Source organism: Sphingomonas sp. So64.6b (assembly GCF_014171475.1).
GTDB lineage: Bacteria > Pseudomonadota > Alphaproteobacteria > Sphingomonadales > Sphingomonadaceae > Sphingomonas > Sphingomonas alpina_A.
The window spans coordinates 515,768-744,902 of the sequence record NZ_CP048817.1; the positions used below are offsets into that span (position 1 = coordinate 515,768).

The window sequence follows — 229,135 nt, forward strand, 5'->3', positions numbered from 1 at the left end:
TTCTTCCTTGCGCGCGCGGTCAATCATTTCTCGCGCTTCCTGACCGCGATCGACATCCATCCGGGTGCGACGATCGGGCGGAATTTCTTCATCGACCATGGTTTCGTCGTGATCGGCGAGACCGCGCAGATCGGCGATAATGTCACCATCTATCAATGCGTCACGCTCGGCGGCACCAGCCCGGATAATGGCGTGGCGGGCAAAAGGCACCCGACCTTGGCCGATGGCGTGATCGTCGGGTCGGGTGCGCAGGTGCTCGGCCCGATCATAGTCGGTAAGGGCGCGCGGATCGGCGCCAATGCGGTGGTCACGCGCGAAGTGCCGGAGGGTGCGGTGATGGTCGGCATCCCGGCGCGCGCGACGATGGTCGAGGGCGGCCAGAAACAGGGCGAATTCCTTGCTTATGGCACGCCGTGCAGCGAGATGTTCGATCCCGCTACGCAAAAGGTCGAACTGCTGCGCTGCGAACTCGAAACCATGCGCAAGCGCCTCGAGGCGCTGCTCGCCGAGCATGAGGATATGGCCCAGGGACGGCGCGATCGTGCCTGATCGCGTCGCGGCAGGAGCCTGATGGGAGTCGTTACCCCGTTCCCGGCGCCGCAGCGGCCCGCCACCCAGGTGGGGTTCGAACGTGCCGAACTGACCCGCATTCTCGATCTCTACGGCCGGATGGTCTCGGCGGGGCATTGGCGCGACTATGCAATGGATCTCGGCCGTGACGCCGCGGTGTTCGCGGCTTTCCGCCGTGCCGCCGAACGGCCCGAATTTCGGATCGAGAAACGCCCCGCGCTGCGCAACCGCCAGGGCATGTGGGCACTGATCAACGAAGCCGGCGTGGTGCTGAAACGCGGCCATGAACTGCCGGCGGTGCTGGCGCCGGTGGAACGACGGTTGATGAAGCTGGTGGCTGACTAGAGCAGCCTAAGTCGAAGATCCCCTCCGTTCGAAACGAATGGGTGTTGGGGGCAACGCAACTCGAAAATGCCTAGACGAAAGAAAACCCCGACAGCCTTGCGGCTGTCGGGGCAGGGGTCCGTTCGAACGGATCGTCTATGTTAGGCCTGCACCATCGTCCCGACCGGCGGCAGGCGACGACCGAGGTTACCCAGCGTGGCGACCACCATGCGGCGCATCGGGTGCCAGAAGGCGGACAAGGTCAGCAATGCCGAGCCGATGATCAGCGCGGCGATTGCGGCGCTCAGTTCGACCGCGCCGGCGCTGTTGATGATCGCATACATCGCATAAAGGACATAGACGAGGCTGGAGACAAGCAGCGCGCGGCGGTCGATCGCCAGTGCGACGAATGCGAAGACCAGGTACAGGCCGAGCACGATCACCGCAGTACCGACGCCGATATCGTTGCCGAAGATGCCAAGCATCTGGAACACCGAATGCGCAATCATCGGCGCGGCGGCGAGGTGCAGCCAGAAGGCGACATCGGCGCGGCGCGTGCGGCGTTCGGTGTCCGACATGTCCCACCACATGGCCAGAGCGAATACCGCCAGGCCGCCGATCAGCACGATCGGGTAGATCGCATCCTTCGCGGCCGGCACGGCGGCGATGACCAGGCCCGTCGCGGTGGCGACCAGTGCCGCAGCCCCCGCGGCTACCGTGATCGGCACCATGAAGCGGCGCCAGTGCACCCAGGCCGCCCCTGCGGTGATCAACGCGATGCCGGCGCCGATCCCGGCATTGACCTGATCCGACAGATTCGGGTCGATCTCGACCATCGCGCCGATCATCGTCGCGGCGACGCCGCCGACAAAGGCGAGCAGCAACAGGATGCTGGGCAATGCCATGCGGCGGTGGCGCGTGAAATATTCAGCGAGCAGCCACGCTGTGACCGCAACGGCCGCCCCGCCGACCGGCTGCGCGATCACCTGGCCGATCTGAGCCACTGCGACGAGCAACAGCGCGATCGCGATCGACACGAAGATGTCGTTGAACCCGGTGAGCAGCCGGAAATGCTCTTCATCGACGGCGGGCGTATCCCGCAGGCCGGCGATATGATTACGCAGCGCGCTGGCGGTGTCGGGGGTGATAACCCCCGCGGCCACGGCGCCGTCGATATCGCTTTCGCTATACATGGCAGTCCTCCCTGTTCCTGACGGGAGGATAACATAAGTGTATTGGTAAAACAATACACCAACACGCTCAGGCGTTCGCCGCCGCTAGCGCATCCTCGTAACTGCCCAGTTCGCGCTCGATCAGCGCCGTATCCATATATTCGATCAACTCGATCATCTTGCCGTCGGCAAAGCGGCAGATGTAACAATATTGATTGTTGTAACGGCCGCCGCGCCGCGTGCGTACATCGCCACGCACCTCGACCATTACCGTGTCGCCTTCGGCAATCATGCGTGTGGCATGGCTGCGATACTGGCCCTCGAACAGCGCGAACAATGGCCGGAACAGCTCCTGCCGCACCGTGTCGAGCCCCTCCCAGCGCCGCGACCAGCTTGCTGACCCGGTCGCCTGCCAGGCGAAATCGGGATGCAATGCTTCGCCGAATACGCTGCGGTCGCCCTCTGCCATCGCTTCGAAAATGCGCTTGACGATCGCCCTGTTGGTTTCGGTTTTGTCTTCGGTGCTCATGGAGCGGGCTCCTTGTTGTGCTCGAACCGGTTCTGGATCAGATAACAACATAACAAAAATGCATAACGGTGATATATATCATGCCGAACGATAATTTACGGAGGTACGACCTCAATCAGCTGGTCGTGCTGCGGGCACTCCTCGACACCGCCAATGTTACGCGGGCAGCCGCCATGGTCGGACTGTCGCAACCGGGCATGAGCCGTGCCCTGTCGCGCCTGCGCGCAGATTTCGGCGACCCGCTGCTGATCCGATCGGGTGCCGCAATGCGCCGAACCCCACGTGGCGAAGCGCTGCGTGATACGATCGGCGTTTTTCTCGACCATGCGGCCGAGCTCTACCGGCCCGAGGCGTTCGTGCCCGCAAAGGCCGAGCGGGTGTTCCGCGCCGCGATGCCGGATGTCGTCGCGACGACGCTGCTGGCACCACTTTTCGAAATACTGGCCATTGAAGCGCCACGGACGCGGCTGGAGGTCGTCGCCTGGCCGGGGTTGGCAGCGGGACGCAAGGACGAGATCGACTTCGCTATTTCAACCGAACCGCAGGTCTATGACGGGTTCCGCATGCATCGCCTGTATAGCGACCATGACCTGCTCATCCATCGCAAGGCGCGGGCGTGCGATCATGACGCCGGCGACAGCGGAGCGGTGCTTGCGCTGCCGCATATCGCGGTGATCCCGGCCGCCTTGGCCGAGGATCCAGTCGAACCCTGGCTGCGCAGCATCGGACTCGCGCGCAATATCGTGGTGACGGTGCCGACCTATTTGCAGGCCGCGCATCTGGCATCGCGCAGCGACCTCGTCGCGATCGTGCCGACACGCTTCGCCGCCACCATTGCCGGACCGCTTGGGCTTGCCGAGGCGACTCTGCCGATCGATCAGTCGGCGGACCCGCAATGGCTGCTCTACCCGGCGCGGCTGGAAACCGATCCAGCGTCGATCTGGCTGCGCGGCCTGATCAAGCGCATCGTCTGAAGCTGAGGATCGGCAGCCGCAGCTTGCGCTGGTTTAAAAAATTCCTCCTTCATTTGCATGGTTTCGGACGGTTTCCTTTCGCGCATCTGGCTCCACGGCATCGCTCCCAACCGGCGGGCGGGCATTCGGATATGGAGGCCAAGATGACTTTACGGACCCTGATGATGTGCGGCGCGATGGCACTCAGCCCATTTGCGCTTGCAGGTACCGCACAGGCGCAAGCGGTGTGTGACGGATCGGACGGCGCGGTGACCGATACGCCCAATGCGCAGATCACCGAGGATTTCAACACCGCATGCGGCTATGCGGCAGGCGCCAATGGCGGCAGCGGCAATACCGCGATCGGCGGTTTTGCGGATGCCAGCGGCGGCAATACCAGTGGCGACCACACCGTTCCGCAAAACGGCGGCAACACCGCGGTCGGCTTTTCCAGCGATGCCAGCGGCGCCGCGAGCTTCAACGTGGCAGTCGGCGGTGGTGACGGGAACGGTGCCACCGCGGGACCCAATGCGTCGGGCGACGGCAGCTTCAACATGGCGTTCGGCAACGGTTCCAACGCCGGCGGCAATGCCGCCGCCAACATCGCGATCGGTTCCGGCGCCATCGCCGCCGGCGACGGTTCGTCGCGGGTCGCGATCGGCGACTTGACCCAGGCGGTCGGCAACAATTCCGTCGCGCTGGGCTACAACGCGCGCGGCAACGGCAATTTCTCGGTCGCGATCGGCGCGGGCTCGATCGCCGACGAGGACAATATTGTTTCATTCGGTTCGGGCGGCAACGACCGCCGCTTGGTCCATGTCGGGGCGGGCAATATCGCGGCGGGCAGCACCGATGCGGTGAATGGCGGCCAGCTCTATAATGCGACGCTGGACGCCGCCAACGCCGCCGCGGCGGCCGCTGCCGCGCAGCAAACCGCCAATGGCGCACAAACGACCGCCGACACTGCGATCACCAATGCGGCGGCGGCGCAAGGCACCGCTAATACCGCGCTGACCAATGCCGCGACGGCTCAAGGGACGGCGAACACGGCGCTGACCAATGCGGCGACTGCTCAGGGGACGGCGAACACCGCGCTGACCAACGCGGCGACTGCTCAAGGAACGGCGAACACAGCGATCACCAACGCAGCGACCGCTCAGGCGACTGCGGATGCGGCGATCGATCATGGCGACGCGCTGGGCGAGAGTACAGCGGCGGCGCTGGGTGGCGGCGCGGCCTATAATGCGGTGACGGGGGCGGTGTCGGCACCGAGCTATTCGATCGGCGGCACGGCTTACAACAATGTCGGCGCGGCGTTCAGCGCGGTCGATTCAAGACTGGGCATCCTCTCCACGCGTATCGATGGCGTGATCGATCTCGCCTATGAGATCCGCAAGGAGGAGCGTCGTGGCATCGCCGCCGCCGTCGCGATGACCACAGCACCAATGCCGTCGGAAGCCGGCCGGGTAAGCTGGGCGGTCAACAGCGCGGTATTTCACGGTGAGGTCGCATTTGGTGGATCGCTGGCGGCGCGGGTCGGGGCCAAGGTGCCGCTCGCGGTGACGGCGGGCTTCGCTTATGCAAAGGGCGGCAACAATGTCGCGCGGGTTGGTCTGGCCGGCGAGTTCTGAGCGGGGAGCGGGCCGCCGTTCCCCATTATGGGATGGACGGCGGCCCGCGATCCTTCAGCCGCCCTGCAGCTTGCGCAGGATCGACATCGACTGTTCTGCGCCCGATTGCGGGGTCAGTTCGCCGGTCCGGTCGGTGATTTCCGCCCAATGCGCGGCAATCCCCTCCGCCGACAATTGATCGCCGGTCAGCAGCTTGCCCTGAGTCAGCGTGATATAGGCCGCCTGGAACACACCGGCGCCCGCGCCGACGATCATGTTGGTCGGTGCGTCTTCCGACACGAGATAGATCGCGGCCGGAGCGACCTTTTCCGGTGCGAAGGCGGCGAACGCCTCGGCCGGGAAAAGATCTTCGGTCATGCGCGTGCCGGCGGTCGGCGCGATCGTGTTGACCTTGATATTGTTCTTGGCGCCCTCGATCGCCAGTGTCCGGGTCAGCCCGGCCAGGCCGAGCTTGGCTGCGCCGTAATTTGCCTGGCCGAAATTGCCGTACAGGCCGGTCGACGATGCGGTCATCAGGATGCGGCCGTAATTCTGCTCGCGCATCGTTTCCCACACCGCCTTGGTGCACATCGCCGAGCCGTTGAGATGAACATCGACGACGAACTTGAAATCCGCCGGCTCCATCTTGGCGAAGCTCTTGTCGCGCAGCACGCCGGCATTGTTGATTAGGACGTGGACGCCGCCCCATTTCTCTTTCGTCTTGGCGACGAGTTCGACCATATGCTCATATTCGGTGACGCTGCCGCCATCCGACATCGCTTCGCCGCCGGCCGCCTTGATCTCCTCGACAACCTTCAGCGCGGCGTCGGAATGGCCGGTGCCGTCGCGCGATCCGCCAAGGTCGTTGACCACCACCTTCGCACCACGGCGCGCGAGATCGAGTGCGTAGGTACGGCCAAGGCCGCCGCCCGCACCGGTGACGATGGCAACGCGGTCGTCGAAGCGAATGGACATGCGAAAGCTCCCGAAATGTTTCGAGCGCTTCCTAGGCGATCATTCTCGCGAGGAAAAGCCATCCGGGCGCATGCTTGGCGCAGCGCCCGGATTGCGGATCAGCGGCCGCCGCGCTGCATGCAATTGTCGGTCTGGCCGCGCTTGCATATCGGATATTTGGCCAGCGGCGGCGGGGCCGGATAGGCCTGATCGGGCGCCGGAGCCTGACGATAGACCACGGTCGCACCGGGCTGCACCGGGCCGCTCAGCGCCGGACCGGTCGGACCATAGCCACCTGTCGTACCGGCAGGCGTGGCATCGGTGGTGCTCGGGTCGGCGGCTGGCGCCGCCTGGGCTGCGTCTGCGGGCTGTGCGGGGGTATCCTGTGCCACTGCTGGAACCGCGATAAACGCGGCTGCGGCCAATAGGATCAGCTTCATCAAGGGTCTCCTGATAGCATTGCGCCAAAACAAGCGCGCCACCCCAACGCGCATGTCGCGCATTGGCTCCCGTTTCGGAGTCGTTTTGAAAATGCGCGGAAAGCGGATGATCCGGCTCCTGGCCCGCTTTCACAAAGCGCATCAGATCGACATCACCAATCACCGCCACCAATCCGCTTGCGCGATCGGGACAATGGCCCCGGCCTGACCGAGGAAGACCAATGGCGTGGGAGTCTTCGCCCCGGCCGCCGATAGAGTGATTGCGAAATGGATCGCGGCGCGGGTATCTTCGGGCTGCATGGCCGCATGCCAGGCGATCAGCGCATCGATCACGTTTTGCCGAAATGCGGTCACCGGAATCGAGCCGTCCGCGATACTTGGGGACAGCGCGAGCGTATTTCGTGTCAGGAATATCGGAACGGGGCTGTCGATAGGCTCGTCCTGGGCGCCCAGCGAGATTCTGTAAGATGCGTCGATTTCGATCTGGACGTCGCGTATCGCAAGCCCGGCCAGCGTTGGCCCGGCCAGCAAAGTCGTGAGCAAATCGTCCATCGCTTCCGACAAATTCGCGGCACCCGCCCCGAACTGGAAGGGCTGTAATGGCAGGCCGGCAAACGGACCGACAGATGCCGACCCGTGTGCTGGTGGCGATCTGTAGATGAATGCCGGATCGACCAGGGTGCCGTCGGGCAAGCCGGGCGTCACCAGATTGGCATTGCGCCTCACGCTTGCCGCGACATCCACCTGCTGCGCCCATAATATGGGGAGCTTGACCCAGGTGAACGTCAGCGGTGCTTCTGCGGGAAAACCGGCCGAGGCCTGGTAGCTGTTGGTCGCCTGACCATCCTCCGGGGGCGCGACGGATTCGGCGATTGCCGGCCATGGCGGCAACACTCCATTATCGCTTGCAAGGCGCGTGACCGAGAGCACCGGAAGCCGGCTGAAATCGACCGTATAGCTCCAGGTGACCCGATCCACCGCGGATGCCGATCCGACCTCTGCCGCTTCGATTGGCAGCGTGCGCGCGAACCAGTCCGGCCAGGTCCGGGCGACGTCGCCGATCAACGCATCCAATCGTTCCAGCGCGGCGCGTGCCACGGCCGCATTGCCGCCCGATAGCACCTGCTCGAGATGCGGTACGATTTGCCGATGCTCAAAGGTCATTCGGGCAAGCGCTTCGAACAATGTCGCTGCTGCGGATCGATGCGGTGCTGCCGCGACGGCCGCTTTCCCCGTCAAATCGACCGAGGGCGCCGATAGATCGTTGATGGTGACCGACAGCAGCAGTTCGTCCTGTGCCGTTTGTGGCGTCACGACGGTGGCGACACAGTCCCACAAAATCGCCTCCGCGATCGACATTGGCGATCGCGCGGGGACCGCGCGGACACTGCTGACCACGGGCAATGGCGGAAAGAGATGCAGCGGATTGCCGTCGCTGACCTCCGACGGATAGGCGGTGCCGAGACGTTCAAGCAGGGATTGGTGGAAAAGCGCGCGCGCCGGTTCGACCGCCGGCACCTGGCCAGGGATCAAGAGCACCGGTATCAGGGTCCGCGCGATGACATCGGCAAGTTGCTGCTTGCGCTTGGCAAGCGAGGCTGCGCGGTCCGGATCCAGTGCGGCAATCGCCGCTGCCATCTTCGGCGCGAACAATGCATCCGTGGCACAGAGAAATGCACCCACCCAGGTCATCATGTCGATGTCGACGAATGAATGCACACTGTCGGGTAGCAGGATATCGCTGTCGTCACCGACCCAGCTTGTCCCGTAGCTGCGTACCGTCGCGCTTCCAGATATTAGTCGTGTCGAAACCGGCGCGGGCGCAAAGCCGACAAGGCTGGTGGTGGCAAAGCGATCCATCGTCATCCTGTTCAGCCATCGTCACCCCCAATTCGACAACCAAGGTTCACGACATGTATCGGGAATACAATGAGAACTGCCTCCTTATCGGTCCAATGCCCGATACTGCCTCGGCTCGGCACGGTTGTGCGGCAGAGATCGACAAGGCGTTCGAATTCTCTGCCCGGTGCATCCGGCGTCATTGGCAACAGAGAGCCGAGGCTCCATGAGCGATCGCTTGAGCCATGCCCGGGAAGTCGGAACGAGAATGCAGAGATTGACGGACACGCAGCGGCGAGGAACGACGCGCTACGTGGTTCTGGGGCTTACGGTGCTGGCGGGCGCTGGAGCGATTCTGGGCATCACCAGATTGGATCGGGCCGCACCGGCCAAACCGGCCAACAGCGTCACGATCGCGCTATCGGATGATCGCGCCACCCGCGATGAGCCGGCACGGGTCGATTATCGGCGGCTGGACGAGCGGATCACCGAGCTGATGCAGGAGCCCGACATGGTCGGTCTGGCGGTCGGTACGGTCGAACGCGGGAAAGTGCGGTTCCTGCGCGGTTATGGCGAGACGCTTGCGGGTTCGGGCGACCGCGTCACGCCCGACACCGTGTTCCGCTGGGCATCGCTTTCCAAGGGCGTGGCCTCCGCGCTGGTCACCAAGCTTGCCGAGGATGGCCGGCTGTCGCTCGATGCGCCGCTGGCGTCCATGGGGACGACTCTCACAATCCCAGGCGATATCCGGCGCGCCACGGTGGCCGATCTGCTTTCGCAGCGGCTTGGTCTGGTCCGCAACGCCTGGGACGATCGGCTGGAGGCGGGTGAGAATCCGAAGCTGATCCGTGGCCAGCTCGGCACGCTCCCGGCTTATTGTCAGCCCGGCACCTGTTACACCTACCAGAACATCGCCTTCGACGCCGCGTCAGAGATCGTGGAGCGAATCACGGGGCAGAATTACGGATCGGTCGCCCGCGCGCGCCTGTTCGCGCCGCTGGGCATGACCAATGCAAGTGTCGGTCGCGCCGGGCTGGAGGCCGCATTGAGCTGGGCACGGCCGCATCATCTGGCCAAGGCGCACGCGAAACTGGATGACGCCTATTATCGCATCCCCGCGGCGGGCGGCGTCAATTCCTCGATCAGCGACCTCACCCGCTGGATGCGGGCGCAGATGGGCGACGCGCCGAGCGTGCTGTCGGCCATGGACCTGGACACCATGCACCGCCCACGGGTCCCGACACCGCCGCACGGCCCGCGCGGCGCGATGGATCGCGCGCTGACCAATGCCTCCTATGGTCTGGCCTGGCGCAGCTTTACCTATGCCGGCCATTCCCTGGTCGGTCACCGCGGATCGGTCGACGGCTATGGTTCGCTCATTCTGTTCGATCCGGCGGACAGGAGCGGCATCGTGCTGCTGTGGAACAGCAATCGCGCCACGGCAGCCCGCCTGCAACTCGAATTCTTCGATATGCTATATGGCCTGCCGCCGACGGACTGGCTGGATCTCAGACTAAAGGGGTAATGCCCTTATCCTTTTTGGCAAGCCGCGCCGAAATCCGGGCGACCGCATATTACATTTGATGACCGAGCACCCGTGGCTGATGACCGCGCCTGCTGTGTCCACCTTATCGCGTCTTCGATTTGTCGGCGATCAGGTCGCGCTGCCACACGGTGAAGCGTTCGTTGCGGGTCGATTTCATCGCCCGGCGCAGCGCGGTCTTGTCGAAGCCCGGTCGCTTGCCGATCCGCGCGAGCAGCGCCTTGCCTTCGAGCGCGCCGGTCGGCAGCACGAACAGGATATGGTCCTCGGCATCGGCGAGCAGCCAGCAGATATCGGTCGCGAACGGTCCGGTATCCCAGGTTTCGACCATGACCTTCGCGACCTTGCCCAGTGAGCGATGACGCGCATCGTCGTAGAAGCGTCTCGGCCGCGCGCCGCATCGCACAGGCTCGGCCTGGCCGTGGCCCATGCCGTCCTGGGCCATGCCGTGCTGACGATGCTGCAACCAGTCGAATAGCTTCACCCGACAAATCCCCCCGACGACGACGATATCGCTCGGGGGACACTGGCCAAAGAAGGTTAGCGGGCGATAAACGTCTCGATTCCGGTCAGCTGGCTCATATTGGAGCGAGCGTGCCGTGCTGCTCCCTCTTGCGCGGCGCGATAGGGGCGATCGGGCCGTTCCGTTCGGGCGATAAGCCGTTTCGCGTCCACAGCCCCTTTCCGCGACGCAGCATTTGCGCTATCGGCGCGCGCTACATCTCAAGCAAAGCACCGGATACACTTATGAGCCTCCGCAATGTGGCGATCATCGCGCACGTCGATCACGGCAAGACGACTTTGGTCGATCAGCTGTTCCGCCAGTCCGGCACGTTCCGCGACAACCAGCGCATCGAAGAGCGTGCGATGGATTCGAACGATCTCGAAAAAGAGCGCGGCATCACGATTCTGGCCAAGTGCACCAGCGTCGAGTGGGACGATCATCACGGCCACAAGACGCGCATCAACATCGTCGACACGCCGGGTCACGCCGATTTCGGTGGCGAGGTGGAGCGCATCCTGTCGATGGTCGACGGCGTCATCCTGCTGGTCGATTCGGCCGAAGGCGCGATGCCGCAGACCAAGTTCGTCACGGGCAAGGCGCTTGCACTCGGCCTGCGTCCGATCGTCGTGGTCAACAAGGTCGACCGCAGCGACGCGCGCATCCAGGAAGTGCTCGACGAAGTGTTCGACCTGTTCGTCAGCCTCGAAGCGACCGATGAGCAACTCGATTTCCCGGTGCTCTATGCTTCGGGCCGCAATGGCTATGCCAGCACCGACGAGAATGCGCGCGAAGGCACGCTGACCCCGATGTTCGAAACGATCGTCAAGCACGTGCCCGCGCCGAGTGCCGATCCGAACGGGCCGTTCAAGTTTCTGGTGACGTTGCTCGACCGCGACAATTTCCTTGGCCGCATCCTGACCGGCCTGATCTTCTCGGGTTCGGTCAAGACCAACATGGCGATCCATGCGCTGGATAATGACGGCAAGGTCGTCGAGACTGGTCGCGCATCGAAGATCATGGCCTTCCGCGGCCTCGAGCGCGTGCCGGTCGATGAGGCGAGCGCGGGCGACATCATCTCGATCGCCGGCCTGACCACCACCACCGTGTCGAACACGATCTGCGACCCGAGCGTGAGCGAGCCGCTTCATGCGCAGCCGATCGACCCGCCGACACTGTCGATGCGTTTCGCAGTCAATGATTCGCCGATGGCGGGCCGCGAGGGCACCAAGGTGACCAGCCGCATGATCCGCGACCGCCTGTTCCGTGAAGCCGAATCGAACGTCGCTATCAAGGTCACCGAAGCGGCCGACCGCGACAGCTATGAAGTCGCCGGCCGCGGCGAGCTTCAGCTCGGCGTGCTGATCGAGACGATGCGCCGCGAAGGCTTCGAACTCGGCATCAGCCGCCCGCGCGTGCTGTTCAGCGAGGACGAAACCGGCGCCAAGACCGAGCCGTACGAAACCGTCATCATCGACGTGGACGAGGAATATTCGGGCACGGTCGTCGAGAAGATGAACATCCGCAAAGCGGAGATGACCGACATGCGCCCGTCGGGCGGCGGCAAGACCCGCATCACCTTCTCCGCGCCGTCGCGCGGCATGATCGGCTATCATGGCGAATTCCTGTCCGACACACGGGGCACCGGGATCATGAACCGGCTGTTCGAGAAATATGGTCCGCACAAGGGCAAGATCGAAGGCCGCAAGAATGGCGTGCTGATCTCCAATGGCGCGGGCGAGGCCAATGCCTATGCGCTCGGCCCGCTCGAGGAGCGCGGCATCCTGATGGTTGCGCCGCAGGAAGCGCTCTACGAAGGCATGATCGTCGGTGAGAATGCCAAGACCGATGACCTCGAGGTCAATCCGATGAAGGCCAAGCAGCTGACCAACTTCCGCGCCTCGGGCGGCAAGGATGATGCGATCCGGCTGACTCCGCCGTGGCGCATGACGCTGGAGCAGGCGATCGCCTATATCGACGATGACGAGCTGGTCGAAGTAACGCCGCGCTCGATCCGGCTGCGCAAGCGTTACCTCGACCCGAACGAGCGCAAGCGCGCAAGCCGCGCCAAGGCGGCGTGATTAAATGGGCGTCCGGAGCGATCCGGGCGCCCCTTTTGTTTCTGGGCCTATCTCACCAGGATTATCGCATCGACCAATTAAAGACACTGTTCAATTAATCTATTGAACAGTGATCAATTTCTGTTATCAAAGGTATGAGGACGTTGGCAATTGCGTCAGCGCTCGTGGTGTCCATGATGGTCGCCACCTGTCGCTGCCCGTTAAGTTTTCTTCGCTAGCGATCGCCCAAGGGGAATCGAGCATGTCCGCACCAGACCTGTCGCTGCTGAGCAAACGCCGTTTCGGACCGCTGTTCGTCGTCCAGTTCTTCGGTGCGTTCAACGACAATCTGCTCAAGTTCGCGATGCTGTTCCTTGCCAATTTCACCATCTACAAGGCGGCGCCGGAAAAAGCCGAACTGCTCGCGACGATCGCCACCGGCCTGTTCATCCTGCCCTATTTCCTGCTTTCCGCGCTGGCCGGACAATTGGCCGACAAATGGGACAAGGCGTGGCTGGTGCGGGCGGTGAAGCTGGCCGAGATCGGTATCATGGCGCTGTCGCTGGCCGGTTTCTGGTTCCAGTCGGTGCCGGTGTTGCTCACCTGCCTGTTCCTGATGGGCGTGCATTCGACGATTTTCGGGCCGGTCAAATATTCGATCCTGCCGCAGCATCTCGGCCCCAACGAAGTGATGGGCGGCACCGGTTTGATCGAGGCCGGCACGTTCCTTGCGATTCTTGCCGGGCAATTACTCGGCGGCGTGATCCCGCCCTGGGAGGCGGGGCTGGTCGCGACCGGCGTGGCAGTGCTCGGTTTCCTGACCAGTCTGGCCGTGCCGTCCGCGCCGGCGGTGGCGCCGGAGCTGAAGATCGAACGCAATATCTTCAAAGGCACCTGGGAGATCCTCGCCGCGGCGCAGGCCGGGCGCGGCGTGTGGCTGGCGATCCTCGGGATCAGTTGGTTCTTTGCGGTCGGCGCAATCCTGTTATCGGAATTCGCGCCGCTGGTCAGCGGCACGCTCGGCGCGGGCCCGCACGTCGTCACCCTATTCCTGCTCGTTTTCTCGGTCGCGGTGGCGGTCGGATCGCTGGTGGTGAACAAGCTGCTCGGCGGCCAGGTATCGGCACGCTATGTGCCGGTCTCCGCGCTCGCGCTGTCCGTCTTCCTGATCGACCTGTGGATCGCCACGCGAACCTTCACCATCCTCACGCCGAACGCCGATGTATCCGCCTTCCTCGCCACGGCGGGAAGCTGGCACATCCTGTTCGCGCTGGTCGGCATCGCCTTTTCCGGCGGCATCTTCATTGTGCCGCTTTACGCCATTCTGCAGACGAAGAGCGCGCCCGAGCAACGCTCGCGCATCATTGCCGCGAACAACATCGTCAACGCGGTCGTCACGGTGCTGCTGGTCGCGGTGGTCACGGTGCTGCTCGCTAACGGCACCAGCGTGCCGGGCGTGATCGGCGCGACCGGTTTCGCCACGCTGGCGATCGCCCTGATCTCCTGCTGGCTGCTGCCGGAAACAGTGTTCAAGGCGATGATTCGCGGCCTGCTCGTGCTGCTTTATCGGGTCGAAGTGCACGGCACGGAGAATATGCCGCAGCCGGGCGAGCGCGCGGTCGTCGTGGTCAACCACGTGTCCTTCCTCGACGGCCTGCTGCTTGCCGCCTTCCTGCCGGGCAAGCCGACCTTCGCCGTCCACACGCGAATCGCCCAGGCGTGGTGGGTCAAGCCGTTCCTCGGCATGTTCGACGCATTTCCGGTCGATCCGACCAACCCGATGGCCGCCAAGGCGATGGTTAAGGCGGTGCGCGAAGGGCGCACGCTGGTGATCTTCCCCGAAGGGCGCATCACGGTGACCGGCGCGCTGATGAAGATCTTCGACGGCCCCGGCATGGTTGCCGACAAGGCCGATGCGCCGATCGTGCCGGTGCGCATCTCGGGCGCGCAATATTCGCCTTTCTCGCGGCTCAAGGGGAAGGTCCGTTTGCGCGCTTTCCCCAAGATCGAGTTGACCATCCTGCCGCCACTGCGCTTCGACGTGGAGGGCGATACCGCGCGTCAGCGCCGCGCCGCCGCCGGGCGCAAGCTGTACGACGTGATGAGCGACATGATCTTCGCCACCTCGGACCTCGATCGCACACTCTATCAGGCGCTGATCGACGCCAAGGATATCAATGGCGGGCACGCGGGAATCGTCGAGGATATCAAGCGCGATCCGCTGAGCTATGGCCGGCTGCTCACCGGCAGCATCGCGCTTGGCCGCCCGTTCGCCGCGCTGACCAAACCGGGCGAAGCGGTCGGCGTGCTGCTGCCCAACGTCAACGCCGTGGTGGTGAGTTTCTTCGCGCTGCAGGCGATCGGCCGTGTGCCGGCGATGCTCAACTACACCGCCGGGCTGACCAATTTGCGGGCGGCGTGCACTGCGGCGGAGATCCACACCATCCTGACTGCTCATGCGTTCGTCGACCAGGCCAAGCTGGGCGACGCGATCGCGGGGCTTGAGGCGGCGGGCATCAAAATCCATTATCTTGAGGATATCGGCGCCGGTATCGGCCCGTTCGACAAGCTATGGGCGCTGGTCTCGACACGCTGGGCCGGGCGGTCGCATCGGCGCCACCGCGTCTCGCCCGATGCGCCGGCGGTGATCCTCTTCACCAGCGGGTCGGAAGGGCTGCCCAAGGGCGTCGTGCTGACCCACCGCAACCTACTCGCCAATTGCCTGCAACTGTCGGCGCGGATCGATTTCAACCGCTCCGACGTGGTGCTCAACGCACTGCCTGTGTTCCACAGCTTTGGCCTGACTGGCGGCACGTTGCTGCCGATCCTGTCGGGGGTGAAGACGCTGCTTTACCCGAGCCCGTTGCATTACCGCATCGTGCCCGCGCTGGCTTATGATTCGAACGCGACGATCCTGTTCGGCACCGATACCTTCCTGTCGGGCTATGCCCGGATGGCGCATGGTTACGACTTTTACTCGCTGCGTTACATCTTCGCCGGTGCCGAGCGGGTGAGGGACGAAACGCGCAAGACCTATGCCGAGAAATTCGGCCTGCGCATCCTTGAAGGCTATGGTGCGACCGAGGCCGCGCCGGTCATTGCGGTCAACACGCCGATGCATTTCCAGGCCGGATCGGTCGGCCGCCTGCTGCCCGGCGTCGAAGCGAAGGTCGAGCCGGTGCCTGGGATCGAGGAAGGTGGTCGCCTGTCGATTCGCGGGCCGAACATCATGGCCGGTTATCTCAAGGCCGACGCGCCCGGCGTGCTCCAACCACCAGTCGATGGCTGGCACGACAGCGGCGATATCGTGACGATCGATGCCGCCGGCTTCGTCACCATCCGTGGCCGCGCCAAACGCTTCGCCAAGATCGGCGGTGAGATGGTCTCGCTGCCCGCGGTCGAGGGTTATGCCGCGAAGCTCTGGCCGGCCGCCGAACATGCGGTGGTGACGCGTCCCGATGCGCGAAAAGGGGAGCAGCTGGTCCTGTTTACCACAGAGGCGGGAGCGACCGCGGCGGCGTTCCAGTCATGGGGACGCGCCAACGGAGTGACCGAACTGGCCATCACCCGCGACATCCGCATCGTTGCGGCACTGCCGGTTCTGGGCACGGGCAAGCTCGATTATGTGACGATGGAGAGCACCGCAGCGGCTCGCGCTGACGCATTGAATCCCGAATCCCAATCCTGACGATCGGCAACGGATGATCTCGACTCCGGTCGACGCCGGAGAAGACGACGCGTGATGCATCCACGCGAGCATCAGCGCTGCCCTTGCCCCCGCAAAACATCCGCTGCGATCGCGCTGGCTGCCCGCGCCGCCCGCGCGCGGTCGCTCTCGCCCTCGGTCGGCAGCACGGGCAGGTCGGGCTCGATCCCCGCCTGCTCGTTCGTTCCATCGGCGCGCAACCGCAGACAATTGGGCATGCGAAAGCGCAGGCGCGAATGGATGAGTACCACTGGCGTGGCACTGGTCATGAAGCCGCACCCGTCGCCGCCGGTGCGCACGCCGACGATCTTCGCGACATGATTGTCGCGCATCACCGCGGCAAACATCTCCGCTGACGAGTAAGAGCGCTTGTCGGCCAGCACATAGGTTGGCCCGGTCCAAGTCCCGAACTGCGCCTCCACCGTCGAGGCGGAAGACAAGCTTGTTGCGACCGCCCTGTCGGCATAGGCGCCACGCGGCAGCCCGGCGCTGGCGCCCCCAGAATAACCGGCATCGACGAGGCGGTTGCATGCCGCCAACGACCATCGCCGCTGCTCGCGCCAGACCCAGGACAAATCGCAACCGCGCCGGCCGATCTGCGCTTTCAGATTCGAGAAACGGATATGTGCCTCGCTCAATGCTTCGACGCCTGCCCTGCCGGGGCGCTTGTCGAGCGCGGCACTAAGGTTGCCAAGCACCTCATCGAAATACTCTGCCGCCACCGGCGCATCGATCATCAGCAGCCGTGCGGAATGGACCTGCCGGTTGGTGAACAGGCGCGAGGTCCAGTCGCCGCTGTCATCGCCACCGCCATTATTGCCGATATCGATCACTATAGCGGTTGCGCCGCCCCGGCGAAGCCGCTCCATCGCATCGGCAAGGTCGCCGAACCAGCGGTTGACCGCCGTGTCCCTGACCGTGTCGGCCGTGATCGGCGTGCCAGCCATGACCTGATCGGACCAGGCATGCAGACAGGCGGCGGGAAAGGCCCTGGCGCGAAAGGCCTGGATACGAATGAAGCCTAGGATCACCCCTGGCTCGGGGCGGATAAGGCCGGTTCGGAATGTCTCGCCGAGACCATCGGATAACAGCTTGAATTCGGCCAGCCTTTCGAACGGCAGCGAAAAGGCCACCGGTCCGGTGGATGCGAAACCGAGCGCGGCACAACCGCCGATCGGATCCTTGGCGCTCAGGGCCGGTTCAGCGGGTTCGGTTGCGCCGGCGCGGCCCGAGGGGGCGAGATAGGGTTGTTCCGAAAGATGACCGTCATGAAACCCCGCCACGAACGTGCGTATTGCATCCATCGCTTGCGCATCGCTTTGCGCATGGGCAAGCGCATCGGTGGCGGTACGGTTCAGCGCAGGCAGATCGACACCGCCCGCGCCTGAGCCTTTCCAGGCGAGATTGGCGTAACCCAGTTCCAGCGCATGTTTGAGCTCGGCATAGTCCTGCTGCCATGCGGCGCGGTCAAACGGTGTCGGCACGCTGGCCAGTGCCGGTGAAACGAAAAAGAGTGCGGCGGCCATCCGCACGCCAAATCGAAATGTCATTTTCACGATCGCCTTTTCTGCCCGAACGGCGACCTGAATAGGTTTCCGGCCACAGTGTCTTGGACGCAATGCGCTTTTGGACGTTACGCGCCGCTTCTGAAGCCTCCGGGCGAGCAGCCCATCATGCGGCGAAACAAACGAGAAAGATGCGCCTGATCGCAAAAGCCGCATGCCGCGGCGATTTCGCTCAGCGGCATTCTCGTTTCGCGCAACAGCCGGGCGGCGTGGTCGACGCGGCGACGACGCTGATATTCGGCCGGAGAATAGCCTAATTCTCTGCGGAACGCCCGCGTCAGCGTCGCGGGATGGCAGTTCACCCTGACACTCAGGATCGCAATGGACAGCGGATCGTCTCCGGCGGACTCGATCTCCCGACACGCTCTTTCCGCCAGCGACGAGGCGGGTGCCATTGGCCGTGACAGATCGCGCCCAAGCAGCGCAGCGAGCTGCCATAACAGGCCTTCTGCGGCCATAGCGGAGTAGCCGTCTCCAACCGCAAGTTCGACAGCGATTTGCCGCCCGATCCGGGCGATCTCGATCGATCGCGTAGCAGGCGCGGTTGTGAACGGAATTGTGGCGGCGAGATAGTCGAGCAGCGCTGGCTCCGGCATCACCAGCAGCTTCGATGCGCCGCTCGCGCCGAATTGCTGAGCGTGCGGCATGTTGGCCGGACAGACGAGCAAGCTGCCGACGCTATGCTCAACTGTCCGTCCCGCGATCGATTCCTGATAATCTCCCGAGAGGACGATCGTCAGGCTGGCATCGGCATGGCTATGCGGCACGATCCTGCTGCCCGCCCGGTAGCGTTTCCGCCGAAAGCTCGACGGGCGACTCTTGGCCCAGGACGACGGCGTCGGCTGCATCTTCCGACCTTACAATTGGCGTCAACGATTGAAAATGCCGCATCGTTCGCCACCGGTCGTTAGGTGCCGTTTTGCCCGAAGCTGGGTTATGCCCTGCTGGCGCGCTTGGGATCGGGCAGGAAGACCGCCAGCAGCCCGATCGCCGGTAGGAACGCGCAGATGGCATAGACCATCTCGATGCCCGACCGGTCCGCGACCTCGCCCAGCACGGCCGCGCCGATCCCGCCCATGCCGAAGGAGAAACCGAAGAACAGGCCAGAGATCATGCCGATCTTTCCCGGCACCAGTTCCTGCGCGAAGACCACGATTGCGGGGAAGGCGGAGGCCAGGATCAAACCGATGATCATGGTCAGCGGCCCGGTCCAGAACAGGCTGGCATGCGGCAAGAGCAGCGTGAAAGGCAGCGCGCCAAGGATCGAGAACCAGATCACATATTTGCGCCCGAACCTGTCGCCGAGCGGTCCGCCAGCGATCGTGCCGATCGCGACCGAGCCGAGGAATGCGAACAGGTGCAACTGGGCGACCTCGACGGACACGCCGAAGCGGTGGATCAGATAGAAGGTAAAGTAGCTGGTGAGGCTCGCCAGATAGACATATTTCGAAAAGATCAGCGCCAGCAGGATGGCACTGCCGCCGAGCATTTTTCCGCGCGGCAAGGTCATGATGGCCTGTTGCCGCGCCGCGCCGCGCGAGAGGCGCGCAAGGCCATGATGCCGATACCATTGACCGACATTCCACAGGACCGCGCAGGACAGTAAAGCGAGCATCGCGAAAAAGGCCAGGCTCGACTGTCCCCAGCGCATCACCACGACCGCCGCCGCGAGCGGACCCAGTGCCGAACCGGCATTGCCGCCGACCTGGAACATCGACTGGGCCAGGCCATGCCGGCGGCCCGCCGCCATCCGCGCGACCCGTGACGATTCGGGATGAAACACCGATGAGCCCATGCCGAGCAGGGACGCGCCGACCAGCAGCAGCCAGTAGCTGTGTGCGATCGACAGGAGAAGCAGCCCGGAGAGCGAGAACAGCGTGCCGCCGGGCAAGGCAAGCGGGGTGGGGCGTTTGTCGGCGTAGAGCCCGACCAGGGGCTGCAGGATCGATCCGGTCAGCTGATAAACTAGCGTGACAAGGCCGATCTGGCTGAAGGAGAGAGCGAGTTCCGCTTTCAGACTGGGATAGATGGCCGGCAGCAACGACTGCATCATATCGTTGAGCAGGTGGCAGAAGCTGATCGCGACGATCACGCCGAACACCGTGGTGTCGGTGTCGGTATCGGTTTGCGGCGAGACAGCTGTGGTGGAGTTCATGAAGCGGATCCGTCAATCGAAAGCGCCATCGCTATAGGCGCTGCCAAATCGACCCGCATTCCTATATGGGTCTTTCATCTTTGCGAGTGGGACAGTGCGATGCCATGGTCCGATCCAGCCCTTGTCGAACATATCGACCGCCCGATCGTGGCGGTCGGCAATGAATATCCGCCGGCCTTCGAACTCGACTGGCATCAGCACCGCCGTGGCCAGTTGCTTTATGCTGCGCGCGGCGTGGTGGTGGTCAGCACGCCGCATGGGGCTTGGGTGGCACCGCCGGAGCGCGCGATCTGGACGCCTGGCGGATGCAGTCATGCCGTGCGGATGGTTGGCGCGGTGAGCACGCGCAGTGTGTTGATCGAACCGGATGCGCATGGCTCGCTCGGTGACAGGAACAAGGTGATCCAGGTCTCGCCGTTGCTGCGCAGCCTGTTGGAAGCCGCCGTCGACATCGTGCCGGAATATGATGTCGACGGACGGGACGGGATGGTCATGGCGTTGCTGCTCGCGGAACTGGCGCGCGCACCGACCGTCCCGCTTGCGGTACCCTTCCCGAAGACCGCGCAGATCGCCCGCAAATGCCAGATTTTCCTCGAATCCCCCACGCCGCACGACACGATCGACCTCTGGAGTACGGATCTCGGCATGGGGCGCCGGGCATTTACCCGGCTGTTTCGAAGGGAGACGGGCCTTAGCTTCGGCACGTGGCGGCAACAGGCGTGCCTGCTGATCGCGCTGCCCAGGCTGGCCGCCGGAGAGTCGGTAACCCGGATCGCGCTCGATCTTGGTTATGAAAGTCCTGCGGCCTTCACCACCATGTTCAAGCGGCTCATCGGCGTGGCGCCTAGCCATTATCGGCCATCGAGCTGAGCCGAATGGGCAAACGGCGAGGGCGGCGACCAATGACTGATCGCCGCCCCTGCCGTGTCTCGACTGAGCCCGCTTACGCTACCACAGCTTCGCGATAGCGCGGCGCCGGGGTGCCGTTATTGAACCCAGGCTGCATCGCGATGCGCGCCTCGTCATACGCGGCCCACAGCGTCCCGTCGGCCAGCGGCGGTATAGTCACCGCTTCGCGCCGGTCGAAGCCGACCAGTGCGGCATCCACCAGGTCGTCGACGCCCATCACCACTTCGGCTGGGAAGGTATCGATATCCTTGCCCGACCGCTCCCAGATTTCGGTGCGTGTCGCGGCAGGCAACACTGCCTGGACATAGACGCCCTTCGGCCCGAGTTGGACGCCGAGCCAGCGGCTGACCGTCAGCAAGTGCGCCTTGGTGCCGTTATACGCGCCCTCGAACCCCTCGCTGATAAGGCCCAGCACCGAGGCGATGTTGATGATCGCGCCCGTGCCGCGCGCGGCGAACGCCTTGCCCGCTGCCGCTGCCAGGCGGGTCGGGGCGGTGACGTTGACTGAGAGCAATTGCTCGATCTCATCGGTCGTGCTGTCGAGCAGGCTGCCGCGCAGACTCATGCCGGCATTGTTGACCAGCAGCGTGATCGACGCATCGTCAGCCAGCCGCTGTTCTACCGCGGCCAGATCGGCTTTGTCGGTCAGGTCGGCGCGCAGCACATCGACGGTCCGGCCGATACCCGATGACGCACCGGTGATCAGAGCGGTGCCCTTTGTATTGAAAGTCATTGTTTGTCTCCGGGCCCGGTCAATCCGGGTCGCTTGCATAATGATAGGAATGTCACTATCATTATGCAATGGACACTGAGAAATTAGCTTCTGGTACCTGCCCGGTGGCGCGCGGTCTTGGCCGGGTTGGTGATAGCTGGACGATGCTGATCCTGCGCGATGCGGGGCTTGGCCTGACCCGGTTCGACGAATTCCAGCGCAGTCTGGGCATCGCGCCGAACATTCTCACCCGCCGACTTGCCGCGCTGGTCAGTGACGGTCTGCTTGAACGCCGCCGCTATAGCGAGCGGCCCCCGCGTGACGAATATGTGCTGACCACATGCGGGCGGGACTATCTGCCGATCCTGCAGGCGCTCGGCGCATGGGGCAGGCGGTATTTCGGCGAAGGAAAGCTGTCGCAACTGGTCGAGGCGGAAAGCGGGCGGGCGATCGATCCTGTGGTTGTCGATCGGATCAGCGGCAAGCCGATTGAAGAAATCGACTTGCGCCTCGTTCTGCCGACAGGCGGCTGACGGTTTGAGCTGACGTCCGACAGCGGACCAGTCGTGCCGACCTCAGTCGCCCATCTTCACGATCACTGCCCATTCCGCTGCACGCACCGGGCTGACCGACAGCCGCGATTGCCGCAGCATTTCCATGCCGGCAAGCTTCGGTTCGGCCTTCATTGCCGCCAGCGTCACCGGCTTTGCCAATGGCTTGAGCGGCTTGACCGCGACCGAGACCCAGCGCGCCTCGTCGCCATCCTGTTGCGCGGTCCGCGTCACCTCGACCGTGCCGACCGCCGCCCTGTCCTTGCCTGAATGGTAGAACAGAGCGCGGTCGCCGACCGTCATTGCCTTCAGATGCAGCGCCGCGGCGGGGTTGCGCACGCCGGTCCATTCGGTCTGGCCTTCGGCGAGCAGATCATCCCAGCTGTAACTGTCGGGCTCGGACTTCAGCAGCCAATATGCCATTCGATCCTCCACTAGCATTTGGGCGCCCAGGAATTTGGGGGCCTTATGCCAAGCTAAACCCCCGCTTAACATGTCATTCCGGCTCGGTTCAGCCCGACTCGCATATTTGTTGAAACAAGCTGGCGTGTTGCCGCGTTTCGGCACCAGCGAATAGGTTTGTTGATCTGAGGAGGTCGATATGACGAATTTGATGAAGAAGGCCGTGCTCGGGGCGACACTCGCCGCAACGGCACTGACCGCTGCTGCGCCTGCTGATGCGCAACGTTACCGCCGCCACTATCATCGCGATAACGACGCCGGCGTCGCCGTCGTCGCCGGCATTGCCGGCCTCGCGATTGGTGCCGCCCTCGCATCGGACAGCCGCCGCGACCGCGAACGCTATTATGACGAACGCGGCTATGATTATAATTACGACGACGGTTATTACCGTCAGCGCGGTTATTATCCGAACGATGGTTATTACGCCTATCGCTACCGTGATCGCTATGCCCGCTGCCATGTCGAGCGGCGCTGGGATCCCTATTATCGCCAGCGTGTGCGGGTCCGGGTCTGCAACTGATCCGGTGCGGATGAGATTGACGGCGGCGCGGGTAACTCCCGCGCCGCTTTCATATGGGCTGGCATCCGGCTCGATTTTGCGTCAAAGCCCGCCGCCATGACCGACACTCCACCAGACCGCCTGTCCTCCAACCCACGCAGCCCGTTCTTCGACGAAGAGAAGCTGTCGCGCGGCATCGGCATCCGCTTCAAGGAGCGTGAGCGCCACGATGTCGAGGAATATTGCATCTCCGAAGGCTGGATTCGCGTCGCGCTCGGCAAGAAGGTCGACCGCAAGGGCAATCCACTGACGCTGAAATATAGCGGCCCGGTCGAGGCGTGGTTCGAGCGGCCTGCCGAGGGTGAGGCAGAGGAGACGCCTGAGGTTTGAGGTCGGCTTAGCCCCGCTTCTCACCGTTCGCCCTGAGCCTGTCGAAGGGCGCGAGCCACAAATCCGGCCGATGCAACGGGTGAGCAGGGCTTCGACAAGCTCAGCCCGAACGGTTTATTATTGCGTCAGCGCCAGGCGAACGCCGCCTGCGCATCCGCCTCGATCGCCTTCATCGCCGAGCGGTATGGCCCCGGACCATAGCTGATCCGCGAGACGCCGGCATTGGCCAGCACTGAGGTCGAGGGTACGCCGGGAAACGCCATGATGTTGACCGGCAGCTCGACCGCGCCGCACAGCTGCGCGATCAGCGCGGCATCGGTGAGGCCAGGCGCGAAGAAACCGCTCGCGCCCGCCGCAGCATAGGCCGTGGCGCGCTTGATCGCGACATCGACCATCGCCTTGTCGTGCGTATCCTGGCTTGCCTGCAGGAAGATGTCGGTCCGTGCGTTGATGAAGAAATCCGCGCCGGCCCCCGCGCGCGCGGCGGCGATTCGCTTGATCTGGACCGGGATCGAATGAAGCTTGTTCTTGCCGACGATCTGGTCTTCGAAATTGCACCCGGCGGCACCCGTCGCGGCGAGCCGTGCGACATTGGCCGCGACATCGTCGGGCTTGACCGCATAGCCGCCCTCGAAATCGATCGTCACCGGCAGCGACACCGCCCCGGCGATTCGCGCTGCGCTGGCCAGCACGTATTCGAGCGGGAGGGCTTCGCCATCGTCGAACCCTTGCGCGGCGGCAACCGACCAGCTGCCGGTCGCAATCGCCTTGGCACCGGCCCCTGCCACCGCACGCGCGCTGCCGACGTCCCATGCATTATACAGGATCAGCGGGTCGCCTGCGACGTGCAGTGCAGCAAAGGCCAGTGCTTTCGACATAAGGATGCGACCCCCCGAAATATGTTCTTTCGCGCCTTAGTGGACAAACCGCGCGACCACGTCGCGATAGCTGCGGCTCACCTTGACCTGCGCGCCCGACCCCAGCACCAGGAAGCACTCGCCGTTGGTGTGCGGCTTCACTTCCTTGACCAGATCGAGATTGACGATGGTCGAGCGGTGTACCCGCTGAAAGCGGCGCGGGTCGAGCCGCTTTTCCAGATCCTTCATCGTTTCGCGCAGGATCAGCGTATTGTCGCCGGTATAGATGCACATATAGTCGCCGGCGGCGTCGATCCGCTCGATCGTGTCGACATCGACGCGGAAGATCTGGCCGCGATCCTTGATGTTGATCAGCTTCTCGAACCGGTTCGACGATACCTGATCGCCGCCATCGCTCAGATTCTCGACCGAATCGGGCGCGACCTCGGCGAGCACTTCCTTCAGCCGATCGATCTCCTCGACACCGCGCTTCTCGGTCAGGCGCTGGCGCACCCGGTCGAGCGTATCGGCCAGCCGGCTCTCTTCGACCGGCTTCATCAGATAGTCGACCGCCTGGGCTTCGAACGCCTTCAGGGCATGGTCCGAATAGGCGGTGACGAACACGAACAGCGGCGGCTCGACCTCCATCAGGCCCTGCACGACCGAAAAGCCGTCGAACCCGGGCATCTGGATGTCGAGAAACACCAGGTCGGGCTTGTGCGTCTTGATCGCGCGGATCGCCTCGCGGCCATTCTGGCATTTGTCGATGATCTCGACATCTTCATGCGCCTGCAGTCGAAGCTCCAGCCCCTGAATCGCCAGGGGTTCGTCGTCGACCAATATCGTTCTAATCGTCATGCAACCTCTCTAACCGGCTCATCGAGCTGGAACGGAATCTCGATCTCGACCTCGAACCCGCCACTGGGCAGGGATCGGGTGTCGAAACGATGGTCGGGGCCATAGGCTTGCGCCAACCTTTCCCTGATATTGGCAAGGCCGACCCCAGTTGAAAGGGATGGACGTGCTTTCATTTCATTCAAGCCCGGTCCGGTGTCGGATACGGCGATCTGCACCCGATCCCCGGCGAGCCGCGCAACCACGGCGATTTCGGCGCCTTCTTCCTTCGGCGTGACCGCATATTTGATCGCGTTTTCGACCAGCGGCTGAAGCAGCAAAGACGGCAGGCGTGCCATGGCGACGCGCGGATCGACCTCGAAGCTCGGACGCAGCCGGTCCTCGAAGCGCATCTTCTCGATCTCGAGATAGAGTTTCAGCGTCTCGACCTCCTGCGCGATCGTGACATGAGCGGTCGGTTCGTTGGCGAGCGTGTAGCGCAGGAAGGACGACAGCCGGCTGAGCATCGCATTGGCGCGCTCGGTTTGTTTGAGCAGCACCAGGGTCGAGATCGAATTGAGCGTGTTGAACAGGAAATGCGGGTTCAACTGATAACGCAACATCGCCAATTGCGCCGACGATGCGGTGTTCTCGAGCGCCGCCAGCTGGTCGATCTGCTCCTCGACGATCAGGTAGAAATTGATCCCGAAATAAAGCGCCGACCAGCCCGCCAGCACGGTGAAGTTGAGAAATATGGTACCCAGCACCAGGTTCAGATTGAGCCCCGGGTTGGCCAGTTTGATGAATGAGAAGGAAAATGCGTCGAGCACCGAATAGAGGATTGTCGCGATCGCCAGCGTGATGATGGTCAGCAGGATCGCGCTGATCCGCGGCAGCCCGCGATAATAGCCGTACAGCGTCGAGAGCAGCAGGGTGATGCAATAACCGACGATCGATTCGATGATCACCGGGATGATCACGTCGAGCGACGGACCGTTCGAAATGCTCGAGACGCTGCGCAGGATGAGGTAGCCGGTCCAGCCCGCCGCCTGCAGCGTCCAGAAGGCGCGGCTCTTCTCCTCGAAGAAGGGCCGCGAGAAGATGTCGGGCTTGGTCAGCGCCGGGATCGCCGGGATGGGGAGGGCAGGCATCGGCCACGTCTTACAGTGACTGGGATGCCAGTGCAAAATTGTGTACGCTAAGACCGTACAGTTCGTTTGCCGCCTGCGCGGCTGAGAAGCGAGCGAAGACGGAGAGATGCCATGAACGCACCGCACGACCGGGCCCAGTTCACCGCCATGACCGAGGGTACGCAAGCGGACTGGACCCTAATCGGCAGCCATTTTAGTGAATTCTCGAAGGCATTACCGACGCGTGTTCTCACTCACCTGAAATTGCTCGACGGCGATTATGGGGGGTTCCCGGTCGATCGCCTTGAGCATTCGCTGCAGACCGCGACCCGTGCGCATCGCGATGGCCGTGATGAGGCCTATGTCGTTATGGCGCTGCTCCATGACATTGGCGATACGCTCGGTTCGTTCAATCATCCCGAGATCGGCGCAGCGATGCTCCGCCCGTTCGTGTCGGAAGAGGTGCACTGGATCGCCAACACCCATGGCGTGTTCCAGGGCTATTATTTCTTCCATTATATCGGTGGCGACCGCGATATGCGCGAACAGTATCGCGGCCATCCGCATTTCGAGGCCTGCGCTGAATTCTGCGAGAAATATGATCAGGCCGCGTTCGACCCGAATTATGACAGCGCGCCGCTCGATTTCTTCGAGCCGATGGTCGGCCGAGTGATGTCGCGCCCGATCAACAGCATCTACGCCAAGGTGGGCGAGGCGGCTTAGCCGCGCCCCGTCGCGCCGCCCAAAATATCCGCGATCAGCCGCAGCACCTCCGGTCTTAGCTGCACGCCCATATGGCTCGCGCGGATTTCGACATTGCAGCACTGCGGGTCGTCATCCACGTGGCAGATCATGCCGTTGACCAGCCCGTCGCTGCGACTCCAGATCGCGGTCGACGGAACGGGCAGCGGGCGCACCACCTCGGCCGCCTGTTGCGTCACGCGCTCGCTATCGACCTTGTCCCCGCTCAGCAGTTCGAACGCGCGCCAGACATTGGTCGCGCGGGGCGATCCGGCGAACGGCGAACTGACCGTGATCACCTCACGCACCAAATCGGGCAAGCGATGCGCCGCGAATCGCGCCATGATTCCGCCGAGACTGACGCCGATCAACGTCACCGGCACGCCCGTTTCGGCATGCAATGCGCGGATGCGGTCGAGTAGCTTTTCGCCATCGTTGCCGACCGCACGACGGCCGATGTTGCGGCCCAATCCCCAACCTTCGGCGCGGTAACCGAGCCGTTCGAGATAGCGCCGCATGACGAAGTTCGAGCGGTCGGAATTAACCAGGCCAGGCAAGAGCAGCACTGGCCGCCCATCGCCTTTGGGCGCCGCATCGAGCATTTTGCGCGCGCCGAGCAGCGATACGACGGCCCAGGCCGCGCGCGGCAATTCCGCCGCCCAGAGCAGCTTGGATGGCGGAGCATGGTCGCTCCCCGGCGCACTCCCCCGGACACTCATCGCGCGAACCAGCCAAGCACATTGACCGGGAACGGCGTCCAGCCGCCGATCCGCACACCGGCATGGCGCAGCGCATCGCCGGTCCAGGCGTTGCAGGTCTCGATCGCACTATATTGGCCGTGCGCATCGTAAAAGGCGTCGTAACTGCCATAGCCGTACTGGTGCACGGTGCGGCCGTTCTCGACCCGGAAGCTCGCCCGCACGAACGCGGCCAGCTTGCGATATTCCTCCGGGCGCAGCATTATTTCGCGGACATCCGGCCTTGACCGAGGCATGGCGACATGCTCGACATGCATCAGCGTCCGGTCGCTGCCGATCGCCGCACCGAGGATCGTCTGAAGCTTCACATCGGCCCAGGTCTGGGTCTCGAGATAAAAGGCCCGCTCGCCCCAGCCGATCGCGACATAGGGATGTGCAGCGAAGCGCGGGTCGGCGATATCGCCGGCCCGGGCCAGGTCGCTCCAGTCAAGCCCCTCGGCGACCACCGGCATGACCAGCCCGGTATGGATGCCGTTGCTCTCGACGAAAATCCGTACACCCGTCTCCGGCGCACGCCAGCCGCTATTGGTCGGTAGCGCGCCGCCGACCATCCCCGCCGCGCCATAGCTTGTGGCCAATGTGGCGAATCCCAGCACCGACAAACTGACGATCTTCTTCCAGCGTGCTGACATCGCACTCCATTTCCTGCCGCGTTCGCGCTGTGATATGCCATTTGCATGACAGAGGATACGCATGTGCTCGACGCTCCGCCCGAGGGCGCGGCGGACGATTGGACGATAGCGCAGGACTGGTCGCACTATTCCGCGCAAGAACATGCGACCTGGGACATATTGTTCGAACGGCAGGCCAAATTGCTGCCCGGACGGGCGTCGAATGCCTATCTGCGCGGGCTCGACGTGCTCAAATTGTCCAAGCCCGGCATTCCCGATTTCGAGGAGCTGTCGGAGCGACTGATGGAACTGACCGGATGGCAGGTGGTCGCGGTGCCCGGTCTGGTGCCGGACGAGGTGTTTTTCGACCATATGGCCAACCGTCGGTTCGTTGCGGGCAATTTCATCCGTCGGCCGGATCAGCTCGACTATCTGCAGGAACCCGACGTGTTTCATGATGTGTTCGGCCACGTGCCGATGCTCGCGGATCCGGTGTTCGCCGACTATCTCGCAGCTTATGGCCGGGGTGGGCAGCGCGCGCTCGGGCTTGACGCGCTTAAATATCTCGGGCGGCTTTATTGGTACACGGTCGAGTTCGGCCTGATCGCCGAGCCCGAGGGTCTGCGCATCTATGGCTCGGGCATAGTGTCGAGTTTTGCCGAAAGCCGCTTCGCGCTCGACGATCCGAGCCCCAACCGGATCGCCTTCGATCTCGCGCGGGTGATGCGCACCGAATACCGGATCGACGATTTCCAGCAAAATTATTTCGTCATTCCGAGTTTCGACGAACTGCTCCGCCTCACCGTCGAAACCGACTTCGCGCCGCTTTACGAGTCGCTGAAGATGTTACCGGATATTCCGGTCGCGGCGCTCGATCCGACCGATATCGTGCTCACCCGGGGCACGCAGGTTTACGCTAACGCAAAGGCGGCAGTATGAAGAAAATCATGGCACTGGCCTGTGTGCTGGCGTCGCCGCCGGCGGCATCGGCGCAGGAAATTTCCAACCCGTCGACCGTCGCGCCGCCGATCGGACGCTATTCGCATCTGGCGGTAGTGCCGGCAGGGTCCGACATGCTCTATGTGGCCGGCCAGATCGGTAACGCGCCGGACGGGAGCATCGCCGCAGATGCGGAGGCGCAATATGAGCGCGCATTGCGCAATATCGTGGCGATCCTTGCGAGCCAGGGCGCAAGCCCGCACAATATCGTCAAGCTGACCGCCTATCTGGTCAAGCCGCTCGATTATGAACGCTCGTCGGCGATCCGCAAGGCAGTGCTTGGCGATGCGGTGCCGCCATCGACATTGGTGTATGTCGTGCGCCTTGCCCGGCCTGAATTGCTGGTCGAGGTCGATGCCATCGCGGTAAAGCCTAAAAGCTAAACCATCGAGTGTTGCATGTGCAGGAGGCCGGCCATGCGCGCGACTTTTAGCGCTCGTAGCGCTTTGGCAATCCTGTTCCGACAATAGGAAAGAGCGAGCCGGTATGAGTCCGGCAACGGATGACCTGCCCGACCCTGTGCCTTAGTTGAATCGCCGCTGGTGATGGGACTGTGGAGAACCGCGGCGGGAGATATGGGACACCGGATGTGTCTTATCTTTGCCGCCATATCGGTGAGAGGTTGGCATATAAGTCTTTATATATCAAATACTTAATTTGAAACAGGCGAGCGTGGGTAGCATGGGCTCCTCCCCGGCACGGGGAGGGTTTTTATTCTACCAATTGCCGAATCCCGGCGTTTCGCCCGCGCCGCCGGGTCCGAGCCGGGTCACGCGATCATGGCCGTGGCGTACGCGCTTGCGCAGGCGAAGTGCCGGCCAGTCGCCGGTGTCGATCCGGCCCGCAAGCCTTAGCCCCTGCCGGCGATAGGCGCGCAGCACGGCATCGGCCTGGTTGTTGAGCAAGCCCGCGAGAACCAGCGTGCCGCCCTCCGCCAGAGCCATGCCGATGCTCGGGGCGAGCGCGATCAGCGGGCCGGCCAGGATATTGGCTACGATCAGGTCATAGGGTGCGCGGCCGATCAGCAATGGATGTTCGAGCCCCGGCGCGACGGCGAGCGCGAGTTGGCGAGGACCGTTTCCGAGTACTATTCCATTGAGCTCGGCATTCTCCGCCGTCACATCGATCGACGCCGCGTCGATATCCGACGCGGTGGCATAAGCGCCGGGCCACAGATGCATCGCGGCGAAGGCGAGCAATCCGGTGCCGGTGCCGATATCGACCAGGTTGCGCGCGCGTTCGCCCCGCACGCGCATCGCATCGAGCGTCAACAGGCAGCCAGTGGTCGTCTCGTGCTGGCCGGTACCGAAGGCGCGGCTCGCTTCGATGCGGAAGGCACGTGCGCCGGCCGGAATAGCGCCCTTGTTGGCGTCGGTGTGGACGTAGAAGCGGCCGGCATGAACCGGCTCGATCCCCGACTGGCTGAGCGTGATCCAATCGGCATCGGGCACGCGCTCGGCGGTCGCCTTGGCCTTGGTCGAACTAGGCGCCAGCGCACGCACCGCGGCGATTGCGGCCTTGTCCGGCTTGCCCTCGAAATAAGCGTCCAGCCGCCAGCGCAGCGGGTCGTCCGTGACCTCCTCGCTGGTCATCAGCACCGGTGCCGGATCGATACCGAGGTCGTCCGCCGCGTCGATCGCTTCGGCTTCCGCGCGCGTGCAAGGCAGAGTGAGCTTCCAGCTATCGGACATAACTTGCTCCGTTTACGTCGATCACCGACCCGGTCATCGACGCTGGCGCCTCGAGCGCAAGGAACTTTGCCGCTATGGCGACTTCCGCTGGCTCGGCGACGCGGCCGAGCGGGATATCGGCGAGCAATTTATCGCCGCCCCGGCTCGACAGATAATCGTCGGCCATTCCGGTCATGGTGAAGCCGGGGCAGATCGCGAAGGCCAGGATGCCCTGCGCCGCGTAACCCCGCGCGATCGACTTGGTCATCGCGACCATGCCGGCCTTGGAAGCGGCATAGTGCCAATGTTCGGGCGAATCGCCGCGATAGGCGGCGCGGCTCGCGATATTGACGATCCGGCCGCTACTAGCGCGCTCCCGCCAGTGAAGGACGGCGAGGCGGCACAGTTCGGCGGATGCGGTCAGGTTGATGCGCATCGTGCGCTCCCAGTCCGTCACCCATTCGGCTTGCGGACGGTCGATCGGGTTCGCTTCGAAGATGCCGGCATTGTTGATCAGCACATCGATCCGACCATCGAGCTGTTCGAGCGCGGTATCCCACAGGGTTTGCGGACCCGTCGTATCGGCGAAATCGGCGGAAATGCCGCTGGCCGTGCCATGGCCCACGAGCCGGACGTCACCGCTATCGAGTGCGCTGGCGATAGCCGCGCCGATGCCCCGACTGCTGCCGGTGAGGAGGATATGGGTGGTCATGGGGAGCGCTCTACGCTTGGCGGGCCAGCGCAACAACTCCCTCTCCCGCAGGCGGGAGAGGGCTTAGGCTGCGACGCTGGCCGAGAAGCCGTCGGCTGCGCTGCGTAGCATCATCAGCCGTTCGTTGACCTCGTCGAAATCGCGCTCGAGCGTGTCGATCTCGCTCGCGACATTTTCGGTGTCCTCGCGGATCATGGCGATGGTGTTGGACATCGAATCCGCAGCGAGTGCGGTTTCGTCGACCGCAGCGGTGATCGCGGTCACGGTCTGCGCCTGGGCTTCCATCGCGAAACGGATGCGGTTGGCGCTTTCCTGCACCTCGGCAACGGTCGCCTTGATCGATGCGTTGGTGTCGACGGTCGAGCGGGTGGCCGACTGGATTGCGGCGATCTTGGCGGCGATGTCGTCGGTCGCGCGCGCGGTCTGGTTGGCGAGGCTCTTCACTTCCTGCGCGACCACCGCGAAGCCACGACCGGCATCGCCGGCGCGCGCCGCTTCGATCGTCGCGTTGAGCGCGAGCAGGTTGGTCTGGCCGGCAATGTCGCGGATCAGGCCGAGGATCGATTCGATCGACTTGGCGTGATCGGACAGCGTTTCCGACATGCCGACCGCATCACCGGCCTGGCCCGACGCGCGCGTCGCAATATCGGTCGCCGCCTCGACTTCGGTACGGGCATCTTCGATCGCCCGGATCAGGCCGGCGGCGGTGTGTGCCGCCTCGCGCATCGCGACCGCCGATTGCTCGGCTGCAGCGGCGACTTCGGATGTCTTGCCGAGCATGCCGCGCGCCGATGACGAGGCGCCTTTGGCCTGGACGCGGATCCGCGTGCCGAGTGTCGCCGTGCCTTCGATCGACTGGCCGATGCTTTCGCTGAACTGAGTCGATCGGGCGCGGCGTTCGTCGCGCGCGCGCTCGGCATCGCAGCTGCCCAGATAAGTGGTCATGACATCGGCCTCGACCAGCGCGAGGCGCTGGATGATGTCCGCCAGGTGTTGCGCCCGCCCGGTGTCGCCATTGAGCCGCTCGGCAATGATCTTGAGCGTCTGGCTATGCGCAAAACTCAGCGACGAGAGCAAAGCGGGAAGCGGCACACTGGCTTCGTAGGATTCGCTCGCATGGCCGAAAGCGAGGGTCATCCACTGGTCGCCGAACGGATCGGCATATTTGATCTTGGTGTAGCGTGTGCTGCGCGCGATACGTTTCGCGAGCAATTCGTTGCTCATCAACGGCTTGATATGCGCCGTCGATGGCAATGACATGTAATGATTCCAGAAGGCACGGGCGATCGCTTCCTCCGACCCTTCGATCAGGGTGGATATCTCAGCGCTGGCCGCGGCGATCGCACGGTCCCAGTCATAATCGCCGACGCGTTCTGCGGCGCTGCGCGCGCCGCCGCTCCAGCTACCTAACGTGCTGTTATTTGCTTGTGCCAAAAGGTCGTCCTCTCAATTGCTCACGCAGCGACTTTGGCGAAGAACTCGCCCGCGCTGTTCTTGAGCGTACCCAGTCTTGCTTCGAGCGAATCGAAGCCTTTGCCGACGCGATCAATATCCGATGCAACGGTTTCGGTGTCCTCCCGGATCGCGGCGATGGTGTTGGACATCGAATCCGCGGCGAGCGCGGTTTCGTCGACCGCAGCGGTGATCGCGGTCACGGTCTGCGCCTGGGCTTCCATCGCGAAACGGATGCGGTTGGCGCTTTCCTGCACCTCGGCAACGGTCGCCTTGATCGATGCGTTGGTGTCGACGGTCGAGCGGGTGGCCGACTGGATTGCGGCGATCTTGGCGGCGATGTCGTCGGTCGCGCGCGCGGTCTGGTTGGCGAGGCTCTTCACTTCCTGCGCGACCACCGCGAAGCCACGACCGGCATCGCCGGCGCGCGCCGCTTCGATCGTCGCGTTGAGCGCGAGCAGGTTGGTCTGGCCGGCAATGTCGCGGATCAGGCCGAGGATCGATTCGATCGACTTGGCGTGATCGGACAGCGTTTCCGACATGCCGACCGCGGTGCTTGCCTGAGTCGAAGCGCGGGTGGCGATCTCGCGTGCCGCCTCGACTTCGGTACGGGCATCTTCGATCGCCCGGATCAGGCCGGCGGCGGTGTGTGCCGCCTCGCGCATCGCGACCGCCGATTGCTCGGCTGCAGCGGCGACTTCGGACGTCTTTCCAAGCATGCCGCGCGCGGAATTGGAGGTGCTGAGCGATTGGCCGCGCAATACGCCCGATTCCTGCGTCGCGCTCTCGACCATCTGCGCGATCCCTTCGCGGAATTCGGTCGCAAGCCGATCGCGGCCGAGCTGAGCGCTATGCTCGCGATAGGCGTTGTAGATCGCGACGGTGATCTCGCCCTCCAGCGCTGAAAGACGCATTAGCGTGTCGATCAGGATCGGTAGCTTCACATCGGCATGATCGACTTTTTTCGTCAGGATATTGAGCGCGGCGCGGTCGCTGGCGTTGATCATGGACAGCAGGGCGAGCGGCGATACGTCGTTGGTATAGGCGGCGGCGACCGATCGCTCGACCGATTCGACCCAGCCGCGCGCATTGGTCTGGAGGAAGCGGTTCTTCAGAAAGGTGCAACCGACCTCGATCATCTTGTCGGTTTCTTGCGGTGCCCAGATCCGTTCATCGGCGAAGCAGCGCAGCCATTGCTGCCAATAAGCCTCTGATACCGTACGGATATCGGGTTCGAGCACGGCCCAGGCCTCGCGGCTCGCGCTGGCCAGCGATCCGTCGAAATCGAACACGCGCAGGCGCGCGGTCAAATCGATTTTTGCGGCGATCGTGCCGGGGGCGGGCAGGTCGTTGGCGTCCAAGAGCGAAAACTCCGTTTATGCGACCCGGTATGGTCCCGTGGTTGTTGGCCAAGCGCTAACCGGATTTGGTTAAGGGGCGGTTAGGGCGCCTTCTTGAAGAGTCGAGGCGGTGCCAGCCCGCTCCCCCTCTCGGCCACCCATTCAGGATACGCTGTGGGTGGCCGGGAGGGGGAGCGGGCTGGCGCCGCCAAAATGCGCCCTCAGCGCATTTTCAAACAGCTGTTCTCGTCTTGCATCGCGGCACATGGCGACTAATAGGTCGGGCACCGCCTGACGAAGGACCAGCCCTTGGCCACCAAACCGCCTATTGCCCGCCCGCTCAGCCCCCATATGTGGCATGTGCGCTGGCCGATCACGATGACCGTCTCGATCATCCATCGGATCACCGGCAGCGGTATGGCGACCGTCGGCACCGCCGCGTTCGTGTGGTGGCTTGCCGCGCTTGCCGGCGGCAAGGAGAGCTACGCGACCTTCATGCATGTCTTTACCGGTCTGTGGGGCGGTGCGATCGGCTATGTCGTCGGCATCGGGCTGACGCTGTCCTTCTTCCAGCATATGGCGACCGGTATCCGCCATTTCGTGCTCGATACCGGCGCTGGTTACGAGCTGAAGACCAACAGGATGGGCGCATGGCTGACCTTGGCCGCCTCGCTCACGCTGACCATCGTCTTCTGGCTCTATCTCCTGGGGGGCAAATAAGATGGGCAACGGCACCAATCTCGGCCGCGTGCGCGGCCTGGGCAGCGCACAGGAAGGCGCGCATCACTGGTGGCACCAGCGGCTGACCGCCGGCGCCAATCTGTTCCTGACCTTGTGGTTCATGATCGCGATCGCGCAGCTGCCGGCTTATGACTACGCCACGGTTCGTGGCTGGATGTCGTCGGCTTGGGTCGCGGTCCCGCTGATCCTGCTCGTCGCCTCGGTCTTCTATCATTTCCGGCTCGGCCTGCAGGTCGTGATCGAGGATTATCAGCATGACGAAAGCCGTATCGTGCTGATGATCGCGCTCAATTTCTTCACCGTAGCGACCGCTGCCGTCGCCATCTTCTCGATCCTCCGGATCGCCTTCACCGGGACGCCCGCATAATGCCCCCCATTTCTGGCCCAGCGTACAAGATCATCGACCACACCTATGATGCCGTGGTCGTGGGCGCCGGTGGTTCGGGCTTGCGCGCGACGATGGGCATCGCCGAAGCGGGGTTGAAGACCGCATGCATTACAAAGGTCTTCCCGACCCGCTCGCATACCGTCGCAGCGCAGGGCGGCATCGCCGCATCGCTCGGCAATATGGGACCGGATCACTGGACCTGGCACATGTTCGACACGGTCAAGGGCTCGGACTGGCTCGGCGACCAGGACGCGATCGAATATATGGTGCGTGAAGCACCTGCCGCGGTTTACGAACTCGAACATGCCGGCGTGCCGTTCAGCCGTACCGATGAGGGCAAAATCTATCAGCGCCCGTTCGGCGGCATGATGCAGAATATGGGCGAAGGCCCTCCCGCGCAGCGTACCTGTGCCGCCGCTGACCGCACCGGCCATGCCATGCTCCATGCGCTCTATCAGCAGAGCCTGAAGTACGACGCCGATTTCTACATCGAATATTTCGCGCTCGACCTGATTATGGAAAACGGCGTGTGCCGAGGCGTGATCGCCTTGTGCATGGACGACGGGTCGATCCATCGTTTCCGCGCGCATTCCGTGGTGCTCGCGACGGGTGGCTATGGCCGCACCTATTTCTCGGCGACCTCGGCGCATACCTGCACCGGCGATGGGGGCGGCATGGTGCTGCGCGCCGGGTTGCCGCTGCAGGATATGGAATTCGTCCAGTTCCACCCGACCGGCATTTATGGTGCCGGCGTGCTGATCACCGAGGGCGCACGCGGCGAGGGTGGTTACCTGACCAATAGCGAAGGCGAGCGCTTCATGGAGCGCTATGCCCCGTCGGCCAAGGATCTCGCGTCGCGCGACGTCGTGTCACGCTCGATGGCGATGGAAATGCGTGAAGGACGCGGCGTCGGCAAGGAGAAGGATCATATCTATCTCCATCTCGACCATATCGATCCCAAGGTGCTGCACGAACGGCTGCCCGGCATCACCGAAACCGGCAAGATCTTCGCCGGCGTCGACCTGACGCGCCAGCCGCTGCCGGTCACGCCGACGGTGCATTACAATATGGGCGGCATCCCGACCAATTATCATGGTGAAGTCGTCCAGTTGAAGGACGGCAATCCCGATACCGTCGTCCCCGGCCTGTTCGCGGTCGGTGAGGCAGCGTGCGTATCGGTGCATGGCGCGAACCGGCTCGGCTCCAACTCGCTGATCGATCTCGTGGTATTCGGCCGCGCGACGGGCCTGCGCCTCAAGGAAACGCTGAAACCCGGCACCAGCCATGCCCCGCTGCCCAAGGGTTCGGAAGAGCTGGCGCTTGGCCGCCTCGATCATTTCCGCAACGCGTCGGGCGGATCGCCGACCGCCGAGGTACGGCTCGAAATGCAGCGCACGATGCAGAAGCATTGCGCGGTGTTCCGCGACAATGCGCTGCTCAGCGAGGGTGTCGACCTGATCGGCAAGACCTATCAGCGCATGACCGATATCGACGTGAAGGATCGCTCGCTGATCTGGAACACCGATCTGGTCGAGACGCTCGAGCTCGACAATCTCATCGCGCAGGCAGTGGTGACGATGGAGTCCGCCGCCAACCGCAAGGAAAGCCGCGGCGCGCACGTCAACGAGGATTTCCCCGACCGCGACGATGTGAACTGGATGAAGCACAGCACCGTGACGTTCGAAGGCTGGGGCGGCACGGGCGGCACGACCACACTCGGCCTGCGCCCGGTGCACGATTACACGCTCACTGACGACATTGAGTATATCAAGCCGAAGAAGCGGGTTTATTGAGGACCGTATGGCGATCGACTGGTGCGCTCGCGTTAGATGGATAGTGATCGCGATACCGTGTTACTCTGTACCTCAGAAGTGAAACGGTTGCTCGCGCTCTTCTTTGTCACGTGGTGGCGGCCCGATCCGCGCGCCGTCAGGTCATGATGATGGCGGAAGGGCGGCCCGATGTTCCGGCCTGACATGATCGCTGCCTTGCTTTTGCTGACCACGGTATCCGGGGCCGCACCTCCGCCGATCGGCAAGCCCCCTGCGGCACTGCGCCTCGATCCATTCTACAAACGCTATCTCGACGCGGACGGCATTCCGATCCTGTCGTCGGCCAAGGTGTCCGACGAGGCGTTGCGCAAGGCCCGCGATATCGTCCTGGCGATGCTCGCTGCACGGCCGGACCTGAACCGCGCGCTGATCGCGCGGGGCCAGCGCGTGGCGATTATGGCCGCCGATGAGGGCACGGTCGATATTCCCGAACAGCGCGACTGGAAAAAACCGGTACGCGGCGACCCGCGACTGACTTTTTGTGAAGCCAAGCATTATGACGACCGCATCGGCAGCATGACCGACCGCGATTACTGGAACAGTCGGGCGCGCGGCATGGCCGGAGTCCTGACCACCGGCACGGTCGAGAACCTGCTCGGTTGGAAGAGCTCGCGTTATTATGGCGAGAACATCTTCGTCCATGAATTTTCGCACAACATCCTCGATGCGATCCACACCGCCGATCCGGCACTCTATGCGCGGGTCGAGCAGGCTTACGCCGCGGCGTTGAAGCAGGGTTTGTGGAAGGGCGAATATACCGCAGTCAATATCGACGAATATTGGGCGGAGGGCACACAATTCTGGTTCAATTCGAACAAGGTAGCGACGTTCGGCGGACGGGTCGTGCTGTCGGATGAAGACCTTGCCGCCTACGATCCCGCGCTGCACGCTGTGCTGGCGGCGGCCTATGGTACGAACCATCATCTGAGCGCGGACAGCTTCTATCTTTCGGCCGCCCGGGTTCCGCCAGGACCGCTGCCAGCTTATACCGCAGAGGTATGCTGAGCGCGGGCGGGAACACTTATTGCTCCGGCTTGTTCGGCCCACATGCGTAACGACACCAAATATCCGCTGCTGGCCAAGCCGCACATCCGCCTGTCCGGTCCGGTCGATCAGTTCATGTACCAAAGCTTCCGTCAGCAACTCGAGGCCTGTCCGGAAGACGGCGCGCTGGTCATCGCCCTGACGACGCTCGGCGGCGACCCGGAGGTCGCCCGCACCATGGCCGACGATATCCGCCTGCTCGAGGATCATGACGGGCGCGAAATCCTGTTCCTCGGCAAGGTTGCGGTCTATTCGGCGGGCGCGACCTTCATGGCCGCGTTTCCGGTCGATCGCCGCTTCCTGACGCGCCACACCCGGCTGATGATCCATGAACGCACGATCTCGAAGACGATCAACCTCAACGGGCCGCTGCGCATGGTCGTCGCATCGATCAAGGCGGCGCTGCATGAAGTCGAACATTCGATCCTGATCGAGGAAGAAGGCTTTCGCGATATCGTCAAGAACAGCCGTGTCGAGTTCGAGGATCTGCGCGAAAAGGCGCCGTCGAACTGGTATATCGAAGCGGAAGAGGCACGTGAGCTGGGACTGGTGCTCGATGTGATCTGACGCTTGTCGCAGGCGATTTAGCGCCATAAGACAGTGCATCAATCGATCCGAGGAAACAGCCTTGCGTTTCAAACTGCTGACCGCCGTCCTGCTTTGCGCCACCGCCGCCACACCGGCCTTTTCGCAGGCGCTGCCGCCACCCACGCCGATCGCCGGCGACAGCGCGGAGGACGCGAAGCTCAAGCAGCTTTTCTATGACAGCGACGAAGCATCGCTGAAGCGCAACCCGATCTCGGGCATCTTTCGTGGCGACCTGCGCTATGCGGATCGCTTCGGCGACTATCTGTCCGACGCTTATCTCGCCGGCGAACGCAATGCGGCCGAAGCCGATCTCCGTGCGCTCGACAAGATCGATCGCGGCAAGCTGACTCATGTCGATCAGATCGCTTATGATGTGTTCCGCAATTCGACCCAGATCGGCCTGCGCGGCCTGAGCCCGGAGATCGTTGCACTGACCATCGTCCGGCCGATCGACCATTTCAGCGGCTTCCAGACATTCTATCCCGATTTCGTGTCGGGGCAGGGCGGTGCGCCGTTCAAGACGGTGACGGATTACGACAACAACCTGAAGCGCGGCGTCGAATATGCCGCGTTGCTCGATGCGGCGATCGTGCGTTTTCGCCAGGGCATGAAGACCGGCGTGGTGCAGCCCAAGCTGACCGTGCGCAACATGATCGAACAGTTTGACAATATCCTCGCACAGGGCGTCGATACGTCGGCATTCTATGGCCCGGTCAAGACCTTCCCGGCGGGCATTCCCGCGGCGGATCAGACGCGGCTGCGCGCCGCCTATACGGCGCAGATCCGCGACGTGCTGTTGCCGGCGCACAAGCGGATGCGCGATTTTCTCGCCAATACCTATCTCGCCGCGGCACGCGACAGCGTCGGCCTGTCCGGCATGCCCGGTGGCGACAAGCTCTATGCCTATCTGATCGAATCGAACACGACCCTGCCGCTCAAGGCCGAGGACGTACACCAGCTCGGCTTGTCCGAAGTTGCGCGCATCCTGAAGGCAATGGAGGTGCAGAAAGCGGCGGTCGGCTTCAAGGGCAGTCTGCCCGAATTCTTCACCTTCCTGCGCACCGACCCGCAATTCGCGCCCAAATCGGCCGAGCAATTGCGCGATGGTTATCGTGCGATCGGCAAGCGCATCGAGGCACGGATCGGCGAGCAATTCTCGCTTCTGCCCAAGACTCCGCTCGAGATCCGTCCGGTTCCGGCATATAAGGAAAAGACCGAGGCGGGCGGCTCCTATCAGGGCGGCACGCCGGATGGGACGCGGCCCGGCGTCTTCTATTACAACACGTACGACCTTCCCTCGCGCTACATGTGGGAGATGGAGACGCTCTATCTGCATGAGGCGGAGCCGGGGCATCATTTCCAGATCAGCCTGGCGCAGGAGAATGCCGCGCTGCCCGCCTTTATGCGCTTTGGCGGCAATACCGCTTATGCCGAAGGCTGGGGCCTGTATGCGGAGACGCTGTGGTCCGAACTGGGCATGGAGACCGACCCGTATCAGCGCATGGGCGGGTTGAACGACGAGATGCTCCGCGCGATGCGGCTGGTCGTCGATACCGGCATTCATGCCAAGGGTTGGACCCGCGAACAGGCGATCGACTATATGCTCGCCAACTCGCCGATGGCGCGGACCGATGCGACCGCCGAGGTCGAACGCTATATCGCCATTCCGGGGCAGGCGCTGGCCTACAAGATCGGCCAGCTGACGATCAGCCGCACGAAGGCGAAGGCCAAGGCTGCGCTTGGCGGCAAGTTCGATCCGCGTGCGTTCCATGCGCAAATACTCGACACCGGCGCGCTGCCGATGCCGGTGCTGGAAAAGAAGATCGACGCCTGGATCGCGGCATCCGGTGGGGCAAAGGCGCCGTAACGCGGGGCCGCCTGCACCGTTTCTGCACGAAGCTTTCACCCGATCAACTTTGGTCAGCGACCAAGACGCATCCTATCGCGGACCCTCTAACAGAGGGAGTTGATCATGTCGGATTATGTCGCCGCCGAACGTCCGCCGGGACGCAAGCTGCTGTTCGCGATCCTGATTGGGGCGCTGCTGGCGGTCCCGCTCTTTGCGATCTATCTGCTGGTCTATGATCGGCAGTCGCAATCGGAGACCGCGCGGTCGTCGATCGCCGAGGGATGGGGCGGGCCGCAGACCATCGCTGGGCCGGTGCTGATCATTCCCTATAGCGAGCAGGTCAGCGAGACCGTCAACGAAGCCGGCAAGCAGGTCGTCCGTACCAACACGGTGTGGCGCGAACTGACCGTTTCGCCGAGTGTCGCGGACATCAAGTCGGATCTCAAACCCGAGCGGCGGCATCGTTCGATCTACGACGCGGTGGTCTATGAGGCGCACAACACGGGTACCGCGAAGTTCGCGCTGCCCGCCGATCTGAAGCGCTTCGGTGTCACGATCGAACAGCTCGCGCTGGATCGGGCGGAGTTGCGTTTCGGTCTGCGCGACGCGCGCGGACTGTTCGGACCGCCGCCCTCGGTCACAATCGAGGGGCGCCGCCTGCCGCTTCAGCCTGGCAACGGACCCGCTGAAACCGAAGGATCGGGTTTCTTTACCTGGCTCGACGCGGCCGCTTTGCGCGAACGGCCGATCGCAGTCAGTTTCGATTATGCCTTTCGCGGCAATGGCTGGCTCGCACTGCAGCCGCAGGCCGGCGACACGCGCTGGACGGTCAGTTCGAAATGGCCGCATCCAAGCTTTACCGGTGGCTTCCTGCCAACCACGCACAAAGTCGATGATAGCGGATTTTCCGCCACCTGGCGTGTCGGCAATCTCGCGCTCGGCAGCGCGCTCGTCGCCGGGGACCTGAGGGCAAAAGCCGTGGAAAAGCCGTACGAGCGTAGAACGGCTGCACAGCTTCAGGCGGCCGGGGATTATGAAGCGCGAGTCGACCTGGTCACACCGGTGGATCTCTACAGTCAGGTCAATCGTAGCGTGAAATATGGCTTCTTATTCATAGGCTTCACCTTTATCGCTTTCCTGATGTTCGATGTGATCGGCGGCGTGCGCGTCACCGCGGTCGAATATCTGCTGGTTGGCGCGGGGCTGGTGCTGTTCTTCATCATGCTGCTCGCCTTTGCCGAAGTGATCGGCTTCTCGCTTGCCTATATCCTGGCGGCGAGTGCGATCATCAGCCTGCTCACCGCCTATTCCTCGGCGGTGCTCGGCAGCTGGCGGCGCGGCGCCATGATCGCCGGGCTGCTCACCGCGCTATACGGCGTGCTGTACATCCTGCTCAGCCTGGAGGCTTATTCGTTGCTGATCGGTTCGTTGCTGCTCTTCGCTGCGCTGGCGGCGGTGATGTATCTTACGCGCGGACTGGATTGGAGCAGTGCGCGGCGCCTGATCGACCAAGCTCCCTAAAGAAAGTGTGACGGGGCCGTGACCTAGGGTTTGCGGCCCCGCCCCACCTCATGTATCGGCATGCCGACACGGGGTGCCGGCAAGAGCGGTACGGCGCCCGCGACAAGCGATGGGACGTTGAAGCGATGGCCGAATTTGCCCTGCCCAAGAACAGCAAGATCAAGAAGAACGGCACGGTCCATAAGGCGCCCGCGGACGCCAAAACGGTCAAGAATTTCAAAGTCTATCGCTACGATCCCGATAGCGGCGAAAACCCGCGCTACGATACATTCCAGGTCGACCTCGATAGTTGCGGTCCAATGGTGCTCGACGCGCTGATCAAGATGAAGTCGGAGCAGGACAGCTCGCTGACTTTCCGTCGCTCGTGCCGCGAGGGTATTTGCGGTTCCTGCTCGATGAACATCGACGGCAAGAACGGCCTCGCCTGCACCACTGCGATCGATGATGTGAAGGGCGATGTGACGATCACGCCGCTGCCGCACATGGAAGTGATCAAGGACCTGGTCCCGGACTTCACTCATTTCTATGCGCAATATGCGTCGATCAAGCCTTGGCTGCAGACCGTCACGCCGCCGCCCTCGGGCAAGGAGCGGCTGCAGTCGCCGAAAGATCGCGAAAAGCTCGATGGGCTGTACGAGTGCATCCTGTGCGCCTGCTGCTCGACCTCATGCCCGAGCTATTGGTGGAATTCCGACAAGTTCCTCGGTCCGGCGATCCTGTTGCAGGCCTATCGCTGGCTCGCCGACAGCCGTGACGAGATGACCGGCGAGCGGCTCGACGAACTGGAAGATCCGTTCCGCCTCTATCGCTGCCACACGATCATGAACTGCGCGAACGTCTGCCCCAAGGGACTGAACCCGGCCAAGGCGATCGCCGAGATCAAGAAGATGGAAGTCGAGCGGGTATTATAGGTTCCGTGACCGATATCGTCAGTCCGCCGTTCAGTTACGAAGACGACCCGAACGAACCCGGCTGGAAGAGCTGGCGGTTCCGCGATCCGACCAGGTTCAACAATTTTATTGAGCCGCTCTTGGTCAAGATGGAGGGCGGCATCGCGCGGGTGCGCATGATGCCCGAGCACCGGCATTCGAATATGCGCGACAATGTCCATGGCGGCGCGCTGCTCGGTTTCATGGACGTCGCGCTGTTCGCCGCGAGCCGCGGCTTCGGCGTGCTAAGCGCGGGCGGCGCGGTGACGCTCGATCTGTCGGCACAGTTCATCGGCGGCGGACGTATCGGTGTGCCGCTCGAGGCGCATATCGAGCTGTTGCGCGAAACCGGCCGGATGTTGTTCCTGCGCGGCCTGATCGTGCAGGAAGGCGAGCCGACCATCGCGAGCTTCACCGGCACGCTGCGTAAATCGACGCCGCCCGCCAGCCTGTTATGAGCAAAGTCCTCGCCGCATATCAGGCGCTGGTGGCGGCCGGTGAATTGCAGGCCGATCCTGAACAGGCCGAGGCCGCGCGCCGGCTCGATATGCTTGCCACCGAACTCGAGGCGACGCCGAAACGCGGCAGCACCTTGTGGCGCGCGCTCGGCAAAAAGCCCGAGGCACCACGCGGCATCTATCTCTGGGGCGGTGTCGGGCGCGGCAAATCGATGCTGATGGACCTGTTTTTCCACACACTCGACATTCGCCGCAAACGCCGCGTCCATTTCCAGGAATTCATGCTCGAAGTGCATCAGCGTCTTGGTGTCGAGCGAGCTAAGGAAAAGGGGGACCCGGTCCTTCCCGTTGCCGTGGCGATCGCGGAGGAGACGCGTTGCCTCGCGTTCGACGAGATGATCGTCAACAACAGCCCCGACGCGATGATCCTGTCGCGGCTGTTCACTGAATTGCTCGCGCGTGGCGTGACCGTGGTCACGACATCCAACCGGGTGCCGACCGATCTCTATAAGGACGGCCTCAACCGCGAGCATTTCCTGCCTTTCATCGACCTTATCCAGACCAGGCTCGACGTGCTCGCGCTTAACGGCCCGGTCGATTATCGCCGCGACCGGCTGGGATCGCAGGAAACCTGGCTTGTCCCCAACGGCCCGGAAGCGACCGCGCAGCTCTCCGCAGCATTCTTCCGTCTCACCGACTATCCGCCGGAGGATCGCGCACATGTACCAGCCGAGGAGATCGCGGTACAGGGCGGTCGCACGCTGCATGTGCCCAAGAGCCTGAAGGGTGTCGCGGTGTTCGCGTTCAAGAAACTGTGCGGCGAAGCACGAGGCGCTGCCGATTATCTCGCGGTGGCGCGAAAATTCCACACCGTCATCCTGGTTGGCATCCCCAAGCTGGGACCCGAAAACCGCAATGAGGCGGCGCGCTTCGTCGCGCTGATCGATGCGCTGTACGAACATAAGGTCAAATTGCTTGCCGCGGCCGATGCCGAGCCCGACCGACTTTACGAAAAGGGCGATGGACGCTTTGAGTTCGACCGCACCGTCAGCCGGCTGGAAGAGATGCGCTCGGAGGAATATCTGGCGGCAGGGCACGGCGCAGCCTAGGTTCCGGCAACCGGGCGGCCAGCCAGTGGCGTAGCGGCCGCTCCAGCCACCGCGTCACGCCCCAGGCGAGTAGGATCGCCAGCGCGCATGCCAGGATGATCGCGACGCTCTGAGCCATGCCAGCGCGGACGGCGTGGACGATCAGGACTGCGCCGATGGACTGGTGCAGCAGATAAAGTGGATAGGTCATCAGGCCGAGCGTCACCAATCGCGTGGTGCCGATGACCCGAACGAGTGGTTCCTGTACCCGCGCGGCGCCAATGATAAGCGTGACGGCGGCGGCAAAGACGATGATCGGCGCGATGGGAAAGGCAAACAGGCCGCGCAGGTCGGCCATGCTGCTCGCATTGGCGGCAATTTGCCCGCAACTCCCCGCGAACAATATTGTCGCACAGGCTATTCTCGCCGGCGTCGCGCCCCGGTCGCGGATCGCCCAAAGCATGATGCCGAGCGCGAAGAATACGCCATAGGGTAGCGACGTCATGCGCCAGATGAGATTTTCCATCGCAAGATCGGGCGATGCGCCGATCAGCGCGACGATCAACCAATAAGCGATGCTGGCCGATCCCAGTACGACGCCGATCCGCTCGATCCGTGCGCTGTCCCCGGCGTCGCCGCGAAGCCGCGTCGCCACCAGCAGGTAGAAGCAGAGCTCCACCGTTAGCGTCCAATAGGCGCTATCGATCGGCGTCGGGGTCGGTAAGAAGAAGATCGCCTCGACCCAGCGCAGCGCGACCATCGGTCCGGCAAGCAGGCTGAAGCCGAACAGGCATGCGGCGGAGAGGCTCGCGCAGATCCACGCTGCGGGCGCGAGGCGCAGGATACGGCGGCGCAGGAAACCCCGCGCCGTCATACCCTCGCCTGACCGGGCGATCACATAGCCCGAGACGACGAAGAATATCTGCACCCCGACCCAGCCGAACCACGTCCAACGTGCATCGTCTCCCGCGAGCGCCAGCGTGCGATCGAAAGCCCGGATCGTCGCGGTGGGGGCAAGCGGGAAGACGGTCAGATAATGGAACGTCATCACCAGCGCGGCGCAGATGAAGCGCAGCAGGTCGATCGCGACGATCTGGCGCGCGGGTTTGCAGGTCATGGCGGTCAAAGCGGTGTCGGGCGCCGCGGCGCGGCCACCGCAATGGCCGCTGTGGTCGTATCGAGAGCCCGCGAGAGCGCGCTTTTGACTATGGGTTCGGCTCGGCGCGCGACCCACCAGGAAAAGCCTATTGCCAAGGCGAGCGTCGCGGCGAACGCCAGAGCCATGGGCAATCCGGCGTGCATCAATGCGGTTACCAGTGCCGCGCCCGCCTCCTGGTGGATCAGATAGAGCGGATAGGTCATCAAACCCAGCGTCGTTGCAAGCCGGGCGTCGATCATCGTCTCAAGGGTCGGCTGCAATCTGAGCGAAGCCAGCACGAGGATCAGTCCTGCCGCGAAGACAGCGATCGGAAGCGTCGGTCCGACCTCGATACCGAGCGCCTGTGCCCGTTCGATCGCCCTTCCCGTGATCTCGGCGAAAGCGGTTGCCGTGAGCAGCGTGAACAGGACCATCCTGTGGCGGGTCACACGGTCGTGGAGCATAGCCCAGGCGAGCACGCCGAGCGCGAAGAAACAGCCATGCGGTAGCATGAGGAGCTGGAACGGCCGGTAGTCCATCATCTGCGGTGCGCCCCAATCGGCGAGCCGCGCAAAGAGCCAAAAACCTGCACTGAGCGCGCCGATCCACACCGCGCGGCGCTCGATCCGCTGGAGCGTGCCGGCCTGGCCAAGGCCGGCCGCGATCACCAGATAAAAGGCCAGTTCGATGCCAAGCGTCCAGTAGGATGGGTCGATACTATTGCCGACCGGCCAGAAACTCACCGCCCTCAACCATTGCCGGAGCAGGAAGGGGGAGGGTGCGGCAAACCACAGCACCGCGAGCGTCACGGTCGCGCAGATCCACGCGGCGGGCAGCAAGCGCAAGGCGCGACGGCGCAGAAACTCGCCGGTGCTTGCCCCTTGCGCCGACATCGCGATCACGAATCCCGAGATGACAAAGAACAATTCCACCCCGACCCAGCCAAACCATGTCGCGCCGACTCCGGCGGTCGACAGTGGCAGGCCAGCGAGCATTTCCGCACTGGTCGGACTCGGCGCGAGCGCGAAGGCGCTGCCGAAATGGAAAGCGACGACCATCAGCGCGCTGGCGAAGCGCAGCAGATCGAGCGCGATAATCGTGCGGGGTTTTGGTCCGGCCATGGCGTCGGCATGCCGGCAATCGGTTTAAGATCGCGTGTATTCCGCGCGCGAAATCTTCTATGCTCAGGCCATGAAGGAGGGACTCGATGCTCGTCACCACCACCGAAAACGTGCCCGGTCATAATGTGAAAGCGGTCCTGGGTCAGGTCTTTGGCGTCGTCGTGCGCAGCCGCGGTATCGGCGGCAATATCACCGCCAGCCTGCGCTCGATCGTCGGTGGCGAGATTCCCGAATATACCAAGCTGGTCGAAGATACGCGCCGCCACGCGATCGACCGGCTGGTGCAGAACGCAGCATTGATGGGCGCAAATGCAGTGGTGATGATGCGCTTCGATTCCGGCGAGATCGCCCAGGCGATGAACGAGGTGGTCGCTTACGGCACTGCGGTCATTCTCGACCCGGCACCCGAATGATGTTGCGGACAATCGTGCTGGTGATCGCGGCACTGGCATTCACAACGGCCCTTGTCGCGGCTTCCATCGATCCGGCCGTCTGGCCGATGGCGCTGATCCTCGGGTTGACGCTTGCCGGCATCCTGTTCGAGCGCTCGCGCTATGGCGCGATACAGGCGCGACCGGCTGATCGAGGCTGGCGGGAGACAAGCGAACGGTTCATCGATGACGATAGCGGCCGGCCGGTTGCGGTCTGGTATAATGATGCGACGGGTGAGCGTCGCTATGTCGATATCGAACAGACATAAAGCCCATTATTGCAATTGCGAACTAGTTGCATCAAGTAACGCAAATGATAAGCCTTTACCGGTTGCCCCGACGTCAAAACGCGCCTAAGTCGCGTCGCGCCAGCCGCTTTCGCGGCACACTGAACCCGCCGCTTCTGCGGCGCTCTTTTCCGGTAAAGGAACATCATGGCCCGCAAGAAGATCGCGCTGATCGGCGCCGGCAACATCGGCGGCACGCTCGCCCATCTCGCGGCCCTTAAGGGGCTTGGCGATATCGTCCTGTTCGACGTGGTCGAGGGTGTGCCTCAGGGCAAGGCACTCGACCTGTCGCAATGCGGCCCGGTCGAAGGCTTCGATGCCACGATCACCGGATCGAACGATTATGCCGACATCGCTGGTGCGGACGTGATCATCGTCACCGCCGGTGTCGCGCGCAAGCCCGGCATGAGCCGTGACGATCTGCTCGGCATCAACCTGAAGGTGATGAAAGCCGTCGGCGAGGGTATCGCGGCCAACGCGCCGAACGCATTCGTCATCTGCATCACCAACCCGCTCGACGCGATGGTGTGGGCGCTGCGCGAATTCTCCGGCCTGCCGCATCACATGGTTGTCGGCATGGCCGGCGTGCTCGACAGCTCGCGTTTCAGCCACTTCCTTGCCGATGAATTCAAGGTCTCGGTCAAGGACGTCACCTCGTTCGTGCTCGGCGGGCACGGCGACACGATGGTCCCGGTCATTTCCTATTCGACCGTCTCGGGCATCCCGGTTCCCGACCTGATCAAGATGGGCCTCTCGACCCAGGAAAAGATCGATGCGATCGTCCAGCGCACCCGCTCGGGCGGCGGCGAGATCGTCGCGTTGCTCAAGACCGGCTCGGCCTATTACGCCCCCGCGACCAGCGGCATCGCAATGGCCGAAGCCTATCTCAACGACCAGAAGCGCGTCCTGCCGGCGGCGGTGCATGTCGATGGCCAGTACGGCGTCGATGGGCTGTATGTCGGCGTGCCGGTGATGATCGGTGCGGGCGGCGTCGAGAAGATCATCGAGATCGCGCTCGACGACGAAGCCAAGGCGAACCTTGCCGTGTCGGTCGAGGCGGTCAAGGAGCTGCTGGTGGCGTGCAAGGCGATCGACGGTTCGCTGAACTAAATTGTATCCCGCCTCTGTGGCGAGTGATCGAATGACGAATCCGGGCTGGGACGATCTGTTCGAGTCTTTGTTTTAGGTCTGGGCTTCCGCCTTGGCGGATGCACCGGGAAGCGGGAACGACAAGAATATGGCAATCCTCGTCGACAAGAACACCAAGGTCATCACTCAGGGGATGACCGGCAAGACCGGCAGCTTCCACACCGAAGCGGCGCTGGCTTATGGCACGCAGATGGTCGGCGGCGTCACGCCGGGCAAGGGCGGCACGACGCATCTCGGCTTGCCCAATTTCAACACCGTGCACGAGGCGGTTCACGCGACCGGCGCGACCGCCAGCGTCATCTATGTCCCGCCGCCCTTCGCCGCAGACTCAATCCTCGAGGCAATCGATGCCGAGGTGCCGCTGATCGTGTGCATCACCGAAGGCGTTCCGGTGCTCGACATGGTCAAGGTCAAGCGCGCGCTATCGGGTTCGAAATCGCGGCTGATCGGCCCGAACTGCCCCGGCGTGCTGACCCCGAACGAATGCAAGATCGGCATCATGCCCGGCAGCATCTTCAAACAGGGCTCGGTCGGCGTTGTAAGCCGCTCCGGCACGCTTACCTATGAAGCCGTGTTCCAGACGACGAATGCAGGCCTTGGCCAGACGACTGCGGTCGGTATCGGCGGTGATCCGGTCAACGGCACGAACTTCATCGATGTGCTTGAGCTGTTCCTTGCCGACGAGGCGACCAAGTCGATCATCATGATCGGCGAAATCGGCGGCGCGGCCGAAGAGGAAGCGGCCCAATTCCTGCGCGACGAAGCGAAGCGCGGCCGCAAGAAACCGATGGCGGGTTTCATCGCTGGCCGTACGGCACCTCCGGGCCGCCGCATGGGTCATGCCGGTGCGATCGTCTCGGGCGGTCAGGGCGGCGCGGAAGACAAGATTGCGGCAATGGAAGCCGCCGGCATCCGGGTGGCGGACAGCCCCTCGGAACTGGGCACGACCTTGCTTGCGGTACTGAACGGTTAACTTACCCCGCCAGGCGGCGGGCCAATGAGCATTCTCACCTCCCCGGGAATGCGCCGAGGAACAGCCAATGGGCTATGACGGCCAGGATTTCAGCGAGATCGCGGGCGGCGTGAGCCCCGCGTTCATCGAAACGCTGTACGCGCGCTACAAGACGTCACCCGACAGCGTCGAGCCGTCGTGGCGCGCCTGGTTTGAAGGACTTGAAGGGTCGGCACAGGGGCCAAGCTGGGAACAGCCCAACTGGCCGCTGAGCACGACCGACGACCTGACCGCCGCGCTCGATCCGACTCAGATGGAGCCGGCGCCCAAGCCCGCCAAGGGTGCCGCGCCCAAGCCGGTCGCTGTCTCGGACGCGACCCCACAGGTCGATGTCACCCGCGCCGCCGCCGACGCGATCCGCGCGATGATGCTGGTGCGCACCTATCGCGTGCGCGGCCACCTTGCCGCCAATCTCGATCCGCTCGGCCTGTCCAAGCGCGAGTTGCCGGCGGATCTGACGCCTGAATATCACGGCTTTTCCGGCGCCGATCTCGACAAGCCGGTTTATATGGGCGGCACTCTCGGTCTGGAATGGGCGACGGTTCGTGAACTCGTCAGCACCTTGCGCGCCAATTACTGCGGCAATGTCGGCCTCGAATATATGCACATCGCCGATGTGGATGAGCGTCGCTTCCTGCAGGACCGCATGGAAGGCAAGGACAAGGCGATCGAGTTTTCGCCGCTCGGCAAAAAGGCGATCCTCAACAAGGTGATCGAGGCCGAGCAGTGGGAGAAATTCCTCGGCCGCAAATATGTCGGCACCAAGCGTTTCGGCCTCGACGGCGGCGAGAGCATGATCCCGGCGCTCGAATCGATCATCAAATATGGCGGGCAGCTCGGCGTCCGCGAGATCGTCTACGGCATGGCGCATCGCGGCCGGCTGAACGTGTTGTCGAATGTGATGGCCAAGCCGTTTCGCGTGATCTTCCATGAATTCGGCGGCGGTTCGGACAATCCCGATGACGTGGCCGGATCGGGCGACGTCAAATATCATCTCGGCACTTCGACTGATCGCGAGTTCGACGGGATCAGCGTGCATATGTCGCTGGTCGCCAATCCATCGCATCTCGAAGCGGCAGACCCGGTCGTGCTCGGCAAGACGCGCGCGATCCAGACCATCGCCGATGACCTGAAGGATCATACCGGCTCGCTGCCCGTGCTGATCCATGGCGATGCGGCGTTCGCGGGGCAGGGGATCGTATGGGAATGCCTCGGCTTTTCCGGCATCCGCGGTTACAATACTGGCGGCTGCATCCACTTCGTCATCAACAACCAGATCGGCTTCACGACCAGCCCGCAATTCGCGCGCTCCTCGCCCTATCCGTCGGATGTGGCGAAGGGCGTCCAGGCGCCGATCTTCCACGTCAATGGCGACGATCCCGAGGCAGTGACCTTCGCCTGCAAGATGGCGATCGAGTTCCGCCAGAAGTTCCGCCGCGACATCGTCATCGACATGTGGTGCTATCGCCGCTTCGGTCATAATGAAGGTGACGAGCCGAGCTTCACCCAGCCGCTGATGTACGACCAGATCCGCCAGCATCCGCCGGTGAGCGAGATCTACGGCGCCAAGCTGATCGAGCAGAAAGTGATCGATCGCGCCTGGATCGATGACAATATCAAGCAGTTCACGACTTTGCTCGAAGGCGAGTTCGAGGCGGGCGCAAGCTACAAGCCGAACAAGGCCGACTGGTTCGCAGGGCGCTGGTCCGGGCTGCACGCACCGGCCGATGCGGAGAGCGCGCGGCGCAATCTCGAAACCGGGATCGAGCCCAAGCGGTTCGACTCGCTTGGCCGCACGCTGACCACGGTCCCCGAAGATTTGACGATCCACAAGACGCTTGGCCGCGTGATCGACGCGAAGCGAGAGATGTTCAAATCGGGCGCCAATTTCGACTGGGCGACGGGCGAGGCGCTGGCCTACGGCTCGCTGCTGTCAGAAGGCTATGGCGTCCGCCTGTCGGGCCAGGATTCGGGCCGCGGCACGTTCAGCCAGCGTCATGCCGTCTGGGTCGATCAGAAGGACGAGCATAAATATCTGCCGCTCGCCCAGATCGAGCATGGCCGGGTCGAGATCCTCGATTCGCCCTTGAGCGAATATGGCGTGCTCGGCTTCGAATATGGCTATGCGCTGGCCGACCCCAAGACGCTGGTGCTGTGGGAAGCGCAGTTCGGCGACTTCATGAACGGCGCGCAGATCATGATCGATCAGTTCATCGCCGCCGGCGAAGCCAAATGGCTGCGCGCCAATGGCCTGGTGATGCTGCTGCCGCACGGTTACGAAGGGCAGGGGCCGGAGCATAGCTCTGCGCGGCCCGAGCGTTTCCTGCAGCTGTGTGCACAGGATAATATGCAGGTCGCGAACTGCACCACGCCGGCGAATTATTTCCACCTGCTGCGCCGGCAGATGCACCGCTCGTTCCGCAAGCCGTTGATCATCTTCACGCCCAAATCTCTGCTGCGCCACAAGATGGCGGTGTCCAAGGCGGCGGACTTCCAGGGCGACAGCCACTTCATGCGGCTGTTGTCCGATCCTTCGGCGCCGGCCGACGCCGATGTGAAGCGCCTCGTGTTGTGCACCGGCAAGGTCGCCTATGACCTGATCGAGGCACGCGACGCGGCGGGCGACACGGACACCGCGATCGTGCGCGTCGAACAGCTCTATCCCTTCCCCGGCGAGCCTCTGGTCAAGCGCCTCAAGGCAATGGCCAATCTCGAAGACGTGGTGTGGGCGCAGGAGGAACCGAAGAATAACGGCGCTTGGTTCTTCGTCGAGCCGTTCATCGAGGCATGCCTTGGCGATGCCGCCGGTAAGGTCGCGCGGCCGCGCTATGCCGGTCGTGCCGCTGCAGCATCGCCCGCCACGGGCCTGATGAAGCGTCACCAGATGGAACAGGCCGCGCTTGTCGCCGACGCGCTCGGTCACAATGTCCGCGAAGAAATCCGCCGCACGCGCAAATCATAAGTCCGCACACGCGGATACGAGGAAGATACGATGGCAACCGAAGTCACAGTGCCCGTCCTGGGCGAATCGATCACTGAAGCTACGCTCGGCGAATGGCTCAAGCAGCCCGGCGATGCAGTCGCGGTCGATGAACCGATCGCGAGCCTCGAAACCGACAAGGTGTCGGTCGAGGTACCATCGCCGGTCGCCGGGGTGATGGGCGCGCATGCGGTTCAGGTCGGCGACACGGTGCAGGTCGGCGCGATGATCGCGACGATAGACGCTGGTGCCGGTGCACCCGCTCAGGCGGCCGCGCCGCAGCCCGCCGTGACGGAGTCGCCCAAGGTGGCTGAACCCGCCCTTGCATCGGATGACGGCCCCGCGGCCCTCTCGCCGTCGGTGCGCCGCGCGGTACTCGAACACGGTGTCGATCCGGCGACGGTCAAGGGTACCGGCAAGGATGGCCGCATTACCAAGGATGATGTGATTGCTGCCGCCGTGACGCCGGCCGCGGCACCCGTCGCGGCGCCTGTCGCAGTGGGGGCCGCCCCGGTTGCGTCGCCCTCGGTCGCGCAATCGACTGGCCGCAAGGAAGAGCGCGTGCGCATGACGCGCCTGCGCCAGACGATCGCCAAGCGGCTCAAGGAAGCACAGAACACCGCGGCGATGCTCACGACGTTCAACGACGTCGACATGACCGCCGTCATTGAAGCGCGGACCAAGTACAAGGACCTGTTCGAAAAGAAGCATGGCGTGCGGCTCGGCTTTATGGGCTTCTTCGTGAAGGCGGCGTGCATGGCGCTGAAGGACATTCCATCGGTCAACGCGTCGATCGACGGCGAGGATATCGTCTATCACGACTATGCCGACATCTCGGTCGCGGTGTCGTCGCCGGGTGGCCTGGTCGTGCCGGTGATCCGCGATGCCGATCAGTTGAGCGTCGCCGCTGTGGAAAAGACGATCGGCGATTTCGGCAAGCGCGCCAAGGACGGCACGCTCAAGATGGACGAGATGAAGGGCGGCACCTTCACCATCTCCAATGGCGGCGTTTTCGGTTCGCTGATGTCGACCCCGATCATCAACCCACCGCAAAGCGCCGTGCTCGGCCTTCACCGCATCGAGGACCGTGCGGTGGTGGTCGACGGCCAGATCGTCGTCCGCCCGATGATGTATCTCGCGCTGAGCTATGATCACCGCCTGATCGACGGCCGCGAGGCGGTGACTTTCCTCGTCGCGCTGAAGAACGCGATCGAAGATCCGACGCGCATACTCATCGACCTGTAATCGCGAGAACAATCCCCATATTCCGTTCGTGCTGAGCTTGTCGAAGCACTGTTCTTCTTTCTCGGACGGAAAAGAGAAAGCGCAGCCCTTCGACAAGCTCAGGGCGAACGGAGTGTGTGATGGCTGACTATGATTTCGACGTTCTGGTGATCGGCTCCGGCCCCGGCGGTTACGTCGCGGCGATCCGCGCGGCGCAGCTTGGCTTGCGCACCGCGTGCGTGGAAAGCCGCGAAACGCTGGGCGGCACCTGCCTCAATGTCGGCTGTATTCCGTCCAAGGCGATGCTCCACGCGTCGGAATATTTCGATGCGGCGTCGAACGGCACCTTCGCCAAGCTTGGCATCAAGGTGACGCCCGAGCTCGATCTTGAGGCGATGCACGGCCAGCGCCTCGACGCGGTCAAGCAGCTGACCGGCGGCATCGCTTTCCTGTTCAAGAAGAACAAGGTCGAATGGCTCAAGGGCCGCGGCAGTTTCGTCGATGCCCACACGGTCCAGGTTGGTGACAAGACTGTCACCGCCAAGGACATCATCATTGCCACCGGTTCCAGCGTCACCCCGCTGCCTGGCGTGGAGATCGATCAGAAGGTCGTGGTGGACAGCACCGGCGCGCTCGAATTGGCCAAGGTGCCCGAGCATCTGGTCGTGATCGGTGGCGGCGTGATCGGCCTCGAACTGGGCAGCGTGTGGCGCCGCCTCGGCGCGAAGGTCACTTGCGTCGAATTCCTCGACCAGATCCTGCCCGGCTTCGATGGCGAGATACGCAAGGAATCGAACAAGATTTTCAAGAAACAAGGGATCGAGTTCAAGCTGTCGACCAAGGTCACCGGCGTCACGGTCAAGGGTGACAAGGCGACGCTGACGCTCGAACCTGCGGCTGGCGGCGATGCGACGACGCTGGAGGCGGATTGCGTGCTCGTCTCGATCGGCCGTCGCCCCAACACCGATGGCCTGGCGCTCGACAAGGCCGGGCTCGCCACCAATCAGCGCGGCCAGATCGAGATCGGCCATCGCTTCGAGACCAGCGTGCCCGGCATCTGGGCGATCGGCGACGTGGTTCCCGGTCCGATGCTTGCGCACAAGGCCGAGGACGAAGGCATCGCGGTTGCCGAGAATATCGCCGGGCTCACCGGCATCGTGAACCATGATGTGATCCCGAGCGTCGTGTACACCTGGCCCGAAATCGCCGGTGTCGGCCTTACCGAGGAGGCGGCGAAGGAAAAGGGCGAGATCAAGGTCGGCAAGTTCCCGATGGCCGGCAACAGCCGCGCCAAGACCAACCATGAACCCGACGGCTTTGTGAAGATCATCGCCGACGCCAAGAGCGACCGTGTGCTCGGCGTATGGTGCATCGCGGTTCCCGCCGGCACGATGATCGCTCAGGCCGCACAGGCGATGGAGTTCGGCGCGACGAGCGAGGACATCGCCTATACCTGCCACGCGCATCCGACGCACAGCGAGGCGATCAAGGAAGCGGCAATGGCGGTGCGGGGCAAGGCGATCCATATCTAAAGGCGCGCGAGCGAATCGGGCTGGGGCACTCCTCCGCAGCCTGACGGGATCTGTCGTAGCTGACGCGGCGAATCTGCCTCTTGGGCGGTTGGGCCGGTGGCGCAACTCGTGGAGAATATCACCACACCCAAGCGACAGCCGCCGTGTTGGTTCGGATCAGCCCTATTGGCTTGGCTTTGTGCGAGGCGAACGCGAAATCGCCGAAACGGTGCTGCGCTTATGCGCCAATCGCCTCATACCCCGCGCCGCCTGACTGGGTTCGCGCCAGGCGGGTCAGCCGTTCAGCGAGGAATTCGAGCACCACACGAACGCGCGGCGTGTGGCGCAGCCGCTCGTGAGTCAGCAGCCATATGCCGCGCGGGCTTTCGGGCATTGGCGGCAGGCAGCGTACCAGATCCGGGTCGTTATCGGCGATCAGGCACGGCAGTACCGCCAGTCCGACATCGGATCGTACCGCCGCGAGCAATCCCATCGCCGAACTGTGATGCATCACCACACTGGCTTCCAGGCCGTTTTTCTGCAGCCACTCGCGATACAGCCGCCACAGGCCATTTTCGCCGCCGCCGACCAGCGGGTGACCGGCGACTTCGCTGCGGCGCCTCGGATAGCCATGTTCGGCGGCGTAGGAACGGCTGCAATAGAGCGTCCAATGATCGTCGGCGAGCCGTCGGCCGACGAGACCGGCGCCGGTCGGGCGCACGATGTGACGCAGTGCGATATCGGCCGCACCGGCCGCGAGGTCGCGCACTTCCTCGCTGGTGTCGAGATCGATCATGATCGCGGGATAGGCCTGATGCAGATCGCGCAGGATCGGCGAGAGAATGGTGACTGCCAGGATTTCCTGCGCCGTGACGCGTACCGTGCCGCTGACCTCGCGTTGCTGCGCTGCGGCGGCGTCGCTCAGCGCCTGGGCGGTGCGCTGCACGGCGCGGGCATGCACCAGCAAGTCCGCCCCCGCTTCAGTCAGGCGGTAACCACCGGGGCTGCGATCGAACAGCGCGACCTGCAGCGCATCCTCCAGCGCTGCGATTCGTCTCGCTGCCGTGGTCTGGCTGACCTTCAGCGCGCGGCCGGCGGCCAATGTGCTGCCGGTGTCGGCCACTGCCAGGAAATATCGGATGTCATTCCAGTCGACCATCCGGACGTTCTGCACTTTTGCATAACGGCAGTGCAACATCGTTGTTCGTCGAATCGGCAAATGGAGGCGTAGAAAGAATTCGCACCGGTGCCGAAATCCTCCCCAAATTTCGGAGACAGACAATGAAGACGCTTTTCACGCTGGCGGCCCTGGCCGCCGCGACCATCGTTGCGCCTGTGTCGGCGCAAGAAACCACGACCGGCAATTCGCCTTACCGGGTGAGCCATGCCGATCTCGACCTGCGCACTGACGCCGGTATCAGGTCGCTCGACCGTCGCATCGACCATGCCGTTGGCAAAGCCTGTGGCTCGGCTTCCGATTTCGATATCGCAGGCCAGAATGAAATCCGGCGCTGCCGTAAACAGGCGGTTGCGGCTGCTGCGGCGCAACGCAACAAGGCGATCGATGGCGTTCGACAGCCCGAAATGGCGGCCAATGAGGTCGCGCGTTGAGACTGTTATTCCGTGCCGGTGCCATGTCTGGCGCGGATCGCCGTACGGCTTGTCGGTGTCACTGAACCGTCATGGATGACTCCAAGAAATAAACTGATTGCTCAAGCGGTAAAAACCTCTTGAACCCCGAAAACCACCTTCCTATATCGGTGTCACGAGGCCCCGTGTCCCCCCTTTCGCGAGGCCTCGCGATGCACCTTCGGGTGTATCTCCTCCCTGAACCTTGGCCACCTCGGGCGTATGCCCGGGGTGGTTTTTTTATCGGGAAAATGGATTATTCGGCGGCGAGCGCCGCAGGCGCGGCAAGCGCTTCGTCGGCGAGCGCATCGATCATGCAGCGCAGCAAGCGTGCCGCTTCCCGCAAGCCCTTGCCAGGCGCATCGAGCGCGGCATCCAGATACAGCGCGCGATCGAATTCGACCTGCACGGCATGGATATTCTTCGCGGGCGCACCGTGGCGGTCGAGGATATGTCCGCCCGCATAGGGCGTGTTGGTCGCCCCGCTTAGTCCCGCCGCCATCGTCTCAGCTTCGAGCCGATGGACGAAGCGCGCCGCTGCCGAGCGCCCGAAGCGATCACCCAACACGATCTGGCTGCCCGATGCGAGGGACGGCATCGAATGCAGGTCAAGTAACACCGCCACCCCGAAGCGCGCCCGTGCCGTCGTCAGCAACCGGCCGAGCAATTCGTGATAGGGGCGATGATCGCCGGCGATCCGGGCCATCACCTCTTCGCCTTCCAACCGGCGCTGCCAGATCTCGCCGGCACTCGCCAGGCGGCGCGGGATCAGCCCGAGTCCGCCGCGCAGCTTGGCCGACTGCAGGCCGAGCGCACGCCGGTCGGCCCCGGCATCGATATGCGGGTCGCGCTCATTCTCGCTGCGGTTGAGATCGATCCAGGCGCGCGCGCGCTGCTGTACCAGCATCGTCTCGCTGTGCCGCGCTGCCATCGCCAGCGTATCGATATGGCGGTCCTCGAGCGGGCGAAGCGCGGTCAATGGGACTCGGATCGCCGCGCGCAACGCCAGCGGATAATCGCGCCCACCATGCGGCACCGACAGGATGACCGGGCTGACCGGCTCGAGCGGGCCATAAAGATCATAGGGCAGGGCGATATTAGCCATCGCGGTCACCGTAGATTGGGCGCATTCTCGTCGCAATGCGTGGATGTGGGCTGGAATTTCTTAAGGGCTTTGCGCATACACTGGCGGTTCGCAAATGAGTGGGACCGTAATGATCAGGATTCTGCTGGCTGAAGACGACCGGGTGATGCGCGAATATCTGACGCGTGCGCTTGAGCGTTCTGGCTATGCCGTCAGCGCGGTCGACCGCGGTACCGCCGCGATTCCGCTGCTTGAGACCGAGCATTTCGACCTGTTGTTGACCGATATCGTCATGCCCGAGATGGACGGCATCGAACTGGCCCAACGCGCCGGTGAGATGGTCCCGGACCTGCGCGTCATGTTTATCACCGGCTTTGCCGCCGTCACGCTCAAGGCAGGCAAGCAAATGCCGCAGGCGCGCGTTCTGTCCAAGCCGTTCCATCTGCGCGACCTGGTGCTTGAGGTCGACCGGATGTTCGAAAAGGAAAGCGCCACCGGCGGGCTTTAAAGGCTTGTTTGAAAATGCACCTTCAGTGCATTTTGGCGGTGCCGCCTTCCGCAGCCTTTCCAACGATGCTTCGCATCGCCGGAACCTTGGGCTGCTCCGCCCGCTCCCCCTCCCGGCCACCCACAGAATATCCTGGATGGGTGGCCGGGAGGGGGAGCGGGCCGGCACCGCCTTGAAATTCGCTCTTCCGCGAATTTTCAAACAAGCTCATCCGCGCTTGCGCGAGGCGGCAACCCTCGCTAGAGCGCGCAACTCGCATGGCCTTCGGGCCCGCGCGTGGGCGTGTAGCTCAGTGGTAGAGCACTGTGTTGACATCGCAGGGGTCGCAAGTTCAATCCTTGCCACGCCCACCATTAAAAGCCCGCCAGCTCGATGAGTTGGCGGGCTTTTTTGTTGTTTGCACGGAAGTCGTGCGAACTTCATTCAGCCTGAAGTTTCGACTTAATACCTGTTATATAAAGATATTTATATGTGTCTCGCTAGAGCGGAGGCGAGAAAAGATATGCAACAACCGGTGTAGCATATCTCCTGCTTGCCCCCGCAGCCCTGTTGCCCGCAGTGATTCAATCGTGAGGCAGGATTTGGCATCTCATCCCTTGCCTTGCCGAATTACCGGTGCGCTCTTTCTTATTGTCGAAAAGCAGCATTGCCACAGGATCACGAGCGCCTGCCTCGCTTTGAACGGATCAGACCGGCAGTGCCGTCTCGGTCTTGATCTCCTCCATCACCGCATAGGTATGGGTCTGGGCGATGCCGTCGATCGAGCCGAGCTCGTCGCCGAGGATGCGGCGATAATCCGCCATGTCGCGGCAGCGTATCTTGAGCAGATAATCGAATCCGCCGGCGACCATGTGACATTCAGTGACTGATGCGAAAGACTGGATCGCGGCCGCGAACAGGCCGAACACGTCTGTCGTGGTCCGGTCGAGCGTTACCTGGACGAACACCAGCAAGCCAAGGTCGAGCAGGACGGGATCGAGCCGCGCGGCATAGCCGCTGATGTAACCGTCGCGTTCGAGCCGCTTGACGCGTTCCTGGCACGGCGTCGGCGTCAGGCCGACCTCCCGCGCCAGCGCCAGATTCGACATGCGTCCGTCCCGCTGCAGCGCGCTGAGAATGCGTCGGTCGATAGCGTCAGGCCTGGCGATCGAGGTTATGGTGAATTCTCCTGTTCTTGATAATCTTGACAGAGGATATCACTATATCGAGGCAAATATACAGGCTTTATCCTCTGGTCGTTGCTGCGATAGAGGCGGCTAGTCACCAAAATTTGCCTATCACATTCAACAGAGTGTTCGCCGATGTCCTCGATCGCACTTCCCGGCCTGAGCCGCGCCGCCGTCCATGCCGCCTATCGCATGGAGGAGGAAGCCTGTGTGGCGCAGCGCCTGATCGAGGCCGAAATACCCGTAGCCGAACTGGCTGTTACCCAGGCGCTGGCTCGACAGCTGGTCGAGGGCGTGCGCGCCAAGGGGCAGGGCAATGCGGTTGATAGCCTGCTGCACAGTTTCGCGCTGTCGACGGATGAGGGCATCGCGCTGATGTGCCTGGCCGAGGCGTTGTTGCGCATCCCCGATGCCGCGACGCGCGACCGGCTGATCGCCGACAAGATCGGCGGCAAGGAATGGAGTGCCAATCTGGGCCGCTCGCAGTCGCTGTTCGTCAACGCATCGACCTTCGGCCTGATGCTCACCGGCAGCGTCGTCGCGCCGAGCGAGGGCGAGGATTGGGCGGCGGTCGCCAAGCGCGCCGTGGCGCGGCTCGGCAAGCCAGTGATCCGCCGTGCGATCTTCGAGGGGATGCGAATCCTCGGCCATCATTTCGTGTTCGGCCGCACGATCGGCGAAGGTTTGAAGCGCGGCGCCTCGGGCGTTGAAACACACAGCTTCGACATGCTGGGAGAGGCGGCACGGACGCAGGCCGACGCCGATTTCTATTTCAAGGCGTACAAGACCGCGATCGCCGCAGTCGGCAAGGCGCGCAGAAAAGGCCCGGTCGAAGGTGTCGATGGCGTCTCGGTCAAGCTGTCCGCGCTCCATCCGCGCTACGAATGGACGCAGGTCGACCGGATCAAGGCGGAGATGCTGCCACGTTTGCGTGAGCTGGTCGCCGATGCCTGCGCCGCCGATATCTGCCTCGCGATCGACGCTGAGGAAGCCGATCGGCTCGACCTGTCGATGGATTTGATCGAGACCATCGTCGCCGACGACAGCCTGTTCAGGAATGGCTGGCGTGGTTTCGGAATTGTCATCCAGGCCTATCAGAAGCGTGCGGTACCGCTGGTCGATTGGACCATCGCGCTTGCCCGTCGTTACCAGCGCAAGATGATGGTCCGGCTGGTCAAGGGCGCCTATTGGGACAGTGAAGTGAAGGCGACGCAGGTCGGTGGCTTCGCCGACTATCCGGTTTTCACCCGCAAGGCGTCGACCGACGTGTCCTATCTGGCCTGCGCGCGCCGTCTGCTTGCCGCCGACGATGCGATCTATTCGGGTTTCGCGACACACAATGCGGCGACCGTCGCGGCGGTCAAGGCGATGGCGGGCAAGCGCTTGTTCGAATTCCAGCGCCTGCACGGCATGGGCGAGGAACTGTACGAAGTGCTGCGCGAAGGCGAAGGCAACAAGCCGACCGCGGTGCGCATCTACGCGCCGGTCGGCGGACACAAGGAATTGCTCGCCTATCTCGTGCGCCGGCTGCTCGAAAACGGCGCCAACGCTTCGTTCGTCAACCGCCTTGCCGATGCCGATCAGCCGGTCGAGGCGATCATCGCCGATCCGGTCGAGGCGACGACGGAACTCGATATAGGCCGCAACCCGCGTATTCCGCTGCCGAGCCAGTTGTTCGCGCCCGACCGGCTCAACTCGGCGGGAATCGATCTGTCCGATCCGCTGGTGCGCGTGCCGCTCATGGCGCGCCTCGCCGCGCTCGAGACCTGGCATCCCGATGCGGTGCCGATGGTCGGCAAGGCGCGCCTCAAAGGTGTTTCCACGCCGGTCACCGCGCCGTTCGATCGCAGCATCACCATCGGCAAGGTCATCGCGGCATCACCGGACGCCGTTGCCAAGGCGGTGGCGCTGGCACGGGCCGCCCAACCGGATTGGGATGCGGTCGTCGTCGAGAGCCGCGCCATGGCGCTGGAAACAGCCGCCATGCTTTATGAACGGCACACCGACGAACTACTCTCGCTCTGCGTGCGCGAGGCGGGAAAGTCGGTGCCCGATGCGATCCTCGAACTGCGCGAGGCGGTCGATTTTCTGCGTTATTATGCGATTGAAGCACGTCGCCAGTTTGGCCCCGCCGATCCACTGCCCGGCCCGACCGGCGAATCCAACACATTGACCCTGCACGGCCGCGGCGTGATCGCGGCGATCAGCCCGTGGAACTTCCCGCTCGCCATCTTCACTGGCCAGATCGCCGCCGCGCTCGCGGCGGGCAATACGGTCGTCGCCAAGCCCGCCGGCCAGACGCCACTGATCGCGGCGCGGGCGGTCGAACTGCTGCGTGAGGCCGGCATCCCCGCCGATGTGTTGCATCTGTTGCCCGGCGGCGGCGATGTCGGTGCGGCGCTGGTCGCCAATCCAGACATCGGCGGCGTGGTGTTCACCGGATCGACCAACACCGCGCGTTCGATCAACCTGACGCTGGCGCAGCGCGACGGGCCGATCGTGCCCCTGATCGCCGAAACCGGCGGCCAGAATGCGATGATCGTCGACAGCTCCGCGCTGCCCGAACAGGTCACGCGCGATGTGGTTCAGTCCGCATTCCAGAGCGCGGGGCAGCGTTGCTCGGCACTGCGCGTGCTCTATCTGCAGGACGATATCGCCGATGGCGTGCTGGAAATGATCACCGGTGCGATGCAGGCGCTGACGATCGGCGATCCGCGCAAGCTATCGACCGATGTGGGGCCAGTGATCGACGCGCCCGCGCGCGAATCCTTGCAGAAGCACAGTGACGAACTGACTGGTTCGACGGTTTGCCGCCTCGCGCTTCCTGCGAGCAAAGGCGACTTCGTTGCTCCTGCCGCTTTCACCATTCCTGGTATCGCGGCATTGAAACAGGAGCATTTCGGCCCGTTGCTTCATGTCGTGCGCTTCCCGGCCGACGGTCTTGATGCGGTGATCGATGCGATCAACGCGACCGGCTTCGGTCTGACCCTTGGCGTGCACAGCCGGATCGACACGACGATCGAACGCGTCGTCGCGCGAGCGCGGGTCGGCAACGTCTATGTCAACCGCAACCAGATCGGCGCGGTGGTCGGCAGCCAGCCCTTTGGCGGCGAAGGCTTGTCGGGGACGGGGCCGAAGGCGGGCGGGCCGCATTATCTCGCACGTTTCGCAACCGAGCGAACCCTATGCGTGGATACGACCGCAGCCGGCGGCAATGCGACGTTGCTGGCGAGCTGATTCGCCCGCCAGTCGCTTCATACTATCGCGATAAGGCCCGCGATCATTGCCCAAAGCAGGATCGAAATGGCGGCTGCGATGACGAGGCCGCTGCCCGGCGCCATGGGTCTGTCGTCATGCGGCAGTTCGGGCGGAAGATGTTTCAACACCAATGTTCTCACGACCAGTTCCTTCAAGGAATGAGCTGCGAATGGCTCGTTATCCTCTTTCTTTCCTCCAAATTTACTAACGCGGTCGGCGACGGATGGTTGCACTGCGACGACGGGCGGCGTAGGGCCCGCGTCGTGACGGGTTCCCGGAGACGGGAAGCAAAAGGGAAGTTCGGTGCGTGGACCTGCAGGTCCGCCAATCCGGCGCTGTTCCCGCAACTGTAACCGGATAGCCGGTGTTCCATTCATGCCACTGGGCCGATCGGGCCTGGGAAGGCGGAACGCAGGCGACGACCCGGAAGTCAGGAGACCTGCCCGCCACAGTCGATCCACTGCGCGGGCGGGAAGACCCGGGCGGACGAGGGCGAAACCCCAAAGGGGGCGAACCTTTGAGCGAGCGACATGGACCGGGCCATTGGCCGGCTGTCGCTCCACGGCATCCGGTACATGGCCCCATGCAAAGGGGCATACCATGTTCGAATACCGTAAGATTCTGCTGACTACTGCGGCTCTGTTCGCCGCGACTCCCGTTTTCGCACAGGAAGTGCCGGCTGAAGGCGAAGGCATCATCATCGCCGATGCGATGCAAAAGGAAATCGTCGTCACCGCGACCGGAGTGGAACAGCCGGTCGACCAGGTTGGCCAGGCGATCACCGTAATCGATGCCGACACGATCCGCCGCCGTCAGGAGATCAACGTCACCGACCTGATCGCGACCACGCCTGGCGTACGTTTCAACCGCGCCGGCACCACCGGGACGGTCACTGGCGTGTCGCTGCGCGGCGCGGAAACCACCCAGACGCTGGTGCTCATCGACGGCGTCAAGGTCAATGACCCGAGCGGAATCGGCGACATGTTCGATTTCGGCAATCTGCTGGTCGGCAACATTCAGCGCATCGAAGTGCTGCGCGGTTCCAACTCGGTGGCGTTCGGCAGCCAGGCGATCGGCGGCGTGGTCAATGTGATGACCGCCGGTCCGACCGATGGCTTGGCGGCCCATGCGTCGGCCGATTATGGCTATAGCAACACCGTCAACGCCAAAGCCGATATTTCCGGCGGTAGTGGCATGTTTTCGGGCGGTGCCGGCATTTCCTATTTCGATACCGATGGTATCTCTTCGGCGAGCAAGGCATTCGGTGCGACCGAGAAGGACGGCTACAAGAACCTGACCGCAAATGCGAAGCTGAGGGTCGCGTTCAGCGACGATATCAGCCTCGATCTGCGCGGCTATTATATTGACGCCGATCTCGATTATGACAGCTTCTTCGGTGCACCGGCCGACAGCACAGATGTAAGCAAGTCAAAGCAATATATCGGCTATGCCGGGGTCAACGCGGTACTGTTCAATGGCCTGCTCAAGAACCGCTTCGCGGTGACCTGGTTCAAGCATGACCGAGACTATTATTTCGTACGCTCGAATACGCCCGATTACGGCTATTCCGGCAAAAACCTACGCTTCGAATATCAGGGTGTGTTGCAGCCTATCGAGCAGGCAAAGCTGATCTTCGGCTATGAGCATGAAAAGCCGGAATATGATTTTGCCGGCTTTGGATCGGATGATCATCGGAAGGCCAATACCGACAGCGTCTACGGTCTTGCCGTGGTGCAGCCGCTTGCGGGTCTTTCGCTTACGGCTGGTGTGCGCCACGACGATCACAGCCAGTTCGGTGGCGCGACGACCCTCGGCGCGAATGCCAATTATTCGCCCAATCACGGCGCCACCAATTTTCGACTGAGCTATGGGGAAGGGTTCAAGGCGCCGTCACTCTATCAGCTTTACGATGGCTTTAGCGGCAATGATCTGCTCCGGCCTGAACGGTCACGCAGCTACGATATCGGCGTCGACCAGTCCTTGCTCGCAGGGCGGGCAAAGGCATCCGTGACCCTGTTCCAGCGTGATACCCGCGATCAGATCGATTTTTTCGCTACGGGCCCTTTCACTGGCAATTATCGGAATATCGACAAGACCCGGGCCAAGGGTGCGGAATTCACGCTCGCGCTGCGCCCGGTCGATGCGCTGACCTTCACTGCGGCCTATAGTTATATCGACGCTCGCGATCGTTCGCTCGACCCTGCGAGTTTTGATAAAAAGCTGGCGCGCCGTGCGGACGATGCGGTCAGCGTATCGATGGACTATGACTGGTCGTTCGGCCTGTCGACCGGCGCCACATTGACCCAGGTCGGCGACAGCTTCGACGATGTTGCGAACACGCGCAGTCTCGACGGCTATGTGCTGGCCGGCCTCCGCGCCTCGATCCGCATTGCCGACCGGTTTGAAATCTATGGCCGCGTGGATAACCTGTTCGATGAGCAGTACAGCACCGTCTATGGCTATGGCACCTATGGCCGCGCGGCTTATGGCGGCGTGCGCGTGAAGTTCGACTGATGAGGCGCGGAGCGATCCCGCTGTTCGCCATCATGCTCGCGGGCTGCGCTCAGCCGGCACATGTGGCGCGCGGCGGGATCGTCTCCACCAACCCGTGTGCCGATGCGATCCTGATCGAGCTGGTCGAGCCGGATCGCATCGCCGCGATCAGCCATTATTCGCACAACCCCGCCGCCAGCTCGATCGCAGCGGATGTGGCGCGGCGCTTCCCGTCGACGGCGGGGACGGCGGAGGAAGTCATCGCGCTCGACCCCGAACTGGTGCTGACCAGCAGCTTTACACCGCTGGCCACCCGCGCGGCCTATGAGCGCGCCGGGTTGAAGATATTGGTGATGAATTCGCCGACCACCGTGGAGGCAAGCAAGGCGCAGATCATTGAGGTTGCCGCTGCACTGGGTGCGACGGCACGGGGCAAGGCGCTCAACGTGCGCATCGACGCGGCGGTGATCGCTGCAACCCAGCCCGAACGAGAGGGTGGCAGCACTCGACCTTCGGCGCTGCTCTACATCGCCGGCGACCTGGTCAATGGCTCGGACACCTTGCTCGACGAACTTCTCCGCAAAGCCGGTTTCCGCGATGCGGCGGCGGATTACGGCCTTGCATCGACCGGCAACCTGCCGATCGAAACCATCGCCGCACGGCCCCCGCGCGTGATCATGACGCCCGACGATACCTCGCGCACTGCCGCGCTGCGTCGCCGCGTTCTCGCGCGCACGGGTGCCGCGACGACCGAGGCGCATTTCCCACGCAATTTGGTCAATTGCGGCGGGCCGACGATTATTCCCGCTCTTGCTACGCTGGCCAAGATCCGGCGGTCATTGTCATGAAGCTGAAGCTCGCGCTGCTGACCCTGCTCGTGGCCCTCGCGTTCGGCCTTTCGCTGATCGCAGGCAAGGCATGGGTGCCCTTGTCCGCCTGGTTCTCCGTCGATCCACGCTGGGCGATCATCATCGAACTGCGTTTGCCGCGCGCGGTGCTTGGTCTGGCGATCGGCGCGGTACTCGGTCTGTCGGGCGCGGTACTGCAAGGCTATCTGCGCAATCCGCTCGCCGATCCCGCTGTCGTCGGTGTCTCGTCGAGCGCAGCCCTCGGCGCGGTGTCGGCGATCGTGTTTGGCGTCGCCGCCAGCCCGCTGATCGTCTTTGCATGCGCGATGGCGGGCGCGAGCGGGTCGATGATGCTGCTCGCCGCATTGACCTGGCGTCAGGCGAGCGCGGTGCACTTCATTCTGGCGGGTACGGTGCTGGCCAGCCTTGCGGGCGCGCTGACCGCCTTTCTCATCTCGGTCGCGCCAAACCCTTATGCGGTGGCCGAAGTAATCGAGTGGCTGATGGGCGCGCTCACCGACCGCAGCCTCGACGACGTCACGCTCGCGGTGCCGTTCATGGCGGCGGGCGCGGTGTTGTTGCTGCTCACCGGCCGCTCGCTCGACGCGCTGACCTTGGGCGAAGTCGCCGCCCGGTCGCTTGGCGTACGGCTTGGCCGGCTGCAGGCGCTGGTCGTGCTTGGCACCGGCCTGACGATCGGCGCGAGTGTCGCGGTGACGGGCGTGGTTGGCTTTGTCGGGCTGGTCGTGCCGCATCTGCTGCGTCCGTGGTTCGGGCACAAGCCAAGCGCTTTGCTGTTGCCCAGCGCGCTCGGCGGCGCGGCTTTGGTGCTGATCGCCGACAGCCTGTGCCGCCTGATTCCCGGCGCGGGCGAACTTCGCCTTGGCGTCGCGATGGCGCTGATAGGCGGGCCGTTCTTCTTCCTGCTGCTGCTCAAGGGGCGGAGGCTGTCATGGAGCTGAGCTTCGACGCGCTCGGTGTAACGCTGGCGCGGCGGCCGGTCCTGAGCGGCATTAGCGCGACGCTGAAGCCGGGTCGCATTACCGCGATCCTCGGCCCGAATGGCGCGGGTAAGAGCAGCCTGGTCAAGGCCGCCGCCGCGCTGATCGCACCAGCCAGCGGTACCGTCCGCCTCGACGGCCGCGATGTCGCCGCGCTCGATCCGCGCGAACGTGCGCGGTTGATCGGATATCTACCGCAGGACGCCGCAGTGCACTGGAATGTCCCCGCTGCCGATGTCGTCGCGCTTGGCCGATTGCCGCACCGCGCGCCTTATGTCGCGCCGTCGGCGGCGGATCTCGATGCGATCATGTGCGCGATGGCGGCGACCGGGACGATCGACTTCGCCAACCGTCCGATCCACGAATTGTCCGGCGGGGAACGCGCCCGCGTATTGCTTGCCCGTGTGCTTGCCGGCGAACCGGGCTGGCTGCTCGCCGACGAGCCGCTGGCAAGCCTCGATCCCGCGCATCAGATCGACATTCTCGACCGCTTGCGTGACGTCGCCTCGACCGGGGCAGGGGTTGCGATCGTGCTTCACGATCTTGGCCTGGCGGCGCGCGCGGCTGACCATGTGTTGCTGCTCAAGGACGGGCGGATGGCCGGCTTCGGCCCCGTCGCCGAGGCGCTGACGCCGGAGGCGATCCGCTTGGTGTTCGGCGTCGAGGCGCGCTGGGTGGATACGCCCGACGGTCCGCCGCTGTTGGTGACGGTCGGTCGCTAGAGCCTCCTTCGTTACGGCGAACAGACCCACCGCCGTTCGTGCTGAACCTGTCGAAGCGCTCTTGCCGCACGGATTGCGCTGGTGGCGCTTGCCCTTCGACAAGCTCAGGGCGAACGGAGGTTGGTTTCACCCTTGCCGTGTTCGACATCGCTTCTATCCTCCCGATATGACCACCCATCTCCACCGCCGCGCCTTTCTGCTCGGGCTGGGCGCTATCGCCGCGACGCCGCTGCACGCGCAGCGCGGCGGCCGCACCGCGGCCATGCTGATCGCGGCGGCGCGCCGGCAGGTCGGCGTCACGCTGCATTACGACCCGGCCTATACGTCGCTCGCCTTTCCCAATGGCGACGTGGCGCGCAGCAAGGGCGTGTGTACCGACGTGCTGATCCGTGCCTATCGCGATGCGTTTGGCATCGACCTGCAGACGCTGGTCAACGCCGATATGCGGGCGGCCTTTTCGGCCTATCCAACGCGATGGGCGCTGCGCCGGCCGGACCGCAATATCGACCATCGCCGCGTCCCCAATCTCCAGACGCTGATGACCCGCAAGGGTGCGCGGCTGCCGCTCCCCACATCGCCCCAGGGTTGGCGGCCGGGGGATATCTTCACCAGCCTGATCGACGATCGACTGCCGCATACCGGCATCGTCTCGGACCGGCGTGGGCGCAGCGGCAACTGGGCGGTGATCCATAATATCGGCGCGGGCGCACGCGAGGAGGATGCGTTGTTCGCCTACAAGCTGACCGGTCATTATCGCTTCATGCTCGATGGCTGATCACGCAGTCAGCTGATCCCCGCTGCGAAGCCGCGCAACCATTCGATCACCGCCTGGATACGCGGGGTCGCATGCGTGTCCTCATGCGTCACCAGCCAGAAGCTGCGGCCCAGCGTTACCGATGGCAGGACCGGCACCAGCGTGCGGTCGCGCGTGGCGATGAAATTGGGCAGAATGCCGATCCCCGCGCCGGAGCGGATCATCGCATGCTGCACGTTGATGCTCGTGCTGCGCGCCCGTGCGACCAGTCCGTCATGAATCTCGGACAGATAGTCCAGTTCGACCGCATGGATATGCTCGGGCACATAACTGATCAGCGTATGGCCAGCGAGCTCGGCCGCGCTTGCCGGCATCCCGTGCGCGCTAAGATAACCCTGGGTCGCATAGAGCTTGAGCTGATAATCGGCGAGCCTGGTTGCGCGCAATTGCCGGTTGCGCGGCCGCGCCAGCATCACCGCGACATCCGCTTCGCGTTTAGACGGATTGAGGAAACCCGATGCGGTGATCAGGTCGAGCCGGATATTGGGATGCCCGGCGCGGAACGCCGCCACGCCCGGCGCCACGACATGCGTCGCCAGCCCCTCTGCCAAGCTGAGGCGCACATGCCCGGCCAGCGCGCCGCTCGGGTCGCCCTCGCTCGCCGCGATCACTGCTGCCTCGATCGTCTCGGCATGGGCGAGCATCGCCTGACCCGCCTCGCTCAACCGCCGGTCGCCGCCCAATGTCTCGAACAGTGGCGCGCCGGTCTCCGCACCGAGCCGCGCGAGCCGCCGCGACACCGTCGTCACGTCGATCCCGAGCAGCCGTGCGGCGGGCGCAATCCGCCCGGCCCGCGCCACTGCGAGAAAAATTCTCAGATCATCCCAGTTCCGCAACCGGCCCCCGCAAAAAGCCCGCCTAATGCAAAAATGCACATAGCAGCGGCGATTATAGGCACTTGAAGGCAGAAATGCCTAGTGAGATAAGCCGCGCAACTAAAAAGCCGAGAGGATCGACCCCGACTGCCGGACACGCAAGGTATTACAGCCCGGCTCGCGACACATCCTCCAGTCTCTCACTCGCCCTCCGGCCGCGATGTCGCAGCCGACGGGCCACGCGACGCGCCAAAGGAACACGATATGGGCCAGGAAAACGTCAAGTTCGTCACCGAGCAGGAAACCGCCGACACCGCTGAAGTGGCGGCGCTGGTCGCCCGCTCGCGCGCTGCCCAGGCCCAGATCGAGAATTACACACAAGAACAGGTCGATGCGCTGATCCGCGCAATGGTGTGGTCGGTCGCGCGCGAGGATCGCGCCAAGGAGATCGCCCAGTTCACCGTCGATGAGACCCAGCTGGGCAATTACGACGGCAAGTTCCTCAAGATTTTCCGCAAGACCCGCGCGACGCTGATGGACATCATCGACGACAAGTCGGTTGGCGTGATCGAGGAGGACCCGATCCGCAACATCGTGAAGATCGCCAAGCCGGTCGGGGTGATCGGCGCGCTGTCGCCCTCGACCAATCCCGAGGCGACTCCGGTGATCAAGGCGATTAGCTCGGTCAAGGGGCGCAACTCGATCATCATCGCGCCGCATCCACGCGCGAAACTGACCAACAAGCTGATCTGCGATTATATGCGCGAAGCAATCGTCGCGATGGGCGCGCCGGCGGATCTCGTGATCAGCATCGATACGCCGTCGGTCAACAAGACCAACGAGCTGATGAAGCAGTGCGACCGCATCCTCGCCACCGGCGGCGGTGCAATGGTCACCGCGGCTTATTCCAGCGGCACGCCGGCGCTCGGCGTCGGTGTCGGCAATGCGGTGATCACGGTCGACGACACCGCCGATCTCGACGATGCGGCGGAAAAAATCCGCATCTCCAAGACGCTCGATCTTGCCGCGTCCTGCTCATCGGACAACAGCGTCATCCTGCTCGACGCGATCTATGACGAGATGCTCGCCAAGCTGCAGGGCAAGGGCGGTTTCATCCTCGATGCCGAGGCGAAGCAGAAGTTCCAGGACGTGTTGTGGGTCGACGGCCACATCAACGCCAAGGTCGTCGCACAGACGCCGAAGTTCATCGCTGATTTCGCCGGCTTCGAAATCCCCGAAGGCACGCAATTCTTCATCATCCCGGAAACCGGTTATGGTCCCGACCATCCCTTTTCGGGTGAGAAGATGACGGTGGCGATGGCGCTTTACCGCGCGAAGGATATCGACGACGCGATCCGCCTGACCAACGCGATCCAGTCCTATCAGGGGCAGGGGCATAGCTGCGGCATCTATTCGCGTTCGGACGCGAACATCATGAAGCTCGCCAATGCGACGCGCACCAGCCGCGTGATGGTCAATCAGCCACAATCCGCCTCGAACAGCGGCAATCTATGGAACGGCATGCGCCAGACCTTCTCGCTCGGCTGCGGCTCCTGGGGTGGCAACGGCACCAACAACAACATCACCTGGCGCGACCTGATCAACGAGACCTGGGTGTCGAAGCCGCTCGCCACGCCCAAGGTACTGGTGTCGGACGAGGAACTGTTCGGCGATGTGATGGCCAAGCTGGCCTGATCCGGCTTGTGGGGGCAGCGGCGATCTGGATTATCGTGCCGGCATATGCGGTCACGATGACTCGTCGCTTGCTCACCCGTTACGCGGTTACCAGCTCGGGCGAAGCCTTCACGTGTGCCGCGACGGCCTCGAACTTCTCATGATAACGCGGATGTTCGGTGCCCATCATCCGGTCCCACCAGGTGAAATAGAGTCCGAAATTATACCGACCCTCGCTGTGATGCAGGTCGTGATGCGTGGTGGTGGTCAGCCATCCGGTCCAGCGGCTTTTGGTGAAGCCGCTCCACGCCAGCTCATGTCCGGAATGGCCGATCGCGTTGCGTGCGATCTGATGGCCGAGAAAGATGAACACGGCGAGCGGCTGGATCGGCGCGACCTGCGACATGCCGATCAGCAGCACCGGCACATAAAGCGCCTCGGTCACCGATTCGATCGGTGCGAAGGCATAGGATGCCCAACTGGTCGGGGTGCGCGACACGTGATGCGCGGCATGGGCGCGGCGGAACATCGCACGCAAATGCAGCCCGCGGTGCATCCAGTAGAAATAGGCGTCGTGGGCAATGACCATGACGATCAATTGCGCAGCGAGGATCGCCAGATCGGGCGTATGACCGATCCGGACGATGCCCGCGCCGATCGCCGCGAAGGTGATCAAATTCACCACGCCGAAGATCGCGATGGTCTGCACCGACAGACGCAATTCGCGTCGGCGGTCGGCCATGGTCGCGGTGCGTTGCTGGATGCGCCGCGACGCCGTCCAGCGCCGCAACAGCCAATAAGTCAGCGCGACGCCCGCCGCCCCGAACAGATAGCGGATCATCTCGACCTGGAAGCTGTGCGCCCAGTGGAGGGCAATGGTCTTCAGCGTCTCGATCATCACGCGGCTCCGTCGGGGCAGGTCTTCCCGACCGGCGCTACGCTAACGATCGATGGGTGGCTGCGCGCGGCTGAAAAACTCCGATCGATTCCGCAATCGATCGGCTTTTTTCAATTGGCGACGATCGCGGCACGACGGAATTCGCTCGGTGTCACGCCGGTCTCCTCGCGAAACGCGCGATTGAACGGCGCAAGCGAGCCATACCCGAGATCCATTGCCATGGTCAGGATCGGCAGATCGACCCGGGCCGGATCGGCCAGCCACAGCTTCGCTTCGGCGATGCGGTGATGGTTCAGGAACGCCGAGAAATTGCGATAGCCAAGCCGCTGGTTGATCAGCCCACGCAGTCGGTGTTCGGGTACACCGAGCCGTTCGGCGAGCGAACCGATCGACAGTCCCGGTTCGCGATGGATCGCCCCGGCGATCACCACGTCGAGCTTCTGCCGCAGCACATGTTCGGCGGGACTGAGGCTCGGAACAGGAATCGGTGCTGGCCGGGCCGGATCGAACAGCAATTCGGGATCGCTCTGCAGCAGGGCGACGCCCATTGCGGTGGTCGCGGCGAGGATCGCAAAGGCCTGACCGATCGCGACGCCCGCCCCCGTGCGCTGAAATCCGAACAGCATTTCCAGCACGATCACCATAAACGACAACGCACCGACCACGACCACGAAGCCGACGCGCAGCCGCCGGCGTTTCTCGATCAGATCGTCGCCGCGTTCGCGCATCGCGATCAGGATCGCATGACCGATCAGCACCAGCGATACGCCGCGCTGAAGCAAGGCGATCCAGAAACGTGCTTCGGGCATCCACAGCGCCGCGAAGAAGAAGCCGATCCAGCAGCCGATCAGCACAATGAAGCCAATCGCCGCCGCACGCCGGTCGATCGCGCGTTCGAACAGCAGATGCGCGAAGATCCACAACAGCAATGGCACGCTTTGCGCGGCCAACTGGACCAGTGCCCAGAATGGTCCGCTGATCGGCCGGAACAGCAGCGTAGCAAGCGTCAGATAGCAGGCGACGCCGGTCAGCAGCAGCGCTGTCGCCAGCCGCACGGGTCGCGGTGCGCGACCCCGGCCGATCACGATCGCAATCAGCAGCAATTGGCCGATCGCCAGCAGCCGCATTGCCGTATCGAGGAGGATCAGCTTGGTCATCACGCCGATGATATGACTTGCCGTCACCGCGCCGTCCATGGTGTCGGAGGGAGAGGTTTCGGACCGGATGCGTTAACAGCGGATGCGATCGGGCAAATTCCGATCCCTCGACACCTGGAGGCGCTGTTTTCGTCATGACCAAGAAACTGATCATCCCCGCCGTGCTGGCCTGCATGCTCGCGGCTTGCGAAAAACCGACCACCTCGTCCAACGTCACGATCGATATCTCGGAGAGCGAAGTCGCCAATGATAGCGCCGCCGGCACCGCTGCTGGCCAGACGACGAACGACAGCATGGCGACCACCGACAATGCGACCAATGTCCCGATGCCCACGCCGACATCCACCGCGAAAACCGCCAATGCCTTTCCTGCCGCGTACCAGGGTCGCTGGGGAATGAACGCCAATGACTGCGATCCGAAGCGCGACGATAACAAGGGTTTGCTGACGGTGTCCGCCGAAACGCTCAAATTCTACGAATCGCGCGCGAGGATCGCGTCGCTCAAGGCGATCTCACCGACGCGGCTCATCGCGGATCTCTCCTTCAGTGGCGAAGGCCAGACCTGGAACAGCAAGACCGCGTTCGAACTGACCGATGGCGGCAAGACGCTGCTCCGTACCGAAGAAGAGCCGGCCTCGTCGTATCGCTATGCGAAATGTCCGGCGGTATGATGCGCGCACGCGGCATCGTTATCGCCCTGGCGCTCGCCGGTTGTTCGTCCGATGCATCGGAAGACGCGAAGGAAAAAGCGGCGGCCGCCAATATCGAGGCGGTGGTCGCGCAAAACGAAGCGCAAGCCGCGGCGATCGGTCTACCCCGAGGCGGCACGCCGAGCCCGGCCAAGGCGGCGAAGACGCTGCCCCCGGCGTTCCTCGGTCGCTGGGGAATCACTCCGGCCGATTGCGATTTCAGCCGCAGCGATACCAAAGGATTGGTGACGGTCTTTGCCGACAAATTGAGCTTCTACGAATCGACCGCGAAGGTCGCATCGCTGACCCCGGTGTCGCAGTATAAAGTCGTCGCCGATCTCGATTATACGGGTGAGGGTCAGGCTTGGCGGAAGCGCACCACGCTTGAACTCGTCACGGCGGGCACAGCATTGCTGCGGACTGAACAATCGCCCGCTGCAACCTTCCGTTATGAGCGCTGCTAGGGCAATCGCATGGATATGAAGATGCCCGCGGGGCGAGCCGGATACGAGAGACAGTGGAAACCATGACCAACCAGTTCGACCTCACCGATGACCAGCGCGAGATCCAGGATCTGGCGCGCAAGTTCACGGCCGATCGCATCACGCCGTTCGCGGCGGAATGGGATGAAAAACACATCTTCCCGCGCGACACGATCAAGCAGGCGGCTGAGCTCGGCTTTGCATCGATCTACGTCTCGGAGGAATCGGGCGGGATCAATCTCGGTCGCCTCGAATCCGCGCTGATCATGGAGGCGATGGCTTATGGCTGCGCCTCCACCAGCGCGTTCATCTCGATCCATAATATGGCGAGCTGGATGATCGATCGCTTCGGCGCGCAGGCGGTGAAGGACAAGTTCCTGCCCAGCCTGGTCACGATGGACAAGATCGCCAGCTACTGCCTGACCGAACCGGGTTCGGGCTCGGACGCCGCCGCGCTGAAAACGCGCGCGGTGAAGGACGGCGACGACTGGCTGGTCACCGGCACCAAGCAGTTCATCTCGGGCGGCGGCGAGAACGAAATCTACGTCACGATGGTCCGCACCGGTGAGGATGGTCCCAAGGGGATCAGCTGCATGGTGATCGAAAAGGACATGCCCGGGGTCAGCTTCGGTGCGAACGAACGCAAGCTCGGCTGGCATTCACAGCCGACCGCTCAGGTCATCTTCGACAATGTCCGCGTGCCGGGAGAAAACCTTGTCGGCGGGCTGGGCGAGGGGTTCCGCATCGCGATGATGGGCCTTGATGGCGGGCGCCTCAATATCGGCGCCTGCTCGCTCGGCGGTGCGCAGCGCTGCCTCGATGAGGCGGTGAAGTATACCAAGGACCGTAAGCAGTTCGGCACCGCGATCGCCGATTTCCAAAACACGCAATTCACTCTGGCCGACATGGCGACCGATCTCGAGGCAGCGCGCGCCCTGCTCTATATCGCGGCGGCCAAGGTCACCGCCAATGCGCCCGACAAGACCAAGTTCGCGGCGATGGCCAAGCGCCTGGCGACCGATACCGGATCGAGCGTGGCGGATCGCGCGCTGCAGCTGCACGGCGGTTATGGTTATCTGATGGACTATCCGATCGAGCGCTTCTGGCGCGACCTGCGCGTGCATTCGATTCTTGAGGGCACCAATCAGGTGATGCGCATGATCGTCGGCCGCGAGCTGACCCGCCAATGACCGATCAGCCCAATCCGCCGAGCGTCTCCGCTTTGTGGCAGGACGCGCTCGCCAATGTGTCGAACGCGCTCGGTGCTGCCGCGCGCGCGCCGATCCGGACCGGGCAGAGCCAGCCTTACGATCCGCTGGCGCTGTTCCGCTCCATGTCGGGCTTCGCCATGGGGCTGGGGTCGAACCCGCAGCAATTGTTCGATGTGCAGCTTCAGGCCGCACGTGAATGGGGTGATTTCTGGACTCAGGCCTGGTTGCCCAAACCCGATGCGGAAAAACCGCGCGACCGCCGTTTCGCCGCCGCCGATTGGGAAGAACAGCCCTATTTCCGCGCGTTGCGCGACGCATATCTGCTTGCCTCGAAGCAGTTGCGCGCCGTGGCCGAAGTCGCAGAGGGGCCGCATAGCCGCGATAAGGCGATGACTGCGTTCGTACTCGATCAGTATCTCAACGCCATCGCCCCGACCAACTTCGCGATGACCAACCCGGAAGTGATCCAGCGCACGATTGAAACCGGCGGCGCCAATCTCGCGGCGGGCTTCGCGCATCTCATCGAGGATATGGCGTCGGGCAAGGGCATCGTGCGCCGTCGCACCGACGAGAATGCTTTCACCAAGGGCGGCAACATCGCCGCCACGCCGGGCAGCGTGGTGTTTCAGAACCATCTGTTCCAGCTGATCCAGTACGATCCCGTCACACCCGACGTGCATGCCGAGCCGATGCTCTACGTGCCGCCGCTGGTGAACAAATTCTACATGATCGACCTGCAGGCGCGCTCGAGCATGGTGCGCTGGCTGGTCGAACAAGGCCGCACCGTATTCGTCATCTCGTGGATCAATCCCGACGAGAGCCATCGTGATTGCGGCGTCGAGCAGTATGTCCTTGACGGCATCGTCACCGCGCTCGGGGAAGTACGAAAAAAAGCCGGCAAGGCCAAAGTCGATCTCTTCGCCTTCTGCCTCGGTGGTACATTGGTCGCAATCACGCTGGCGTATCTGGCGGCAAAGGGCCGTGCCGGGGAGATCGGCAGCGCGACCCTGATCGGATCGATGGTCGATTTCGCCGATATGCGCGACTGGTCGGCGTTCGTGCACGAAGCGCATCTCGACGCGCTTGAGGAGCATCTCGAAAAGCGCGGTTTCATCGATTCGACCGAGTTGCAGCAACTCTTCGCGGCGGTGCGGTCGAACGACCTGATCTGGTCGTCGGTGATCAACCATTATCTGCTCGATCGCGCCGCGCCGCCGTCCGATCTGCTTTACTGGTTCGAGGATGGCGCGCGCATCCCGCAGGCATTCCTCAAATCGTATAATCGCGGCCTGCTCTTCTCCAATGCGCTGAAGGAAGGCACCGGGTTCGAGGTGGGTGGAGTCGCGATCGACTTGTCGATCGTGCAGACTCCGGTGCTGCTCGTCGCGCTGAAGGACGATCATGTCTCGGCCTGGAGCGCGGTCTATGACGGCGCCAAGCTGTTCGGTGGTCCGGTCACCTTCATTCTCGGCGGCTCCGGACACAATGCCGGGGTGATCAACCCGCCCGCGGCCAATAAGCATGGTTATTGGACAGCGGACACGATGCCGCCGACCGCCGAGGAATGGCTTGCCGATGCCGAGCAGCATCCCGGTTCATGGTGGCCGCTATGGGACGGTTGGCTCAGTGCCGCGGGCTCGGGCAAGCGCGTGGCGCCCCGGAAAGCCGCCAACCCGATCGAGCCCGCCCCGGGCTCCTATGTCTCCATCACTCACTGAGTTTACGCTGACCGATGAACGATATGACCACCGCGGCCGAAACGCTTGCCTATCGCGATGGCGCGGCCGGGCGCCTGCGCCTCAACCGGCCCAAGGCGCTCAATGCGCTCAACTTGCCGATGGTGCAGCAGATGACTCGCGCGCTGCTCGACTGGCGCGAGGATCGCAGCGTGCGCCTTGTCCTGATCGACCATGCCGAGGGGCGTGGCTTCTGCGCCGGCGGCGATGTCGTGACGATCGCGCGTAGTGCGCAAGGGCACGGCGCGGCGGGACATGCGTTCTTCTTCCAGGAATATCGCCTCAACCATTTGATGTACACTTACCCCAAGCCCGGCGTGGTGTTCATGGACGGCGTGACGATGGGCGGCGGGGTCGGCATTGCTTGCCCGTGTCGCTACCGCGTCGTCACCGAACGCACGATGTTCGCGATGCCCGAAACCGCGATCGGCCTGTTCCCCGATGTCGGCGGCGGACGTTATCTGTCGCGGCTGCGTGGTCGCGCGGCGCAATATCTCGCGCTGACCGGCGCGCGGCTCGACGGCGCCGACTGCATCGCGCTCGGCCTGGCCAATTATTATGTGCCGTCCGACAAGCTCGAAGCGCTCAAGGCCGAACTCTGCGCGACGCCGGAAAAGGTCGAATCGATCCTTGCCGGTGCCGCTGTGGTGCCGCCGCCGGCGAAGATCGTCGAGCATCTGCCGGCGATCGACCGGCTGTTCGCGTCGGATGACTATGAGGAGATCCTCGCCGCGCTAAAGGCCGACGGCTCCGACTGGGCGATCAAGCAACGCGAGACGCTGCGCCCCAAGTCGCCGACCGCCTGCAAGGTATCGCTGCGCATGCTTGTCGAAAGCCCGCGCCAGCCGCATTTCGTCGATGAGATGCGCATGGAATTCGGCATCGCCGCGCGCATGTTCCGCCATCCGGACTTTGGCGAGGGCGTGCGCGCACTGCTGATCGACAAGGACAATAACCCGACCTGGAACCCCGCCACGCCGGAAGGCGTGACCGAGGCGATGGTCGATGGTTTCTTCCAGCCGCTGCCATCCAGCCAGGCCTGGACGCCGCTTCCCGCACCATCCTTTGCTGACAATGCCGACGGAGACTGATCCCATGGCCACATATGAAACCCTGCTCGTCGAACAACGCGACGCCGTCACGTTGATCACGCTCAACCGGCCCCAGGCGCTCAATGCGCTCAACAATCAGGTGCTCGGCGAACTGATCGCTGCGATGACAGCCTATGACGCCGACGACAGCCAGCATTGCGCGGTGCTGACCGGCAGCGAAAAGGCCTTTGCCGCCGGCGCTGACATCAAGGAAATGGCCGATCAGTCGTTCGCCGATATGTTCATCGACAATTATTTCGCTGGCTGGGAGCGCTTCACCGCGACACGCAAGCCGATCATCGCCGCGGTTGCCGGCTTCGCGCTTGGCGGCGGATGCGAACTGGCGATGATGTGCGATTTCATCCTCGCCGCCGACACCGCGAAATTCGGCCAGCCCGAGATCAAGCTCGGCGTCGCGCCCGGCATGGGCGGGTCGCAGCGCCTGACCCGCGCGGTGGGCAAGGCAAAGGCAATGGAGATGTGCCTGACCGGCCGGATGATGGGCGCTGAGGAAGCCGAGCGCGCCGGCCTGGTCAGCCGTATCGTGCCGGCCGCCGAACTGCTCGACGAGGCGCTGAAGACCGCTGCGACGATCGCCGGCATGGCGCCACTTGCGGCGCTCGCCAACAAGGAGATGGTCAACGCGGCATTCGAGACCGGCCTCGCACAAGGCATCCAGTTCGAACGCCGCCTGTTCCATGCCCTGTTCGGCACCGCCGACCAGAAGGAAGGCATGGCTGCGTTTGTTGAGAAGCGTCCGGGGAACTGGACCGGGAAATAATCGAACCACGCCTTTAACCGAAGCGTCACTCCAGCGCAGGCTGGGGTCTCATTGGGGAGTGCGCAACGCCAGCCCCACAAAGATCCCAGCCTTCGCTGGGATGACGAGAGTGAATTTGGAGAGAAGAAAATGGCACGCGTCGCATTCATCGGTCTCGGCAATATGGGCGGCGGGATGGCCGCGAATCTCGCGAAGAAGGGGCATGACGTCCGCGCCTTCGACCTTTCCGCCGACGCGCTCGCGCGTGCCAGGGAAGCCGGCTGCCTGCCCGCCGCGAGCGTCGAGGAAGCGCTCGACGGCGCCGAGGCGGTCATCACCATGCTGCCCGCCGGCAAGCATGTTGAAGGCGTCTATAGCGACGCGATTTTCACGGCCGCACCGCAATCCGCGATCCTGATCGATTGTTCGACGATCGACGTCGCCACCGCGAAGCGTGTCGCCGAAACCGCGGCCGCCAAGGGTTATGCCGCGGTCGATGCGCCCGTATCGGGCGGCATCGCCGCCGCAAATGGCGGCACGCTGACCTTCATGGTCGGAGGAAGCGACGCGGCGTTCGAACGTGCCCAGCCTTTCCTCGTCGATATGGGCAAGGCGGTGATCCATGCCGGCGCCAGCGGCACTGGTCAGGTCGCCAAGATCGCCAACAACATGCTGCTCGGCATCACCATGGTGGGCACGTGCGAGGCGTTTCTGCTGGCGCGCAAACTCGGTCTCGATCCGCAGAAATTCTTCGACATCGCCAGTGTCTCGTCCGGCCAGAGCTGGTCGATGACCAGCTATGCGCCACTCCCCGGCGTCGGCCCGACTACGCCCGCCGATAATGATTACCAGGGCGGCTTCGCCACCGCGCTGATGCTCAAGGATTTGCGTCTCGCAATGGAAGCCGCCGGCACCGCGCACGCCGACACCCCGATGGGCGCCAAGGCCGCGGAATTGTATGAGAAGTTCAATGCCGCAGGGCAGGGCGGGCTGGATTTCTCCGCCATCCTCCGAATGCTTGACGGGGACTAATCGGGATTTTTTTTGGAGAGGCGAAATATCCTGACACTTGGTGTCAGGATCAGGCGACTAGACAGGACGTCCACCAAGTAAGGACGCCCGATGATCGACCGCCGCGATATGCTCAGCTTCACTGTCCTGGCCGGCGCCGCCACCGCGACGCCCGCCTTCGCTGCGACCCTTGCCGATGACGATCACGCGCGCGATTTCGATTTCCTGATCGGATCGTGGCGCGTAAAGCATCGCCGTCTCAGGGAACGGCTGACCGGCAGCGACGCGTGGCAGGAATTCGACGGCACATGCATCATGCAGCCGCTGATGGACGGTGTCGGCAATGTCGAAGACAATTGGCTCGACCTGCCCGCCGGCGCCTATCGTGCGGTCGGCCTGCGATCCTATGATCCAAAGTCCAAACTCTGGGCGATCTGGTGGCTCGATGGGCGTACCCCGCATACGCTCGACGTACCGGTAAAAGGCAATTTCCAGGACGGCGTCGGCACTTTCCTGGCCGATGACACGTTGCGCGGAAAGCCGGTCAAGCTGCGCTTCCAATGGTCGGCGATCGCCGCCAACAGCGCGGAATGGCGCCAGGCTTTGTCGGACGATGGCGGCAAGACCTGGGAAACCAACTGGGTCATGCACTTTACCCGCACCTGACCTGTTCAGTCGGACCGCCGCTCCGGCGCATCGCTCTGCCCTCGAGCGGAAAAGCCGACATGGGCGAGGCGCCACGCGGTGTCGTCGTCGCCGGGCCAGAATTCGCGCAAAGGCAGGCTAGGCTCGGGCGCGCTGACGCCGTGTACTTCGGCGCGGATCAGGCGTCCGGTTTCGCGCACGCGGATCGTCGCGTCGGGGAAACGGCGGCCTAGCTCGGCATGCAGCGCTGCGGCGTCTTTAGCGATGCCCGTCCCGCCGAGCTCACGCGGCGCGCCATCGACCAGTTCGGCCGTCGAGGATCGTAGCGCTTTGATCCCGTCATGCAGCACGTCGAGGGCAATCACGATCGCCGCAACAGAATCCGCCCACCACCAGCCAAGGCCCAGACCGATGATCCCGGCAAAGCCGGCCGCGCCGGTCAACCAGTTGGCCTTGTTCATCAGCGCGTCGGTGTGGAGCAATTTGTCATTGAGCTTCACCGCGAGCGGCAATTCCTTACGCCCGATGATCATTGGCGGAATCAGCGAATAGAATTGTGCCGCGAGCATCAGCCAGCCGAGCCAGATATCGCGTCCGAACAGATGGATCGAAGGTACCGATGCATGCTCGGCGGCGATTAGCGTCACCACCGAATTCCACAGCAGGGCTGCGCCGACCGAGGCCAGAGCGACCGCCGCGACGAAGAAGCCGAGTCCGTTGACCCGGTCGAAGCCGAAGGTGAAGCGGCGAGAGCGTGTGCCGCGCATTTCCATCTTCGCCGCGATCAGGAACGCGATCGGCGGGATCAGCCCTAGCGTATCCTCGATCCAGGCGGTCTTCATCGTCTGGCTCTGGCCGAGCACCAGGCCCATCAAGGTGATGATCGACACCGTCCAAGCGATGTTCCAATATTCCAGTCGCACGGCGCTGCGCATCGTTTCTTGCAGCTCAGGCGGCAGCCGGTCGCTATCGCTGCCGCTCATGATCTGGCGGCCTCCGGCGCGACCGCGCGGGTCGCTTTCTCGACCAGCATGACCCAGCGATTCTCGCCATTGGGCATCGCCGCGCGCAGTTCCAGTCGGTCGGCGTTCTCACCCTGGATCGCGAGCGGCGGTGCAAGTGCTACGCGCGTCGCCCATGGCGTGTCGTGCGCAAACGCGGCGATCACTATGTCGAGTCGCCCCTGCTCGAGGTTCACAAGCAGCGGCTCGAGCGACCCCCGCGCGATCTGCGGCTTTGCGCCGGTCTCTTCGCCGACGCGAGCGAGCAATGCGGCAGCCGGTCCGGCCAGGCCGGTATCGTCAGGCAAAGCAACGCCGACGCGGATGACTTGACCACCGCGGATCCGGTCAAGCGTGCTGTCCGGATCCCTTGGCAGCGTGTCGCATCCGGACAGAGCGGCGCAGGTAAGAAAGATCGAGATCGCTTTCATTTCAGCCGGACAACAATCGTCCGGTCCGACCGTTCCGCACAGTGTGACGATCGATCTGAGCAACACGGGCGCTTGCCGCTCCCGACAATCCCGCTAAACCTTGATGGTCCTAGGGGGAGTAGAAGATGGCCATAACCACGGCAGCCGATATCGCGTCAGAGCCTGACATGACGTCCGAACCGTCGGTGAAGGACATCCGTCTGGTCATCACCGCGTCGTCGCTCGGCACCGTGTTCGAATGGTACGACTTCTTCATCTACGGGACGCTCGCCGCGTCGGGCATCATTGGCCGCACCTTTTTTCCGGCAGGCAATGAGCTGGTGCAGACTCTGCTCGCCTGGGCGGGTTTCGCGGTCGGCTTTGGTTTCCGGCCCCTGGGCGCCGTGCTGTTCGGATATCTCGGCGACAAGCTCGGACGCAAATATACCTTTCTCGTCACCATCACGCTGATGGGTGTCGCCACCGCTTGCGTCGGACTCATCCCCTCCTTCGCCGCGATCGGCTTTGCCGCGCCGGTCCTCGTTATCGGCTTGCGCATCCTGCAGGGCCTTGCGCTCGGCGGCGAATATGGCGGTGCGGCAATCTATGTCGCGGAGCATTCGCCGAAGGGCAAATCGGGCTATTATACCAGCTTCATCCAGGCCAGCGTGGTCGGTGGATTCATCCTCAGCCTGGTCGTCGTGCTTGGCACCAAATCGGCGCTGTCGACCGAAGCCTGGGACAGCTGGGGCTGGCGTTTTCCGTTCCTCTTCTCGCTCCTGCTGCTTGCCGTGTCGCTGTGGATGCGTCTCAAATTGTCGGAAAGCCCGGTCTTCAAGAAGATGAAGGCCGAGGGCGAAATGGCCAAGAATCCGTTCGTCGAGAGCTTTACTTATCCCGGCAATCTCAAGCGCCTGTTCGTCGCGCTGTTCGGCATCGCCGCGGGGCTGACGGTGATCTGGTACACCGCGATGTTCAGCGTCCTGTCGTTCCTGCAAACGACGATGCGCGTCCAGGAAACCACCGCGCAGCTGATCGTCGGCGCGGGCTGCTGCATGGGGCTGTTCTGGTTCATCCTGTTCGGCAAGCTTTCCGACCGGGTCGGACGCAAGGCGCCGATCGTGATCGGCTATGCGCTGACCCTGGTCCTGCTTTTCCCGATCTTCTGGACGATCGGCAGCGCCGCCAATCCCGAGCTCGCGCGTGCCGCAAAGCGCGCGCCGGTGGTCGTTTCCGGTCCGGTCTGTTCGTACAGCCCGTTCGCGCCGAAACAGACCGACCAGTGCGGCATCCTGCTCGACTATTTCTCGAAAAAGGGCGTGCAATATACCAAGGCGCACAGCCCGGTGACGGTGGTAATGATCGGCGGCAACCCGATTCCCGACACCAGCCCGGCGGGCCTCGACAAGGCGCTGGCGGATGCGGGGTATAATCTCGACAAGGTCGTACCGTCGCCGTTCAACATCGCCGTCATCCTGTTCGCGATCCTCATCCTCGGCGCGCTGTCGGGGGTCACCTATGGCCCGGTCGCGGCGTTGCTGTCGGAGATGTTTCCGCCGCGTATTCGCTACAGCTCGATGTCGATTCCCTATCATCTCGGCACCGGCTATTTCGGTGGTTTCCTGCCCTTTATCAGCCAGTTCATCGTCGCGCGCACCGGCGACCCCTATGCGGGGCTGTGGTACACAATGGCCGTGGTCGCCATGGCCTTGGTCGTTACTGTGTGGGGTTTGTCAGAAACCAGGCCGGGTATGGCGAGCGCCGACTAGCGCGCCTGCGCAAGCGACGCTAACCGCAAACGCATGACCTATGCCCCCTTACGGTTAAACCTCGATGGTGCTGCCCTTGTCGGTAACTGGCGCGCACTTTCCGCCATGAGCGGTGGCGCGGCATGCGGCGCTGCGATCAAGGCGGACGGCTATGGGCTGGGTGCGGTCGAGGTGGTGAAGCGGCTCGCCGCTGCCGGGTGTCGCGATTTCTTTGTCGCCAACTGGGCCGAAGCAAACGCCATCGCTGCCTTGGGCGTGCAGGTCTCGGTTCTGCACGGTGTTCGCGATGCGGATATGATGCTTGCCGCGGCAGGGGGAGCCCGCCCGGTGCTCAACACCGCAAACCAGGTCGTGCGCTGGAAACAGGCGGGCGGCGGTCCGTGCGACGTGATGGTCGATACCGGCATGAACCGGCTCGGCCTGTCGGTCGATGATGTGACGAGCGGTCTGCTCGATGGCGTACAGGTCGAGACGCTGATGAGTCATCTCGCCTGCGCCGATGAGGACGACGCGATGAACGAGCGCCAGCGCGCCACCTTTGCCGCACTTGCCGGACGGACGCAGGCGAAGCGGCTGAGCCTGGCGAACTCCGCCGGGATCGGGCTCGGTTCCGATTATGCGTTCGACCTGACCCGCCCCGGTCTCGCGCTCTATGGAGGTGTCCCGCGGCCCGAATTCAACGGCGTCGTCCGCCAGGTCGTGACACCCGAGGCGCAAATCCTTCAGCGCCGCACCGTCCCCGCGGGCGGTATGATCGGCTACAACGCGATCTTCACCGCACCGGCCGAGATCGAGGTCGCGATCCTCAATCTCGGTTATGCCGATGGTTATTTCCGTGGTTTCTCGGACAAGGGCGCGGCGCTGTTCGAAGGACGGCGGTTGCCGCTGCTTGGTCGCGTGTCGATGGATCTTATCGCCGTCGACGTATCGGGTGCGCCGGAACTCGGTGAAGGCGACTGGCTGTCGCTCGATTATGCATTGCCTGAGGCGGCGGCGCTGTCGGGGATGTCGCAATATGAATTGCTGACTGGTTTGGGCAAACGCTTCGATCGGGTTTGGCGCTGACGTTCGGGGCTTATCAGCAAAATCACCTCCCAGACGCTGCGCGCAACCAACCTCCATCTGACAAATTAACAAGCCGGACTTGGTTCGCAGAGGAATCCCTTGTGGGAGAGGGGAAGACTGCACACCTCGACGGCGCGTCCACATCGCACTATCGGCACGGCCATGTCCGGACTCGAGGCGATCGCCTCTCTCCTCATTGTCATCAACGTCGTGCTGGTCGCCCGCCGCAGCATCTGGAACTATGCGTTCGCGATCATGGGCGTGCTGCTCTTCGCGTGGATTTTCTTCCACGCGAAGCTGTACAGCGATGCGCTGCTGCAGGGTTTTTTCCTGGTGATCAATCTTTATGGCTGGCGGCACTGGTCGCACTCGGTTGCGCGCGAGGGAGAGATCCGGGTCGAGCGAATGAAACCGGCGGATCGGTGGCTCTGGCTTGGCGGAATCGCTGCGGCGACGGCGGGCTGGGGCTGGTTGATGCACCGCTTCACCGACGCGGCCTTGCCCTGGCTCGATGCCGGCGTCGCGATGGCCAGCATCGCCGCGCAAATCCTGTTGTCGCGGCAGAAAATCGAGAATTGGCTGTTGTGGATCGCGGTCGATCTGATCGCGATCGGCATGTACGCGCTGAAGGATCTGTGGGTCACCTGTGCGCTGTATGTGGTGTTGCTGGCGGTTTCGATCTGGGGCCTGCGCGACTGGCGTCGTGCCGAACGGAGCGGTCCAGATAAGGCTGGGATATGACCCGCACCATCTGTCTTCACGGACCGGAGAGCACGGGCAAGTCGACGCTCGCCCCGCGTCTCGCGCGGCATTTGTCGGGCGCGGTGGTCGATGAATATGGTCGCACCTTCGCGGAGGCGCACGGCGTGGATTTCACCATGGCCGACCTGGTCACGATCGCGCAGACGCATGACCGGCTGACGCGCGCGATGAACGGCATCGATTTGCTGATCCTCGACACCGATCCGCTGATGACCGCGGTATGGGCGGACATGCTGTTCGGATATCGCGATCCCTGGTTCGATGCGTGGACCGGGACGGCCGATCTTTATCTGCTGTTCGATATCGACTTGCCCTGGATCGAGGACGGCACGCGCATGTTCGGGTCGGTGGCGGAGCGGCAGCGTTTCTTCGACTTGTCACGGGCCGAGCTCGAACGGCGTGGGGTGCGCTGGGCGCTGGTGCGGGGCGAGGGTGAGGAACGCTTCGCCAGCGCGCTTGCCGCGATCGAGGCGGCGGGGTTGGTTTAGGGTGTTCTTGCTCTCCCTTATTTATTCCTTCCTTCCTTCCTTCCTTCCTTCCTTCCTTCCTTCCTCTTTTCTTACTCCCCTCCCTTTATGGGAGGTCGGGGGAGGGTGCGATCGCGCAGCGCATCGCTCGGTGCGTAGCGCCGAACGGGGCTTCGAGCCCCGTCCGCCGCTGACCCACCCCCAGCCCCTCCCTTGCAGGGAGGGGAGTAAGAGGCGCTTAGCGTTTGCGTGCTTTCCATGCCTTGACCGCGTCGAGCGTGCCCTGGACGTGTCCGGCGGGGTTCATCTGCGACAAAGTGAAGAGCACCTTGCCGTCGGGCGCGATGACATAGGAGGTGCGGTTGGTCATCGTTGCGCCGGCCTTGAGCGGCACGTCATAGCCGGCGATCGTCGTGGCGCTGGCGACGCCGACCGGAAATTTGTTGCGGCACGCCTCGACCGAGAATTTGGCGAGCTTGTCGATCGGGTCGGCGGACAGGCCGATCAGCGTCGCGCCGTTCCTGTGGAATTCAGCGGCGGCTTCGGCGAATTCATGCGTTTCGATCGTGCACCCCTGCGTGAAGGCGGCGGGGAAGAAATAGATCACCACCGGACCCTTTTTCAGCGCCCTGGCCAGGGCGAAATCGAACGGCTTGCCGCCAAGCGCGGCCTTGGTGGTGAAGACCGGCGCCTGGGCGCCGACCGGCAAAGCCGCGGAAGCGGGCAGGGCGATGGTCGCGGCGGCGAGGGCGAGGGCGGTGGCGATCGATTTCATGGGCTTACGACTCCGGACAGGCGGGAACGCGTTACGCTACGACCGGAGACGACGAACCGCTATCCCATGCTTCGCGTTTTCGATTGTCGTCAGACACGAAAACGGCGCGGCGTTGAATCAACGCCGCGCCGTATTTTTGATCCTCCCCGGTAACGGGGAGGATTTAGGTTACAGCGACGGCGCCAGCTTGGTGTTCATGACCCACCCGACATTGTCGTTTTCGTCCGCGACTTCCCACCACAGGCCGTTCTGCTGGCCGGTGGGATAGACGATCGAGCCGACCGGCAAGGTGCGGATGATCGCGCCCTTGGGGTTGGCGGCGCGGCGCATCGCGACCGGGCCTTGCGCGGTGAAGGTCTTTTTGGGCGCGGCCTGCGCAGTGCCCTCGTCGCCGGGGGTGATGTACCCCAGGCTGGTCACCATCTTGGTATAGGCCTGGATGAACGACAGCGTCACGATGCGGCCGATATCGGTGCTTTCGTAACCGCCGCCGATCCCGCCAACGCCGACGCCACCGCCGCCGAACACGCCACCGACCGCAAAGCTGGTGTCGCGCTTCGCGGCATAACCGTCCTCGACCGCGATCGTTTCAGTGGTGCGGACATTGGTCAGCGACAGGACCGTGTTGGCCTCCATCTTGCGCGACTTGATGCCGCCGAGCAGACCGCCGATCGGGCCGCCGAGCAGTGCGCCCGCCGCGCCGGCCGCGCCGTTGCCGCTGACATTGCTGTTCGCGCCCTGGATTTCAGCGACGAGGACATAGTCCGCCGCCTTGATCTGACCCTGGCCGACATTCGACTGGCGCTGCAGGCCGAGCCCTGCGCCGATGTCGCGTTCGCGCGTCGCGGCGTTCAGGCCGGTGCCGCGATCGACGATGTTGAAGCAACCCGAACGCTGCACCAGCACGCGCAGCAGTTTCTGCGGCGGGGCCAGACTGTTCTGCGTCCAGCCCGAGGGATCGTCACCATCGGCGATCGATACCGTGCCATGTTTGCGCGAGCAGCGCGGCACGTCGCTCATCGCTGCCTGTTGCAGCCGCTGGCCATTCGAGGCCTTGGCCTGTTTCGGTTCCTTACCGGCAAGTGCCGGTGTCGTTGTAATCAGCAGCATCGCTGCCCCGGCGAGCATTGTCTTTCCAGCCATCTGGCATCCCCTTTTGACAAAAAAATGATTCGCGCCCTTGGATAGCTCGTCGCATCATTGGCGGAAAACCGCAATTGCCTCTTGGTTGCCATGTGACCGCGCGATGCTATGGCAAGCCAATAGCTGCCACGCCATCCAGAGAAAACAGTGACCCCGCTCGACAAGATCCGCAATTTTTCGATCATCGCCCATATCGACCATGGCAAATCGACCCTGGCCGACCGGCTGATCCAGCTTACCGGCGGGCTGACCGCGCGCGAGATGTCCGAACAGGTGCTCGATAACATGGATATCGAGAAGGAGCGCGGCATCACGATCAAGGCGCAGACCGTGCGCCTGAGCTACACCGCGAAGGACGGCGAGACCTATACGCTGAACCTGATGGACACGCCGGGGCATGTCGACTTCGCCTATGAAGTCTCGCGCAGCCTGGCCGCGTGCGAGGGCGCGTTGCTGGTGGTCGATGCGGCGCAGGGCGTCGAGGCGCAGACATTGGCCAATGTCTATCAGTCGATCGAGCATGATCATGAGATCGTGCCGGTGATCAACAAGATCGATTTGCCCGCCGCCGACCCGGAAAAGGTCCGGGCCGAGATCGAGGAAGTGATCGGGCTCGACGCGTCGAACGCGGTGCTGACCAGCGCCAAATCGGGCATCGGCATCGCCGAAGTACTCGAGGCGATCGTCACGCGCATCCCGCCGCCCAAGGGCGATGCCGATGCGCCGTTGAAGGCGATGCTGGTCGACAGCTGGTACGACCCGTATCTCGGCGTCGTCATCCTGGTGCGCGTGATGGCCGGCACCTTGAAAAAGGGCCAGCAGATCAAGTTCATGGCGACCGGCACGACGCATCTGGTCGACCGGGTCGGCTGTTTCCGGCCGAAGATCGAACAGCTTACCGATCTTGGCGTGGGCGAGATCGGCTTCATCACCGCGCAGATCAAGGAAGTGGCGCAGACCGCGGTCGGCGACACGATCACTGATGCCAAGCGCCCGGCGGCCGAAGCCTTGCCCGGCTTCAAGCTGGTTCAGCCAGTGGTGTTCTGCGGCCTGTTTCCGGTCGATGCGGCGGATTTCGAGAAGCTGCGTGAATCGATCGGCAAGCTCAGGCTCAACGATGCGAGCTTCACTTTCGAGATGGAGTCGAGCGCGGCATTGGGCTTCGGTTTCCGCTGCGGGTTCCTCGGCCTGTTGCATCTGGAGATCATCCAGGAGCGGCTGACGCGCGAGTACGATCTCGACCTGATCACCACCGCGCCGTCGGTGGTCTATCAGATCGAGCTGACTCACGGGCAGGGCCATATCGAGCTGCACAATCCGGCCGACATGCCCGAGCCGAACAAGATCGCGACGATCGCCGAGCCGTGGATCGAGGCGGTGATTTATTGCCCGGACGAATATCTCGGCCCGATCCTGAAGCTGTGCCAGGACCGGCGCGGGATCCAGAAGAATTTGACCTATGTCGCGGGCCGCGCGCAGGTGACGTACGAATTGCCGCTCAACGAAGTGGTGTTCGACTTCTACGACCGGCTGAAGAGCATCTCCAGAGGTTATGCGAGCTTCGATTATCATCAGATCGGCTATCGCGAGGGCGATCTGGTCAAGATGGGCATCCTGGTCAATGGCGAGCCGGTCGATGCGCTGAGCATGATCGTTCACCGCGGCACCGCCGAAGCGCGCGGGCGCGGCATGTGCGAGCGGTTGAAGGATTTGATCCCGCGGCATTTGTTCAAGATCCCGATCCAGGCCGCGATCGGCGGCAAGGTGATCGCGCGCGAGACGATCGCGGCGATGCGCAAGGACGTGACGGCGAAATGCTATGGCGGCGATATCAGCCGCAAGAAGAAGCTGCTCGACAAGCAGAAAGAGGGCAAGAAGCGGATGCGCGAATATGGCTCGGTGAGCATTCCGCAAGAGGCGTTCATCGCCGCGCTGCGCATGGGGGATGATGGCTGAGCTCATGCTTGCCGGGGCACGCGCCATCTTGAGTGGATGGCGTGTGGCCAGGTGAGATGGGTTCGCGCGGAGCCGCGGAGACGCGGAGACGCGGAGATATTGCGGCGCGGTCATTTAACTCCTCGCCCATTGGGAGTGTTGGGTTGGACTGCCCCCGGCAGTCCAAGATCGTGCCGGGGGCACGATCGACCCAACACTGGGGACCATTTGCTTCTTCAGCAAATGGTGGAGGGGGCGTGCCAAGCAGCGTAACGCTTGTGGCGGGCCCCCTCCACCACGCGCTGAAGAAGCGCGCGGTCCCCCTCCCCCTGCGGGGGAGGAATTTAGGTTTGCCCGTCGTCTCTGAGATCCTTGTACAGGCGTTCGCATTCCTCTTCCTCGGTGAGGGGGCGCTGACGCGGTTGGGGGGCGCTGGGCCAGTAGAGCGTGTCGCGGGGCATGACCGGTGCGGCGAAGGTGAGGGCGAGGGCGTCGGCATCGTCGGGTGAGGCAAGGCCACGGGCCTTCATATGCTCCTTCTTCTCAAGCAGGATCTCGGCGTCGTTGGCATAACCGTATTCGACGCCGGTCAGGTCGGTCGCCAGTGCATCATCGTCGGGGATCGCGCCGTTTTCCAGCCAGCCGCGCATATTGGTCCACATCTCTGCGCGCTTGTTGGCGGTCTTGACGCGCATGCTGCCCGACCAGGTGGCGTCACCACCTTTGCCGCCGAACCAGACTTCATGGACATTTTCGACACCGAGCTGGCGCAGGCGATCGACCACTGCGGCGCCGACACTGCCGGCATCGACGAAGATCGCATCGGGGCGATGGATCTGGGCCTGCAACGCGACATCACCGGCCAGCGTCATCGCATCGGTCTTGTACCAGCGCTTCCACGGGCGGCTGCGCGCGTCGCGGCCACAGCGGATCGCGAGCGTCGAATGATCGTCGCCGAAGCGCGCGCAATCGAGCCCGAAGATGATCGGGTCGGTCGGCAGATTGTGGAAATCGCGCACGCGCGCCGCGTCGACCAGATCGCTGGCGATGAACTGCATCGATGACGCGGATGGGAACTGGCCGCGGACACGGACCTTCACGATGTCGCTGTCGACGCCATAAGTCTCGATCAGTTCGTCGAGATAGGCTTTGTTGGTGCCCTCGACGGTGCGGCTGTCGATTTGCGCTGTGTTCCACAGATGACGGTGCGCGCCGAAGCATTCGCGGAAAGGCCCTGAATTGCTGGTCGGGTTGCCGAAAGCGAGGAAGATGATCTCGGTCTGCTCATCGGTCAGCGCACCGAGGGCGACCTCCCACACCTTTGCCGGGATGCCGCTGGCCTCGTCGAACACGAGGATCAGGCGTTTGCCCTGATTGTGGAGGCCGGCAAACGCCTCGGTATTGGTCAGGCTCCAGGTGACGAGGTCGGCGCGCCAGCTTTTGTCATGGCCGGGGCTGGTCGAGACCAAAGCCGTTGCGCCGACCCGGAACCAGTCGCGGGTAAGTGAGAGATTGGACCATTTGGCGAGCTCGGGCGCTGTCTTGGTGAGGAGCTGGTTCTCGGTGTTGGCGGTGACCACGATGCGCGTGTCGACGCCGGTATCGAGACCCCATTTGATCAGCATCGCGATCAGCGCCGACTTGCCGATGCCATGGCCTGACGCGCGGGCGATGCGGCAGGGGGTGAATTGGGTCGCGGGGTTTTGAAGGTGTTCCCCGATCGCTTCCATCACCTCGCACTGCCATTCGCGTGGGCCAGTGACGCCCTTCAGCGTGCCTTCGCCCCAGGGGTAGGCGAAGGCGGCATGGCCGAGCGGGTTATGCCTGAAGTCGGGCATCTGCGCGGCGAACGAGTCCGTGGAAGAGGTGTCCATGGCGCGGCTATTCCCGCGCTTGATGGTGCGGTGCTTGACGAAGTCGCGACCCTGCGATTCTGTCGACCCGCTCCATTGCCTTGCGGATTTCCTCGGCGATATTTTTCTCCTCCTCAGGCGGCGGCATGGGGCGAGCCCAGATGCCGGGGCGGGCGCGCAGCCATTGCAGCGCGGCGGTGGTATCGGCACGCACCTCGCGCTTGTAGCGCACGATCACCGGCTCCTCGGCGTCCGCCGGATGATAGATGCGGACCGCTTCCTCTTCATAACCGATCGCGCGCTCGTACAGCGCCCGCTCGACGCGATCATCGGCAACCTCCTTGCCGAGCTTCGTCGCCTCGGCAAACTCCGGGTAAGCGGCGCGCCAGCGGAAGATGGTTGTGCGACAGACGCCGAACACGGCGGCGAGTTCGCGATCGGTCAGGCCCTGGGCGTAAAGCTCGCGGGCTTGGCGGATGTAGGCGGGTTTGAAGGTCGAGGGGCGGGTTTCCATGCTGCCCAGATAACGCGGCGCGCATTGCGTTTGAATCGAGCCGCTCGATGAAGGGCGAGGGGAGATATGGGACACCGGTTGTTGCATAATCTTGGCGTGCGGTCGCCGGCAGTATCGAGCAGGTTGCCGCGTAGAAAGTCTTTAATTATCAAATTGGTAATTGCTTTTAACGTGCCTTCGACCTTGGCGGCTGCAAGATAAGTATTGTGTCCCCACAATCCGTGTCCCCACAATCCGCGCGGAACGGCAATGACCGGCGCGCGGTCACGGGCGCGGGACACAGGGCATCATCGGATAGCAATGACGCCACCGCAATGAAGTGCGGATGACGCTCGGATGACAAGCGCGTCATCCGTCGCCGCCGGTGATTCAGCGGCCGGATCAGCCGTGGCAGTCGATGGCGCGTTGCCGCGTCGCCTCAGCTCTCCACAACCCGGTATCCGCGTAGCGCCCATTGCTGTTTCGACAGACAGGTGCGCCGGAGAAACGATCCAGCGATCACCGCTTCGCCCCTAGCATATGGGGTGAGGCAGACCCTGCGCGGACCCGACGCATTGCTTTCGGTCGAGACGATGACGCGCGTCTTGCCGGGATCGGCGGCGTGCTGGGCGCTCGCCATGGCCGGTACGATCAGGCCTGCCGCGGCGGCGAGGATGAGGGCGGGGGCGAGTGAAGAGTTGACGATGAACATGCGTATCTCCCTGCGATGTGCGCACCATCGATCGGTGCGCTGCGGGGCGACAGGTGCATTAGTCGTGCCATACACATGAATGGCGTAATTTCAATACGTTAGAATGATGGCCGGCGTTAGCGGCCTGTCCTGACGCGCCAACAGGTCGCCAATTGCACCAGTTTTTGGTCGCCGCAGCGGCGTTATCGCGGTGTGCAATCCTAGATATTGCGCAGCAGCGGCAATGCCTGTTTCGGCGGCAGCGTCAGCACGGTTTCGATCAGTGCGATGCGCGCCGCGCAACGGCTTTTCGGCGTGCCGCCGTCATTCATCGATTTGACGAACAGGTCGCGCGGCAGACCGGCACGCTTGCTCGCGGCGTCGATCACCGATCCGGCAACGCTGAACTTGCCGCCCTGCGCTTTGGGCATCGGATCGCCGTTGGTTTCGAGCAGGGCGCGGCCGATCAAATCGGTCTGGCGATCGACCAGTGTCGGGGATTGCCAGGCCTGAGGAATATCGCCGTCCTTGAAGAAATTGTCGCACGCTTCATAGCCATGCCCGCGCATACCCTTGGCCTTTTCGAGCCATAGCCGCCGGTCGTCGGCGAGCAGGTCATAACCGGCGCGGCGCATGCCGTTGACATAACGGTCGATCAGCAAGGCGCGCGTATCCCTGGCGAAAACAAAGCGCGAATTCCGGTTCTCCTGCGCAAGCCGCCAATTGCTTGCGAGCTGATCGTGCAGTTTCGGGTTGTGCTGCTGGATCGCCTTCATGGTCAGTGCGGAACCGCCCAACCGAGTGAGGATCGCGTCCAGATCAGTATCCAGGTCGATCAACGGATCGATCATCGGGGCGGTGGTGGAAAATGTCACCGGGATCGGCGCACCGGATCGCCGGTCATCGGGAATCCTGCCAAGCGCATTGAGCAGGAACAGGACGAAGAAAATGCCGATCGCCCAGGGACGCCAGTTGCCCGCCAGGTCGCTGACCCGCGGCTTGTCCCATAGCGACACGCGATACCAGTCGAGCCTGTCTTCCAGGTCGGGATGGTCCTGCCGGATACGGGCGAGAAGCTGATGAACCTTGCCGTTGCTGACGCCGAACGTCTTGCGCGACCCCTCCTGCGCGGGCCGTGTCAGTTCGCGCCACGCGCGGTTGAGCGGATGACCGGGCTTGCGGACCTGTTCGACGAACGCCAGCGATTCGCAACGCGCGACGATTGCCGCGACCGCCGGCGGCTGATCGATCCGTCCGCGATGTTTCATCCAGCCGAACGCCGCCGCGACCTGATCAAGCAACGAATCGGAAAAAGGGATGGCCTGGGCAAACACATTGGCGAACCAGCGGTCAGCTTCTTCACGAAAGGCGATCTGTTCCATCCGCGGATCGGCGAGCAGGGTCGACACATGGTCGCGCAGGGCGGTCAGTTGCTGCCCGGAGAGCATTGGCTCCGGATGGCCGCCGGGCGGAAACAGGATCGCCAACACGGCATCGTAGCGACGGTCCATGTCGGCGATGAACGATGCGGTTTCGTTGCCGACGGCGAGCAGCGAAGCGGTATCCGCGGGCAGGTCGAGCACTGGCGTGGTCAGCCCGGCATCGACCGGCGGGAGGCTGACTTCTTCGCCGGTCGGGGCGGGATCGGGTGCCTGCCGATAGCTATCGCCCGCCGGGTCGGGCGTCACCGAAACCAGGTTTTCCGGCGGCAGATCGGATTCGGTCAGGACAGGTGTGAATAGTCCCACCGGCACCGAGATCGGCAATTCCATGCCGAACGTCGCGGGCGCCTCATCATCGCTTTCGTCATCGTCGTCCGCGTGTTCTTGCGGCGGGTTGCGCGCATAGGCGAGCGCCTGGTCGCGCGCATTGCGCAGCGTTTCGAAGCGCGCCGGATCATCATCGACCTCGAACGATTTCAGCGCCCGCGCATAGGCCGAGCGGATCGCAGCGGTCTCGCTGGTTTTGGCGATGCCGAGTGTGCGCCAAATGCCGTAAAGCCGGCTCATAGATAGCGGTCGCCCTCGAGCTGGTTGAGCGCTTCCTCGAATTGCGCGCGCGCTGCTGCGATGATCTTCGGATCCTGTCCGTCGAGCGCGGTTTCGAACTGCGCGGTCCAGTGGCCGACCATATCGCGGCGTTCGCCGATGAAGGATTCATAGCATCGTGCGGCGCGGGCGAGCACCGCCATGTTGTGGCTGTCCTCGCGCGGATGGCGCTTGAGCGCGGCGAGCACCTTGCGCCGTGCCTCGACTTCTTTCGCGTCGGGCGCATCCTCGTCGTCCATCAGCACCAGGTTGCGCACCAGCCCGGACGCGGGGACGTGCACATCGACCTCAAGCAAACCGCTGGTGTCGTAGCTGAAGCGGCATTCGACATGGACTTCGCCGGCGCGCGCGGGCGGCACGGGGACCTTGATCGCACCGAGCTTGACGTTGCCCTGCACCTCGCGCGCTTCGCCCTGATAGATGCCGAATTCGATGTTGCGCTGATTGTCGATCAGCGTCGAATAATAGCTGACGCGGCTTGCCGGGATCGGCGTGTTGCGTTCGATGATCGGCGAGAACAGGCCGTGGCGGAATCCGCCGCGCCCGTCCGACGCGCTGTTGTCGACGCCGAGCGTGAACGGGCAGACATCGGTCAGGCGGATTTCCTCGAGATCGGCATCGCGCGACTTGAGGCCACCCTGCACCGCGGCGCCGAGCGCGACCGCGTGATCGGGATGGACCGCGGCATTGGGGAAGCGGCCGAACATGCGCGTGATCGTCTTGCGCACGACCGGCATGCGTGTGCCGCCGCCGACCAGGATGACTTCGCTCAAGCTTTCGACCCGGATGTCGCTGTCGCGCAGCGAGCGCAGCACGGGGTCGCGCAGCCGCGCGAGCAACGGCGCGGCCTGAGTTTCGAATTCGCTCGCCGTGACATTGGTGGTGAACTGGCGGTCGCCCGAGGTGACGGTGAAGCTCGCCTCCTCCTCGTCGCTCAAGCCGCGACGGCAGCGTTCGGCGGCGGCACGCAGCAATTCGTGCAGTACCATCGGATCGACTTCGCTCAGCCGCCCTTCCGGGTCGATGCGAGGGCGGGCGATCTCGATGATCGTATCGTTGAAATCCTCGCCGCCGAGCCGGTTGTCGCCGGCCGAGGCGCGCACCTCGATCACGCCGTCGAAGATCTCGACGATCGACACGTCGAACGTGCCGCCGCCCAGATCGAAGACCAGGAACGGCTCCTTCTCCTCGCGGCTCTGGATGCCATAGGCCAGCGCGGCGGCGGTCGGTTCGTTGATCAGCCGTTCGACGGTCAGGCCGGCGAGTTCGCCTGCGCGGCGTGTCGCCTTGCGCTGGCGGTCGTTGAAATAGGCCGGCACGGTGATCACCGCGCTGGTCACGGGCTCGCCGAGGAACGCCTCGGCATCGGCCTTCAGGCTTGCCAGCATAATTGCCGAGAGGTCCTCGGCGTTGAAGGTCTTGCCGCCGAGCTTGACCGTCTGGCGCGTGCCCATCCAGCGCTTGAAGGCGGTGACGGTCGCGGCGGGATGAGTCGATTGCCGGTCGCGCGCGGCCATGCCGATGATCACCGCGCCGCTATCGTCGATCGCGACCGCCGAGGGCGTGAGCAGATCGCCGATCGCGTTGGGGATCAGTTCCGCCTGTCCATTGCGCCATATGCCGATCGCGCTGTTGGTCGTGCCAAGATCGATTCCGACGATCATCCGTATCCCCCTGTTTCGCGGACGGCGATAATTGGTTGGCGGGCCGGGCGCCAGCGGGGAGAAGGCGATGTGCGCAAGAATCTGTGTTGATTCGGTCGTGTGGTCGGTTGGCCCGTACCGAGTTTTCATCGGCCAGGCTGGCGATGAACCAGTGGCGGACATTAAGCCATTTCAAGGTCGGCTACTTGCGACAGTGGTTCGCGCGTGCTCATTGGGCTTGGGTGAGGACTGACTTATCGCCGCGACGCCCGGCGCGATCGACATGGGGAATCGATGATGAAGTTGACTTACTGCCTGGCTGCCGGACTCGCCCTGTTCGCGCTTCCCGCGGTCGCTGTGGCAAAAGGCATTACCTATGACTGCGACACAGCCGCCGATCATTTCTCCGAATTGAACCTGCCCACGCCTGGCGTTCCGTTCACCGTCTCCGGCAATGTTCAATTGCGTACGCTTGCTGCGAGCAAGACCTATGTGCCGCTCGCGCGCATCCAGATCGCTCCGTCCGCCGCGCCGGGACAGTCGTCGCCTGTCTTCGCGGGTTTTTCTCTCGCTGCCCTGCCGGCAGATGCCAAAAAGACCGCGTCCGGCGCACCGGCAATCCAGATGCTGAGCTATAATTTCGGCGGCAAGGACGACGAGCTGCTGCCGATGTCGCTCATGACGAAGCCTGGGACCGTCCAGCCGTTCACGATATCCTATGACGGCAGCGAGGTTTCCGTGAAACTCGGTCCCGAAACCAAGAACTTTCCCCTGAAAGCGACCGAGCCGGTTGTGCGGATCGTGTGTTCGACCGGCGAATTCCTGTTCACGGACCTGACGATAGACGCCTCGCGATAGCGTCGTTCCCGGGATCGTGCGGCACGTGTCGCATATCGAAACTAACTGCTGACGCCTGGGTGCGATAGCATTAGGCCATAGCGATCGATCGCCAGCACGAGGCCGACCATGTTCCGAACGATGCTATGTCTGATGCTGTTGCTTGTCGGCAGCGCGGCGCCGGCCACGGCAGCAACGCCGCCCGCCGCACCGCTGGTGCTGGCGGCGGCGAGCCTGCAGGAATCGCTCAGCGCCGCGGCCGATGCCTGGGCGCGCAAGGGGCATCCCAGGCCGGTCGTATCTTTTGCCGCGTCCTCGGCGCTGGCGCGGCAGGTGATGGCCGGTGCGGGTTCGAGTGATGGGGCCGACCTGTTCATTTCGGCCGATGAGGAATGGATGGATGCGCTGGCGAAACAGGGCCTGATCGTGCCCGGCACGCGAGCGTCGTTCCTCGGCAACCGGCTGGTGCTGGTCACGGCGGCGAGCAATGCGGTGACGGTGGATATGCGCAACGGGCGGCGCATCGTCGCGGCGATCGGGGCAGGGCGGCTGGCGATGGCCGATCCGGCTTCGGTGCCGGCGGGGCGTTATGGACAGGCGGCGCTGACCCGGCTTGGCGTGTGGCCGGTGCTGGCGCCCAAGGTGGTGCGGGCGGAGAATGTCCGCGCCGCGCTCCTGCTGGTCGAACGCGGGGCGGCGCCGTTCGGGATCGTCTATGCGACCGATGCGCGGGCTTCGGCCAAGGTTCGCGTGGCGGGGGTTTTCCCGGTCGGGAGCCATCCGGCGATTACCTATCCGGTGGTGCGGTTGAAAGGGTCGACGAACCCGGAGGCGGAGGGGTTTCGGCGGTTCCTGATTTCGCGAGAGGGTAAGGCGATTTTTGCGCGGTTCGGGTTTTTGCCGCGTTGATGGGGGTTGGTTGCCTCAAGAGATTCGTCATGCTGAACTTGTTTCAGCATCCAGGCGCGGTCAGCTGTCCCAGAGACATTGTCCGTGTGGCAGACGACCGCGCCTGGACCCTGAAACAAGTTCAGGGTGACGAAGTTGGTGGGGCGTCGCCGTGCTGACCGCCGAAGAATGGTCGATCGTCGTGCTGTCGTTACAGGTCGGCGGCGTGGCGATGCTGGCGACGTTGCCGATCGCTTTTGCGCTCGCCTGGATTCTCGCGCGCGCGACCTTTCCGGGCAAGATCGTGCTCGACGGGTTGATCCATTTGCCGTTGGTCGTGCCGCCGGTGGTTACCGGCTGGCTATTGTTACTGGCGTTCGCGCCGGGCGGTCCGATCGGCGGCTGGCTGGAGAGCTGGTTCGGCGTGTCGGTGCTGTTCCGCTGGACCGGCGCGGCGATCGCGGCGGGGGTGATGGCGATGCCGCTGATGGTGCGTGCGATGCGGCTATCGATCGAAGCGGTCGACCGGCGGCTGGAGGGGGCGGCGCGAACGCTGGGGGCAGGACGCTGGCGGGTGTTCCGGACGATCACCTTGCCGTTGTCGGTGCCGGGTATCCTGGCCGGCGCGGTGCTTGGGTTCGCGCGCTCGATCGGCGAGTTCGGCGCGACGATCACGTTCGTCTCCAACGTGCCGGGGCAGACCCAGACCTTGCCGCTGGCGATCTATGCCGCGCTCCAGCAGCCGGACGGCGATGCGATGGTGCTGCGCCTGTCGGCGATCTCGGTGGCGCTGTCGCTGGCCGCGCTGATCGCGTCGGAACTGCTTGCGCGGCGAGCGGGCAGGGGGCTGCATGTCCTTTGAGATAGAGGTCGCCCGGCGGCTCGGCGATACCGATATCGCGCTGAGCCTTGCCGCGGGAGCGGGCGCCACGGTGCTGTTCGGGCCATCGGGTGTGGGCAAGACCAGCGTGCTCAATATGGTCGCGGGATTGTTGCAGCCCGATCGCGGTTTGATCCGGGTTGGTGGCGAGACGCTGTTCGATGCCGCTGCCGGGATCGATGTCGCGCCGGAGCGACGGCGGGCGGGTTATGTGTTTCAGGAAGCGCGGTTATTCCCGCATCTGAAGGTGCGCGCGAATTTGCTTTATGGCGCGGGGGATAGGGCGCTTGATATGGGGGAAATCTCGTTCCTCGGTATCGACCAGTTGCTCGATCGCTGGCCGCGCAGCTTGTCGGGCGGCGAGGCGCGCCGGGTGGCGATCGGACGGGCGTTGCTTAGCCGGCCCCGTTTCCTGTTGCTCGACGAGCCGCTCTCCTCGCTCGACCGCGCGCGGCGAGAGGAGATCATGCTGGCGATCGAGCATATCCGCGACGTGCTCGAGCTGCCGGTCCTGCTCGTCACGCACGATGCAGGCGAGGCGGAGCGGCTGGGCACGCGCATCGTCGCGATGTGAGGCTCAGGCGGTCAGCGCGACGCTACCCTGCAATCCGCCGACCGATGAGGTGCCGATCCAGATATCGAATGCGCCCGGTTCGCTGATCCATTTGTCGTCGGCCCAGAATTGCAGGTCGGCCGTGGTCAGGTCGAAGCGGACCTGCTTCGTCGCGCCCGGCGCAAGCGTGACGCGTTCGAAGCGCTTGAGTTCGCGCACTGGCCGGGTGCGGCTGGCGACGCGGTCGTGGATGTAGAGCTGGACGACTTCAGTACCCGACACCTTGCCGCTGTTGGTCAACGTCGCCGAGACCGTAAGCGTGCCGCTTGCCGGAACCGTGGCGGGCATTTGCAGCGCCGATAGCGCGAAGCTGGTGTAGCTCAGGCCGTGACCGAACGGGTAGAGCGCCTCGTTGGTGGTTTCGCGATAGCGCGCCTTATATTCCTCGTTCGGCGTGCCGCTGGCGGGGCGGCCGGTGGTCTTGTGGTTGTAGTAATAGGGCTCCTGGCCGCTTTCGCGCGGGAAGCTGACCGGCAGCTTGGCGGACGGGTTGACCGTGCCGAACAAGACATCGGCGACCGCATTGCCCATCTCGCTGCCAAGGAACCAGGTCGCGACGATCGCCGGCGCGTCTTTGACCGCGCCGGATAGCGCCAAGGCGCGGCCGTGGCGGAGCAGGATGATCAACGGCTTGCCGGTTGCCGCGACCGCCTCGACCAGCGCTTGCTGGGCAGGAGGGATGACGATCGCGACGCGCGACTGCGCTTCGCCCGACATGGCCTGAGTCTCGCCGATCGCGAGCAGCACCACGTCGGCCGCGCGCGCCGCCGCGACCGCCGCGTCGATCCCGCCGGGCAGGGCGGCTTCGACGTCGCTGCCCTTCACCACGTCGAGCATCTTGGGGTTGGCGAGTTTGGCGCGGATGCCGGTGGCGAGATCGACCCCGATCGTCTTGTCGGCCATGAACGCCCAGGCGCCGGCGACATTGTCGCGATCGTCGCCGAATGGGCCGATCAGTGCGATGCGGCCCGGACTGGCCTTGAGCGGCAGCAGGGCGCCATCGTTGCGGAGCAGCACGATCGACTTCGCGCCGGCCTCGCGCGACAATTTGCGCAAGGCGGGACTGGCGATCTGCGTGCGTTCGGCCTTTGCGTTCATCGAACGATAGGGATTGTCGAACAGGCCGATCGAATCCTTCAACTGCAAGACGCGGCGCACCGAGGCATCGACCGCGGCGACCGGCACTTCACCCGCCTCGACCAAAGCGGGCAAGTGGAGGTTGTACAGGTTGCTCGACATGCTCATGTCGACCCCGGCGAGGAACGCTTTCTTCGCCGCGTCGCGGCCATCGGCGGCATAACCGTGCGCGATCAGTTCCTCGTCCGCGGTCCAGTCCGATACGACCAGGCCCTTGAACGCCCATTCGCCGCGCAACAGATCGGTCAGCAGCCAGCGATTGGCGGTCGAGGGCACGCCGTTGATGTCATTGAACGCCGACATGGTGGTCAGCGCGCCCGCCGCGAAGCTCGACTGGAAGGGCGGGAGATGGACTTCGCGCAGCATTTCCATCGAGATATCGACGCTGTTGTAATCCATGCCCGCCGCGACCGCGCCATAGGCGGCGAAATGCTTGGGGCAGGCAAGCATGCGCGTCGGATCGCGCAAGTCCGTGCCCTGGAATCCGCGCACGCGTGCGGCGGCCATTGCCTGGCCAAGGCACGTGTCCTCGCCCGAGCCTTCCGCGACGCGGCCCCAGCGCTGGTCGCGCGCGACATCGACCATTGGCGCGAAGGTCCAGTGAATCCCGGTCGCGGTCGATTCAAGCGCCGCGCCGCGCGCGGTGCGCTCGGCGAGATCGGGGTCGAACGATCCGGCCTCGGCCAGCGGGATCGGGAAAATCGTGCGCAGACCGTGAATGACATCGGCGGCGAAGATCAGCGGGATGCCGAGCCGGGTTTCCTCCAGCGCCATACGCTGCATGGTCCGCGCGCCCGCGACGCCGGTCCCGTTGAACAGCATGCCGAACTTGCCCGCGCGCAGATTGGCGAGCTGCTCAGCGGTATTGCCCGATGCGGCCCCGGGATTGAACACGATGCCGGGCGCGCGCAGCAAGTCGCTGAAGCAACTCAACTGTCCCGCTTTCTCGGCCAGCGTCATGCGTCCGATCAGGCTTTCGATCCGATCGGATTGGGCAAGCGCGACGCGCGGCGCGAGCGAGAGACCGGCGACTATGGCGCCGGATCGGAGAAGCGCGCGACGGGAAAGCTGCATGGGACAATATCCTGGGGAGGGCCGTCACCCTTAACCGGCGAACCGGGTCAGGAAAACCGCCAACCTGCCGCCTCCCGCGAGATCCGCCATCGGCCGAACAGCAGATCGCCCGGCTCGGCTCCGGCAAATATTGGGTCCATATGGCTGAACCGGGCAAGCATGCCTATCGCACGGAGGGGGAGAAGACGGACGTTCTCAATCTCGAGATCGAACCCGACGAGACCTATTTCGTGAAGTGCAAGATCGGCATGGGCATCATGGCGGGGCGCGCCAATATCTCGCCGTCGGATCAGGCGGAATTCAGCAAGAAGGCCAAGGGTCTGAAGCTCTGGGAGCCGAAGGCGGACAAGGACGAGCAGGCGACGGACGCGAAGAAATAACCGGCCGGCACGCGGACAGCTAAAAGCAGGAAGGCCGTCGTTCGGATGATGCGGACGGCGGCCTTTTCAATGGTACTTGATGTAAATCAGGCAGAAAGCGGGCCGCGGCCGGCAACTACACCGCCTCCCAATGGGTTCCGATGATCGACCTGATCGAAGGAGCCACTACAATGACGATACAGGACCCCAAATCCAAATACCCCAAGCCGCCGTTCAAGCGGCAGGAGCAACCCTGGCCAGGGCTGGCAGGCAAGATGGAGCCGCGGCCCGATCATGGCGAGACGAGCTACAAGGGGTCCGGCCGGTTGGCGGGGCGCCGGGCGCTGATCACGGGCGGCGATTCTGGCATGGGGCGAGCGGCGGCGATCGCCTTTGCGCGCGAAGGCGCCGATGTCGCAATCAACTATCTTCCGGATGAAGAGGCGGATGCCCGCGAAGTGATCGACCTGATCGAGCAAGCGGGCCGCAAGGGTGTCGCGCTGCCCGGCGACCTGCGCAGCGAGGCGTTCTGCGTGCAGATGGTCACGGACGCGGTCGATGCGCTTGGCGGGCTCGACATCCTGGTCAGCAATGCCGCGCGCCAGCAGACGCGCGCGTCGATCCTGGATATTTCGAGCGAGGATTTCGACGCGACGATGAAGACCAATATCTACGCGCCGTTCTGGATCATCAAGGCTGCGCTGCCGCACCTCGCACCAGGCTCCAGCATCATCGGCACGACGTCGGAACAGGCGAACGACCCGTCCAAGGACCTGTACGATTATGCCCAGACCAAGGCGGCGACGACCAGCTATGTCCGGTCGCTCGCCAAGCAGCTGGCGCCCAAGGGCATCCGCGTCAACGGTGTCGCGCCGGGACCGATCTGGACGCCGCTGCAGGTCAGCGGCGGTGCGACGATGGAGAAGCTTGAGCAGTTCGGCGGCGACACACCATTGGAGCGGCCAGGCCAGCCGGGCGAGCTGGCGGGCATTTATGTGCGCCTGGCCGAGGAAGACGGCAGCTATGCCACGGGCCAGGTCTATGGCGCGATGGGTGGCGGCGGACGGCCTTGAGAGAGCCGATTCGGGGTGTGAAGGTTCCGGCGCAATAATTGGGTCCGGACAGGGCGGTGGGCCGATCCCATAAGGGATGGAAATAGTCGCCGCGCCGACCGGCACAACATCATCAGCGCCAAGAACAACCGCCGTCCGGTATTTCCGGGCGGCGATTGTTCCTGGTTCGCAGGTCGGGCCGCGATCAGAAGCTGAATTTTGCCGAGCCGCCGATGATTCGCGGTTCGTTGACCATCGCGGTGAGATTGTTGAAGTCGATCGCGCTGACCGCACGGATCTGGTTGGTGATGTTGCGGGTGAACGCCGCGACTTCGATACCGTTCGACATCCTGTAGCCGACGCGCAGGCCGCCTTCGAGCGACGACTTTCCGCGGAACTCCCTGGCGGTGTAGAGGAAGTAATTGACCTCGCTGCGATAGGCCCAGTCGGTGAAGGCGAAGATCTCGCTGCCATCGGCAAGCGGGATGCCGTAGCGCGCCGTCCAGTTGGCGATCCAGCGCGGGGCCTGGGGCAGGTCGTTGCCGTCGAGGATCGCGCGGCCGGCGCCGTTGAGCGCGTTGGTGACCGTGCAGCCGCCGCCGCACACCGCGACCGACTGAACGGGGTCGCGCATTTCGGTGAAATTGTAGCTGAGGCCGGCGGTCAGGAGCAGCGGATCGATCGGACGGGCATTCAGTTCGGCCTCCAGACCGTAGCCGACGACCCGGTCGATCGTCAGCGGTTGCGCCGAATTGTTAGTGCCGCCGACCGCGGTGACCAGGAAATCCTTGGTACGGTAATAATAGCCGGTCAGGTCGAAGCGGACGCGATCGCTGAACTGCGTCTTGATGCCGCCTTCACCCGATATCGTCGTCTGCTTTGGCGCGGTGCTGGGGAAGTCGCCGAAATTGACGCGGTCGGAGATCACGGGCCCGAGATAACCGGTGGCGAAGCGGGCATAGAGGCTGACCGTCTCGTCGATCTTGTAATTGGCGCTCACGTCCCACGACACATTGTCGTCCTTGGCCTTGGTCGTGATCGGCAAAGGCTTGCCCGGGAAGCTGGCGAGACCACTCACCAGATCGGTCTTGTTGTCCTTCGAATAACGCACCCCGGCACGCAGCGTCAGGGCGTCGGTCGCGGCATATTCGGCCGAAGCGAACAGCCCGAAATTCTCGTTCTTGTTATCGTGCAGCACGTTCTGCGTAAGCGTGCCGGCGCCGTCATAGGCGACCTCGTTATAGGTCAGGTTCTGATGGAAATAATATGCGCCGATCTGTCCGCGCAGGCCGTTGAAATCTTCGGTTTCGAAACGCAGCTCCTGGCTGAATTCCTTTGGCTTGGTAGTGCCGCCGGTGTTGACCGGAAAAGCGCCGACATTGATCGTGCCGAGCGTGCAGCCGGGAATGAAGCTGTAGCAACTGCCGCCGTCGATATCGCCGGTGCTCTGCACCTTCACTTTTTCGAACGCGGTGATCGAATGCAGCGTGCCGGCGCCGCCGAATTTGTAACCGAGCTTCAGATTGGCGCCGACGGCGTTCAGCGTCTGGCTGGTAAGGCCGTCGAGCGAGATGCGTTCGATGTCGAAACCGGTGTTGAAATCATTGCTGCCGGGACGGAATGCGCCGGCGCGGAACGAGCGTGGCGACGCGTCGAGGTCACGCGCATGGATGTTGAGCAGGAAGGAGAAATCGCTGTCGTCATAACCGATCTGAACGCGGCCAGCGAGGTCGCGATACCCTTCGAGCTTGCGATCGGCGAGGCCGGCCGGCGCGGTGTTGGTGACCCAGTCGTCGCGTCGCTGGAGCAGGCCGGAAACGCGGAACTTGAAGCCGCCGCCGATCGGACCACCGACGGCAGCCTCCGCGTTGACGCTGTTATAGGTCGCCCATGACGCGCTGGCATAACCGTTGAAGGTATCGCTGGGTGCGACCGAGTTGAGCTTGACCACGCCCGCTGGCGTGTTGCGGCCGAACAGCGTGCCTTGCGGGCCGCGCAGCACTTCGACGCTGGCGAGATCAAATACCGGAAAGGATTTGAGCATCGGGTTTTCGAGCGCGACATCGTCGTAGACGACCGACACAGGTTGCGCCGAGGTCGGGTCGAAATCGGTGTTGCCGAGACCGCGGATATAAAAGCGCGGGAAGGTGCGGCCGAACGAGGATTCGATCAGCAGGCTGGGGGTGCGGCCCGACAGGAAGCGTATGTCGAGGCCGCTCGAATTGAGCACGTCGAGTTTTTCGGCCGAGATGACGGACACCGCGATCGGCACGTCCTTGCTCGATTCCGCGCGGCGTGAGGCGGTGACGATGATATCCAAATCGTCCGCAGGTGCCGGTGCGGCTTCTTCCTGCGGGGCGGGCATCGGGTCGGCGGCGGGCGTATCGGCGGCATGAGCGGCGGCAGGCAGCGCAAGCGCGACGGCGAGCAGCGAGAGGGTCGTCGAAAGGCGATAGCGCGACGAGCGATGCGCAGAACTGGATTTCATGGATATCCCCCGTTGATTGCAGGCATCCGTCCCGTTGCGACTCCGTGTGTCCCGGAGTTCGAGTCGTTTCGTAATGAGTCTGTAACGTGGGGCAAGCGAACGCCGGGAATGGCGCCTCGATCGGTTCGGATTTGGCCGAGGCTGTTGCATTTCTGACGCTATCCGTTCGGATATCGGGCCTTCGTTATCGAGCCGGATGAGCCAGATAACGAAAAAGCCGCCGCCCGGATGTTCCGGACGGCGGCTTTTTTCTGTCAACGCGTGTTTCCGACGTTGGGGCGCTAAGCGATCATTCCTTGATCAGGTAATCGCCCGCATCCGCATCGGTGCCCGTGCCGCTGGTGGTGACCGCGGCAAGCGCATCGCTGCCCGTATCGTCGGCGACGTCGCGCAGCTTTTCGGCTGCACGCTCTTCCGCCGCCGAATTCGGCGCGATCAGCACTTCCTGCAGACGACGCTGCTGGACGCGCAGGGCGGCGTCACGGCTGGAGGCCGCAACGCGCAGACGGTTCATGCCCGCGCCGGTACCGGCGGGGATGAGACGACCGACGATCACGTTCTCCTTGAGACCGATCAGCGTGTCCTGCTTGCCCTGGACCGCCGCCTCGGTGAGGACGCGGGTGGTCTCCTGGAACGACGCCGCCGAGATGAAGCTGCGGGTCTGCAGCGACGCCTTGGTGATGCCGAGCAGGACGGGCTTGCCGATTGCACGACGCTCCTTCTTGTCGAGCTTGTCGTTGATCGCATCCATCTCGTCGCGATCGACCTGCTCGCCGGCAAGCAGCGTGGTATCGCCGCCATCGGTGATCTCGACCTTCTGCAGCATCTGGCGAACGATCACCTCGATGTGCTTGTCGTTGATCTTCACACCCTGAAGTCGATAAACTTCCTGGATTTCCGAGACGAGATATTCCGCCAGCGGCTCGATGCCGAGCACTTCGAGAATGTCGTGCGGGTCGGGGCTGCCGCCGATCAGATTGTCGCCACGCTTGACGTAGTCGCCTTCCTGAACGTCGATCACCTTCGACTTGGGCACCAGATATTCGACGACCTCGCCGCCATCCTCGGGCTGAATGCCGATCTTGCGCTTGGCCTTATAGTCCTTGCCGAACACGACACGGCCCGAGACCTTTGCGATGATCGCATTTTCCTTCGGCTTGCGGGCTTCGAACAGCTCCGCCACCCGCGGCAGACCGCCGGTGATGTCGCGGGTCTTGGCCGCTTCGCGGCTGACACGAGCCAGCACGTCGCCGCCGGAAACCTGCGCGCCGTCCTCGACCGAGAGCGTTGCGCCCGGTGCGAGCATGTAACGGCCGGCTTCGCCCGAGTCCGAGTCGAGCAGGGTCAGGCGCGGACGCAGATCCTCCTTCGACTTGGTCGCGGCGCGATATTCGATTATCACGCGCTGCGAGATACCGGTCGCTTCGTCGGCCTGCTCGACCAGGGTCTTGCCCTCGATCAAATCGACATACTTCACGATACCGGGGTTTTCCGTGATCACCGGCATGGTGAACGGGTCCCACTCGGCCAGACGATCGCCCTTCGAAACGATGTGACCATCGTCGTACATCACATAGGCGCCGTACGGGATGCGGTGAACCGCACGCTCGCGGCCGTCCATGTCGACGATCGCGATTTCGCCCGAACGGCTCAGCACGACGCGGCGGCCGCGCTGATCCATGATGATGCGAAGGTCGCGATATTCCATCGTCCCGTCGGCAACCGCCTCAAGGTTCGACTGCTCGTTGAGCTGTGCCGCGCCGCCGATGTGGAAGGTCCGCATCGTCAGCTGGGTGCCCGGCTCACCGATCGACTGGGCGGCGATGACGCCGACCGCTTCACCGATGTTGACCGGCGTACCGCGGGCGAGATCGCGCCCGTAGCACTTGCCGCACACGCCGATCTTGGTTTCACAGACCAGCGGGCTGCGGATCTTGCACGACTGTGTGCCGATCGCCTCGATCTGCGTGATCATCGGCTCGTCGAGCAGCGTGCCCGAAGGGATGACGACCTCGCCGGTCTTGGGGTCGATGATATCCTCCGCCGTGGTGCGGCCAAGGATACGCTCGCCGAGCGACGCGATGGTCGAGCCGCCCTGAACGATCGCACGCATTTCCAGCGCACGTTCGGTACCGCAATCGATCTCGATGATGACGCAATCCTGCGACACATCGACCAGACGGCGAGTCAGGTAACCCGAGTTGGCGGTCTTCAAGGCCGTATCCGCGAGACCCTTGCGGGCGCCGTGGGTGGAGTTGAAATATTCAAGGACGGTCAGGCCTTCCTTGAAGTTCGAGATGATCGGCGTTTCGATGATCTCGCCCGACGGCTTGGCCATGAGGCCGCGCATACCCGCCAACTGCTTGATCTGTGCCTGCGAACCACGGGCACCGGAATGGGCCATCATGTAGATCGAGTTGATCGGTGCTTCGCGGCCGTTAGGCAGGATCTTCACCGACTTGATCTCGTCCATCATCGCGGTAGCGACGCGGTCACCGCAACCCGACCAGGCGTCGATCACCTTGTTGTACTTCTCCTGGTGCGTGATCAGGCCGTCCTGATACTGCTGCTCGAAATCCTTCACCAGCGCGCGCGTCTCGTCGACCAAGGCGACCTTGGCGTCCGGGATGATCATGTCGTCCTTGCCGAACGAGATGCCCGCCTTGAACGCGTGCTTGAAGCCCAATGCCATGATCGCATCGGCGAACAGCACGGTCTCCTTCTGACCGGTGTGGCGATAGACCTCGTCGATCACGTCGCCCACATCCTTCTTGGTGAGGAGGCGGTTGACGGTGTCGAACGGCACCTTCGAGCTCTTCGGCAGACATTCGCCGAGCAGCATGCGGCCTGGCGTCGTCTCGTAGCGCTTGAGATAGGTCTTACCCTCGGTGTCGGTCTGCGGCACGCGGGTGGTGATCTTGGTATGGAGCGTCACCGCGCCGGCCTCGATCGCCTGATGCACTTCCGACATGTCGGAGATCAGCATGCCTTCGCCGGGCTCGTTTTCCTTGAGCATCGACAGATAATAGAGACCAAGCACCATGTCTTGCGACGGCACGATGATCGGCTTGCCGTTCGCCGGCGACAGGATGTTGTTGGTCGACATCATCAGCACGCGTGCCTCGAGCTGGGCTTCCAGCGAGAGGGGGACGTGGACGGCCATCTGATCGCCATCGAAATCGGCGTTGAAGGCCGAGCAGACCAGCGGGTGAAGCTGGATCGCCTTGCCCTCGATCAGCACGGGCTCGAACGCCTGGATGCCGAGACGGTGAAGCGTCGGCGCGCGGTTGAGCATGACCGGGTGCTCGCGAATGACTTCGTCGAGAATGTCCCAGACTTCCTTGCGCTCCTTCTCGACCCACTTCTTCGCCTGCTTCAGCGTCATGCTGAGGCCCTTGGCGTCGAGGCGCGCGTAGATGAACGGCTTGAACAGCTCGAGCGCCATCTTCTTCGGCAGGCCGCACTGATGCAGCTTGAGTTCCGGACCGGTCACGATGACCGAACGACCCGAATAGTCGACGCGCTTGCCGAGCAGGTTCTGACGGAAGCGGCCCTGCTTGCCCTTGAGCATGTCGGACAGCGACTTCAGCGGACGCTTGTTGGCGCCAGTGATCGTGCGGCCGCGACGACCGTTATCGAACAGCGCGTCGACCGCTTCCTGCAGCATGCGCTTTTCGTTGCGGACGATGATGTCCGGCGCACGCAGCTCCATCAGGCGCTTGAGGCGGTTGTTGCGGTTGATTACGCGGCGATACAGATCGTTCAGATCCGAGGTCGCGAAGCGGCCGCCATCCAGCGGCACCAGCGGGCGCAGCTCGGGCGGGATGACCGGAACGACCTCGAGGATCATCCATTCCGGGCGATTCCCTGAATCGATGAAGCTCTCTACGACCTTAAGGCGCTTGATGATCTTCTTCGGCTTCAGTTCCGACTTGGTGACCGCCAGCTCTTCGAGCAACTCCTTGCGCTCGCCCTCAAGGTCGAGTTCCTGGAGCATGATGCGGACCGCTTCGGCGCCGATACCGGCCGAGAACGCGTCTTCGCCATATTCGTCCTGCGCGTCGAGCAGTTCGTCTTCGGTGAGCAGCTGATACTTCTCAAGCGGGGTGATGCCCGGCTCGATCACGATATAGGCCTCGAAATACAGCACGCGCTCGAGCTGCTTCAGCTGCATGTCGAGCAGCAGGCCGATGCGCGACGGCAGCGACTTCAGGAACCAGATGTGCGCGACCGGTGCCGCCAGTTCGATATGGCCCATGCGCTCGCGGCGGACCTTCGAGACGGTAACCTCGACGCCGCACTTCTCGCACACGATGCCCTTGTACTTCATGCGCTTATACTTGCCGCACAGGCACTCGTAATCCTTGATCGGACCGAAGATGCGCGCGCAGAACAGTCCGTCACGCTCGGGCTTGAACGTGCGGTAGTTGATGGTTTCCGGCTTCTTGATCTCACCGAAGCTCCATGAACGGATACGGTCCGGAGACGCGATGCCGATCTGGATCTGGTCGAATGTTTCCGGCTTGGCGACCGGATTGGCGAAGTTGGTCAGTTCGTTCATGGGAAAGAACCCTTCCTTGAAATTCTGTCTCCTCTCCCATCGGGAGAGGAAGGGGCCCGCCGGCGCAGCCGGTGGGAAGGTGAGGGTGATGGCCCGAGCCTAAGCTCACCCTCACCCTTCCGGCGCTTCGCGCCTCCCTCCCTCTCCCGCCGGGAGAGGGAGTAAGAGGTCACTCCGCCGCGATCGCGACGCCGTCGGAGTCGAACTGCTCGATGCTCTTCAGCTCGACGTTCAGACCCAGCGAGCGCATTTCCTTGACGAGCACGTTGAAGCTCTCGGGAATGCCGGCCTCGAACGTGTCGTCGCCCTTGACGATCGCTTCATAGACCTTGGTGCGGCCGACCACGTCGTCGGACTTCACCGTGAGCATTTCCTGCAAGGTATAGGCGGCGCCGTAAGCCTGGAGTGCCCAGACCTCCATCTCGCCGAAGCGCTGACCACCGAACTGCGCCTTACCACCCAGCGGCTGCTGCGTGACGAGCGAGTAGGGGCCGATCGACCGGGCGTGGATCTTGTCGTCCACGAGATGGTGAAGCTTCAGCATATAGATGTAGCCGACGGTGACCTTGCGGTCGAACTTGTCGCCGGTACGTCCGTCGAACAGATCGCTCTGCCCCGACGTATCGAGACCCGCCAGCGCCAGCATCGCCGAAACATCGGCTTCGCGGGCACCGTCGAACACCGGCGTCGCCATCGGCACGCCGCCCTTAAGGTTCTGCGCCAGTTCGATGATCTCGTCACCCGAGCGGGCGTCGATCTCGGCATGATACTGCTCGCCATACACGGTCTTCAGACGATCACGGACCACTTCGGGCATTGCACCCGGCTTGGCGTCGGGGTTGGCTTCGCGCCAATCCTCAAGTGCCTTGGTGATCTGCTGACCGAGGCCGCGCGCGGCCCAGCCGAGATGCGTCTCGAAGATCTGACCGACGTTCATGCGCGACGGCACGCCGAGCGGGTTGAGCACGATATCGACCGGCGTCCCGTCGGCGAGGAACGGCATGTCCTCCGCTGGCAGGATGCGGCTGATCACGCCCTTGTTGCCGTGCCGGCCGGCCATCTTGTCGCCCGGCTGCAGCTTGCGCTTCACCGCGACGAACACCTTGACCATCTTGAGCACGCCAGGGGGCAGCTCGTCACCGCGCTCCAGCTTCTCGCGACGATCGAGGAACTTGTCCTGGATCAGCTTTGCCGCATCGTCGTACTGCACCTTGACCGCTTCCAGATCGCTCTGGGTCTTGTCATCGGCAACGGCGAACTTCCACCATTCGTGGCGATCGACGCTGTCGAGCAGGTCCTGGTCGACGACCACACCCTTCTTGACGCCCTTCGGCGCGGCAGTCGCGGTCTGGCCGAGCAGCATTTCCCGCAGGCGCGACCAGGTCGCGCGGTTGAGGATGCTGCGTTCGTCGTCCGAGTCCTTCTTCAGGCGCTCGATTTCTTCGCGCTCGATCGCCATCGCGCGCTCATCCTTGTCGATGCCGTGGCGGTTGAACACCCGGACCTCGACGACGGTGCCGGCAACGCCCGGCGGCAAGCGCAGCGAGGTATCGCGCACGTCCGACGCCTTTTCACCGAAGATGGCGCGGAGCAGCTTTTCCTCCGGCGTCATCGGCGATTCACCCTTGGGGGTGATCTTGCCGGCCAGGATGTCGCCCGGCTCCACTTCGGCGCCGATATAGACGATGCCCGCTTCGTCGAGGTTGCGAAGTGCTTCCTCGCCGACGTTCGGGATATCGCGCGTGATGTCCTCCGGCCCGAGCTTGGTGTCGCGCGCCATGACTTCGAATTCCTCGATATGAATCGAGGTGAAGACGTCGTCCTTCACGATGCGTTCGGAGATGAGGATCGAATCCTCATAATTGTAGCCGTTCCACGGCATGAACGCGACGAGGCTGTTGCGGCCCAGCGCGAGCTCACCGAACTCGGTCGAGGGGCCGTCGGCGATCACTTCGCCGACATTGACCACTTCACCGACCTTCACCAGCGGACGCTGGTTGATGCAGGTGTTCTGGTTCGAGCGCTGGAACTTCATCAGCGTGTAGATATCGACGCCCGACTGACCGGCTTCGACATCGCCGGTTGCGCGGATCACGATACGGGCCGCGTCGACCTGATCGACGATGCCTGCACGCTTGGCGGAGATCGCCGCGCCAGAATCGCGTGCCACGGTCTCTTCCATGCCCGTGCCGACGAACGGCGCCTCGGCCTGGACGAGCGGCACAGCCTGACGCTGCATGTTCGAGCCCATCAGCGCGCGGTTGGCGTCATCGTTTTCCAGGAACGGAATAAGCGATGCGGCGACCGAGACGAGCTGCTTGGGGCTAACGTCCATCAGCGTGATGTTGTCGGGGATCGCCATCAGGAATTCACCCGACTGACGCGACGACACCAGTTCCTCGACAAAGCCCTTCGACGCGTCGAGCTCGGCGTTGGCCTGCGCGATCGTGTGCTTGGCTTCTTCCATCGCAGACAGATAAACCACGTCGTCGGTGACCTTATGGTCGACCACCTTGCGGTACGGCGTCTCGATGAAGCCGTATTTGTTGACGCGGCTGAACGAGGCGAGGCTGTTGATCAGACCGATGTTCGGGCCTTCCGGCGTTTCGATCGGGCAGATACGGCCATAATGGGTCGGGTGAACGTCGCGGACTTCGAAGCCGGCGCGCTCACGCGTCAGACCACCCGGCCCAAGTGCCGACACGCGGCGCTTGTGGGTAACTTCCGACAGCGGGTTGGTCTGATCCATGAACTGCGACAGCTGCGACGAGCCGAAGAATTCACGCACCGCGGCGACCGCCGGCTTGGCGTTGATCAGGTCGTTGGGCATCACGGTCGACACGTCGACCGAGCTCATGCGCTCCTTCACGGCGCGCTCCATGCGGAGCAGGCCGACGCGATACTGGTTCTCGAGCAACTCGCCGACCGAACGCACGCGGCGGTTGCCGAGGTTGTCGATGTCGTCGATGTCGCCCTTGCCGTCCTTCAGGTCGACCAGCGTCTTGACGACAGCGAGGATATCCTCGGTGCGCAAAGTGGTGACCGTATCCTCGGCGTCGAGGTCGAGGCGCATGTTGAGCTTGACGCGGCCGACGGCCGACAGGTCGTAGCGGTCGGGATCGAAGAACAGGCCGCTGAACAGCGACTCTGCGGTTTCGAGCGTCGGCGGCTCGCCGGGGCGCATCACGCGATAGATGTCGGACAGAGCCTGCTCGCGCTCTTCGGCCTTGTCGGCCTTGAGCGTGTTGCGAATCCACGGCCCGGTCGCGACATGGTCGATGTCGAGCAGCTCGATGCGATCGATGCCAGCCTTGTCGAGCAGTTCGAGATTCTCGGCCGACACTTCGTCGCCGGCTTCGATATAGATCTGGCCGGTCGACTCGTTGATCAGGTCATAGGCGCTGTAGCGGCCGAAGATTTCCTCGGTCGGGATGAGCAGGTCGGTGAGGCCGTCCTTGGCCGCCTTGTTGGCAGCGCGCGGGGAGATCTTCTGGCCCGAGGGGAACACGACTTCGCCGGTCTTCGCATCGATGATGTCGAACATCGGCTTCTGGCCGCGCCAATTCTCCGCCTGGAACGGAATGATCCAGCCGCCCTGGCCGCGCACGAAGGTGACGCGGTTGTAGAAGTAATTGAGGATTTCCTCGCCGGTCAGGCCGAGCGCGTACAGGAGCGCCGTGACCGGCAGCTTGCGCTTACGGTCGATACGGACGTTGACGATGTCCTTCGCGTCGAACTCGAAGTCGAGCCACGAACCGCGATACGGAATGACGCGCGCAGCGAAGAGATACTTGCCCGATGCGTGGGTCTTGCCACGGTCATGGTCGAACAGGACGCCCGGCGAGCGGTGCATCTGGCTGACGATCACGCGTTCCGTGCCGTTGATGATGAAGGTGCCGTTGCCCGTCATCAGGGGCATGTCGCCCATGTAGACGTCCTGCTCCTTGATATCGAGGACCGAGCGCGAATCCGTGTCGGCATCGACCTCGAACACGATCAGGCGAAGTGTAACGCGCATCGGCGCCGCATAGGTGATGCCGCGCTGACGGCATTCGTCGGTGTCGAACTTGGGCGGCTCGAGTTCGTAATTGACGAAGTCGAGTTCGGCGGTGCCGGCGAAATCGCGGATCGGGAAGACCGAGCGCAGCGTCTTTTCGAGGCCCGAGACATAGCCGATCGAGGGATCAGACCGCAGGAACTGTTCGTAGGATTCGCGCTGAACCTCGATCAGGTTCGGCATCTGCACCACTTCGTGGATGTTGCCGAACACCTTGCGGATGCGGCGCTTTGCGGTGCCGCCCTCGATTGCCTTGGTCGCCATGGATTTTTTTGCCTTACAGCTAAGAATGTCGCGCCCGGCATCCACCGGGGGGCACGCGTAGAGACGCAAAAAAGCCGCATGTCATCCTTATCGGAAAACAGCAGCTTCAAGCGTCTCAAGAACCATAGAGCCCAATACGATCGATGCGCTGCGCGACGGCACATCATTTCCCGAGGTCTGTGGTGAAGTTGGCCATATAGGAACCGTGTTGGATTCTGTCAACGCGGGTGGGTTGTCCACCCATCTTTGTTGGTACCGCGCTTTTCCCGTCATCGGCAGGTTGAGGCACCAGCGATCGATCAAACAAGCGATGAATGTCGATCGTTTGCAAAGCCGTTTCGGTACCGATTCATCGTCCAGCCGATGAATCCGAACGGCTCAGCGCAATTATGAGCTTGATCGGGGTCGAATCCCGGGTTCCCTTCATTGAGTCCCCGTTATGAAAATCCACGCCCAAACCCATCGCCGCGCGTTCGTCGCGCTTGTTCCAACCCTGATGCTGCTGGCGGCGCCCGCCGTTGCGCAGGAGGTGCAGACGGCGCCGGCCCCGGCCGTGACGCCGCCGCCGGTGGTGCCGACAATCACCGCCACGCCGTCCGCGCCGACGCCACCACCAGTCGCCACGCCGGCGGCTCCCGAGCCTGTCGCCGCCGCGCCGGAAGAGGCCGAGGCGGCACCGGTCGCGCGCCGGACCACGCGCAGCGTTCGCCAGACGCGCACCACTACCGCTGCGCCGACACCACGTCGTGCTGCGGCCCCTGCGTCAGTCGCCCAAGCGCCCGTCGCCCACCCGGCACCCGTCGCGGCGGCACCGGTTACGACGCCTGAACCCGCTCCGGTCTCCGAAGCACCGGTTGCGGTTACGCCGGCCCCGGCGCCTGAAGCTGCGGCTCCCGTCGCGGACACTGCTGCCACGACGACAACCGAGGCCGCGCCGATCTGGCCGTGGGTGCTTGCCGGTATCGTCGCGATACTTGCCGTGCTTGGCGGGTTGATGTGGCGTCGTCGTCGTGCGGCGGAAGAGGTTTATTATGAAGAGGAGTATGTCGAACCGGTTGCATCGGTCGAGCCGGCATATGTTGAGCCGGTCCGCGCCGAGCCGGTGATGTCGCCGGAGCCGCAATTTCTGCGCGCCGCACCGCTTGCCGCAGCGCCGATCGTCGCCGCTGTCACGGCCGATGACGTGGTGGAGTCCGTCGCGGTCGAAGCCGAACTGGTCGAACCCGAAGCGGAGGATGTCGCGGCGCTGATCGCAGGCGATGCGCCGGCCAATCGCCCATGGCTTGAATTCGCGATGCGCCCGGTTCGCGCCGGCAGCAACGCCGACGACGCGCTGGTCGAGATCGAGTTGACGGTCGGCAATTCCGGATCGGTCGCGGCGCATGACGTGCGCATCTCGACCTTCATGTTCGCGAGCGAAGGTGCGAGCGAGAACGAGATGGATCGCCTGCTGCTCGAGCGGAACGGGGAGGGCGAGGTTTCGCCCATCACGATCGAGCCGGGCGAAGGAACGCGGGTCGATGCGACACTTTCGCTGCCCAAGGAGAATCTCGGCGGTGAAGACGCGCGGACCTTTGTTCCGGTCATCGTTGCCGATGCGCGTTACCGCCTCGCCGACGGCACCGAGGGCCGCACCAGCGCCTCGTTCACGATTGGGATGAGCGGCGAGGATGAGGAGATGCGCCCGATCGCGATCCATCGGCCGCAGATGAGCGACAATATCGAGGCGCGCCTGCACGGCGTTCCCGAACACGCTTAAAAGTCAGACCGTTCGTCACGGCGGGCCTGTCTTTCCTTAGGGAAGGGCAGGCCCTGCCGCGTCGGCAGCGCTGCGTTGACGTGCCTGGCGGCACTCATCGCCTTTGTCTCTCGTCTTGCCGTGATCGGCGCGCCGGTCGTATGGCATTCAGAATTACTCGGTTAAGGCGCGCCCGTGGGGACCATGAAGATATTTTTCGCGCGACAGACGCACATCATTGCACTGCCGCTGATCCTGATAGCCGGGTCAGCCCAGGCCCAGAACAGCCAGACGCCCAGACCGGCGCCGACGCTTATTCCGGGGCTCGAGGGGTTCCGCCTGCCCGGCGACCGGTCGCCGCTGACGCTGCCCCAGGCAACGCCGACACCAAGCGCGACTCAGGCACCTCGTGCCGCGCCGCCACCGGTCATTCGAACGGTTCCGACGCCACGCCCCACCGCGACGCCGACGCCGCGTGCGACTCAGGCCACATCGCCGGCTGCTCGCCCTGCCGCCACGCCGCCCCGCGCCGCGGCTCCGCGTGCCACGCTTCCCAGTGCGACGCCGACGCCGCGGATCGTGCCAACGCCGGTTGCGCCATCGCCACCGCAGGTCACGCCGACCTCCGTGCCGCCGGTTGCGGCGGCGCCGTTGCCGCAAGATTCCCCTTCGCCAGGGGAGACTTCGACGCCGGCGCCGGTACCATCGGCTTATGCCGAACCGCCGCGCAGCAATGTGCGTTGGTTCATTCTCGGCGGGGTCGGATTGCTCCTGCTCGCAGGGTTTGGATGGTTTGCCGCGACGTTCCTGCGTCGCCGCCATAGCGAGCCCGAGGCGCAGGAGATCGAGATGGATGCGCGGGTCGATAATGGCGAACTGGCGCATGCCTTTCCACCGACCGCCGCGCCCGATCCTCGACCGGAGCCACGTCCGGAGTTCACGCCCGACCCCAGGCGCGAGCCGGAGGCGGCGCTCGGCCGTCCGGCCGCCCCGTCGCCCGAAGCAGAAAAGCCGCTCGACAGCACAGTGCCGCCCGAAGCCGCGGTGCCGCCGCCGGCCTTTCTCAGGCCAACTCCCGCGCCAGTTCCTACCCCCGCTGCGGAACCGGAACCGGTGGCAATCGAGCCTCGCGCGCGGATCGAACTCGCACTGCGCCCGATCCGGGCGGGCACCAACCTGACCAGCGCCGCGGTCGAGTACGACATTGACGTCCGCAATACCGGCGAGGCGGCGGCGCGGGGTATCCGGCTCGATATCCGATTGCTCAGCGCGAGTGCGGATCAGGACGCGATCCTGGAGGGGTTGTTCGCGGCACCGATCGACAAGCCACCGGTCGCGCCATTCGACCTGGAGCCAGGTGCGAATGTGTCGCTTGGCGGCATGGCGATGTTGCCTAACGAAGCGATCAGCGTGCTGACCGTGCAGGGCAAGGCCTTTTACGTCCCGGTCATGGCGATCAACGCGCTCTATCATTGGGCGCCGGGCGAAGCGCATGGCGGCAGCGGCCAGACCGCCACGGCGTTCGTCATCGGAATCGATCGTGGCCCGGATGCCAAGATGGCACCGTTTCGGCTCGACACCGGCCCGCGCATGCATGAGGGCGTGGGCCAGCGGCCGCATAATCTGACGATCGAGCGTTGAGCCTGAGTCGGGTTGATAATAGTTATCCGCGAGCATAGTCTGGTCGCCGGAGGTGCCTTATGGCCGGCAGCGTAAATCTGGGTGATCAACTCGACGGTGTGGTGGATAAGTTAGTGAAGGCCGGGCGCTATGGTTCACGCAGCGAAGTGCTGCGCGAGGGTATCCGATTGGTACAGGAGCGCGAGGCGAAGCTGGCGCGGTTCGAGGCGGAGATACAAAGAGGTATTGATGACATCGCAGCAGGGCGGACCAAGCCAGCTGACGAAGTATTCGATCGGTTGCGGCGCAAATACGAGGCGATGGCTGCCAAGTCGGCAGCGTGATCGTCACATTTGCCGATGTCGCCGAGACCGATCTCGAAGCGATCGGTGACTGGATCGCCGAGGACAATCCACACCGCGCACTCAGCTTTGTTGATATGTTGCGCGATCACTGCCTTTCCCTGGCAAGCCGCCCGCGACGCTTTCCGGAAGTTCGGCGGTTCGGCGATATCTCGCTCCGCAAACTGACCGTCCGTGGATATTTGATCTTCTATGTCGCCGGCTCCGATGCAGTGGAGGTTGTACGCATTGTCCACGGATCGCGAGACTGGGTTTCGATGTTTTCGGAACCCCAATAGAAAAGGGCGACCCCTTTCGGAGCCGCCCTTTCTTTTCGCTGGCCGGCATGGGCAAAGCCCATGTCCGTCGGTCGGCCCAATAGGGCCGCCGGCCGGCCTTGCGGGAGTGCGATTTAGCGACGCTAAATCGTCTTTCCCGCTGCGGCTTACTTGATTTCGACGGTCGCGCCGGCTTCTTCAAGCTGCTTCTTGATCTTCTCGGCTTCGTCCTTCGACACGCCTTCCTTGACGGCCTTGGGAGCCGACTCGACCAGCGTCTTGGCTTCGGTCAGGCCGAGCTGCGTGATCGCGCGGACTTCCTTGATGACGTTGATCTTCTTGCCACCGTCGCCGGTGAGGATGACGTCGAATTCGGTCTTCTCTTCGACTGCGGGTGCTGCTGCACCGCCGCCGCCGGCTGCCGGTGCGGCAACTGCTGCTGCGGCGGAAACGCCCCACTTCTCTTCGAGCAGCTTCGACAGGTCGGCTGCTTCGAGGACGGTCAGGGCACTCAGCTGGTCAACCAGCGCGTTCAGGTCTGCCATGTGTATTCTCCAGTTCGGGGCTCTGCCCCATCGGTTCAGTTCAACAATTGAGTCTCGAAAATGCCTGAAAGATCAGGCCGCTTCCTTCTCCGCGTAGGCGGAAAGAACGCGCGCGATCTGCGCCGCGGGAGCCTGCGTGATCGTCGCCAGCTTCGTTGCCGGGGCAACGAGGAGACCGACAATCTTGGCACGCAGTTCATCCAGCGAGGGCAGCGTTGCGAGCGCCTTCACGCCGTCGACGTCGAGGGCAGTCGCACCCATCGCCCCACCGACGATTTCGAACTTGTCGTTCGTCTTCGCGAAATCGACAGCCACCTTGGCGGCTGCGACCGGGTCGATCGAGGTGGCAAGGCCTACCGGCCCGGTGAGCATATCGCCCAACGAGAGATAGTCGGTACCATCGAGTGCGATCTTGGCAAGCTTGTTCTTCGAGACCTTATAGGTCGCGCCGGCGTCGCGCATCTTGTTCCTCAGCTGCGTCGATTGCGCGACGGTGAGGCCGAGATTGCGGGTGACAACCACCACGCCAACCTCGGAAAAGGTGCGGTTCAGCTCGGCGACGAGCTCGGTCTTTTGAGCGCGATCCATGCCATTCTCCACGTATCTGACCCACATGCGCAAACATGCGGACCGGTTAAGACCGGGAGCACGACTAACCCGTGCACCCGGGTTGTCCGTCGATTGGGGCATGGGAACCGGCCGCCTAAGAAGCGACAGGCGAACCGGCGCAGGGCGAACCCGGCGCACGGCAAAAATTCCATTCCCCGTCTCGGTAGGAGATTAAGCCGGAAGCCGGCACCTACTGTCTCGGACGGTACCCCGGCGCGAGCGGACTCGTGCCGGGAGAGGGGGCGCTGTTAGCGGCATGCGCGGAAAAGTCAAATCCGACGCGCGTTCAGGGTGATGTCGCAATATTGTTATCAAAGAGTCTTGGTAAAGACGCCGTCCCGCCACGACGCTGTTGGTTTTCGCTACCAAGGCTGCCCCCGACGCCCAAGCCGGCGAATTAAAGGGGGACATTATGAGCGCACCGAGCAATTCCGTCATGGCCTATGACGATGGCGATATCGACACCAACTTCAGCAACGCCTCGCCGCACCTGAACGAGCTGGTCGACGCGCGTTATTCACGCCGTCAGGCGCTGCTCGGCGGAATCTCGGCGGCAACCGTGGCGGTATTCGGTGGTGCGATGCTCTCCGCATGCGGATCAAGTGCAGCGGATCTGGCGCCCCCCGTGTCGGTATCGACCGGCGGCAGCATTGCGACCACCTCCGGCAAGACGGTGACGCTGACGGGTACCGTCACGGGGAGCGCGCTGAGCAGCGGGTGGACCCAGGTGAGCGGCCCGCCCGTTACGCTGACCGGCGCCAACACTCCCACGGCGACGTTTGTCGCGCCCAGTGTCGCGACCGCGACGCCGCTGGTGTTCCGCTTCACCGCCACCAACGCGAGCAATGTCGCGACGACCGGCGACGCGACCGTCACAGTCAGCCCCGCCGTGCTCGGCTTCACGGCGCAGCCCAAGAGCCTCGCCGATATCGTCGCGGTGCCGGCGGGCCACAGCGTCACCGTGCTGTATCGTCTCGGCGATCCGATCCTTTCCGGTGCGGGCGCTTATGCGAACGACGGCAGCGACACGATGTTCTCGCGCCGGGCCGGCGATCATCATGACGGCATGAGCTATTTCGGCCTGGCGGCATCGGGCAGCACGCGCGATCCAGCCGGCAATACGCGCGGCGTGCTCGCGATGAATCACGAAAACATCACCCAGGCCTATCTGCATACAGCCGGTCCGACCTCGCCCGGCGGCATCCGCCCTGAAGCCGAGGCGCTGAAGGAAATGGAATGCCATGGCGTGTCGGTGGTCGAGATCAGCCGCTCGGGCGGAACATGGAGCTATAACGCGACCTCGTCGCTCAACCGCCGCGTCACGCCGCTGACGCAAATGCGCTTCAACGGCCCGGTGCGCGGCGATGCGGTACTCAAGACGCTGTTTTCCACCGACGGGACCAGCGGGCGCGGTACGATCAACAATTGCGCCAACGGGACGATGGTGTGGGGTACCTATCTGACCAATGAAGAAAATTGGGCGGGTTATTTCAAGCGCGAAACCGGTGACGTCGCGGCCCGTGGCGGGGCGGCGGCCAAGGCCAATGTTTCGCTCGCGCGTTACGGGATTCTCGAAAATCGTGCCGGCAATTATGGCTGGGCGACCGTCGTTCCGGCGGATGCGACAAGCACGATCTATTCGCGCTGGAACATCACCGCGAATGCCGCGCTGGCCGTCGACGGCACCGGCGATTTCCGTAACGAGGCGTTCCAATATGGCTGGGTGGTGGAAATCGACCCCTATGATCCTGCCTCGACGCCACGCAAGCGTACCGCGCTTGGCCGGATGAACCATGAAGGATGTGAAATCGGCCGAACGATCCCCGGCGTTCGCCCCGCATTCTATATGGGTGACGATGCGCAAAACGAATATATCTACAAATTCGTCTCGACCGCCGTCTGGTCGGCGGCCGATGCCACCGCGACGGACCGGCTTGCGATCGGTGACAAATATCTCGACGCGGGCACGCTTTACGTCGCCAAATTCAATGCCGACGGTTCGGGGCAGTGGCTACCGCTGGTGTTCGGCACCGGGCCGCTGACCGCCGGCAATCCGGCCTATGCCTTTGCCAGCCAGGCCGATGTGCTGACCAATGCGCGTCTCGCTGGCGACGCGCTCGGCGCGACGCGGATGGACCGTCCGGAATGGACCGCGGTCAACCCGGCAACCGGGGAGATGTACTGCACGCTGACCAACAACAGCTCGCGGACAGTCGCCACGACCGACGCTGCCAACCCGCGCGCTTATACCGATCCGAAGACCACCGGCGGGCAGACCAACGGCAACGCCAATGGACATATCGTACGGCTGCGCGAGACCGGCGACACGTCGGAAGCGCTCAGCTTCGCCTGGGATATCTATGGCTTCGGTGCGGGCAGCGATCTGGATGCGACCAACATCAACCTTTCGGGGCTGGATGCGACCAACGACTTCTCGTCGCCCGATGGCCTGTGGTTCGGCCTGCCGAGCAACATTACGGGTCAATCGACGCCAATCATGTGGATCGAAACCGATGACGGTGCCTTCACCGACCAGACCAACTGCATGTTGCTGGCGGCGATCCCGGGCATCGTGAACGATGGTGGTACGCGCACCGTGACCAACACGATCGGCGGCGCGAGCGGGACTCAGGCGACACGCATCGGCAAGGCGCCGGGCGTCAATCTCAAGCGTTTCCTGGTCGGGCCCAAGCAGTGCGAGATCACCGGCATCCACTCGACGCCGGACGGCAAGTCGCTGTTCGTCAATATCCAGCATCCCGGCGAAAGCGGCAACGCGGCAAGCCCGGGCAGCAACTGGCCGGCCAGCCAGTCGGGCGCCGCACCCGCGGGATCGCGCCCGCGTTCGGCGACGATCGTGATCACGCGCGACGATGGCGGTATCGTCGGGCTCTAACGGCAGGAAAGGGCTGGGGGCGGACATCGCCCCCAGCCGTCAGAGCGCGTCGAGCAACGCGGCGCGCAGTTGGTCGGGATCGTCCGGCTCGACCAGCGTCAGGCCTGGTTGCACCGGCAAGCCACATGCTGCCGTCGCTATCACCGGCACCTCCGCCGCCAATGCGCGAAGCAAAGTGCGGGGATGGTGCTCGACCAGCGCCGGCAGCACCACGGCCGCCAGTTGTGGCGGTTTTTCGGCGACGCCGAGGCGGCGCACATTGAGGTCGCGCCAGAAGCCCGGCTCCTCCTCCGCGCCGCGTTCGATCAGCAACTCGATGTCGAGGCCAGTGATCGCATCGCGCGTCGCATGGACGCCTTTGCGCGCCACTGCTGGCCCGGCGAACAGTAAAACGCGCCCGCCCCGGCGGGCGGGAAGGGGGGTGGCCGGCGCCCAATCGAGCAGATCGACGCGACCGGGAAAATGCTCGGCCACCGCACGATGCGGCGTGATCAGGCGGTCTGCCGCCGCGAGCGCGGCGGTTTCCGCCGCAACGAACAGCTCGGGCGCGCGGAAATCGCCCAGCGTGGGGCTTTCGGGATGACGCGCATGGGCGGCGTCAAGCATCGCCTGCAAGACGTGCATCGGCAGCCGGTCGAGCAGTACTTCAAAGCGCCGGCCCTGCAGGACGCCGGACCGCCAAAGATGTGGAAGCAGTGTCTGGGCGATGACGAGGTGCGTGTGGGCGGGCGACAGGTTGCGGGCATGGGCCGCCGCGATGCGAGCGTCCGCCGCGAGCATCAGCGCGGCGATCGGTGTTGTGCTGTTGCGGAGGCGAAGCGCGGCGGAGCGCCGCAATGCAGTCAGATCGGCGGTGCGTTCACATCCGATCAGGGGCCAGCCCTGTGCCCCCGCGCCAAAGCGCCGGGTGGGGAGCAGCAACAGGTCGTCGGGGCCGGCTTCATCTCGATACAGCACGGCGAATTCTGCGGAGGGTGCGTCGACCAGCCAGGCGATCGGTGTCATCGCCGTCCGCGCTCGGTCCGGATTGTGGCGATGGCAGCTGATCTGACCGCAACTCAGGCAATCATGCGCTGCAAATCCGGCGAACGCGTCTATCTCGGGTGCTTGGGTCGGCCCGGCATGACTGCGGATATCGAGTTCGAGCGTGTCGGCGGTGAGCCGCGCCTCAATGCGAAACGCCTGTTCGGCGCGGAGCCGCAGGTCGAGATAATTCCAGAACACCGTTGCATCTCGTCCCTCCGCGGCTCGCGATCCGGGGACGATGCGAGTATGGGCATGGCGCTCGACGATCTCCAGCCCGGCATCCAGCCCGGCTTCGTACAGGGCATTGGACAATTGACACAGGCCGCCGCCGACGGTGGCGATCATGCAGCCCTCACGCAATTCGCGGCCCGCGACGAACCCGCGTCGCCGAGTGGGACGTCCGACGTGGCGCCAGAAACTGAATATTTCACCCGCCCCGACTTCGATCCCATCGATGCCGCGCAGCGCCGCGCGAAGATTCTGGATTTTGCCGGCATTGAGCGCATGATCCTTCGCGCCGCCCGCAGTCGCCCAGAGCGGCGAGCGGATTGAGGCGATAACGGGCGCGTCGCGCAAAATTACCGATCGCGCCAGCCGTCTTGGCGCCGAGTCTAGCGCGATGTCGCGTAGCAGACGGCCGCCGCGTAGCAGCATCGCCTTGGCTGAAAAGACCAGGGCACTTGCGCGGGTCGGTACACCCGTTCGCGGCATGGCCGTCGCACTGGCAACCCGTTCGTTCACATGCTCCCTTTCCTGTCCATGACAGAATGTCATTCGTGACCCCGGAGTCAATCGATCGGCGACGTGCTTGCCCAAGCCCCGCGTCGCGCTCATCACGCGGTCATGGGTGTTTCACGATCATGGTCTCGCTTTGAGGGCAGCGAATCGCGCGAAGGGGTTTCTACGATGCGTACCGTACCGTTGTTCGCGCTTGGCGCACTGTTGCTGCTCGCCGGATGCGATCAGAACGATCAAGTCGATCAGAATAATCAGGTCGAAGCCAATCGGAGCGGAAGCGCCGTGCCTCTGGCGGGCAATCAGGCCGCCATTCCCGCCATGACCGGAAATGCCGCGGGCGCGTCGCACGCCGATAGCGCAGCCGGATCGGAGCGCTTTAGTTGTGACAATGGGGCCAGTGTGATCGTCACCTATGGCGATGACGACGTCGCGCTGCTGATCAATGGGGAAGAATATGCGCTTCCCGGTGTCGAAGCGGCGTCAGGATCGAAATATATGAGCGATACGGGGATGACCAAGGGCAGGAGCCTGACCTGGTGGAGCGAAGGCAATGCCGCGATGCTGATCGAGGCCCCGATCGGTGACAAATCGGGCGCCAGGGACTTGGTTCTGAAATGCAAACTGGCGGCTGATGCAACGTCGCGACCCGATATCGACTGAATGATCGCGCGATAGCAAAAGGGGCCGAAGTTTCCTCCGGCCCCCGCCACGCTAGGTCGCCTGATTAGACGATACCTGCGATTATTTTGGGTCTTTCAGACCGATGCATTGTTTCCAGATGCCACCGACCGTGCCGAATGCCTTGCGATATTCGATCCGGCTGCCGGTATTTTCAGGATATATCGAGAAAGCCAGCGAAACGCCGCCATAGCCATTTTTGAGCAACACCACGCGCGATCCGTCATCGCGCTCCATTGCCGTTGTATTATTCTTGTTAGCCAAACAAAACGCGACTTCTTTCGCGCTGGTTTCGCTGTGGAAGACCTCGGTTGGCGCCATATCGAGCACCTTTTGCGTGGACGCGCATCCGGCAAGCGTCATCGACGCACCGAGCAGAATAAATACAGACCCTTTCATTGATTCCCCCTTGGACAGTTTCGCAGTTCCGGATGCCGAAGAAGCGACCATTCGATCGCATTCAAGCCCCCCGGGGCCAGATTGTGCGAGTGCGGGGTATGGGTCAAGTATGGTGGGCGAACGGCACGAAAAATCCGGCGCGAACGGCTGGCTTGCAGGGAATTTGGAGCTCAATAGCAAAAGGGCCGGAGTTTCCTCCGGCCCTTCGCGTATTCAATCCTGTCGACGATTTAGGCTGCGACGACCTCGGCCGTATCGACCTTGACGCCCGGGCCCATCGACGAGCTGACGGCGATCTTGCGGACATACTTGCCCTTGGCGCCCGATGGCTTGGCCTTGACGATCGCATCGACCAGCGCGTCGAAGTTCGCGCGCAGGTCTTCCGCTGGGAACGACGCCTTGCCGATACCCGAATGGATGATGCCGGCCTTTTCGACGCGATATTCGATCTGGCCGCCCTTGGCCGCCTTGACCGCTTCGGCGACGTTCATCGTCACGGTGCCGAGCTTCGGGTTGGGCATCATGCCCTTCGGCCCGAGGATCTTGCCGAGGCGACCGACCACACCCATCATGTCCGGGGTCGCGATGCAGCGATCGAAATCGATCGTGCCGCCCTGAACGATTTCCATCAGGTCTTCCGCACCGACGACATCCGCACCCGCTTCGCGAGCTTCATCGGCCTTGGCGCCCTTGGCGAACACGCCGACGCGAACGGTCTTGCCGGTGCCCTTGGGCAGCGTCACCACGCCGCGGACCATCTGGTCGGCGTGACGCGGATCGACACCCAGGTTCAGCGCGACTTCGATCGTTTCGTCGAACTTGGCGGTTGCATTGGCGCGCGCAATCGCGATCGCCTCGTCGATGCCGTGAAGCTTTTCACGATCGACAGTCGTGGCGAGGGTCTTCGCCTTCTTGCTCAGCTTTGCCATGATCTTAGCCCTCCACCACTTCGAGGCCCATCGCGCGGGCAGAGCCCTCGATGATGCGCGTTGCCGCTTCGATATCGTTCGCGTTCAGATCCTTCATCTTGGTCTGCGCGATTTCCGACAGTGCCGAACGCTTGATCTTTCCCGCAGAAACCTTGCCCGGCTCCTTCGAACCCGACTTGAGGCCCGCAGCCTTCTTGATCAGGAAGCTCGCCGGTGGCGTCTTCGTCTCGAACGAGAAGCTGCGATCGGCATAGACGGTGATCACGGTCGGGATCGGCGATCCCTTTTCGAGATCGCCCGTCGACGCGTTGAACGCCTTGCAGAATTCCATGATGTTCACGCCGCGCTGACCCAAAGCTGGGCCGATCGGTGGTGAAGGGTTTGCGGCGCCGGCCGGCACCTGCAGCTTGATATAGCCGGTAATCTTTTTTGCCATGTCTCACTCACTCTTTAGTGGGTCGGTTCGCGAACCGTAAAAGCGGTAGCCACTTTTACTGCGAACCTTCCGGTTCAAGTTTAGCGGTTCAAACGGCTTTTGACGGCCTCCCGCGGGTACACTTCACTCGCGCGCTTCGTGATCCTGACGGAACACCGGGGCGCGCGGCCCGAAACTGAAAACCGGTCGTCGTCGCAGCAGCGATTACTTCGCGCGCTCGACCTGTTCGAACTCGAGCTCGACGGGGGTGGCGCGACCGAAGATCGACACCGATACCTTGACGCGGCTGCGGTCGAAATCGAGTTCCTCGACGATGCCGTTGAAGCTCGCGAACGGGCCGTCGAGCACCTTGACCGAATCGCCGATTTCGTAATCGACCTTCATCTTGGCCTTGGGCGCCGCAGCGGCCTCTTCCTTCGAATTGAGCATGCGCGCGGCTTCGGCTTCGCTGATGGGCTGGGGCTTGCCCATCGAGCCGAGGAAGCCGGTCACCTTCGGCGTGTTCTTGACGAGGTGATAGACGTCGTCGTTCATGTTCAGCTTGGCGAGCACATAGCCCGGCATGAACTTGCGTTCGACCGCGATCTTCTTGCCGCGGCGGGCTTCGGTCACCGTTTCGGTCGGCACTTCGATCTGTTCGACGAGCTGCTCGAGACCCATACGGGTCGCCTCCGCCATGATCGAATCGCGGACCTTGCCCTCGAAACCGGAATAAGCGTGAATGATGTACCAGCGCGACATGCGTTCAACCCTTGGCCAGCGACAGCAGGAACTTCACGATCGCCTCGAACACCGAATCGATGCCGAGGAAGAAGACCGCCAGCATCGTGGTCATGATCATCACCATCACACCGGTCATGATCGTCTCCTTCCGCGAGGGCCAGACGACCTTCTTGGTCTCGGCCTGGACCTGCCGGATGAATTCGAGTGGTGTCGTTCGTGCCACGTTCAGTGCCGCTTTCAAAATAATGCCCAAAAGCGAGGCAAAGGACCGCTGCCCGGTTCCAACCGAACCGGTGCCGCCCAATCCTCGCTATCGGATGGTCGCTGCATCTAGCGATTCGGGTGCCGTAACGCAAGCGATGGCGTTCGGTCCGTCGCAGGCAAGCCACGGGATGGATGGTTAACGCGCAATCGGTCCATTTCGGATGGATCGATAGCGCCATCCCAACGTTCCGACGCCCAACCCGCGATGTTTGCGGGTGAGCTCAAGGGGTCGCAAAATATGGAAATGGACGCGCGGACGATCCGCATCGTCGCTGCGCTGAACAGCGCGGCCGAGTTTCCGATCGCCATAGCGGACGTTCGACACGCCCGTGATATGGAAGAGGAATGGCAAGTCGAGTTGCCCACATCTCGAACCGCGAGCATGGATCGTTCGAGGCTCGACGGCTGATCAGGCGCTTTTGCCTGAAGGCGATCTGCCGATCTGCGCGGACTGACTGCCAAGAGCCGGAGGGCCCAAGGGCGTCTTACACGTTCCTCTCCAACGATCTTCCACGTGCCCGGGCAGCGCCCGGCGGCACGCCCATGAACCGCTTGAACGCCCGGCTGAACGAAGCGTCGGACTCGTATCCCAGTTGCTCCGCGACCTGGGAGAGCGACATATACTCGTTTCGTAACCATGACGCTGCCAGTCGCAGCCGCCATTGAAGAATGTATCGCGCGGGAGATACCGACAACAGCTCCCTGAAACGATACGAAAATCTCGAGCGCGATAGCCCCGCGATTGCCGCGAGGCGATCGACTGTCCAATTTTCTCCCGGGGTACGGTGGATGGTCGCCAAACCCATGCCGATCTGTGGATCACGAACGGCGGCAAGCCAGCCGGTCAGTTCGTCGGCGCGCGTCTCGACCCAGGTTCTGATCACCTGGGTCATGACAATATCGGCCAGACGAGCCATCACCGTTGCGGAGCCCACCCTTCTTTTCTCGACCTCGCGCGCCATCATCCCAAGCAGGCTTGAGAGGTCGGTGCCGTCATGGTCGGCGCGACGGACATGCATAACCGAGGGGAGGAGGTCCAGTAGCGGGTTTGCCGTGGGCCCTTCGAAACCGATGGTGCAGCAAACGATCAGCGATCGGGCGCCGCCGCCGCCGGATTTCAGCTCGTATGTGCCATTGCCGATCAAGGCCGGTTTTGCCTCGGCGAGCGGCATTGGCCGCCGTTTTGGATCGTCGGACATGATGTGCTCGGTGCCATGGGGAAGCAGCAGCAGATCGCCCTTTTCCAGCAGGAGGGGTGGCAGCTGCTCCGCTTTTATCCAGCAATGACCCTCCAGCACCGCATGGAAACGCACGCCTTCTCTGAACGGCACTGCGAGTCCCCATGGCGAGGTCAATTCCGTGCGCCCATAGCTGGCATGGGCGAGGCGCAAATCGCGCAGGACTTCGCTCAACAAATCATTGTCTGACGGAGGACTACATATCGCCGCACGGTCTGAGTCGGGCTGAGGCTGAAATTGAAGCGGATCGGTCATGCGTTCCCTCGGCGGTGAAGCGACCCCTCGCACCTCATTCGAGCGCATTGGGCCAGACCGCGGCGCGCTCATGCAAGACAATCTTCACTTCGCCGGTCCCTTCTCCGCGCGTTGCTGCTCGGGCCAGATGATGTCGGCGCGGGCATATTGATACAGGAAGAGAATACAGGGCTCTTCACTTACGCATCGATCGACATGCATTTCCCCGCCGGCCTGACGCACATAGGATCCCGGGGTGAGGCGAACATTTCGGCGCTCGCCGTTGGGCCCCTCATGCACCCAGATACCCTTGATCAGAACGCCATGGAAATCACCGCTATGGGCGTGAAGCTTCGATGCGAAGCCGGGTGGAAGGCGTACAAATTCGCCGAAGCCGCCGTCTGCGTTTCGGTCACCCCAAAGCTCGCCGATCATGATCGGAAGATTGGGGGTTTGTTGCTGCCAATGGATTTCGTCGGCCGCGACGGATCGGCTGCGGCTTGGCTCAGTCTCGAGGGGAGCTTGTGTTGCGAGCGACGAGGCGGTGAGCAGGAGCGTCCCGAGAGGCGCGATAGCGATGCGCGCAACCGCTCTCATTTCTCCCTCTGCTGCGGATATTCGGTTTTATAGGGTTCCTTATTGAGCAGGAGGATGATGCACGGCTCAGCCGAAATACAGGCATCTTCGTGCAGCTGCGTTTTCACTTGTGTCCAGTGCGCACCGCGTTCGAGGCGGACATCAATGCCTTCGCCGGTGGAGGGCACCCAATGTTTCCAGACGCCCTGCACGACAACCGCCTGGTAGTCGGCAGTGTGTGAGTGAAGACCGGATTGGAAGCCCGCCGGCGTACGCAGTAAAGTGCCGGCTTCCCCCTTGCTGCGGTCGCCCCACAGTGCGCCCAGCTCGACGGGTGCACCGGCTTCGCTGGCCCAAGGTATCCGGTCGGCCGGTAGATAGTGATTGCCAGGAGTCACGCGCTCCTGCGCGATCGCCAAAGATGATGTCGTCATCGCGGCAATGAACAAGCACATCCCAGTCTTCATTCTTGCTTTCCTTGGGTTGGTTACAGCAACAGCTCGTTATCGACATATGCGCAGCGATGACGGGCTGTTTATTGCACAGAGGGCAGTACGGACGCGGCGAGAATATTTATGCTGGCCGGCGTCAAAGCACTCTCCTTATCGGGCGGATGTCCCTCCCTCATGCTGCTACATCCGGAAGGTGGCGGCGGCAGCCACCATGAGAGGGCCATTCGGACTTCGGACTTCGGACTGTAGGTCGCGACCGATCGGTGACTATGGCAGATGCGCCTGAATATTTAACCGTTTGTCGCGCGCTCTGCCTCTGCTGCCAGCGATTGCGAGTTTCGATGCAGACGATCCAGTCCAGAATCAGGTCGCTCTTAGCGAGCGCGGCGCGCGCGGCGGAGATTTAGCACTTCATTCCATTCTAACGAATGATAAGCTGTATTCTTACGAATGCTCGAACAACGAGCAGGCTGCTACCGATGGTGCTCGGAGGTAAGCATGTCCTTTTTCACCGTCGCAATGCTCGCAGCGGCCGTCTCCTATTCCACGCCGCAAAGTGCGGTCGCGGCGTATGGCGACGCGATCGCCAGGAATGACCCTGCTCTCCTCGCCACTGCCTTCCAGCCAAGCGCGATCATGTACTGTTCCGATGGGTCTGATCTGCACGCGACATATCAGGCACAATGGAAGCAACGCATGCAGACCAGCAGTCCGCCGCTCGGCCCGGTTTCAACGACCCTGGAATGGGTCGACGCCAGCGCAACGACGGCGCTGGCACGTGCGGTTGCCGTTCGCGGCGACAAACATTTCATGGACTATTTGCTGCTTGCCCGTTTGAAGGACGGATGGCGGATCGTCGGCAAGCTATGCCAGGCGAACGCCTTGCCCAGCCCGCGCTCAGCGGCAGCGGTGTCCGCTGTTGTCGATACGAAGCTGGCCGCGGATCGCTCCTGGGATTCGGCACTGCTTGCCGAGAGCATTGATCCGCGCGCGCTCGTCATGACCGTCGAAAATGGTGAATTCGTGGCAGCCACTCTGGCCGAATGGCAAGCGCGGTATGTCGATCGCCGTAAGGCATCGCCGGGCAACGCAATCACGGTCACCAGCCGGGTGATCGACGCGCGGGGCGACATTGGCGTGGCGCGCTGGTCTTTTCGTGCGCCGGACGGCTCCGAATGGACGGATCGCGCGCTCATGATCCGCGTCGGACAGGGATGGCGTATGACGGCACTCGTCTTTGCCAAAGAAGCGTCAGGCCGATAGACGGTCCGCAACCTTTGACATGATGCGGGGATTGCGTCGGTACGCCGGTCAAAGCGACTGGCTGCAGCTGCGGTCCCTGACGATGACCGGCCTTGTCGCCTCGCTCTATGGCGCAAATGGCAGGGGAGCACGGACTCGAACCGTGGGCCTTCGGTTTTGGAGACCGACGCTCTAACCAACTGAGCTACACCCCTGTGCGGGGAGGGCGTGTAACCCCGTCGGCGGCGGTGGGCAAGTGCTCCCGGCATGCTCGAAGGTTTTTCCCGCTGGCTGTCGAACTGGAAACACTTGTGACGACAAGCACGCATGATTTTTTGCGCGCTGACAGCCTGGCGACAAGCGCGAAGGTTTAGGCCGCGACAGCCTGTCCGTTGTCACGATTGGCGACCGCGCGGGCTTCCTCGACCGGCAGGGGGCGTCCGAAATAATAGCCCTGAACCTTGGAGCAACCGAGATCCTGCACCATCATATGCTCGCTTTCGGTCTCCACGCCTTCGGCGGTGGTCGCCATGCCGAGGCTTTGCGCGAGCGCGACGACGGCGCGGATGATCGCGATCGCTTCGGGCACACCCTTCGACGCCTGGGTCACGAAGCTGCGGTCGATCTTGATCGATGAGAAGCGCGTGCGGCTGAGGTACCCGAGTGAGGAATAGCCGGTACCGAAGTCGTCGAGACTGAGCCGCACACCCATGTCGAGAATCTTTTCGAGCACCTGGATCGCGGAGGTCCCTTCACGCATGAAGACGCTTTCGGTCACTTCGAGTTCGAGCCGGTCGGCCGGCAGCCCACTTTGCGCGAGGGCCGAGGCAACGATGGTGACGAAACTCGGGTTATGGAGCTGTTCAGGCGACACATTGACCGCAATGCGCACAGGGCTTTCCCAGCGCATCGCCTCTTCGCAGGCAGTACGCAACACCCATTCTCCGATCGGTCCGATCAGCCGCGCGTCCTCCGCCAGCGGTACGAATTTGGCCGGCGAGACATTGCCGAATTCGGGATGCGTCCAGCGCAACAGCGCCTCGAAGCCGGTCAGCTCGCCGCTGTCGGCAGCCACGACCGGCTGGTAGTGGAGATGCATCTCGCCATTTTGCAGCGCCTTGCGCAGCGCCATTTCAAGCACGCGGCGCTCCTCGGCCTGAACATGGAGCTGCGGCTCGTAGCAATGGAACGTGCCGCCGCCCGCATCCTTGGAGCGATAGAGCGCAAGATCGGCCGAGCGGATCAGCATTTCCGCGGTGCGTCCGTCGCGTGGGCCGGTTGCGACGCCGATGCTTGCCCCGATGTAGAGCGTGTGCTGGTCGAGCTCATAGGGTTTGGACAACGTGGCAATGATCGTCTTGGCCAGTTTCTCGATCTTGGCGGAATCGCTCGCGTCGCGCACCACGACGGCGAATTCGTCGCCGCCGAGTCGCCCGATCGTCTCATTATCGGTGACGAGCTGGCTCAGGCGTTCCGAGACGCGGCCGAGCAGGCGGTCGCCGATCGGATGGCCGAGCGTGTCGTTGATTGCCTTGAAGCGGTCGAGGTCGATCATCATGAAGGCGCAGCGGCTGCCCCATTTTTCCGCCTCGGCCATTGCGCGGCCAAGCGCCTCGTTGATCAGCAGCCGGTTGGGCAGGCCGGTCAGCGTGTCGAAGCGCGCCATCTTGTTGATCTTGTCGGCCGATGCGCGCTGTTCGGTGACGTCGGACCCGACGCCACGAAAGCCGACAAAGCCGCCGCGTTCATCGAAGCGCGGCGAGGCGGCGATTTCCCACCAGCGTTCTTCCTCCTGGACCCGGACCGGAAGCAACAGGTCGCGAAACGCGTCGCGGCCCTTCAGCTTTTCGGCGAGCGTGCGCAGACCGGCGGAGAAATTGCCCGCTTCCCAGGTCGGGCCGGCGAGTACCTGCAGAAAGGGCATACCGTTCACCGATCGCGGATCGAGGCCGACCGAGTGCGCGAAACGCGGCGAGGCGCGGACGATGCGCCGCTGGGCATCGGTTTCCCATAACCAGTCGGCACTGTTGTCCTCGAATTCACGCAGCAGCAGGCTGACGGTTTCGTCGCGTTCGGCCAATGCGATCTCGCCGGCGCGGATCACCACCAGCGATTTGCCGCGCACGAAACAGCCGAGCATCAGCAGGACCGTGAAGAGCAGGGCAGCCGCGGCCAGCAGCGGACCGGTCAGCACGAACAGCATCACCGCGATCGAGGTGCCGAGAATGCCTAGAAAACTGAGTGTGGCGAGCGGCAGCGCGGCCATCGCCACGGCCGATGCGGTCATCATGATCGACACCACGATCCACAGGCCAAGTGCGGCATTGGCATCTGCCTTCACCCCGAAAGCAAGCGGCGGTACCGACCAGACGGCGGCCAGCGCGATTCCTTCGAGCACGGTATCGCGCACATCGCTCAGCGATGCTGTGTGGCCGGTACGGTGGCGCGATGCGAGGCGGCGAAAGGTGATCGCGGCACCGACAGCAGCGGTCACCGCACCCCAGCTTGCCAGCGCCCAGATCGGGGCGATGGGCGCGAGAATCAGGAAGATGAGCGCGGCGCCGACCAGATTCGCGGCGAATAGGAACAGCGCGAGCTGACTGCCCGCGTTGAGCTGTGCGGCGCGGATCGGGGCCCAATCCGTCGAATCCGCCGGATCATAAAGGCCGAGAAGCGCGCGCGCGTCGATGCGCGGCTGGGCGAATTGGGAGGAAGGTTGAGTGCTCACGCCGCATGGAATAGCGCGGCTCTGGTTAGCGGAAGGTTAGAGCCGGGCCGGGTTCGGCAAGATATTTTTCGTGCCGTGGCCGGATGCGAAAATATGCATCGCTTACAGCGTCATCGCCATGAACACAGTTCCTGGCGGCGTGGGCGCGTAATATGCGCCGATCCGCTTGAATCCCATTTGCTCGTAAAGACTTATGGCGTTGGTCATCGTCGGCAGCGTGTCGAGACGTAGCTCGCCATACCCCAAATCCTTTGCCTGTTTGATCACGGCCTCGGCCAATGCCCGGCCTAGGCCAAGCCCTCGCGCATTGGGCATCAGAAACAGGCGCTTCATTTCGCAGCATCCATCTGGTGGAATCGGCCGCAGTCCGACGCAACCAAGCGGCTTTCCGCGATGGTCGCGTGCAAGCAACAACTCACCCGCCGGAGGAGCATATTTCCCCGGCAATGCCGACAGTTCCCGTTCGAAGTCCTGATAGGCGAGGTCGACCGGCAAGGAAGCGGCATAGCCTTCAAACAGCCGCGCCGTTGCGCTCAAATCCTCTTCGGTCCTGACGGGTATGATCTGGAAACGCATGGATACCTTAATGGGCGTGTCGGCATATCCCTCTTCACGCCGAAAACGGGTGAGATCAGGCGGCCAGATCGTAAGGCTTGATATCGCCGTTGAGATACAGATTGCGCGCCTTGGCGCGGCTGAGCTTGCCTGAACTGGTCCGGGGCAGGGTGCGCGGCGGGATCAGTTCGATCACGCAGTTCATACCGGTGACCGAGCGGACTCGCTCGCGGATTTCCTCGCGCAAGCGGACGCGTTCGGCATCATCCGAACTGCGGCACTGGACCAGCACGGCGGGGGTTTCCTCACCGCCAGGGGTGGTGATCGCGAACGCGGCGATGTCGCCGGCCTTGAAGCCGGGAAGCTGCTCGACCGCCCATTCGATGTCCTGTGGCCAATGGTTGCGGCCATTGACGATGATCATGTCCTTGGCGCGGCCGACGATATAAATATAGCCGTCCGAGATATAGCCCATGTCGCCGGTATCGAGCCAACCATCGGCCATGCACGCCTCGGTCGATTCCTCGTCGCGGAAATAGCCGACCATCAGCGACGGACCCGAGCACCAGACCTTGCCGATTGCGCGTTCGGGGAGCGGCGTGCCGTCCTCTTCGCGAATCTCGACCTTCATGTCGCGTACCGGCTTGCCGCAATTGACGATCGCACGGAAGCGCTGCGGCCGATCCTGGCCGTGCGCGACGCCCGACAATTGGGTTTCCTCGACCAGCTCGACACGAATGCCTTCGCCCGGTGGCATGATCGTCACGGCGAGTGTCGCCTCGGCGAGGCCGTAGCTGGGCAGGAAAGCGGTTGCTTTGAACCCCGCATCGGCAAAGGCATCGACGAATGCCTGCATCACGTCGGGGCGGATCATGTCGGCGCCGTTGCCGGCGACACGCCAGCGCGACAGGTCGAACCGGTCGCTCGCCTTGGTCTGGCTCGACATGCGGCGCGAGCAGATATCGTAGCCGAAGGTCGGCGAATAGGAGAGGGTGGTGCCCTTGTTGCGGCTGATCAGATCGAGCCAGGCGAGTGGACGGCGCGCGAAATCTTCGGTTTTCAGATAATCTGTCGACACCTGGTTGGCGACCACCGACAGGAAGCAGCCGACCAGTCCCATGTCGTGATACCAGGGCAACCACGATACGCAGCGGTCGCTGTCCGTGATCTCCATGCCATGGCTGTGTGCCGCGAGATTGTTGAGCAGCGCATGGTGTGTGATCGCGACGCCGTGCGGGAAGCGAGTCGAACCGCTGGAATATTGCAGATACGCCACATCGCTGCCGCGCGCCTGGGGCAGCGTCGCTTCGGGGGCCTCGCGCTGTTCGAATTCGGACCAGTCGATCCCCTCGACCCCGGCGATCTTCGCCGCTTCACCGGCCATCTGGGCGAGTTCGGGCGGATAGATCAGCATCGTCGGGTCGCAGCTCGAGAGCTGGACGCGAAGCTGTTCGATATAGGAATCGCGACCACCGAACGAAGTCGGCAGCGGCAGCGGCACCGGCCAGCCGCCGGCATAAATGACGCCGAAGAACAGCGCGGCGAATTCCGGGCCGGTTTCGGCGACCAGTGCGATGCGGTCCTTGGGCGTGACGCCGGCCGCGATCAGGCGGCGCGCCATGGCCAGTGCGTCGTCGCGCATCTCGCTGAACGGATAGGGTCGCGACAGCGTGCCGCGCGCGTCGTGGAAGTTCAGTCCGCGCACGCCGCTGGCGGCATAATCCAGCGCCTCGCCAAGCGTTTCGAAATCGGCCAGGCGGCGCGACAGCGTATCGTCGGTCGGCGTGGCGACGAGCATCGCCACGGCATCCCGCTCACTCTGTCGCCCACTTAGTGGCAATGTATCGGTCGTCATGTATTTTGCGCCCTGGTAGCGGCGCTTTGTGTGCCGCTCTTATAGAAGCGTGCACCTCTGCTCCGCACTGGCGTTCAAAATCGGGTCCGACTGTGGCACAATGATGGCGCATGCATAACGATCGGCCTTCCAGAGAGCGTGAAAGGCGCGTTGCGCCTCCCCTGGATGCGGCCGCGCTGGATCGTCTAGCCCTGCGCTATGTCGAGCGTTTTTCCACCACCCGAGCACGTCTAGCCGACTATTTGAGACGCAAGATCCGCACACGCGGTTGGGACGGGGAGAGCGTCGATCCGGTCGCGATTGCCGAGAAGATGGTCGAGCTCGGTTATATCGACGACCGCGCGTTCGGCGAGGCGCGAGCTTCGGCGATGGCGCGGCGCGGGCTGGGCAAGCGGCGCGTGACAGGCGCTTTCCGTCAGGCGGGGATCGCTGAGGAGGATGCCGAGGCGCTGGCGCCGGCGATCGAGGCGCGTGCGCTCGACGCGGCGCTGACCTTCGCGCGCAGGAAACGCATCGGCCCATTCGCCAGCGACCAGGCCGACCGTCCGCTGCGCGAGAAGCACATCGCGGCGATGATTCGGGGCGGACATGATTTCACCTTGTCGCGACGCATCGCGACGATGGCCCCCGGAGATAATGTCGCAGACCTGTCCCGCGATTGATCGCGCCGCTCGTCGAACTGGGGCTTTTTCCCGCCGTAACGAACGTGCTATGGCGGTTTGCGGGGGAAGTTACGTATGCGTATCGAAACGCAGTCGGTGAACTGGGACCGGCTTGAGGAAGCGACTGTGCCTGATGCGCCGGACGGAGATTCTGTCTCCGACGGGCTGTTATATGCCGGTACGCTGAAATGGTTCGACGTGACGCGGGGCTTCGGCTTCGTGGTCGGCGACGATCCTTCGGTCGGGGATATATTGATCCATTTCTCCGTGTTGCAGCCACATGGTCGCCGTAGCCTGCCCGAAGGCGCGCGGATCGAGTGTCGTGCGGTGGTGCGCGATCGCGGCCTGCAGGCTGTCGAGATCGTCTCGATCGATCTGACCAATGCGGTCGAACCCTTGCCGCGTGCGCGATCATCTGGCGATCGGATCGACCCTGTGGCGCTGATCGAGGCCGCGGGCCCGTTCGAGGCGGTGACGGTCAAATGGTTCAACCGATTGAAGGGTTACGGTTTTCTGGTGCGCGATGCCGATTCCGCCGATATATTCGTGCATATGGAAACATTGCGCCGCGCGGGGTTGATCGAAGTCGATCCCGATCAGCGGTTGCGGGCGCGGATCGTCGCAGGGCGCAAGGGCCCGCTGGCGGTGGCAGTCGAAGAGGAAGCCTGATGAACACCGCTCGGTCCCTGATGGCGGCGCTTGCGCTCGGCGCGATGGCATTGACCGGAGGATGCACGAAGGAGGGCGCGGCATCGCCGGCAAGCGAAGTGGCTCCGGCGACCATCGTGACGGTCAAGAGCTCCAATGGCACGCATGTCTTCAAGGTCGACCTTGCCGATAGCGTTGCCGAGCAGCAGCGTGGACTGATGTATCGCACCGGCATTCCCAAGGACGGCGGCATGTTGTTTGCGCCATATCCGCCCGAGGGCGGCGGTCCGCGCGAGGCGAGCTTCTGGATGAAGAATACGCCAAGCACGCTCGACATCATCTTCATCCGGCCCGATGGCACGATTGCGCATATCGCGGAGAATACCGTGCCCTTTTCGGAAAGCCCGATCCCGTCGGGCGAACCGGTCGGTGCGGTGCTCGAGATCAATGGCGGTCGCGCGCTTGAACTGGGCATTGTCGAGGGCGATAGCGTCAGCTGGACGAAAAAGGCCGGTTGATCGCGGTTGATGGCAGCCCGCTGGACGGCTAAGCGCGGATCATGGGCATCAATCTCAATCCATTCACCTGGTGGAACGGCGCCAGCTGGGGCACCATGATCGGCCTGCGCGGCAAGACGCGCGTCGGAGACGACTCGCTGGGCAATGTCTATTATGAGGGCGGCAAGGACACCAACGGCAATCCGCGCCGCTGGGTGATCTATGCCGGTGCGAACGATTCGAGTCGCGTCGCGCCCGAATGGTTCAGCTGGCTGCATCATCAAGTCGACGACCTGCCCGATCGTGCGCTGCCCGCGGCGCGGGTGTGGGAAAAGCCCGCTTTGCCCAATCTGACCGGTACGGCGCTCGCCTATCGCCCGTCGGGTGCGCTCGAAAAGGGCGGGCGCCGCGCCGCTGCGACGGGGGACTACGAAGCCTGGACGCCGGAAGCGTGATCGATCGCCGCTGGTTGCTTGGGGGCGGGCTTGCGCTGGTCCTGGGGATCGGCGGCTGGCTTGGTTATGGGTGGTGGCAGGATCGCGCCCGGACCGTTTCGCCCGAAGCACGGCCCACGCCGCGCACCGCGCTCGATGATGAGATACCTTCGTCCGACGTGACCACGATCGATGTGTCGTCGGGCGTCGATCCAAGTTTCGGCGCGACGCCGATGGCGCAGCGAGTTGCGGTGATCGGCCTGCTCAACAAGCGCAATGGCGTGTCGCGCGACCTGAAGCTCAAGCCGGGCCAGGCGGTGCGTGTCGGCGATGTCGTGATCCGGCTGCGCGCCTGCGAACGCACCGCGCCCTGGGAGCAACAGCCCTATACCGGCGCGTTCGTGCAGGTCGATGTCGAGCAGAACAACAAGAGCTGGCGGCGGGTTTTCTCGGGCTGGTTGTACAAGGAACGGCCGCAGCTCAACGTCGTGCTTCACCCGATCTATGATGTATGGGCCAAGAGCTGCGAGATGACCTTCCCCGAAGGCGGGCCGGATTCGGTGAGCGCTGGTGATAGCGCGCCGAAAGATGGCGCTGCGACGCCACGGTCGAGCGAGAAGAAGTCCCCGGCCGCTCCCGAAGCAACACCTTCGCCGGTGCCGACTACGCCAGCGATCGCGCCGGTCAACAATCCGACATAATCGGCCCGGCTGATTTCGACCGCGCCGAGCGAGGCGAGGTGGTCGGTCATGAACTGGCAATCGAGCAAGGTGAATCCGCCAACGCGCAACCGTGCGACAAGCCAGGCGATCGCCACTTTCGACGCGTCGCGCGCGCGGCTGACCATGCTTTCGCCGAAGAACGCCTTGCCCAGCGCCAGGCCGTAAAGTCCGCCGACCAGATCGTCGCCGTCCCACACTTCGATCGAATGCGCGAAGCCCATCGTGTGGAGCTTGAGGAAAACCTGCTCGATTTGGGTGTTGATCCAGGTGTCGGGCCGGTCCTGTGCGGATTCGGCGCACAGGTCGATGACCCGGGCGAAGGCGGCGTCGGCGGTGACGCGGTAGCGATCGGCAACGATCGTTTTCTTCAGCGAGTGCGAGAGGTGGAAACCGTCGAGCGGCAGGATCGCGCGCTCCTTCGGTTCGACCCAATAAACGCTGTCTGCATTGCGTGCATCGGCCATCGGGAAGACGCCGACGGCATAGGCGCCGAGCACCAGATTGGGATCGAGCGGGACGAGATCGAACGCCGCATCGGGCGTCCCCTTCATGCCGAAAGCCGTTTTTCGATGGTCTGCCACAATTCGGTAAAGGCCTGCCCGCCGGCCGATCTGGCGGCGAAACTGCCGACCGGCGCGCGCCTCACCGCCATCGATTCGACCACGCTCGCCATCGGCACCACGGGCCAGTCGGGGTGGCGGGCGAGTGCTTCGGCGTGGAGTTTGCGCCGGCGGTCGACCATCGAATGGACGGGGAGTAGATTCGCCTTGCCGCCGAGGTGCTTCACCACTTCGGTATAGGCACGTTCGGACAGTGGTGAAGGAATGACGGGCACGACGATCAGATCGGCGGCGCGCATCACCTGGTCGCTGGTCTCGGTCAGACCGGGCGGGCAATCGAGCAGGATGCGGTCATAGGATTTGCGCAAGCCGGTGAGCAGTTTCTGCAGCCGCTTCTTCTTGTCGAGTTCGTGGAACAGCAGGTCGAGCCCGCGCAGCGAGGCGTCCGCGCCGATCAGGTCGAGCCGCTCGATCGCGGTCTTGCGTACCAGCTTTTCCGGTTCGACATCCTTGGAGAAGACCGACTGGGCCTGCTCCTTCGTCTTGCCGTCCGACAGCAGGAAACTGCTCGCGGCCTGCGGATCGAGATCCCAGAGCAGGGTGCGGCGCGACGACTGGATCGCCGAACACCAGGCGAGATTGACCGCCAGCGTGGTTTTGCCGACGCCGCCCTTCAGACTGTAGATCGCGATCGTCGCCACGCGCGTCCTCCGCTGTTGCAAGCGGCATCGTGCCGGAGGGTTGTGACGGAGGCAAGGCGATGGATCGAAATCACTTGAATTTCGGCCGTCTCATGACTCGATTCCCTTGGCTTGAGAAGCCTCCTGCAGAGCCAGGGCGGTCCGCTACGAATGTAGATATGGCAGGTCCGAGTGTGATGTGAATCGACCTCTAATCTCTAGGTCAGCGCGGAAAGTCTGGTGGATGGTCGGGCGAGATATGGGACACCCTATGTTGTATATCTCCAGAGTCGGGAAAATGCGGTAACTCTATGATATATCACATGATTATGGTAAGAAGTTATGGAGCACGCAAGGCGGCGCTAATTAGTATTGTGTCCCCGTAATTAAACGGTCGCCGCCCGTTAGCGAACGTGGGGTGCCTTCTCAAAAAGATGCGCTAACTGTGGCGAGGCATCCCAATGTGCTGGCCTCAGGCCGCTATGCCCTCTCCATACCGGGGCACCACTCCACTCGGCGCGGTAGGCTTGTAGCGAGCCAAGGATAGTCTCCCGCGCGTAGGACGATGCGGCGGGATCATCATCGAATCCCGGTTCCCAAAGGCAGCACGGACAGATGCCGAGAGGAATGCCGCCTCTCTCATCGTAGGCGTCCGTCACCACATATTCTGGAAAGCCGCATGCAGGGCACAGCAGCTTGCCTTGGTCATCACGGACGTTGAACTGACGAGGGTCAACCATCCCTGGTTCTTACGAGAGGGGAAGTCTGCTTTCCACCCCTTGCGGCGTCTTTAGCGGACAGTCCGAAAACCACCCAAAGCAGAATGCTGCGCAATCAATCATCGCCAAAAAAAGGCCGGTGGATCGCTCCACCGGCCGCTTGTTCCGTTTAAGCGTAACCGTTCAGGCGCGGCAGGTGAGTGTGCCCTTGCCCGGCCGGGTCAGCGTGATGTTCTTCGGGTTGCCGGTCAGCGAGTAACCCTCGGCGACGAGCGGCTTGCCGGCTTCGTCAGCCTTGAGCACGGTCGTCGGGCCGGTCTTTTCCGACTTCACCATTGCCTGCTTGTCGCCCTGGAAGAAGGTGACATAGGCGAGACTGTTGTCCTTGCAGCGGAAGGTGACTTCCGCCTTCATCGCCGGCGGCAGTTCGACCGGGGCGCGGTTGGCGATCGCATCCGCTTGAGGATCGGATGAAACGCTGGTCACCACTTCCGGTGACTTGCTGTTGTTACAGGCCGACAGCGCGAGCAGCGCGACGGCGACGAGCGGGATGGTGCGGTTGATCATGTCGAGGGACGCTTCGCGCACGCGAAAGAGTTCGTCAAGAGCGTAGATTTCCGGCCGAAGCGAGCCTTTTGCGCTGCAGCAAAATGGACATTTATGTTTGCTGAACAAACGATTGGTTATTCATGGAATTCGTCGAGATCGGGGATGCGGCCAAACGCGATCTTGGTGCCGACGCGGTCAATGCGGCCGCCCGATTGGGGACCAAGACTGACGGCGTTGCGGCCGAATTTCTCGTTGATGCGGTCCATCGCGCGGCTGAGTGACAAGGTGCGAGTCTCGCGGGCGAGCGGATCATTGGGGTCAAGCAGGCCGAACAGGGACTGCTGTTCGCCGGTCACTGGCTCGATCTCGCCCAGAGTCACACCGATCATGCGGATCTGAAAATCGCCGGGGCGGATCTTGCCCGCCGCATAAAGCAGGGGAAACAGCGTCTCGAGCGCGGCGAGGACGGCGAAGCTGTCCTGAGTCGAGGAGAGTTTGCGGCTCGCGCGCCAGGTCGATTTGTCGTCCTCGAACCGCGCATGGAGTATGAGCAGGCGGCTGCGATAGGATTTTCGGCGCAAGCGGCTCGTCGCCTTGAGCGCGAGGCGGCGCGCGGTGAGCCGCACTGCCTCGGGGCCGCGTTTGCTCGGCGACAGGACATGGCTATGGCCGATCGAACGGCTCTGCGTGGCTTTTTCGGGCAAGTCGACGCCGTGCAGCAGATACCAGAGCCGGTCGCCATTGGTGCCGCCCCAGGCGGTGCCGGCGTCGCGCGGACGGCGTTCGCACAATTGGCGGATATCGTTGACCCCGTCCTGTGCGAGCCGCTTTTCCATCTTGGCGCCAATCCCGCAAATGTCGCGCAAGGAAAGGTCGTAGAGCCGTTCGGGCAGGGTCTCGGCATCGAGGACGACCAGCCCATCGGGCTTCTGCATATCCGAGGCGAGCTTGGCGAGCAGGCGGTTGGGCGCGATGCCGACCGAACTGGTCATGCATTCGCCGATATTGGCGCGAATTCCCGCCTTGATGCGGCGGGCGAGCGCGATCGCGTCGGCGCGGCTATTCTCATTGTCGAGCAGGCGGCAGGCAACCTCGTCGATCGAGCAGACCTTGGTCACGGGCACATGTTTCCAGATTTCCGCGACGATCGCATCGTGGAATTCGACATATTTCTCATGCCGGGCCGGCGTGATGATCAGGTCGCGGCACAATCGCTTGGCTTCCCAGACTGGCGTGCCCGTGGTGATGCCGTAGCGCTTCGCTTCAACGCTGGCGGCGATCGCCACGGTGGTATCGCTGTCGACCGGCGCGACGAGCACCGGCTTGCCGCGCAATGCCGGATCCAGCTGCTGTTCGACGCTGGCGAAATAGCTGTTCAGGTCGAGGAACAACCAGCGTAGCGGCCGCGGGGGCAGGATGAGCGAGTCGTTGGGCACTGCTGGAACAATAGCAGAACATCGGCGCGCGGAACAGGATGCCGTAGCGGCGGATAATTCGCCGAACAAAGCGTGGAAATTAATCGCAACGACACGCTTTCGTCCCTATATGGGGAGGGTGAGCACCGCGATCCCCCATCAATATAGCGTCGGCATCGATCCCGCGGACATCGACTTCATGGGTCATGTGAACAACGCGTCCTACCTGAAATGGGTACAGGATGCCGTGGTCAATCACTGGCAGCGTTTTGCTCCGGCCGAGGCGGTCGCAGGGCATCTATGGGTCGCGCTGAAGCACGAAATCACCTATCGCAAGCCGACATTTCTGGACGATGAGGTGATCGCCACCGTGTTGCTCGAAAAGGTGCAGGGCGCGCGCGCCTTCTACCAGACGATCATCAAGCGCGGCGAGGAAGTGCTCGCCGAGGTTCAGTCGAGCTGGTGCTGCCTAGACGCCAAAACCTTGCGTCCGGCGCGGATCGCGGAAAGCATCTCGGAGCTGTTTTTCCATAAGGACTGAGGCGAGCAACGACGGCGGCCATACCCTGCCGAAATCCCGCAACTCCAAGAATTCCGTGGCGACACGGCAGTAACCACCAATCCGGTGCGTCTCGCGCTGGTCGCGTTTCCCTTTCGGCGCTAACATCGCATGCGGCGGACAAGATGGTCCGTCAAACAGGCGGGGGCGCCCTATGCATAAACCGTTCAATTTCGTTCAGGCGGCGATCCTGAAGGCGATGACCGAAGCGCTGTTCCACGGTGTCGAGATGAAGATCCCGTCGTCGCAGGTCGTCGCCAATATCCAGCATCAGTTCGGCATGGTCACAGGTGGCAAGCCGACGCAGATCGGGCTGTCGCTTTATCTGATCTGCCTGGTGATGGGCGGGCCGTTCTTCCTGTTGTTCGGGCCGGCGTGGGGCGCGCGGCGGGTGGAGAAGCGGCTGCATATGTCGCGCAACAATTTGATGCAGGACCTCGCCCGGACCAGAGGCATCATCTATGCCGGCTATTACGGCCATTGGGACGGGGTCAGCGAAGACGATAATCGCAACAATGTGGTGCTGGCGTCGATCGGCTTTACGCTGCCCGCGCATCGCATGCGTACGCTGAGCGAAGTGCCAATCGCGCCGTTTCCCGGTCGTGAACTGGGCCATGACGATATCCTTCGTCCCGATCAGGTGCCCGTCTCCGCCGGCGTGATCGTGATCGGGTCGGGCGCGGGCGGTGCGGTGGCGGCGGCGAACCTCGCCGCGCAGGGCCATGACGTGCTGATCATCGAAGCGGGCGCGCATTTCCCCTCAAGTGCGATCACGCATGAGGAGCGCAAGATGACCGCCCGGCTCTTCGTCGATGGCGGCGTGCAGACCAGCCGCGACAATGATGTGGTGCTGTTCCAGGGACGCTGCGTCGGCGGGTCGACCGCGATCAACAACGGCATCTGCCTGCGCGTCAAGCAGGACGGGCTGACTCATCCCGCCGCGCGCGACGTGTTCGCGAGCTGGGCCGCACTGGGCGGGCCGGTCGATGAGGCGCGTTTCGTCCACGCCTATGAGGCGGTTGAAGCGCGGCTGGGGATTGAGCCGATCGATCCGCAAAGCGGACGCAACAATGGCACGCACTTGCTGCGCGGCTGGGCGGCACATGCCGCAGCGAGCGACGATCCGCTCGATCGGGACGCGGTCGCGACCTGGTTCAGCAAGAATTACGGCCCGCGCAGTATCGGCGCGGCGTGCGCTTATTGCGGCTATTGCAATACCGGCTGCCCCTATGGCCGCAAGCAAGGCATGGCGCAGTCCTATCTGCTCGATGCGCGACGGAGCGGGGCGCAGATCCTGGCAGATACGACAGTCGAGCGGGTCCGTTGGCGGCCCGGCCTGGCTGATGGCAAGCGCGTGGCCGACGGGGTCGAGATCACGCTGGCGGACGGTCGCACGCATTTCGTGCGCGCCACCACCGGCGTGGTCGTTGCGGCCGGCGCGATGGCGTCGAGCCGGCTTATGGCGGCCAGTGATGTGGGCAATAGCGGTAACGGCATTTCACTCAACATCGCCTGTCCGGTGGTCGCGTTGATGCCCGAAGGGACGGGCATCGCCGGGGAAATGCGATCATGGGACGAGGACCAGATGGCGACTTACGTCGATCGCGGCGATTTCCTGCTCGAATCGCATTTCCAGCCGCCGATGAGCATGTCGACGCTGATGCCGGGCTGGTTCGACACCCATGCCGCGCGAATGCGCCATTATGGCCGGCTGGCCTCGGCCGGCGTGTTGTTCCCGGTCGACCGGCAAGGCAGCATGAAAGGTGGCAAGCTGCACCTCAAATTTCGCGACGATGTCGAATTGCCATTGCTGCGGCGGGCGCTGTCCACACTGGTGCGGGTGCATTTCGCGGCTGGCGCGATCGAAGTCTATCCCGGCTTGGCGCGGGGACAGGCGCTACGGCCGGACGATGATGTCGAGGCGTTCTTCGAAGAGGCAATCCAGGCGGCGGACGATGTCGTGCTGTCGAGTTCGCATCCGCATGGCGGCAATGCGCGCAACGCCGACCCCGACAAGGGGGTGGTCGATCTCGAATGCCGTCTGCATGGGGTAAGCAATGTGCTGGTGACCGATGCGAGTACCTTCACCAGCTGTATTCGCGTCAATGCTCAGCTGACAACGATGGCGATGGCGCAATATGCCACCAGCCGGGATCCGTTTGCGAGGGCGTGATCGAGGGTCGGCGGCAGACCCGATATTTATTCCTTTTCTCCCCTCCCATGAAGGGGGAGAAGGTGGGCTGATGCAGACCTATTGCTCGATCAGATAGCGGCGCAGATTTTCCCATGCCGGTAGCTTTGCCGCCATCCCGACAGTGTGCAGCGGGCTGCTCGAAGGCAAGGCGACGCGTGCAACATACGGCGCGGTATCGCCGAGTTGCTTTATCCCGTGGCGATAGGCGGTGGCGCCGTTGAAACCGATCGCGCGGAGACCGGGCAAAGTACCGACCAGCGCGGCCAGATCGTTGGCGACATGATCCTGGATTGCCGCGTCGCTGCTGCCTTCGCGCCGCGCGCTCGCCACGACATCCCACAGGCCGATATGCGCATCGTGCAGGGCGACGAGGCGCACGTCATAGTCGAGCGGGGCGAGATCGCGGCCGATCACTGCCGACATCAGCCGCCAGAACTGGTTCTGTGGATGAGCATAATAACGTGCCTCGGCGAGCGACCGGTCGCCGGGCAGGCTGCCGAGCATGAGTAGACGAGTGCCCGGATCGACGATGGGCGGGAAGCTGTGCTTGGTGGTCATCTGTCCAGATTTAGGTCAGTCAGGCGGCGCGTCCAGCGTCGATCCGATTGCAGGACGCGGCACTCGGCGGACTGGGAGCTAGGCGGACTGGGAGCTAGGCGGCGCCGAGATAGTCCAGCTTGCCCACGGGTACGCCGTTATGACGCAGGATCGCATAGGCCATGGTGACGTGGAAATAGATGTTGGGCAGCGCGAAGGTCAGGACATAGCTGCGGCCGGTGAAGGTGAGGGTGCGATTCGGGGTCTGGAACGAGACCTCGGCCTCTTCCTTGCCGTCGAGCGCGTCGCGCGGGATCGTGGCGAGCAGCGCCTTGGCCTTGGCGATGCGCGCCTGGAGTTCGGTGAAGCTGATTTCATTGTCCTCGAACACGACATTCTCGATCCCGCCGACGCGGGTCAGCACGCCCTTGATCGAGTCGGTGACGCGCTGCACCTGCGCGGTGAGCGGCGCCATGTCGGGTGCGAGGCGCGAGCCGAGCAGCACCGCCGGTTCGAAGCCCTTTTCGACGGCGAATGCTTCGCCCTTGATGAGTACGCCCGAAAGGGCATCGAGTGCGCGGCCGAAGACAGGCACGGTGAGATCATAGAGTGATGTTGTCATGACGGCGGTTTAGTCGCCTGAAAGACCGGCGTCGATGGTGTGGTAACAGTTTTTCCGTCCCGATCGGGTGCGGTTGAGAAAGATATGCCGGCTCTTGGGATATCTTTCTCGACCACGCTCGAAACGAACGGAAAGGGGTGGTTTCTAGTCGATCAACAATGCGGTCTTCACCGGCGCCTGCGCCTCGGCGAGTTCAGTCAGCTTGACGAATTCCTGGCGCCAATAGCCGTCCGGGTTACCCGCCATGCGGCGGATATCAGCGAAGCTCGTCGCGCCCAGTCGCGTGTCACCGCGCAGCTTTTGCCCGAACGCCGCGACCGATGTGACAAAGGCCATGTCACCGCGCGGGGCGGGGGCGTTCTGCAGCAATTGTGCGGCAATGGGGCGTTCGATCAGGCGTGAGGTGTCGCCGTCGGGCAGTTTGTAGCGCAGCCGGACAAAGGCGAGTTCGCCATCCTGGCCGCCTCCTGCCTGCCTGCCACTGGAGACGCGTTTATTGTCGGCATAGCGGCGTTCGGACGACCAGCCTTTCGATCCGGCCGGCACGACCTCGTACAGCGCGGTGACCTGATGCCCGGCGCCGATCTCGCCGGCGTCGACCTTGTCATTATCGAAATCCTGTTCGGCAAGTGCGCGGTTTTCGTAGCCGATCAGGCGGTACTGGCTGACATAGGCGGGGTTGAACTCGACCTGGATCTTTACGTCCTTGGCGATGGTAAACAGGGTCGAGGCGAGTTCCTCCGACAGCACTTTCTTCGCCTCCATCGCGCTGTCGATATAAGCGTAATTGCCGTTGCCGAGGTCGGCCAGCGACTCCATCAGCGAGTCGTTGAAATTGCCCTGGCCGAAACCGAGCGTGGTGAGCGTGATGCCGTCGTCGCGGTTGCGTTCGATCAGTTGTTCGAGCTGTTTCTGATCGGTCACGCCGACATTGAAGTCGCCGTCGGTGGCGATCAGGATGCGGTTGATGCCGCCCGTGATGAAATTGGCGCGCGCCGTCGCGTAGGCGAGTTCGATGCCTTCGCCGCCGGCGGTCGACCCGCCTGCGCCGAGCTGGTCGAGCGCGGCCTTGATCTCCGACCGATCGCTGGTCGGGTCGAGCACGACGCCGGCCGCGCCTGCATAAACGACGATGCCGACCTTGTCCTGCGGCTGGATATTGTCGGCGAGCATACCCAGTGCCGTTTTGACCAGCGGCAGCTTGTCGGCGTCCTCCATCGACCCCGACACGTCGATCAAAAAGACGAGGTTGGCGGCGGGGCGTTGCGCATAGCTCAAATCATAACCGCGCAGGCCGATGCGCAGCAGCCGCGTATCCGAATTCCACGGCGTCTGCGCGACATCGGTGGTGACGCTGAACGGCTGCGATCGATCGGTCGGCAGCGGGTAATCATAGCGGAAATAATTGACCATTTCCTCGGTCCGCACCGCATCCTGCGGCGGCAACTGGCCCTGAGTCAGAAAGCGGCGGACATTGGCATAAGCGCCGGTATCGACATCGACCGCGAAGGTCGAAACGGGCGTGTCGGCGACCATGCGTACCGGAGAGATTTCGTTGGCCTTGTACTTTTCACGGTTTTCGTCGGGGGGAGCGCTCGGCTCCGCGACGTCCGCCACGGAGGCATCTTGATAGGGCTGGTTGGATTGCTGCCCGGACGGGGAGCAGCCCGACAGAATGATCGCGCATCCCGCGATCGACACAAGCGACTTGTAAAGCATCCCTGAATCCTCTGCCACAATTGAGCCTTATTTCGGCCCAATTTGTGACACGCTATAAAAAGGGGCGCAAGTGATTTAATATCTCATGAGGGGATATTCCCTGTCATGTCGCAGTTTGCATCGTGAAGCCGCTCAGCTAGCCTGAGAGAATGGCGGAAAAGATCACCAGCTATGCGGCGTTCTGGCTCTTCTATCTGCGCGAACATGCAAAGATGGAGACCCGGCGGCTGCACTATATCGGCACCACGCTGACTTTTGTGTTTCTGGTCATCGCGCTGGTCAGGGGCGGATGGTGGTGGGCATTGGTGCCGCTGGCCGGATACGGCTTTGCCTGGATCGCGCATTTCACCGTCGAGAAAAACCGGCCGGCGACCTTTACCTATCCGCTCTGGTCGCTGGTCAGCGATTACCGGATGTATTTCCTGGCAATGACCGGGCGCCTGACGCCGCATTTGCGCGCTGCGGGCGTATCCTGATCAGAATGGTCTGATCAGAGTGGACCTGATCAGAGTGTGGGGCCGATATCGGTTTGCGCGAAATTGTCGCCCTTGAAAAAGCCGCGGTGCGCTGTGCGAAGCACGGGATGTCGACGACGCACCCGAGGAATGAAGGTGCGCCGCCGATTCGGTTCGAGCAGGGCGAAGATGGTTTGGCTTCCATCGTTTGTAGGATGGCTGTGCTTGCCGATCGGGTATCGCCGCCCCTATCTAGCCGGATGACCATCGTTCCCAATACGCTCGCCCTGATCGGCAACACCCCGCTCGTCCGGCTGAACGGGCCGAGCGAGGCCAGCGGCTGCGACATTTTCGGCAAATGCGAATTTGCCAATCCGGGCGCGTCGGTGAAGGACCGCGCCGCACTTTATATCGTCGAGGATGCGGAGGCGCGGGGCGCGATCGAGCCGGGCGGGACGATCGTCGAGGGCACGGCGGGCAATACCGGGATCGGGCTGGCGCTGGTCGCCAATGCCAAGGGGTACAAGACGATCATCGTCATGCCCGAGACGCAGAGCCGCGAGAAGATGGACACGCTGCGCGCGCTCGGCGCCGAGCTCGTCCTGGTGCCGGCCGCGCCTTATTCGAATCCGGCGCATTTCGTGCACACGTCGCGTCGGATCGCGGAAGAAACGCCCAACGCGATCTGGGCCAATCAGTTCGACAATATCGCCAATCGCCGCGCACACATTGTCGGCACGGCGGAGGAAATCTGGACGCAGATGGATGGCCGGATCGATGGCTTCACCTGCGCAGTCGGGACCGGCGGGACGCTGGCCGGGGTGGGCCTCGGGTTGAAGGCGAAGGACGAGGCGGTATGCATCGCGCTGAGCGATCCCCATGGCGCCGCGCTCTATGATTATTACGCACATGGCGAGCTCAAATCGGAAGGCTCGTCGGTCGCCGAGGGAATCGGCCAGGGGCGGATCACCGCCAACCTCGAGGGCGCACCGGTCGATACCCAATTCCGCATTTCCGACGCGGAAGGGATGGAGTGGGTGCGCCGATTGCTCGCCGAAGAGGGCCTGTGCCTAGGGTTGTCGTCGGGGATCAACGTCGCCGGCGCGGTCGCGCTCGCGAAGCAGCTCGGGCCGGGCAAGCGTGTCGCGACGATCCTGTGCGACACCGGATTCCGCTACCTCTCGACGCTCTACAATGCCGAGTGGCTGACGGCGAAAGGCCTGCCGGTACTACCCTGGCTCGCGACGGATTGAGCCCTGGCATCGACAAGATGGTGTTCATGCGATAGTTTTGGTCGATAAGCATGAAAATGGTCGCACCGGATCCTGGACAGAGGACGCAGCGCGTCAAGGTCGGCATGATCGGCCTTGCTGCCGTCCTGTTGCTGATTGGCCTTGCCGCTGCGATTTTCGCGACGGCAAGCCGCGAACGCGGCGTGCTCGGTGGAGCAAACCCCGATGTCGTCGCCAATCTGACGATCGGCAACGATACGGTCGCGGTCGGCGACGGCAGCGAACCGCTTGCCGATCTTGGCCTGACGCCGAGCACCGCGACCGAAGAAGTCAATGTTGCCGAGATCGCCAACAACGCAGCGAAGCCGCAGTGAAGCGTGCGGCGGCCATCCTGGATTCGGCCGGGTGGTTCGGGGAAATCATGGTCGTGGACTGGGTCAGACCGGGCATTGGCCGAGTCTGTATACGAACCAGCGTGAACACACAGAGAACAGATTGTTATGGTTAAGGAAAAATCGCTCAGAATCCCGTCAGGATAGCCAATTACCCCGGTTTTCCCGCGAATTCCCCTTGAATCCCCGGCTCACCCAAAGTAACCTTCTTTTCTTAGAGGGGCATACTCTTTCGCCTGCGCGAGACAGGGCCACGGGGACGGTTAACGCCAGTTTCGTGGAACGAAGGTTTGTGCCTGCCTCATATGGGGTAGGCTTTGGTGGATCGGATCGACTATCAAGGGGACGGTATCGGGCTTGTCGATGACAAGTTCCGGGTCGCGATCCCTGCGTCGCTTCGGTCGGCGCTCGCCACCAACAGCCCCAGGGCTGACGGCAAGGACGGCGGCACTGTCATTGTCGGCGTTCACGAAAGCAGCCCCTGCCTAATCGCATATGACGAGGGCTATCGCGCTGTTCTGAAAGATCGCGCTGCCCTGCGCGAGGCCGCCTATATGGCTGAACACGGCGCGCATAACCCCAATTTCCGCCGTGAAGCGTCGCAAGGCGAGCCGGTGCCGTTCGACGGCAGCGGCCGCTTCATCATGCCCGCTTTCCCGAAATTCCACGCCAATATCGACACCAACGCGTTCTTTTACGGCACATTCGATTGCTTCGAGATCTGGGACCCCAAGACCTTGCTCGAATCCAATGTGGCCGAAGTGATGAAATCGTGCGTGCGCTTCCACTGCAAGCAGAAGGGGATCGTGTTGTGATCTCCGATGCGGCTCTCGATGCACCTCATGTGCCTGTCATGCTTGCTGAAGTCATTGACGCACTCGCCATTGCCCCCGGCGAGTGCCATGTCGACGCGACCTTCGGTGCCGGCGGCTATTCAAGGGCGATGCTTGCGGCCGGTGCGCGTGTCTATGGTTTCGATCGTGATCCGGACGCAATCGTGGCCGGCCGCGCGTTGGAAGCGGAGTCGGGCGGCGCCCTGACACTGGTGCCTGCGACCTTCTCCGCGATGGAGGCGGAACTGGTGGCGCGCGATGCGGTGCCGGTCGACGGCGTAACGCTGGATATCGGTGTGTCATCGATGCAGCTCGACCAGGCCGAGCGCGGTTTTTCATTCCAGACTGACGGGCCGCTCGACATGCGGATGAGTCAGGAGGGGCCGACCGCGGCGGACTTCGTCAACACCGCCGATGAAAGCGACATTGCCGACGTGCTGCACGACTATGGTGATGAGCCCCGTGCTCGCCGTGTCGCGCGCGCGATCGTGGCGGCACGACCGATTACGCGGACCGGCGAGCTGGCACACGTCGTGCGCCGCGCGCTCGGCTACAAACCGCACGACAAGAAGGACCCGGCGACGCGCACCTTTCAGGCGCTGCGCATCGAAGTCAATCGCGAGCTGGGCGAACTGGCCGATGGGCTTGCCGCAGCGGAGCGCGTGCTCAAGCCGGGCGGGACGCTGGCGGTGATCACCTTTCATTCGGGCGAGGATCGCCTGGTGAAACGGTTCCTGCGCGAGCGGAGTGGTTCGATGCCCGGCGGTTCGCGGCATCTTCCGGAGTTGTTGATCAAGGAAAAGCCGAGTTTTGAAGAGGTTGGCCGCGCAGTGCGGGCCGGCGAGGCCGAGATCGCGCGCAATCCGCGCGCGCGATCGGCGACATTGCGGACGGCGCGGCGGACGTCGGCCGCAGCGTGGTCGAGTACTGGGTCGAGTAAAGGAGCGTAACGATGTTGACGGTGGCATGGAAAGGTCTGGGCTGGTTTCTCGGCAGCGTCGCCGTGACTCTGGGGTTCCTGCTGGTTCCCCTGCAGGTCGCGGCGGAGCGCAAGAAGTTGGACAAGACGGTGAGCGAGATCACCCGGGCACAGCGCGATATCCGCGCGCTCGAAACCGAGTTCGAGACACGCGCGAACATCGCCCAGCTCGAAAAGTGGAACGGCGATACGCTGCGCCTCGGTGCGCCCGTGTCGATGCAGTTCATGCCCAATGAGGCGGCGCTGGCGCAGGTCGACTTCACGCGCCCTTCGCAGGGCGGTGCAGAGGTTCAGATGGCGTCGCTGGTGCCGTCGCGTGGCGAAACGATTACGCCTGCGGTAGCGACCAGTGCCCCGGCCCCCATGGCGACCTCGACCACTGCCCGCCCCGTGATTGCTGTCGCTTCGGTCACGCCGAATCGGCTGGCAGGTCAGCAGACGGTTCAGCCGGCGGGCGTGATTGCGCCAGTGCGTACCGCGACGATCAAGCGTCCGAAGCTTCAGGCCGTGGCGATGCTCGATCGCCAGTTGCTCAGCGATTCGGTCCTGGGTGACTTGGCCACCGGCGCCTCGCGGGAGGCACGCCTGCGGTGAGTGTGCTCGTCGCCCGTCCCTTGCCGCAACGGCGCCTGACCGGCCAGCGCCATGCGCTGGTCGCGACCGCGCATATGCGGCTGATGATCCTGATGCTGCTGTTCGCCGCCGCGATCGCGGTGGTGCTGATCCGGCTCGCGGTGTTCGGCCTGTTCGCCGAAGCGTCCACGCCGCGTCTCGCGCAGATCGGGCCGGATTGGGCGCGGGGCGATATCGTCGATCGCAATGGCGAACCGCTGGCGCGTACGATCGAGGCCTGGGCGATCGGAGTCCATCCCGGCAAGCTGCTTGGCGACAAGCATGAACTCGCGGCGCGTCTGGCCGAACTGATGCCGACGCATGACGCCGGCTGGTTCTATCAGCGGCTGATGCTGGGCGTGAACTTCACCTTTCTGGAACATCACGCTTCGCCGTCGCTGGTCGAGCAGGTTCATGCGCTGGGCGAGCCGGCGCTGGTCTTCGATAAGGAAGCCGCGCGGCTTTATCCACAGACCACGCTGGCCGCGCATGTTCTCGGCTTTCTCGGCCAGAACAAGAATGACAAGCGCATCATCGAAGGACAAGGCGGAATCGAGCGCGCGTTCGAGGAGCGGCTGACCGATCCGGTGCAGCGCGGTACGCCGCTGGCGCTGTCGATCGATTACCGCGTGCAGGCGGCGATGGAGAGTGAGCTGGGCGCGGCGATGGCGTCGTTCCAGGCCAGGGGTGCAACCGGCGTGGTGCTCGACGTGCATACCGGGGAGATCATTTCGATGGTATCCCTGCCGGTGTTCAACCCCAACAAGGTCGGCGCAGCCAACCGGGAATCTCTGCGCAACAATGTGACGCAGAGCGTCTATGAGCTAGGCTCGACCTTCAAGCCGATCACCATGGCCGCGGCGATCGAAAGCGGCGTGGTGACGTCGATGTCGAAGCGTTACGACGCGACTCAGCCGCTGCACGTTGGCGGTTTCACGATCCATGACGATCATTCGCAGAAACGTTTCCTCAACGTGCCCGAGACGCTGATCCATTCGTCGAACATCGTCACTGCGCGGATCGCCGACGAAATCGGCAAGGACCGCATGCAGGCGATGTTCAAGGCGATGGGTTTCGACGCCAAGCCCGATATCGAGATCCGCGAGAAGCAGAAGCCGATCTGGCCGGTGTTCTGGGCGCGCACCACGGTGATGACCACGGGTTACGGGCACGGTATCGCGGTGACGCCGCTGCACCTCGCCAACGCCTATGCGACATTGGTCAATGGCGGCATCTGGCGGCCGACGACCCTGGTCAAGGTCGCGCCGGGCAAGGCGCCGACCGGCCGCCGCGTCCTCTCCGAGGCGACCAGCGCGCGGATGCGCCAGCTGTTGCGGCTGATCGTGACGCAAGGGACCGGCCGCAAGGGTGAAGCGCCGGGTTACCGCGTCGGCGGCAAAACCGGCACTGCCGAGGTTGCCGGTGCGGGCGGGTATTCGAAGAAGGCCAATGTCTCGACCTTCGCTGCGGCTTTCCCAATGGACGCGCCGCGCTATGTGGTGGTGGCGATGCTCGATTCTCCCATTGGCAATGCTCAGTCCTTCGGTCTGACCACCGCCGCCTGGACGGCGGCGCCGGTGGTCAGCCGTGTGATCACGCGTACCGGTTCGATGCTCGGTGTGATGCCAGACAATGGCCGCGATGTTGACGTGTCCGACCTGCTGCCCTTGCTGTGGCATGCGCCGGGCGAAAATACGGCTGATCCGGAATGAAGCTCGGCACGCTGACCGGTGGCGGCGAGACCGGCACGGTCAGCGGCTTCGCGATCGACCATCGCAAGGTGGCGAACGGCACGATCTTCGGCGCATTCGAGGGCGCGAAGGTCAATGGCGAGGATTTCATTCCCTCGGCGGTGACATCGGGCGCGATCGCGGTGGTTGCCCGGCCCGAAGCGAAAGTGCTCGGTGCGGTGCATATCGCCGATGCCAATCCGCGCCGGAAATTCGCTCAACTGGCGGCGCGTTTCTTTGCGCCGTTCCCCGAAACGGCGGTTGCGGTGACGGGGACCAATGGCAAGACCTCGACCGTCGAAATGGTGCGGCAGTTGTGGCGCATGTCCGGTTATCATGCCGCGTCGATCGGCACCCTTGGCGTGACGACGGCCGATGACCGGGTGTCGACCGGTCTGACCACGCCGGACATCGTGACTTTCCTGTCCAACGTCGCGGGTCTGGCGCGAGAGGGCGTGAGCCATGTCGCATTCGAGGCATCGAGCCACGGCCTGTCGCAATATCGCACCGAGGGGCTGCCGGTACGCGCGGCGGCGTTCACCAATCTCAGCCGCGACCACCTCGATTATCACGGCACGATGGAGGCTTATCTCGAGGCCAAATTGCGGTTGTTTTCCGAAATACTCGAAGCCGATGGCGTGGCGGTGGTGTGGGCCGACGATCCGAGTTCGGCACGCGTCGCGGGGATTGCGAAAGCGCGCGGCATCCGCCTCATCAGCGTTGGTACGCAGGGCGAGACATTGAAGCTGGTGTCGCGCGACCCGACCCTGCTTGGCCAGGGGCTGGTGATCGAGGCCGGGGGCAAGTCATACAAGATCAATCTGCCGCTGATCGGCGCCTATCAGGTGGCCAACGCACTAACCTCGGCTGGCTTGGTCATCGCGACCGGCGGCGATGTCGCCGCGACGCTGACGGCGTTGTCGCGGTTGCAGCCGGTGCGTGGGCGGCTCGAGCGTGCGGTGATCGCGCGGTCGGGCGCGCCGGTCTATGTCGATTATGCGCACACGCCGGATGCGCTCGAAGCAGCGATCGCCGCGCTCAAGCCGCATGCGGCGGGGCGGCTGATCGTGGTATTCGGCGCTGGCGGCGACCGCGATCAGGGCAAGAGATCGGCAATGGGCGCGATCGCCGCGGCGATGGCGGACAAGGTGATCGTGACCGACGACAATCCGCGTTCCGAAGATGCGGCGGTAATCCGCGCGATGGTGATGCAGGGCGCGCCGGGAGCAACGGAGATCGGGTCGCGGCGCGACGCGATCGGCGCGGCGATCACTGAGGCCGGGCCTCAGGACATCGTGCTGGTTGCCGGCAAGGGGCATGAGCAAGGGCAGATCGTCGGCGACATGGTGCTGCCGTTCGACGATGTCGGCGTCGCGCGGGAGATGGCAGCGTGACGGCATTTTGCAGTTCTTTTCCGCTCTCCCCTTGTGGGAGAGAGAGGGGCCCGTCGCTCTTGCGATGGGAGGGTGAGGGGGACAGCCTTGGCGGTTCCGTACATCATTCCCCCTCATCCGGCCCTTCGGGCCACCTTCCCCCACAGGGGGAGAAGGAATGACGCTTTGGAACTCAGCCGAAATCGCTGCTGCAACCGGTGGCGTTGCCTCGGGCGACTTTACCGCGACCGGCGTCACCTTCGATTCGCGCGAAGTTAGCCCCGGCGATCTGTTCATCGCGCTGTCGGGCGAAGCGACCGACGGGCATAAATTCCTCGATCAGGCCTCCGAGCGGGGAGCGTCGGGTGCGATCGTCGCGCAAGCGACGACGCACCCGCATGCCCCGGGGTTTGCTTTGCCGCATGTTCTTGTCCCCGACACGATGGCGGCGCTCGAAGCGCTGGCGATCGCGTCGCGCGCGCGGAGCAGGGCACAGATTATCGGTGTGACCGGGTCGGTCGGCAAGACCAGCACAAAGGAAGCGCTGTTCGCCGCGCTCGATCGGGGCGATCCGGGCGCGGCGCATCGGTCGGTCAAGAGCTACAATAATCACACCGGCGTGCCGCTGAGCCTTGCCCGTATGCCGGCCGAAGCGCGTTTCGGGGTGTTCGAGATGGGCATGAATCATGCCGGCGAGCTGGCGCATCTGACGACCCTGGTTCGCCCCAATGTCGCGATGGTCACCGCGATCGCGCCGGCACACACCGCATTCTTCCCCAACGAATCCGCCATCGCCGATGCCAAGGGCGAGATTTTTGCCGGGCTCGAGCCGGGCGGGATGGCGATCATCCCATTCGACAGCCCGCACCGTGACCGGTTGATCGCCGCCGCGCTGCCGCATGCCGACCGGGTCGTCACGTTCGGGCTCGATGACGGTGCCGATGTTCGTGCGATCGAGACGATGCGCCTGTCGACCGGTGCCACCTTCGTCACGGCGCGAGTCGGCGAGCGGGAATTGAGCTTCACCATGGCGCAGCCGGGGCTGCACTGGGTCTCCAATGCGCTGGGCGTCCTCGCGGCGGTCGATGCGGTCGGCGGCGATCTGGCGCTGGCGGGGCTTGCACTTGCCGAGCTTGGCGGGATGCAGGGGCGCGGCGCGCGCTTGATGGCGAAGATCGCGGGCGGTGAAGCGCTGGTGATCGACGAGAGTTATAATGCCAACCCGTCATCGATGCGCGCAACGCTTGCTGTACTCGGTGCGGAGACGGTGCAGCGCAAGATCGCGGTGCTCGGCGAGATGCGCGAACTGGGTGAAGCGAGTGCGGCCTATCATGCCGCTTTGGCCGATCCAATCGACGAAGCGGGCGTGGCGTACGCCGTACTGGTCGGTCCGGAAATGCTGCACCTCGCGAACGCGCTTGAGGGTCGCGTGCAATTCGTTCATGTGCCCGACACCGCTGCCGCCCGAACGAACCTGATGAAAATATTGGCGCCGGGCGATGCGGTGCTCATCAAGGGATCGAACGGAGTGGGGCTTTCGGCATTGGTCGCAAGCCTCGCGAACGGGACAGCATAATGCTTTATTTCATCGCCGAGTATCTGGGCTTTCCCGGGGCACTGAACCTTATCCGCTATTTGTCATTCCGCTCCGGCGGCGCGGTGGCGACGGCCCTGGTAATCGGGTTGATCATCGGACCGAAGTTCATCGGCTGGTTGCGGGTGCGCCAGGGCAAGGGACAGCCGATCCGCAGCGACGGGCCGCAGACTCATCTCGCCAAGCGCGGCACGCCGACGATGGGCGGGCTGATGATCCTGACCTCGATGGTGCTGTCGATCCTGTTGTGGATGGATCTCAGCAATCCGTTCGTCTGGGCCTGTCTGTTCGTGACCCTCGGTTTCGGTGCGATCGGTTTCCTCGACGATTATGACAAAGTGAAAAAGGCGAGCACGGCGGGCGTTTCCGGGCGGATGCGGTTGCTCGGTGAATTCGCCATTGCCGGCATCGCGAGCTGGATCATCATCGGGCAGAACGGCACGCACCTCTATGTGCCGTTCTTCAGTGGCGTGTCGCTCGATCTCGGCTATTTCTACATTCTGTTTGCGGCATTCACGATCGTCGCGTTCGGCAATGCGGTGAATTTGACCGATGGACTCGATGGGCTGGCGACCATGCCGGTGATCATCGCCGCGGTCGCGTTCATGATCATCGTGTACCTTGCCGGTAACGCCAAATTCGCCACCTATCTCGGCATTCCGCATGTCCGCATGGCGGGCGATCTGGCGATCTTCTGCGGCGCTATCGTCGGCGCGGGGCTGGCCTTTCTCTGGTTCAACGCCCCGCCGGCGGCGGTGTTCATGGGTGATACCGGCAGCCTTGCACTGGGTGGCGCACTCGGCGCGATCGCGGTCGTCGCACATCACGAACTGGTACTTGGTATTATCGGCGGGCTGTTCGTGGTCGAGGCGCTGAGCGTCATTATCCAGGTCTTTTTCTATAAACGAACCGGCCGGCGCGTGTTCAAGATGGCGCCGATTCATCACCATTTCGAGCAACTGGGCTGGAGTGAGCCGACCGTCGTGATCCGTTTCTGGATCATAGCGCTGGTGCTCGCACTGGCCGGACTTTCGACGCTGAAGCTCAGGTGATCACATCGCCGATCTGGCGCGGCAAACGCTTCGCGGTCCTGGGGCTGGCGCGCTCCGGAGTGGCAACGGTGCGCGCCTTGGTGGCGAGCGGGGCTGAAGTCGTTGCGTGGGACGCGAAGGAGACGGCTCGGGACGGTCTGCTTACTCCCTCTTTCCTCCGGGGAGAGGGTAGGGGAGAGGGGCTGTCGCAAGCGACACCTCTCGCTACTGCCCCTCTCCCAACCCTCTCCCCGGCGGGAAGAGGGCTTTTGGAGTTCGCCGATCCGGAAACTATCGATCTTGCCGGCTTTGACGGACTGGTCGTGTCGCCCGGCGTGCCGATCAATCGCCACCCGGTGGCTGGCAAGGCGCTTGCGGCCAGTGTTCCGATCATCGGGGACATCGAATTGTTTGCCCAGGCGCGGGGCGATCTGCCGGCGCACAAGGTTGTCGGAATCACCGGTACCAACGGCAAATCGACCACTACCGCGCTGATCCATCACATCCTCGAAACCGCCGGCATCCCGGCGCGGCTCGGCGGCAATATCGGCAAGCCGATTCTCGGCGAGGAGCCGCTGTCAGCGGGCGGCGTCTATGTGCTTGAACTGTCGAGCTACCAGATCGACCTCACCTTCAGCCTCGATTGCGATGTCGCGATTCTGCTCAACATCACGCCCGACCATCTCGACCGCTATGACGGGTTTGCAGGCTATGCCGCATCCAAGGCGCGGCTGTTCTCCATGCAATCGCCGGAGCATGCCGCGATCATCGGTATCGGCGACACTGCATCGGCGCAGATCGCGCGCGGCCTGTCGGCGCGGGGGGAGCGCCTCACCAAGATCGCGCCTGGCGTGTGCATGGATCAGTCGCGCTGGCCCTCGCTGCAAGGTCCGCACAACGCGCAGAACGCGCTCGCCGCCATCGCCGCGTGCCAGGCGCTTGGCGTGAGCGAGGCGCTGATCGACCAGGGTCTGGAAAGCTTCAAGGGCTTGCCGCACCGCATGGAGCTGGTCGCGGCACGCAACGGCGTTGCCTTCGTCAATGACAGCAAGGCGACCAATCCGGATTCGACCGCGCCGGCTTTGGCCGCGTTCGATCGCATTCACTGGATCCTCGGCGGGCAGGCCAAGTCGGACGATCTCGACGCCTGCGCGCCGCATTTTGGCAATATCGCGAGCGCCTACACGATCGGCGAGGCAGGACCGCGCTTCGCCGCCTTGCTCGCCGGCAAATTCCCGGTCGAACAGAGCGGCACGCTCGCTGCCGCGGTGATCAGTGCCGCAAACCATGCCGTGTCGGGTGAGACGGTGCTGCTATCGCCGGCGTGCGCCTCGTTCGACCAGTTCCGCGATTTCGAAGATCGTGGCGACGCGTTCCGCGCAGCTGTGGCAGCGCTGGCATGACCGACCTGCGCACTCAGGGTCGCAAGGGCGGCATGTGGAACCGGATGAAGGATCGCGGCGGTCGCGGTGACCGCTCGCCGCTTGGCCTGTGGTTCTGGGATATCGACCGTGTGCTGCTGCTGCTTGCGCTGCTGCTGATTGCGATCGGACTGGTCGCGGTCGGCGCGGCATCGCCTGCCGCTGCGCAGCGTTATTCTGACGAGAAGCATCATATACCGCCGCTTTTCTATCTGTGGTGGCAGCTTGCCTGGGTCGGTGTATCGCTGCCGGTGTTGTTCGCCGTGTCGATGCTGCCGGTCGCTTTCGCGCGGCGTATGGCGTTGATCGGTACGGTTGTGTGCCTCGTGTTGCTGATGCTGGTGCCGTTCTTCGGCATCGAGCGTAACGGTGCGACACGCTGGCTCGATTTCGGCGTTTCGCTTCTCCAGCCCTCCGAATTCCTCAAGCCGTTCTTCATCGTCACAACGGCGTGGCTGTTGTCGTTGCGCGCGCAGGACAGCGACCTGCCGGTGGTGACGATCACCGGTGCGCTCACCGCTCTGGTCGCGCTGCTATTGATGATGCAGCCCGATTTCGGCCAGACGGTGGTATTTGCGGCGGTGTGGCTTGCACTGCTGATGATCTCCGGCACGCCGGTCAAGGTTATGGCGGCGCTGATCGGCTGCGTGCCCGCCGGGCTGCTCGCGGCCTATCTCTTCTATGACACCGCACGGGTGCGGATCGATGCCTTTCTGTTTCCGGGCGCTGAGGGCGGGTCGGACAATTTCCAGACCAATGCCGCGCATAACGCGATCACGGCCGGCGGCTGGCGGGGGACCGGTCCAGGCGGCGGCACAATGAAATTCCGTCTGCCGGAAGGGCATACCGATTACATCTTCTCGGTGATCGGCGAGGAGTTTGGGCTGGTCGCCTGTGCGGTGATCGCGATCCTGTTTCTGGCGATCGTGGTGCGGGTGTTCGTCAAGCTGCTCGACGAGCAGGACGAGTTCCGTCTGTTCGCCGCAGCCGGTCTGGCGACCCAATTCGGGGCACAAGCGCTGATCAGCATGGCGGTCAATACCGGCCTTGCGCCTTCGAAAGGCATGACTTTGCCCTTTATCAGCTATGGCGGATCCTCGTTGATAGCTTTGTCGATCGGTATGGGATTGCTGCTTGCCTTTACCCGTCGAAATCCGTTCGTATCGCGGTCACCCTATATCGCACGGTGGAGCGGCGAATGAACAAGACACGGCATTTCGTCCTCGCGGCGGGCGGTACCGGCGGCCATATGGTGCCGGCAGCGGCATTGGCGAGCGAGCTCAAGGGGCGTGGCCACCATGTCTCGTTGATCAGTGACGAGCGCGGCGTGCGGTTTCCCGGTCTGTTCGAAGGTATCCAAACGCATATCCTGCCCGCCGGGCGGCTGAGCGGCGGCCCGGTCGGTTGGGCGAAAGCGGCATCTGCGATGTATAAAGGTCGGGTGCTGGCGATCGAGTTGTATCGGCATCAGCGTCCCGCGGCAGTGATCGGCTTTGGTGGCTATCCTGCGCTCCCGGCTCTGCTCGCCGCATTCAATCAGGGCATTCCCAGCGCGGTGCATGAACAAAATGCCGTGCTTGGCCGAGTCAACCGGCTGGTCGCGGGCAAGGTCAGCGCGATCGCCACTTCCTATGCCGAGGTCGAACGGCTGAAGGACGCGCATCGCGGCAAGACCCATCTGGTCGGCAATCCGGTGCGCGACGCGGTACTCGCGCTGCGCAACCAGCCTTATCCGCTGCTCGAGGAGGATGGCATCTTCCGTGTGCTGGTCACCGGCGGCAGCCAGGGCGCGAGCGTGCTGAGCCAAGTCGTGCCCGACGGATTGTCGTTGCTGCCGATCGGCTTTCGCCGCCGCCTGCAGGTAACGCATCAAGCGCGGATCGAGGATATCGACGCGGCGCGGGCGAAATATGCCGAACTGTCGATCGCGGCCGACCTGGCGACCTATCTACCCGACATGCCCGAGCATCTCGCCTGGGCGCATGTCGTGATTGCGCGAGCGGGCGCATCGACGATCGCCGAACTGACCGCGGCGGGACGGCCCGGTATTCTCGTTCCGCTTCCCACGGCGACCGACGATCATCAGACCGCGAACGCGCGCGAGATCACCATGGCGGGAGGGGCCCGCACGATTGAGCAGCGCAACTTCACCCCCAAGGAACTGGCCAAGCAAATGCAACGGCTAGGGCTCGATCCGGCGGCACTGCAAAATGCCGCTGGCCGTGCGCGCAGCTGTGGGCGGCCCGATGCAGCGCGCGACCTCGCCGACTTGGTCGAGAGCCTCGACGCGCCGGCCGGCGATATGCTGGTTGGTGAGGGGCGCCCCAAGAAATTTGGTGATAAGGCAGCGTTTGCATGAAGGGTGTCGCGACAGATATCGGCACGATCCACTTCGTCGGCATCGGCGGCATCGGCATGTCGGGCATCGCCGAGGTGATGAAGAATCTCGGCTATGACGTGCAGGGGTCGGACGTGGCCGAGGGTTATGTCGTGCAGGGTCTGCGCGACAAGGGCATCGTGGTGCATGTCGGCCATCATGCCGATAATCTCGGCGATGCGGCAGTGGTCGTCACCTCGACCGCGATCAAGCGCGACAATCCGGAAGTGAATGCCGCGCTCGAACGACGCATCCCGGTTGTGCGGCGCGCCGAGATGTTGGCCGAACTGATGCGTCTCAAATCGACCGTCGCGGTGGCGGGGACGCATGGCAAGACAACGACGACCTCGATGGTCGCGGCCTTGCTCGATGCCGGCGGGGTGGATCCGACCGTGATCAATGGCGGGATCATCAACAGCTATGGCTCGAACGCGCGGCTTGGCGCGAGCGACTGGATGGTGGTCGAGGCGGATGAGAGCGACGGCAGCTTCTTGCGGCTTGACGGCACGATCGCCGTGGTCACCAATATCGATCCGGAACATCTTGATCATTATGGTTCGTTCGATGCGGTGAAAGACGCGTTCGTCGACTTCATCGAGAATGTGCCGTTTTACGGTGCGGCCTTGTTGTGCCTCGATCATCCCGAAGTGCAGGCGATCATTCCGCGCGTGCGCGATCGCCGCGTGGTGACTTATGGCTTTGCCGCACAAGCCGATGTGCGCGGCGTCAATGTGACGCCGATACCCGGCGGCAATCGCTTCGAATGCCTGGTGCGCAGCCGCGACGGATCGGTGCGGTCGATCGAGGGGATCGAAATGCCGATGCCCGGCCGCCATAATGTGCAGAACGCACTGGCGGCAATCGGCGTGGCACTGGAACTCGGCATCGACGATGCGACGATCCAGCAGGGCCTCGCCAAATTCGGCGGCGTGAAAAGGCGCTTTACCAAGGTCGGCCAGATTCCGGTCGAAGGCGGTATGGTCACGATCATCGACGATTACGGCCATCATCCGGTCGAGATTCGTGCCGTGCTCGCGGCGGCGCGCGAGGGCGTGGAAAACCGCGTCATCGCGGTTGTCCAGCCGCATCGTTACTCGCGTCTCGGCAATCTGATGGAGGAGTTCCAGCAAGCGTTCAACGATGCCGACATAGTGCTGGTTACGCCAGTCTATGCCGCTGGCGAGGCGCCGGTGGAGGGCGTCGATGCCGACGCGCTGGTCGAGGGACTGAAGCGGCGCGGGCATCGCTCGGCGGCAACAATTGCCGACGCCGATGCGCTTGCGAGCGTTCTGGCGACGACGATCCAGGCTGGCGATATGGTCGTGTGCCTTGGCGCGGGCGACATCACCAAATGGGCGGCGGGCCTGGCCGATGCGATCGAGGCGAAGCGGTGACCGTCTGCTACGCCCTTCCACCCGTGCGCGGCACCGCCACGCATGAAGGCAGCCTGGCCGATTTCATCTGGTTCCGCACCGGCGGACCGGCGGAATGGCTCGTGCGACCCGAAGATGTGAATGACCTTGCCGCGTTCATGGCGGGCCTCGATCAGTCCACGCCGGTCTTGCCGGTCGGAGTAGGATCGAACTTGATCGTGCGTGATGGCGGCGTGCCTGGCGTAGTGGTGCGCCTGCCCAAGGCGATGGCGAAAGTTTCGGTCGAGCCGGCCAACAGGGTCAGGGCGGGCGGCGCGGCAATGGGCATTTCGGTTGCCAGCGGCGCGCGCGATGCGGGCATTGCCGGGCTGGAATTCCTGCGTGGCATTCCCGGCACGGTGGGCGGCGCGGTTCGGATGAATGCCGGCGCCTATGGTCGCGACACAAGCGATATCCTGATCGAAGCGACAATTGTGACGCGCGGTGGATCGGTCGAAATCTGGTCGGCGGCAAAACTTGGTTATACCTATCGTCACTCCGACCTGCCGGCCGGTGCGGTGGTGGTCGAAGCATTGTTTGAAGGCATACCCGGCGATTCCAAGGTGATCGGAGCGGAGATGGACCGCATCGCCGCCGAGCGTGAAGCGTCACAGCCACTGCGTTCACGCACCGGCGGTTCGACCTTCAAGAATCCGGAAGGGCTCAAGGCCTGGGCGTTGATCGACGCCGCCGGATGTCGTGGGCTCACGCGCGGTGAGGCGCAGGTCAGCGAGAAGCATTGCAACTTTCTGCTCAATCTCGGGTCGGCGACCAGCGCCGATATCGAAGCGCTGGGCGAGGAAGTTCGCGACAGGGTAAAGGCTCATTCGGGAGTAGTGTTGGAGTGGGAGATTCAGCGGGTGGGGGTCGTCAAATGAGCCAGCTCCACGTTGCGGTCCTGATGGGCGGCTGGTCCGCCGAACGTGAGGTGTCGCTGATGAGCGGCACCGGCATTGCGGAGGCGCTGGAAAGCCGCGGCCACCGCGTCACACGGATCGACATGGGGCGCGATGTCGCCGCGAAGTTGACCGAAGCCGCGCCGGATGTCGTGTTCAACGCGCTGCATGGGACGCCCGGCGAAGACGGAACGGTGCAGGGTATGCTCGACCTGATGGGTCTGAAATATACTCATTCCGGTCTCGTCACCTCGGTCATCGCGATCGATAAGGTGCTGACCAAACAGGCGCTGGTACCGCACGGCATTCCGATGCCGGGCGGTCGCATCGTCAAGAGCGCGAGCCTGTACGAGGGCGATCCGTTAACCCGGCCCTATGTGCTGAAGCCAGTCAATGAGGGCTCCTCGGTCGGCGTCGCGATCGTCACCGACAGCGGTAATTACGGCAATCCGATCGCGCCCGGCGCGGCGGGACCGTGGCAGGAATTCGACGAGTTGCTCGCCGAGCCGTTCGTGCGCGGGCGCGAACTGACCACCGCAGTGCTGGGCGGCGAGGCGCTCGGGGTCACCGAGCTCAAGCCGAAGAGCGGTTTTTACGATTACGAATCCAAATATACCGAAGGGCTGACCGAGCATGTCTGCCCGGCCGACATTCCCGATGAGATCGCCGAGGCGTGCAAGGCGATCGCGGTCGAATCGCATCGGCTACTCGGCTGCAGGGGCGCGTCGCGATCGGACTTCCGCTGGGACGATGAACGCGGCGTCGACGGTCTGTTTCTGCTTGAGGTCAATACTCAGCCCGGCATGACGCCGCTCAGCCTGGTACCTGAACAGGCACGGCATATCGGGATGAGCTATGCAGAGCTGGTCCAGAGAATCGTCGATGACGCGCTCGTCGGATCTGACACTGGGGGAGGTGCCTGATGGCCGCCACGCTCAAACGCGCACCGGCGCGCCGTCCGGTCCAGAAGCGCAAGCAGCCGCGCACGTCGATCATCGATCGTATCATCGCCGCGCTGCCGATCAGCGAAGCGATGCTGCACCGCATCGCGACCTGGTCGATCACCGGCGCGGTGATTGCCGGGCTGGGTACTTTCGCGGTCTGGATGGGCGTGCCCGGCGCGATCGGCGTGGCGGTGGCCGAGGGGGTTGGCCGCGCTGGTTTCCGCGTCGAACAGATCGAGGTCACCGGGCTGAGCCGGATGGACCGGATGTCGGTCTATGCCGTCGCGCTCGACCAGCAATCGCGCGCGATGCCGCTGGTCAGCCTGGAGGAAGTACGCACCAAATTGCTGAAATATGGCTGGATCGCGGATGCCCATGTCTCGCGCCGGCTGCCCGATACGTTGCTTGTCCATATCGTCGAACGGCGGCCAACTGCTGTGTGGCAGGACAAGGGGCAATTGTCGTTGATCGCGGCGAACGGCGTATGGCTTGAGCCGGTCCGGGCCGATGCGATGCCTGATCTACCGCTGGTCATCGGCCCCGGCGCAAATGAGCAGGAGGCGGCATATCAACGCCTGCTGGGTGCCGCGCCCGCGCTGCGACCGCTGGTCAAGGCGGCGACGTGGGTTGGTAACCGGCGCTGGAACCTGACCTTTGAAAGCGGCGAGACGCTGCAACTGCCCGAGGGCAACGCGCCCGCCGCGCATGCGCTGATCAAATTCGCGGAGATGGATGGGGTAAAGCCCTTACTTGGCAAGGGCTGGTTGCGCTTCGATATGCGTGATCCGACCAAGCTGGTGGCGCGCCGACCGGGTGAGGAAACGGCGCGCGCAATCACTGATCCGACCGATGCGGATTCAAGTGACAAGAATAAGGCGCCGAAACCAGCGGTGATCGAAGCGAAGAAACATGTTGGCGTAATGGGGCAGGGGTAATTGGCATGGCAAAAACAGCACCAGAGGGGTTGATCACCGCACTCGACATCGGGTCGTCCAAAGTGTCGGCGATGATCGCGCAAAAGGGGGATGGCGGCGAACTGATCGTGCTTGGCACCGGTCAGCGCGAGAGCCGGGGCGTAAAGCGCGGTTATATTGCCGATGCCGATGCCACGGAGGCGGCAGTGCGCGAAGCGGTCGAGCAGGCCGAGCGGATCGCCGGGGTCAATATCCAGAACGTCTGGGTGAGCTTTTCGGCCGGCGGGCTAGTATCGGACGTCGCCTCGATCGAGTTCGAACTTGGCGGCCACCGCGTCGAGCAATCCGACATCGATGCGTTGCTGCAGGCCGGGCGCGAGTCGATAGATCCGGCTGGCCGCATGGTGCTACATGCACAGCCCGCGCTCTATACGCTTGACGGACTGACCGGCGTCAAGAAGCCGCTCGGTCTGCATGCCGACCGGCTTGGCGTGCATATCCATGTCGTTGCAGCTGACGGATCGCCGGTGCGCAACCTCGGCCTGTGCGTCGCCAATGCGCATCTCGAGGTGAAATCGATCATCGCATCGCCGGTCGCGACCGGCATGGCCTGCCTGTCGGATGACGAGCGCGAGCTGGGCGTCGCGCTGGTCGAGATGGGTGCGGGCGTGACTAACGTCTCGCTTTATGCGGGGGGCATGCTGGTCGGCCTGACCTCGATCCCGTTCGGAGCATCTGACATTACCAGCGATATCGCCTCGACCTTCGGCATGACGCCCGCGCAGGCGGAGCGGATGAAATGTTTCTACGGCTCGGCCAATGCGTCCCCACGCGACAATCACGAGATGATCGAGGTCGCACCGATCAATGCCGAGGACGATGTGCGCGAGGGTAGCCGGATCACCCGGGCGCAGCTGATCGCGGTGATCCGCCAGCGGCTCGATCACCTGATCGGCGAAGTGCAGAAGGCGCTGGTCGACCTGAAATTCTCCGGACCCGTCGGGCGTCAGGTGGTGTTGACCGGCGGCGGTGCAGAATTGAAAGGCATTGCCGATTACGCGCAGCAAGCGTTGGGGCGCTCAGTCAGGATCGGTCGGCCGCGTGGACTCACCGCCTTGCCGGAGGCGCATAGCGGCCCTGCTTTCGCAACTCTGGCGGGCCTGGCTTACTACGCCGCATCCGACCCGATCGACCTGCGCGAATTGTCGCCCGGACATACCATGGTGCATCGGCCAAAGGGTTTTGCGGTGATTCGCCGTTTGATCGCGATGGCCCGGGCCAATTATTAAAGAATTACGACATTCGGTATCTTTCCCGCTGGATACACCGCTAGCGATGGTGCAGAACGGATCAGACTAATTTAGCGCCGCGGGGTTATTGGGGCGCAGTGGAGACGAAGGTCATGAGCATCGAATTCCTTCCGCCCGAAGTTGACGAACTGACGCCACGTATCGCCGTTATCGGCGTGGGTGGGGCCGGCGGCAACGCGATCGCCAACATGATGCGCGCCGATGTGCAAGGTGTCGACTTCCTGGTCGCCAACACCGACGCGCAAGCGTTGAAGCAGTCGGACGCGCCGCATCGCATCCAGCTCGGCGCGAAGATCACGCAAGGCCTTGGTGCCGGTAGCCGGCCCGAGATCGGTCGTGCCGCGGCAGAAGAAACGATCGACCAGCTGACCAAGACGCTGGAAGGTGCACACATGTGCTTCATCGCCGCCGGCATGGGCGGCGGTACCGGCACCGGTGCCGCGCCGGTCATCGCCAAGGCGGCGCGCGATATGGGCATCCTGACGGTTGGCGTCGTGACCAAGCCATTCGCTTTCGAAGGAAGCCGCCGCGCCAAGGCGGCCGAGGCCGGCATTGAGGAACTGCAGAAATATGTCGATACGCTGATCGTCATCCCCAACCAGAATCTGTTCCTTGTCGCCAATGCCAACACCACCTTCAAGGAGGCGTTCCAGATGGCGGACGAGGTGCTGCAGCAGGGCGTGCGCGGCATCACCGACCTGATGGTCATGCCTGGCCTGATCAACCTCGACTTCGCCGACGTGCGCTCGGTGATGCAGGAAATGGGCAAGGCGATGATGGGCACCGGCGAAGCGTCGGGTGACAATCGCGCGATCGAAGCGGCGTCGAAGGCCATCGCCAATCCGCTGCTCGACGGCGTCAGCATGAAGGGCGCCAAGGGCGTCATCGTGTCGATCACCGGCGGCGACGATATGCGCCTGCTCGAAGTCGACGAAGCCGCCAATCATATCCGTGAGCTGGTCGACGAAGACGCCAACATCATCTGGGGTTCGGCATTCAACCCTGACCTTGAGGGCAAGATTCGCGTGTCGGTCGTCGCGACCGGCATTGAGGCGACCGCGCGCCCGATCGAAGCTGCGGCGCCCGCGTCGCGCGCCTTCACTTTCTCCGCGCCGAAAAAAGCTGAAGAGCCGGTTGCCGAGACGTTGGAAACTTATGGATCGGCGACTACCGATGGTGAGGCTGTCGCAGAGCCGGCTGAGGTCGATGCCTTTGCCGCCGAGCCGGTCGAAGCGTCGGATAGCGACGAACTGATCCTGGGTAGTGAGACCGAGGTTCCCGCGACCGATGGTGAAGAAGCGCAGCCGATCAAGGTTTTCGGTGATGACGTGCCGGCCGATGCCGCGCCGGCTAAGGATGTCGGAGCCGCCAGCGACGGCGGTGCCCGCCGCCGCTGGCTGTCGCCCGGAACGCCCGTTGCCGACGAAGAAACGGCCGCCGAAACGCCGGCCGCGCCAGCAGCGCCCCGGGTCAAACTGGGCGGCACCTTGTTCGAGCGCATGTCGGGCGCCTCGCGCGGTGCGGCGCGTGAAGAAGAGCCGGCCGACAAGGACCCGCTCGACATCCCGCGTTTCCTGCATCGCCAGAATAATCAGTAAGATAGCACGACGCGCGCCCGGCTTATCGTCGGCGCGCGTCGGCTGATCGTGCGGAAGCGATGGCGGACATTGTCGGCGCGGCATCGTTCAGGTCTAAGCAAGATTATCTGCGTCAACCCGGACCCGTTCCGGGATTCACCGTGCCATGCGCCAGCCCATGGTGTGATTACGGGACAGCGGATGCCGGGCAGGCCCGGCATGACGACTTCACTGGGACAGGCAAGGCGCTAAGCTGACACATTGATGCATGCCCGGCGTCTCCATATCCTGGCCCTGATGGCCTCACCTTTGTCGCTCATGGCGGGAGTGCCCGCGTTCGCGCAATATGAGGTCGTCCAGGCGGCGACACCTGACGCCGATGCACTTGCATCGGAAATGCGGCTGCTCGCGGTCAATCCTGCCGATCTAAACGCGCTGATCCGCGCCGGTGAGCTGACCCTGAAGCTCGATGACACAACTGCTGCGTCGGGCTTCTTCGCGCGCGCGGAACGGCTCGATCCGCGCAATCCGCGCATCAAGGCGGGAATGGGAACGTTGCTCGTCAGGAGCGGCCGGCCAGGCGAAGCATTGCGCCGGTTCGCCGAAGCCGAATCGTTTCGCGGCGATGTACGGCGCTTCGCCGCCGATCGCGGGCTCGCCTATGACCTGATCGGCGAACAGGAAAGAGCGCAGCGCGATTACCGGCTTGCCCTTAGCGATGGCGCGGTGGACGAAACGATCCGTCGCTATGCCCTGTCACTGGGTATTTCCGGTAAGCGCGACGAGGCGCTGGCAAAGCTCGAGCCACTACTTCGCCGCAGCGACCGTGCCGCGTGGCGCGCGCGCGCTTTCATCCTGGCAATGACCGGCGACGCGCCGGGCGCGGAGCGCATCGCGACCAGTATGATGCCGGGTGGTCTCGCTCAAGGATTGGGACCGTTTTTCCAGCGTCTGCCGCAACTCGGTGCGGTCGATCGCGCTTTTGCGGTACATTTCGGCGAAGTGCGCGGGTCGTGGCAGCGGACCGCGGACGCACGGCTGGCACCGGCGATGCCGGCATTGCAGCCCGAGCCCGGTCGCCCGGTCGTCATGGCGAGTGCGGTGTCGACCCCGCCCGCGATCGAAGAGAAGAAAGGTCGCCGCGACCGCAAAAAAGACAAGAGGAAGCGCGTGCCGGATCGCATTCAGGTCGCCACTGTCACGCCGCCGGTGCCATTGCCCGCACCGCCCGCTTATGTCGGACCGCCGGTCAGCACCGAAGTCGCGCAGGAAATCCCCGGCCGTTCCGAAGTCGTACAACAGGTTCCGGGCCGGACGGAGGTGGTGCAGGCCTCGCCCGGCCGGAACGAGGTCGCTCAAGCGGCCGCGCCAACCCAGTCACAGGCCCGTGATCGCGCCCCGCTGCCATCGGTCGCTTATGCGGCGGTTCGACCGGTGACCGTGACGGCAATGCCCGCACCCCGCCGTGAGGAAACCTCGCAAGCGGCGCAGTCCTCTGCTCGGGTGGCCGAGCCGCCGACGGCAACACGGTCCACTGAAGCAAAGCGCGACCCCGAGCCCGAGGCCGCAGACAACGAACCGGATGTGGTCGAGCCGGACACTCAGCCGGTAACGACCGTCGAAACACCGAGGCGGGTTGAGCAATCTGCCAAGGCAACGCCTGAACCGATTTCCGGACCTCCGGCGGAGCAGCCGGTCACGCCTGCTTCCACAGCCACCGCTGCTTCCCCAGCCCCAGCTGCTTCTACATCCTATATCACTCCCGCACCCGAGCCGCGGACGCCGCCGCCGGGGCTGGCGCGTGGCGAGGATTCGATCCTGGCGAAGATTATCGCCAATATCACCGTACCCGGCTCCGAACTCGACGTTGAGCCGGTCCAGCCAGCGCCTGCGCCGGTTCGGGTCGCTGAGGCGGCGCCCGCGGCGGTCGCGGCAAAGCCGCTCGCGGTGGCGAAGGCAGCACCTGACAATTCAGCCGCCGAAACTCAGGCGCTGGCCGCGCAAAAAGCGGCGGACAAAAACGCCAGCGACAAGAGACTCGCCGACAAAAAACTGGCGGACAAGAAGATCGCTGACAAGAAGCTTGCCGATGCCAAAAAGGCGGAGGAGCTGAAAAAGAAGAATGATCCCAAGATCATGGAACCCGCGCGTATCTGGGTACAGGTGGCGGGCGGCGCCAATGAAACAAGTCTGGCCAAGGCTTGGGAGCAGGTTCGCGCCAAGGCACCGGCCGCATTCAAGGGCCAGTCGGGCTGGACCACGCCGTTGCGGCTGACCAACCGCGTCCTTGCCGGACCGTTCAAGACGAACGATGAGGCACGCGCCTTCGTCAATCTGATCGCGAAGTCGGGCATTTCCGGCTTCACCTTCACCAGCGAAGCGGGTCAGAAGATCACCAGGCTCGGCGCTAAGTGACGACTCCAGCGCCTTGGGCTTCGGAACCGGTGCGCAGCAGGGGGCGGCTTCACAAGGAACAAGACGATACCCAACGCGGACCGCGTGATGCGTTTCAGCGCGACCGCGACCGGATCGTCCACTCGATCAGCTTCCGGCGGCTGCGCCACAAGACCCAGGTGTTCCTGGCCCCCGACGGCGATCATTTTCGCGTCCGCCTGACTCACAGCATCGAGGTCGCGCAGATTGGCCGCACGATCGCGCGTGCGCTGGGGCTGAACGAGGACCTGACCGAGGCGCTGTGCCTGGCGCATGATATCGGCCATCCGCCGTTCGGCCACGCCGGCGAGGATGCCTTGAAGGCGGCGCTGTCCGGGCAGGGCGGATTCGACCATAATGGCCATACGCTGCGCGCGCTGATGGAAATCGACAGCCCCTATCCGCGCTGGAACGGGCTGAACCTGACTTGGGAAACGCTGGAAGGGCTGGCCAAGCATAATGGACCGGTCAAATCACCGGGCTGGGCGCTGGTCGAGGCGAATGCCGCCTTTCCGTTCGACCTCGGTCGCTGGCCGTCGCTGGAAGCGCAGGTAGCGGCGATCGCGGACGATATCGCTTATGACAATCACGATATCGACGATGGCTTGCGCGCGGGCCTGCTGAGTCTCGATCAACTGCTCGAGGTACCGGTGGTCGCGCGCGGGTGGGCGGCGACCCTGGCGCGTTTTCCCGATGTCACCTCCGAAAGGCTCACCGGCGAACTGGTACGCAGCCAGATCGGCGCCATGGTCAACGACGTCATCGCTGAGACGCGCGCAAGGCTGGCCGCGGCCGACATCGAAACCGCTGACGACGTGCGAGGGGCGGGGCAGCTCGTCGGCTTTTCTCGGGCGATGCGCGATGAGGAGCGTGCGCTGAAGAAGTTTATGTACGCGTGCCTTTATCATCATCCGCATCAGATGGCGGCGGCGGACGCCGCGCACGGCGTGGTTGCGGGCCTGTTCGCCGCTTATCATGCCGACCCCGCACTGATGCCGGATGGCTGGGCCGCGCGCCTGCCGGAAAGCGAACCCGCGCGCAGCCGTCATATCGCCGATTTCATCGCCGGCATGACTGATCGCTACGCCGTGAACCGCTATCGCGAAGTAGTTGGTCGAGTCGATCTGCCCGAAGGCTTCTAAAGGTCACGCCGCCGGCTGTGGCGGGCCGCTATCTGGCTGGTCGCCCGCGAGGCTCTTCTGACCGAGCAGGACAATGAGCAACGCTATCGTTCCGGCGGCTACCGACACCCAGAAGCCGTTATACGCGCCGAATTTATCCACTACCAATCCCGTTGCGAACGATCCCAGCGCCATACCGATACCGATGCCGGTGGTCACCCAGGTCACGCCTTCGGTCAGCATCGCCGCCGGCACGCGGCGCTCGATCAGGCCGAACGCGGTAATGAAGGTGGGCGAGACTCCGATGCCGCTGAAGAAGATCGCCAGGGCGAGCAACGGCACCGTATTCGCGACCAGCAGTGGCAAGGTTGTCAGTGCGATGATGCCGACCGCGATGGCGAGTTGACGCTGCAGCGGCATGCTCAGCTTCAGCGCGCCAACGACCAGGCCGACGGCAAACGAGCCAATGGCGTACACGCCGATCACGAGCGTCGCGGCGCTGGGCTGACCCAGCTCTTTGGTAATAGCTACTGCGCTGACTTCTGCCGTTGCGAAGATCGCACCAACAAAGATCAGGGCGAGGGTGATGATCTGTACCGGGCGCTCCCGGATTGCGGAACCGCTACCATCTTGTCCCGCCTGCCTGACGCGAGGCTCTGTTGAGCGCTGTAGAATGAAGGCGGCGGATCCGAATGCGAGAAACAGCGTGCTCGCCAGCACGCCGGCCTCGGGAAACAATGATACGCTCAGGCCCACGGACAATGAGGCACCGGCGATATAGACCAATTCATCCGCCGCCGATTCGAACGCAAAAGCCGTATTGAGTTCAGGGCGATCGCGAAAGATTTCAGTCCAACGAGCCCGGACCATCGCTGGAATGCTGGGCATGGCGGCGGCGAGCAAGGCCGACAGGAACAATGTCCAGCTCGGCCAATGCTGATGGGTTGCGATGAGCAGCGCCGCGAAGGCGATCACCGATACGACCATGGTGGGCACGACCACTCTGGTTTGGCCAAGGCGATCGATCAGGCGCGATATCTGTGGGGCAATAACGGCGTTGGTCAGCGCATAGGTCGCCGAGACGGCGCCAGCGAGCCAATACTCCCCGCGAGTCTGCGACAACATGGCGACGATGCCGATCGGTGCCATGGCGATCGGCAACCGCGCGACGAAACCAGCGGCCGCGAAGCCCTTCGTGCCCGACGTGCGGAAGATTTCTCCATAAGGGTTGGGCATTGCAGGCTCCAGAATATTAGGGCCGCAAAGTTGACATACGCGGCGTATGAAATTTAGATAATTGCATACGCTGCGTATGTCAATTAATATACGTTCCGTATGTGAAGGAAGTCCAATGGCACACAGGCCACGCAAGGAAATGATCGCGGAGACACGCGCCAAACTGGTGAGCGCGGGGCGTCATGCGTTCGGCACGGTCGGCTATGCCGAGGCGTCGATGGATGATTTTACCGCCGCCGCCGGCCTGACGCGTGGTGCGCTCTATCATCATTTCGGCGACAAGAAGGGGCTCTTTAGAGCTGTCATCGTCGAGATCGACGATGAGATGGCGGCGCGGGTCAGCGAGGTCGCCCGGAGGGCGCTTACGCCCTGGCAGGGCTTTGTCGATGAATGCACCAGCTATATCGAAATGGCGCTCGAGCCGGAAATCCAGCGCATCATGTTCCGGGACGGCCCCGCCGTTCTGGGTGATCCGTCACACTGGCCGAACGCCAGCGCCTGCGAAGCCGCAATCGCGGGGCATCTTATCGCTCTGCAGCGAGAGGGGGTGGTCGTCGCCGATCTGGATCCCGACATAGCGGCGCGGTTGATCAACGGGGCAAGCAGTCAGGCCTCGCAATCGATCGCGAATTCCGATGATCCCGAGGCGATCTCGGGGAAGGTCGTTACGGCGTTCAAGACGCTGCTCGACGGACTGCTGATAAGCATGCCTGAACCTTTGCCGAAGACCCCACCGGCGCCATCGGACGCTGGCACGGCGTCGGGAAGCTGACGTCGCGCCAAGTGAATTTGCGCGTAGCCGTTATATCGGGGGTTTCATCGCCGCGATGACCGACCGGTACGCCGCCCTGTCGTTATCGCAGGTCGGCGGGCCGATCGGCTTGGGTCGGTAGATTCTCGATCGTCAGCGCGAGGCGAGTTCGTTCGATGCGACCGGTGTTCGTGGAGCCTTGGCGACAAAAGAGACAGGCTGGCCGCCAGCTCTGCCACTCACATGGTCTCCGCGCACGACGAGGCGGAATGAGCTCCCCGACGGATAGCTATGACCGACGAGCAGGAGATGATCGTCCTTTTCGGTCGCGGTGTAGACATAGGTCTCACCGTCACGTGTGAAACTCCGCTTTGATGATTCATCCGCGGTGCTGGCGGCGGCAGGGGTCATAAGCGAAACCGATAGCGAGGCGATCAGCAAGGATACGGTGACAAATTTGGTCATGATCTTTTCCTTTCGAGTGATCGAAAGCCGGATCAGCATCCCCGCGTTTCTGTATGAGTGGCATTATATTGCACTGCAGCATGTCGCCAACCGCAAAGATTGCACGACCAGTTGCAGGAAACGGACGACCAACCTGCGCGTTGGCATACTCCTGCGACAAACGGCGCCTATTCCGATTGTGAGCATGATCCGAGGAGCGAGCACATGTCGCAGCAAAGCATCGCGCTGAATCGCTTCGGGCTGGGCGGCCGCCCGGACGACATGTTGCCGGATGCGCCGGGCAAATGGCTGCTGATGCAGTTCGAAAAATTCGAGACGAAACCGGCTGTCATTGCCGCCTTGCCGGGGCGGCGTCAGCTCGCTGGCGAGCTGGCCGCCTATCTGGCCGAGACGAAGCAACTGCGCGCGGAAATGGCGCCACGCCGGAAAGGCATTGTCAACACAGCAACCGCGCCAATGATGGAAGATGGCCAGGCGTCGATGATAGCCGGTCGTCCCGTAGCGCCGGACGTGGAAAAGGCCGATGGCAATCCAAAGGACGCGGTTCAGCAGGCACGGCAATTCGCGCGGCAGCAGGGGCGCGGCCATTATGTCGATGCGGTCGGCGCCCGGTCGGTCGTTGCGCTGACCGGCCCGGCTCCGTTTGTCGAACGACTGGTGCATTTCTGGGCCAATCATTTTGCGGTGTCGGCCGACAAGCTGACGGTGATCGGCCTTGCGGGACTGTTTGAATTCGAAGCGATCCGGCCGCATGTGCTGGGCAAATTCGGCGAAATGCTCGCTGCGGTCGAGCGCCACCCGGCGATGCTGCTCTATCTCGATCAGGCGCAATCGATCGGACCCAACAGCCAGATCGGCAGCCGCGTCGCCAATCGGCCCAACCGCAAGCTCGGCCTGAACGAGAATCTGGCGCGAGAGATTCTCGAACTCCACACGCTGGGCGTGCGCACCGGCTACAGTCAGGCCGATGTCACCGAATTCGCCCGCGCGATGACTGGCTGGACCGTGGCCGGCCTGACCAGTGGTGCCGTCGCGCGGGGCGCCGGATCGAAGGGCGAGCCAGGAGATTTTATCTTTGCAGAGCGCATCCATGAACCGGGAGCGCGCACGATCATGGGCAAAAGCTATGCGCAGGCTGGCGAGCGCCAGGCGCAGGCGGTGCTGTCCGACCTCGCCGTCCATCCAGCGACGGCGGCGCATATCGCCACAAAGCTGGCGCGGCATTTCGCCGGCGACGTGCCGCCGCCTGCTTTGGTCGAGCGGCTCAAGGCGGCATTCCTGTCATCAAGCGGCGATCTGCCGACGGTCTATCGCGCGCTGATCGCCTCGCCCGAGGCTTGGGTGGAGCAAAGTGCCAAGTTCAAGACACCATGGGACTGGTCGATCTCGGCGATGCGCGCGCTGGGTACGAAAACGGTGCAACCCCAAGCGGTGACCGGTCTGCTCAGCCAGCTTGGTCAGCCGATCTGGCGGCCCGGATCTCCGGCCGGTTATGATGATATCGCGGGAAGCTGGGCCGGCTCGGATGCGGTGATGCGCCGGGTCGAGGCGGCTGAACGGTTCGCGGCGCGCAGCGGCGGGGCGATCGATGCGCGCGCACTTGCACCGAAGCTGTTTCCGGCGGCGGTAAGCCAGGCGACGATCCAGGCGCTGGCGCGCGCGGAAAGTCCGGGACAGGCGCTCGCGCTGCTGCTCGTCGCGCCCGAATTCATGCGGAGATAGGTGATGATAGACCGTCGTTCCCTGATCGGTACTGGCGCAATGAGCGCGCTCGCATTGCTTGCGCCGCGTATGGCCTGGGCCAAGGCCGAGACCGACAAGCGTTTCGTGTTCATCATCCAGCGCGGCGCGGCGGACGGGCTCGGCACAGTCGCGCCGGTCGCTGATCCGGCATTTGCCGGCGCGCGTGGTGTGCTCGCTGCGGATTTCGATGGCGCGGTGAGGCTCGATGCGATGTTCGCACTGCATCCGTCGCTGGCTACCATCGGCGGGTTCTACGCGCGGGATCAGGCATTGTTCGCCCATGCCATCGCCTCGCCCTATCGCGACCGGTCGCACTTCGATGGGCAGAACGTGCTCGAGACGGGCGGGGCAGGGGCGTATCGGGTCAAGGATGGCTGGATGAACCGGATGCTCGGCGTGATCCCTTCGGGCGAGGCGAAGGCGATCGCGGTTGCAGCGACGGTGCCGATGGCGCTGCGCGGATCGCGCGAGGTCGCGTCCTACGCGCCTTCCGCATTGCCCGATGCATCGGACGATCTGCTGCAACGCGTGACGATGCTGTACGAGGGCGACAGCCAGCTTCATTCGCTGTGGAGCGAAGCGATGAGCACACGCAAGCTGACCAGCGATCTTGCCGGCGACAATGGCCGCAACGCCGCGGCGACGGGCACGCTGGCCGCGAAGCTGCTTGCTGCGCCCGATGGCGCGCGGATCGCGATGATCGAAACCGGCGGCTGGGACACGCACGCGCAGCAGCGTGGGCGGCTCGGTGCTCAGCTCAAAGGCCTGGATGCGATGATCGGCGCGCTGCAGGCTGGGCTCGGACCACTCTGGGCCGACACCATGGTGCTTGTCGCGACCGAATTCGGGCGAACCGTGGCGATTAACGGAACCGGTGGAACCGATCACGGCACTGCGAGTTCAGCGATGCTGATGGGCGGTGGCGTAAAGGGGGGACGAGTGATCGCAGACTGGCCGGGACTTGAGGCAAGCGCACTTTATGAAGGTCGCGACTTGAAACCCACGATGCAGCTCGACGCATTTATCGGCGGGGCGGTCGCAAGTCATTTCGGGGTCGATCCCAAACGCACGATGATGACGCTTTTCCCCAATACACCGGACACGCCGGTGGTGCAGGGTTTACTGCGCGCCTGACCGGTGCGCGTTCAGTTCCTCCCTCCGGGGAGGGGATCGGCGGGGTGCCGCTATTTCGTAGGCTCAACCAAACGGGGTTGGTGCCTCGTCGATCCGAATTTCCCCTTATTGGGAAAAATTGAAGGTGCCGTCCGCTTCCGCTAAGGGCCGCGCTTACCTCTCAATCGACCGGACTAACAATGACCCTGTATACCCGTTTCGCCGCGCATCTCGATGCGGCGCTCGATGCGCTTGTCGCCTCGGGCGATCTGCCCGCCGGGCTCGGCCGCGCCGCAGTGACGGTCGAACCGCCGCGCGATGTGACGCATGGCGACCTCGCCACCAACGCAGCGATGGTGTTGGCCAAGCCTGCCGCGACCAACCCCCGTGCGCTGGCCGAGAAGATCGCCGCCGAACTGGGCAAACTCGAAGAGGTCGAGAGCGTTTCGGTCGCCGGGCCCGGGTTCATCAACCTTGCGCTGACCGAGGATACGTGGCGCGCCGAGCTGTCGGCGATTCGCGACGAGGGCGATGATTATGGCCGCTCGACGCGCGGCAAGGGCGTCACCGTCAACGTCGAATATGTTTCCGCCAACCCCACCGGCCCGATGCATATGGGGCATTGCCGGGGCGCGGTGGTCGGCGATGCGCTGGCTAACTTGCTGCAGTTCGCCGGGCACAAGGTGATCCGCGAATATTATGTCAACGACGCGGGCGGGCAAGTCGATGTGCTCGCGCGCTCGGCGCATCTGCGCTACCGCGAGGCGCTTGGCGCCGACATCGGCGCGATTCCGGAGGGGCTTTACCCTGGCGACTATCTGATTCCGGTGGGTCAGGCGCTGGCCCAAGAATTCGGCGACAAATATGTCGACGCACGCGAAAGCGATTGGCTTGCGCTGTTCCGCAAGACCGCGGTCGCGTCGATGCTGGTGCTGATCAAGGCCGATCTGGCGCTGCTCGGCATCCATCACGACCTTTTTTCATCCGAAGCAGAATTGCAGGCTGCGGGTAAGCCCGAGGCGGCCGAAGCGGCTTTGCGCGCGCGCGACCTGATCTATGATGGCGTACTCGAAGCACCCAAGGGCGAGACGCCCGAGGATTGGGAGCCGGTCGTGCTGCCGCTGTTCCGCTCGACCCAGTTCGGCGACGATCAGGATCGGCCGATTCGCAAATCGTCTGGCGAATGGACCTATTTCGGCGCCGATCTCGCTTATCATTACCAGAAGGCGCAGAATGCCGATGCGCTGATCGATATCTGGGGCGCCGACCATGCCGGCACGGTCAAGCGCATTGTCGCGGCAGTGCAGGCGCTGACCGGCGGCAAGACGCGCTTCGACGTCAAGCTGGTGCAGATGGTGCGGCTGTTGCGCGCCGGTGAACCGGTCAAGATGTCCAAACGCTCGGGCAATTTCGTCACGCTGGCCGATGTAGTGAACGAGGTCGGCAAGGATGTCGTCCGCTTCACCATGCTCACACGCAAGTCGGATGCCCAGATGGACTTCGATTTCGCCAAGGTGGTCGAGGCGTCGAAGGACAATCCGGTGTTCTACGTCCAGTATGCACATGCGCGGATCGCGTCGCTCGGTCGCAAGGTGGCGGAGGCGGGGATCCTGTGCGGTTCAGTGGACCTGTCCCAACTTGACACGCAGGAGCTCGCGCTGGTCAAGCTCGCTGCACAGTTTCCGCGGATCGTCGATACCGCTGCGGCGGCGCGCGAACCGCATCGTATTGCTTTCTATCTCTATGACTTGGCGGGATCTCTTCATTCCTTGTGGAATCTCGGCAAGGACGATCCGGCGCGACGGTTCCTGATCGCCGACAATGCCGACCAGACTTGCGCGCGGCTTTTCTTGGCCGAAGCAATAGGGCAGGTTATCCGCAACGGACTTGGCATCATGGGGGTGCAGGCGGTCCAGGAGATGTGACAGATGGCGACGTCGGACGATTTCGACATGCGCGATGAGGACCGGCTGCCCTGGCTGGAAACCGTCGACGAGGATTATGAGGCAGGACCCAGCCCGCTTCGTATCATCGCGCTGATCGCGCTTGCTCTCGTGGTCATCGCCGCGGCGCTGTTCGGTTACCAATATTATCAGAAGTCGCGCGGCGAAGCCGGCAACGGCGCGCTGATCAGCGCCCAGGAGGGCGATTACAAGGTCAAACCCGACGATCCTGGTGGCCTGAAGGTCGAGGGGGAAGGCGCTAGCGCAATCGCGACAAGCGACGGCGCCGCATCGGGTGACGCCAAGATCAATGTGGAGGCGGTGCCCGAGGCGCCGGTCGCCGGCACCAAGGCGAAGGCTGGTGCCGCCACGGCGGGCGCGGCCAAGGCCGTTACGGCGATTCCGGCATCCGGCGGGGCGCTCAAGGCTGCACCGACCGGTCCGGCCCGCTCCGCATCGTCAGGCGCTTCGGGTGGCGCACTGGTGCAACTCGGTTCCTTCCCCGACGAGGCGTCGGCCAACGCCGCCTGGACCAAGACATCAAAGCGCTTCACCTATCTCGCGCCGCTCGGCAAGTCGGTGCAGAAGGCCGATGTGAACGGCCGGACCATGTACCGCCTGCGCGTCAATGCGGGCAGCGCGGGGCAGGCGTCGAGCCTGTGCGGCAAGCTCAAGGTAGCGGGCGAGGCCTGCTTCATACCGAACGACTGAGGCTCTTTTTCTCCCCCTCCCTTAAAAGGGAGGGGCTTGTTATGGGGAGTGGCAGTTCAAACTTTTGAACGTCGCTCAGGAGCCGTTCTTCACATGATTCCCGTTATCTACGGCCTGTCCGGTCTGAGCATCACCGCCGACGAGCGCGCTTTTTTCAGCGCGTCGAACCCCGCCGGCTACATCCTTTTCAAACGCAACATCGAGAATCGCGCGCAGGTTCGGGCGCTGACCGATGATCTGCGTGCGATGACCGGGCGCGACGATCTGCCGATCCTGATCGATCAGGAGGGGGGGCGCGTCGCGCGGATGCAACCACCCGAATGGCCGGCCTTTCCAGCCGGTCCTGTTTTCGACGCACTTTACGAAACCGCGCCGATTTCCGGCATCGAGGCGGCGCGCGCCAATGCCGAAGCGATTGCGCTGACATTGGCCGAGGTCGGCATCACGGTAGACTGCATGCCACTGCTCGATGTTTCACAACCCGACACGACCGAAGCGGTTTCCACTCGTGCGCTGGGCAGCGAGCCGATGCGTGTCGCGGCAATGGGGCGGGCGATTATCGATGGTTTGCGACGCGGTGGCGTGGTCGGTGTGGTCAAGCACATGCCCGGGCATGGTCGCGCGATCGTCGATACGCATTACCATCTGCCCACCGTCACCGCATCGGACGCGGAACTCGAGATCGACCTCGCGCCATTTAAGGCGTTGGCCGGCGCACCGATGGGCATGACGTCGCACATCGTGTTCGAGGCATGGGATCCGGAACGGCCGGCCACGCTATCGCCGATCGTGATCGAGGAGATCATCCGCCAGCGGATCGGCTTCGACGGACTGTTGATGACCGATGATATCGACATGAAGGCGCTGAGCGGCAGCGCGGGCGACAAAGCCGCTGGTGCGATCGCCGCAGGGTGCGACCTGGTGCTCGATTGTTGGGGGCGGATGGACGAGATGGAGGACATCGCTGCGCGGCTCAGCGAGATTTCGGATTTGTCGCGCGCCCGGCTTGATCGAGCGATGGGAACGATCGCGGGCCTGCGGGTCGAGGGCGATCTGGCCGCGCTGATTGCCAAGCGGGATGCGTTGTTGGCGGTGGCGTAGGCGGCGCTTTGAGTCCGAAGCGAATTCAGGGCGATGGTCTCTGTCCGCGTGACAGTGTTGGCAACGATTGCGTCGCCCCGGCCTTCACGCTTACACCTTGATGTAATGACCGACGAAACCCTCAACCTCGACCTCGACGGATGGGAAGGCCCGCTCGACCTGTTGCTTGCGCTGGCACGGCATCAGAAGGTCGATCTGCGCGAGATTTCGATCCTCGCGCTGGTCGAACAATATCTGCGCTTCATTGAAGAAGCCAAGGCGATCAAGCTTGAACTCGCGGCCGATTATCTCGTGATGGCGGCGTGGCTCGCCTATCTCAAATCGGCGCTGCTGCTGCCGCGTGACCCTCAGGTCGAGCCGGATCCGGAGGAGCTTGCGCTGCGGCTGCAACTGCGCCTCGAACGGCTCAATGCCATGCGTGAGGGCGGGGCGCGGCTGATGGCGCGCGACCGCACCGGGCGCGACGTTTTCCTGCGCGGGGCGCCGGAAGGGCTGCGCACCGTGCGCAAGGCGCTGTGGCAGGCGGAGATTTATGATCTGATAGCCGCTTATGGCCGAATCACCGCGCGCACCCGGCCGGTCATGCATATTGTTGCCAATCGGCCGGTGATGACGCTCGACGCCGCGCTGGAGCGCGTGTCGCGCCTGCTAGGTGAGCGGATCGAGTGGAGTATGATCGAGAGTTTTCTGCCGGAGAGCGCGACCGGCATCTTCCGTAAATCCGCGCTTGCCTCCAGCTTCGTCGCGACGCTCGAACTGGCGCGGCAGGGCAGGGTGGAACTGCGGCAGAAATCGCCCTTCGCACCGCTTTACATCAGGGCGCCAATATGAAGCTGCCAGCGTGAACCCGCCCGATGATCTGACTCGCGCGGTAGAGGCGGTGCTGTTCGCGGCGACCGAGCCAATGACGGCGGAGGCGATTCGCGCCCATCTGAACGACGCGGCTGGCGTGCGCGAGGCGCTCGACACCGTTCAGGAGCTTTACGCAGGGCGGGGAGTTGAACTCGTGCGGCGTGGAGAGCGCTGGCATTTTCAGACTGCGGCCGACATGGCGCACCTGCTGCGCCGCGATCGCGAGGAGCCGCGCAAATTGTCCCGAGCGGGCATCGAGACGCTGGCAATCATCGCTTATCACGAACCCGCGACTCGGGCCGAGATCGAGGCGATCCGCGGCGTGCAGATATCCAAAGGCACGATCGACGTGTTGATGGAGGCTGGCTGGGTGAGGCCCGCCGGCCGGCGCGAGGTGCCGGGGCGACCCCTGCTTTATGCGACGACGCCGGAATTTCTGGCCCATTTCGGGCTTTCGAGCCGGCGTGATTTGCCGGGAATTGATGACCTTAGGGCGGCGGGCCTGCTTGATCCGGTAGATTTGGCATTCGAGCAGCTAGAGGTGGAATCTTCCGACGAGGAGGACTAGATAGAGCGCAACCTCCAAGGAGATACGTAATGGGTAGTTTCAGCCTGGTTCACTGGCTGGTGTTCGGGATCGTCGCGATTCTGCTCCTCGGCGGTGGTCGCTTCTCGAACATGATGGGTGATGTCGCCAAGGGCATCAAGCAGTTCAAAAAGGGCATGGCCGAGGAAGACGACAAGGTCGAGCCGACGCGTATCGAGGCAAAAAAGGCCGCCGATCCTGCTTTTGACCGCGATGGCGAAAAGCTCCGCGAGGAACGTTGATTCCGTTGCCGTTGAATCATTGACCGCGCGTTTGCGCTGACAGGCCGTTTGAATGTTCGACGTCGCGCCTACCGAACTCCTCCTCGTCGCGGTTGTCGCGCTGCTCGTCATCGGCCCTAAGGATTTGCCGAAGGCGATGCGTTTTGTCGGCTATTGGGTCGGCCGTGCGCGCGGCGTGGCGCGGCAATTCCGCTCGGGTTTCGATTCGATGGTGCGCGAGGCCGAGTTGCAAGACATGGAGAAACGCTGGGCGGCCGAGAATGAGCGGATCATGCGTGAGCATCCGCCAACGCCCGCTCAGCATATGTTGCCGATGGCCATGTCGGATGCCACTTTGGCTGATACCGCCACATCCGATGCACAGGGCATCGGGGACGGAGACTCGGCGCCGGTGATGGTCGAAATGCCGATCGTCGCACCCGCCCCGAACCCTGACGACGCGCTTGTATCGGCGCCCAAAAAACCCCGCGCGCCGCGCAAGAAGGCGGAATCGTGAGCGACACGAGCGAGATCGACTCGACTCGCGCGCCGCTGCTCGACCATCTGATCGAGCTGCGCCGTCGGTTACTTTATTGCGCAGCAGCACTTGTCGTCACTTTTATCGCAGCCTTTTATTTCTCTAGGCCGATCTTCGCGTTTCTGGTCCACCCGCTGGTCGCCGCCGGTCAAAGCAAGATAATCTATACACAGATTTTCGAGGCCTTCTTCGTCCAGGTGAAGGTCGCCTTCTTTGCTGCGATGATGGCGTCCTTCCCGGTGATCGCGAACCAGCTGTGGCAGTTTGTCGCGCCGGGTCTGTACCGGCAGGAAAAGCGTGCCTTGTTGCCCTTCCTGTTGGCCACGCCCGTGCTGTTCATCATGGGCGCGGCGATGGCCTATTATATCGCGGTGCCGATGGCGCTGCATTTCCTGCTGTCATACCAGGGTGACCTCGGCGGCATCCAACAGGAGGCTTTGCCCTCGGTCGGCAACTATCTCGATTTCGTGATGCAGTTCCTGTTCGCCTTTGGCCTGTCGTTTCTGCTGCCGGTGTTGTTGATGCTGCTCGAACGAGCCGGCATCGTGACGCGCAAGCAGTTGGTCAGTGCGCGACGTTACGCGATCGTCGCCGCTTTCGCGATTGCCGCCGTTCTGACCCCGCCTGATATCGGGTCCCAGCTGTTGCTCGCGATTCCGTTGGTGATGCTCTACGAAATCGCCTTGATTGGTATCTGGTTCACCGAGCGCAAGCGCGCCAAAGTTGCCGCCGACACCGAGGTGACCGAAACCCCTTAGTCGAGAAAAAACCCTCTCCCGTTACCAAGAGAGGGTTTTGCCCGACGCCATCGCTGGCGAACGATTTAGCGAGTTGTTATTTGGCGTCGTCGGCTGTCTTGGCAACCGTGTCCCCGGCCGACTTGACGTCTTTGCCTACGCCTTCAACGGTATTGCATGCGCTGACCATCAGCGCCGCTGCAACGAAGGCCATTCCAATAAGTTTGCGCATCGTGATCTCCTGAACCAAAACTTCTTGCCGCAGATCAATGATCGGCAGCGGAATTTCGTTCCGCGGTCGATATCGATTTACGCACTGAACGCTGGAAATGATTTGGGCCCGGATGCGCCACCGGGGGGGAGGTTGACGCGTCCGGGCCCATGTCTTGGATAGCGAGAGCGGGGGGGCATAAAGTCACTATCCGAATAGCCAAACGTGCTTCCGCAAATCGAGTTCCAACGATTTTAAAAAAATTTCGAATCTTTTGGATCAGTCACGTCCCGTAACCGCGATGGCGATTTCGTAGGCGCCGATCAGCGGATCATGGTGGAGCTTGGAACGAAGCTGGCGCGACAACCCTTCAATCACACGTCCATAGCGTTCGGTCACGATCTCACGTAGCACATCGCCTTCGATCAGCGCGGTCGAGCTGAGGCGCAGGATTGCCCGCTCCGGCACTTCAGCGGCCTTGACCGAAATCCTGATCTGCGCCGCCGGATTGCAACTCATCGCCAGCTCGACGATTTCGGTGATGAGAAAGGCGACGGCGATCGCGACATCCTGATTGACCAGATAGGGCTCGACATCGATCGCGATGCCGATCTGTGACGATCCTTCGGGGGCGGTCGCACGAATGTTCGAGGCGAGTTCGCCGACCACCGAGCGCAGCGAGAGCCCGCGATGTTCTTCCATCTCGGCGAAATGATGGCGATGGACGACCGCGAGCGCATCGACGCGGCGCTGGATTCCGGCATAGGCGTCAGTTGCCTCACGCGATTTGGCGCCGCGCGCATGGAAATTGATCAGGCTAGCAATGACCTGAAGATTGTTCTTCACCCGGTGATGGACTTCGCGAGTCAGGCGGGTCTGCCGCACCAGCCCTTCAGCCAGACCGGCTTCATGTTCGGCAACGGTGCGGCTGATCGTGCGGAAAGTATCGCCGAGTTCGCGAATCTCCTGAGCGGGCAAGGCACGTACTTGCGCCGGGTCGATCAGCTCACCCGGAACATAGGCGGCGACACTCGTGCGCAATTGCCGCAACGGGCGGATCAACAGCCGGTCGACGATGAACCAGCTGATGCTGGCGGCCGCCGCCCACATCAGGATCGGCAGCAGCAACGCGATCAGCAGTGGTGAAGTGATCGGCAGGCTGCGCACGCTCATCTGCAGACTCAACTCGCCGATGCCGAGCGGCTGAATTTGCGTCTCGCGCCGCTCGAGCGGCCCCCTGGCAGGCAGGGAAACGAGCCGCAGCGATTCGTCTTCGCGGATCAGCGTCGTAGAAAAAGGGGGGGTGAAACCGCTTGGCTGGCCGATCTCGGCCAGGAACTCGGCGGGGAAATAGACGCTCGCCTTCGCCGCCGCGCCATTGGCGCCCTTGATTGCCAGCATTAGCCCTTTGTCGGGTACTAAGCGCGCGGCGATCGGCGCTTCGCTGGGGACGGTGGGTGGCGCCATGTCGGCTGACAATGCGCTGCCACACAGTACGCGGCCGGCCCGGTCGGTGATCACGAAACGTGTTCCGGCAGCCGCCTGTTGCGCAAAGACGCCCTGAACGCGCGCGCAGTTCGGCGCATCGCCCGGATCGCTGTCGAGTGCGTTGAGTGCAACGCGCAGCGCCGTCATATCGCCGACCAGTTCGATCGCTACCTTGCGCGCACTTTCGGATATCGCGACGCGTAATCGCGCGCGCGCATCGGCGTCGGCGTTTTGCGTGGTCTTCAACGTCGCGAAAAAGGCGATGATCGCCAGCGGGAGCAGGGCCGTACTCAGGATCAGGAAGATTTTGGCGCCGGTCGGGATTTGCGACAGAAACAGCGAAGATCGTCTGGCCAAAGCTGCGCGTTCGGATGTCGATTCGATCACGCCGCCGTCAGTCGAGTTTACCCAGAAGGTCGAGCATTTCGGCTGGAATGTCCTCTTCTACCGTCTTTTGATAGACAGTACGCAATGCGGCTCCCATGTCACGATCCTTGCTTTGGACCTTCGCCGCGCCGGAAGCTTGCGGCTTTTTCGAAGACTCTTCGCCCGAACTCAATGTCGTCCCCCCTGAGCATCCGGCGAAAACCGGGCATACCGGAAAAATCGACCGGAAGAGCCCGGCCATTCGTCGCGCATACAGCCCGCGACGATAGCATGAAACAAAAGATCGTCTCGATGGTTCCACGTCCGATGCGAAAAAGCCCGGCATTTGCGCGCGGGCATTTAAACGCGTTGCATTGGCGTAATGTCCCTTCCAAAAGGACGACGCTTTCACGTCAGGAGACTTCGACAGCCATGTCGCTTGGACAGCAGCTTGCCCCACACCTTCCCTTCCTGCGCCGTTACGGTCGCGCCCTGACCGGTAGCCAGTCGCATGGTGATCGCTATGTCCGTGCCACTCTGGAGGCGATCGTCGCGGCGCCGACCGAATTTCCACGCGATGTCGATCCCCGCCTTGGTCTTTACCGGACGTTCCAGGCGATCTGGAATTCGACCAATTTTGACGAGACGCCGGAGAATTCGGGCAGCGACGATTATGAATCGATCGCGCGCGCACGGCTGGCGCGGATGACCCCTTTGTCGCGCCAGGCGCTGCTGCTCACCGCGATGGAGGGATTCACGCCCGAGGACGCGGCCTATCTCATCGATGTGGAGACGAGCGAAGTCGATACGCTGGTCGCCGAGGCACTGTCCGAAATCGAGAAGCAGACCCGCGCTCGCGTCCTGATCATTGAGGATGAGCCGATCATCGCGATGGATATCGAAGCGATCGTGCGCGATCTGGGGCATGACGTGACCGGCGTCGCCGTCACCCGCGACGAGGCCGTCGCGCTGGCGATGGAGGACCGTCCCGGCCTAGTGCTGGCCGACATCCAGCTCGCCGACGACAGTTCGGGAATCGATGCGGTCAAGGATATCCTGGCCGAATTCCAGGTGCCTGTGATCTTCATTACCGCGTTCCCGGAGCGGCTGCTGACCGGCGAACGGCCGGAGCCCACCTTCCTGATCACCAAGCCGTTCCAGCGCTCGACCGTCAAGGCGGCGATCAGCCAAGCTCTGTTCTTCGATCAGGCGACCGTGCCGGCCGCCTGATCGGGTGGCCGAGTACCGGGTTCGTATCGTGTGTTTTTTCGAAAAATCGATCGGCACGCAATAACGATACGGACCCAAAACGGTTTTCGCGGGTTGACCCTGCATGACCGACCAAGAAGAAACCCATATCGACGGCCAGGATGCCCGTGCGGGCGCGACGCCGAAGATGACGCGCTATATCCTCGGCATCTCCTTGCCGCTGGTGATTGTGATCTTCGCGATCATCGTGCTTTGGCGCTGACGCCAAGCAATTGAAATCATGGCGAGTGCTGGCATTCGTGCGGCGCTCTGCCTATGTTTGTCGCTAGCGACACCAAACCACGCCATACGAAACGGATGTGCATGACTGATGCCGATGCGAGCGACGATGAGATCGGCCACGAGCCGGTCGAGCACGTCCCGCTTTCCGATCCAGAGTTCAAGAAGGAACTGGCTCAGGTCATTCCGCATTTGCGCGCCTTTGGCCGCTCGCTATCGGGCAATCGCGACCTGGCCGACGATCTGGTACAGGAAACGCTGATGAAGGCCTGGGCGGCGCGGCAACGCTTCCAGGCCGGCACCAATATGCGCGCCTGGACCTTCATCATCCTGCGCAATCTGTATCTCAGCCAGATGCGCCGTGCGCGCTTCAAGGGCGAATGGGATGACCTTGTCGCCGACCGTATCCTTGCCGCGCCGGCAAGTCAGGACAAGCACGTCGAACTGGGTGATATGCAGCGTGCATTGCTCCACTTGCCGCAGCCGCAGCGTGAGGCGCTGATTCTCGTTGGCGCGGGCGGCTTTGCTTATGAAGAAGCGGCCGAGATTTGCGGCGTCGCCGTGGGCACGATCAAGAGCCGCGTCGCGCGCGGTCGCGTGGCGCTCGAGGCGATCCTGAGCGACGGATCATTGCCGTCGCGCCGCACGCACACCAATGAGCCGGGCATGACGGCGCTCGACACGATCATGGGAGATGTCGAGGAACTCAGTCGCGATCGCGGCTGAGACGGTCGATTAGTTCCGAGCTGGAATTGCCTCGACCTGATCGAGGCATTTGAGCAGCGCGAGCATATCATCAGGCGTGCCGCACTGGTCGAAAACCGACCGCAAGGCGCCGCCAATCATGTCGCCGGCCCGAGGCGGACTGACCGTGAAAGTACCTGCGGTATTTGTTCCGGGCATCAAGGATAGGGGTTTCGACATGTCCCCTCAACGCCCGGCGTTACGAATTGTTGCTTGCCAAGTATTTGTCCTTAGGTCGATGTCGGTCCCGAGCAGATGAGCAACGCCCCACCAGACCCCCGGATCATCGCTGCCGTCGGCCGCGCAATGGCCGATGCGCCATTCCTCGCGATGATCATGGGGCGTGAGCCGGAGATCGTGGCGAGCTTGCAGCATGGTGTGTTGCCGGCGCTTGGCAATATCGTCATCGATGATGCGGCCATGCCCGTCGGCCGGCGGTTGCGGCTTGAGCGGCGACGGCTCGCGCTGATCGTGGCACTGGGTGATCTCGCTGACGCACTCGATCTCACCGCGGTGACCGGGGCGCTCAGCGATTTCGCCGATCGCGCGCTCGATACCGCGATCCGCGCCGCGATCGAGGAGCGTACGCCGGGCGCCGAGCCGGCCGGTTTTACCGCGATCGCGCTGGGCAAGCAGGGCAGTCATGAGCTCAACTATTCGTCGGACATCGATCCGATCCTGATCTTCGACCCCGAAACCCTGCCCTGCCGGTCGCGCGAGGATCCGCAAGAGGCGGCAGTGCGGATCGGCAAGCGCGTGGTCGAGCTGCTCCAGGCGCGCGACGGCGACGGTTATGTCCTGCGCGTCGATCTGCGCTTGCGGCCATCGCCCGAGGCGACGCCGATCGCGCTGCCGGTCGAGGCGGCGATTGGTTATTATGAATCACAGGCGCTGCCCTGGGAACGCGCCGCCTTCATTCGCGCCCGCGCCGCTGCGGGCGATGTCGCCCTGGGGCGCCGTTTCCTCGAAGCGGTGCGGCCGTTCGTGTGGCGCCGCGCGCTCGATTTCGGCGCGATTGGCGAGATCAGAGGCATTTCGCGCCGCATCCGCGACCACCATTCGCAAGGGCAGCTATTCGGCCCCGGCTTTGATCTGAAGCGTGGACGCGGCGGTATCCGCGAGGTCGAGTTCTTCGCGCAGATCCATCAATTGATCCATGGCGGGCGCGATCCGGTGCTGCGTGCGCCCGCAACGCGAGATGCGCTGGCGAAGCTGGCCGAAGCGGGATGGATCGGTAGCGATGAAGCTGCGGCGATGACCGCAGCTTACACGTTGTTCCGTACGATCGAACACCGTGTGCAGATGGTCGATGATCGCCAGACTCATCATTTGCCGGTCGGCGCGGCGCTCGACGGGGTGGCGCGCCTGCACGGCGTTGCCGACGCGGCGGTACTGCTCGACCTGCTGCGTCCGCACGTCGCGCGCACAGCGCAAATCTATGATTCGATCGAACCTGACGATGAAGCCGCCCTGTCGAATGACAGGGACCGCCTTGCCGAGCAGCTTGGGGCGGCGGGCTTTACCGATATCGACGGCGCGGTGCAGCGCATCGTACAGTGGCGCGCGGGGAGCTATGCCGCGTTGCGCAGTCCGGCCGCGCTCGAAGCGCTCGAGGCGGTGCTGCCCGGGCTGGTCGAGGCGCTGGGAACCTCGCCCGACCCGCATGCCGCGATCCTGCGGCTCGACGCGATGCTCGCGCGGCTGCCCAGTGCGATCAATTTCCTCCGGTTGATCGAAGCGCGACCGGCGCTCGCCCGGTTGCTTGGTGCAATCCTCAGTCATGCGGCGCCGCTGGCGGAGGCGCTCGGGCGACGCGTGGAATTGCTTGACGGGTTGATCGACGCGACCGCGCTTGATCCCGTCGGGTCGGTCGCAGCATTGGCGGCCGAGATGGCGGCGGGCGAAGGCGATGCGGACTATCAGGCGCAGCTGGATCATGTCCGCAAAATCGTTGGCGAGAAGCGTTTCGCATTGGGCACGCAGATCGTTGCCGGTGCATCCGATCCGCTCGACGTCGCGGCTGGTTATGCGCGTGTCGCCGAGGCGGCGATCGAGACGCTGGCGCGCGAAACGGTCGCCGATTTCGCGCTGCGGCACGGGCATGTCCCGGACAGCGAATTGATCATCCTCGCGCTTGGACGGATGGGCGGCGGAGCGATGACGCACGCGTCCGACCTCGATCTGATCTACCTCTTCACCGGCGATTTTTCGGTCGAATCCGATGGAGAAAAACCATTGGGTGCAGTGCTTTACTATAATCGGCTCGCACAGCGCCTTACCGCGGCCCTGTCGGTCGCGACCGCCGCCGGGCCGCTGTACGAGGTCGATACCCGGCTACGTCCGTCGGGCACGCAAGGGCCGCTCAGCGTCTCGCTCGACGGCTTCGCGCGGTATCAGCGCGAAAGCGCCTGGACCTGGGAACATATGGCGCTAACCCGGGCGCGACCGGTCTTCGGATCGGCGGATGCACGTGCCGCCGTGACAGCGGTGATTGACGAGGTCTTGGCCGGTGACCGGCCCAAGCGCGACGTCGTTGCGGAAGCCGCCAGCATGCGCACCGAAATGGCGGCGCACAAACCGCCGCACGGGCCGCTCGATGCAAAACTGCTGTCAGGTGGCCTGGTCGATCTCGAATTCGCGGTTCATGTCGCGCAGCTTACCCATTTAACCGGGTTCGATCCGCATCTTGGTCGGGCGATCGACGAGCTCGTGGCCGCGGGCATCGCGCCCGCCGCGATGAAGCCGGCGCATGATTTGCTGACGCGCATGATCGTCACGCTGCGGCTGGTCGCGCCCGACGCGCAAACGCCCGCATCGGCGACGCGGGCGCTGATCGCCCGGGCGCTCGGCTTCGAAAACTGGGAGGCGGCCATTGCCTCGTTCGATCGGACTCGGCAGGACGTCGACGATTTCTGGCATTCCGTAGCGGGGAGAAGATGATGGCGAAAACGATCGAGCAAGGCGCGGCGTTGCCCGATATCGACCTGGCGAGCCCGGATGGCGGGCGGGTCAACCTCCGCGATTATGCCGGCAAGCCGTTCATCCTGTATTTCTATCCCAAGGACGACACGGCAGGCTGCACGCGCGAAGCGCAGGATTTCAGCCTTCTCTATCCCGAATTCCGCGCGCTCGGCGCCGAAATCCTCGGCGTGTCGCTCGATACGCCGGCCAAGCATCAGAAATTCATCGACAAATACGACCTGACCGTACCGCTGGCGAGCGACGATAAGGAAGCCGCGATCCATGCTTTCGGCGTCTGGATCGAAAAGAACCTGTACGGCAGAACCTATATGGGCATCGACCGCTCGACCTGGTTGTTCGACGCGCAAGGCGTGCTGGTGCGGGTGTGGCGCAAGGTCCGCGTGCCCGGCCATGCGGCGAGCGTATTGGAAGCGGTCAGGGAGCTCGGCTGAGGCCCAATCCTGATCGGGAAATCCTCAATATGATCAACGGATTCGGCGCAGAACGCGCGAACCGCTGATTGGTTCAACGGAAATCTTCAGCACGATTCAACCGATGTTCAACGACTCGCCGTGCGACTCAGCCGGTTGAGCCCGGTAAACCACGCAAGCCCTTGCCGTATAGTGACAACGTGGGTCAGAACCCAGTCGTCAAGAACGCGGAGGGGCTGCGATCGAGACGTAAAGTCGGACACCGGCGATCCTCCCGGTGTCTCAAATAGGTCGTTGGGGACTCAATGAGCAAGATTTCAGTCGCGTCTGCCGCGAATCTTATCGCGCGGTTCCGGACGTACTTTACGACCCGTGACGTGATCTTTCACGATGGCCGCGATCTTCGCCGCTTCAGCATCGGCGGTCGCACCCAGGCCCTGATGGCTGGCGTTGCCGGCATCACCCTTTGTTTTTCGGCTTATGGTGTGGCGCAGGCCGCGGTCGGCGCGGTGGCATTGAGCGGCATCGTCGATGCGCCGCTGTCACCCGAAGCCAAGGTCGCCCAGATGCAGGCCCGCGTCACCAAGATGCAGGCCGATGTCGCCGCGATCAAGACTGTCGCGGAGGCTCATGCTGCCCGTGTCGAGCAACGCCAGGCGCTGATCTCTGCCGTGATGACGGGCAAGGCCGACCCCCGCGCCCTGTCGATGGCCGCGCCGACCATCGATCCGGCCGACGCCAAGGTCGCTGCGGATGTGATCAAGCCGCTACAGCAGGTCGAGGCTCGTCAGGTGACGCTCGCCGTGAAGGCCCGTCATGCCGCCGAGCAGCGTTATGCGATGACCATCCAGCATGTCCGCCGCCTCGGCATCGCGCCCGAGCGATTTGCGAGCCGCGCGAAGATGCCCGCAATGGGCGGTCCATTCGAAGCTGCCGACAGCGCCGAGGCCTCTGCCGAGACGCGTGCCGACCTGCAATTCCGCTCGCTGTTCATGACCTGGAAGAAGCTCGATTCACTTGAGCAGGGCGTGATCGCGATCCCCTCGGCCCAGCCGGTCGAGCATCTCAGTTTCACCAGCAACTATGGCGTCCGTTCCGATCCATTCCGCGGTACCGCCGCGATGCATGCCGGCGTCGACATTCCCGGCCCGCTCGGTACGCCGGTCTATGCCACCGCCGACGGCATCATCGGCCGTGCCGAGCGTTCGGGCGGCTACGGTAATCTGGTCGAGATCAACCACGGCAAGGGCATCCAGACGCGCTACGGCCATCTGTCGAAGATCCTCGTCACCGCCAATACCCGGGTAAAGCGCGGCCAGCTAATCGCGTTGATGGGCTCGACCGGGCGTTCGACGGGCAGCCATCTTCATTATGAAGTCCGCATCGATGGCCATGCGGTCAACCCGATCCCATTCCTGCAGACCGCAGACTATCTGCAAACGGTGCAGGACCGCGCGGTCAAGCTGACCCCGACCTCCATCGGCGGCCCTGCCGGGCAGTAAGCCTTCTTCTAACCCTCTCCCGCTTGGGGGAGAGGGTTGGGTGAGGGTCTGAACTGGCGGCATACGTGCGGCTGATGGCAATACCCTCACCGCTGCGACTAAATTCGCTTCGCTCATTAAGTCTCGCTCCTCTCCCCAGGCGGGAGAGGGTTAGCAGAAGCAGGTCACCCCAAGCGGTTGCCGTTGCGCCCCTGACCGCCTATCTCCCTGCCATGGCCACATTAGCTCAAGCCGAGATCACACTGACGCCGTCGGCGGCGTCGCGCGTCGCGGCGATCGCTGCGCGGCAGGGAAAGCCCGCCATCCTGCGCCTTGCGGTCGATGGCGGCGGATGTTCGGGTTTCCAGTACAAGTTCGAACTCGCCGATACGGTCGCCGCCGATGATACGGTTGCGGAAACGCAAGCGGTCAAGCTGGTGGTCGATCCGATCAGCCTCGATCTGGTGCGCGGGTGTGCGGTCGATTATGTCGAATCGCTCGGTGGCGCCGCGTTCAAGGTCGAGAACCCCAATGCCGCCTCGGGCTGCGGTTGCGGTTCGAGCTTTTCGGTCTGACCTAAGTTGAAGATTGTCAGCTATAATGTGAACGGGATCAAGGCGCGGCTGCCGCGCCTGATCGAGTATCTGGCCGAGCAGCAGCCTGATGTGGTGTGCCTGCAGGAATTGAAATCGAGTGACGAGACTTTCCCCGAGGCGGACATCCGCGCGGCAGGCTATGGGGCAGTGTGGCACGGCCAGAAGAGCTGGAATGGTGTCGCGGTGCTGGCGAAGGGCAGCGATCCGGTCGAGCGTCAACGCGGCCTGGCGGGCGAGACCGAGGACGATCATAGCCGTTATCTCGAGGCCGAGGTGGACGGCGTGGTGATCGCGTCGATTTATCTGCCCAATGGCAATCCGCAGCCGGGGCCGAAATTCGATTACAAATTGCGCTGGATGGAGCGGCTCGCTGCGCGCGCGCGCGACTTGCTCGCCGAGGAAAAGCCGGTCGTTCTGGCGGGCGACTATAATGTCATCCCGAATGACGACGACACTTTCTCGGTCCGTGCGATGCAGGACGATGCGCTGATGCAGCCCGAAAGCCGCGAAGCCTTTCGCCGGCTCGTCGCGCAGGGCTGGACCGATGCATTGCGCACGCGTCATCCCAAGGGGGGCGTGTGGACCTTCTGGGACTATCAGGCCGGCGCCTGGCAACGCGATGCGGGGTTCCGCATCGACCATCTCCTGCTCAGCCCGATCGCCGCGGATCGGCTGCTCGATGCTGGCGTCGACAAGGAGTATCGCGCGCGCGAAAAGGCGAGCGATCATGCCCCGACCTGGGCACGGCTGCGCTGAGCGTGAAGTATTTGCTCATCGCTGTTTCGGTGGGCTTGTTGTCCGGCACCGCCCATGCTGCGGAGCGGGATTATTGCCCGGAGCGCCCGGGCATTGGCACGCCGGCCTGCACAGTCGCGCCGGGACACGTCTCGCTCGAGGCGGGGCTAATCGACTGGACCCGCGAAGACGATTCGAGCATGCGCAGCGATACGGTCCTGATCGGCGATACGCTGGTCCGTATCGGCCTGACCGACACAGTCGAAGGCCAGATCGGCTGGACGCCGTTCGGCCATGTCCGAACGCGTGATAAAAACAGCGGGACGATCGATCGCGCCGACCGGGTCGGCGACGTGCTGCTTGGCTTCAAGGCAAATCTGCACAATCCTGACGGCAGCGGTTTTTCGGTGGCCATCCATCCGTTCGTAACCGTGCCGGTCGGACGGGGGCCAGTCGGGGCAGGAGATTGGGGCACCGGGTTGGTTGTCCCCGTCACCTATGATTTAAGTAAGGCGCTTAATCTCCAATTCTCGCCCGAACTGGATGCAGCGGTGGATCAGGACGGTCACGGCCGGCACCTGGCATATAGCGGCACGATGGGGCTGGGAATGGCCATCACCCCGGCGGTCACAGGTACTATCGAGTTCCAGGCATTGCGCGATGACGACCCCCTGGAGGCGACAACGCAGCTGCTGGCTGGCCTGTCGTTTGGATGGATGGCGAATGACGCTCTCCAAATCGATTTGGGCGGTGCAGTTGGCCTCAGCCATGCAAGCTCCGATAGCGAGATATATCTCGGAGTTTCGCGCCGTTTTTAAGGCCGGTGGCTGACGATGAATCTCATCGCTGGCAATTCTGAGCGCAGGGGGCTGGTGCTCACGTAAAATGCCAATGATCGGTAAAAATTGCTGATCAACGGGATTATTTTTCGCAGTTGTGCAACTCATAATTGGCTAACCCTTTGAGATTGCATCTTTCGAGTGTTTGGCATGGCTAATGCACTACCACAGTAGCGGATCGAGACTGATGGTTCGCACTCAGCGGAGGTAGACGATGACAAATTCTATTCTGATGGCGCTTGCAGGTGCCGTAATGATGACCGCAACTCCGGCGCTCGCCAACGACCCGGCCGCGCCAGCCGCAGCCAACAAGAGCGCAGCCCAGCCCGATCAGGCCAATACCAAGTCCAAGACGACCAAATATTGCGTCAAAGACACGCGCACCGGTAGCCGACTGGCGACGACGCTGTGCCTGACGCGTGACGATTGGCTGAAGCGCAATTTCGATCCGCTCGAAAAGTGATTCAGATGCAGCCCGCGATCCAATCCACGGATCGCGGGTCTGCCACCCGATCAAAGCGTTCGTTCGTAGATCTCGTAGCGCTTGTTGACGGTGCATTCGATAATCTCGGCGATTGAGCGCATGCCCTGATTGTCGTCGAGGATCCAGCCGATCTCGCCGCGCGTGGCGCCGAAATTGGTCACCGCGTCGCGGCGGATATATTCGATCATCATCAGCGCAAGCTGGCTGGCGAGGCGAGACGCCTGCATGCGTTTGACCACGCCCATCAACGGCACGCGCATCGTGCGTACTTTCGGCGCGCGCAGCCAGAGCAGCAGCTTGGCCCAGCCGAACGGGAGCAGATTGCCGTTGAGCGGCTTGATCGCTTCGTTAAGGTCGGGAAGCGTGATCATGAACGCGACCGGCTCGCCATCGACTTCGGCGATGCGGATCAAATCCTCGAACACGATCGGCTTCAATTTCTTGCCGACATCGTCGATCTCGGGCTGAGTCAGCGGCACGAAGCCCCAATTGTCCGACCATGCATCGTTGAGGATGGCCAGGATGAGCGCCGCCTCGTCGGCGAATTTCGCCTTGTTGACTTTGCGGATCGTGATGCGGCCGTTCTTCTCGCCCGCCGCGACGATGCGCTGGACGATCGGCGGGAACTGCTTCGTGATGTCGAGCTCATAGGTGTAGAGCGTCTTGACGCCCTGATAACCCGCTTCCTCGACCCATTCCTGATAATGCGGCTTGTGATGGCCCATCATCACCGTCGGGGGATGGTCATGCCCCTCGACCAGCAGGCCGGGTTCTTCCCAGACCGACAGGCTGATCGGCCCGAGCGCGCGGGTCATGCCCTGCTGCTTGAGCCAGCCTTCCGCCGCCGAGATCAGCGCGCGCCAGACGTTGCGGTCTTCCGCTTCGACCATGCCCCAGCAACCGACACCCGGGCCGAAGCCCTGTTCGGGCGGCAAGGTGAGCGCAAGCGTGTCGATATGCGCGGAGATGCGTCCGACCACCTGGTCGCCACGCGTCGCGATGAACAATTGCGCGATCGCATGGCTGAACCAGCCATTCTTCTTCGGGTCGATCTTGCCCGCCTCTTCCGCCTTCAATGGCGGTACCCAATTGGGATCGTCGCTGTTGAGCCGATAGGCGATGTCGATGAACGCCTTGCGGTCGCGTTTGGTGGCGACGGGGCGGATGGAGAGGGGCAGGGTGGCCAAGATATGATCGCCTCTTTGCAGAAGGTGAGTGCAGTCCCGCTTGCACGCCATTCTGTCAAGCGGGCAACGCCGCGCCGGCTATAACCCTGTTATTGCCACCATCCCGCCACTATCTTTGTGCAATGCAACGACCCATGGACAGCTCTCTTACTCTCGACCGGCGCGCTGCCGCGGCGCGCCTCGACGCCGCCGTTCGCGCCCGGACTCAGGGCATTGCCGACGACAAGACCATGTTGCGCACCGCAGCGGAATTGACCCGCGAGCTCAACGCGCCACGGGCGTGGATCTATTGGTCGGACCTGATCGCATCCGCCGTAATCGGCTTTGCCGCGCTGGCCGCGGCGATCCTGCTCGCGCCGACCGGCTGGGCGATCCTTGCCGGCGTCGTGGCGGTGCTCGCGCTGTACCGCGCCGAAAGCTTCATCCACGAACTGACTCATATCAAGCATGCCGCACTGCCCGGCTTCCGCTTCGGCTGGAACGCGCTGGCGGGGATTCCGCTGCTCGTGCCGTCGTTCATGTATGAAGGCGTGCACAACCTTCACCACGCGCGCACGCGTTATGGCACGTCGGAAGATCCCGAATATCTGCCGCTGGCGTTGATGAAGCCATGGACCTTGCCGCTGTTCGTGCTGGCCGCACTTCTTGCGCCCGTTGCGCTGCTGGTGCGGTTCGCCGTGCTGGCGCCGCTGTCCGTGCTGATCCCAAGCCTGCGCACGATGGTGGTCGAGCGTTATTCGGCGCTGTCGATCAACCCGTCCTTCCGCCGCCGCGCGCCCGAGGGCGCCGCGAAGACGCAATGGCTGTGGCAGGAAGCGGCGGCGAGCGTCTGGGCGATCGCGCTGCTCACCATGGTCGCGACCGGCGTGGTGCCGCTGCGCGCCTTTCTGATCTTCCTCGCGGTCGCCTCCAGCGTCGCGGTGATCAACCAGGTCCGCACCCTGGTCGCGCACCTGTGGGAGAATGAGGGCGAGGTCATGACCGTGACCGCCCAGTATCTCGACACGGTCAATGTGCCGCCACCGGCGCTGCTGCCGATGCTGTGGGCGCCGGTCGGCTTGCGTTATCACGCGCTGCACCATTTGCTGCCGGGCGTGCCCTATCATGCGCTGGGCCAGGCGCATCGCCGCATCTCGGCCGCGCTCGATGGGCAGTCGCCTTATCACAAGGCGAGCTATCCCGGTTTGCCCGGCCTGGTCGCGAAGATCGCGCGCAGCACGATGGTGGCGCGTTAGGGGTCTGCCGATTGCGGCAATGTTTTGGCTTGTCTATCGCGTTGCTAGAAGGGCGAGGGGAGTGAATTGATCGCGACCTCATGGATCAGTGTGACTGCTTTCGCCCCGATTGCGGACCTTGGCCGCGTTCTGGAGAATTTTAATCTGGAGCACTTGATTTGGCGGCCGGGGATGACTGATACCTAGCAACGATGAGCAACTGGAAAACTGCCGGCGTATTGACGCTCGCCGTCTTGGTCGTCGGATCGCCCGTTGCTGCCTCAGATCGGGCCGCTTTCACACCCGGCAAGGTATCTCGCGACTGCGCCGATTGCCCGGAAATGATCGTCGTTCCGCCGGGGAAGTTCCTCCTCGGTTCGCCCGAGACTGAAGCCGGCAGAGGCAAGGACGAGGGTCCGCAACAGGCGATTTCGATCGACCGTCCATTCGCGGTCAGCCGCTACGAAATCACTCGCAGACAATATGAGGGCTTCGTGCGCAATACACATCGCCCGGTCGTCGGCGGCTGCATCACTGACCGCCGGCACATCGGCGATTGGCAGCCGGACGAACGTTCGAACTTTCGCGACCCAGGCTTTGCGCAACGCCCGGATCATCCTGTCACCTGCATCAGTTGGCAGGATGCGAAAGACTATGTTGCCTGGCTCAATACCCGTACGCGGGGCGGCTACCGCTTACTGTCCGAAGCGGAGTGGGAATATGCAGCTAGGGCAGGGGGCAGCGGCGCCTACCCTTGGGGCGACGACCCCAACCAGGCATGTCGCTACATGAATGGCACTGACCAGACAGCGCGCAGGAAATACGTGAAGCTCTCGTACGTTGAGAACTTTGGCACGTGCGACGATCGCGTTCTGAACACCGCCGCGGTCGGCTCCTTTCAGCCAAACGCGTTCGGACTTTACGACATGATCGGCAACGTCGGCGAATGGGTCGAAGACTGTTCGAGCAAGGATTATTCAGAGAGACACGGCAATGCTCAACCGGTGACGGGAGTGTGTGACCGGAGGGTCGTGAGAGGGGGCTCTTGGGGCACAGTTCTGCGGCAGCTGCGGTCTGCTGAGCGTGTAAACCAAACGGCCACCGACCGAGACGACTCCATCGGCATTCGCGTGGCACTGCACCTGAAAGAGTAACTCGTTCATCGGCTGTATTCGGCAGGTAGCAACCCATTCCGGGTCGTTTGCAGCCTGCTTATTGGAAATACGACCGCCTATCGGCTACCGCCCCAGTGCCGGTCGTTCGACCGCCTGAGCGCCAACCTAGAACCTGCCGGTCCGCTCTCGCCCAATAGCCGACATCAGAAACTTCTGTAGAAGGGTAGGATGAACATCCCGGTATTCATTGGACTAGCGCTCATAGTTCACTCTGTCCTTTTGTTGTCTGCAGGGTTCGCAGGCAGAAACATGATGAGCGTTTTCAGAAGCCTACCTGACGCCAGTCGAGATAAGTCCCCTTCTGCTTTTTGGGTGCTCGCGGGCCTTTATCTCGCACTCGCTGGCCTCGGAGTGGCGATCGCTATCGGAAGCTGGTGCAACGTCCGCTAACCAACCACTAGCGAAAATTCCCAATGTGGCTCCGTAATGCAGATTGCCCATAAAATATTGTGGCGAGCTATCCGGGCCAAGAAGATCGCACGCAGCATGATGGTGGCGCGCTAATCCCCGAAGCGTTCAACGATCGCGCTGCTGGCCATCAAATCCTCCTCGTACCGGGGAGGAGCGGCTTCGGGTGTTCAACCGTTCAATCCGCTATACACTTTGAACGGTTGAACATTCAGCGCCCTGTGCCGCGCCGTCCGCGCGCCGCGCCTTTTTGACCAACCGGTTGACCGTTCCCAGCGAGACGCCAAGCTCGGCCGCCATTTGGCGTTGGCTCAGGCCATCGGCGATCAGGTCCGCGACATTATCCTGCAACCTGTTCGCTTCGCCCCGGCTGTCCGCAATGTCGCGCATCGTCCATTGGTTGTCGCTGAACCCCGCCTCGAACGGGGCCGCGTCAGCGCCGGTGAAACCGCGGTTCTTGGTGAAGGTGACGACGAAGCGCGCGCCATCGGTTGCGAGATAATCGTCCGGCCGGCTGAGCCTCACCACGCTGTCCATCACATCCTCGCGGCGCGAGGTGCCGCGCTGCTCGCCGCCCTTGCCGGCATGATGGACGAACAGCACGCTGCGTCCGGCGCGACGCTGCGTCAGTGCCCAGTCCTGCACCGATGCCCAGCTCTCCGCTTCATTCTCGCGGCCCGAACGGCAGATGGTCGACAGATTGTCCACCACGATCAGCTCGGCGTCGCGGATCACCGGCTCGATCTGGCGCCGCCCGACCGGTGTGGAGAGATCGGGCATGCCGAACGGGCACAGATCGGATGCCAGCACGCGCAAGCGGCCATCGGCCAAGCCGCCGCTCTGGTCATTCTCCGTGATTCTGGCGAGCCGCTCCTGCAGCGCGATTGCCGGCATTTCGCCGTCAAGCAGCAGCACAGGCCGGGCAGCGGGCGCCGTCCAGCGCAGGAATCGGCCGCCGGTGGCGACGGCATGCGCCACACCCAGAGCGAAATGCGTCTTGCCGACACCGCGCGGCGCGAACACCATCGCCAGCCCCTTGGCCGGCAACCACGGCGCCAGCAACATTTCGCGGCGGGGGAATTCCATTTGCAGGAATTCGCCGAGCGACAGCGACACCAGGCCGCCGTGCGGTGCCTGATCGTCTTCGGTCCGATCGTCTTCGGTAAGGTCAAGGTCGGCAAAGTTGATCAGCATGTCTATCCTTTCTGGGTGATGCTAGAATTGGGGGCGACGATAATATTGGGGCGGCGGATGCGGCGCTCGATGATGGTGCTGAGCGCGGTGGCCAGCGCCGGCGTGGCGCAGCGGATCGTCCGATGGGCGATCAGCCCGGACAGTTCGGGCGCGCCCCAGTCGAGGATCACCGACCCGCGCCCTGCGGCACGCAGCCAGTCGAGCGCGCTGACATGGAGCATCGGTTCTGCCGAGACGACTGCGCGCAGTTCGGCCTCGCCCAGTGCCCAGGCGATGCCGTGCCGCAGCCAGTGACGGTGCGGCTCGTCCGGTCGCCACACGACAAGATCGATCAGCGTCCTCCCGTCATGGACCGGCTGCACGAAATAGCGCTTGTTCCCGCCCGGTTCCCAACCGCCCTGGCGATCGGTCTGCGCCATCGTCAGGCCGATCGGCGGCAAGTCGATAAAGGTTCGCGCCAGCGCCGATTCGCTCACGCCAAGCCTGGCAAGATAGTCGAGCAGGCGCTGGTCCACCGCCTCGGCCACCGCAATCATCTCTTTCTTCAAGACAGCCGTCCGCATTGCCCCGATCCCACTGATTTCCGAGCCTGACCGGCGATTCGCCGATACCGGGCATGGCTCTGGCAGGAGTCGTGATGCGGTTGAATCGACGCTGTCTGGAGGGGAGCGAACCGACGCTTTTCTATCTGCTTCCCCGGCGCAGGCCGGGGCCCAGTCGGTAAGCAGTTATTGGTTGGCGTTGCGCTTCGTTACCCAGGCCTTCGCGACTGGCCCCGGCCTGCGCCGGGTAAGCGCTCGATACAGGGAGCGGTATGACGCACCGATGGCCCAAATCGGTTGATCGAGGGGCGATGTTCAACCGTTCAAGATGTATAGCGGATTGAACGGTTGAACGCCGCCCACAGGACCGGCGGATTATTCCTCCGTCCGCACCAGCACCGCTTCGCCGATCAGGAAGAACAGCAGGAACGGCGCCCAGGCGGCGAGGAAGGGCGGATAGGCGCCGAGATTGCCCATCGCGAGCGCGAAATTATCCGCCACGAAGAAGGTGAAGCCAAGCATCATGCCGATCACCGCGCGCAGAAACAGCTTGCCCGACCGCGCCACGCCGAACGCCGCGACCGCGCCGAGCAGCGGCATCAGGATCGACGAAAGCGGCCCGGACAGCTTGTGCCATGCCGCGCCCTCCAGCGCCTTGGTCGGCCGGCCGGCATCGGCGAGATCGCTGATTGCCGCGCGTAATGCACCAAAGGACAGGCCATCGGCATCGACCGTGGCAAGCGTGAACTGGTCGGGACGAACGCCTTCCGCCACGGTGATCGTGCCGAGCGGGACGAGCTTGCCGCTCTTGACGTCGAACCGCTTCACGCCCTCGATCCGCCAGGCCTTGCCGGTATAGGTCCCGCGCTTGCCCTCGATGATGCTGACCAGATTGCCCTTTTCGCGATCGTACAGCTTGATGCCGGCAAGCACGGCGCCCGCGCCCTTGCCCTTGATCTGGTCGACCTGGATCAAATCGTCGCCGTCGCGCACCCAGACATTGGATCGGTCGCCGCGATCGATCGGCAAGGGGCCATATTCGACCTTCTGCCACTGGTTGAGCGTCGCCGTCGCGCGCGACACGATGCGGTCGTTAAAGGCGAAGGAAATGATCGCCACCGCGAAGCTCGCGATGATCAGCGGCGCCAGCACCTGATGCGCGGACAGGCCCGATGCCTTGAGTGCGATGATCTCGCTGTTCTGGTTCATCTGCGTCAGCGTCAGGATCGTGCCCAGCAACACCGAGAAGGGCAGGACAAAGGCGATGATCTGCGGCGCGCGCAAGCTGACATAGCGCCAGATCTCGGCATCGCCATTGCCCGCCTGGCCCAGGATATTGCCGGTCTGACCAAGCAGGTCGAGCGCCTGCAGCACCAGCACCATTGCGGCCAGGATCGCAAAGGTGCGCACGATAAACAGCCGCGCCATATAGACGGCAACAACGCGTGACGGGAAGAATTGCAGAAAGTTCATGTGGTTGCGGCCTCAGGCCGACGCCCGGGCAGGCGCCGCATGATCGCCTTGCCGATCTTGCCGATCACTCGTTCGAGCGCGCCGATCGGCTGACCGTCGGGCACATAGGCGATGGTGTAATACATCCACAGCACCAGCCCGGCGAAAAACAGGAATGGTGTCCACAACGCGATCAGCGGGTCGATCCGGCCAAGGCCGCCGATCGCCTCGGCATATTGGTTCACCTTGTGATAGGTTACCACCATCACGATCGCCAGGAACACGCCAAGCGCGGAGGAGGATCGCTTCGGCGGCACGCCAAGCGCGAGCGCAAGCAATGGCAGCAGGAACATCGTCGCGACTTCGACGACGCGGAAGTGGAAGGCGGACCGGCTGGTATCGCGCAATTCCGCGCCCGCCTTCGGATCGCCGCCGATCCGCGCCAGTTCGGGCAGGGTCAGTTCAAGGTTGCGCTCGCCGCGCTGGCGGAAATTGCCGTATTTGGGCAGCGGGATCGGCAAATTGTGCGTGCTGAAGGTCAGCACCCGGGGCGTCGCGATGCCGGGCGCCTCGTTAATCAGCACGCCGTTGCTCAGCTGGAAGACGATCTCTTCGGGATTGTCGGTGGCGAGGAACTTGCCGCTTTCCGCCGTCACCGCATAGGCCGCGCCGTCCTTGGTCACCGCCTTGACGAAGATGCCCGACAATTTGCGGCCCTGATCGCGGCTCCGCTCGATGCGCACCGTCATCCTGTCGCTGAAATGCGTGAACTCGCCGACCTTGATCGACGCACCGAGCGCACCGGTGCGGAGTTCGAAACGCAATCCCTCATAGGCATAGCGCGCATAGGGTTGGACGAAGCCGACGATCGCCAGATTGACCGCCGCGAGGAAGATCGCGAACATGTATGGCACGCGCAACAGCCGCCAATAGCTCATGCCCACGCCGCGCATCACGTCGAGTTCGGACGTCGTGGCAAGCTTGCGAAAGGCGAGCAGCACGCCGAGCAGCAGGCCGATCGGGATGCCCAGCCCGAGATATTCGGGGAGCAGGTTGGCCAGCATCTTCCACACCACGGCAACCGGCCCGCCCTCGGTGGCGACGAAGTCAAACAGGCGCAGCATGCGGTCGAGCACCAGCAGCATCGCCGAGATGACGAGCGTGGAGATCAGCGGCACCGCGATAAGCCGGACCATGTAGCGATCGATGGATTTCATCGGGCGGGGGACGGGCTTTCAAGATGGGCGGGCAAGAAGAGGGCGGGATGCCCAGCGTGACGGCGTCAACGGGCTATATCCGGGGTGCGACGCTACGTCAGCCGGAAAATCATTCGGCCGCTATGCTTTGATGGGGGCTATGAGCGGAGCTATCGGCGGGAAGCGGATCGTGCGGCGCGGTCGGGCGATCGAGCGCCATCGCCGCAGCGATGCCACGCTCCAGCGCGGTCATCGTGAAGGGTTTGCGCAGCACATGGTTGCCGCCGAACTCCGCTTCGCTCGCCTCGCCGGCATAACCGGTCACGAACAGCACCGCGACATGAGGGTAATCGGTTCTCAGACCGGCGATCATCTCCGGGCCGGTCTGACCCGGCATCAGCACGTCGGACACGATCAGGTCGATATTGTCGGCCGCACGCAGGAATGCCGGCGCGCTCAGCGGATCGCTGCACGCGATCGCGCGGTGGCCGAGTTCCTCCAATGCGCCCAACGTCGCGGCAAGCACGCGCTGGTCGTCCTCGACGACGAGGATGTCGAGCAAGGCCGGTGCCACCGGCTCGGGGGCCGCAGCGAGCGGTTCCTTCACCGAAGATTGCGCGGTGGTATCGCGCGGCAAATAAAGCGTCACGGTGGTGCCCTTGCCGGGCGCGGACTGCAGCCCGATCTCGCCTTCCGCCTGACGCACAAAGGCGAATATCTGGCTCAGGCCAAGGCCCGTACCCTTGCCCACCGGTTTGGTCGTGAAAAAGGGCTCGAACACCCGCTCCATCACTTCGGGCGTCATGCCGTATCCCGTATCGGTCACCGCGATCGTCACATATTGACCGGCCGGGCAATTGCCCACCGCATGCTCGGCCAGTTGTGTGCCGGCGGTGACGATGGTCAGCGTGCCCCGGCCGTCCATCGCATCGCGCGCATTGACCGCAAGGTTGAGCACGGCATTTTCGAGCTGATGGCGGTCGGCTCGGGTCAACCAGCCCTGGCCCTGATCACGCGCGACGACGGTGATCGCATCGCCAAGCGTGCGATCGAGCAGGTCGGACATGCCGGTGATCAACTCGCCCGCCGCGATCGGCTCGAGCCGCAGCGATTCCTCGCGCGAAAAGGCCAGCAGCTGGCGCGTCAGCGCGGCGGCGCGGTTGGCACCCTCCATCGCGCTTTCGATATGGCGCAACGCGGGGCTGGACGTCTTGCTCAAATTGCGTTTGGCAAGTTCCAGTCCGCCCAGAACGACCGCCAGCATATTGTTGAAATCATGGGCAATACCGCCGGTCAACTGCCCAACCGCTTCCATCTTCTGGACCTGGCGCAGCTTGCTTTCCTGCAGCCGCAATTCCTCGGTTGCCTGCGCCACCGCCGCCTCCAGTTCAAGCGACCGCTCGCGTTCCGTCTCCGCTTCGGCACGGGCGGTGGCGCGCTGGCCGAGCGCATCGACGGTCAGCCATCCCAGCGCGATCGCGCCAAGCACGATCAGGACCCCGAATACGACCAGCACGCGTGCCACGTTGTTCGACTGATCGACCGAGCGCATCGCCGCGCCGGTGCGCCGGTCGAGCAGCTGGCGTTCCTCCGCAATGATGCCGTCGAGCTGCTGGTTGATCTCGTTTAGCGCGGGTGCCTTGCGTGCCTGGTAATACCGCGCAAGGGCCTGGTTGTTCTTGCCGTAATTGGTGCTGAGTGCGGTCAGCGACAATTCGCTGCCGCGCGCGTTGTAAGCGCGACGCAGCGCGTCGATCCGCTTTTGTTGCGGCGGATTGTCGCCGGTGACCACATCAAGCCGGTTGATCTGCTGCCCGGCAAGCTGCCATTCCTCGAAATAGAGCCGGCCAAGTTCCTTGTCGGCGCTGATCACATAGCGGCCGAGTGATGCCTCCGATCGCGCGATCGTCCCCGACAGGGTGCGCGACAGGATCATCACCTCGTAACTATGCGATTGTGCCCGGGTCGCCCGTTCGCGCTGGCGATTGGCTTCCCCCAAAGTGACGACCAGCGCGATGAGCACAGCCGCGCCGAGCAACGCCATCATGACCAGCATGATGGTGCGCCAGGGGGTTTGCCGCCCTGTCGAAACCTCGATCTCGCCCTCGATCCCACTCATTGCGCACGAATCTACACGCTCGCGCAACGCGTGGGAAGCCGCCGCTTGGGTTTAAGGGATCACGCCCACAGCCTGGCCCGCGGCTTTGAACATGCCGAGAATCGTGTCGATCTGTTCAGGGCTATGTTCTGCGCAGAGCGAGCAGCGCAGTAGATAAGTGCCGGCCGGTGTCGCAGGCGGCCGCGCCATGTTGACGTAGAGGCCGCCATCGAGCAGTGCCTGCCACATCGTCACCGCCTGCTCCTGATCTTCCAGGATCACCGCGATGATCGCGCTGTCCGGTTTTTCAGTGCCGAGCTTGAAGCCCATCGCGGTCAGGCCGCCATGTAATTTGCGAGCATTTTCCCACAGATGCTGACGCTTGTTATGGGCGTATCGCAGCTTGCGGATCGATGTTGCGGCGGTCGCGACGACCGACGGCGGCAGCGATGCGGTGAAGATATAGGGGCGGCAGGCGAGCCGGATCGCCTCGAACTTGGGATGGTTCGACACGCAGAAACCGCCGACCGTGCCGACCGATTTGGAGAAGGTGCCGACGATGAAATCGACGTCGCCCTCGCAACCCTGCTCCTCGTAAACGCCACGCCCATTGGGACCGTAGAAACCCATCGAATGCGCTTCGTCGGACAGCACCATCGCGCCGTGCTTCTTGGCCACCGCGACCATTTCCTTGAGCGGCGCGATATCGCCAAGCATCGAATAGACGCCCTCGAGCACGACCAGCTTGCCCGGCTCCTTGGGCAGGCGGCCGAGCCGCTTGTCGAGATCCTCGACATTGTTGTGGCGGAAACGCACGATCTCGGCATTGCCTTGCTGGCAGCCGTCATAGATCGAGGCATGGCTGTCGGCGTCGAGGATGACATATTCGCCCTTGCCGGCGAGCGTCGAGATCATGCCGAGGTTGGCCATATAACCAGTCGAAAAGACGATCGCCCCGGTCACGCCATAGAATTCGCGCAGCGCTTCCTCGACATCCATATGGTCGCGGAACGTGCCGTTGAGCATGCGCGACCCGTTCGTGCCCGACCCGAACTGGTCGAGCGCATCCTTGCCCGCCTGGATCACATCGGGATCGAAGGTCATGCCCATGTAATTATAAGTGCCGAGCAGGATCGTATCCTTGCCGTTGATCACCGCTTCGGTCGGCGATTTCACCTTTTCCATCACGATCGCGAACGGATCGGTGACGCCGGTGTCGATCAGTGCCTGGCGTTCGGCGATCAGGCCGTCGAACTTCGACATCAAATCGTGTTCGGCTGCGATCATGGGCGGGTCGGTGGGCAATGCCTCGGGGGTCTGTCCGGCATCGGTCATCGGCTCAGCCCTTCAGCTTCTCGACGGCATCGACCAGCTGGCCGACGGTTTCGATCTCGGCCTGCATGTTCATCGTGATGATGATCTCGAACTCGTCCTCGATCGCGGCGACGAAATCCATCACCGTCAGGCTGTCCCATTCGAGATCGCCCTGGAACGTCGTCGCGTCCGACAGCGTCACGCCCTTCTTGTTGAACGGCTCGATCTGGGCGGCGACGGTGTCGAAAATCTGGCTGCGGTCGCTCATGACAATCCTTGTGTGATCTGGTGTCGCCATCCGTGACAAGTAAATGCGGCGGCTTTCCGGCGGACTTATAGCAAGGAGTGGGCGCGATACCATGCCGCGGTCGCGGCGAGACCCTGCGGGGTGGGTATCCGCGGCTGCCACAGGCCGGGGGCAGGGCGTTTCGCCGGATCGACCGTCCAGTCGGGATAGCTGAGATAGTCGACGCGATCCCTTGTCAGCTTGGCCTTGCCGCCCCGGAAAAGCCGGTCGCCCCGGGCCGCGAACGACAATAATCCTTTGGGCAAGGCGAGCGGTAACACGCGCTGGCCGACCGCCGCACCGATCGCGCGGGCGAAACCATCATGTGTCCAGCCGCCCGCGACGCCGTCATCGGCTTCGAGAATGACGCGGCCGGGGTTCTCTGCAGTGAGGGCAAGCAGCAGCCGTGCGAGATCCTCGACATGGATGATGGAGATCTTGCCCGGCGGCGGAAGCAAAGCGATGCCCCGCTTGGCCAGGCGGAACATGTCGCGCATTTCCATGTCGCCGGGGCCATAGACGCCCGGTGGCCGGACGATGGTCCAGTCGAGGTCGCTGTCCTCGACCACTCGTTCGGCCTCGGCCTTGGACCAGCCATAGATCGACAGGCCGGGTTCGCGCGCGGTGAGCGACGATACATGGATAAATCGGCGCACGCTGGCGGCGGTCGCTGCGGCGACGATTGCGCTTGTGCCCGCGATATTCCCCGCTGCGAACCCGGCGCGATCGGGCGCGTTGACCACACCGGCGACATGGATCGCGGTATCGGCGCCACGCATCAGCTCGCCGGGTGCGTTGAGCGCCCCCTCGATCCACTCCACGCCATCACGGGCGGGTTGCGGCCGCCGCGTGAGCGCGCGGACCTGATGGCCCGCTGCGAGCGCCAGATCGATCAGTTTGCCGCCGACGAAACCGGTCCCGCCGGTGACCGCAAGAACGCTCACAGCACCGCCATATGGTTGCGATGAACCAGCGCAGCACGGGGCGCATAACCCAGGACCGCGGTGAGTTCCTCACTGCGCTTGCCGATGATCCGGAGCGCATCGGCCGCGTCATATTCACTCAGGCCGCGAGCAAGAGGGCTACCATCGGGGCCGGCGATGGCGACCAGGTCGCCCCGCGCGAAGCTGCCCTCGACCCGCGTCGCGCCCGCCGCGAGCAGGCTCTTGCCGCGCTTCAACGCGGCAACCGCGCCGGCATCGATATGCACCGTGCCGCGCGCGGTCAGGCCGCCGGCGAGCCACGCCTTGCGTGCCGGGGCGGTCTTCTCCGCCACGAACACCGTGCCGCGCCCGGTATCGGCAAAAGCGGTGAGGGGGTTCGACACATGGCCGGATACGATCGCGAGATGTGCGCCCGCCGCCGTGGCGATGCGCGCGGCGGCGATCTTCGACACCATGCCGCCCGATCCCATTCCCGATGCGGAGCCGGTATCGGCCATCGCTTCGATGCGCGCGTCGATCCGCTCGACCCGTTCGATCATCGTTGCATTCGGATTGGTCGTCGGGTTGCAATCGTACAAGCCATCGACGTCCGACAACAGGATCACGCCCTGTGCCCCAGCCGCCTGTGCGACGCGCGCGGCGAGCCGGTCATTGTCGCCGAAGCGGATCTCGGCGGTCGCAACGCTGTCGTTTTCGTTGATCACCGGCACCACGTTCAGGCCAAGCAACCGGTTGAGCGTGGCGGCGGCGTTGAGATAACGGCGGCGATCCTCGAGATCGTCGAGCGTGACGAGGATCTGTGCGGCGGTCAGGCCCTCCGCACCGAGCAGTTCCGCCCAGACCTGGCTGAGCGCGATCTGGCCGGTCGCGGCCGCCGCCTGCGCGTCCTCCAGGCTAGCGCGTCCGCCCTTCGCGAGCTTCAACCGCCGCGCGCCAAGCGCGATCGCACCGGAGGAGACGACCGCGACCTGCTGGCCGGCCCTGGAGCGCGCGGCGATATCGGCGACAAGGCTCGTCAACCACTCACGCCGCACCGCGCCCGACGGATCGACGAGCAAAGCGGAGCCGACCTTGACGATCAGGCGGGGGCAGGAGGCGGGGAGAACATTTCTTCACCCCTCCCTTTCAAGGGAGGGGCGGGGGTGGGTGCGCGCGTCTGCGCGCTCAAAAAAGACTCGACAGCGCCCGGTACGGAGCGCCGATCGGGGCATCGAGCCCCGCCCGACGCTGCCCCACCCCTGAAGGGGAGGGGATAGTCGGTTGCTCAAAGCGGCGACCATTCGACCTGGTTTCCCTCATCGTCGATATCGCGTTTGACCGGAGCCGCTTCGACCGGGCCGATCGCCTCGATCAACTTGTCGAGAATGCCCTCAACCCCCGCGCTGGTCGCGCCCGAGATCGGGAATACCTCCGCGCCGCTCTCTTCACGCAGTTCGTTGAGCAGCATCTCGACGATATCCGCTTCCATCACATCGGTCTTGTTGAGCGCGATGACCTCGGGCTTGTCGATCAGGCCGGCGCCGTAATTCTCCAACTCGGCACGGACCACGCGATACGCCTCAAGCGGATCGTCACCGCTCGCGTCGACCAGATGGAGCAGCACTTTGCAGCGTTCGATATGCCCCAGGAAGCGGTCGCCGATCCCAGCGCCTTCGGCCGCGCCCTCGATCAGGCCGGGAATGTCGGCGACGACGAATTCGCGGTTCTTGTGGCTGACCACGCCCAATTGCGGCCGGGTGGTGGTGAAGGGATAGTCGCCGACCTTGGCCTTGGCGTTGGTCACCGCGTTGATGAAGGTCGATTTGCCCGCATTGGGCAGGCCGACCAGGCCGGCATCGGCAAGCAGTTTGAGTCGTAACCAGACCCACATCTCTTCATAGGGCCAGCCGGTGCCGTGCTGGCGCGGCGTGCGGTTGGTGGAGGTCTTGTAGCTGGCGTTGCCGCGCCCGCCGTCACCGCCGCGCAGGAACACGACGCGTTGGCCCGGCACGGTGAAGTCGGCCAGCACCTCCTCCTTGTCCTCGGACAGGACCTGAGTGCCGACGGGCACGCGGATGACGATATCCTCGCCGCCCGCGCCCGTCATGTTCTGGCCCGCGCCCGGCGTCCCGCGCGGCGCGCGAAAATGCTGGGTATAGCGGAAATCGATCAGCGTATTGAGGCCGGCAACGGCCTCGAACACGATGTCGCCGCCCTTGCCGCCATTGCCGCCATTGGGGCCGCCATATTCGATGAATTTTTCACGCCGAAAGGCGACGGCACCGGGGCCGCCCGCGCCCGATCGGACGAAGATCTTTGCTTGGTCGAGGAAATGCATGCGCGCCCCTTAACCCGAAAGGCGCACAATCGCCAGCTTGGCGGCTTTATGCCGTCGTGGCGCTCGCGTGCGAGGCGATCAAGGTCTGCAGCGCCATCTCGCGTGCCGCGGTTCGCGGCAGGCCGAGCGCCTTGGCCATCGGCCCGCCAAGCAACGCATCGCCCAGCGCGGTCAGCACCAGCTGCAGTGTCTCTTCATGGATCGAGGGGCCGTCATGCACATGGCCCTCGGCCAGATCATCGACCAGCCGGTGGATCGCCTCGAGAATCGGGTCGAGCGCATCCTCGTTACCCGTCAGGATCATCCAGCTCGCCATCGCACCGGCGCCGCGCGCGAACGCATCGAAGGTCATGTCGACCACTTCACGTGGATTCTGGTCGCCGGCGCGAGCACGCTTCGCCGCCTCACCGATCTGCGCCGTGATCGTGTCCGCCAAATGAGCGATCAGCGCCCGTTGCAGATCGGCAGCCGAGCCGAAATGATGGAGCAGATTAGCATGGGTGCGTCCGATCCGCGCCGCGACCGCCTTTAATGTCACGGCCTGTGGGCCACCCTCGACGAGCAGGGCACGCGCGGCTTCGATTGCGGCCTCGCGCGATTCTTCGGGGCTAAGTCGTCTGCGAGTTATTGACACGAGTGTAAGTAGGTCCTAATTGACAGTCTTGTAAGTATATATTGCTGATTCCTGTTTGGAGGTTTTCGTGGCGAAAGCAACAACTCCCGCCGATTTGACGATCACGCCACGCGATCTGCGTTTCGGTCGTGGCCGCGCGATGAAGCGCTGGTGGCTGAACGACGATCCGTTCGCGACCGCCTTCTACAATTCGCTGTCAGTCACTTTCCCCAAGGGGGAGGGGTTCTTCATCGACAGCGTGCGCAACTTTCGCGACGGCACCTCACCGCGCCTCGCCGCCGAGATCCAGGCGTTCATCAAGCAGGAAGTGATCCATACCCGCGAGCATGTCGCGTTCAACCGGCACGTCACCGACCAGGGTTATGACATCTCGATGCTCGACAAGCATATCGACGCGGCGCTTGCGCTCACCAAAGGCCGCCCGCCGATCGCCAGCCTCGCCGCGACCATGGGGCTCGAGCATTTCACTGCGATCATCGCCAACCAGTTGATCGCCAATCCGCGCCATCTCGCCGGCGGCGACGAACAGGCGGTCGCGCTGTGGCGCTGGCACGCGGCGGAGGAGATCGAGCATAAGGGCGTCGCTTATGACACCTGGCTGCACGCGACGAAGCATTGGTCACGCTGGATGCGCTGGAAGATCAAGGCGTTGGTCATGCTCGGTACGACCGCGCGCTTCTTCGACGGCCGATACCGTGGGATGCTCGATCTGTTGCGTCAGGACGGCATCACCGGCTTGAAGGCGCATCGCGGCATCATCTGGTACGCGCTCGGTCGCCCCGGCATGGCGCGCAAGGTGCTCGGCGCGTGGATATCGTTCTTCCTGCCGGGTTTTCATCCGTGGAAGCATGACGACCGCCGACTGATCGGCCTGGCCGAAAGCGATTATCAGGCCGCCATCCTTCCGCGGGAAACCGTGGCGGCCTGATCTCCATTACGCCGCGAGACACATGTCCGCGGTTCGGTCGTCATCATCGAGATCGAGCGCCATCTTGACGCTCGCCACCTCGCGCCCGCGTGCCATGCAATAGAGCGGCGCGCGACCGGTTTCGCGGAAGCCGAGCTTGCGCAGCACGTTGCCCGAGGCCGGATTGTCGACGAAATGGCCCGAGCTCACACTCTTCAGCCCAAGCGCGTGCCGTGCCATGTGCAGCACGGCACGGCTCGCCTCGGTCGCATAGCCGCGACCCCAGACAGAGGGCGTGAGCCAATAGCCGAGATCGAACACGCCGGCATCCTCGCGCAGCCCGATCCCGCCAATGATGCGGAAATCATGCTCATGGCTGACGATGACGAAATCGGTGTCGGTCGCGCCGCGTGGGCGCGACAGCCATTCGGCCGCATCGTCCGGGCGATAGGGCCAGGGAAGGCGGGCCAGCTTCATCGCCACGCTTTCATGCGCGATGGCCTGGGCCAGTTCGGGGGCTTCTTCCGGCCAGCCGGGCCGCAACGTCAATCTCTTGGTCCGAGCGAACATCGATACTCTCCTCGTCGCGCCGCCGCTGCCACGTCTGCATGACGTGGCAGCGACAATGGTTGGGGAGGGAGCATGAAAAAAGGGAGGCGGGGCGACCCGTCTCCCTTTTTAAGGTTTCCTGTTGGAAACCCGGGTCGCCCTGCTGGGCAACCCGATCGGTTGCCCGTTTATTCGGCCGCGGCCGCCATAATTTCTACCGAACAGAATTTACGTCCAAGCTTGCCTTCCTTGAAGGTCACTCGGCCGCCGGTCAGCGCGAACAGGGTGTGATCCTTGCCCATGCCGACATTGGTGCCCGGGTAAAACTTGGTGCCGCGCTGACGCACGAGAATGTTGCCCGGGACGACTGCTTCGCCACCGAACTTCTTCACGCCAAGGCGACGACCGGCCGAATCACGACCGTTACGCGATGAACCGCCTGCTTTCTTATGTGCCATCTCGAACTACTCCTTACGCCTGAGCTGCCGGCGCTTCCGCACCAGCTGCTTCGGGGGCCGCATCGGCCTTCTTTGCCTTGGCCTTGTTCTCCTGAGCACCGATCGCGGTGATCTTCAGGATCGTGTGCTGCTGGCGATGGCCATTCTTGCGGCGATAATTGTGGCGACGCTTCTTCTTGAAGACGATGACCTTGTCGGCCTTCGCCTGAGCGATGATCTCGGCGGAGACGGTCAGCCCCTCGACCGACTTCAGCTCGCTGCCTTCGCCGGCGAGCAAAATGTCGCTGAACGAGATCGACGAACCTGCTTCGCCATCGAGCTTCTCGACGACGATCTTGTCTCCGGCGGCAACGCGATACTGCTTGCCGCCTGTGCGCACGACTGCGAACATGGCCTTACATCTTTCAAAACGATAATGACCCACGTCAGGCAAGCCCGACGCGGGAAAGAGTGGCCAGCTAGGCGAGGAGGGCGCTGCTGTCAACCGTTGCGAGGCTCTTTTAGGCTGTTGCTGCATGGCAACAGGAGCGGCAATTCATCGGTCTGGATCAGTTTCCGCATTGTGACATCCCGGTGACTGCATAAGCTAGTCCCGATACGGACCTACGTTCGTTTTTTCGGGGGAAAACAAATGCGTCGTTCAATGATAGCCTTGCTGTCGGTGTCGGCTTCCACGCTGGCACTGGCCCTTCCTGCGCATGCTCAAAGCGCGCCTGCTGCAGCCGACGATGCTGCGCAGACCACACCGGAAGACAATCTGGATGACCCTATTATCGTCACCGGAACGCGCGTTGCGAATCGCACCGCATCGGACAGCGCGGTGCCGATCGACGTGATCTCGTCCGAGGCCTTGTCCTCGTCGGGCCTGGGCGAGACCAACAAGATTCTCAATCAGCTCGTGCCATCGTTCAACTTCCCGCAGCCGTCGATTTCCGATGGATCAGACGTGCTCCGCCCGGCAACCCTGCGCGGCCTCAGCCCCGATCAGACTCTGGTGCTGGTCAACGGCAAGCGCCGCCATGTCTCTGCGCTGCTCAACATCAACGGCACCGTCGGGCGGGGCTCCGCGGCGGTCGATCTCAACACCATTCCGGCGCTTGCGATCGAGCGGGTCGAAGTGCTGCGTGACGGCGCCTCGTCGCAATATGGTTCGGACGCCATTGCTGGCGTGATCAACATCCAGCTCAAGCGCGGCAGCAAGGGCGGGCGAGCCCAGGCGAGCTTCGGCAAGTACATCACGACGCTTGATGGCGTACAGAATGTCACTGGACTCCAGACGTCCGGCGGACAGCCTCTTCTCAGTAGTGGCGACGCTCGCGTGTTCGCGGTCAACACCGACGGCGAGCGCAAGGCGCGCGACGGCGAATTCACCACCTTTGCGGCGAATATCGGTATCCCGATTGGGGAGGGTTTCATCAATCTGACCGGCGAATATCGCGATCGCAATGCGACCAACCGGTCCGCAGCGGATATCCGGCCCAATTATAATCGCGTCCCCAATACGCCGTTCGACCCGCGCGAATTGACCTTCAATCGCCTGAGCTTTCGCTATGGCGATGCGAAGACGGAAGATTACAACGTCTTCGTCAATGCGAGCATCCCGGTCGGCAACTTCGATGCCTATGCGTTCGGATCGTACAGCCACCGTGACGGCCTGAGCGCGGCCAATTATCGCCAGGCCAACAATGCCGGTAACCGCGATTATTCGACCATCACCCCCGGGACTACGCCCGCTCCTGCGAACTTCACTGCGCTCCGGCCCGACGGCTTCCTTCCGCTGATCAACACCGATCTCGACGATTATGCCGGGACGCTGGGCGTCAAGGGCGATGTGGCCGGATGGGGCACCGATCTGTCGATCGGCTATGGCCGCAACTCGTTCGACTATGTCGTTCAGAACAGCCTCAACACCTCCTATGGTACCGCGAGCCAGAGCGAGTTCGACGCTGGCGGTCTCGCCTTCCGGCAAATCGTTGCCAATCTCGATTTCTCGAAGAATTTCGAGGTCGGGCTCGCCGGGCCGCTGACCGTCGCGGCCGGCGCGGAATATCGTGACGAGAATTTCAAGATCCGCGCCGGCGACCTGCAATCCTATTCCGCCGGGCCATTGTTCCGGCCGTCGGTGGTGACGACGGCGGCGAATTGCGTCACGCTTGGTGGCGTCTACACCGGTTCCAGCGGTCTTTGCAGCTTCCCCGGTCGCGCCGCGGCGGCCGGCGCGCAAGGCTTTCCGGGCATTCCGCTGTCCGCGACGACCGATCGCAGCCGTCACAGCTATGCCGGTTATCTCGAGCTTGACGCCGAACTGGCCGATGGCCTGACCACGACGCTTGCCGGCCGCTACGAACATTTCAGCGACTTTGGCAGCACCAGCAACGTGAAGATGGCGCTGCGTTACGAATTTGCGCCGGGCTTCGCGCTTCGCTCCTCGGTTTCGAACGGCTTCCGCGCACCCTCGCTGCAGCAGCAATTCTTCACCACCACCTCGACCAACTTCATTGGTGGCTTCCCGGTCGATATCAGCACGCTTGCGGTCGACAGCCCGGTTGCGCGTGCGCTTGGATCGAAGCCGCTCAAGCCTGAAAAGTCGGTCAATTTCAGCGTCGGTGCCACTGCCAATCCGCTACGTGGGCTCAATCTCACAATCGATTTCTACAAGATCAAGATTCGCGATCGCGTCGTACTGACCGAGAATCTCGGCGCGGCGGGCAGCGGTACGGCGGCGGTCAACACCGCAGTCAAGGCGATCCTCGACGCTAATGGGTTCCAGAGCGTGGGTGCAGCGCGCTTCTTCATCAATGGACTAGATACGACCACCAAGGGTGTGGATGCGGTGATCAGCTATCGCACCAATATCGCGTCGCTCGGCACCTGGAACTTCACTGCGGCGTACAACCATAACGAAAACAAGATCGACCGCCGCCTCAATGCGCTGGGGCCACTGGCGACGATCCCGAATATCGTCCTGTTCGGGCGGCTCGAAGGGATTCGCTTCACCGATGGTCAGCCTTCGTCGAAGCTGGTGCTGAGCGCGGATGGCAATATCGGCGATTTCGGCATTACCGCGCGGACTACGCGCTATGGCGAGGTCATCTCACCCGATGCCGCGCTGCCGCTTGGTGCGGCGGCAACCAGCCTGACCGCGCTGGGCCCGGACGATCAGATTCTCGGCGCCAAGTTCGTGACCGACCTGGAAATCCGCTACAAGATCGCCAAGCGTTTCACTCTGGCGGTCGGTTCGGACAATATTCTCGACGTCTATCCCGACCGGCGCCCGACCGGCGCTCGTCCGGCGGCGATCGGCGGGGTCTATCCGGCGAACTTTCAGTACCTGCCTTATACTGGTCTCGCGCCGTTCGGTTTCAACGGGCGGTTCGTTTATGCTCGGGTTTCGGTCGACTTTTGATTGCGCCGAACGCGGAACGCCAAAGAGAAAGGGGAGCTTCGGCTCCCCTTTTTTGTCTCTTTCTCTTCAGAGCCTCGTCCGGTCGTCAGCGATCAGTGCCGATGTTCGCGCCGCAATGTATAACGGCCATCGGCATAGTCGGTGAACAGGCCGGAGATTGCCGGATGGTCGATCGGCTCGTCGCTATCGTCGGGAATCAGGTTCTGCTGACTGACATAGGCGACATAGCTCGACTCCATATTCTCGGCGAGCAGGTGATAGAAGGGCTGATCCTTGCGCGGCCGGATATCTTCCGGAATCGCTTCATACCATTCCTCGCTATTGGCGAAGATCGGATCGACGTCGAAGATTACGCCGCGAAAATCGAACACGCGATGGCGTACGACATCGCCGATCGTGAAGCGCGCGTGCGCGACGGGCGGCATGGCAACGCCGCGGTCGGCAGGCGTCATGGGAATATGTGATCGGGGCATGGCTCCAATCTAGTCACTGTTTTGCGCCGCACAAGCGATGATGCTGCCGCCCCCGCTTGTCAGCCTCTGCGCGGTACGTTAGAGGCCCGCCTTCATCGACCGGTATCGCTTCGGATTTCTGTCCGGAGAGGCATCAAAAGACCTCGCGGAGAGGTGGCAGAGTGGTCGAATGTACCGCACTCGAAATGCGGCGTGCCCTCACGGGTACCGTGGGTTCGAATCCCACCCTCTCCGCCACGGGGCCCGCCGCAGGGGGCCCCGCTGGTCCACCGTAATCGACTTTTCTGTCCTGAATACCGAAGCTTAGCCGACCAGCTCGGCACGGCCGTGCGTGCCCGTCCAACGAATTGGAGGGCGGAAAACGAGGTATAGCAAGAGACCGAGCCATGCTCAACGATGCCACCGCCCTCGAACATCCGCAAAGCGCTGAATTCGGTTCGGGTTGGGCGCGGTCGTGCGTCTTGCATAAGCGGATCGCAAGGTTGGAACCGTCAGATCGGCCCTGTGGCCGCCGACGAAAGGCATGGAATGAATGTGTTCGGATCGATCGACCGTCGCAAACTGCTCGGCGCGGCGTTGCTCACGCCGCTTTCTGAGGCCGTCACCGTGGCGTCACCGCTAGCGGGTTCACCCGATCGGCGGCGTGACGCGATCATCGTCAATTCGCTTGGCGAGTTGAACAATCCGAACGCGGTCGAGGAGGTCAAGCGCGACAGTGGCATCCCGCGCGCGGAAAGCACCGCCGTCGACCCGCGCGCGATCGCTGATGCGCGCGCTTCGGGTCTGACCGCGGTAAACCTGACGCTCGGTTATGTCGCCGGCAACATGGATCCCTTTGTCCATACGGTCCGCGAGATCGCCTTGTGGGATCGCCGCATCCGCGCCAATCCCGTCGATCTGATGAAGGTCCACAGCGCCCGGGACATCCTGCGCGCCAAGGCTGAAAACCGCATCGGTATCATCTACGGTTTTCAGAATGCGACGATGATGCGCGACGATGCGACAAGGGTCGACATCTTTGCCGATCTCGGCGTCCGCATCATCCAGCTGACCTATAATCCGCGCAATGCATTGGGCTGCGGATCGACCGCGCCGGAGAATTGCGGCCTGACCGATTTCGGTCGGCAGGTAGTGGACCGTCTCAACGCGAACCGCATCATGGTCGATCTGTCGCATAGCGGCGAGCAGCTCTGCCTCGACGCGGCGCGTTATTCGAAGCAGCCCATCGCAATCTCGCACACCGGCTGCCGCGCGCTGTCGAACCTGCCGCGCAACAAGACCGATACCGAACTACGTCTGGTCGCGGAGCGCGGCGGCTATATCGGCATTTATTTCATGCTCTATCTGAATGCGCAGGGCCGCGCTTCCGCCAGCGACGTGGTCGCCCATGTCGAGCATGCGGTGAATGTCTGCGGCGAGGATCATGTCGGCATCGGCACCGACGGCAGCATCACCAGCTTCGACGATATGCCTGCCTATCTCGCCAATTTTCACAAGGAATATGAAGCACGCGCCAACGCCGGCATCGCCGCACCGGGCGAAGGGCCGGACCGCTATCCCTTCATCATGGATTTGCGCGGGCCAGATCAGTTCTGGAAGCTGGCGGATCTGCTGGCCAAGCGCGGCTTCAAGGAAGCGCGGATCGAGAAAATCCTCGGGCGCAACTTCATCGACTATGCACAACGCGTCTGGGGAAGTTGAGCCTGTGACTCAGTCCGCTTCGATCAACGCCTTTGCGGCGGCGAGATCCTGAACGACATGGCCTAGCGATTTGTAGGCGGTGCATTGCGCGGCGCTCTGGCGTCCTTCGACTTTGTCCGACAGCACTTCACCGATTTCGCCAGCGATATGCGCGTCGGTAACGCGCCCGGATGCTTTGGCGCGACGGAACTCGCCACCTTGCATCATCACGCCTTCGCGGCTGTCGGCGATGAAGCGGCAGCGTGCGACAAGATCGTCATCGACCTCGGCCCGCGCGGCAATGCTCGATCCGATCAGGTTGACGTGCGTACCATCCGACAGCCACTCGCCGCGCAGGATCGGATCGGCGGCGTTGGTGACAGTGCAGACGATGTCGGCGTTGCGCACGGCGGTGCGTGCATCGGGGGCCGGCACGACGAGCAACTCGAGTTCGTCGTGCATGCGGGCAGCAAAGGCTATCGTACGGTCGGGATCGCGCCCCCATACTGCGACAGCCTCTATCGGTCGGACATGGCGCAGCGCTTGAAGATGCGCAGCGGCCTGTTCGCCATAACCCAGAATGGCCAATCTAGTGGCGTCGGGTCGCGCCAGCGCATCAGTCGCCACCGCACTTGCCGCGGCGGTGCGGATCGCAGTGATCGCACCCGCATCCGCGATGCAGACCGGCGCGCCACTGACGGGATCGAACAGCACCACCACGCCCTGATGCGACGGCACACCCTTGCGGAAATTCTCCGGATAGACGCTGACGAGCTTTGCGCCGAACATCTCCGCTTCACCGAGCGCGCCGGGCATCAGGCCGAACGTATGGCCATCGGCCAGCGGGATGATCGAGCGAAGCAACTGCCGGGTGTGCCCCGCGGAAAAGGCGACCATCGTCGCGCGCACCAACGGAATGCAGCGCGCATAGGTCAACCGCCGCCGAACCTCTTCGCCGTCGATCATGCGCATGCCGGGTTCCTAAACATCATAGCAATTTCTTCAGAACCGATCGGCACCGATCCATATCCTCTGCGGTGTTGAACAGTGCGGGCGCGATGCGGATCAGGCCGTTGCGGATGGTGACATCGATCTGCGCCGCATCGAACGCTTGGTGCACCGCTTCCGCCGGCTGCGCACAAGCAACCGCAATGATCGGCGAGCGGTTGTCTGGCGGCGTGGCGACGCGATGGCCCTGACGCGCGAGCGCCTGGCGAAGTTCGAGTGCCAGGCCGACGCCGTGCGCTTCGATCGCCTCCACGCCGATGCTCGCAACATAATCGATGCCGGCGCAAAGCGCATGCGCCTCACCGAATGCGCGGCTCGAATAGTCGAAGCGCCGCGCGCTCGGGTCGATTTCCCAATCGCCATCAGGCAGTTCACGCTTGGTGTGGAACTCGCCGTAACGGTCGAGCGCCAGGCGACCGATCAGGTCCTTCCTGATATAAAAGGGCGCGACGCCCCAGCCGCCGAGCAGCCACTTATAACCACCGGCGCACAGCATATCGACGCCGGTTTCGCGGACATCGACCTTGATCGCGCCGACCGCCTGGATCGCATCGGCATAGAGCAATGCGCCGCGCTTATGGACCAGGTCAGCAAGCGCACGCACATCGTGACGAAAGCCGTTGCGGTGCGACACCCAGGCGATCGACACGAGCCGCGTGCGCGCATCGATCAGCGGTGCGAAATCGCTGGTGTCTAATACCCCGTCGCGATTTCGCGCGATGCGCAATTCGATGCCTTTCGTCCTGGCGAGCCGCGCGTACAGGACATATTCGGTATCGTAGTGCAGGTCGTCAATCACGACATTGTCGCCAGGCTTCAGGTCGAGCCCGTTGGCGACGACATTCTCGCCCTCCGCGGTGGAGAACAGCAGACCGACCTCGTCCGCGCTGGCGTTGATCAGCGCAGCGAAGCGCGTGCGCAACCGCTCCGTCTTCTGCAGCAATTCGCGTACCTCGATCGGGCGGGTCGCCTTGGCCTCGACGAACGCCCGCGTGGCGGCGACGACCTGGTTCGGCACCGGTGTGATATAGGCCGAATTGAGGAAGGTGCGTCCGTTACCGGTGATCGGAAAATCGGCACGCAGCGCGGGCGATCCGGGTGCTTTCACACTACCCGAAATGGGAGCGGCCTGCGTCGCCACCGCCATCCCCGCGAGCAGGCTGCGCCGGTCGATCATCTATTCGGCCGGCAGCGGCCGCAAGGTCAGGCTGACCGCGGCCAGCCCGGCGAGCAGCGCGCAAGGGACCGCAGCGATCAGCACTCCCGCCGGCGCGAGCCCGATCGCCATCAGCTTGCCCGCCGCCAGCGGTCCGAAGATGCCGCCAAGTCGGCCGACAGACACCGCAGCGCCGGTGCCGGTCGCGCGAACCAGGATCGGATAATAGCTCGGCGCCAATGTGTAGAGGATGAGCTGGCCACCGATCACGAAGAACCCGACCGCAATCCCGATCGCGACCACTGGCCAGAAACTTTGCGCCATCGCCAGTCCAAACAGTCCGGCGACGATCCCGACATAGGTCACCATCAGCACTGGCCGCACTCGGCCGCGATCGGTGGCCATGGCAAGCACGATGCATCCGGCGACCGCGCCGGCATTCTCGAACGAGGAGATCGCCCCGGCTTGCTGTGCGGAAAAACCCTTGGCGACCATCAGCGTCGGCAGCCAGTTGTTGATCAAATAGACGACGACCTGGGTGAAGCCGTAGCTGGCCCACATCAGCAGCGTCATCGCGGCACGTCCTTCGCCGAACAATGCGACCAATGTTGGAGCGCGGGGACCAGTCTGCTTGCTGCGCGCGTCGCGAAAGGCTTCCGGTTCGGGCAAGGCAAGGATGAGGACAGGCAACAGCAGCAGCGGCAGCACGCCGCCGATATAGAAGACGCTGGTCCAGTCGAGCACACCAGCCCGGCTTGCCACGAACAGTCCGAGCAGGCTGCCGCCGGCGGGTTGGCCGGCGAACATCAGACCGATCGCAGTCGCGCGCCGCCCGGGTCGTGCCGCCTCCGCTGCGATGGCGATCAGATTGGGTAGCGCCGCGCCGAGCCCGATGCCGCACAGGAAACGGACGAGCAGAAATCCGGTCAGGCTGTCGGCATGGGCGGTTAGGATCGAGCAAAGGCCGAGTACCGCGAAGGCGACGATTACCACGACGCGCCGGCCCCAGCGGTCGCCGAGCATTCCCCCCGTAGCCGCGCCGACCATCAGGCCGACGATCGCGGCCGTCAGGACATAGCCCATCTCCGCCGGTCCGAAACCGAACTGTCGCGCGATTACCGGTGCCACCAATCCCATCGAGACGATATCGGCACCCTCGATCAGGCAGGCGACAAAGCATAATCCCAGCGTGGGCACCGTGCCGAGCGAAACGATGGCGGGGCGCATCACTCAGTTGTTCGCTTGGGTATCGCTTTATCGGCACGCACGCGCGCTCGGCCCTTGCTCATCGTTTTCCCCTCCGTTCGCAACGTTTGGTCGCCCATAACCAATACGCGGCTCCGTCCGCGACCCGCAATGCTGGCGACGATGCGGGTGCTGCGCGATCGGGCGTAATAGCGAATATAGGGACGGGGAGATGATGTGATGACGGCAATCGCGACCGCACGATTCGGCGCGGCCATGGTGTTGACGCTGGCCCCGATTGGCGGTGACAGTGCCGCGACCGGGCAACCGGCCGGCGCGCCGCTGATCGATATATTGATCACGCCGGACAAAATCAGCGAGGCCGACAATCGCGGCGCGGTTGCCATTCAGCTCACGGTTCCGGACCTGGATGTTGCCGCTGGCGGGCAATTGCTCTCTCTGGGTACCGCAGTCCCCGGCGCTGGACGACCGCAGCCGGTAGCTGATCTTGCGGCGAGTGATGCCAAGGGGCCAATTCCGTTGACCAATGCCGGCGAAGGCGAATGGACCACGGCGCGCGCCGTAACGGGCAGGGTGGTTGTCCGGTATCGCTTGCCGCTGGAAAACGTCGCGCCGGTGTCGGGAGGGCCACCGATCAATCTGCGCATCGATGGCGATGGCTTTTCAGTTCAGGGAATGGGCCTGGTGATGACGACCCCGTTGAAGGACGACCATCGCATTGCAATCCGCTGGAACCTGGCCGCGATGGGCCAGGGCGCGGAAGGGGTTACAAGCTACGGCGATGGCGATGTCGAATTGCCTGCCGGAACGATCGGGCGGATTGCCGATACCGTCTTTATGGCCGGACATGTCCAGCGTGTAACGCATGGTGCTTTTTCGGCGGTATGGACCGGGACACCGCCTTTCGATCCGCGCCCGGCGATGGATTGGACGGCAAAGCTGCATCGCTGGATGAGCGGCTATTTCGGCGATGTCGCCGAGCCGCCGTACCGCGTCTTCCTGCGTCAGAATCCGATGAACGCAGGCGGCGGCGCGGCTTTCCCGCATTCTTTCCTGGTCACCTGGGGCAACGGCGTGACCGGCGACAGCCTGAGGTCGATCCTCGGCCACGAGATGACGCATACTTGGACCGCCAACGCGATCGGCAACTGGTACAACGAAGGCAATGCCGTGTTCTACCAGTCGCTGCTGGCATGGCGAGCGGGGCTGATCGGCCCCGACGAGTATCTGAACGATCTCAATCAAACGGCGAGCCGCTATTTCACCAACCCGATGAAGAATACACCGGAGGCAGAAGTGCAGCCGCGCTTCTGGGAAGATACGCGGATCCGCGTTCTTCCCTATGACCGGGGCGCAATGTATTTTGCCGTGCTCAATGGCGAGATCAGGCGAGCCTCGGCCGGCAAGCGCTCGGTCGACGATCTGATCAAGGTCATGGTCAAACGCGACCGGGCGGGCGAGCCGATCACAGAAGCCGTTTGGCTCGATCTGCTACGTGCGGAGCTCGGCGAGCAAGGACCGGCGATCACCCGCGCGATGCTCGACGGCGGACTGATGCTGCCCAGATCGGAGGATTTCGGTCCGTGTTTCCGCCGCACAGTCAAACAAATCCGTATGTTCGATCTGGGTTTCGATCCAAAGTCGATCGTCTCGTCGGACAAGATCGTCGCCGGGCTGAAACCGGAGTCCGAAGCCTACAAGGCTGGGCTGCGCGATGGCGACCGCATTCGTTACGGCGTGTCGATGGATAGCGTGCAGGGCGATGTGACGCGCACGCTGGATTTCCAGGTCACGCGCGGTGGCAAGACCTTTCCGCTGACCTATCTCCCGCGCGGTCGCGCAGTCGCTGCGTACCAGTGGGAACGGGTGCCGGGCGTGTCGGCGGCGGAGTGCAAATTGTGAGCGGTGCACGACTGACATTGCTGGTGGTGGCACTGCTCGGTGCCGCCGCACCGGGCGGGGCGGCCAAAAGCGACTCCGAGCCGGAGTTGACCATCCTGCTGAAGCCGATGGCGCTGGATACCGCCGCCGGGACGGCGACGCTGGACGTGACCATGACCGTGCCGGCAATGGACGTCGCGGCAGGGCAGAAGCTGTTTACGCAGCAGAATATGGCGCCGCGCATGGCTGGACCGCAGGAGCTTGCCGATCTGACGGTCAGCGACGCGCAAGGAACAGCAGCGATCGAGTCCGATAACGGCATGGGTCTGCGCAGCTGGACCACGAAGCGCGGCGTGAACGGCACGATGACGGTGCATTATCTCGCGCGCATCGACAACGCGTCCGATGGTTCGCTGTCTAGCATCCCGCATGTCGATGGCGATGGAGTGTTCGGAGTCGGCAACATGCTGCTGGTCGCGCCGATGACCGACAAGCGCTACCGCGTTGCGATCAAATGGGATCTGTCCGGACTGGCGCCGGGCGCGCGCGGCATCTCGACCTTCGGCACGGGCGATGTGACGCTGCCCATGGGTTCGCTGTCGCGCCTGACCTTCGCGATGTTCATGACCGGCCAGATCAAGCAGGCACCGACCAAACCGGCCGGCGGCTTCTCCGCCAACTGGACCGGCGACCCGCAGTTCGACGTGGCCGGCGCGATGGGCTGGTCGGAACAGATGTACCGCTTCATGAGCCGGTTCTTCGCCGACCCGAGCGAGCCGCTCTACCACGTGTTCCTGCGGCACAGCGATGTGAACCCGGGCAATGGCGTCGCCGCGCCACATGCCTTTGTGCTGGCCTATGGCAACGGCACCACAGCCGAGGGGGTCAAGACGATCCTTGGCCATGAGATGACGCACACCTGGACCACCGCCGATTTCGGGAAATGGTATGCCGAGGGCAATGCGGTCTATTATCAGGCTCAGCTTCCATGGCGTGCGGGACTGATCCCGATCGACAAATACGTGCGCGACATCAACCTGACCGCCGCGCGCTACTATGCCAATAGCGCGATCAATGCGCCCGACGCTGACATCGAATCCCGCTTCTGGTCCGACATGCGCTACAGCGTGCTCCCCTATGATCGCGGCGCACTGTATTTCGCCACGCTCAACAGCATGATCGGGCGGCATTCGAAGAACAAAAGGTCGATCGACGACCTGATCCGCGTGATGGTGGCGCGAGCGCGTGAAGATCAGCCGGTGACGGAACAGGCGTGGCTCGAACTGCTCGGGCGCGAACTGGGCGAAAAAGGCCTGGGCTTCCACCGCGCGATGCTTGCCGGAAAGACGGTGATCCCCCCATCGGATGCGTTCGGTCCGTGCTTCCGCCGCCTGCAAGGCAAGGTCCGCAGGTTCGATCTGGGTTTCGGCGGGCCGGAGGTCAAACGCACCACCGTGATCGAACTGCTGCGACCAGATTCCGCAGCCGCGCGAGCAGGGCTGCGCGACGGCGACAAAGTCGAGTTCAGGATGAGCACAGAAGGTGTGTTTCGCGATCCCGACCAGACCCTGACGGTGCA

Annotated in this window: 208 protein-coding genes, 3 tRNA genes, 1 pseudogene and 1 riboswitch (2 of these 213 cut by a window edge); of the genes and pseudogenes, 125 read left to right on the top strand and 87 right to left on the bottom strand. The window is 63.4% G+C overall.

Going from position 1 to position 229,135, the window contains the following annotated elements:
- Together epsC and G4G27_RS02405 are read left to right on the top strand one after the other, a co-directional pair.
- Positions 1 to 549: the 3' portion of a serine O-acetyltransferase EpsC gene (gene epsC, locus G4G27_RS02400; protein WP_183111767.1), read on the top strand. Its footprint begins 144 nt before the window's first position; only the last 549 of its 693 coding nucleotides appear in the window; the start codon falls outside the window, past its left edge; it ends in the stop codon at positions 547 to 549.
- 21 nt (positions 550 to 570) lie between these two features.
- Positions 571 to 915: a DUF2794 domain-containing protein gene (locus G4G27_RS02405; RefSeq protein ID WP_183111768.1), complete on the top strand. Its 345-nt coding sequence runs from the start codon at positions 571 to 573 to the stop codon at positions 913 to 915.
- A gap of 140 nt (positions 916 to 1,055) precedes the next feature.
- Here G4G27_RS02405 and G4G27_RS02410 read toward each other — a convergent pair whose 3' ends face one another.
- Positions 1,056 to 2,087, bottom strand: coding sequence for a hypothetical protein (locus G4G27_RS02410; RefSeq protein WP_183111769.1), 1,032 nt, complete (start codon positions 2,085 to 2,087; stop codon positions 1,056 to 1,058).
- 67 nt (positions 2,088 to 2,154) lie between these two features.
- Complete coding sequence (locus G4G27_RS02415; protein ID WP_183111770.1) at positions 2,155 to 2,595, bottom strand: nuclear transport factor 2 family protein; 441 nt, start codon at positions 2,593 to 2,595, stop codon at positions 2,155 to 2,157.
- Between the two features lie 80 nt (positions 2,596 to 2,675).
- On the opposite strand from G4G27_RS02415, the gene G4G27_RS02420 reads away from it, so the two are divergent.
- Both G4G27_RS02420 and G4G27_RS02425 read left to right on the top strand, forming a co-directional pair.
- Positions 2,676 to 3,569, top strand: coding sequence for a LysR family transcriptional regulator (locus tag G4G27_RS02420; protein ID WP_183111771.1), 894 nt, complete (start codon positions 2,676 to 2,678; stop codon positions 3,567 to 3,569).
- Between the two features lie 143 nt (positions 3,570 to 3,712).
- Positions 3,713 to 5,179, top strand: a complete 1,467-nt coding sequence (locus G4G27_RS02425; protein WP_183111773.1) for a hypothetical protein — start codon at positions 3,713 to 3,715, stop codon at positions 5,177 to 5,179.
- A gap of 54 nt (positions 5,180 to 5,233) precedes the next feature.
- Here G4G27_RS02425 and G4G27_RS02430 read toward each other — a convergent pair whose 3' ends face one another.
- From G4G27_RS02430 to G4G27_RS02440, 3 genes are all read right to left on the bottom strand, one after another.
- The gene (locus G4G27_RS02430; protein WP_183111775.1) at positions 5,234 to 6,133 is read right to left on the bottom strand and encodes an SDR family NAD(P)-dependent oxidoreductase; all 900 of its coding nucleotides are present in this window, start codon (positions 6,131 to 6,133) and stop codon (positions 5,234 to 5,236) included.
- Positions 6,134 to 6,231: 98 nt separating this feature from the next.
- Entirely contained in the window at positions 6,232 to 6,552 is a 321-nt protein-coding gene (locus G4G27_RS02435) for a hypothetical protein (RefSeq protein WP_183111776.1), read from the bottom strand.
- A 159-nt stretch (positions 6,553 to 6,711) separates the two neighbouring features.
- The gene (locus G4G27_RS02440; protein ID WP_183111778.1) at positions 6,712 to 8,412 is read right to left on the bottom strand and encodes a hypothetical protein; all 1,701 of its coding nucleotides are present in this window, start codon (positions 8,410 to 8,412) and stop codon (positions 6,712 to 6,714) included.
- Positions 8,413 to 8,659: 247 nt separating this feature from the next.
- On the opposite strand from G4G27_RS02440, the gene G4G27_RS02445 reads away from it, so the two are divergent.
- The gene (locus tag G4G27_RS02445; RefSeq protein ID WP_183111780.1) at positions 8,660 to 9,916 is read left to right on the top strand and encodes a serine hydrolase domain-containing protein; all 1,257 of its coding nucleotides are present in this window, start codon (positions 8,660 to 8,662) and stop codon (positions 9,914 to 9,916) included.
- 103 nt (positions 9,917 to 10,019) lie between these two features.
- Here the strand turns inward: G4G27_RS02445 and G4G27_RS02450 are convergent, their stop codons facing one another.
- On the bottom strand, positions 10,020 to 10,418 hold the full coding sequence (locus tag G4G27_RS02450) for a hypothetical protein (protein WP_183111782.1): 399 nt from the start codon (positions 10,416 to 10,418) through the stop codon (positions 10,020 to 10,022).
- 263 nt (positions 10,419 to 10,681) lie between these two features.
- Between G4G27_RS02450 and typA the strand changes: the two genes are divergently transcribed.
- On the top strand, positions 10,682 to 12,517 hold the full coding sequence (typA, locus tag G4G27_RS02455) for a translational GTPase TypA (RefSeq protein WP_183111784.1): 1,836 nt from the start codon (positions 10,682 to 10,684) through the stop codon (positions 12,515 to 12,517).
- A gap of 241 nt (positions 12,518 to 12,758) precedes the next feature.
- Positions 12,759 to 16,184 (top strand): acyl-[ACP]--phospholipid O-acyltransferase, encoded by a 3,426-nt coding sequence (locus G4G27_RS02460; protein WP_183111786.1) that lies wholly within the window; start codon positions 12,759 to 12,761, stop codon positions 16,182 to 16,184.
- Positions 16,185 to 16,255: 71 nt separating this feature from the next.
- Here G4G27_RS02460 and G4G27_RS02465 read toward each other — a convergent pair whose 3' ends face one another.
- The 3 genes from G4G27_RS02465 to G4G27_RS02475 all read right to left on the bottom strand — a co-directional run bounded on the left by G4G27_RS02465 (position 16,256) and on the right by G4G27_RS02475 (position 19,922).
- Positions 16,256 to 17,752 (bottom strand): S41 family peptidase, encoded by a 1,497-nt coding sequence (locus G4G27_RS02465; RefSeq protein WP_183111787.1) that lies wholly within the window; start codon positions 17,750 to 17,752, stop codon positions 16,256 to 16,258.
- Between the two features lie 83 nt (positions 17,753 to 17,835).
- Positions 17,836 to 18,615 (bottom strand): AraC family transcriptional regulator, encoded by a 780-nt coding sequence (locus tag G4G27_RS02470; protein WP_183111789.1) that lies wholly within the window; start codon positions 18,613 to 18,615, stop codon positions 17,836 to 17,838.
- An 86-nt stretch (positions 18,616 to 18,701) separates the two neighbouring features.
- Positions 18,702 to 19,922: an MFS transporter gene (locus G4G27_RS02475; RefSeq protein ID WP_183111791.1), complete on the bottom strand. Its 1,221-nt coding sequence runs from the start codon at positions 19,920 to 19,922 to the stop codon at positions 18,702 to 18,704.
- A gap of 99 nt (positions 19,923 to 20,021) precedes the next feature.
- Here G4G27_RS02475 and G4G27_RS02480 point away from each other — a divergent pair, with 99 nt between their 5' ends.
- Complete coding sequence (locus tag G4G27_RS02480) at positions 20,022 to 20,792, top strand: helix-turn-helix transcriptional regulator (RefSeq protein WP_183111792.1); 771 nt, start codon at positions 20,022 to 20,024, stop codon at positions 20,790 to 20,792.
- Between the two features lie 73 nt (positions 20,793 to 20,865).
- Here G4G27_RS02480 and G4G27_RS02485 read toward each other — a convergent pair whose 3' ends face one another.
- Positions 20,866 to 21,564 (bottom strand): SDR family NAD(P)-dependent oxidoreductase, encoded by a 699-nt coding sequence (locus G4G27_RS02485; protein ID WP_183111794.1) that lies wholly within the window; start codon positions 21,562 to 21,564, stop codon positions 20,866 to 20,868.
- Between the two features lie 68 nt (positions 21,565 to 21,632).
- On the opposite strand from G4G27_RS02485, the gene G4G27_RS02490 reads away from it, so the two are divergent.
- On the top strand, positions 21,633 to 22,076 hold the full coding sequence (locus G4G27_RS02490) for a helix-turn-helix domain-containing protein (RefSeq protein ID WP_183111796.1): 444 nt from the start codon (positions 21,633 to 21,635) through the stop codon (positions 22,074 to 22,076).
- A 42-nt stretch (positions 22,077 to 22,118) separates the two neighbouring features.
- Here the strand turns inward: G4G27_RS02490 and G4G27_RS02495 are convergent, their stop codons facing one another.
- Positions 22,119 to 22,517: an EVE domain-containing protein gene (locus G4G27_RS02495; RefSeq protein WP_183111798.1), complete on the bottom strand. Its 399-nt coding sequence runs from the start codon at positions 22,515 to 22,517 to the stop codon at positions 22,119 to 22,121.
- Positions 22,518 to 22,695: 178 nt separating this feature from the next.
- Here G4G27_RS02495 and G4G27_RS02500 point away from each other — a divergent pair, with 178 nt between their 5' ends.
- Entirely contained in the window at positions 22,696 to 23,076 is a 381-nt protein-coding gene (locus tag G4G27_RS02500; protein ID WP_183111800.1) for a hypothetical protein, read from the top strand.
- A 96-nt stretch (positions 23,077 to 23,172) separates the two neighbouring features.
- Positions 23,173 to 23,445 (top strand): DUF3297 family protein, encoded by a 273-nt coding sequence (locus tag G4G27_RS02505; protein ID WP_183111802.1) that lies wholly within the window; start codon positions 23,173 to 23,175, stop codon positions 23,443 to 23,445.
- Between the two features lie 125 nt (positions 23,446 to 23,570).
- On the opposite strand, the gene G4G27_RS02510 is transcribed toward G4G27_RS02505, so the two are convergent.
- From G4G27_RS02510 to G4G27_RS02520, 3 genes are read right to left on the bottom strand one after another with little or no spacing between them, the layout of a single operon-like run.
- Positions 23,571 to 24,323: an isocitrate lyase/phosphoenolpyruvate mutase family protein gene (locus tag G4G27_RS02510; protein WP_183111804.1), complete on the bottom strand. Its 753-nt coding sequence runs from the start codon at positions 24,321 to 24,323 to the stop codon at positions 23,571 to 23,573.
- A 36-nt stretch (positions 24,324 to 24,359) separates the two neighbouring features.
- Positions 24,360 to 25,160: a LytTR family DNA-binding domain-containing protein gene (locus G4G27_RS02515; RefSeq protein ID WP_183111806.1), complete on the bottom strand. Its 801-nt coding sequence runs from the start codon at positions 25,158 to 25,160 to the stop codon at positions 24,360 to 24,362.
- Positions 25,157 to 26,287 (bottom strand): histidine kinase, encoded by a 1,131-nt coding sequence (locus tag G4G27_RS02520; protein WP_183111808.1) that lies wholly within the window; start codon positions 26,285 to 26,287, stop codon positions 25,157 to 25,159. The genes G4G27_RS02515 and G4G27_RS02520 overlap by 4 nt, the downstream gene beginning before the upstream one ends.
- 111 nt (positions 26,288 to 26,398) lie before the next feature.
- Here G4G27_RS02520 and G4G27_RS02525 point away from each other — a divergent pair, with 111 nt between their 5' ends.
- Positions 26,399 to 26,989, top strand: coding sequence for an HD domain-containing protein (locus G4G27_RS02525; protein ID WP_183111810.1), 591 nt, complete (start codon positions 26,399 to 26,401; stop codon positions 26,987 to 26,989).
- On the opposite strand, the gene G4G27_RS02530 is transcribed toward G4G27_RS02525, so the two are convergent.
- Together G4G27_RS02530 and G4G27_RS02535 are read right to left on the bottom strand one after the other, a co-directional pair.
- Positions 26,986 to 27,726 (bottom strand): alpha/beta hydrolase, encoded by a 741-nt coding sequence (locus G4G27_RS02530; protein WP_183111812.1) that lies wholly within the window; start codon positions 27,724 to 27,726, stop codon positions 26,986 to 26,988. The genes G4G27_RS02525 and G4G27_RS02530 overlap by 4 nt on opposite strands.
- Entirely contained in the window at positions 27,723 to 28,397 is a 675-nt protein-coding gene (locus G4G27_RS02535; protein ID WP_244624518.1) for a TIGR02117 family protein, read from the bottom strand. Before G4G27_RS02535 ends, G4G27_RS02530 begins: the two co-directional genes overlap by 4 nt.
- Positions 28,398 to 28,442: 45 nt before the next feature.
- On the opposite strand from G4G27_RS02535, the gene phhA reads away from it, so the two are divergent.
- Complete coding sequence (gene phhA, locus G4G27_RS02540; protein ID WP_183111814.1) at positions 28,443 to 29,315, top strand: phenylalanine 4-monooxygenase; 873 nt, start codon at positions 28,443 to 28,445, stop codon at positions 29,313 to 29,315.
- An 8-nt stretch (positions 29,316 to 29,323) separates the two neighbouring features.
- A complete protein-coding gene (locus tag G4G27_RS02545; protein WP_183111816.1) occupies positions 29,324 to 29,758 on the top strand; it encodes a RidA family protein in 435 nt (144 codons plus the stop codon).
- A gap of 333 nt (positions 29,759 to 30,091) precedes the next feature.
- Here the strand turns inward: G4G27_RS02545 and G4G27_RS02550 are convergent, their stop codons facing one another.
- The 4 genes from G4G27_RS02550 to G4G27_RS02565 all read right to left on the bottom strand — a co-directional run bounded on the left by G4G27_RS02550 (position 30,092) and on the right by G4G27_RS02565 (position 34,555).
- The gene (locus tag G4G27_RS02550; RefSeq protein ID WP_183111818.1) at positions 30,092 to 31,066 is read right to left on the bottom strand and encodes a 50S ribosomal protein L11 methyltransferase; all 975 of its coding nucleotides are present in this window, start codon (positions 31,064 to 31,066) and stop codon (positions 30,092 to 30,094) included.
- Positions 31,056 to 31,757: an SDR family oxidoreductase gene (locus tag G4G27_RS02555; RefSeq protein WP_183111820.1), complete on the bottom strand. Its 702-nt coding sequence runs from the start codon at positions 31,755 to 31,757 to the stop codon at positions 31,056 to 31,058. Before G4G27_RS02555 ends, G4G27_RS02550 begins: the two co-directional genes overlap by 11 nt.
- A 63-nt stretch (positions 31,758 to 31,820) precedes the next feature.
- The gene (locus tag G4G27_RS02560; protein WP_183111822.1) at positions 31,821 to 33,191 is read right to left on the bottom strand and encodes a methyl-accepting chemotaxis protein; all 1,371 of its coding nucleotides are present in this window, start codon (positions 33,189 to 33,191) and stop codon (positions 31,821 to 31,823) included.
- A gap of 20 nt (positions 33,192 to 33,211) precedes the next feature.
- Entirely contained in the window at positions 33,212 to 34,555 is a 1,344-nt protein-coding gene (locus G4G27_RS02565; protein ID WP_183113565.1) for a methyl-accepting chemotaxis protein, read from the bottom strand.
- A 372-nt stretch (positions 34,556 to 34,927) separates the two neighbouring features.
- On the opposite strand from G4G27_RS02565, the gene sdhC reads away from it, so the two are divergent.
- The 10 genes from sdhC to zapE all read left to right on the top strand — a co-directional run bounded on the left by sdhC (position 34,928) and on the right by zapE (position 45,008).
- Entirely contained in the window at positions 34,928 to 35,269 is a 342-nt protein-coding gene (gene sdhC / locus G4G27_RS02570; protein ID WP_244624750.1) for a succinate dehydrogenase, cytochrome b556 subunit, read from the top strand.
- A 1-nt stretch (position 35,270) separates the two neighbouring features.
- Positions 35,271 to 35,657, top strand: coding sequence for a succinate dehydrogenase, hydrophobic membrane anchor protein (gene sdhD, locus G4G27_RS02575; protein WP_183111826.1), 387 nt, complete (start codon positions 35,271 to 35,273; stop codon positions 35,655 to 35,657).
- On the top strand, positions 35,657 to 37,471 hold the full coding sequence (gene sdhA, locus G4G27_RS02580) for a succinate dehydrogenase flavoprotein subunit (protein ID WP_183111828.1): 1,815 nt from the start codon (positions 35,657 to 35,659) through the stop codon (positions 37,469 to 37,471). Before sdhD ends, sdhA begins: the two co-directional genes overlap by 1 nt.
- Before the next feature lie 168 nt (positions 37,472 to 37,639).
- The gene (locus tag G4G27_RS02585) at positions 37,640 to 38,515 is read left to right on the top strand and encodes a glycoside hydrolase (RefSeq protein WP_244624519.1); all 876 of its coding nucleotides are present in this window, start codon (positions 37,640 to 37,642) and stop codon (positions 38,513 to 38,515) included.
- A 42-nt stretch (positions 38,516 to 38,557) separates the two neighbouring features.
- Positions 38,558 to 39,121, top strand: a complete 564-nt coding sequence (locus G4G27_RS02590; RefSeq protein WP_183111830.1) for an ATP-dependent Clp protease proteolytic subunit — start codon at positions 38,558 to 38,560, stop codon at positions 39,119 to 39,121.
- A 61-nt stretch (positions 39,122 to 39,182) separates the two neighbouring features.
- Positions 39,183 to 41,009, top strand: coding sequence for a DUF885 domain-containing protein (locus G4G27_RS02595; protein ID WP_183111831.1), 1,827 nt, complete (start codon positions 39,183 to 39,185; stop codon positions 41,007 to 41,009).
- A gap of 105 nt (positions 41,010 to 41,114) precedes the next feature.
- Entirely contained in the window at positions 41,115 to 42,512 is a 1,398-nt protein-coding gene (gene creD, locus G4G27_RS02600) for a cell envelope integrity protein CreD (RefSeq protein WP_183111832.1), read from the top strand.
- 125 nt (positions 42,513 to 42,637) lie between these two features.
- A complete protein-coding gene (locus G4G27_RS02605) occupies positions 42,638 to 43,423 on the top strand; it encodes a succinate dehydrogenase iron-sulfur subunit (protein WP_183111833.1) in 786 nt (261 codons plus the stop codon).
- 5 nt (positions 43,424 to 43,428) lie between these two features.
- Positions 43,429 to 43,899 carry a PaaI family thioesterase gene (locus G4G27_RS02610; protein ID WP_244624520.1) on the top strand — a complete coding sequence of 157 codons (471 nt, stop codon included), beginning with the start codon at positions 43,429 to 43,431 and terminating at the stop codon, positions 43,897 to 43,899.
- Positions 43,896 to 45,008, top strand: a complete 1,113-nt coding sequence (gene zapE, locus G4G27_RS02615) for a cell division protein ZapE (RefSeq protein WP_183111835.1) — start codon at positions 43,896 to 43,898, stop codon at positions 45,006 to 45,008. The genes G4G27_RS02610 and zapE overlap by 4 nt, the downstream gene beginning before the upstream one ends.
- Here zapE and G4G27_RS02620 read toward each other — a convergent pair.
- The gene (locus tag G4G27_RS02620) at positions 44,947 to 46,104 is read right to left on the bottom strand and encodes an acyltransferase (protein WP_244624751.1); all 1,158 of its coding nucleotides are present in this window, start codon (positions 46,102 to 46,104) and stop codon (positions 44,947 to 44,949) included. The genes zapE and G4G27_RS02620 overlap by 62 nt on opposite strands.
- A gap of 5 nt (positions 46,105 to 46,109) precedes the next feature.
- Entirely contained in the window at positions 46,110 to 47,246 is a 1,137-nt protein-coding gene (locus tag G4G27_RS02625) for an acyltransferase (RefSeq protein ID WP_183111839.1), read from the bottom strand.
- Positions 47,247 to 47,332: 86 nt separating this feature from the next.
- Between G4G27_RS02625 and G4G27_RS02630 the strand changes: the two genes are divergently transcribed.
- From G4G27_RS02630 to lpdA, 7 genes are all read left to right on the top strand, one after another.
- Positions 47,333 to 47,659, top strand: coding sequence for a YbjQ family protein (locus G4G27_RS02630; protein ID WP_183111841.1), 327 nt, complete (start codon positions 47,333 to 47,335; stop codon positions 47,657 to 47,659).
- The gene (locus tag G4G27_RS02635) at positions 47,656 to 47,946 is read left to right on the top strand and encodes a hypothetical protein (RefSeq protein ID WP_183111843.1); all 291 of its coding nucleotides are present in this window, start codon (positions 47,656 to 47,658) and stop codon (positions 47,944 to 47,946) included. Before G4G27_RS02630 ends, G4G27_RS02635 begins: the two co-directional genes overlap by 4 nt.
- A 165-nt stretch (positions 47,947 to 48,111) precedes the next feature.
- A complete protein-coding gene (mdh, locus tag G4G27_RS02640) occupies positions 48,112 to 49,074 on the top strand; it encodes a malate dehydrogenase (protein ID WP_183111845.1) in 963 nt (320 codons plus the stop codon).
- 127 nt (positions 49,075 to 49,201) lie between these two features.
- Positions 49,202 to 50,086 carry a succinate--CoA ligase subunit alpha gene (gene sucD / locus G4G27_RS02645; RefSeq protein WP_183111847.1) on the top strand — a complete coding sequence of 295 codons (885 nt, stop codon included), beginning with the start codon at positions 49,202 to 49,204 and terminating at the stop codon, positions 50,084 to 50,086.
- Positions 50,087 to 50,153: 67 nt separating this feature from the next.
- Positions 50,154 to 53,087: a 2-oxoglutarate dehydrogenase E1 component gene (locus G4G27_RS02650; protein WP_183111849.1), complete on the top strand. Its 2,934-nt coding sequence runs from the start codon at positions 50,154 to 50,156 to the stop codon at positions 53,085 to 53,087.
- Positions 53,088 to 53,117: 30 nt separating this feature from the next.
- The gene (gene odhB / locus G4G27_RS02655; RefSeq protein ID WP_183111851.1) at positions 53,118 to 54,350 is read left to right on the top strand and encodes a 2-oxoglutarate dehydrogenase complex dihydrolipoyllysine-residue succinyltransferase; all 1,233 of its coding nucleotides are present in this window, start codon (positions 53,118 to 53,120) and stop codon (positions 54,348 to 54,350) included.
- A 119-nt stretch (positions 54,351 to 54,469) separates the two neighbouring features.
- On the top strand, positions 54,470 to 55,861 hold the full coding sequence (gene lpdA, locus G4G27_RS02660; protein WP_183111853.1) for a dihydrolipoyl dehydrogenase: 1,392 nt from the start codon (positions 54,470 to 54,472) through the stop codon (positions 55,859 to 55,861).
- Between the two features lie 217 nt (positions 55,862 to 56,078).
- Here the strand turns inward: lpdA and G4G27_RS02665 are convergent, their stop codons facing one another.
- Positions 56,079 to 56,999: a LysR family transcriptional regulator gene (locus G4G27_RS02665; protein ID WP_183111854.1), complete on the bottom strand. Its 921-nt coding sequence runs from the start codon at positions 56,997 to 56,999 to the stop codon at positions 56,079 to 56,081.
- A 122-nt stretch (positions 57,000 to 57,121) separates the two neighbouring features.
- Between G4G27_RS02665 and G4G27_RS02670 the strand changes: the two genes are divergently transcribed.
- Positions 57,122 to 57,451: a UrcA family protein gene (locus tag G4G27_RS02670; protein WP_183111856.1), complete on the top strand. Its 330-nt coding sequence runs from the start codon at positions 57,122 to 57,124 to the stop codon at positions 57,449 to 57,451.
- 274 nt (positions 57,452 to 57,725) lie between these two features.
- On the opposite strand, the gene G4G27_RS02675 is transcribed toward G4G27_RS02670, so the two are convergent.
- Positions 57,726 to 58,574 carry an N-formylglutamate amidohydrolase gene (locus G4G27_RS02675; RefSeq protein ID WP_183111857.1) on the bottom strand — a complete coding sequence of 283 codons (849 nt, stop codon included), beginning with the start codon at positions 58,572 to 58,574 and terminating at the stop codon, positions 57,726 to 57,728.
- Positions 58,575 to 58,683: 109 nt separating this feature from the next.
- Here G4G27_RS02675 and G4G27_RS02680 point away from each other — a divergent pair, with 109 nt between their 5' ends.
- Positions 58,684 to 59,061 carry a response regulator gene (locus tag G4G27_RS02680; RefSeq protein ID WP_183113568.1) on the top strand — a complete coding sequence of 126 codons (378 nt, stop codon included), beginning with the start codon at positions 58,684 to 58,686 and terminating at the stop codon, positions 59,059 to 59,061.
- 278 nt (positions 59,062 to 59,339) lie between these two features.
- Positions 59,340 to 59,414: transfer RNA gene (locus tag G4G27_RS02685), tRNA-Val, on the top strand.
- Between the two features lie 333 nt (positions 59,415 to 59,747).
- Here the strand turns inward: G4G27_RS02685 and G4G27_RS02690 are convergent.
- Positions 59,748 to 60,149 (bottom strand): Lrp/AsnC ligand binding domain-containing protein, encoded by a 402-nt coding sequence (locus G4G27_RS02690; protein ID WP_244624521.1) that lies wholly within the window; start codon positions 60,147 to 60,149, stop codon positions 59,748 to 59,750.
- A gap of 213 nt (positions 60,150 to 60,362) precedes the next feature.
- Between G4G27_RS02690 and putA the strand changes: the two genes are divergently transcribed.
- From putA to G4G27_RS02720, 6 genes are all read left to right on the top strand, one after another.
- Positions 60,363 to 63,464, top strand: a complete 3,102-nt coding sequence (gene putA / locus G4G27_RS02695; RefSeq protein ID WP_183111859.1) for a bifunctional proline dehydrogenase/L-glutamate gamma-semialdehyde dehydrogenase PutA — start codon at positions 60,363 to 60,365, stop codon at positions 63,462 to 63,464.
- Positions 63,465 to 63,736: 272 nt separating this feature from the next.
- Positions 63,737 to 63,947, top strand: a riboswitch (cobalamin riboswitch).
- Between the two features lie 138 nt (positions 63,948 to 64,085).
- Positions 64,086 to 65,999: a TonB-dependent receptor gene (locus G4G27_RS02700; RefSeq protein WP_183111861.1), complete on the top strand. Its 1,914-nt coding sequence runs from the start codon at positions 64,086 to 64,088 to the stop codon at positions 65,997 to 65,999.
- The gene (locus tag G4G27_RS02705) at positions 65,999 to 66,826 is read left to right on the top strand and encodes an ABC transporter substrate-binding protein (protein WP_183111863.1); all 828 of its coding nucleotides are present in this window, start codon (positions 65,999 to 66,001) and stop codon (positions 66,824 to 66,826) included. Before G4G27_RS02700 ends, G4G27_RS02705 begins: the two co-directional genes overlap by 1 nt.
- On the top strand, positions 66,823 to 67,788 hold the full coding sequence (locus tag G4G27_RS02710; RefSeq protein WP_183111865.1) for an iron ABC transporter permease: 966 nt from the start codon (positions 66,823 to 66,825) through the stop codon (positions 67,786 to 67,788). The genes G4G27_RS02705 and G4G27_RS02710 overlap by 4 nt, the downstream gene beginning before the upstream one ends.
- The gene (locus G4G27_RS02715; RefSeq protein ID WP_183111866.1) at positions 67,779 to 68,549 is read left to right on the top strand and encodes an ABC transporter ATP-binding protein; all 771 of its coding nucleotides are present in this window, start codon (positions 67,779 to 67,781) and stop codon (positions 68,547 to 68,549) included. The genes G4G27_RS02710 and G4G27_RS02715 overlap by 10 nt, the downstream gene beginning before the upstream one ends.
- Before the next feature lie 166 nt (positions 68,550 to 68,715).
- Positions 68,716 to 69,324: a DUF1287 domain-containing protein gene (locus G4G27_RS02720; RefSeq protein ID WP_183111868.1), complete on the top strand. Its 609-nt coding sequence runs from the start codon at positions 68,716 to 68,718 to the stop codon at positions 69,322 to 69,324.
- Between the two features lie 8 nt (positions 69,325 to 69,332).
- Here the strand turns inward: G4G27_RS02720 and G4G27_RS02725 are convergent, their stop codons facing one another.
- Entirely contained in the window at positions 69,333 to 70,199 is an 867-nt protein-coding gene (locus G4G27_RS02725; RefSeq protein WP_183111870.1) for a LysR family transcriptional regulator, read from the bottom strand.
- 243 nt (positions 70,200 to 70,442) lie between these two features.
- Here G4G27_RS02725 and G4G27_RS02730 point away from each other — a divergent pair, with 243 nt between their 5' ends.
- Entirely contained in the window at positions 70,443 to 71,873 is a 1,431-nt protein-coding gene (locus tag G4G27_RS02730; protein ID WP_183111872.1) for an aldehyde dehydrogenase family protein, read from the top strand.
- Between the two features lie 79 nt (positions 71,874 to 71,952).
- On the opposite strand, the gene G4G27_RS02735 is transcribed toward G4G27_RS02730, so the two are convergent.
- Both G4G27_RS02735 and G4G27_RS02740 read right to left on the bottom strand, forming a co-directional pair.
- Entirely contained in the window at positions 71,953 to 72,750 is a 798-nt protein-coding gene (locus tag G4G27_RS02735) for a sterol desaturase family protein (protein WP_183111874.1), read from the bottom strand.
- A gap of 110 nt (positions 72,751 to 72,860) precedes the next feature.
- Positions 72,861 to 73,934 carry a helix-turn-helix domain-containing protein gene (locus G4G27_RS02740; protein ID WP_183111876.1) on the bottom strand — a complete coding sequence of 358 codons (1,074 nt, stop codon included), beginning with the start codon at positions 73,932 to 73,934 and terminating at the stop codon, positions 72,861 to 72,863.
- A 107-nt stretch (positions 73,935 to 74,041) separates the two neighbouring features.
- On the opposite strand from G4G27_RS02740, the gene G4G27_RS02745 reads away from it, so the two are divergent.
- From G4G27_RS02745 to G4G27_RS02780, 8 genes are all read left to right on the top strand, one after another.
- Positions 74,042 to 74,578: a hypothetical protein gene (locus G4G27_RS02745; RefSeq protein WP_183111878.1), complete on the top strand. Its 537-nt coding sequence runs from the start codon at positions 74,042 to 74,044 to the stop codon at positions 74,576 to 74,578.
- Positions 74,575 to 75,060: a hypothetical protein gene (locus G4G27_RS02750; RefSeq protein WP_183111880.1), complete on the top strand. Its 486-nt coding sequence runs from the start codon at positions 74,575 to 74,577 to the stop codon at positions 75,058 to 75,060. Before G4G27_RS02745 ends, G4G27_RS02750 begins: the two co-directional genes overlap by 4 nt.
- A 62-nt stretch (positions 75,061 to 75,122) precedes the next feature.
- Complete coding sequence (locus G4G27_RS02755; protein WP_183113570.1) at positions 75,123 to 76,268, top strand: acyl-CoA dehydrogenase family protein; 1,146 nt, start codon at positions 75,123 to 75,125, stop codon at positions 76,266 to 76,268.
- Entirely contained in the window at positions 76,265 to 78,007 is a 1,743-nt protein-coding gene (locus G4G27_RS02760; RefSeq protein WP_183111882.1) for an alpha/beta fold hydrolase, read from the top strand. The genes G4G27_RS02755 and G4G27_RS02760 overlap by 4 nt, the downstream gene beginning before the upstream one ends.
- 23 nt (positions 78,008 to 78,030) lie before the next feature.
- Positions 78,031 to 79,116, top strand: a complete 1,086-nt coding sequence (locus tag G4G27_RS02765) for an enoyl-CoA hydratase/isomerase family protein (RefSeq protein ID WP_183113571.1) — start codon at positions 78,031 to 78,033, stop codon at positions 79,114 to 79,116.
- Between the two features lie 4 nt (positions 79,117 to 79,120).
- The gene (locus G4G27_RS02770; protein ID WP_183111883.1) at positions 79,121 to 79,897 is read left to right on the top strand and encodes an enoyl-CoA hydratase; all 777 of its coding nucleotides are present in this window, start codon (positions 79,121 to 79,123) and stop codon (positions 79,895 to 79,897) included.
- A gap of 129 nt (positions 79,898 to 80,026) precedes the next feature.
- Positions 80,027 to 80,908 (top strand): 3-hydroxyisobutyrate dehydrogenase, encoded by an 882-nt coding sequence (gene mmsB, locus G4G27_RS02775; protein ID WP_183111885.1) that lies wholly within the window; start codon positions 80,027 to 80,029, stop codon positions 80,906 to 80,908.
- Positions 80,909 to 80,998: 90 nt separating this feature from the next.
- Positions 80,999 to 81,553, top strand: a complete 555-nt coding sequence (locus tag G4G27_RS02780; protein ID WP_202049654.1) for a DUF1579 domain-containing protein — start codon at positions 80,999 to 81,001, stop codon at positions 81,551 to 81,553.
- A 5-nt stretch (positions 81,554 to 81,558) separates the two neighbouring features.
- Here the strand turns inward: G4G27_RS02780 and G4G27_RS02785 are convergent, their stop codons facing one another.
- Together G4G27_RS02785 and G4G27_RS02790 are read right to left on the bottom strand one after the other, a co-directional pair.
- Positions 81,559 to 82,515, bottom strand: coding sequence for a cation transporter (locus tag G4G27_RS02785; RefSeq protein ID WP_183111887.1), 957 nt, complete (start codon positions 82,513 to 82,515; stop codon positions 81,559 to 81,561).
- Entirely contained in the window at positions 82,512 to 83,030 is a 519-nt protein-coding gene (locus tag G4G27_RS02790; RefSeq protein WP_183111889.1) for a hypothetical protein, read from the bottom strand. Before G4G27_RS02790 ends, G4G27_RS02785 begins: the two co-directional genes overlap by 4 nt.
- 59 nt (positions 83,031 to 83,089) lie before the next feature.
- Between G4G27_RS02790 and G4G27_RS02795 the strand changes: the two genes are divergently transcribed.
- From G4G27_RS02795 to G4G27_RS02810, 4 genes are all read left to right on the top strand, one after another.
- A complete protein-coding gene (locus tag G4G27_RS02795) occupies positions 83,090 to 84,712 on the top strand; it encodes an MFS transporter (RefSeq protein ID WP_183111891.1) in 1,623 nt (540 codons plus the stop codon).
- A gap of 33 nt (positions 84,713 to 84,745) precedes the next feature.
- Entirely contained in the window at positions 84,746 to 85,777 is a 1,032-nt protein-coding gene (alr, locus tag G4G27_RS02800) for an alanine racemase (RefSeq protein ID WP_183111893.1), read from the top strand.
- A 162-nt stretch (positions 85,778 to 85,939) separates the two neighbouring features.
- A complete protein-coding gene (gene pnuC, locus G4G27_RS02805) occupies positions 85,940 to 86,518 on the top strand; it encodes a nicotinamide riboside transporter PnuC (protein ID WP_183111895.1) in 579 nt (192 codons plus the stop codon).
- Positions 86,515 to 87,027 (top strand): ATP-binding protein, encoded by a 513-nt coding sequence (locus G4G27_RS02810; protein WP_183111897.1) that lies wholly within the window; start codon positions 86,515 to 86,517, stop codon positions 87,025 to 87,027. Before pnuC ends, G4G27_RS02810 begins: the two co-directional genes overlap by 4 nt.
- A 217-nt stretch (positions 87,028 to 87,244) precedes the next feature.
- On the opposite strand, the gene G4G27_RS02815 is transcribed toward G4G27_RS02810, so the two are convergent.
- Positions 87,245 to 87,781: a peroxiredoxin gene (locus tag G4G27_RS02815; RefSeq protein ID WP_183111899.1), complete on the bottom strand. Its 537-nt coding sequence runs from the start codon at positions 87,779 to 87,781 to the stop codon at positions 87,245 to 87,247.
- A 168-nt stretch (positions 87,782 to 87,949) separates the two neighbouring features.
- On the bottom strand, positions 87,950 to 88,924 hold the full coding sequence (locus G4G27_RS02820) for a CsgG/HfaB family protein (RefSeq protein ID WP_244624522.1): 975 nt from the start codon (positions 88,922 to 88,924) through the stop codon (positions 87,950 to 87,952).
- Positions 88,925 to 89,071: 147 nt separating this feature from the next.
- Here G4G27_RS02820 and lepA point away from each other — a divergent pair, with 147 nt between their 5' ends.
- On the top strand, positions 89,072 to 90,880 hold the full coding sequence (gene lepA / locus G4G27_RS02825) for a translation elongation factor 4 (RefSeq protein WP_183111900.1): 1,809 nt from the start codon (positions 89,072 to 89,074) through the stop codon (positions 90,878 to 90,880).
- 323 nt (positions 90,881 to 91,203) lie between these two features.
- On the opposite strand, the gene G4G27_RS02830 is transcribed toward lepA, so the two are convergent.
- The 5 genes from G4G27_RS02830 to G4G27_RS02850 all read right to left on the bottom strand — a co-directional run bounded on the left by G4G27_RS02830 (position 91,204) and on the right by G4G27_RS02850 (position 97,608).
- Positions 91,204 to 92,733, bottom strand: a complete 1,530-nt coding sequence (locus G4G27_RS02830; protein ID WP_183111902.1) for a terminase — start codon at positions 92,731 to 92,733, stop codon at positions 91,204 to 91,206.
- Between the two features lie 7 nt (positions 92,734 to 92,740).
- Positions 92,741 to 93,226 (bottom strand): helix-turn-helix domain-containing protein, encoded by a 486-nt coding sequence (locus tag G4G27_RS02835; protein ID WP_183111904.1) that lies wholly within the window; start codon positions 93,224 to 93,226, stop codon positions 92,741 to 92,743.
- Positions 93,227 to 93,644: 418 nt separating this feature from the next.
- Positions 93,645 to 93,917, bottom strand: a complete 273-nt coding sequence (locus tag G4G27_RS02840) for a hypothetical protein (RefSeq protein WP_183111906.1) — start codon at positions 93,915 to 93,917, stop codon at positions 93,645 to 93,647.
- A 200-nt stretch (positions 93,918 to 94,117) separates the two neighbouring features.
- Complete coding sequence (locus G4G27_RS02845) at positions 94,118 to 95,905, bottom strand: hypothetical protein (RefSeq protein WP_183111908.1); 1,788 nt, start codon at positions 95,903 to 95,905, stop codon at positions 94,118 to 94,120.
- Entirely contained in the window at positions 95,902 to 97,608 is a 1,707-nt protein-coding gene (locus tag G4G27_RS02850) for a molecular chaperone HscC (protein ID WP_183111910.1), read from the bottom strand. The genes G4G27_RS02845 and G4G27_RS02850 overlap by 4 nt, the downstream gene beginning before the upstream one ends.
- A 273-nt stretch (positions 97,609 to 97,881) precedes the next feature.
- On the opposite strand from G4G27_RS02850, the gene G4G27_RS02855 reads away from it, so the two are divergent.
- The 4 genes from G4G27_RS02855 to G4G27_RS02870 all read left to right on the top strand — a co-directional run bounded on the left by G4G27_RS02855 (position 97,882) and on the right by G4G27_RS02870 (position 100,766).
- Complete coding sequence (locus tag G4G27_RS02855) at positions 97,882 to 98,445, top strand: hypothetical protein (RefSeq protein WP_183111912.1); 564 nt, start codon at positions 97,882 to 97,884, stop codon at positions 98,443 to 98,445.
- Positions 98,446 to 98,577: 132 nt separating this feature from the next.
- Positions 98,578 to 99,333: a molybdate ABC transporter substrate-binding protein gene (modA, locus tag G4G27_RS02860; protein ID WP_244624523.1), complete on the top strand. Its 756-nt coding sequence runs from the start codon at positions 98,578 to 98,580 to the stop codon at positions 99,331 to 99,333.
- A 151-nt stretch (positions 99,334 to 99,484) separates the two neighbouring features.
- Positions 99,485 to 100,174, top strand: a complete 690-nt coding sequence (modB, locus tag G4G27_RS02865) for a molybdate ABC transporter permease subunit (protein ID WP_183111915.1) — start codon at positions 99,485 to 99,487, stop codon at positions 100,172 to 100,174.
- Positions 100,164 to 100,766, top strand: a complete 603-nt coding sequence (locus G4G27_RS02870) for an ATP-binding cassette domain-containing protein (RefSeq protein WP_183111916.1) — start codon at positions 100,164 to 100,166, stop codon at positions 100,764 to 100,766. Before modB ends, G4G27_RS02870 begins: the two co-directional genes overlap by 11 nt.
- 3 nt (positions 100,767 to 100,769) lie before the next feature.
- Here the strand turns inward: G4G27_RS02870 and G4G27_RS02875 are convergent, their stop codons facing one another.
- Positions 100,770 to 103,016, bottom strand: coding sequence for a glycoside hydrolase family 3 N-terminal domain-containing protein (locus tag G4G27_RS02875; RefSeq protein ID WP_183111918.1), 2,247 nt, complete (start codon positions 103,014 to 103,016; stop codon positions 100,770 to 100,772).
- Between the two features lie 140 nt (positions 103,017 to 103,156).
- Here G4G27_RS02875 and G4G27_RS02880 point away from each other — a divergent pair, with 140 nt between their 5' ends.
- The gene (locus G4G27_RS02880) at positions 103,157 to 103,396 is read left to right on the top strand and encodes a hypothetical protein (RefSeq protein WP_183111919.1); all 240 of its coding nucleotides are present in this window, start codon (positions 103,157 to 103,159) and stop codon (positions 103,394 to 103,396) included.
- Between the two features lie 170 nt (positions 103,397 to 103,566).
- Complete coding sequence (locus tag G4G27_RS02885) at positions 103,567 to 104,448, top strand: SDR family oxidoreductase (protein ID WP_183111920.1); 882 nt, start codon at positions 103,567 to 103,569, stop codon at positions 104,446 to 104,448.
- A gap of 184 nt (positions 104,449 to 104,632) precedes the next feature.
- On the opposite strand, the gene G4G27_RS02890 is transcribed toward G4G27_RS02885, so the two are convergent.
- The 3 genes from G4G27_RS02890 to rpoB form a co-directional block, all read right to left on the bottom strand.
- The gene (locus tag G4G27_RS02890; RefSeq protein ID WP_183111922.1) at positions 104,633 to 106,915 is read right to left on the bottom strand and encodes a TonB-dependent receptor; all 2,283 of its coding nucleotides are present in this window, start codon (positions 106,913 to 106,915) and stop codon (positions 104,633 to 104,635) included.
- Positions 106,916 to 107,204: 289 nt separating this feature from the next.
- Positions 107,205 to 111,476 (bottom strand): DNA-directed RNA polymerase subunit beta', encoded by a 4,272-nt coding sequence (rpoC, locus tag G4G27_RS02895; protein WP_183111924.1) that lies wholly within the window; start codon positions 111,474 to 111,476, stop codon positions 107,205 to 107,207.
- A 169-nt stretch (positions 111,477 to 111,645) separates the two neighbouring features.
- On the bottom strand, positions 111,646 to 115,797 hold the full coding sequence (gene rpoB / locus G4G27_RS02900) for a DNA-directed RNA polymerase subunit beta (protein WP_183111925.1): 4,152 nt from the start codon (positions 115,795 to 115,797) through the stop codon (positions 111,646 to 111,648).
- A gap of 439 nt (positions 115,798 to 116,236) precedes the next feature.
- Between rpoB and G4G27_RS02905 the strand changes: the two genes are divergently transcribed.
- The 4 genes from G4G27_RS02905 to G4G27_RS02920 all read left to right on the top strand — a co-directional run bounded on the left by G4G27_RS02905 (position 116,237) and on the right by G4G27_RS02920 (position 119,795).
- Positions 116,237 to 117,556: a hypothetical protein gene (locus G4G27_RS02905; RefSeq protein ID WP_183111927.1), complete on the top strand. Its 1,320-nt coding sequence runs from the start codon at positions 116,237 to 116,239 to the stop codon at positions 117,554 to 117,556.
- A gap of 183 nt (positions 117,557 to 117,739) precedes the next feature.
- On the top strand, positions 117,740 to 119,176 hold the full coding sequence (locus tag G4G27_RS24105; RefSeq protein ID WP_244624524.1) for a hypothetical protein: 1,437 nt from the start codon (positions 117,740 to 117,742) through the stop codon (positions 119,174 to 119,176).
- Between the two features lie 59 nt (positions 119,177 to 119,235).
- A complete protein-coding gene (locus tag G4G27_RS02915; protein WP_183111929.1) occupies positions 119,236 to 119,499 on the top strand; it encodes a type II toxin-antitoxin system ParD family antitoxin in 264 nt (87 codons plus the stop codon).
- Positions 119,496 to 119,795, top strand: a complete 300-nt coding sequence (locus G4G27_RS02920; RefSeq protein ID WP_183111931.1) for a type II toxin-antitoxin system RelE/ParE family toxin — start codon at positions 119,496 to 119,498, stop codon at positions 119,793 to 119,795. The genes G4G27_RS02915 and G4G27_RS02920 overlap by 4 nt, the downstream gene beginning before the upstream one ends.
- 146 nt (positions 119,796 to 119,941) lie before the next feature.
- On the opposite strand, the gene rplL is transcribed toward G4G27_RS02920, so the two are convergent.
- Together rplL and rplJ are read right to left on the bottom strand one after the other, a co-directional pair.
- Positions 119,942 to 120,319 carry a 50S ribosomal protein L7/L12 gene (gene rplL, locus G4G27_RS02925; RefSeq protein WP_183111933.1) on the bottom strand — a complete coding sequence of 126 codons (378 nt, stop codon included), beginning with the start codon at positions 120,317 to 120,319 and terminating at the stop codon, positions 119,942 to 119,944.
- Between the two features lie 72 nt (positions 120,320 to 120,391).
- Positions 120,392 to 120,907: a 50S ribosomal protein L10 gene (rplJ, locus tag G4G27_RS02930; protein WP_183111935.1), complete on the bottom strand. Its 516-nt coding sequence runs from the start codon at positions 120,905 to 120,907 to the stop codon at positions 120,392 to 120,394.
- Positions 120,908 to 121,340: 433 nt separating this feature from the next.
- On the opposite strand from rplJ, the gene G4G27_RS02935 reads away from it, so the two are divergent.
- Positions 121,341 to 123,824 (top strand): PhoX family phosphatase, encoded by a 2,484-nt coding sequence (locus tag G4G27_RS02935; RefSeq protein ID WP_183111937.1) that lies wholly within the window; start codon positions 121,341 to 121,343, stop codon positions 123,822 to 123,824.
- 39 nt (positions 123,825 to 123,863) lie between these two features.
- Here G4G27_RS02935 and G4G27_RS02940 read toward each other — a convergent pair whose 3' ends face one another.
- Positions 123,864 to 125,591 carry a VanW family protein gene (locus G4G27_RS02940; RefSeq protein WP_183111939.1) on the bottom strand — a complete coding sequence of 576 codons (1,728 nt, stop codon included), beginning with the start codon at positions 125,589 to 125,591 and terminating at the stop codon, positions 123,864 to 123,866.
- Between the two features lie 165 nt (positions 125,592 to 125,756).
- Between G4G27_RS02940 and G4G27_RS02945 the strand changes: the two genes are divergently transcribed.
- Positions 125,757 to 126,248, top strand: a complete 492-nt coding sequence (locus G4G27_RS02945) for an MliC family protein (RefSeq protein ID WP_183111941.1) — start codon at positions 125,757 to 125,759, stop codon at positions 126,246 to 126,248.
- A gap of 81 nt (positions 126,249 to 126,329) precedes the next feature.
- Here the strand turns inward: G4G27_RS02945 and G4G27_RS02950 are convergent, their stop codons facing one another.
- The 5 genes from G4G27_RS02950 to secE all read right to left on the bottom strand — a co-directional run bounded on the left by G4G27_RS02950 (position 126,330) and on the right by secE (position 128,976).
- On the bottom strand, positions 126,330 to 126,665 hold the full coding sequence (locus G4G27_RS02950; RefSeq protein ID WP_244624525.1) for a hypothetical protein: 336 nt from the start codon (positions 126,663 to 126,665) through the stop codon (positions 126,330 to 126,332).
- A gap of 230 nt (positions 126,666 to 126,895) precedes the next feature.
- Positions 126,896 to 127,594, bottom strand: a complete 699-nt coding sequence (gene rplA / locus G4G27_RS02955) for a 50S ribosomal protein L1 (protein ID WP_183111943.1) — start codon at positions 127,592 to 127,594, stop codon at positions 126,896 to 126,898.
- Between the two features lie 4 nt (positions 127,595 to 127,598).
- A complete protein-coding gene (rplK, locus tag G4G27_RS02960) occupies positions 127,599 to 128,030 on the bottom strand; it encodes a 50S ribosomal protein L11 (protein ID WP_183111944.1) in 432 nt (143 codons plus the stop codon).
- Between the two features lie 204 nt (positions 128,031 to 128,234).
- Positions 128,235 to 128,771: a transcription termination/antitermination protein NusG gene (nusG, locus tag G4G27_RS02965; protein ID WP_034156737.1), complete on the bottom strand. Its 537-nt coding sequence runs from the start codon at positions 128,769 to 128,771 to the stop codon at positions 128,235 to 128,237.
- Between the two features lie 4 nt (positions 128,772 to 128,775).
- Entirely contained in the window at positions 128,776 to 128,976 is a 201-nt protein-coding gene (secE, locus tag G4G27_RS02970; protein ID WP_183113576.1) for a preprotein translocase subunit SecE, read from the bottom strand.
- Positions 128,977 to 129,255: 279 nt separating this feature from the next.
- Between secE and G4G27_RS02975 the strand changes: the two genes are divergently transcribed.
- Positions 129,256 to 129,426, top strand: coding sequence for a hypothetical protein (locus G4G27_RS02975; RefSeq protein WP_183111946.1), 171 nt, complete (start codon positions 129,256 to 129,258; stop codon positions 129,424 to 129,426).
- A 76-nt stretch (positions 129,427 to 129,502) separates the two neighbouring features.
- Here G4G27_RS02975 and G4G27_RS02980 read toward each other — a convergent pair whose 3' ends face one another.
- The 3 genes from G4G27_RS02980 to G4G27_RS02990 form a co-directional block, all read right to left on the bottom strand.
- Positions 129,503 to 130,510, bottom strand: a complete 1,008-nt coding sequence (locus G4G27_RS02980) for an AraC family transcriptional regulator (RefSeq protein ID WP_183111948.1) — start codon at positions 130,508 to 130,510, stop codon at positions 129,503 to 129,505.
- A gap of 84 nt (positions 130,511 to 130,594) precedes the next feature.
- On the bottom strand, positions 130,595 to 131,086 hold the full coding sequence (locus G4G27_RS02985) for a DUF4437 domain-containing protein (protein WP_183111950.1): 492 nt from the start codon (positions 131,084 to 131,086) through the stop codon (positions 130,595 to 130,597).
- Positions 131,083 to 131,532 (bottom strand): DUF4437 domain-containing protein, encoded by a 450-nt coding sequence (locus G4G27_RS02990; protein ID WP_183111952.1) that lies wholly within the window; start codon positions 131,530 to 131,532, stop codon positions 131,083 to 131,085. The genes G4G27_RS02985 and G4G27_RS02990 overlap by 4 nt, the downstream gene beginning before the upstream one ends.
- A 483-nt stretch (positions 131,533 to 132,015) precedes the next feature.
- Here G4G27_RS02990 and G4G27_RS02995 point away from each other — a divergent pair, with 483 nt between their 5' ends.
- Positions 132,016 to 132,780, top strand: coding sequence for a nuclear transport factor 2 family protein (locus G4G27_RS02995; RefSeq protein ID WP_183111953.1), 765 nt, complete (start codon positions 132,016 to 132,018; stop codon positions 132,778 to 132,780).
- A gap of 117 nt (positions 132,781 to 132,897) precedes the next feature.
- Here G4G27_RS02995 and G4G27_RS03000 read toward each other — a convergent pair.
- From G4G27_RS03000 to G4G27_RS03015, 4 genes are all read right to left on the bottom strand, one after another.
- A tRNA-Trp gene (locus G4G27_RS03000) sits at positions 132,898 to 132,974 on the bottom strand.
- Between the two features lie 155 nt (positions 132,975 to 133,129).
- Complete coding sequence (locus G4G27_RS03005) at positions 133,130 to 135,487, bottom strand: EAL domain-containing protein (protein WP_244624526.1); 2,358 nt, start codon at positions 135,485 to 135,487, stop codon at positions 133,130 to 133,132.
- 102 nt (positions 135,488 to 135,589) lie between these two features.
- On the bottom strand, positions 135,590 to 135,982 hold the full coding sequence (locus tag G4G27_RS03010; RefSeq protein WP_202049655.1) for a GNAT family N-acetyltransferase: 393 nt from the start codon (positions 135,980 to 135,982) through the stop codon (positions 135,590 to 135,592).
- A 136-nt stretch (positions 135,983 to 136,118) separates the two neighbouring features.
- Positions 136,119 to 137,840 (bottom strand): fatty acyl-AMP ligase, encoded by a 1,722-nt coding sequence (locus tag G4G27_RS03015; RefSeq protein WP_183113578.1) that lies wholly within the window; start codon positions 137,838 to 137,840, stop codon positions 136,119 to 136,121.
- 299 nt (positions 137,841 to 138,139) lie between these two features.
- Between G4G27_RS03015 and G4G27_RS03020 the strand changes: the two genes are divergently transcribed.
- The 5 genes and pseudogenes from G4G27_RS03020 to G4G27_RS03040 all read left to right on the top strand — a co-directional run.
- Positions 138,140 to 138,559: a RecX family transcriptional regulator gene (locus G4G27_RS03020; RefSeq protein WP_345940665.1), complete on the top strand. Its 420-nt coding sequence runs from the start codon at positions 138,140 to 138,142 to the stop codon at positions 138,557 to 138,559.
- 75 nt (positions 138,560 to 138,634) lie between these two features.
- Positions 138,635 to 139,228 (top strand): cold-shock protein, encoded by a 594-nt coding sequence (locus G4G27_RS03025; RefSeq protein WP_183111959.1) that lies wholly within the window; start codon positions 138,635 to 138,637, stop codon positions 139,226 to 139,228.
- The gene (locus G4G27_RS03030) at positions 139,228 to 139,725 is read left to right on the top strand and encodes a DUF192 domain-containing protein (protein WP_244624527.1); all 498 of its coding nucleotides are present in this window, start codon (positions 139,228 to 139,230) and stop codon (positions 139,723 to 139,725) included. Before G4G27_RS03025 ends, G4G27_RS03030 begins: the two co-directional genes overlap by 1 nt.
- A gap of 41 nt (positions 139,726 to 139,766) precedes the next feature.
- Entirely contained in the window at positions 139,767 to 140,159 is a 393-nt protein-coding gene (locus G4G27_RS03035) for an NADH:ubiquinone oxidoreductase subunit NDUFA12 (RefSeq protein ID WP_183111962.1), read from the top strand.
- Positions 140,160 to 140,371: 212 nt separating this feature from the next.
- Positions 140,372 to 140,605, top strand: a pseudogene (locus tag G4G27_RS03040) (DUF2155 domain-containing protein); the annotation flags it as partial.
- A gap of 35 nt (positions 140,606 to 140,640) precedes the next feature.
- On the opposite strand, the gene aat reads toward G4G27_RS03040, so the two are convergent.
- From aat to G4G27_RS03060, 4 genes are all read right to left on the bottom strand, one after another.
- Positions 140,641 to 141,411, bottom strand: coding sequence for a leucyl/phenylalanyl-tRNA--protein transferase (gene aat, locus G4G27_RS03045; protein WP_183111963.1), 771 nt, complete (start codon positions 141,409 to 141,411; stop codon positions 140,641 to 140,643).
- Positions 141,408 to 142,121 carry an AAA family ATPase gene (locus G4G27_RS03050; RefSeq protein ID WP_183111965.1) on the bottom strand — a complete coding sequence of 238 codons (714 nt, stop codon included), beginning with the start codon at positions 142,119 to 142,121 and terminating at the stop codon, positions 141,408 to 141,410. Before G4G27_RS03050 ends, aat begins: the two co-directional genes overlap by 4 nt.
- A gap of 881 nt (positions 142,122 to 143,002) precedes the next feature.
- Positions 143,003 to 143,386, bottom strand: a complete 384-nt coding sequence (locus G4G27_RS03055) for a hypothetical protein (RefSeq protein WP_183113580.1) — start codon at positions 143,384 to 143,386, stop codon at positions 143,003 to 143,005.
- Between the two features lie 116 nt (positions 143,387 to 143,502).
- Positions 143,503 to 144,804, bottom strand: coding sequence for a type VI secretion protein ImpB (locus G4G27_RS03060; protein WP_183111967.1), 1,302 nt, complete (start codon positions 144,802 to 144,804; stop codon positions 143,503 to 143,505).
- A gap of 118 nt (positions 144,805 to 144,922) precedes the next feature.
- On the opposite strand from G4G27_RS03060, the gene G4G27_RS03065 reads away from it, so the two are divergent.
- Together G4G27_RS03065 and G4G27_RS03070 are read left to right on the top strand one after the other, a co-directional pair.
- Positions 144,923 to 145,324, top strand: a complete 402-nt coding sequence (locus G4G27_RS03065) for a thioesterase family protein (RefSeq protein ID WP_244624528.1) — start codon at positions 144,923 to 144,925, stop codon at positions 145,322 to 145,324.
- 172 nt (positions 145,325 to 145,496) lie between these two features.
- A complete protein-coding gene (locus G4G27_RS03070; protein WP_183111969.1) occupies positions 145,497 to 147,515 on the top strand; it encodes an FAD-dependent oxidoreductase in 2,019 nt (672 codons plus the stop codon).
- Between the two features lie 78 nt (positions 147,516 to 147,593).
- Here G4G27_RS03070 and G4G27_RS03075 read toward each other — a convergent pair whose 3' ends face one another.
- The 3 genes from G4G27_RS03075 to G4G27_RS03085 all read right to left on the bottom strand — a co-directional run bounded on the left by G4G27_RS03075 (position 147,594) and on the right by G4G27_RS03085 (position 150,414).
- A complete protein-coding gene (locus G4G27_RS03075) occupies positions 147,594 to 148,094 on the bottom strand; it encodes a DNA-deoxyinosine glycosylase (RefSeq protein WP_183111971.1) in 501 nt (166 codons plus the stop codon).
- Positions 148,095 to 148,188: 94 nt separating this feature from the next.
- On the bottom strand, positions 148,189 to 148,695 hold the full coding sequence (locus G4G27_RS03080) for a DUF1993 domain-containing protein (RefSeq protein ID WP_183111973.1): 507 nt from the start codon (positions 148,693 to 148,695) through the stop codon (positions 148,189 to 148,191).
- A gap of 144 nt (positions 148,696 to 148,839) precedes the next feature.
- Positions 148,840 to 150,414, bottom strand: a complete 1,575-nt coding sequence (locus tag G4G27_RS03085; RefSeq protein ID WP_183111975.1) for a VWA domain-containing protein — start codon at positions 150,412 to 150,414, stop codon at positions 148,840 to 148,842.
- 149 nt (positions 150,415 to 150,563) lie between these two features.
- On the opposite strand from G4G27_RS03085, the gene G4G27_RS03090 reads away from it, so the two are divergent.
- From G4G27_RS03090 to G4G27_RS03190, 21 genes are all read left to right on the top strand, one after another.
- The gene (locus tag G4G27_RS03090) at positions 150,564 to 150,890 is read left to right on the top strand and encodes a DUF962 domain-containing protein (RefSeq protein WP_183111976.1); all 327 of its coding nucleotides are present in this window, start codon (positions 150,564 to 150,566) and stop codon (positions 150,888 to 150,890) included.
- Between the two features lie 239 nt (positions 150,891 to 151,129).
- Positions 151,130 to 152,122, top strand: a complete 993-nt coding sequence (locus tag G4G27_RS03095; protein ID WP_183111978.1) for a cysteine synthase A — start codon at positions 151,130 to 151,132, stop codon at positions 152,120 to 152,122.
- Between the two features lie 50 nt (positions 152,123 to 152,172).
- On the top strand, positions 152,173 to 152,475 hold the full coding sequence (locus tag G4G27_RS03100) for a hypothetical protein (protein WP_183111980.1): 303 nt from the start codon (positions 152,173 to 152,175) through the stop codon (positions 152,473 to 152,475).
- Positions 152,476 to 152,813: 338 nt separating this feature from the next.
- On the top strand, positions 152,814 to 153,308 hold the full coding sequence (locus G4G27_RS03105) for a division/cell wall cluster transcriptional repressor MraZ (RefSeq protein WP_345940666.1): 495 nt from the start codon (positions 152,814 to 152,816) through the stop codon (positions 153,306 to 153,308).
- A 38-nt stretch (positions 153,309 to 153,346) separates the two neighbouring features.
- Positions 153,347 to 154,276 (top strand): 16S rRNA (cytosine(1402)-N(4))-methyltransferase RsmH, encoded by a 930-nt coding sequence (gene rsmH / locus G4G27_RS03110; protein WP_244624529.1) that lies wholly within the window; start codon positions 153,347 to 153,349, stop codon positions 154,274 to 154,276.
- Between the two features lie 2 nt (positions 154,277 to 154,278).
- Positions 154,279 to 154,899 carry a hypothetical protein gene (locus tag G4G27_RS03115; RefSeq protein WP_183111984.1) on the top strand — a complete coding sequence of 207 codons (621 nt, stop codon included), beginning with the start codon at positions 154,279 to 154,281 and terminating at the stop codon, positions 154,897 to 154,899.
- Positions 154,896 to 156,629: a penicillin-binding protein 2 gene (locus G4G27_RS03120; protein WP_183111986.1), complete on the top strand. Its 1,734-nt coding sequence runs from the start codon at positions 154,896 to 154,898 to the stop codon at positions 156,627 to 156,629. Before G4G27_RS03115 ends, G4G27_RS03120 begins: the two co-directional genes overlap by 4 nt.
- Entirely contained in the window at positions 156,626 to 158,041 is a 1,416-nt protein-coding gene (locus G4G27_RS03125; protein WP_183111988.1) for a UDP-N-acetylmuramoyl-L-alanyl-D-glutamate--2,6-diaminopimelate ligase, read from the top strand. The genes G4G27_RS03120 and G4G27_RS03125 overlap by 4 nt, the downstream gene beginning before the upstream one ends.
- Positions 158,042 to 158,198: 157 nt before the next feature.
- On the top strand, positions 158,199 to 159,596 hold the full coding sequence (murF, locus tag G4G27_RS03130; protein ID WP_183111989.1) for a UDP-N-acetylmuramoyl-tripeptide--D-alanyl-D-alanine ligase: 1,398 nt from the start codon (positions 158,199 to 158,201) through the stop codon (positions 159,594 to 159,596).
- The gene (mraY, locus tag G4G27_RS03135; protein ID WP_183111991.1) at positions 159,596 to 160,666 is read left to right on the top strand and encodes a phospho-N-acetylmuramoyl-pentapeptide-transferase; all 1,071 of its coding nucleotides are present in this window, start codon (positions 159,596 to 159,598) and stop codon (positions 160,664 to 160,666) included. Before murF ends, mraY begins: the two co-directional genes overlap by 1 nt.
- Positions 160,663 to 162,048: a UDP-N-acetylmuramoyl-L-alanine--D-glutamate ligase gene (gene murD, locus G4G27_RS03140; RefSeq protein WP_244624530.1), complete on the top strand. Its 1,386-nt coding sequence runs from the start codon at positions 160,663 to 160,665 to the stop codon at positions 162,046 to 162,048. Before mraY ends, murD begins: the two co-directional genes overlap by 4 nt.
- Positions 162,045 to 163,268 (top strand): FtsW/RodA/SpoVE family cell cycle protein, encoded by a 1,224-nt coding sequence (locus G4G27_RS03145; RefSeq protein WP_244624531.1) that lies wholly within the window; start codon positions 162,045 to 162,047, stop codon positions 163,266 to 163,268. The genes murD and G4G27_RS03145 overlap by 4 nt, the downstream gene beginning before the upstream one ends.
- A complete protein-coding gene (murG, locus tag G4G27_RS03150; protein WP_183111995.1) occupies positions 163,265 to 164,425 on the top strand; it encodes an undecaprenyldiphospho-muramoylpentapeptide beta-N-acetylglucosaminyltransferase in 1,161 nt (386 codons plus the stop codon). Before G4G27_RS03145 ends, murG begins: the two co-directional genes overlap by 4 nt.
- Positions 164,422 to 165,837: a UDP-N-acetylmuramate--L-alanine ligase gene (gene murC / locus G4G27_RS03155; RefSeq protein ID WP_183111997.1), complete on the top strand. Its 1,416-nt coding sequence runs from the start codon at positions 164,422 to 164,424 to the stop codon at positions 165,835 to 165,837. Before murG ends, murC begins: the two co-directional genes overlap by 4 nt.
- Positions 165,795 to 166,733: a UDP-N-acetylmuramate dehydrogenase gene (gene murB / locus G4G27_RS03160; protein ID WP_183111999.1), complete on the top strand. Its 939-nt coding sequence runs from the start codon at positions 165,795 to 165,797 to the stop codon at positions 166,731 to 166,733. Before murC ends, murB begins: the two co-directional genes overlap by 43 nt.
- Positions 166,730 to 167,674: a D-alanine--D-alanine ligase gene (locus G4G27_RS03165; protein ID WP_183112001.1), complete on the top strand. Its 945-nt coding sequence runs from the start codon at positions 166,730 to 166,732 to the stop codon at positions 167,672 to 167,674. Before murB ends, G4G27_RS03165 begins: the two co-directional genes overlap by 4 nt.
- Positions 167,674 to 168,630: a cell division protein FtsQ/DivIB gene (locus G4G27_RS03170; RefSeq protein ID WP_183112003.1), complete on the top strand. Its 957-nt coding sequence runs from the start codon at positions 167,674 to 167,676 to the stop codon at positions 168,628 to 168,630. Before G4G27_RS03165 ends, G4G27_RS03170 begins: the two co-directional genes overlap by 1 nt.
- 5 nt (positions 168,631 to 168,635) lie before the next feature.
- Positions 168,636 to 169,898 (top strand): cell division protein FtsA, encoded by a 1,263-nt coding sequence (gene ftsA, locus G4G27_RS03175; protein ID WP_183112005.1) that lies wholly within the window; start codon positions 168,636 to 168,638, stop codon positions 169,896 to 169,898.
- Positions 169,899 to 170,011: 113 nt separating this feature from the next.
- The gene (ftsZ, locus tag G4G27_RS03180) at positions 170,012 to 171,517 is read left to right on the top strand and encodes a cell division protein FtsZ (RefSeq protein WP_183112007.1); all 1,506 of its coding nucleotides are present in this window, start codon (positions 170,012 to 170,014) and stop codon (positions 171,515 to 171,517) included.
- Between the two features lie 243 nt (positions 171,518 to 171,760).
- Complete coding sequence (locus G4G27_RS03185; RefSeq protein ID WP_183112009.1) at positions 171,761 to 173,911, top strand: SPOR domain-containing protein; 2,151 nt, start codon at positions 171,761 to 171,763, stop codon at positions 173,909 to 173,911.
- Positions 173,908 to 175,071 carry a deoxyguanosinetriphosphate triphosphohydrolase gene (locus tag G4G27_RS03190; protein ID WP_183112011.1) on the top strand — a complete coding sequence of 388 codons (1,164 nt, stop codon included), beginning with the start codon at positions 173,908 to 173,910 and terminating at the stop codon, positions 175,069 to 175,071. The genes G4G27_RS03185 and G4G27_RS03190 overlap by 4 nt, the downstream gene beginning before the upstream one ends.
- A 3-nt stretch (positions 175,072 to 175,074) precedes the next feature.
- On the opposite strand, the gene G4G27_RS03195 is transcribed toward G4G27_RS03190, so the two are convergent.
- Positions 175,075 to 176,199 carry an MFS transporter gene (locus G4G27_RS03195; protein ID WP_210275214.1) on the bottom strand — a complete coding sequence of 375 codons (1,125 nt, stop codon included), beginning with the start codon at positions 176,197 to 176,199 and terminating at the stop codon, positions 175,075 to 175,077.
- Positions 176,200 to 176,401: 202 nt separating this feature from the next.
- Here G4G27_RS03195 and G4G27_RS03200 point away from each other — a divergent pair, with 202 nt between their 5' ends.
- A complete protein-coding gene (locus G4G27_RS03200; protein ID WP_183112015.1) occupies positions 176,402 to 177,058 on the top strand; it encodes a TetR/AcrR family transcriptional regulator in 657 nt (218 codons plus the stop codon).
- 132 nt (positions 177,059 to 177,190) lie between these two features.
- On the opposite strand, the gene G4G27_RS03205 is transcribed toward G4G27_RS03200, so the two are convergent.
- Positions 177,191 to 177,541 carry a hypothetical protein gene (locus G4G27_RS03205; protein ID WP_244624532.1) on the bottom strand — a complete coding sequence of 117 codons (351 nt, stop codon included), beginning with the start codon at positions 177,539 to 177,541 and terminating at the stop codon, positions 177,191 to 177,193.
- Between the two features lie 165 nt (positions 177,542 to 177,706).
- On the opposite strand from G4G27_RS03205, the gene G4G27_RS03210 reads away from it, so the two are divergent.
- The 10 genes from G4G27_RS03210 to tatC all read left to right on the top strand — a co-directional run bounded on the left by G4G27_RS03210 (position 177,707) and on the right by tatC (position 187,068).
- Positions 177,707 to 179,224 carry a DUF1800 domain-containing protein gene (locus G4G27_RS03210; protein ID WP_183112016.1) on the top strand — a complete coding sequence of 506 codons (1,518 nt, stop codon included), beginning with the start codon at positions 177,707 to 177,709 and terminating at the stop codon, positions 179,222 to 179,224.
- A 3-nt stretch (positions 179,225 to 179,227) separates the two neighbouring features.
- Positions 179,228 to 180,379, top strand: coding sequence for a DUF1501 domain-containing protein (locus G4G27_RS03215; protein ID WP_183112017.1), 1,152 nt, complete (start codon positions 179,228 to 179,230; stop codon positions 180,377 to 180,379).
- Positions 180,380 to 180,558: 179 nt separating this feature from the next.
- Complete coding sequence (gene argS, locus G4G27_RS03220; RefSeq protein WP_183112018.1) at positions 180,559 to 182,283, top strand: arginine--tRNA ligase; 1,725 nt, start codon at positions 180,559 to 180,561, stop codon at positions 182,281 to 182,283.
- Positions 182,284 to 182,286: 3 nt separating this feature from the next.
- Positions 182,287 to 183,012, top strand: coding sequence for an SPOR domain-containing protein (locus G4G27_RS03225; RefSeq protein WP_183112020.1), 726 nt, complete (start codon positions 182,287 to 182,289; stop codon positions 183,010 to 183,012).
- A gap of 93 nt (positions 183,013 to 183,105) precedes the next feature.
- Complete coding sequence (locus G4G27_RS03230; protein WP_183112022.1) at positions 183,106 to 184,113, top strand: glycoside hydrolase family 3 protein; 1,008 nt, start codon at positions 183,106 to 183,108, stop codon at positions 184,111 to 184,113.
- Positions 184,114 to 184,218: 105 nt separating this feature from the next.
- Positions 184,219 to 184,944: a ScpA family protein gene (locus G4G27_RS03235; protein WP_183112023.1), complete on the top strand. Its 726-nt coding sequence runs from the start codon at positions 184,219 to 184,221 to the stop codon at positions 184,942 to 184,944.
- A 10-nt stretch (positions 184,945 to 184,954) separates the two neighbouring features.
- A complete protein-coding gene (gene scpB, locus G4G27_RS03240; RefSeq protein ID WP_183112024.1) occupies positions 184,955 to 185,533 on the top strand; it encodes an SMC-Scp complex subunit ScpB in 579 nt (192 codons plus the stop codon).
- Positions 185,534 to 185,562: 29 nt separating this feature from the next.
- Positions 185,563 to 185,793: a twin-arginine translocase TatA/TatE family subunit gene (locus G4G27_RS03245; protein ID WP_183112025.1), complete on the top strand. Its 231-nt coding sequence runs from the start codon at positions 185,563 to 185,565 to the stop codon at positions 185,791 to 185,793.
- Positions 185,794 to 185,845: 52 nt separating this feature from the next.
- Positions 185,846 to 186,289 carry a Sec-independent protein translocase protein TatB gene (gene tatB, locus G4G27_RS03250; RefSeq protein WP_183112026.1) on the top strand — a complete coding sequence of 148 codons (444 nt, stop codon included), beginning with the start codon at positions 185,846 to 185,848 and terminating at the stop codon, positions 186,287 to 186,289.
- The gene (tatC, locus tag G4G27_RS03255; protein WP_183112027.1) at positions 186,286 to 187,068 is read left to right on the top strand and encodes a twin-arginine translocase subunit TatC; all 783 of its coding nucleotides are present in this window, start codon (positions 186,286 to 186,288) and stop codon (positions 187,066 to 187,068) included. The genes tatB and tatC overlap by 4 nt, the downstream gene beginning before the upstream one ends.
- Positions 187,069 to 187,144: 76 nt before the next feature.
- On the opposite strand, the gene G4G27_RS03260 is transcribed toward tatC, so the two are convergent.
- From G4G27_RS03260 to G4G27_RS24110, 3 genes are all read right to left on the bottom strand, one after another.
- Positions 187,145 to 187,279 carry an entericidin A/B family lipoprotein gene (locus tag G4G27_RS03260; protein WP_183112028.1) on the bottom strand — a complete coding sequence of 45 codons (135 nt, stop codon included), beginning with the start codon at positions 187,277 to 187,279 and terminating at the stop codon, positions 187,145 to 187,147.
- Between the two features lie 258 nt (positions 187,280 to 187,537).
- A complete protein-coding gene (locus G4G27_RS03265) occupies positions 187,538 to 189,130 on the bottom strand; it encodes a histidine kinase dimerization/phosphoacceptor domain -containing protein (RefSeq protein ID WP_244624669.1) in 1,593 nt (530 codons plus the stop codon).
- A 10-nt stretch (positions 189,131 to 189,140) separates the two neighbouring features.
- On the bottom strand, positions 189,141 to 189,305 hold the full coding sequence (locus G4G27_RS24110; RefSeq protein WP_345940686.1) for a NepR family anti-sigma factor: 165 nt from the start codon (positions 189,303 to 189,305) through the stop codon (positions 189,141 to 189,143).
- A gap of 239 nt (positions 189,306 to 189,544) precedes the next feature.
- Here G4G27_RS24110 and G4G27_RS03275 point away from each other — a divergent pair, with 239 nt between their 5' ends.
- The 10 genes from G4G27_RS03275 (at position 189,545) to G4G27_RS03320 (ending at position 198,850) form a co-directional block, all read left to right on the top strand.
- Positions 189,545 to 190,342 (top strand): response regulator, encoded by a 798-nt coding sequence (locus tag G4G27_RS03275; protein WP_183112029.1) that lies wholly within the window; start codon positions 189,545 to 189,547, stop codon positions 190,340 to 190,342.
- Between the two features lie 103 nt (positions 190,343 to 190,445).
- A complete protein-coding gene (locus G4G27_RS03280) occupies positions 190,446 to 190,583 on the top strand; it encodes a hypothetical protein (protein WP_183112030.1) in 138 nt (45 codons plus the stop codon).
- Positions 190,584 to 190,684: 101 nt separating this feature from the next.
- Positions 190,685 to 191,326: a sigma-70 family RNA polymerase sigma factor gene (locus G4G27_RS03285; RefSeq protein ID WP_183112031.1), complete on the top strand. Its 642-nt coding sequence runs from the start codon at positions 190,685 to 190,687 to the stop codon at positions 191,324 to 191,326.
- A gap of 273 nt (positions 191,327 to 191,599) precedes the next feature.
- Complete coding sequence (glnE, locus tag G4G27_RS03290) at positions 191,600 to 194,284, top strand: bifunctional [glutamate--ammonia ligase]-adenylyl-L-tyrosine phosphorylase/[glutamate--ammonia-ligase] adenylyltransferase (protein ID WP_244624534.1); 2,685 nt, start codon at positions 191,600 to 191,602, stop codon at positions 194,282 to 194,284.
- Entirely contained in the window at positions 194,284 to 194,757 is a 474-nt protein-coding gene (locus tag G4G27_RS03295; protein ID WP_183112032.1) for a peroxiredoxin, read from the top strand. The genes glnE and G4G27_RS03295 overlap by 1 nt, the downstream gene beginning before the upstream one ends.
- Before the next feature lie 284 nt (positions 194,758 to 195,041).
- On the top strand, positions 195,042 to 196,238 hold the full coding sequence (locus G4G27_RS03300; protein ID WP_183112033.1) for a peptidoglycan DD-metalloendopeptidase family protein: 1,197 nt from the start codon (positions 195,042 to 195,044) through the stop codon (positions 196,236 to 196,238).
- A 212-nt stretch (positions 196,239 to 196,450) separates the two neighbouring features.
- A complete protein-coding gene (gene erpA, locus G4G27_RS03305) occupies positions 196,451 to 196,792 on the top strand; it encodes an iron-sulfur cluster insertion protein ErpA (protein WP_183112034.1) in 342 nt (113 codons plus the stop codon).
- A gap of 6 nt (positions 196,793 to 196,798) precedes the next feature.
- Complete coding sequence (gene xth / locus G4G27_RS03310; protein ID WP_183112035.1) at positions 196,799 to 197,569, top strand: exodeoxyribonuclease III; 771 nt, start codon at positions 196,799 to 196,801, stop codon at positions 197,567 to 197,569.
- Positions 197,570 to 197,598: 29 nt separating this feature from the next.
- A complete protein-coding gene (locus tag G4G27_RS03315; protein ID WP_244624670.1) occupies positions 197,599 to 198,366 on the top strand; it encodes a transporter in 768 nt (255 codons plus the stop codon).
- A gap of 235 nt (positions 198,367 to 198,601) precedes the next feature.
- A complete protein-coding gene (locus G4G27_RS03320; protein WP_183112036.1) occupies positions 198,602 to 198,850 on the top strand; it encodes a hypothetical protein in 249 nt (82 codons plus the stop codon).
- Positions 198,851 to 198,900: 50 nt separating this feature from the next.
- On the opposite strand, the gene G4G27_RS03325 is transcribed toward G4G27_RS03320, so the two are convergent.
- Positions 198,901 to 200,058, bottom strand: a complete 1,158-nt coding sequence (locus G4G27_RS03325; RefSeq protein WP_183112037.1) for an N-acetyltransferase — start codon at positions 200,056 to 200,058, stop codon at positions 198,901 to 198,903.
- A gap of 134 nt (positions 200,059 to 200,192) precedes the next feature.
- Between G4G27_RS03325 and G4G27_RS03330 the strand changes: the two genes are divergently transcribed.
- Both G4G27_RS03330 and G4G27_RS03335 read left to right on the top strand, forming a co-directional pair.
- The gene (locus G4G27_RS03330) at positions 200,193 to 201,293 is read left to right on the top strand and encodes a fatty acid desaturase (RefSeq protein ID WP_183112038.1); all 1,101 of its coding nucleotides are present in this window, start codon (positions 200,193 to 200,195) and stop codon (positions 201,291 to 201,293) included.
- A gap of 191 nt (positions 201,294 to 201,484) precedes the next feature.
- Complete coding sequence (locus G4G27_RS03335) at positions 201,485 to 202,426, top strand: formylglycine-generating enzyme family protein (protein ID WP_183112039.1); 942 nt, start codon at positions 201,485 to 201,487, stop codon at positions 202,424 to 202,426.
- A 615-nt stretch (positions 202,427 to 203,041) separates the two neighbouring features.
- Here the strand turns inward: G4G27_RS03335 and G4G27_RS03340 are convergent.
- The 11 genes from G4G27_RS03340 to G4G27_RS03390 all read right to left on the bottom strand — a co-directional run bounded on the left by G4G27_RS03340 (position 203,042) and on the right by G4G27_RS03390 (position 214,832).
- Positions 203,042 to 204,049: an AAA family ATPase gene (locus tag G4G27_RS03340; RefSeq protein ID WP_183112040.1), complete on the bottom strand. Its 1,008-nt coding sequence runs from the start codon at positions 204,047 to 204,049 to the stop codon at positions 203,042 to 203,044.
- A 2-nt stretch (positions 204,050 to 204,051) separates the two neighbouring features.
- Positions 204,052 to 204,612 carry a hypothetical protein gene (locus tag G4G27_RS03345; protein WP_183112041.1) on the bottom strand — a complete coding sequence of 187 codons (561 nt, stop codon included), beginning with the start codon at positions 204,610 to 204,612 and terminating at the stop codon, positions 204,052 to 204,054.
- Between the two features lie 354 nt (positions 204,613 to 204,966).
- Positions 204,967 to 206,064: an LPS export ABC transporter permease LptG gene (gene lptG / locus G4G27_RS03350; protein WP_183112042.1), complete on the bottom strand. Its 1,098-nt coding sequence runs from the start codon at positions 206,062 to 206,064 to the stop codon at positions 204,967 to 204,969.
- Complete coding sequence (locus tag G4G27_RS03355; protein ID WP_244624535.1) at positions 206,061 to 207,239, bottom strand: LptF/LptG family permease; 1,179 nt, start codon at positions 207,237 to 207,239, stop codon at positions 206,061 to 206,063. The genes lptG and G4G27_RS03355 overlap by 4 nt, the downstream gene beginning before the upstream one ends.
- A gap of 130 nt (positions 207,240 to 207,369) precedes the next feature.
- Complete coding sequence (locus tag G4G27_RS03360; RefSeq protein WP_183112044.1) at positions 207,370 to 209,358, bottom strand: ATP-binding protein; 1,989 nt, start codon at positions 209,356 to 209,358, stop codon at positions 207,370 to 207,372.
- Between the two features lie 51 nt (positions 209,359 to 209,409).
- A complete protein-coding gene (locus G4G27_RS03365; RefSeq protein ID WP_183112045.1) occupies positions 209,410 to 210,672 on the bottom strand; it encodes an aminotransferase class I/II-fold pyridoxal phosphate-dependent enzyme in 1,263 nt (420 codons plus the stop codon).
- A gap of 4 nt (positions 210,673 to 210,676) precedes the next feature.
- Positions 210,677 to 210,919, bottom strand: coding sequence for an acyl carrier protein (locus G4G27_RS03370; RefSeq protein ID WP_183112046.1), 243 nt, complete (start codon positions 210,917 to 210,919; stop codon positions 210,677 to 210,679).
- A 65-nt stretch (positions 210,920 to 210,984) separates the two neighbouring features.
- Complete coding sequence (locus G4G27_RS03375) at positions 210,985 to 211,881, bottom strand: NAD(P)H-binding protein (RefSeq protein ID WP_183112047.1); 897 nt, start codon at positions 211,879 to 211,881, stop codon at positions 210,985 to 210,987.
- Positions 211,878 to 212,963 (bottom strand): glutamate 5-kinase, encoded by a 1,086-nt coding sequence (gene proB, locus G4G27_RS03380; RefSeq protein ID WP_183113588.1) that lies wholly within the window; start codon positions 212,961 to 212,963, stop codon positions 211,878 to 211,880. The genes G4G27_RS03375 and proB overlap by 4 nt, the downstream gene beginning before the upstream one ends.
- A gap of 182 nt (positions 212,964 to 213,145) precedes the next feature.
- Positions 213,146 to 214,198 carry an Obg family GTPase CgtA gene (gene cgtA / locus G4G27_RS03385; RefSeq protein ID WP_183112048.1) on the bottom strand — a complete coding sequence of 351 codons (1,053 nt, stop codon included), beginning with the start codon at positions 214,196 to 214,198 and terminating at the stop codon, positions 213,146 to 213,148.
- Between the two features lie 46 nt (positions 214,199 to 214,244).
- On the bottom strand, positions 214,245 to 214,832 hold the full coding sequence (locus G4G27_RS03390; RefSeq protein ID WP_183112049.1) for a TetR family transcriptional regulator: 588 nt from the start codon (positions 214,830 to 214,832) through the stop codon (positions 214,245 to 214,247).
- Between the two features lie 67 nt (positions 214,833 to 214,899).
- On the opposite strand from G4G27_RS03390, the gene G4G27_RS03395 reads away from it, so the two are divergent.
- The gene (locus G4G27_RS03395) at positions 214,900 to 215,760 is read left to right on the top strand and encodes a metal-dependent hydrolase (RefSeq protein ID WP_183112050.1); all 861 of its coding nucleotides are present in this window, start codon (positions 214,900 to 214,902) and stop codon (positions 215,758 to 215,760) included.
- 6 nt (positions 215,761 to 215,766) lie between these two features.
- On the opposite strand, the gene G4G27_RS03400 is transcribed toward G4G27_RS03395, so the two are convergent.
- The 3 genes from G4G27_RS03400 to rplU form a co-directional block, all read right to left on the bottom strand.
- Positions 215,767 to 216,309 (bottom strand): GNAT family N-acetyltransferase, encoded by a 543-nt coding sequence (locus G4G27_RS03400; RefSeq protein WP_183112051.1) that lies wholly within the window; start codon positions 216,307 to 216,309, stop codon positions 215,767 to 215,769.
- 167 nt (positions 216,310 to 216,476) lie between these two features.
- Positions 216,477 to 216,746: a 50S ribosomal protein L27 gene (rpmA, locus tag G4G27_RS03405; protein ID WP_034156671.1), complete on the bottom strand. Its 270-nt coding sequence runs from the start codon at positions 216,744 to 216,746 to the stop codon at positions 216,477 to 216,479.
- Between the two features lie 13 nt (positions 216,747 to 216,759).
- A complete protein-coding gene (gene rplU, locus G4G27_RS03410) occupies positions 216,760 to 217,137 on the bottom strand; it encodes a 50S ribosomal protein L21 (RefSeq protein WP_183112052.1) in 378 nt (125 codons plus the stop codon).
- Between the two features lie 240 nt (positions 217,138 to 217,377).
- On the opposite strand from rplU, the gene G4G27_RS03415 reads away from it, so the two are divergent.
- Positions 217,378 to 220,152 (top strand): TonB-dependent receptor, encoded by a 2,775-nt coding sequence (locus G4G27_RS03415; RefSeq protein WP_183112053.1) that lies wholly within the window; start codon positions 217,378 to 217,380, stop codon positions 220,150 to 220,152.
- 92 nt (positions 220,153 to 220,244) lie between these two features.
- Here G4G27_RS03415 and hspQ read toward each other — a convergent pair whose 3' ends face one another.
- Entirely contained in the window at positions 220,245 to 220,604 is a 360-nt protein-coding gene (hspQ, locus tag G4G27_RS03420) for a heat shock protein HspQ (protein ID WP_244624536.1), read from the bottom strand.
- A 168-nt stretch (positions 220,605 to 220,772) separates the two neighbouring features.
- Between hspQ and G4G27_RS03425 the strand changes: the two genes are divergently transcribed.
- Positions 220,773 to 220,862, top strand: a tRNA-Ser gene (locus G4G27_RS03425).
- 291 nt (positions 220,863 to 221,153) lie between these two features.
- Positions 221,154 to 222,326, top strand: coding sequence for a membrane dipeptidase (locus G4G27_RS03430; protein ID WP_183112055.1), 1,173 nt, complete (start codon positions 221,154 to 221,156; stop codon positions 222,324 to 222,326).
- Positions 222,327 to 222,335: 9 nt separating this feature from the next.
- Here the strand turns inward: G4G27_RS03430 and G4G27_RS03435 are convergent, their stop codons facing one another.
- From G4G27_RS03435 to G4G27_RS03445, 3 genes are read right to left on the bottom strand one after another with little or no spacing between them, the layout of a single operon-like run.
- Positions 222,336 to 223,277 carry an ornithine cyclodeaminase family protein gene (locus G4G27_RS03435; RefSeq protein ID WP_183112056.1) on the bottom strand — a complete coding sequence of 314 codons (942 nt, stop codon included), beginning with the start codon at positions 223,275 to 223,277 and terminating at the stop codon, positions 222,336 to 222,338.
- 16 nt (positions 223,278 to 223,293) lie between these two features.
- Positions 223,294 to 224,490, bottom strand: coding sequence for an aminotransferase class V-fold PLP-dependent enzyme (locus G4G27_RS03440; protein ID WP_183112057.1), 1,197 nt, complete (start codon positions 224,488 to 224,490; stop codon positions 223,294 to 223,296).
- Positions 224,491 to 225,696, bottom strand: a complete 1,206-nt coding sequence (locus G4G27_RS03445) for an MFS transporter (protein WP_244624671.1) — start codon at positions 225,694 to 225,696, stop codon at positions 224,491 to 224,493.
- Between the two features lie 198 nt (positions 225,697 to 225,894).
- Here G4G27_RS03445 and G4G27_RS03450 point away from each other — a divergent pair, with 198 nt between their 5' ends.
- Positions 225,895 to 227,577 (top strand): hypothetical protein, encoded by a 1,683-nt coding sequence (locus G4G27_RS03450; RefSeq protein WP_183112059.1) that lies wholly within the window; start codon positions 225,895 to 225,897, stop codon positions 227,575 to 227,577.
- Positions 227,574 to 229,135, top strand: the 5' portion of a protein-coding gene (locus G4G27_RS03455) for a hypothetical protein (protein WP_183112060.1). The gene runs 112 nt beyond the window's last position; the window shows 1,562 of its 1,674 coding nt (coding positions 1-1,562); it begins with the start codon at positions 227,574 to 227,576; its stop codon lies off the right edge, out of view. The genes G4G27_RS03450 and G4G27_RS03455 overlap by 4 nt, the downstream gene beginning before the upstream one ends.

Excerpts from the sequence above, each read along its gene's own strand:
- G4G27_RS02715 (WP_183111866.1), top strand. The coding sequence starts at position 67,779 with ATGGAGCTGAGCTTCGACGCGCTCGGTGTAACGCTGGCGCGGCGGCCG.
- G4G27_RS02850 (WP_183111910.1), bottom strand. The coding sequence starts at position 97,608 with ATGATCGTCGGAATCGATCTTGGCACGACCAACAGCGCGATCGGCATA.
- G4G27_RS03415 (WP_183112053.1), top strand. The coding sequence starts at position 217,378 with ATGCGTCGTTCAATGATAGCCTTGCTGTCGGTGTCGGCTTCCACGCTG.
- sucD (WP_183111847.1), top strand. The coding sequence starts at position 49,202 with ATGGCAATCCTCGTCGACAAGAACACCAAGGTCATCACTCAGGGGATG.
- G4G27_RS02780 (WP_202049654.1), top strand. The coding sequence starts at position 80,999 with ATGATCGACCGCCGCGATATGCTCAGCTTCACTGTCCTGGCCGGCGCC.
- G4G27_RS02990 (WP_183111952.1), bottom strand. The coding sequence starts at position 131,532 with ATGAAGACTGGGATGTGCTTGTTCATTGCCGCGATGACGACATCATCT.
- G4G27_RS02405 (WP_183111768.1), top strand. The coding sequence starts at position 571 with ATGGGAGTCGTTACCCCGTTCCCGGCGCCGCAGCGGCCCGCCACCCAG.
- typA (WP_183111784.1), top strand. The coding sequence starts at position 10,682 with ATGAGCCTCCGCAATGTGGCGATCATCGCGCACGTCGATCACGGCAAG.
- G4G27_RS03205 (WP_244624532.1), bottom strand. The coding sequence starts at position 177,541 with ATGCTGATCCGGCTTTCGATCACTCGAAAGGAAAAGATCATGACCAAA.
- G4G27_RS02975 (WP_183111946.1), top strand. The coding sequence starts at position 129,256 with ATGGAAATGGACGCGCGGACGATCCGCATCGTCGCTGCGCTGAACAGC.
- G4G27_RS03025 (WP_183111959.1), top strand. The coding sequence starts at position 138,635 with ATGCGTATCGAAACGCAGTCGGTGAACTGGGACCGGCTTGAGGAAGCG.
- G4G27_RS02680 (WP_183113568.1), top strand. The coding sequence starts at position 58,684 with ATGATCAGGATTCTGCTGGCTGAAGACGACCGGGTGATGCGCGAATAT.
- G4G27_RS02415 (WP_183111770.1), bottom strand. The coding sequence starts at position 2,595 with ATGAGCACCGAAGACAAAACCGAAACCAACAGGGCGATCGTCAAGCGC.
- rpmA (WP_034156671.1), bottom strand. The coding sequence starts at position 216,746 with ATGGCACATAAGAAAGCAGGCGGTTCATCGCGTAACGGTCGTGATTCG.
- G4G27_RS24105 (WP_244624524.1), top strand. The coding sequence starts at position 117,740 with ATGAAGATATTTTTCGCGCGACAGACGCACATCATTGCACTGCCGCTG.
- rplL (WP_183111933.1), bottom strand. The coding sequence starts at position 120,319 with ATGGCAGACCTGAACGCGCTGGTTGACCAGCTGAGTGCCCTGACCGTC.
- G4G27_RS02950 (WP_244624525.1), bottom strand. The coding sequence starts at position 126,665 with ATGAAAGGGTCTGTATTTATTCTGCTCGGTGCGTCGATGACGCTTGCC.
- sdhD (WP_183111826.1), top strand. The coding sequence starts at position 35,271 with ATGGGCAACGGCACCAATCTCGGCCGCGTGCGCGGCCTGGGCAGCGCA.
- G4G27_RS02530 (WP_183111812.1), bottom strand. The coding sequence starts at position 27,726 with ATGAGTGTCCGGGGGAGTGCGCCGGGGAGCGACCATGCTCCGCCATCC.
- rpoC (WP_183111924.1), bottom strand. The coding sequence starts at position 111,476 with ATGAACGAACTGACCAACTTCGCCAATCCGGTCGCCAAGCCGGAAACA.
- G4G27_RS03320 (WP_183112036.1), top strand. The coding sequence starts at position 198,602 with ATGACAAATTCTATTCTGATGGCGCTTGCAGGTGCCGTAATGATGACC.
- G4G27_RS02520 (WP_183111808.1), bottom strand. The coding sequence starts at position 26,287 with ATGCCTGCCCTCCCCATCCCGGCGATCCCGGCGCTGACCAAGCCCGAC.
- G4G27_RS02855 (WP_183111912.1), top strand. The coding sequence starts at position 97,882 with ATGATGAAGTTGACTTACTGCCTGGCTGCCGGACTCGCCCTGTTCGCG.
- rplJ (WP_183111935.1), bottom strand. The coding sequence starts at position 120,907 with ATGGATCGCGCTCAAAAGACCGAGCTCGTCGCCGAGCTGAACCGCACC.
- G4G27_RS03230 (WP_183112022.1), top strand. The coding sequence starts at position 183,106 with ATGATTCCCGTTATCTACGGCCTGTCCGGTCTGAGCATCACCGCCGAC.
- G4G27_RS02985 (WP_183111950.1), bottom strand. The coding sequence starts at position 131,086 with ATGAGAGCGGTTGCGCGCATCGCTATCGCGCCTCTCGGGACGCTCCTG.
- G4G27_RS02770 (WP_183111883.1), top strand. The coding sequence starts at position 79,121 with ATGGCCACATATGAAACCCTGCTCGTCGAACAACGCGACGCCGTCACG.
- murC (WP_183111997.1), top strand. The coding sequence starts at position 164,422 with ATGAAGGGTGTCGCGACAGATATCGGCACGATCCACTTCGTCGGCATC.
- G4G27_RS02880 (WP_183111919.1), top strand. The coding sequence starts at position 103,157 with ATGGCTGAACCGGGCAAGCATGCCTATCGCACGGAGGGGGAGAAGACG.
- G4G27_RS02420 (WP_183111771.1), top strand. The coding sequence starts at position 2,676 with ATGCCGAACGATAATTTACGGAGGTACGACCTCAATCAGCTGGTCGTG.
- G4G27_RS03435 (WP_183112056.1), bottom strand. The coding sequence starts at position 223,277 with ATGCGCATGATCGACGGCGAAGAGGTTCGGCGGCGGTTGACCTATGCG.
- G4G27_RS03280 (WP_183112030.1), top strand. The coding sequence starts at position 190,446 with ATGACCGACCAAGAAGAAACCCATATCGACGGCCAGGATGCCCGTGCG.
- G4G27_RS03185 (WP_183112009.1), top strand. The coding sequence starts at position 171,761 with ATGCATGCCCGGCGTCTCCATATCCTGGCCCTGATGGCCTCACCTTTG.
- G4G27_RS02445 (WP_183111780.1), top strand. The coding sequence starts at position 8,660 with ATGCAGAGATTGACGGACACGCAGCGGCGAGGAACGACGCGCTACGTG.
- erpA (WP_183112034.1), top strand. The coding sequence starts at position 196,451 with ATGGCCACATTAGCTCAAGCCGAGATCACACTGACGCCGTCGGCGGCG.
- G4G27_RS02840 (WP_183111906.1), bottom strand. The coding sequence starts at position 93,917 with ATGTTCATCGTCAACTCTTCACTCGCCCCCGCCCTCATCCTCGCCGCC.
- G4G27_RS03330 (WP_183112038.1), top strand. The coding sequence starts at position 200,193 with ATGGACAGCTCTCTTACTCTCGACCGGCGCGCTGCCGCGGCGCGCCTC.
- G4G27_RS02500 (WP_183111800.1), top strand. The coding sequence starts at position 22,696 with ATGACGAATTTGATGAAGAAGGCCGTGCTCGGGGCGACACTCGCCGCA.
- G4G27_RS02870 (WP_183111916.1), top strand. The coding sequence starts at position 100,164 with ATGTCCTTTGAGATAGAGGTCGCCCGGCGGCTCGGCGATACCGATATC.
- G4G27_RS02545 (WP_183111816.1), top strand. The coding sequence starts at position 29,324 with ATGGCACTGGCCTGTGTGCTGGCGTCGCCGCCGGCGGCATCGGCGCAG.
- G4G27_RS02795 (WP_183111891.1), top strand. The coding sequence starts at position 83,090 with ATGGCCATAACCACGGCAGCCGATATCGCGTCAGAGCCTGACATGACG.
- G4G27_RS02590 (WP_183111830.1), top strand. The coding sequence starts at position 38,558 with ATGCGTAACGACACCAAATATCCGCTGCTGGCCAAGCCGCACATCCGC.
- G4G27_RS03170 (WP_183112003.1), top strand. The coding sequence starts at position 167,674 with ATGGCCGCCACGCTCAAACGCGCACCGGCGCGCCGTCCGGTCCAGAAG.
- G4G27_RS03035 (WP_183111962.1), top strand. The coding sequence starts at position 139,767 with ATGGGCATCAATCTCAATCCATTCACCTGGTGGAACGGCGCCAGCTGG.
- mraY (WP_183111991.1), top strand. The coding sequence starts at position 159,596 with ATGCTTTATTTCATCGCCGAGTATCTGGGCTTTCCCGGGGCACTGAAC.
- G4G27_RS02835 (WP_183111904.1), bottom strand. The coding sequence starts at position 93,226 with ATGGAAACCCGCCCCTCGACCTTCAAACCCGCCTACATCCGCCAAGCC.
- rsmH (WP_244624529.1), top strand. The coding sequence starts at position 153,347 with ATGCTTGCTGAAGTCATTGACGCACTCGCCATTGCCCCCGGCGAGTGC.
- ftsA (WP_183112005.1), top strand. The coding sequence starts at position 168,636 with ATGGCAAAAACAGCACCAGAGGGGTTGATCACCGCACTCGACATCGGG.
- G4G27_RS02555 (WP_183111820.1), bottom strand. The coding sequence starts at position 31,757 with ATGACCACCCATATCCTCCTCACCGGCAGCAGTCGGGGCATCGGCGCG.
- G4G27_RS03285 (WP_183112031.1), top strand. The coding sequence starts at position 190,685 with ATGACTGATGCCGATGCGAGCGACGATGAGATCGGCCACGAGCCGGTC.
- sdhC (WP_244624750.1), top strand. The coding sequence starts at position 34,928 with ATGACCGTCTCGATCATCCATCGGATCACCGGCAGCGGTATGGCGACC.
- rplU (WP_183112052.1), bottom strand. The coding sequence starts at position 217,137 with ATGTTCGCAGTCGTGCGCACAGGCGGCAAGCAGTATCGCGTTGCCGCC.
- glnE (WP_244624534.1), top strand. The coding sequence starts at position 191,600 with ATGAGCAACGCCCCACCAGACCCCCGGATCATCGCTGCCGTCGGCCGC.
- G4G27_RS03440 (WP_183112057.1), bottom strand. The coding sequence starts at position 224,490 with ATGATCGACCGGCGCAGCCTGCTCGCGGGGATGGCGGTGGCGACGCAG.
- modA (WP_244624523.1), top strand. The coding sequence starts at position 98,578 with ATGCTGTTGCTTGTCGGCAGCGCGGCGCCGGCCACGGCAGCAACGCCG.
- hspQ (WP_244624536.1), bottom strand. The coding sequence starts at position 220,604 with ATGACGCCTGCCGACCGCGGCGTTGCCATGCCGCCCGTCGCGCACGCG.
- G4G27_RS03450 (WP_183112059.1), top strand. The coding sequence starts at position 225,895 with ATGACGGCAATCGCGACCGCACGATTCGGCGCGGCCATGGTGTTGACG.
- G4G27_RS02670 (WP_183111856.1), top strand. The coding sequence starts at position 57,122 with ATGAAGACGCTTTTCACGCTGGCGGCCCTGGCCGCCGCGACCATCGTT.
- G4G27_RS02700 (WP_183111861.1), top strand. The coding sequence starts at position 64,086 with ATGTTCGAATACCGTAAGATTCTGCTGACTACTGCGGCTCTGTTCGCC.
- G4G27_RS02480 (WP_183111792.1), top strand. The coding sequence starts at position 20,022 with ATGCCATGGTCCGATCCAGCCCTTGTCGAACATATCGACCGCCCGATC.
- G4G27_RS02945 (WP_183111941.1), top strand. The coding sequence starts at position 125,757 with ATGCGTACCGTACCGTTGTTCGCGCTTGGCGCACTGTTGCTGCTCGCC.
- G4G27_RS02550 (WP_183111818.1), bottom strand. The coding sequence starts at position 31,066 with ATGTCCGATAGCTGGAAGCTCACTCTGCCTTGCACGCGCGCGGAAGCC.
- G4G27_RS02650 (WP_183111849.1), top strand. The coding sequence starts at position 50,154 with ATGGGCTATGACGGCCAGGATTTCAGCGAGATCGCGGGCGGCGTGAGC.
- G4G27_RS02435 (WP_183111776.1), bottom strand. The coding sequence starts at position 6,552 with ATGAAGCTGATCCTATTGGCCGCAGCCGCGTTTATCGCGGTTCCAGCA.
- G4G27_RS02485 (WP_183111794.1), bottom strand. The coding sequence starts at position 21,564 with ATGACTTTCAATACAAAGGGCACCGCTCTGATCACCGGTGCGTCATCG.
- alr (WP_183111893.1), top strand. The coding sequence starts at position 84,746 with ATGACCTATGCCCCCTTACGGTTAAACCTCGATGGTGCTGCCCTTGTC.
- G4G27_RS03245 (WP_183112025.1), top strand. The coding sequence starts at position 185,563 with ATGGGTAGTTTCAGCCTGGTTCACTGGCTGGTGTTCGGGATCGTCGCG.
- G4G27_RS02585 (WP_244624519.1), top strand. The coding sequence starts at position 37,640 with ATGTTCCGGCCTGACATGATCGCTGCCTTGCTTTTGCTGACCACGGTA.
- G4G27_RS02410 (WP_183111769.1), bottom strand. The coding sequence starts at position 2,087 with ATGTATAGCGAAAGCGATATCGACGGCGCCGTGGCCGCGGGGGTTATC.
- G4G27_RS03070 (WP_183111969.1), top strand. The coding sequence starts at position 145,497 with ATGCATAAACCGTTCAATTTCGTTCAGGCGGCGATCCTGAAGGCGATG.
- G4G27_RS02665 (WP_183111854.1), bottom strand. The coding sequence starts at position 56,999 with ATGGTCGACTGGAATGACATCCGATATTTCCTGGCAGTGGCCGACACC.
- G4G27_RS02535 (WP_244624518.1), bottom strand. The coding sequence starts at position 28,397 with ATGTCAGCACGCTGGAAGAAGATCGTCAGTTTGTCGGTGCTGGGATTC.
- murB (WP_183111999.1), top strand. The coding sequence starts at position 165,795 with ATGGGCGGCGGGCCTGGCCGATGCGATCGAGGCGAAGCGGTGACCGTC.
- G4G27_RS03015 (WP_183113578.1), bottom strand. The coding sequence starts at position 137,840 with ATGCTCGTCGCCACGCCGACCGACGATACGCTGTCGCGCCGCCTGGCC.
- rplA (WP_183111943.1), bottom strand. The coding sequence starts at position 127,594 with ATGGCAAAGCTGAGCAAGAAGGCGAAGACCCTCGCCACGACTGTCGAT.
- G4G27_RS03355 (WP_244624535.1), bottom strand. The coding sequence starts at position 207,239 with ATGGTCCGGCTTATCGCGGTGCCGCTGATCTCCACGCTCGTCATCTCG.
- G4G27_RS02490 (WP_183111796.1), top strand. The coding sequence starts at position 21,633 with ATGGACACTGAGAAATTAGCTTCTGGTACCTGCCCGGTGGCGCGCGGT.
- tatB (WP_183112026.1), top strand. The coding sequence starts at position 185,846 with ATGTTCGACGTCGCGCCTACCGAACTCCTCCTCGTCGCGGTTGTCGCG.
- lptG (WP_183112042.1), bottom strand. The coding sequence starts at position 206,064 with ATGAACTTTCTGCAATTCTTCCCGTCACGCGTTGTTGCCGTCTATATG.
- G4G27_RS03445 (WP_244624671.1), bottom strand. The coding sequence starts at position 225,696 with ATGCGCCCCGCCATCGTTTCGCTCGGCACGGTGCCCACGCTGGGATTA.
- G4G27_RS02630 (WP_183111841.1), top strand. The coding sequence starts at position 47,333 with ATGCTCGTCACCACCACCGAAAACGTGCCCGGTCATAATGTGAAAGCG.
- G4G27_RS02905 (WP_183111927.1), top strand. The coding sequence starts at position 116,237 with ATGAAAATCCACGCCCAAACCCATCGCCGCGCGTTCGTCGCGCTTGTT.
- G4G27_RS02815 (WP_183111899.1), bottom strand. The coding sequence starts at position 87,781 with ATGAAATCGATCGCCACCGCCCTCGCCCTCGCCGCCGCGACCATCGCC.
- G4G27_RS02470 (WP_183111789.1), bottom strand. The coding sequence starts at position 18,615 with ATGCAGCCGACGCCGTCGTCCTGGGCCAAGAGTCGCCCGTCGAGCTTT.
- G4G27_RS03235 (WP_183112023.1), top strand. The coding sequence starts at position 184,219 with ATGACCGACGAAACCCTCAACCTCGACCTCGACGGATGGGAAGGCCCG.
- G4G27_RS02830 (WP_183111902.1), bottom strand. The coding sequence starts at position 92,733 with ATGGACACCTCTTCCACGGACTCGTTCGCCGCGCAGATGCCCGACTTC.
- G4G27_RS02745 (WP_183111878.1), top strand. The coding sequence starts at position 74,042 with ATGACCAAGAAACTGATCATCCCCGCCGTGCTGGCCTGCATGCTCGCG.
- G4G27_RS02690 (WP_244624521.1), bottom strand. The coding sequence starts at position 60,149 with ATGTCGAATCTGGCGCTGGCGCGGGAGGTCGGCCTGACGCCGACGCCG.
- G4G27_RS02620 (WP_244624751.1), bottom strand. The coding sequence starts at position 46,104 with ATGACCTGCAAACCCGCGCGCCAGATCGTCGCGATCGACCTGCTGCGC.
- G4G27_RS02760 (WP_183111882.1), top strand. The coding sequence starts at position 76,265 with ATGACCGATCAGCCCAATCCGCCGAGCGTCTCCGCTTTGTGGCAGGAC.
- G4G27_RS03345 (WP_183112041.1), bottom strand. The coding sequence starts at position 204,612 with ATGCGGACGGCTGTCTTGAAGAAAGAGATGATTGCGGTGGCCGAGGCG.
- putA (WP_183111859.1), top strand. The coding sequence starts at position 60,363 with ATGTCCTCGATCGCACTTCCCGGCCTGAGCCGCGCCGCCGTCCATGCC.
- G4G27_RS02735 (WP_183111874.1), bottom strand. The coding sequence starts at position 72,750 with ATGATCGAGACGCTGAAGACCATTGCCCTCCACTGGGCGCACAGCTTC.
- G4G27_RS02750 (WP_183111880.1), top strand. The coding sequence starts at position 74,575 with ATGATGCGCGCACGCGGCATCGTTATCGCCCTGGCGCTCGCCGGTTGT.
- G4G27_RS02755 (WP_183113570.1), top strand. The coding sequence starts at position 75,123 with ATGACCAACCAGTTCGACCTCACCGATGACCAGCGCGAGATCCAGGAT.
- nusG (WP_034156737.1), bottom strand. The coding sequence starts at position 128,771 with ATGTCGCGCTGGTACATCATTCACGCTTATTCCGGTTTCGAGGGCAAG.
- G4G27_RS02730 (WP_183111872.1), top strand. The coding sequence starts at position 70,443 with ATGGGCCAGGAAAACGTCAAGTTCGTCACCGAGCAGGAAACCGCCGAC.
- G4G27_RS02605 (WP_183111833.1), top strand. The coding sequence starts at position 42,638 with ATGGCCGAATTTGCCCTGCCCAAGAACAGCAAGATCAAGAAGAACGGC.
- phhA (WP_183111814.1), top strand. The coding sequence starts at position 28,443 with ATGACAGAGGATACGCATGTGCTCGACGCTCCGCCCGAGGGCGCGGCG.
- murF (WP_183111989.1), top strand. The coding sequence starts at position 158,199 with ATGACGCTTTGGAACTCAGCCGAAATCGCTGCTGCAACCGGTGGCGTT.
- G4G27_RS03430 (WP_183112055.1), top strand. The coding sequence starts at position 221,154 with ATGAATGTGTTCGGATCGATCGACCGTCGCAAACTGCTCGGCGCGGCG.
- G4G27_RS03085 (WP_183111975.1), bottom strand. The coding sequence starts at position 150,414 with ATGCTTTACAAGTCGCTTGTGTCGATCGCGGGATGCGCGATCATTCTG.
- G4G27_RS02430 (WP_183111775.1), bottom strand. The coding sequence starts at position 6,133 with ATGTCCATTCGCTTCGACGACCGCGTTGCCATCGTCACCGGTGCGGGC.
- G4G27_RS02705 (WP_183111863.1), top strand. The coding sequence starts at position 65,999 with ATGAGGCGCGGAGCGATCCCGCTGTTCGCCATCATGCTCGCGGGCTGC.
- G4G27_RS03340 (WP_183112040.1), bottom strand. The coding sequence starts at position 204,049 with ATGCTGATCAACTTTGCCGACCTTGACCTTACCGAAGACGATCGGACC.
- G4G27_RS02980 (WP_183111948.1), bottom strand. The coding sequence starts at position 130,510 with ATGACCGATCCGCTTCAATTTCAGCCTCAGCCCGACTCAGACCGTGCG.
- G4G27_RS02820 (WP_244624522.1), bottom strand. The coding sequence starts at position 88,924 with ATGGCTGGAAAGACAATGCTCGCCGGGGCAGCGATGCTGCTGATTACA.
- G4G27_RS02875 (WP_183111918.1), bottom strand. The coding sequence starts at position 103,016 with ATGCAGCTTTCCCGTCGCGCGCTTCTCCGATCCGGCGCCATAGTCGCC.
- G4G27_RS03295 (WP_183112032.1), top strand. The coding sequence starts at position 194,284 with ATGGCGAAAACGATCGAGCAAGGCGCGGCGTTGCCCGATATCGACCTG.
- G4G27_RS03090 (WP_183111976.1), top strand. The coding sequence starts at position 150,564 with ATGGCGGAAAAGATCACCAGCTATGCGGCGTTCTGGCTCTTCTATCTG.
- G4G27_RS03335 (WP_183112039.1), top strand. The coding sequence starts at position 201,485 with ATGAGCAACTGGAAAACTGCCGGCGTATTGACGCTCGCCGTCTTGGTC.
- mmsB (WP_183111885.1), top strand. The coding sequence starts at position 80,027 with ATGGCACGCGTCGCATTCATCGGTCTCGGCAATATGGGCGGCGGGATG.
- G4G27_RS02710 (WP_183111865.1), top strand. The coding sequence starts at position 66,823 with ATGAAGCTGAAGCTCGCGCTGCTGACCCTGCTCGTGGCCCTCGCGTTC.
- G4G27_RS03145 (WP_244624531.1), top strand. The coding sequence starts at position 162,045 with ATGACCGACCTGCGCACTCAGGGTCGCAAGGGCGGCATGTGGAACCGG.
- aat (WP_183111963.1), bottom strand. The coding sequence starts at position 141,411 with ATGAAGGGGACGCCCGATGCGGCGTTCGATCTCGTCCCGCTCGATCCC.
- G4G27_RS02460 (WP_183111786.1), top strand. The coding sequence starts at position 12,759 with ATGTCCGCACCAGACCTGTCGCTGCTGAGCAAACGCCGTTTCGGACCG.
- G4G27_RS02635 (WP_183111843.1), top strand. The coding sequence starts at position 47,656 with ATGATGTTGCGGACAATCGTGCTGGTGATCGCGGCACTGGCATTCACA.
- creD (WP_183111832.1), top strand. The coding sequence starts at position 41,115 with ATGTCGGATTATGTCGCCGCCGAACGTCCGCCGGGACGCAAGCTGCTG.
- G4G27_RS02845 (WP_183111908.1), bottom strand. The coding sequence starts at position 95,905 with ATGAGCCGGCTTTACGGCATTTGGCGCACACTCGGCATCGCCAAAACC.
- G4G27_RS02425 (WP_183111773.1), top strand. The coding sequence starts at position 3,713 with ATGACTTTACGGACCCTGATGATGTGCGGCGCGATGGCACTCAGCCCA.
- G4G27_RS03300 (WP_183112033.1), top strand. The coding sequence starts at position 195,042 with ATGAGCAAGATTTCAGTCGCGTCTGCCGCGAATCTTATCGCGCGGTTC.
- G4G27_RS02515 (WP_183111806.1), bottom strand. The coding sequence starts at position 25,160 with ATGACGATTAGAACGATATTGGTCGACGACGAACCCCTGGCGATTCAG.
- murG (WP_183111995.1), top strand. The coding sequence starts at position 163,265 with ATGAACAAGACACGGCATTTCGTCCTCGCGGCGGGCGGTACCGGCGGC.
- G4G27_RS03365 (WP_183112045.1), bottom strand. The coding sequence starts at position 210,672 with ATGACCGATGCCGGACAGACCCCCGAGGCATTGCCCACCGACCCGCCC.
- G4G27_RS02810 (WP_183111897.1), top strand. The coding sequence starts at position 86,515 with ATGACCCGCACCATCTGTCTTCACGGACCGGAGAGCACGGGCAAGTCG.
- G4G27_RS02440 (WP_183111778.1), bottom strand. The coding sequence starts at position 8,412 with ATGGATCGCTTTGCCACCACCAGCCTTGTCGGCTTTGCGCCCGCGCCG.
- pnuC (WP_183111895.1), top strand. The coding sequence starts at position 85,940 with ATGTCCGGACTCGAGGCGATCGCCTCTCTCCTCATTGTCATCAACGTC.
- G4G27_RS02935 (WP_183111937.1), top strand. The coding sequence starts at position 121,341 with ATGAGCGCACCGAGCAATTCCGTCATGGCCTATGACGATGGCGATATC.
- G4G27_RS03225 (WP_183112020.1), top strand. The coding sequence starts at position 182,287 with ATGGCGACGTCGGACGATTTCGACATGCGCGATGAGGACCGGCTGCCC.
- G4G27_RS02785 (WP_183111887.1), bottom strand. The coding sequence starts at position 82,515 with ATGAGCGGCAGCGATAGCGACCGGCTGCCGCCTGAGCTGCAAGAAACG.
- G4G27_RS03075 (WP_183111971.1), bottom strand. The coding sequence starts at position 148,094 with ATGACCACCAAGCACAGCTTCCCGCCCATCGTCGATCCGGGCACTCGT.
- G4G27_RS03080 (WP_183111973.1), bottom strand. The coding sequence starts at position 148,695 with ATGACAACATCACTCTATGATCTCACCGTGCCTGTCTTCGGCCGCGCA.
- G4G27_RS02495 (WP_183111798.1), bottom strand. The coding sequence starts at position 22,517 with ATGGCATATTGGCTGCTGAAGTCCGAGCCCGACAGTTACAGCTGGGAT.
- mdh (WP_183111845.1), top strand. The coding sequence starts at position 48,112 with ATGGCCCGCAAGAAGATCGCGCTGATCGGCGCCGGCAACATCGGCGGC.
- G4G27_RS03055 (WP_183113580.1), bottom strand. The coding sequence starts at position 143,386 with ATGATCAACCGCACCATCCCGCTCGTCGCCGTCGCGCTGCTCGCGCTG.
- G4G27_RS02465 (WP_183111787.1), bottom strand. The coding sequence starts at position 17,752 with ATGACATTTCGATTTGGCGTGCGGATGGCCGCCGCACTCTTTTTCGTT.
- G4G27_RS03115 (WP_183111984.1), top strand. The coding sequence starts at position 154,279 with ATGTTGACGGTGGCATGGAAAGGTCTGGGCTGGTTTCTCGGCAGCGTC.
- G4G27_RS03200 (WP_183112015.1), top strand. The coding sequence starts at position 176,402 with ATGGCACACAGGCCACGCAAGGAAATGATCGCGGAGACACGCGCCAAA.
- rpoB (WP_183111925.1), bottom strand. The coding sequence starts at position 115,797 with ATGGCGACCAAGGCAATCGAGGGCGGCACCGCAAAGCGCCGCATCCGC.
- G4G27_RS02885 (WP_183111920.1), top strand. The coding sequence starts at position 103,567 with ATGACGATACAGGACCCCAAATCCAAATACCCCAAGCCGCCGTTCAAG.
- G4G27_RS02915 (WP_183111929.1), top strand. The coding sequence starts at position 119,236 with ATGGCCGGCAGCGTAAATCTGGGTGATCAACTCGACGGTGTGGTGGAT.
- sdhA (WP_183111828.1), top strand. The coding sequence starts at position 35,657 with ATGCCCCCCATTTCTGGCCCAGCGTACAAGATCATCGACCACACCTAT.
- G4G27_RS02505 (WP_183111802.1), top strand. The coding sequence starts at position 23,173 with ATGACCGACACTCCACCAGACCGCCTGTCCTCCAACCCACGCAGCCCG.
- G4G27_RS02890 (WP_183111922.1), bottom strand. The coding sequence starts at position 106,915 with ATGAAATCCAGTTCTGCGCATCGCTCGTCGCGCTATCGCCTTTCGACG.
- G4G27_RS02525 (WP_183111810.1), top strand. The coding sequence starts at position 26,399 with ATGAACGCACCGCACGACCGGGCCCAGTTCACCGCCATGACCGAGGGT.
- G4G27_RS03275 (WP_183112029.1), top strand. The coding sequence starts at position 189,545 with ATGTCGCTTGGACAGCAGCTTGCCCCACACCTTCCCTTCCTGCGCCGT.
- cgtA (WP_183112048.1), bottom strand. The coding sequence starts at position 214,198 with ATGCATTTCCTCGACCAAGCAAAGATCTTCGTCCGATCGGGCGCGGGC.
- G4G27_RS03195 (WP_210275214.1), bottom strand. The coding sequence starts at position 176,199 with ATGGCACCGATCGGCATCGTCGCCATGTTGTCGCAGACTCGCGGGGAG.
- G4G27_RS02475 (WP_183111791.1), bottom strand. The coding sequence starts at position 19,922 with ATGAACTCCACCACAGCTGTCTCGCCGCAAACCGATACCGACACCGAC.
- G4G27_RS03360 (WP_183112044.1), bottom strand. The coding sequence starts at position 209,358 with ATGAGTGGGATCGAGGGCGAGATCGAGGTTTCGACAGGGCGGCAAACC.
- G4G27_RS02720 (WP_183111868.1), top strand. The coding sequence starts at position 68,716 with ATGACCACCCATCTCCACCGCCGCGCCTTTCTGCTCGGGCTGGGCGCT.
- G4G27_RS02510 (WP_183111804.1), bottom strand. The coding sequence starts at position 24,323 with ATGTCGAAAGCACTGGCCTTTGCTGCACTGCACGTCGCAGGCGACCCG.
- argS (WP_183112018.1), top strand. The coding sequence starts at position 180,559 with ATGACCCTGTATACCCGTTTCGCCGCGCATCTCGATGCGGCGCTCGAT.
- rplK (WP_183111944.1), bottom strand. The coding sequence starts at position 128,030 with ATGGCAAAAAAGATTACCGGCTATATCAAGCTGCAGGTGCCGGCCGGC.
- zapE (WP_183111835.1), top strand. The coding sequence starts at position 43,896 with ATGAGCAAAGTCCTCGCCGCATATCAGGCGCTGGTGGCGGCCGGTGAA.
- odhB (WP_183111851.1), top strand. The coding sequence starts at position 53,118 with ATGGCAACCGAAGTCACAGTGCCCGTCCTGGGCGAATCGATCACTGAA.
- G4G27_RS03260 (WP_183112028.1), bottom strand. The coding sequence starts at position 187,279 with ATGCGCAAACTTATTGGAATGGCCTTCGTTGCAGCGGCGCTGATGGTC.
- ftsZ (WP_183112007.1), top strand. The coding sequence starts at position 170,012 with ATGAGCATCGAATTCCTTCCGCCCGAAGTTGACGAACTGACGCCACGT.
- G4G27_RS03165 (WP_183112001.1), top strand. The coding sequence starts at position 166,730 with ATGAGCCAGCTCCACGTTGCGGTCCTGATGGGCGGCTGGTCCGCCGAA.
- G4G27_RS02675 (WP_183111857.1), bottom strand. The coding sequence starts at position 58,574 with ATGGCTAATATCGCCCTGCCCTATGATCTTTATGGCCCGCTCGAGCCG.
- G4G27_RS03215 (WP_183112017.1), top strand. The coding sequence starts at position 179,228 with ATGATAGACCGTCGTTCCCTGATCGGTACTGGCGCAATGAGCGCGCTC.
- G4G27_RS03370 (WP_183112046.1), bottom strand. The coding sequence starts at position 210,919 with ATGAGCGACCGCAGCCAGATTTTCGACACCGTCGCCGCCCAGATCGAG.
- G4G27_RS03400 (WP_183112051.1), bottom strand. The coding sequence starts at position 216,309 with ATGTTCGCTCGGACCAAGAGATTGACGTTGCGGCCCGGCTGGCCGGAA.
- G4G27_RS03100 (WP_183111980.1), top strand. The coding sequence starts at position 152,173 with ATGAAAATGGTCGCACCGGATCCTGGACAGAGGACGCAGCGCGTCAAG.
- G4G27_RS02995 (WP_183111953.1), top strand. The coding sequence starts at position 132,016 with ATGTCCTTTTTCACCGTCGCAATGCTCGCAGCGGCCGTCTCCTATTCC.
- G4G27_RS03210 (WP_183112016.1), top strand. The coding sequence starts at position 177,707 with ATGTCGCAGCAAAGCATCGCGCTGAATCGCTTCGGGCTGGGCGGCCGC.
- lpdA (WP_183111853.1), top strand. The coding sequence starts at position 54,470 with ATGGCTGACTATGATTTCGACGTTCTGGTGATCGGCTCCGGCCCCGGC.
- G4G27_RS02765 (WP_183113571.1), top strand. The coding sequence starts at position 78,031 with ATGACCACCGCGGCCGAAACGCTTGCCTATCGCGATGGCGCGGCCGGG.
- G4G27_RS03030 (WP_244624527.1), top strand. The coding sequence starts at position 139,228 with ATGAACACCGCTCGGTCCCTGATGGCGGCGCTTGCGCTCGGCGCGATG.
- G4G27_RS03125 (WP_183111988.1), top strand. The coding sequence starts at position 156,626 with ATGAAGCTCGGCACGCTGACCGGTGGCGGCGAGACCGGCACGGTCAGC.
- G4G27_RS02625 (WP_183111839.1), bottom strand. The coding sequence starts at position 47,246 with ATGGCCGGACCAAAACCCCGCACGATTATCGCGCTCGATCTGCTGCGC.
- G4G27_RS03095 (WP_183111978.1), top strand. The coding sequence starts at position 151,130 with ATGACCATCGTTCCCAATACGCTCGCCCTGATCGGCAACACCCCGCTC.